Source organism: Ralstonia edaphi (assembly GCF_958350185.1).
Taxonomy (GTDB): Bacteria; Pseudomonadota; Gammaproteobacteria; order Burkholderiales; family Burkholderiaceae; genus Ralstonia; species Ralstonia edaphi.
On record NZ_CATWHI010000007.1, the window covers coordinates 1 to 197019 of the forward strand.

The window sequence follows — 197019 nt, forward strand, 5'->3', positions numbered from 1 at the left end:
ACTCTCAGAATCTGACTTGAACTTTCGTTCAAACCTTACTTCTGTGCGAGCACTTCATTACTTGTTAGCTAGCGGATCGAAATCCGCCGCACCCAGTATTAAGCGCCCACACTTATCGGCTGTTTGCTTGTTAAAGAACTTCGCGATCAACTTTGTTCACCGCGTCGCTGCGTTGTCTGCAGCAGAGAAATGAGATTATGCGGAGCTTTTTCGTCGCTGTCAACAACTCGTCGAAGAATTTTTATCCACCAACTCGCTGCCAACCACCACCCAGTCCACCGCCGATCACCAACCACCCAATCGACCGCAAACCCGCTCCACTCCTGCTTCTCCACCACTCAACACCACCACCGCCACTTGCGTTTCGGCGCTGTGTTTTGCAGCGAGGGGCGAACTATAGGCGGGTTTATCGAACAGCGCAAGCCCTTTCTTTTCATAGGGTCTCTTCCGCACTTTTGGCGGGTTACTGCGCTCTGTGGGCTCGCACCCAGCGCAGTTCCTTGGCAGCCAGCGTGCGTGCGACCTTGGAGCGCTTGTGAAAAGCCCTCACTATAGACAGCGGAGGGGGGGCCTCCATTAGACCTGTGAGGCGCTCAAGAGAGACGCTCGCGTCGTGCACCTCGCCCAGAGCGTCCTGCAGCTTGCGCAAATGCCGCCGATAGCGCTTCGCCGCCCGGGCACCGAGCGCCGGGTAAAACGCCTCATATAGATAGCGCCACTGTTTGGCGGCGATGCGGGCTCGATGCAGTCGGGGTGCAGACGAACGCCTCGGGTGACGCCCGCGACGGATCAGCTTCTTTCGGAGCGCCTGAGCCCGGGCACGGGCAAAGCGACGATGCCGCGCCGGCCCGTCTTCTATATGAAAAGGCGCGACGGCCTCTTCGAGTTCCAGCAGCGTTTCGCGCACATCCGGCGACGCCAGTTCGGCACGCAGTTCCTCCCAAGCGCGGCTGCGCGCCTCTTGGGACTTCGTAAGCGCCTCGGCCAGCCAAGCCGGACCCGCCTCGTCGGTGACAGGCAAAGACTCCCGGACGGCCGGCAGCCAACCGGTGAGCAGCACATCCCACTCTCGCACGGGGCCGGTCGATGCGGCGAGCGCCCGCAGGCGAGGTTTCCACTGGTCGACAAAGCTGGCCGGCAGAACCGGCGCAAAGGTCACCCAAGCTGAACGCAGTCGGCGCAGGGTGACACGGAACTGGTGAAGATCTTCGTTACCGGGATCGGGTGCCGCCAGCCTGGTATGCGCCTGGCGCAAAGCAGCAACGTGCTCGGTGACGATGCCCGCGAAGATCGAAAGGATTGCCGCATGTGAGTGCTTGCTCACGATGCTCCCCGTATGACGAGTTTGGACGACAGAGCGGCTCGCAAGGTGCGCGCCTTGTCATTTCACTGTAGTCGACCGGGTGAAGACTGCGAGCGTGCCGGATCAAACGTCAGCGCGTTTCGCTGGCGACGATCACGTCGACCTCGGCAGCGCGGAAGACGTCGGCCATCGGCTCGGGCACCGGGACGTCGGTGAAGAACTTGTCGATCTGCGAGACATGGCCCAGGCGGACGACAGCGCGGCGGCCGAACTTGGAGTGATCAGCCACGAGCCAGACTTCGCGGGACTGCTCGATGATGGACTGGGCGACGCGCACTTCACGGTAGTCGTAGTCGAGCAGCGTACCGTCTTCGTCGATGCTGGAGACGCCGATGATGCCGATGTCGACGCGGAACTGCTTCATGAAATCGATCGTGGCCTCGCCGACGATGCCGCGGTCGCGGTTGCGCACGAGGCCGCCGGCGACGATGACCTCCGCGTCGGGGCTGCCGGAGAGGATCGACGCGACGTTCAGATTATTGGTGATGACACGCAAGCCCCGGGGCCCGTTCTGGCCGACCAGCGCCTTGGACACCTCTTCGGTGGTCGTTCCAATATTGATGATGAGCGAGCGGCCGGGCTCGACGTGGCGCGCAACGACCTCGGCGATGCGCCGTTTGGCGTCGATGTGCAGGACCTGGCGCTGGTCGTAATCGATGTTTTCGACCGACGACGGCAGGCCGACGCCGCCGTGATAGCGGGCGAGCAGCCGCTCGTCTTCGAGCTGGCGGATATCGCGACGGATGGTTTGCGTCGTGACGCCGAGCACGCGGGCAAGCGCGTCGACGGAGGCATCGCCGTGCTGGCGGACGTATTCGAGGATCTGGCGGTGTCGCGGAAGCATCAAGTCACGAAATGAACACAAACGAACACATGTGAGCGGATTAGGCGATTCCCTATGTTGCTTTATTTTCGCCCTTCACTAAACTATCCGCCAACGCGTCACTATTCGCAAGGAAAGGCGCGAAAATCAACAGATTCCAACCCATGCAACTCACTGACGCGTCGCATCTGGACTGTGATCTGCTGGTGGTCGGAGGCGGCATCAACGGCGTGGGTATCGCGCGTGATGCCGTGGGCCGTGGCCTGTCGGTGGTCTTGTGTGAAAAGGACGACCTGGCCCAGCACACCTCTTCGGCCTCGACCAAGCTGATCCACGGCGGGCTGCGGTACCTCGAATATTACGAATTCAGCCTGGTGCGCAAGGCGCTGCAGGAGCGCGAGGTGCTGCTTCGCATGGCGCCGCACATCATGTGGCCGCTGCGATTCGTGATGCCGCACGATGCCGCGCAACGCCCGGCGTGGATGATCCGCGCGGGCCTCTTCCTGTATGACCACCTCGCGCGTCGGCGCTTTCTGCCGGGTTCGGAGTCGATCAAGCTGGCGCGGCATCCGGCCGGCAAACCGCTTAAGGCCGGTTACACGCGCGGTTTCGTCTATTCCGATGGCTGGGTGGACGACGCCCGGCTCGTCGTGCTCAACGCCCGCGACGCGGCGGACCGCGGCGCCCACATCCTGACCCGCACACGCTGCCTGAACGCCGAACGACGCGCCGACGGCTGGCACGCCTCGCTGGCCGGCCCGGACGGTATCCGCTCGGTGCGCGCCAAGGCGATCGTCAATGCAGCGGGCCCGTGGGCGGCGGAATTCGCCCGCTCTGCGCACGCGCTGCCGAGCACGCGCGGCCTGCGGCTGATCAAGGGCAGCCACATCGTGGTGCGGCGGATGTTCGATCACCCGTTCGCCTATATCTTCCAGAACCCGGACGGGCGGATCGTCTTTGCGATCCCGTACCAGAACGATTTCACCCTGATCGGCACGACGGATCTGGAATACAAGGGTTCGGTGGACCAAGTGGCCATCGACGCCGGCGAAATCCAGTATCTGTGCGAAATGGCCAGCCGCTATTTCACCCAGCAGCTGACGCCGGCCGACGTGGTGTGGAGCTACTCGGGCGTGCGGCCGCTGCTGGACGACAGCGCCGCCAACGCCTCGGCCATCACGCGCGATTACCTGGTCGAATGTGAGACCGGCGCCGACGGCGCGAGCGCGCCGCTCATCAACGTGTGGGGCGGCAAGATCACGACCTATCGCAAGCTGGCCGAAGAAGCGCTGGAGCAACTCGCCCCGCATCTGCCGCTGGCCGGCAAGCCTTCGTGGACGGCCACCGCATCGCTGCCGGGCGGCGATCTGGAAGCGCCGGGGCAGCTGGTTGCCGAATACACCTTCGACGACTTTGTGACGCGCCTGCAAAAACGTTTGCCGTGGCTGCCGACCCAGCTGGCGACGCGCTATGCGCACCAGTACGGCACCCGCGTGAACACGCTGCTGGCTGGCGCCACGCGACTGGAAGAGTTGGGCGCCGAAGTGACGCCCGGCCTGTATGAAGCCGAAATCCGTTACCTGATCGAACACGAATGGGCCCGCACGGCGCAGGACATCCTGTGGCGGCGGACCAAGCTGGGGCTGCACGCCAGCGATGCCGACCGCAGCCGGCTGGAAGGCTGGCTGGCGCGGCATCTGCCGGAAGGCCAGACCGCTCCAGTTGCGGAACGGGCGCCCTGAAACATCGAAGTTGGGCGCCCGAACCAAGACATCAAGAAATCAAAGCAGTAAGACGGGAGACATCAATTGATTCTGGAACTGGACCAGGTTACGGCCGTGGTCGGGGCGCAGACGCATCTGTACCCGACCAGCCTGCGGCTGGCGCCCGGCGCCATCAATGTGCTGCTCGGGCCGACGCAAGCTGGCAAGACCACGTTGATGCGCATCATGGCCGGGCTGGACCGGCCGACCACCGGCCGCGTACTGGTCGACGGCAAGGACGTGACGGGCGTGGGAGTGCGCGATCGCAATCTGGCGATGGTGTACCAGCAATTCATCAACTACCCGGCGATGACGGTGTACGACAACATCGCCTCGCCGCTGCGCCTGCAGGGCACCAACAAGGGCGAGATCGACTCGCGCGTGCGTGCCGTCGCCTCCAAGCTGCACATCGACCACCTGCTGCAGCGCCTGCCGGCCGAGCTGTCTGGTGGGCAGCAGCAACGCTGCGCGCTGGCGCGGGCGCTGGTCAAGCGGGCACCGCTGGTGCTGCTGGACGAGCCGCTCGTTAACCTCGACTACAAACTGCGCGAAGAATTGCGTGCCGAACTGGCATCGCTCTTTGCCGATGGCGGCACGACCGTCGTGTACGCCACCACCGAGCCGCAGGAAGCGCTGCTGCTGGGCGGCCACACCGTCGTCATGCATGAAGGCCGCGTGCTGCAAGACGGCCCGACGCTCGACATGTACGAAGTGCCGGTGTCGGTCAATGCGGCGGCCATCTTCAACGACCCGCCGATGAACGTGCTGGACGCCACCGTGGTGGAGGGCAACCGGATCCGCCTGCCGCAAGGCATCGATGTTGCATGGACGCGTCCGCTGCCGATGGCGGCCGGCACGCGGTGCCGCATCGGCCTGCGTCCAAGCCACATCCGCCTGTCGCCGCGCAACGGTGGCACGGTCGCGCTGCCGGGCACGGTGGAGCTGGCCGAGCTGTCGGGTTCCGAAACGTATCTGCACGTACGGGCGCAGGCCGTCGGCCAGTCGAACACCATCGGCCTGGTCGCGCAGTTGCCGGGGGTGCATCAGTTCGAACTGGGCGCGGCGCTGGACGTGTTTGTCGATCCGGCCGAACTGTTCCTGTTCGACGAAGCGGGCAAGCTGGTGAGCGCGCCCAAGCAGGGAGGCGCACATGGCACGCATTGAATTCCGCAACCTGGGGCACAGCTACCGCCCCAATCCGCAAAGCCTGTCGGACTACGCGCTGCAGCCGATGAACATGACGTGGCGCGACGGCGGCGCCTACGCACTGCTCGGCCCGTCGGGCTGCGGCAAGTCCACGCTGCTGAACATCATCTCGGGGCTGCTGACGCCGTCCGAGGGCCAGGTGCTCTTCGACGACCGCGACGTCACGCACGCCAGTCCGCGCGAGCGCAACATCGCGCAGGTGTTCCAGTTCCCGGTCATCTACGACACGATGACCGTGTTCGACAACCTCGCCTTCCCGCTGCGCAATCGCAAGACGCCGGAAGCTGAAGTCAAGAAGCGCGTGGAGGAAGTGGCCGAGATCCTCGAGCTGCAGCACGCGCTCAAGCGCCGCGCCTCCGGTCTGGCGGCGGACGCCAAGCAGAAGATCTCGCTGGGCCGCGGCCTGGTGCGCAAGGACGTGGCCGCCATCCTGTTCGACGAGCCGCTCACCGTCATCGATCCGCACCTGAAGTGGCAACTGCGTCGCCAGCTCAAGAAGATTCACCAGCAGCTCAAGCTCACGCTGATCTACGTGACGCACGACCAGGTGGAAGCGCTGACCTTTGCCGACGAGGTGGTCGTCATGACCGAAGGCAAGGTCGTACAGCAAGGCGGGCCGGAAGCGCTGTTCGAGCGGCCGGACCATACCTTCGTCGGCTACTTCATCGGCAGCCCGGGCATGAACCTCTACCCGGTGACGGTGGATGGCGACGTGATTGCGTTGGGCGATCAGCGCCTGACGGTCGGGCACGACACACTGGCCACGCTCAAGAACACGAACGGTGCGCTCAAGCTCGGCATCCGCCCGGAGTTCGTGCAGTTGGCCGCGCCGGGGGAAGTCGGCACCGTGGCGGCCAACGTGCACCAGGTGCAGCAACTTGGTACGCACCAGTTGCTGACCGCAAGCCTCGGGGAAGCCGGCGGCCTGCCCATCAAGGCCAAGCTGCCGAACGAAGTCAGCGTGACCGAATCGCGCGTGTGGCTGCGCCTGGATGCGCCGCAGACGCTGTATTACAGCAATGACGAGAGGATCGGCCGATGAACAAGCCGCTCAACAACAAGGCGTGGTTCCTGATCCTGCCGGTGTTCCTGTGCGTGGCGTTCTCCGCCATCCTGCCGTTGATGACGGTGGTGAACTACTCGGTGCAGGACATCATCAGCCCCGAGCAGCACGTGTTCGTGGGCGTCGACTGGTTCCGCCAGATCCTGCGCGACGGCGATCTGCAGGACGCCCTCACCCGCCAGCTGATCTTCTCGCTGTGCGTGCTGGCGGTGGAGATTCCGCTGGGCATCGGCCTGGCGCTGTCGATGCCCTCGAAGGGCTGGAAGGCGTCGGCCGCGCTGGTGGTGCTCGCCATGCCGCTGCTGATTCCCTGGAACGTGGTCGGCACGATCTGGCAGATCTTCGGGCGCTCCGATATCGGCTTGGCCGGCTATTGGCTCAACCAGATGGGCATCGATTACAACTACACGTCGCACTCGTTCGACGCGTGGATCACCGTGCTGATCATGGACGTGTGGCACTGGACGCCGCTGGTCGCGCTGCTGGCCTATGCCGGCCTGCGCTCGATTCCGGATGCGTTCTACCAGGCCGCCGAGATTGACGGCGCCAGCCGCCTGGCCGTGTTCCGCTACATCCAGCTGCCGAAGATGCGGGGCGTGCTGATGATCGGCGTGCTGCTGCGCTTCATGGACAGCTTCATGATCTACACCGAGCCGTTCGTGCTGACCGGCGGCGGCCCCGGCAATGCCACGACGTTCCTGTCGCAGTACCTGACGCAGAAGGCGGTCGGCCAGTTCGACCTGGGCCCGGCGGCGGCGTTCTCGATCGTGTACTTCCTCATCATCCTGCTGTTCTGCTTCGTCCTCTACAACTGGATGCAGCGCATGGGCAGCGCCAGCACGGCCGTGGGAGACGACCATGCGTAAGAACAACAACAACGAACACCAGCGCAAGATCGCCCGCGCGATCACGCTGGCGGTGTACGTGGCGTTTGCCGTGCTGCCGCTGTACTGGATGCTGAGCATGTCGCTCAAGACCAACGAGGAAACGCTTGCCGGCTTCTCGATCTGGCCGAAGCTCGTCACGTTCGACAACTACAAGATCATCTTCACCGACCCGTCGTGGTACTGGGGTTACATCAACTCCATCATCTACGTGACGATGAACACGGTGCTCTCGACCGTGGTGGCGCTGCCGGCGGCCTACGCTTTCTCGCGCTACCGCTTCCTGGGCGACAAGCACATGTTCTTCTGGCTGCTGACGAACCGCATGACGCCGCCCGCGGTGTTCCTGCTGCCGTTCTTCCAGCTGTATTCGACGGTCGGCCTGATGGACACGCACCTGGGCGTGGCGCTGGCGCACATGCTCTTCAACGTGCCGCTGGCAGTGTGGATTCTCGAAGGCTTCATGTCGGGCATCCCGCGCGAGATCGACGAGACGGCCTACATCGACGGCTATAGCTTCCCCAAGTTCTTCCTGAAGATCTTCCTGCCGCTCATCAAGGCCGGCGTGGGCGTGACGGCGTTCTTCTGCTTCATGTTCAGCTGGGTGGAACTGCTGCTCGCGCGCACGCTGACTTCGGTCGACGCCAAACCCATCACCGCGGTGATGACGCGCACGGTGTCGGCCTCGGGCATGGATTGGGGCGTGCTGGCCGCAGCCGGTGTGCTGACGATCATTCCCGGCGCGCTGGTGATCTGGTTTGTGCGGAACTACATCGCGAAGGGTTTCGCGATGGGCCGCGTCTAAAACAAGAACGGGAGACACAGCCATGTTCAGCTGGATGGCCTGGACGCCCGAAGTGGCGATCTTCTTCGGCTGCATCGCCCTGATGCTGGCCAGCATGACCGTCTGGGAGGTGGTTCGGCCCACAGTGGAGCGCAAGGGCTTCCTGCCCATTGCCACCACGCGCGGCGACCGCCTCTTCATCGGCTTGCTGACCGCGGCCTATATCAACCTGGCGTGGGTTGGGCTCACGTCGGAAGAGACCAGCGCCTGGGGCGGCTTCATCGCCTCGATGGTGGTGCTGGTGATCGTGATGTGGCGCGGCTGACGCGCCATCGGTGCACTTGAATTTGCAGGTCCGGAGGCATCGGCACGGGTTGATGCTTCCACGCCCAAATTGACGTACGGGCACAGGCATTCCACCACGCTCCCCGCGTCGGAATGCCGGATGTTTTCGCTGCGGGGAGAACAACAAGCTAACCAAGCACGAGGAGATACCGATGAAAACATCCTGGCGCATGACGCTTCAGATCAGTGCCATCGCACTGGCGAGCGCCCTGGCAGTCGGCGCGGCCCATGCCGGCGAAGCCGAAGCCAAGAAGTGGATCAGCAGCGAATTCCAGCCCAGCACGCTGTCGCAAGACAAGCAGATGGCGGAAATGAAGTGGTTCATCGACGCCGCGGCCAAGCTCAAGGCCAAGGGCGTGACCGAGATCCACGTCGTGTCGGAAACGCTCGACACGCACGCCTATGAATCGAAGACGCTGGCCAAGGCCTTCGAAGAAATCACCGGCATCAAGGTCAAGCACGACATCATGCAGGAAGGCGATGTCGTCGAAAAACTGCAGACCTCGATGCAATCCGGCAAGAGCATCTATGACGGCTGGATCTCCGACTCCGACCTGATCGGCACGCACTACCGCTATGGCGTCGTGATGCCGCTGTCGGACTACATGGCCGGCGAAGGCAAAGAGTTCACCAACCCCGGCCTGGATCTGAAGGATTTCATCGGCACGAGCTTCACCACGGCATCCGACGGCAAGCTGTACCAGCTGCCCGACCAGCAGTTCGCTAACCTGTACTGGTTCCGCGCCGACTGGTTCGCCCGCAAGGACCTGCAGGACAAGTTCAAGGCCAAGTACGGCTACGACCTGGGCGTGCCCGTCAACTGGACGGCCTATGAAGACATCGCCAACTTCTTCACCAACGACGTGAAGGAGCTGGATGGCAAGCGCGTCTACGGCCACATGGATTACGGCAAGAAGGACCCGTCGCTGGGCTGGCGCTTCACCGACGCCTGGCTGTCGATGGCAGGTTCTGCCGACAAGGGCATCCCGAACGGCCTGCCGGTCGACGAATGGGGCATCCGCGTCGACGAGAAGGACAAGTGCACGCCGGTGGGCGCATCGGTCTCGCGCGGCGGCGCCACCAACAGCCCGGCCGCCGTGTACGCCCTCACCAAGTACATCGACTGGATGAAGAAGTACGCCCCGCCCGAGGCGACCGGCATGACCTTCAACGAAGCCGGCCCGGTGCCGGCACAAGGCCACATCGCCCAGCAGGTGTTCTGGTACAGCGCCTTCACCGCGCCGATGACCAAGCCGGGCCCGGTCGTGAACGCCGACGGCTCGCCGAAGTGGCGCATGGCCCCGTCGCCGCACGGCCCGTACTGGAAGGACGGCATGCAGAACGGCTACCAGGACGTCGGCTCGTGGACGTTCTTCAAATCCACCCCGTTCGAGCGCCGCTCGGCCGCGTGGCTGTACGCCCAGTTCGTCACGTCGAAGACCGTGTCGCTCAAGAAGTCGATCACCGGTCTCACGTTCATTCGTGACTCCGATATCCACAGCGACTACTTCACCAAGAATGCAGCCAAGTACGGCGGCCTGATCGAGTTCTACCGCAGCCCGGCCCGCGTGGCCTGGACGCCGACCGGCAACAACGTGCCCGACTATCCGAAGCTGGCACAGCTGTGGTGGAAGAACGTCGCCACGGCCGTCACGGGCGAGAAGACGCCGCAAGGCGCGATGGACAACCTGGCCAAGGAAATGGACCAGGTGATGGGTCGCCTGCAGCGCGCCGGCATGAAGAACTGCGCGCCCAAGCTGAACCCGGAAAGCGATCCGTCGAAGTGGCTGTCGACCGAGCACGCCCCGTGGAAGAAGCTCGACAACGAGCGCCCGAAGGGTGAGACGGTGGCCTACGACAAGCTGCTCGCAGCCTGGAAGGCAGGCAAGGTACGTTGATTCGCATGCCCGCCGGTCGACCAACCATCGGCCGGCGGGCTACCATGCCTGCTTCCGTTTTACCCACCGCCGGACAGGTTCACTCCGGCCCGGCGGTCACCTGAATCTGCCTTATGGAATACCTCCTCGCGCTCGACCAGGGCACATCCAGCTCACGCGCCATCGTCTTCAACCGCGCCGGCCAGATCGTCGCCAGTGCCCAGCAGGAGTTTCCGCAGCATTTCCCGCAGCCCGGCTGGGTCGAGCATGATCCGTTCGACATCTGGAACAGCCAACTCGCCACCTGCCGCGCCGCACTCGAACAAGCCAAGCTGTCCGCCGCCGACATGGCCGCGCTTGGCATCACCAACCAGCGCGAAACCACCATGGTGTGGGAGCGCGCCACGGGCAAACCGATCTTCAACGCCATCGTCTGGCAGGACCGCCGCACCGAAGCCATCTGCGAGCGCCTGCGCGCCGAGGGCCTGGAAGACGAGGTACGCAAGCGCACCGGCCTGATCATCGATCCGTATTTTTCCGCCACCAAGCTGCGCTGGATTCTCGATCACGTGGATGGCGCCCGCGAGCGCGCCGCGCGTGGCGAACTCGCCTTCGGCACCATCGACAGCTGGCTCGTCTGGCAACTCACACGCGGCCGCCTGCATGTGACGGACGTATCGAACGCTTCGCGCACGATGCTGTGGAACATCCACACCGGCGAATGGGATGCGGACCTGATGCGCGCGCTCGACATCCATCCGAGCCTGTTGCCCGAGGTGCATCCGTCCGCCTATCAATTCGGGCAGACCGACGCCGACTGGCTCGGCGCCTCGCTCACGATTGGCGGCATTGCCGGCGACCAGCAATCTGCGTTGTTCGGCCAGGCGTGCTTCAAGCCCGGCATGGCCAAGAACACCTACGGCACCGGCTGCTTCATGCTGCTCAACACGGGCGACAAGGCAGTCCAGTCGCACAACGGCCTGATCAGCACGGCCGCCTGCCAGAGCGGCACCACGCGCAGCTACGCGCTCGAAGGCAGCGTGTTTGTGGGCGGCGCGGTCGTGCAGTGGCTGCGCGACGGCCTGCGGGCCATCCAGCGCTCCGCAGACGTCGAAGGCCTGGCCGCCTCGGTGCCGGATTCGGGCGGCGTGGTCTTCGTGCCGTCGTTCACGGGCCTGGGTGCACCGTACTGGGATCCCACCGCGCAGGGCGCCATCGTTGGCCTGTCACGCGGCACGACCATCGGCCACATCGCCCGAGCCGCACTGGAGTCGATAGCCTTCCAAAGCACCGCGCTGCTGCAAGCCATGACGCGCGATGCCGTTTCCACCATCTCGGAACTGCGCGTCGACGGCGGCGCCTCGGCCAACAACCTGCTGCTGCAGTTCCAGGCTGACCTGCTCGGCATTCCGGTCGTGCGTCCGGAGATCATCGAGACCACGGCCCTCGGGGCGGCTTACCTGGCCGGCATCGCCACAGGCTTCTATCGTGACGAAGCGGAGGTCGCCCAGCAATGGCGCGCCTCCCGCACCTTCCACCCCGTCATCAGCCGCGACGAGGCCGCGCACCGCATCGCCCAGTGGGAAATGGCCGTCGCGCAGGTGCGTCTGCCGACAACGCGCGGGCATTGAAGGCAAAGGGCAGCAGACAGAAAAAAGGCGACCCTCGGATCGCCTTTTTTCATGGTTCGGCCAGCGGCTTACTTGCCTTCGCTGTTCGGCGTCTGGGCAGGCCCGCCTTGTTCGCTCATGGCTTCCTTGCGCTTGGCGCGGGCTTCCTTCTTCTCAGCCTTGCGGTTGGCCTTGGCGGCCTTCTTCTCTTCCTTGTAGGCGGCCTTGGCGTCGGACTTGCGTGCCTTGTATTCGTCGCTGGCAGCCTTGTCGTCAATGCGCTTCTGCACCAGCGGGTCAGACGACGAAGTTGCCGGCCCGCCCTGCGGGGCGGTCTGCACGGTGCCGGTGGTCTGCGGTGAAGTCTGCGGTGCCGGCGTCATCTGTGCGAACGCAGCCGACGCAGCAAACGTGGCGGCAACGGCGAGGGCGGTTTTCAGGCGCAGTTCAATCATGGTTGAGCTCCTTCTTTTACAAAAACGCGGAATGGACTGACCACATAAGCGGCGCGCGAAGCACCCGAAGTGATCTCGGCGCGCATCAACGGCGCGCGCCGGACGTTGCAAATCACAACACCCATTCCGTCGCAAGAAGCGCTCCCACACCATCGACTACACTGCCCGCTGTCTCGTCCCTCCCCACACGCCGTGTCCAATCACGCCCCCGATTTCGTCCTGCTCGATCCGCCTGCCGACGCCCTCAACTTGGGTGCGGATGCCGCCGCCCTTCATGTCGGGACCGTGCAGCGCTGGCTGGAAGACGCCGTCATCGGCCTGAACCTGTGCCCCTTCGCCAAGGCCGTGCACGTCAAACGGCAGGTCCGATACGTCGTCAGCCGCGCCACGATGGACGGCGACGTGCTCGACCACCTGCGTGCCGAAGCCGACCTGCTGCACGCCACCCCCGCCGCACAGATCGACACCACGCTGCTGATCGTCCCCGCCCTCGCCGACTTCCTCGATTTCCACTCGCTCACGGAACGCGCCGAATCCGTACTCGCCAAGGCCGGCTACGAAGGCGAACTGCAACTGGCCAGCTTCCACCCCGATTTCGTCTTCGCCGACGCGGAGCCTGACGACATCGCCAACGCCACCAACCGCGCACCGGCCCCCATCCTGCATCTGCTGCGCGAAGACAGCATCGCCCGCGCCGCCGCAGCCGTCCCCGACGCAGCGGACATCTACGAACGCAATATCGCGACGATGGAAAAGCTGGGCCCCGAAGGCTGGGCGGAAATGGCAAAGAAGTTCAGCAAGGCACCGCCCCGCGACTAACCAACAGCAGCGACGGTTTGGCCGTTGATGCCCTAGATGGCGCCTTGAATTTCTGTTGCAGGGAGGAAAAAGAAGGGAGGCCTGTCTGAGCGCAGCGAGTTTGCCTCCCTTCCCTCCCTGCGACATAAATTCAAGGAGTGGGTCGCCATCTCGGGCGCGCCTTTCTTTGCTTACTTTCTTTGGCAAGACAAAGAAAGTGAGTCAGCCCCGGCAGGGGATGAAACAAGAGATGGACCGGCACCAGCCATAAAAGCCGACGCCCCAATAAACGACGCTCACACGGCCCGATCCACCGGCGGCGTCCACTGATACGCCCAAGTCTCAGACAGCAACCGCTCCCCCGACTGCAACGTCAGCAACAACTCAATCGGCGCATTGCTCGCATCCGGCACCACATCAAACATCGCCCGGACACCATCGATGCTCGCCAGCGGCCGCGCCGACGCAATCTCCACCCGCCCGCGCGAGGCACGGATGACGGGCTCCACAGTCGACCCCGCCGTGCTGCGCCCCAGCCGCGACAGCTCGCCGCCGGCAAAGTCCACGACAAACCGCCACGAGAAGTATTTGCGCGGTTGCCCCACCACGCCGCCAATGCCCGTGCGCGTCGCCACCACGCGCGCCAGCGGCGAGGCCGCCGCGGGCTGCGCGCCCCACGTCAGCCGATAGCCGAACGCCAGTTCCTGCCCGGCATGCGGCGCCACGGCCGGCCGCCAGAACGCGACGATGTTGTCGAAGGTTTCGTCGTTGGCCGACAGCTCCACCAGTTCCACCGCGCCCTCACCCCAATCATGCGTGGGCTCGACCCACACGCTCGGGCGCTTCTCGTAAAACACGCCGTCGTCCTGGTAATGATCGGGATTGCGGTCACGCTGCAGCAACCCGAAACCGCGCGGGCTGTCGTCGACAAACCGCTGGCTGCGCAGCATGGGCGGATTGGCCAGCGGCCGCCAGACCCACTCGCCGGAGCCGCGCCAGATGGCCAGGCCATCGGAGTCATGGATTTCCGGGCGCCAGTCCGACGCACGCCAGCGGCGCGCGGCGCTGTGGCGATCGCCGGCGCGGTCGGTGCGGTCGTTTTCACCGTAGAGGAACATGCTGGTCAGCGGGGCAATGCCCAGGCGCTCGATCGGCTTGCGCACGTAAAGCGTGGCGGCCACGTCCATCACGAGCGTGTCGCCGGGGCGGATGTCGAAGCGGTAGACGCCGGCCACGCTGGGTGAATCGAGCAATGCGTAGACGCGCAACGTATCGGCATCGGCGGCCGGACGCACCAGCCAGAACTCCGTGAAGTCCGGGAATTCTTCCGCGCGCGGCAGGCCGGTATCGATCGCCAGCCCGCGCGCCGACATGCCGTACTGCCACTGCCCGCCGACGGCGCGGAAGTAGCTCGCGCCCAGGAAAGCGGCCACATCGCGCGTCGGGTCCGCCTTGGTCGTCAGCCGGAAACCCGCGAAACCGAGGTCGGCCGGCAGCGCCTGATGATCCAGCCCGCTCCTGCCGTAATCGAACATGGCCGGGTCATAGGCAATCAAGCGGGCCTGGCCGTCCACCACCTCGTGCATCTGCACGGCCGACTTGAAGAACAGGCCCAGGTGGAAGAACTTGGCTTCGAACGGCAGGTGCTGGCCGGCCCACAATGCGTGATCCGGGCGATAGCCAATCGATTGATAGCCATCCCAGCCGAGTGCAGCCAGCGGCGGGGGCAGCTGCGTGCTGCGCGGCCGGTAGGGCCTTGCGGCCAACGCCCGCGCACGCGCCAGCAGGCGAGCTTCGTCAAACGGTTCGGAGGCGCCAGCGGCGGTGCCGGGCGTGGCGCTGCGGGACAAACCAGGAGCCAGGGCAAGCAGCCCGGCGGCCAACTGCTTGAGCAGGTCGCGACGGTGCATGGATCGGGGCAGGACCAGGGGATGAGCCAGGGGTGATTCATCTTCGCACAACCCACGCCGGGGCAGCATCCGGCAAAAACCTTTCATTGGACCCACAACCCTGCGCCGCGACCGGGATTGCGCCTGTTGTGCGTGGCGCAGGGCAGCCAGTTGGAGCACAATCCCGGGTCTGTTCACATGTACAACGCGTGTACGTCGGCTATGGTGAACAGAACAGATCCGAGCAATCGGCCTGGCTGAAACGGGTCGATGCCCGCCACGATCCTCACGGCGCACATGCTTTCACAATCCTCCACGCCCCCGCTGCCCGACACGGCCGCGACCGAATCGTCCGCCGCGATTGCGGCTGCGCTGGAATCGTTCGACCGCTACTACGACGACGTTCTGCTGCCCATGTGGCTGGGGCCTGGCTGGAACGCGCAGGCCGGTCTCTGCTACGAGGCGCTCGTCGTCGACAACGGCGCACTCGTGCCGGCGTCCACCGCGCGGTACCGGGCGATGGCCTGTGCGCGGCAGTTGTATACGTTCGCGCGCGCCACGCAGCTCTCCAAGCGCCACCGCGATCTCTGTGCCGAACGCGCCGCCGCCCTGTGTCATGCGCTGGACACGCGCTTTCGCGACACGATCCACGGCGGCTGGCTGTTTGCGATCGACAGCGCGCTGGCCCCGCACGACACCACCAAGGATCTGTACACGCACGCCTTCGTGCTGTTTGCCGCCGCACATTGGCTGGCCGTGAGCGAAGACCCGCGTGCCGCCGCGCTGATGCACGACGCGCACGACGTGATCACCCGCAGCTTTGCGCGGGCCGGCGCCAAGCCGCTGCCGGTCGCTTCCATGGACGGCACGTTCAGCACCACGCTGGCCGGCGTCGCGCAGAACCCCGTGATGCACCTGACCGAGGCGTACCTGGCCGCCGCCGCGTTGGACGAGCCGCCCGCGTGGGCCGAGGCCGGCGTGCGCACGCTGGCCGAGGGCATCCTGGCGTGCTTCATCGATACGCGCACGGGCAGCATCGCCGAGTTGCCCGTTGACGAAGCCAGCACCGACAACCGCATCGAACCCGGTCACCAGTTCGAATGGTTCTACCTCGTGCGCGCACATGCCGACGTCTTTACGCGCTCCGAAGCCGGCCGACATCTGGCCGAGACCCTCGCCCGCGCGGTGGATGCCGCCTGCGCCGATGGCGTAGATGCCAAGACGCAGGGCGTGTGCCTGTCGCTCAACCTGGACGGCACGATGCGCGACGCCAGCCAGCGCATCTGGGCGCAAACCGAATACGGCCGCGCCCTCGCGCTGTGCACCGAAACGCAGGGCGCCATGCTCGCGCGCCTGCTGCCGGCGTGGTCCGCGCGCTTCCTGCATGCGCAAGGCTGGAACGAAGTGATCGACCCCGCCGGCCAGCGCCTGCGCGACGACATGCCGTCCAGCACGCCGTACCACATCACCACCTTTTACGAGGCGGCCCGCAGTTCGCTGACCGGCTCGCCCGCACGTTGTACCCAAGCTGTTGAGTGAAATCCATCATGCATACCTCCAACCCCAACGAATCCAAGGCCCGCACCGTCTTCCGGGTGGTTAGCGGCAATTTCCTGGAGATGTACGACTTCATGGTCTACGGCTATTACGCCAAGGCCATCGCCGACACCTTCTTCCCCGCCGGCAACGAGTTCCTCTCGCTGATGCTGTCGCTGGTGACCTTCGGTGCCGGCTTCCTGATGCGGCCCCTGGGCGCGATCTTCCTGGGCGCGTACATCGACCGTCACGGCCGCCGCACGGGCCTGATCGTCACGCTGGCGCTCATGGCCTGCGGCACGCTGCTGATCGCGCTGGTGCCGGGCTACGCCACCATCGGGCTGGCGGCGCCGCTGCTTGTGCTGATCGGCCGGTTGCTGCAAGGCTTCTCGGCCGGCGTGGAGCTGGGCGGGGTATCGGTCTACCTGGCCGAAATCGCCACCCCGGGCAAGAAGGGCTTCTTCGTGAGCTGGCAGTCGGCCAGCCAGCAGGTGGCGGTCATGTTTGCCGCGCTGCTGGGCGTGATGATGTCGTACCTGCTGCCGCCGTCCGAGATGAGCGCATGGGGCTGGCGCGTGCCGTTCCTGATCGGCTGCCTGATCGTGCCGTTCCTGTTCATCATCCGCCGCTCGCTGCAAGAGACGGAAGAGTTCCAGAAGCGCAAGCACCGTCCGGACCTGGGCGCCGTGTTCCGTTCGATGGGCCAGAACTGGCGCCTGGTGGGCGCAGGCACGCTGATGGTCGTGATGACCACGGTGTCGTTCTACCTGATCACCGCCTACACGCCGACCTTCGGCAAGAGCGTGCTGCACCTGTCGGACATGGACAGCCTGATCGTCACGCTGTGCGTGGGCGCCTCGAACTTCTTCTGGCTGCCGGTGATGGGCGCGGTGTCTGACCGCGTCGGCCGCCGCCCGCTGCTGATCCTCTTTACCGTGCTGATGCTGGTGACGGCGTACCCGGCCATGCAGTGGCTGGTGAGCGCACCGTCGTTCGCCCGCATGCTGATCGTGCTGCTGTGGCTGTCGTTCCTGTATGGCAGCTATAACGGCGCGATGGTCGTCACGCTCACCGAGATCATGCCGCCGGAAGTGCGCACCACGGGTTTCTCGCTGGCGTACAGCCTCGCCACGGCCATCTTCGGCGGCTTCACGCCAGCGATTGCCACGTGGCTGATCCACGAAACGGGCAACAAGGCAATGCCGGGCGTGTGGGTGTCGTTTGCCGCGCTGTGCGGGTTGATTGCTACGCTGGCGATCGTCAAGCCGGCGGGCAGGCATGAGCATGGGGCGGGGACGGCGCCTGTGGCTTAACTGGTCTCGTGGATGAATGAACGCCTCTCAGAGGGGATCTCTCTGAGGGGCGTTTTTTCTTTGTGCTTTTGGTTTTTGCTGGGATTTTTTTTGTTGGTGGTCCACCCTCCTTTCGTTCCCTGCCGGGACCGACTCACTTTTCTTTGTCTTGCCAAAGAAAAGTAAGCAAAAGAAAGGCGCGCCCGAGATGGCGACTTCCCCTTGGATTTGTGTCGCGGGAAGGGAGGGGAGGCAAACTCGCTGCGCTCAGACAGGCCTCCCCTCTTTATCCTTCCCGCAACAAAAATCCAAGGCGCCATCTAGGGCAAGGGAAAAGCAAACCGTCGAACACGGAGCGAGCCACCACGGCTCGCTTTTTCGTTTGCACCGGCATACCGTGTGTTTGGCCGTTCCTGCCCTAGATGGCGCCTTCAATTTTCGTAAGCGGGCGGAAAAAAGGCGGGGAACTGTTTGAGCGCAGCGAGTTTTCCCCGCCTCCGCCCGGTTACGAAAATTGAAGGAGTCTTTCGCCATCTCGGGCGCGCATTTCTTTGCTTACTTTCTTTGGGCAAGACCAAAGAAAGTGAGTCAGCCCCGGCAGGGGATGAAACAAGGGATGCACCACCAACAAAGAAACCCCCGCTCCTACCAACTTCCAACCCCGACATTCAGTACAACAAGCTCCACATGCGCGAGCGCTACTGAATCACCAGCCCATTCGGCCCCACCACCCCCAACTCCACATAATTCGACCCCGGACGCGTGCGGTCCGAAAAATCCACCACAAACCCGCCGCCGACATCGAAGTTGCGCAAATGGGCCAACTCGCGGCGCACTTGGTCGCGCGTGGGCTTGGGGCCGGCGCGGCGCACGGCTTCGGCCAGCACCTTGGCGGCCACAAAGCCTTCCACCGCCCGGAAGGAAAGTTCGACATCCTTGGCGCCCACGGCCGCGCGTGCGCGGTTGAATTCACGGATGACGGGGTTCACGCCCTTGCCGGGGTTGGGCATCACGAGCGCGAGGGAATAGCCACGCACTGCATCGATACCGGCCACCCGGAGCAGGATGCCCGGATCAATCGACGACAGCCCAAGCAGCTGTGCCCCACCGCCGCGCGCGCGGTATTGCTTGATGAACTGCGCGGCGGGCTCCGCCGTGGCGCCCAGGAAGATGGCCTGCACATCGGCGCCGAGCAGCTTGTCGACCGCGGCGCTGACCGAGGCCGTATTGCGCGGGTACGAGGCGGTGGCTGCAATCGTCAGCTTGTGCGGCTTGAGCGTGCGCTCCACGCCGGCCAGCGCCTCCTTGCCCAGCGCATCGTCCTGATACAGCACGCCGATGCGCGTGACGCCGATGGTGACGAGCGCGCCCACCATCTTGTCCATCTCCTGCTGGTAGCTGGCCTTGATGGGAAACACGAGCGGATCGCCGGTCATGCTGGAGGCACCGGTGGCGGGGCCGACCAGCGGCAGGTTGGCTTCGGCCAGCACGCCGTTGCGCATGAGCGCTTCCACATTGGCGGTGCCGACCACGGTGAGCGCTGCCACGGGGTTGTCGATCTTGGCCATGTCGCGCACGTTCCGGACGGTCTGCTCGACCTTCTGCTCGTCGTCGCGGGCCACCAGGCGAATGGTTTCGCCGTTGATGCCGCCGTCCAGGTTGAGCCAGTCGAAATACAGCCGTGCGCCCGCGTTGAGCGCCCGCCCCGTCGCGGCTTGTGTGCCGGACAGCGGCAAGGATTGGATGATGCTGATGTCGGCGTGGGCGGCTGGCGCTGCCAACGCGGCCATGCATGCCACACACGTGGCAAGCGCAGCCCATGGCCGCAACCATCCCATCGCCCCGCGCGCCCCCCGGCTACGCGTGTGATTTCCCGTTTGCATTGTTCGCACCCATTTCGCCGCGTGCCTCGTGGGCAACGGCGTTTTTGTCGAGACCGCTTCGGCAGTCCGCTTTCTAGTGTGGCGCCCCACATCATCGGCGCCGGGCGATAGCCTGCCATCGACGTCTGGCTTCGACAAGTCCTGGCGCCGCATTTACACTGGCCCGACCGTTTCTGTCGCAAACCCGCCATGCCACAGCGCCTCCTGCCCACCGATATCGAAGGCCGCACACCGCCCTCAGCGGCGCATCCGGTGCGGCTTTACACGCGGCAGATGGAGGCCAACACGCGCTTCCCGCGCCACACGCATCCGTGGGCGCAGGTGGCGTATAGCCACAACAGCGTGCTGCGCGTGCAGGCCGGCGACACCGCCTGGGTGGTGCCGCCCTCGCGGGCGATCTGGATTCCGCCCGGCATCGAGCACGCGGTGTGGGTGGTCGAGGCCGCCTTCCTGCGCACGCTGTATGCCGACCCGTCCGTGGTGACGGGCACGCTGGCGCAGTGCCGCGTGATGGAAGTGTCGCCGCTGCTGCGCGAGCTGATTGCCGCGATGGACGTCCGCCAGCCCCTGCCGGCTGCGCGCGAGCAGGCGCTGGCCACGCTGATCCTGGATGAGCTGCGCCGCAGCGCCCCGCTGCCGCTGGATCTGCCGATGCCCGCCGACAAGCGCCTGCGCGCCCTGTGCGAACGCGTGATGGCCGACCCCGGCACCTCGCTCACGTTCGACGCCCTCGCGCGCGACGTCGGTGCCAGCGCCCGCACGTTGGCGCGCCGCTTCCGGGACGAACTGGGCGTGAGCTTTTCGCAGTGGCGCCAGCAGGCCGTGCTCGCCAGCGCCATCCCCATGATGTCGCAAGGGATGCCGCTGTCCCGCGTGGCGCAGGAGCTGGGCTACAACAGCCAGAGCGCGTTCTCGGCGATGTTCCGCCGGGCGTTCGGCAGCAGCCCGAGCGCGTTTCTGCATCGACCAGGCGGCGAAGACGCTTAGCCTTAGCGCGCCTGGAACGCCCCGATCCTGCTGCGCCTACAGCGGCGGAATCGTCATCGCGGGCAGCAGCACCGCAAAGCGCGCACCGCCTGCCGCACCGGCATCGAGACGGACGTCGCCGCCATGCACGAGCGCAATACGCCGCACGATCGCCAGCCCCAGGCCGAAGCCGCCGGTGTGGCGGTCGCGGCTGGCATCCAGGCGCAGGAACGGTTCGAACACGCGCGCGCGATCCGACTCGGGAATGCCCGGGCCGTCGTCTTCCACCGTCAGGCGCAGCGCCCCCAAAGGCCCCGCTTCAGCGCGGATGGTGATGGTGTTGCGGGCATAGCGCGCGGCATTGCGGATGAGGTTGAGCAGCGCACGCGCCAGCAGACGCGGATCGCAGACGTGGTACGCCGGAGCGCCCTCGGCATGCACGGCCAGCGTAAGCTCGCGGTCGGCCACGTCGTTGGCCACGTTGGCCACCACGCTGTCGAGCCATTCGCCCACGGCCACGCGCATCAACACAAGATGCGTGGCGCCTTGCTCCAGGCGGCTCAACGCCAGCAGCTCGCTCACCAGTTCATCGAGTTCACGCACGTCGCGGCGCAGCGCATCGAGCCGCACGCTGCGCTGTGCTTCCGACACCGGCGACTGCAGCAGCGCGATACCGAATTCCAGCCGCGCAATCGGCGTCTTCAGCTCATGCGAGATGCCGTTCATCATCTCGCGCTGGTGCTGGATCGAGCCTTGGATGCGCTCGGCCATCTCGTCGAACTGGCGCGCCAGCGCATACACGTTCGAGCGTTTGCGCAGATTGGCGCGCGTCCCCAGGTTGCCGGCCCCAAAGCCGCGCGCGGCGTCTTCCAGCACGCGCAGGTCGCGCCAATGCATCCAGACCCAGAGCAGCAACGGCAGCAGCGCGGCAATGGCGATCAGCGCGTAGGCCATGAGCTGGATGCCGAGGTAGTCCATATCGGCGCTGTAAGCGTGCAGCACGGTACCGTCGCGCAGCGGCAGGTAGTAATCCTTGCCGCTGGTCATCAGCACAAGCTTGTGGTCGGCCAGATCGCGCCGCTGCTGCGCGGAGAAATTCGGCACGGTGTCCGGATCGACGATGTCGAACTTCTCCCACGCGTTCTTGTTCAGCCGCGCGATGGCGGCATCGCGGCCGGCGGGGCCACTGCGATCGGCGCGGTCCAGGTACTCCTGCAGCACGAACGCGTAGCCCTTGCGCACCTCGCGCTCGCCGTGCGTGAGCGTGTCATGGAACATCCACACGAACGACTTGTTCACGCCGATCAGCGCGAGGGCGGCCGCCACCACGACCATGGCATACAGCTTCAGTAACGACTTGAGCACGGTTCAGTCCTCCCACGCCGAGGGGCTGAACAGATAACCGCGTCCCCAGATTGTCTTGATCTTGTGCGGCTCGGGCGAGGCATCGCCAAAGCGGCGGCGCAGGCGCGAGATGCCCGAGTCGACGGTCCGGTCCAGCCCGTCGAACTCGATGCCGCGCAACTGCTTGAGGATGTCGTCGCGGCTGAGTACGGTGCCGGCCGCACGCGCCAGGATCAGCAGCAGGTTGAACTCGGCCGTCTTGAGGTCGACCGGCTGGCCGCGCCACGTGACGGTGCGGTTGGGCGGCGAGATGGAAAGCTCGCCGAAGACGAGCGTGTCGTCGCGCGGCGCCACCGGCTCGGACGTCGACATGACTGGCGTCGAACGGCGCAGCAGCGCGCGGGCCCGGGCGACGAGCAGGCGCGGCTCGATGGGCTTGAGGACGTAGTCGTCGGCACCGATTTCCAGCCCGGCCACCTGGTCGTACGTATCCACGCGCGCAGTCAGGATCAGCACCGGCACGCGCGAGAACGCGCGGATGCGCCGGCACACTTCCATGCCGTCCATGTGCGGCAGCATCAGGTCGAGGATCACCAGCGCAGGCTGGTGTTCACGCACGGCGGCCACGGCAATGTCGCCGCGGCGCACCACTTCAACAGCAAATTCATAGTTGCCCAGGTATTCGCTGACAAGCTGCGCGAGGCGGTCGTCATCTTCGATCAGCAACACCTTGGTCTTGAGCGGCGCGTCGGTCATCGCCCGTACCCCCGTTTCTTCTTGTGTCGGCGCGCAGTGTACGGCGCCGGCCTTGCGAGCGGATGGGGCGGAGAAACTTGCAGACACTCGCGCACAATTGCGCACAACTTCCCGGCAATTTCCAGACAGACGTGCGTGCGGCATCTCGCCAGACTGCGGGCTCTCTCTCAAGAGGTCCAACAAGAGGTCCTACGTGCTCAATCGTCTCTCCCCCCGAGTTTCCGTCGCTTATCTGGCCGTGCTCTCCGGCATGTGGCTGTCGCCGTCTTCGGTGTACGCCGATGAATCATCGTATTCGCTGTCGCTCAACGCGGGCGTGGCGCCGCGCTACCAGGGCAGCAAGGAGTACACCGTCACGGCCGGCCCGGGCTTCCGGGCAGATTTCGGCAACGGCTGGTTCATCGACCCGACGCAGGGCGGCGCGGGCTATGCCCTCCGCTTCCTGAACGGCATGTTCGCCTCGGCCGCGCTGTCGTACGATCGGGGCCGCTCCGACACCAACCGCTACGGCCGCCCCGGCTCGGATCACCTCAAGGGCATGGGCACCGTCAAGGGATCGCTGCTGGGCGTGTTCACGCTGGGCGGCAAGCTGTTCGGCGACACCACGGGCAGCGCCACCCTGGAAGTGCCCATCACCCACCGCGAGCGCGGCTGGTCGGGCCACATCGACGTGGCCGCGCCGGTCGTGAGTTGGGGCAGCGACAAGATCACCGTGAGCCCGAGCCTGCATTTCGGCTCGCGCAAGTACATGCAGACGTACTTCGGGGTGACGCCGCAGCAGGCGGCCAACAGCGGCTTTGCCGAATACAGCGCAAGCAGCGGCCTGCAAGCGGCCACGCTCACCGTGGCCTGGACGCACACGTTCTCGCGCCACTGGGCAATGCAGACGGCGGTGGGCGCCTCGCGCCTGCTGGGCAACGCGGCCAAGAGCCCGATCGTGCAGAACAAGCAGAGCTACTTCGGCGGCACGGGCCTCGTCTACACGTTCTGACCGCGCCCTCGATCAAGCGAGGGCATCGAGCCACGCCACGGTTTCGCGCCACCACGGCGCGCCGGACGATGCGCGGAAGAAGCCCATGTGGCCGACACCCTTGGCACCGAGCGCCGCGCCGCTCACTTGGCGGCGCGTGACGCGCGTGGCCGGAAACTGCGCGATGAGCGCATCGATGGCGTTGGCCGGCGCCATCGGGTCATCGTCAAAACCCCAGGCGAGCAGCGGCACGGCCAGCCTCGGATAGCGCGACGTATCCAGACCCGCGCCAGGCGCAAAAAGATAGCCGCGCCGCCGGGCAAAGCGCGCCCAATCGGCGAGGATGGCGGCCGGAATCGACATCGGCCCCATGCCGACGGCCGCCAGCGGCAGCATGCCGCCGCGCACGCGCGCCACCGCCAATGGAATCCGCACGTGCAGCAGCCACGCGAGTTGCGGACGACTTAGCAGCCCGCGCCATGGCCACAGCCGCGCATTCGCCAGCGACACCGCCACGTGCACCAGCGCATCGGCGTGCATGATGTGCGGCGCCAGCCCCGCCAATTGCCCGCCCGCGCTGTGGCCAAGCACCACCAGCCTGCGGCCGCTGCAGCCCTCGGGGACGAGCGTGTCGTGCACCCATTTCAGCACCGCGTCGATGTCGTGCCGGCCCCAGTCGGCAAAGCGCGGCGTGCCCGGGCCCGTCGCCACCGCCTCGCCAATGCCGCGGTAGTCGAACGTCACCACACGCCAGCCCGCCAGGCACAGCGCCCGCGCAAACGCCGCGTAGAACTGGCGCGGCACGCCCAGCGCCGAGCAGATCACCACCGTGCCGTGCGCGCCCAGACCGGGGCTGGTGACCGTCACGGGCAGCGTCCAGCCGTCGGCCGTGCGGACGTGGTCGTCGCGGGTGGGAAGGGCATCGGCGGGGTAGTCGATCGATTCGCGCTGCATGGGCACTCCGCTCGGGCTATCGAGTTGGGATGGACGGAGTATTGGCGCCGCCGGATGCGGTCACAATTACGCGACAGGTAATCGCGGCAGCTACCCGACTCTGCTTCAATAGGTGACATGACGCCCACCAAGCCCGCCTCCGCCTCGTCCATCGACGACACCCTCATGCTTGAAGACGCCCATGCCTCTCATGGCGCCCAAGCGGCCCAAGCGGCCCAAGCGGCAATTGAGCCGCCTGAAGCGGCGCTTTCGCGCTTCCCGCAGTTGCTGCGCTTCTGGCGCACGCGGCGCGGCTATAGCCAACTGGCACTGGCGCTGGCGGCGGGTGTGTCGCAGCGGCATGTGAGCTTTCTGGAATCGGCCCGCGCAACGCCCAGCCGCAACATGATCCTGCAACTGGCCGAGGAGCTGAACGTGCCGCTGCGCCATCGCAACCAGATGCTGCTGGCGGCCGGTTTCGCTCCCGCCTATTCCGAACAGGGCCTCGCCACGCCGGCCGATGAAACGTCGCCGATGATGCAGGCGGTGCGCCACGCGGTGAAGCTGATCCTCGACAAGCAGGCGCCGTATCCGGCCATCGTGCTCGACCGTTTCTGGCACGTGCTCGATGCCAATGCCGCGCATCGCCGCCTGATGCGCTGGGCCATCGGCGACGACCGGTCCGAAGGCGCGCCGGGTGTCGTCAACATGATGAAGCTGGTGTTCGACCCGACCGCGCTGTGGCCGGCCATCGCCAACCGCGATGCCGTCGGCCGCTACCTGGCCCGGCGCGTGCGGCAGGAACTGGCCCTGCAAGCCATCGACCCGGCGACGCAGCGGCTGCTGCACGACATCCGCGCGATGCAGCCGGCGCTGTTCGATGCGGCGGAGGCACCGGCAGCCCACGCTACGCCCGCGCAGGATGCCGGCGATCCGCCGCCCTTCCTGCCCATCTCACTGCAGCGCGACGGCGTGACGATCTCGCTGTTTTCCACGCTCACCACGCTGGGCACACCGCGCGATGCGGGGCTGCAGGAGATGCGCATCGAGTGTTTCTATCCCGCGGACGAAGCGTCACGGCGGGCGTTGGAGCGTATTACGCTGTAAGTTGCACCTGATTGCAACGAGAATCATTCTCATCTATATTGGCCGGTCGATTTGCCTCCCTCCGGCGGCCGTTGCGCCGCCTTGTGCTTCATGACCGACCTGTCCCATCCCCCGCTTTCGGCAGAGCCCGCCGCCAAACCGGCCGCCAATGCACGCCCAGCCAAGGCCAAATCCGAACACCCGGCCAACCGCCGCGCCACGGTCGTCCGCTGGCTGCGCAAGACGCACGGCTGGTTCGGGCTGTGGGGCGCGGTGATGGGCCTGATCTTTGGCGTGTCCGGCATCTGGCTGAACCACCGCGCGGTGTTGAAGCTGCCCGTGGCGCAACAGCGCATCAATACGCAGATCGCCCTGCCCGACCCCGTGCCCGCCACGCCCGAAGCGATGGCCGCGTGGCTGCAGCAGACGCTGAATACGCCGGAGCCGGCCACCCGCACGCGCGTGGAAAAGGCCAAGCCGGTAGCCTGGGCCGAGCGTCCGGCCAAGGGTGAAGGCGCCAAGGACGACAAGAACGCCGACGCGCCGCGCGAACCCGCCGCCAAGCCGCTGATGCAGCCCGAGCAATGGACCTTCAACTTTGGCAGCGCCACCACGCAAATCCAGGCCGAATACTGGGCCGGCAACCGCTCGGTAGCGATCCGCCAGACCGACAACGGCTTCCTCGGCACGCTGATGAACCTGCACAAGGGCGTCGGCATGACGGTGCCGTGGATTCTGCTGGTGGATACGCTGGCCGGCTGCCTGATCTTCCTGTCGATCTCGGGCCTGTGGCTGTGGGTGATGACCACCAAGCGCCGCACGGTCGGCTGGACGATCTTCGGATTGGGGAGTCTGCTGGCGATCGGGCTGGCGATCTCGCGGCTCTGAGTGCCGCATGTGTTGTGGATGGCGCCCGCGTGGCGCCATTTTTTTTGCCTTCGCGGCTTCGTTGCCGCCGCTTACGGGCGGTCGACGCTGCGCTCGGTCAGCAGCCGCTGGATCGCCCGCATGCGCGAGCGCACCATCTCGTCGCGGCGTTGCGCCACGCAGGTCATCAGGATCTCGATGACGGTCAGATGCACGAGGTACGCCTCGGTGCCCACCCGCATCACCGCATCTTCCGGCACGTCCACGGTCAGCGCGATCTGCGCGCGCTCGGCCAGCGGCGTGCCCGCCTGGGTGATGGCGATCACGCAGGCGCCCTGCTCGGCCGCATAGGCAATCGACTCGAGCAGATACGGCATGCGCCCCACGTGCGAGAACGCCACCACAACGTCGGACGCGCCCAGCATCGCCGCCGACACAAGCTGCAGATGCGCATCGAAGTAGGCGTTGGACGCCAGCCCGAGCCGCATCAGCCGCGCCTGCATGTCGTTCGCCATGAACGATGAGGCCGCACCCGCCGCATAGCAATCGACGCGGCGCGCGCGAGCGATGCGCTCGGCAGCGGCGTCGACCTGCGTGGTGGACAGCGATTCACGCAGCTTGGCCAGCGCCCGCGTGGCGCCATCGATGACCTTGCTGGCGACCAGCGCAGGCGGGTCCGCCCGGCCGACATGGCCTGGCAGCGTGGGCTGCGCGTGCGCGAGTTCGGCGGCCAGCGTGGCCTTGAACTCGCGCAAGCCTTCAAAGCCGAGCGCCTGGCACATCCGCACGATGGTCGGCATCGACACGCCGGCGCGCACGGCCAGCGTCTCGACGGATTGTTCGAGCGACAACTCCGGCGCTTCCAGGATCAACCGCGCCACGCCCTGCTGCGCCGGCGAGAGCGCGGGCAGCTGGTCGCGCAGGGCGTTGAGCAGGGGAACGGAGAATGAAGGCATGGCGGGACCGTGGGCGGCGAACGGAAATCAGCGTCGCCAGTGTAGCGGCAGCCTTGCGCCACGCCGCCTGCCCGAGGGAAAACCCCCAAGAATCTGTAAGCCCACGGTTTACGCTCGATGCCCCTTCAGCGGGCAACGCCCCAACCGGCGCGACGTGTGCGGCGCTTTGCCGGTGCATGCGTAATTTCAACCCTTACAGCGCAGACTTGCCTGAGAGTCGGCCCCCGAGCCAGGCCGGAAAACCCGTTCCGGCCGACACAACAGTCGTTACGACAATAAGGGAGCCACATGACCACTTCGATCCGTTCCATTCCGTTATCGGCCGTTGCACTGTCGGCGCTGCTGGCCTGCGGGGCCGCGCACGCGCAATCCAGCGTCACGCTGTACGGCGTGATGGAAACCGGCCTGCGCTACAGCACCAACAACGACGCCGACGGCCACGGCAAGGCCGAGATGGCGGGCGGCTACTACAGCGGCAGCCGCTTCGGCATTCGCGGCTCGGAAGACCTGGGCAATGGGCTGAAGGCCGTGTTCCACCTGGTCAGCGGTTTCGCGCCGGATACCGGCGTGGGCTCCACCAACGACATGGGCCTGGGCGGCTACAAGCCCACCACGCCCGCCACCTCGCGCCTGTTCGGGCGCCAGGCGTATGTCGGCTTGGAAGGCGGGTTCGGCTCGCTGACGTTCGGCCGGCAGGAGAACCTCGTCTTCAACACGGCTGGCCAGTACGACGCGCTCTCCATCGGCAACCTCGGCGCGACAGCGTGGCACGTCACCGCCACCGGCGTGCGCATCGACAACTCGGTCAAGTACGTGGGCGATTTCAACGGCTGGCGCCCCGGCGTGATGGTCGGCATGGGCGAGCAGGCGGGTGCGTTCTCCGCAGGCAACTACAGCGCGCTGTCGCTCAACTACGCCAGCGGCCCGTTCGCGTTCGGCGGCGCGTGGGAGCAGCAGAAAGACCTGCAATCGGTCGGCACTCGCACGTGGACCACCGGCGGCAGCGTGCAGGTCGGCCCCGCCAAACTGATGCTCGGCTACATCAACTACCGCGACGGCACGCCCACCAAGAACGACCTCATCCTCGGCGGCGTGAAATACGACTTCAGCGGTCAGTACAACCTCGTGGTGGGCGGCATGGCCACGCGTCAGCGCGACCCCGACGGCCTGCGCTACACCGCCTACGCGATCATGAACTACGTGGTCAGCAAGCGCACGTGGCTGTACGTCGGCATGGACTACACCCACCAGAAAGACGCCGGCACCGTCCTGGCAGCCGCACTACCGAAAGCCTCGCAGACCGGCGTCATGGTCGGCATGCGCCACGGCTTCTAAAACGAGACACGGCCTGGGCGCCAACACCCGCGCCCAGCCGGTTTGGCCTTTGACTTTCCCTGCCCTAGATGGCGCCTTGAATTTCTGTTGCAGAGAGGAAAAAGGAAGGGAAACTGTCTGAGCGCAGCGAGTTTTTCCCTTCCCCTCTCTGCGACATAAATTCAAGGAATCTTTCGCCATCTCGGGCGCGCCTTTCTTTGCTTACTTTCTTTGGCAAGACAAAGAAAGTGAGTCGGCCCCGGCAGGGGACGATACGAGGGATGGACCAGCAACGCCCTTAAGCCGGCGCTCCCGCAGGAGGTGGCTCATCAGCAGCCCGCGGCACCTTCCCCTCATCCGGCGCCACCCGCGCCATCCACTCCTCAAACGCCGCAGAAGTCCGCAACACCGTCCCCGGCGCCGCCAGCGGCACGCCCGCCTTGTCGAACGCGTCCTTGAGCACAACGTTGAACGCCCGCAGCACATCCGCCTGCTTCTGCGGACGCGTCTTGAACCGCCCCTTGACGATCATCGCGCCACCTTCAAAGCGGTCCAGCCCGAAGATTTCCGCACCGCCGAGCAACGTGTAGCCAAAGCGCGGCTCACCCGCAATCTGGTCGGCCGCCGCACGCACAAGGTCGATCGCCTGCTGCGGTTCGGCCTCCATCGCCACGCGCACTTCAAAGTCGGCAAACGAGTAATCGCGCGAGAGGTTGCGCACGGTCTTGATCTGGCTGAACGGAATCGACAGCACCGCGCCCGTTCCATCGCGCAGCCGCACCGTCCGGATGGTCAGGTTGATGACGGAGCCCGTGGCCACCCCCACGTCCACCACATCGCCCACGCTGATCGTGTCTTCCATCAGGATGAAGATGCCGGTGATGAAGTCCTGCGCCAGCGACTGCGCGCCAAAGCCCACCGCCAAGCCGATCACGCCCGCGCCTGCCACCAGCGGCGTCACGTTCACGCCCAGGTTGGCCAGCACGCCAATGCTGGCCGTCACCACCAGCGTCACCTTCAGGCCATTGCGCAGCAGCGGCAGGATCGTGAGCGCGCGCGTGCTCGGCTGCGCCCGCGCCGAGGCCGGCGACAGCGCCCGCAGGATCGCCGTGTCGAGCAGGATCCAGACAAGCCAAGTGGCAAAGACGGTGCCGATCAGGCCCACCATGGCATCGGCGATGCGCTTGCCGTTGACCGAGCTGTGCGCGACCTCCACCAGCGTGTGGCCCCACACGCGCAGCACCAGCTCCAGGAAAGCGATCCAGATGACGAGCTTGATCAGCGCGCCGACGAAATGCTTGAGCCGCTCCACGTAAGGGGAGCTGCGCGCCAGACGCAGATGCGAGCGCCAGTTCGCGCGGGGGCGGACCAGCGCCGACAGGAAGAACGCCGCCACCAGCAGCAGCGACGTCATCACGGCACGGCGTGCCACGGCGTCGACGTTGTCAGGCGTCGTCAGCGTGGCCATGACGGTGGCGCCGGCCAGCACCACCACGGGCACCGGCCAGAACGCCGCCAGCAGCCGGCGGACTTGGTTGCCCGTGTGTTCGCCGCTGCGCAGCTCCAGCGGGCGATTGGCGATCAACTGGCCAATGGGCCGGCGTGCCCACAACGCGCCCACCGCCAGCATCAATGACGACACCACGTTGCACACCGTGGCCAGCAGCAGGCTGAGCGAGCCGCCCAGCACCAACGCGACGCGCGGATCGACGAGCGCATCGCCGCAGGCGCCCAGGCTGGCCGTCAGAAAGATCGGCCACATGCCGTGCTTGAACAGATATTCCACCGCCACGCGCCGGTGCGCACTGCCGGAAAACAGCGAGAACAGCATCGCCACGCCGGCCGTGATGATCGCGCCCCACACGATGGCGTAGGCCAGCACCACCGCCAGGACGAAGCCGGGCGACGCGTCGTGGTCAAGCCGCACGATGACCGCAAAGGAGATCGCCCATGGCCCGATCTTGCGCAACGCATCGATCAGCAGCGCGCGCGTGGTCGGATGCGGCCCGAGGCCTGCGGTGAGGCCAAACACGCGGCGGATCAGCCAGCCCAGGCCGAGCAGGCCCGCGGCGATGGCGGCCCAGATGCCCACCGTGCTCGCAAAGTCGGCAGCCAGCGACATGCGCTTGTCGGGCGCGACGAGCAGGCTCGCGTTCCCGCTGGCGGCCTCGATGCGGCGCAGCCAGTAACGCGGCGCACCGGCCTCCACATCGGCCTGCAACGAGCCGTTCTCGATGAGCGATGCAACCGCGCCCAGCAGGCCAGGTGCCTGTTCGGCCTGTACCTTCTGCTGCGCGCTCATGCCATCGCGCAACTGCTTCAACTCATTGACGAGGGCCGTGCGCTGCTGATCGTTGCTGAGCAGCGTGATGACGGTGTCGAGCGACTGGCGTGTCTGCACGGGGTCGGCGGCGGGCGTCGACGCGCTGGCGGTGGAAGTCGGCAGCCCGGCCAGCTTGGCAAACGACACCGGCGCGGCATCGGCCACGCGGGCCACGCCGCCCATCAACAGGAGGAGGAACGATGCGAGCGGCCACAGTCGCCGCGTGCAGAACAGGAAATGAGTACGCATGACAGGGAAAGCGATCGTGCAGACATCGATCACGGCACGATACGCGAATTCCCCGGGCGCACAACTTCAGCGCTTGGCGCCCGGCGGCAGCGGAGCCCGCCGCCAGAGCCACGCCGCCGTGCCCAGCGCACACGCCATGCAGCCCATCACCAGCGTCACCACGCCAGGCCAGCCCCAGGGCGCATAGAGCTTGCCGCCTGTCGTGCCGATCAGGCTGGAGCCCAGGTAATACGCCAGCAAATACAGCGCCGCGGCCTGCCCCTTGGCACGCCGCGCGCGGCGCCCGACCCAGCCGCTGGCCACCGCGTGCGCACCGAAAAAGCCGAAGGTCAGCAGCGCGATGCCGCCAATCACCAGCACCAGCGGGCCCGCCAAGGTCAGCAGCACGCCGCCCGACATCAGCGCTGTGCCCGCCAGCAGCATGCGGCCCCGGCCATGGCGATCCGCCAATCGGCCGAACCATGCCGAGGCGCCAATGCCCAGCAGATACACCATGAAGATGCCGCCCACCGCCGTCTGGCTGAGGGCATACGGCGCGTCGAGCAAGTGGAAGCTCGCGTAGTTGTAGATCGTGACGAAGCCGCCCATCAGCAGAAAGCCCATGGCGAACAGCGCGCGCAGGCCCGGCTCGCGCAGATGGGCGCCCAGCGTGTCGAACAGGTCGCCCAGCGCCACGCCCTTGCGCGGCACAAACCGACGCGACGGCGGCAGCAGCCACAGGAAGGCCAGCGCCGCGAGCAAACCCAGCATGCCGGTAAAACCGACGGCGGCGCGCCAACCGAAATGGTCGGCCACGGCGCCGGTCAGCACGCGCCCCGCCATGCCGCCGAATGCGGTGCCGCCAACGTACAGGCCCATCGCCATGCCAAGCCCCTGCGGGTGCACCTCTTCGGCCAGATACGCCATGGCCACCGCCGGCACGCCGCCCAGCACCACGCCAAGCAACGCCCGCGTGACCAGCAACCCGTGCCAACCCGGCAGCACCGCCGCCGCCAATGTGAGCGTCGACGACAGCACGAGCGACACGCCCATCAGCGTCTTGCGATGAATCGACTCTGACAGCAGCCCAGCAAACAGGATCGCAAAGGCCAGCAGCAACGTAGAGACGGACAGCACGAGGCTCGTCTGCGCGGGCGTCAGGCCAAAGTCGTGCGCCAGCAGCGGCATGAGCGGCTGCACGCAATACAACAGCGAGAACGTGGAGAAACCCGCTGCGAACAGCGCCAGATTGGCGCGCAGAAAACCAGGATGCCCCCGGACCAGCCAGCACGACGGATCAGCGGGTTCGACGGCGGGCGAGGGAGAAAGCGGAGCGTTCACGGCGGGCGGGTTGAAACAGGCGCAAAGGCAAGCGCCTATTATCGTTCGCAGGCATCGTTCCTGCTGCGACGCGGCATCCGCCTTGCTTTGCGGCCTTCACCCAGTTCACCGTTCACCTGCCCGACCATGGAAACCACGCTCTATTACTGGCCCGAAATCCAGGGCCGCGGCGAATTCGTCCGGCTCGCGCTGGAGCAGGCCGCCGTGCCCTATACCGATCTCGGCCGCGAAGACGAAGCCGCCATCGAAGCGTTTCTGAACGATGCCGGCATTCCCACCCCGCCGTTCGCGCCGCCGTTCCTGGTGGCCGGCCCACTGGTGATCGCGCAGACGGCCAACATCCTGCTTTACCTTGGTCAGCACTACGGCCTGGCCCCGAACGACGAAGCCGGCGGCCTGTGGACGCACGGCCTGCAATTGACGATTGCCGATTTCGTGGTGGAGATTCACGACACGCACCACCCCATCGCGTCGTGCGAGTACTACGAAGACCAGCGCGCCGAGGCCAAGCGCCGCACGCAGGATTTTCTCGACAATCGCGCGCCCAAGTTCCTGCATTACTTCGAGCGCGTGCTCGACCGCAACCCCGCCGGCCCGACATGGGCCGTGCGCGATGCGCTGACGTATGTGGATTTGTCGCTGTTCCAGATCGTGGCCGGGCTGCGCTACGCGTTCCCGCGCCACATGCAGCGCTACGAACGCGACTTGCCGCATCTGGCGGCGCTGCATGACCGCGTGGCGGCGCAGCCGAACATCGCGGCGTATCTGGAATCGCCGCGTCGCATTCCGTTCAACACGATGGGCATCTTCCGCCACTATCCGGAACTCGACGCGCTGAAATGACGAAACCCGGCGCAGGGCCGGGTTCGCGGTGGATACATCGTTCAGGCTGCCAGCGGCGTAGCGAGCAATCGGCGCCGGATATCTTCCAGCGCCGCGGGCCAGCTTTCGATGGCCGCCAGATCGTGGATGTCCTGCAGATCGATCAGTAGATCCACCACCTGATCGTCGTCGACATTGACGCCGGAGCTGCGCAGCGCACGCGCGAGCGGATCCTCGCTCGGCACGCGCAGCAGGCTCACGCCCAAGCGCTCGATGGCGCTGCAATAGAACGCGTCGTCGATGAGAATGCCGACCCCGCAACGGCGGTTGTCGAGGCCGCGGTAGCGCGGCTCGCCGTCGGCGTCTTCGGAGCGGCATTGCTGTGCGAGCAGGTGTGCGCGCACACGTTCAAAAATGTCCTCGATGGCGAGGAACGTCCCCTTCCCTTTCATGGCGTCACCTTCTTTGGGGTGATCTGTGACCGGCCGGTCGGTCAGAATGTATCGACGAGAGCGCCGCTCAGGCCGAATTGGCGTGCGATCGACTGGAAGCGTTCCTTCCACTCCCACGTGCCGAACACGTCATGCGCGTTCTGCAGCTTGGAGAGCAGCTCGACGGTGTCGCGGTCGTCCACGTCGATGCGCGCGCGCTTGAGCGCGCGGCGCAACGCGATGACGCCGGCATCCATGTAGCGCGGAATCTCGTTGGCGGGCTTGACGATGTAGCGCACCGGCACGCTTTCCATCGACGTCGTGTAGTCGCGCACGCCGATCAGGTTGCCGATCGGGCAGCAGCGACCGCCCTGGCCGTGGTACGCAGCGCCGCCGCGCGGCAGGATGGCAGCGCCGCCCTGACCGAACAGATGACGGACTGCGCCGTCGTAGATTTCTTGCTTGCTGAGATATTGCGTCTTCATGTTCTTTCCCCTGACCCCAGATTGCAGGCGTCGCCGATTCGATTCACCTCCGACTTCCGGCCTGACGTTGCGTCCGACGTCGCACATCTGCCATCCGTGCGATCTATCTTGGTTCAGGATGCACCAGAACCATGGGCCGAAAAAGGACCGGAATGTAAGTCATTTTTACCGTTTGCTTTTTGGCAACGGATTGCCCGTAAAGGTGCGCCAGACAACGCTTTGCGGGTGCTTCGGGCACCACGCGCGCGCAGCGTTTTTACAACCCCTGATGCGCGTTCGCAACAGCGTGTGCGCAAGGCTGCGCGCACGTGGCGGATGCGTCGTAGGCGCGGCGCTTACATCCCGATGATCCGGTCTGTGTGGCCGAGACAGAAGCCGCGTCGGTCATGGTGCCCACAGGTGGGCATCACCTCGTAGCCGGCAGCGCGCAGCAACACCGCGCGCGCGGCCACTTCCACCGGGGGCAGGGGCTGCCCCGAGTCTTCATCGCGGATGAGCCGGCCGAGTTGGGCAAACGGCTGGCGCAGCAGATGGTCCAGATCCAGCGATCCGCAGTACCGCATCACATCACCTTCTTGAAAAACAGCGGCGGCACCGGGCACGCCGTTACATCGATTCGTCTGCCAGCTCAGGACACGCAACCAGCGTCTGACGCACCTCCGCATAGGCGGCACGCTGTGCCCAGATCGCGTCGGTCAGGGCCGCGATCAGCGCGTCGCGCGGCAGGCTTTGCGGTGCCACGCCGAACTGCGCCTCCACGGTACGTAGAGCCTCCGTCACTTCGCTTCGCCATCGGGCGTCGAGTCGCTGGGTCATGTTGTTCTCGTTGGGTCGGTTCTGGCGCGGTGGGCGGCGGGCTTGTGCCCACTCTGGCCGCGCTGGGAAGGGATTGGCGGAATGGGTTCCGCTCTTGTTTGTGAAGAACGGCACACGGGACTGAAACTTGATTGCCGCGGCGGGGGGTAAACCGGTTGCCCCGGATGGGCTGCCACCAGCCGCGACTCCGCCAAACGGCTTCCCCCATTCGCGCAGCAACTTCAGCGGGTGCCCGTGGCCCAATTCGGTTCTGAAACCGCCCCCCTACCCACCGATGAAGATGGAGCGTCACGTGTCCCGACTGTCTTTCCTGCGCCGTAGCGTGCTGGCCCTTGCCTGCGTGCTGGCCGTGCCTGCCGTTGCGACGGCCGGCGCGCCCGATCCGCGTCAATACATGCATGGCATCAGCGCGGTGCCTGGTGCCAAGGCCGACACCTTCAACGTGTTCTTCAGTAGCTCAGGGCTCCCCCCGCGCGGTGCCGATCGCAGCGGAAGCTGGCCGCACGATGTCTATGTCGCGCAATGGCATGCCGACACGGGCGTGCTCGATGCCCCGCGCATCTTCATCCAGAAGCCCGAAGCGCAGGAACCTGTGACGGTGGCGCACAACCGCGCCGGCCAGGTGATGGTGTCGTTTGAAGACGGCTGGAACGCACCGGAAAACGTCAACCAGCGCTTCGGCATCTACGACACCGCGCTGCGGCCCATCAAGCCGTATCCGCAACTGGTGGAATCCGGTAGCCATTCGGGCCATATCACGGCTGTGGGCGACCGCTTCGTGGTGTTCTATTCCGACGGCTGGATTACCGGCGGCGGCGTCGACAACCTCGGCAGCGGCAACGGCGTCTACCTGAAGGTCTACGACGGGCGCGGACGCCGCCTGCACAACGTCGATGTTGCCGATGGCCGGCGCGAATGGTGGCCCATGGTGGCTGGCGGCAGCACGAATGCGCTGCTGGCCTGGCAGCAGTTCGTGCCAGGTCAGACCGAGGCCAATCTGAAGATCGCCTTGTTCGATCCCGTCAGCGGACGCGTGACCGGCGAGCAGCTTCTGCACAAGCATCTGCAGTACTACACCTACAGCGTCACGTGGATGCCGGCGATCGAGCGGTACCTGCTGGTCGGCGTGGCCAAGGGCAACGGTTTTGCCGATCTGATCGACGCCACGGGCAAGGTGCGTGCGTCGATTCCGTGCATGCCGGCAACGGTGCGCGAAGCGGGCATCACCGTGAACCAGACCACCGGCTATACGCCCGCCGCCGATGGCCGCCTGCTGCAACTGCAGGCGGGGCCGGATTCGCTCACGCTATCGGCCACGCTGTTGAATACCGACGGCAAGCGCGTGCAATGGCGCCCGGTGGGCAGCACCGGTTTGCTGCGCACGTCGGGCGCGATCGACTGGATGTCGTTGACGGAAAAGGGACTGGAGCAGTTGCACTTCGACCCCACCAAAACGCAGCCCGCCAACGCGGTCGACCAATGTCGCTAGCGCGAAAAGCTCAAGCGTCGGTAACGAGCACGCGCAGGCGCACGAGACCATCCCACCGGGTGTGGACGGCATCGCCGATGCGGCCGATTTCAGCGGCGAGTGCCGGCGGCAGGACGAGGTCGACCTCCACCGCGCCATCGACGTAATGCAGCACGCAGTGGCGCGCGTCGAGCGGCGTGCCGGGCGGCAGCAGCTGTGCCAGCACGGCGTGCAGCGCGTCGCGGTCGGGCAGCGGCACGGGATCGGTCGCGATGTGCTCGCGCGGGTCGACGTGAATCTGCACATCGAGCACGGCCATGGCCGTATGCGCCGTCAGCGCGTTGGTGCGAGCCCGCACGGCAATCGCATGGCCTTCGCTGACGGAGACGCGCGGATCCACCTCGATATGCGCGTCCACCAATGCCTGGTCTCCGGTCACGCGCGTACGCAGGTCGTGCACGTTGATCACGCCCGGCGTGGCTTCCAGGCTGGCGCGAATGGCCTCCACCTGCGCGGGCGGCAGAGCGCGGTCCATCAGGTCATTGAGCGCTTCCCACCCAAAGCGCACGCCCACACGGCCGATCATCAGGCCGACAACGCAGGCCGCCACCGGGTCGAGCCAGTGATAGCCCATCAGGTTGCCCGCCACGCCCACGGCCGCCACCAACGACGACACCGCATCGGAACGCGCATGCCACGCATTCGCAATCAGCATGCGTGAGTTGATGCGCTTGGCCACGGCGAGCATGTAGCGGAAAAGCCCCTCCTTGGCCGCCAGCGCGGTCAACGCCACCACGAGCGCCAGGCCATGCACCGGCGTCGGCCCCTGCGGCGAGCGCAGGCTTTCCACCGCGGCCCAGATCATCCCCGCGCCCGCCCCGATCAGCAGCAGCCCCAGGCCCAGCGACGCGGCGTTCTCGTAACGCGCGTGGCCGTACTGGTGGTCTTCGTCCGGTCCCTTGTGGCTGTTGCGGTTGGCAATGAAAACGATGCCATCGGCGATCAGGTCGGACAGCGTATGCAGCCCGTCGGCCACCAGGCCTTGCGAGTGCGACCACAGCCCCGCCGCGATCTGCCCCGCCGAAAGGAGGCAATTGACGCCCGCACTCACCAGGGTGGAGCGTTCGGCGCTCTGCTGGCGCGCGGCCGCAGAAGGGGCTGTCGAAGATGTGGGCGTCATGGGGAATCGGTGCGATCAGGCGTGCGAAGCAATCGCGAGCATTGTGCCACGCACAGACGCGCCGCCTGGGCCCGAACCCAGGGCAGCGACCGCAACGTGCTGCGACAAATTTGCACCGAAAGAGCGCAGATCAGGACGTACTAATCGGACTTTTCCGATGTTCGGCCCTTGGGGCTTCGGCGATTCTCAGCAATGCGGCAAACACATTGCCGCACGTTACACACTCGGAGACACGTCGACATGCAGCCGCCATTCCAACTCGTCATTGCAGATGATCATCCTGGCGTGGTGGCTGCCGTGCGGCGCCTCGTGTCGGCGGTCGACGGTTTCGAGGTGGTGGCCGAGGCCGGCAACGCCGATGAGCTGCTTGCCGTGCTTGGCCGTGTGCGCTGCGACCTCGTCATCACCGACTACGCCATGCCAGGCAGCCGCTATGGCGACGGCATCCTCCTGCTCGAATTCCTCGTGCGGCGTCACCCCGACCTGCGTGTGATGGTGCTCACCATGCTCGAGACCCGCGCGCTGATGAGCAACATCCTGCGCGCGGGCATCAAGGTCATCGTCAGCAAATCCGACGAGCCGCAGCACATCCTCGAAGGCATGCAGGCGGCGATGCATGGGCGCATCTACCTTTCGCCGCAGCTCAATGCCAGGCTGCTCTGCCGCAACGGCGAGCCGCAGCCCGCTCCCGACGACCCGGTCACCAAGCTCGGCAAGCGCGAGCTGGAAGTGCTGCGCATGTACGTGAGCGGCAAGACGGTCAGCGAGATCGCCGTGCAGCTCAACCGCAGCGTCAAGACCATCAGTTCGCAGAAGCAGACCGCCATGCGCAAGCTGGAGCTTGGCACCGAGGCGGCGCTGTTCGACTTTGCCGTGCGCCACGGGCTGCTTGGCAGCGGCGAGGGCTGACACCATGATGGCCTGCGTCACGCTCTTGACGTCTGCGCGCGTGCGCATCGGTATCGGTGCGGGGTTGGTTGCATGCGCGGCCGCCCTGCTCTGGCTGAGCGGCTCGCCCGATGCCGACGCGGAAGACGCGGCGCAGGCCGTCCAACGGCTCACGCAGTTTCCGCCCAAGGTAACGGTGGGCGTCATCAGCGATGCCATGGCGCCGCTCGAAGGCGTCGAAGCCGGCCGGCTCAGCGGCTTCTCCGGCGATCTGCTGATGCATCTGATTCCGCAGGACCAGGTACGCGTCATCCCGCACGTCTTCGCACGGCGTGACGAGCTGCTGAAGGCGGCCTGCCGGGGCGACGTCGACATCATCATGAGCGTGGCGCCCCGCTCGCAATACGATCACTGCCTCATCTATTCGGCGCCGTACCTCGAACGCCCCACGGCGGTGGTGGCGCGCAACGACAACACGGAGGTCGCGCAGAACCCGTTTGCCCCCGGCATGCGCATCGCCGTCGAGCAAGGCTCTTCGCTCGAAGAAGAGCTGACAGGACAGTACCCGAGCATCCGCCTGATCAGTACGCCCACGGCAGCCGACGCTCTTGATGCCGTGCTGCACGACACGGCGGACGCTTACGTGGGGGTGACCTATCCGACGCGGGAGCTGATGTCGCAGCCGCGTTACCGGCGCCTCTCGATCGTGCAGCTGGTGAATCAGCAGGTCGACGCGCTGCACTTTGCCGCGCCGCGCGACCAGGAGATGGTGATCCGGTATCTGAACCGGCATCTGGCCCAGTTGCCCGACGCCACCATGAGCGAGCTGCGCGCGCGCTGGATCACGCAAGGCGGCGCGTCGTCCGTGGGGCTGCAGTTATCGGACGACGAACGCGCCATGCTCGCCGCGCTGCCGCCGCTGCGCTACGCCGCCGATCCCGACTACATGCCGTACACCTTCAACGGCTCGGGCGATGGAATGCTCGGCATCTTCCCCGAATACCAGAACTTCCTCTCACGCACGCTCGGGCTGCGCTTCGAGCGTGTGACCGTGCGCGACTGGGCGGACGCGCTGGCCAAGGCGCGCCACGGCGAGATCGACATCCTGCTCGGCATGTCCGACCAGGATTCCCGGCCGCCTGGCTTTACGCTCACGCAGCCCATCGACGCGACCCCGATGGTCGTCGTTGGGCGCAGCGACGCGCTCACGGTGGCTGCGCTGTCCGAGCTTTCCGGCAAGACGGTCGCCCTGCCGACCAGCGACACGCTGACCACGCTGCTGAAAGAAAACGTGCCGAAGATTCGCATCCTGCGCGCGGGATCGGTCAACGATGCGTTGTCCATGGTGGGGACTGGCGAGGCCGATTTCACCATCGCTAATCTGCCGGTGGCCGACGCGTTGATCCGCCATCATTTTCCGGGCGAGCTGAAAGTCACGGGTTCGGCCAACACGATCGAAAGCCTCGGCGTCGGCGTGTCGGCCCAATACGCCGCGCTGGTTCCGCTCATCAACCGCGCGCTCTTTGCCATGCCCGAAGGCGAGCAGGTCAGCATCCGCAACAAGTGGCTGTCGGTGAGCTACCAGCTGGGCCCATCCGCTTGGGCCGTGCTGGGCAAATTCGGACCCGTCGCCGCGCTCGTGCTGGTGGCACTGGTAGCGCTCTTCATCAAGCAGATGCAGCTGCGCCGCGAAAACCACCAGCGCCGTCGCGCCGAAGAAACCCTTGCGCGCCAGCTGAGCTTCCAGCGCGCGCTGATGGAAGCCGTGCCTTTTCCACTGGCCGCCAAAGACGCCTCGCACCGTTACGTGGCCGTGAATGCGGCGTTCTGCAACATGTTCGGCCGGACAAGCGCATCTTTGCTCGGCCATACGCCGCAGGAGCTTGGGCTGTATTCGACGGGCAACGCGTCGCCGTTGTCCGAGATCAACCGGCGTGCAATGGAGACCAGCGAAAGCACACGCGAAGAGGTCATCATCGACACGCCGGATGGTCAATCGCGCCACGTGCTGTACTGGATCGAGCCGTTCCACTTGCCGGACGGACAACCCGCGGGCACCGTCGCGTCGCTGGTCGACATCAGCGAGATCCGCGAAGCGCAGGCGCGCGCCGAATGCCTCGAACAGCGCCTGCGTGAAGTCACCGAATCGCTGCCGGCGCTGGTCTACCAGTTCGAACTGGCGCCAGGTCAAGCGCGGGGGCGCATCACTTACGTGGCGGGCAAAGCGCACGAAACGCTGGGCGCGCGGCCTTCGGATCTGCTGGGCTATCTATCGACGCCCGAACTGCTGATTCACGAAGATGATCGACAGCGCATGATCGACACGGTGCTTGTCTCTGCGGAGCAGCTGACGCCGTTCGACCAGCAATTCCGCCACGTCTGCGAAGACGGCGTCATCCGTTGGCTGCACGCGCGCTCGATCCCGCATCGCGAAGCCGACGGTCGCACGGTCTGGAACGGTTACCTGAGCGATGTCACCACGGAGCGCGAGCAGGCCGATGCGTTGGAAGCTGCCAAGAATGCTGCGGAGTCGGCGTTGCACGCGAAAGACCGTTTTCTTGCCATGATGAGCCACGAAATCCGCACGCCCATGAACGGCGTGCTGGGTCTGGTCGAGCTGCTGCAGCAGACCAAGCTCGACCGCGAGCAGCAGCAGATGGTGTCGTTGGTGCAGGATTCGGGGCGCGCGCTGCTGCATATCCTCGACGACATCCTCGACTACGCAAAGGTCGAGGCCGGTCGCCTGGATATTTCCCCCTCGGCCACGGACCTTCGCGAGGTCTTTGACGGCACGGTCGGCCTGCTGGCAAGCCGCGCACACGAAAAATCGCTCGCCGTGCATGTGACTGTGGCCGCCGACGTGCCGGCCAGCGTCTCGGTCGACAGCATTCGTCTACGGCAAATTCTGTTCAACCTGCTTTCCAACGCGATCAAGTTCACCGACCGGGGAAGCGTGCGACTGTCAGCCGACTGCGCGCACGTCACCGACGACACGGCGCACCTCGTCATCGCTGTCACCGATACGGGCATCGGGATCTCACCGGAGGTACAGGCAACGCTGTTCGCGCCGTTCGTGCAGGCCGAGCGCTCGACCACGCGGCGCTACGGCGGGACTGGGCTGGGGCTGGCGATCTCCCGCCAGCTTGCCGGCCTGATGGGCGGCAGGCTCGTCATGGAAAGCGCACCAGCACAAGGCACCGCCGTCACGCTGCACCTGGCCGTACCGATACTCACGGCCCGATATGCGCTGCCGCAATTGGCGGGCCGCAGCGTTGCCATTGACGTTGATGACGGGGCCGTCCGGCACAGCCTTACGGAACTCGCGGTCGCGGCCGGACTGCGGCCTGCTCCGACGGCCGACGCCGACATCCTTCTGACCACGACGCCGCAGGCCGAGCGGCGCGCCATCCGCATCACCTCCGAGGCCAGCTATGCCGAGACGGGCAACGCGCTGAGCATCAATCCGCTGCGTTGGCACGCTTTCGTGCAGGCATGCGAGCGCGCCCTGCCGCCATCTGAACACGTGCAAGCGGCCAGCACGGCGGTACACGCGCTTCCCGCCGCCGCGCCTACTGAAGCGCCCGGAGCACACATCCTCGTGGCGGAAGACCATCCGATCAACCGCGAGCTGATCGCCAAGCAACTGCGGCTGCTCGGCTATCGGGTCACGCTGGCCGAAGATGGCGTCGTCGCGCTCGAGCGATTGCACGAACACCGTTTCGACGCCTTGCTCACCGATTGCCACATGCCGCGCATGGACGGCTTCGATCTGGCGCGGCGTATCCGCCACGAAGAGGGCGACGGCCCTCGCCTGCCCATCATCGCCATCACGGCAACGACGCTGGCCGAGGAGCACGCGCGCTGCCGCGCCGTCGGCATGGACGCCAGCCTGCTGAAGCCGACCACGCTCGCGACGCTGCAGGAAGCGCTGTCTGCGCTGTGGAGCACCGAGGCCCCCGCAGGCGCCGGTGCGGCCGAGGAGCAGCCGCCCACCCTCTCGCTCGACGACCTGCACGCCGCGCTCGGGACGGACCCCGCCGCGGCCGGGTTGGCGCAGGTTTTTCTGTCGTCGCTGGCCGAGGACGCGGAGCGACTTCAGCCGCTGCTGGACGCGATGGACCGCCCCGCCCTGCGCCAATGGGCCCATCGCACCGGCGGCGCACTGGCGCTTCTCCACAGCCCGGACGTCGACGCTGTGGCGGAAGCTTTCCGCCATGCGGTCCACCATGGCAGCCAGGACGACATCCGCGCCGCCGGCATGCGCGCTTTGCGGCTGCTAACGCACATCAATGCGTTGTTGAACGCCTTCTTGCCAGCGTCCGCCGACGTTGTGCACCGCACGCAAGTGACGGATTCATAAGGGAAAACCGTTTCAAGCGGTTCATACGCCGCTTTTAGATGAACCGTTCCAATCGGCCGATTGACTCGGTCAGGGCAGCCTCCTACGATGACATCGACCAATGTCACATTAAGAGGCGCCCATGTGGTGCCCACGGAGACACCACGTGAACGCACGGACCGACTTCCCGCGCGCCGACGCCTTTGCATCGGCCCCGCACAGCGCTGACGCCCCGCCCCTCATCGATGCCGCCATCATCGGGACGGGCTTTGCCGGCCTGGGCATGGCGATTCAGCTCAAGCAGCACGGCATCGACAACTTCCTCGTCTTCGAAAAAGCAGGCTCCGTGGGCGGCACGTGGCGCGACAACCACTACCCCGGCTGCGCGTGCGATGTGCAATCGCACCTGTATTCGTTTTCGTTCGCGCCCAATCCGGACTGGTCGCGCATGTATTCGCCGCAACCGGAAATCCGCGCGTATCTGGAGCGCTGCACCGATGAATTTGGCGTGCGCCCGCATGTGCGCTTCCATCACGAGCTGGCGCGTGCGGCCTTCGACGACGCTGCAGGCGTGTGGAACCTGGAGATGGCCGATGGCCGCCGCTACCGTGCCCGCACGCTGATCTCCGGCATGGGCGGCCTGAGCCGTCCGGCTTGGCCGAACATTCCCGGCATCGAGACCTTCCAGGGCAAGGCCTTCCACTCGCAGCTCTGGGAACACGATTACGACCTGCGCGGCAAGCGCGTCGCCGTGATCGGCACCGGCGCGTCGGCCATCCAATTCGTGCCACAGATTGCGCCGAAGGTCGGCCGCCTCGACCTGTATCAGCGCACGCCGCCGTGGATCCTGCCCAAGCCTGACCGCAAGGTTTCGCGCGCCGAGCATTGGCTGTTCCGCCACCTGCCGTTCACGCAAAAGCTGATGCGTACCGGCATCTACTGGATGCTGGAGTCGCGCGTGCTGGGCTTTGTGATCCACCCGAAGCTGATGAAGGCGGTGGAGCGCATGGCGCGCGGCCACATCAAGCGCCGCATTGCCGACCCCGTGCTGCGCGAGAAGGTCACGCCGAACTACACCATCGGCTGCAAGCGCATCCTGATCTCGAACGACTATTACCCGGCGCTCACGCGCGAGAACGTCGACGTCATCACCTCGGGCATCGCACGCGTCGAGCCCAACGCCATCGTCACCACCGACGGCACGCGGCGCGAAGTCGATTGCCTGATCTTCGGCACGGGCTTTCACGCAACGGACCCGTTCCCGCGTGGCGTGCTGCTCGGCAGCCAGGGCGTCGACATTGTCGACATGTGGGACAAGCACGGCGCCGAGGCCTATCTGGGCACCACGGTGTCGGGCTTCCCGAATTTCTTCATGGTGGTGGGCCCGAACACGGGGCTCGGCCACTCGTCGATGGTGTTCATGATCGAGTCGCAGGTGGCGTACATCGTCGACGCGCTCAAGTCGATGCGTGCGCACAACGTGGCCGCCATCGACGTACGCCCGGACGTGCAGCGCCGCTTCAACGACGGCATCCAGAAGCGGCTGTCGAATGCGATCTGGTCTGCGGGCGGTTGCGTGAGCTGGTACCTCGATCCGAAGACCGGCAAGAACACGACGCTGTGGCCGGGATTCACATGGCAGTTCCGCCGCGCGACCGCGCATTTCCGGCTGGCCGATTACCGCACGCGCCCGATGACCGTACCGAAGGGTGTGCCGCTGCGCGTGCCCGCCCGCACGGTGCCGGCCTCCCAAAACACCCCCAACGAAGAAGCGCTCGACCGCGTCTGACGCGCGTCAGCCCCACGGAGACCACGCCATGAAGTCATTCAACAACCAGGTTGCCGCCATCACCGGTGCTGCGTCGGGCATGGGCCGATCGCTGGCGCTGCAGCTGGCGCGCGAAGGCTGCCACCTCGCCTTGGCAGATCGCAATGAAGCGGCGCTCGCGCAGACGCTGCAACTGGTGCGCGCGCATGAAGGCGACCGCATCCGCGTGACCACGCATGCCGTCGACGTGGCCGACCGTGCCGCAGTCTACCGCTGGGCCGAAGAAGCGGCCGCCGCGCACGGCAAGGTCAACCTGATCTTCAACAACGCGGGTGTGGCGCTGTCCAGCACGATCGAAGGCATGGAAGACGACGAGCTGGCCTGGATCATGAACATCAATTTCTGGGGCGTCGTGCACGGCACCAAGGCGTTCCTGCCGCTGCTCAAGGCGACCGGCAACGGCCACATCATCAACACGTCGAGCATCTTCGGCATCTTCGCGCAGCCCGGCATGGGCGCCTACAACGCCAGCAAGTACGCCGTGCGCGGCTACACCGAGGCGCTGCGCCAGGAACTGGATCTGATGAACTGCGGCGTGTCGGCCACGTGCGTCCATCCGGGCGGCATCAAGACCAACATTGCCAAGTCGAGCCGCGTCTCGCCGAGCATGAACGGCTTCCTGGTGCGCGACGAACAGCAGGGCAAGGCCGAGTTCGAGAAATTCTTCATCACCTCGGCAGACAAGGCCGCGGAGGTGATCCTGGACGGCGTGCGCAAGAACAAGCGCCGCGTGCTGATCGGCCCCGACGCCCACGCAGCCGATGTGATGGCCCGCTTGCTGCCGGCCGCATACCAGGCGCTGGTCGTGCGCGAAGCCCGCCGTACGCGCAAGAAGGCGCTGCGCGACGATACGGCGCCCGCCACCGCCCGCGCAAAGTAGGAGGCCGCCGATGAACACGGCCACCACCGGAGAACTGTTCGCCAGCCCCCCGCGTGCGAACCTGCTCAACGTTGCACGCGCCATGCTGCGCCCCGGCCGCATCGGCCTGCGCAGCATCGGCCGCGATGTGCTGATCGCGCGCTACGCCAAGCCGCAGTCGCGCTACCTGCCCTTGATGGGCACGCGCGTGCATTACACCGATGAAGGCGCCGCCAACTCCGAAGGCACGTTGCTGCTGATCCATGGTTTTGGCGCGTCGCTGCATACGTGGGACGGCGTGCTGCCGCAGCTCACGCGGCGCTACCGCGTGATCCGGCTCGACCTGCCGCCGTTCGGCATCACCGGGCCGCTGCGCGATGCGCAGGGCCGCCCGCGCACGATGGAACTGCCGCTGTATCGCGACTTCATCGACGCGTTTGTCGACACGCTCGGCCTGTCGAAGCTCACGCTGATCGGCAATTCGCTGGGCGGCATGGTGTCGTGGGATTTTGCCGTGCGGCACCCGGGCCGCGTCGAGAAGCTCGTGCTGATCGACTCCGCCGGCTTCCCGATGAAGCTGCCGATCTACATCGATCTGTTCAATCACATTGGCGTGCGGATGACGTCGCCGTGGATGCTTCCCGAGGGGATCATCCGCGCCGCCACGCGTGATGTGTATGGCGACCCGTCGCGCGTGTCCGAACCCACGCTGCGCCGCTACGCCGATTTCTTCTATGCCGACGGCGCACGACAGGCCATCGGCAAGATGGTGCCGAAGTTCCGCTTTGACGATGTCGATACCAGCGGGCTGGCCGCCATCCGCGTGCCCACGCTCATCCTCTGGGGCCAGCGCGACCGGTGGATCCCGCCCGCGCATGCCGGCGAATTCGCCCGCCGTATTCCCGGCGCCACGCTGCGCATGTATCCGGCGCTCGGCCATATCCCGATGGAGGAAGACCCCGTACGCGTGGGGACCGACCTCTGTGCATTCCTCGATCAGGGGCGCGCATCGACGCGCCTTTCAGAAACCACATTCCAGGAGAACCGCCCATGATGCCAGTCCGTCGCGACGTGCATCCTCACCTGCCGGCTGATCGCATCAGCAACTGGCACGAGCGAGGCCCGCACGTGACCCACTTCCTGAACGCGCTGTCGATCTTCTTCCCGACCGGCGAGCGCTTCTTCATGGATAGCGTGCGCAACTACCGCCATCTGGTGACCGATCCCGAGCTCAAGCAGGCCGTGGCCGGCTTCATCGGGCAGGAAGCCATGCACACACGCGAACACGTGCTGTACAACGACCTGCTCGATCGCGCCGGCCTGCCTGCCACGCGCATCGACCGCTTTATTGGCAAGTTCCTGAACGTGCTGCGCAAGTACACGCCCAAGTCGCACCAGTTGGCCGTGACCGTCGCGCTCGAGCACTACACCGCCATGCTGGCCGGCCAGGTGCTTTCGCATGAAGATGGCCTGGGCCGCAATTCGGAACCCGGCTATCGCCAGGTCTGGCTGTGGCACGCCATGGAAGAGACCGAGCACAAGGCCGTCAGCTACGACGTGTGGAATCTGGCCATCAAGCCGGGCGTGGGCCGATACCTCACGCGCACGCTGACGATGTTGGTGACGACCGTTACCTTCTGGGCGATGGTGTTCTACGTGCACTTGCGGCTGATCTTTGCGGATCGCACCGTCAAGCACAAATTCCTCGGCCTCGGCAAGGCGTTCCATTTCCTGTGGATTCACCCGGCGCCGCTGCGCAAGATCATCCCGGAATTCTTCGACTTCTTCCGGCCCTCGTTCCATCCGTGGGATGAAGACAACCGTGACGCGCTTGAACGCCTGCCCAAGCTGATCTCGGAAATCGAAGCGTATGCGGCAGCGAACGGCGAAGCGCCGTCGCCGTCGATCCGCCGCAAGCTGTCGACGGCGGGTGCGGCCGGATCTTGAGCAGGCATTCAAAACGCCTGCAGCACCCGTCGTATCGGGATCAAACTAGAAATAGATAGGGCGCGCCCCACGCATGGGCGCGCCGGAGACGCTAGCCTTTGTCCGGCCCGGGCGCGCTGCCCGGCGGTTCATGCATGTGCTCGATGACCTGCGCCACGCGGTCGCCCAGGTATTTGTTGGCGGCCGTCTCAAGCGCGCGCATCAGCTCGGCTTCGACCGCCACCAGCGCCAGCGGACGGATGCGCCAGATCACATCGACCAGACGCGGCACGTCTTCGACCGGCGGCAGGTCGCTGCCGTACTTGTCGAGTTCGCGCACGACCATGGAGACGAGATCGTCGGCCACCGCCTGCGTATGCGGCCTGGCACGCTCGATGATGTCGAGCACTTCGATGAGCGGGAAACCGGCCTTTGCCATCTGTGCGCCCGCCAGCAGCGCTTTCGGGCTGCGCGCCAGATAGCCGAGGCCATCGGGTTCAAGCAGGCCCAGCGAGATGGCCCGCGCCAGCGCCTGACGCGACATGGCGCGGCCAAACAGCTTGGCAAGCGCGAGCAGCGAGTAATGCTTGGGCGACTCGTCCGACCACGGGCTGGCGATGGCCGATTCGAGCCCGAGGATGGAACGCAGGTCATGGCCTTCGACGATGGCCTTGAGCAGCTCCTGGATGTTGGAGAGCGTGTAGCCGCGCCCGAGCAGGTGGTTGATGAGCTTGAGCCGCCCCAGATGCGCCTGCGTATAGATGCCCACGCGGCCGCGGCGTTCGGGCGGATCGATCAGGCCGCGGTCCTGATACGAGCGGACGTTGCGGACAGTGGTTTCGGCCGCGCGCGCCAGTTCATCGATGGTGAACTCGCGGGCGGGCGGAATGGTGGGCGGACCGGCGTCGCCGGTTGGTTTGCGGGCGGGCATGCAAAAAATTTTACACGAGCGCGGCGACAGACCGCGTCGGTGACCGGAACGTTTCCGGTGCGTTTCTCACGACGAGGAGACCGTCGATGTGGGACTTGATGATGCGTCGGCTGCGCCGCTGGCAGTCTGTGGATGCTGTTGGGGCGTCCCCTGTTTCGTCCCCTGCCGGGGCCGACCTACTTTCTTTGTCTTGCCAAAGAAAGGTAGGCAAAGAAAGGCGCGCCCGAGATGGCGACATCCCCTTGGATTTGTGTCACGGGGAGGGAGGAGAGGCAAACTCGCTGCGCTCAGACAGCCTCCCCTCTTTTTCCTCCCCCCAACAAAAATCCAAGGCGCCATCTGGGGCCGGGTACGGCCAAAACATCGGTGCGCGGGCGCGGGCTCCATGGCTTCGGGCTGTGGGCGCGCTGGCGGCGGCACTGCTGCTGCAGAGTTGCGCCACCGCGGGCGACGGGCACGGCGCCATCGAAGCCGACAAAGCCAAACAGCTTGAAGACGCGCGAGCCCAGGCGCGCGCGCCGTTCCAGTCGGGCAATCTCGCCACGCGCGAGGTGCGGCCCGCCACGCTGCGCGATTCGGGCCAGCCCGATGCGATCTCGTATCTGCGTCATGTCGATTTTCGTTTCGACGGCGGCGTGGGCTTTCTGGTCGATCAGCTGGCGCTGCGCATGGTGCCGCGTGCACAGGGCGACCCCGTGTGGCTCGACGATGTGTCGTCGTACACGCTGCAGCCGGTGAGCGGTTCGGTGCGCGTCACGGCCGAGAGCATGGCCGCGCTGTTCAATACCGTGGTGTTTGCGCGCGGGCCGGGCCAGGATCCGCCGCTGCGCGGCTTCAGCTTCGCGCTCGACGCCGGCACGCTGGACATGCGTGCCGAGATGCGCCGGCGCGGCGCGTGGGTGCCGATCGAGCTGCGCGGCCCGCTGGTGCTGCGCGATCCGCAGACCATCGTGTTTCGCCCCAACGTGGTCAAGGTACGCGGGCAGGACGCCAGCGCGCTGATGGGCGCCGCGCATATCGAACTGGCCGATCTGCTGCCGGTATCGACGCCCGCCGTGCAATTGGGTGGCAGCGAGATCGTCATGCAGGTGCCCAAACTGTTTCCGCCGCCCGCGCTGGATCTGAAGCTCTCGGCCATTCGGGTCACGCGCGACGGGCTGCTCATGCAGATCGGCGATGGTAATCCGCAGATGCCGCCGCTGGCCAACGCCGCCGACGCGCAGCGCCCGTACATCCTCTTTCGCGGTGGCGACATCCGCTTCATGCGCTCGATGCCGATGAACGCGCGCATCGATATCGTCGTCGCCGATCCGGCCAAGCCGTTCGTCTTCAACCTGTACCGCTATCGGGATCAGCTCGTGGCGGGGTCGCTGCGCTTCTCGCCCGATGGCGGCATTCGCGTGCTGATGCCGTCGTTCGACACCCTCGCCGCCGCCAAGGCCGCCAAGGCAACTGCGGTTGCCAAGACGAGCAAGCCTGCCCTGCAACTCGCCAAGAGGACCGCGCCATGATCGCCCCCGCCTTCGCTTTCGCCGCTGTGATGTTGCGCCTGGCGTTGGTCGCGCTCGGCCTGACCGGCCTCCTGGCCAGCGCGCTTGCCCGCGCCGCCGAGCCACCGATGGCCAGCGCGCAACGCAAAGAGCTGATCTCCGTGCGCCAGCAATGGACGCAGCGCTGCGATCCCTCGTCCGGCGCGCCCAATGCCAGCGGCCCGGCTGCGGCGCGCGATTCCGGCACCGCGCCGCCCGTCGTGCAAATGCGCGATGTGGACTTCCGCATCACCGGCGACATCGGCTTCCACGTGCACCAACTGACCGCGCAGCTCGTGGCGCACAAGCCGGGGCAGCCCGTCGACATGGACGATCCGGGCCAGTTCGACATCCGCATCCTGGGCGGCGAAGTGACGGTGCCCAAGGAGTCGCTCGACGCGCTGTTCAACCAGTATCTGCTCGACTATTCGCCGCGCTCGCTCAACGCGCTGTCGCTCACACCCGGCGACGGCGTGCTCGACGTGTCGGGCGGGCTCAAGCTGCGCAATCATTTTCCCGGCGTGTGGCTGCCGTTCGGCATGCGCGGCACGTTGGCGCTCAAGGAATCGCGTTACCTTGTCTACACGCCCACCGAGGCACGCGTGATGGGCATCCAGACGCTGGCGCTGCTCAAGGGGATGGGGCTGGAGCTGTCGCAGCTTGCGCCGCTCAACCGCCCCGGCGCCAAGCTCGACGGCAATGACATGGTGCTGGACCAATACACGGTGTTTCCGCCGCCGCGCCTGATCGGTCAGATGAAGACGGCGCGTGTCACGCCCGACGGGCTGGTGCTCGGCTTCGGCCCCGCGCCCGCCATGTGCGCGCCTGCGCCAACCGACGCCGCCAGCCGCATCTGGATCCAGTCCGGCGACCTGAAGATGTACAACGTGCTGGTGACCAACAGCCGCATTCTCGTGACCGATACATCCACGCGCGGGCCGCTGCGCTTCGATCTGTACCACTACCGGGAGGCCGCTGCGCGCGGCACCACGCGCATGGATGCGGACGGCACGCTGCGCGTCGATCTCGCGCCGGCGGCGGCCGTCCAGTAACACCGGCGTCAGCGCACTACTTTTGGCAGACGGCGTGCAGGATCGCCTCGCCCTCTGAGCGCGGCACGACGGCCTCCCAGCGCGGGCCGTCGATGGTCTTGGTCAGCACCGTGCCGTGCTGGCTATCCTGGATCAGTGCGCTGACCGGCAGGATGCGGCCTTCCTTGCAGTCGTAGACGGATGTGCGGGTGTCGTATTGATACGCCCTGCCGTCTGAAAGCTTGCGCGGCGCGTCATAGGCGTCGCGCGTCGTGGCGCGCACGGTGCCGTCCTTGTTGCGCTCGATGGAGTCCTTGTCCAGATAGAGCGAGCCCGCGTTGTCGGCCAGCGGGGCGAGCTTGACCCAGTTGTCGGCCGCCATGGCCGCCGAGCCACCCATTGCCAGCGCCGCAGCCACCCAGTAGATCAGCGTCGTTCGTTCCATTCGCATCGCAACCTCCGTTTGCCTCATTGCACAGACGTATGCGGGGCGACGCGGTATCGCTGCATCGTTCTCCGCACATTCGAACTAGGCGTAGCAAACCGCATGCCCCACGCGTGACGCTGCTGCGGCAGGCAACAAAAAAGCCCGCACGGGGCGGGCTTCTTCGGCGGATACGGGCGGCTCACTTGGCGGCGGCTGCCATGTAATCCACGGCGGCCTTCACGTCGTCGTCGGAGCCGGCGTACGTGCCCTTGGGCGGCATCGCACCCTTGCCGTGCAGCGCGATGTCATACATCTTGGCCTTGCCTTCGGCAATGCGCGGCGCCCAGGCGGCCTTGTCGCCGAACTTCGGCGCGCCGGCCACACCAGCGGCGTGGCACATCTGGCAGGTCGAATCGTAGACCTTCTTGCCGACCTCGCCTGCGGCGGCTTGCGGTGCGGCAGCAGCAGCCGGTGCGGCGGGTGCCGCGGCAGCAGGTGCCGGTGCAGCAGCGGCCGGAGCCGATGCAGCCGCAGGCGCCGATGCTTCCGGTGCCGATGCGGCAGCAGCCGGTGCAGCGCCCGCCGGTGCGGCCGGCTCCTGCAGCTTGCCGCCAGCGGAGTTGGCCATGTAGACGATGGCACGCTGGATTTCGTAGTCGCTCACGTCATCCGGCGACGTGCCGCCGCGTGCAGGCATGCCGCCCTTGCCGGCCAGCGCCACCTTCGTCAGGCCATCGAGGCCCTGCGACAGGCGCGGACCCCAGCTTGCCGCATCGCCAAACTTGGGCGCACCAGCAACGCCTGCTGCATGGCAGGTCGCGCAGACTTCCTTGTAGAGCTGCTCGCCCGTCTTGAAAACGCGCGGGGCGTTCGGGTCTTTCAGTTCGAGCTGCGCAACGGGCTTGATGCGATCGTTGACCGCCTCTTCCGACATGCCGGAGCCGCCCGCGCCTTCCTTGGCGCCCAGGCCAACGTAATTGGCCAGCAGGATGATGATGAGGATGGGAACGGCAAAGGCGGCGATCACCGCGATGATCAGCTGCTTGGGGGTCTTGATCAGAGGCTCGTGTTCGTCGTGTTGCGCGTCGCTCATGCTCAACTCTCAGGATGGTGGAACCGCTCTTGGAGCCCTCGAAGCGCCACCGGCAAGGTCACGAGCATCGCCGGGAGTGCATGGGGGCCGCATTGGATCGCGATGAGGGCAGGAAGACCATGACGATTGAATCGCCGTGTCGGCCCAGACAGACCTGTCCCCGTCTTTCTTCTGGCAAATAACGCGCGATTATATCCGCAATGCCTAGGCCTTTGACACGCGGGACAGCCCTAGGCGCCGCTTTTCGACCTGCGTCAAAAACCCAACGAAACGTTGCTGCAGCACGCCCCGTACCGGGCCCTTCATGGGCCTGCGATGGACGCTTGCGCCCAAATGCGCTATCCTGCGGGGCTTCTCTTTCGGTGCGTTCTGTGCCGATATGCGCCCGTAGCTCAATGGATAGAGTACTGCCCTCCGAAGGCAGGGGTTGCTGGTTCGATCCCAGCCGGGCGCGCCAACAAAATCAAGGACTTACCTCAAGCTCAAGCCTCGCTTTGCGATGCTTACAGATTTGTTGCTGCATTTTTGCTGCACTCCTGCTGCAAACATCAACGGTCTGACGAGCTATACCCTGTTCCCTATCATCAACAGGAACAGGAATTGGCTACCATCCTCAATCGCGGCCCCCATCAGTACCAAGCCCAAGTTCGCCGCAAGGGCTACCCCACCCAAACCAAGACCTTCGAGACAAAAAAGGCCGCCGAGAAATGGGCGACCTCTGTCGAAAACGAGATGAACCGCGGCTCGTTCGTCGACCGGTCGGAACTTGAGACCACAACATTTGGCGAGTTGCTCGACCGCTACGCGGTGGAAGTCACGTCCGCCAAGCGGGGCCGAGAAACGGAGATGGTTCGCATCCGGGCCCTGAAAAAGCATCCGCTCGCGGCTCGAACTCTGGCCAGTTTGCGCAGCATGGATTTCGCAAGCTACCGAAATGAGCGCCTGAAGACTTGTAGCCCGGCCACTGTCAAAAGGGAGATGGTCATCATCTCACACGTGTTCACCCACGCGAACAACGAGTGGTCGCTGCCGGTCGGGAACCCGCTTGCTGGCATTGCCAAACCACGAGAAAAGGACCACCGGGAGCGCCGCCTACGCGACGATGAAGAATCGCGATTGGTAGAGGCGGCTCATAACAGCCGGGCTGCGACACTGTCTTTCTGTATCGTCCTTGCCATCGAGACGGGGATGCGTGCAGGTGAAATCGTGAAGCTTCGCTGGGAACAAATCGACCTCGCGAATCACACCATCCGCCTGAACCTCACAAAGAACGGGCATGCGCGGTCGGTGCCGCTGTCCGAGCGGGCAGAAGCAGCGATTCTGGCGCTTCCCCGGTCAATTCATGGCGGGCGGTTGACGTCGTTCTACGATTCGAGGGGACTCAGCGCAGCATTTCGTCGGGCCTGTGAACGGGCGGGCGTTGTCGGGCTGCGTTTTCATGACTTGCGGCACGAAGCTGCATCTCGGCTCGCGCCGCACATGCCTGCGTCCACCCTGGCCAAGGTCATGGGTTGGAAGACACTGCAGATGGCAATGCGGTATTACAACCCGACGGACCAGGAACTGGTAACTGCCGTCCGGAAAGTGAGCGCCCCATCCGGCCCCGACCTGCGCGCTTCGGTGAATTGACGGCCCCCTCTACCGCAGTCAAGGTCGCGGCCGGGCGCAGGCCTCAGAGAGAAGACCGGGCATCGAGCATGACGCCCGGTCTTGAGTAAAAAAGTACCTACGAGATACTGCCTCTTCTCGCTGTCCGACCTACCAAGGTCAGAGGTCGTCCCTCCCGCCGCCAAGCGGAAAGGACGGCACTTCACTGCAACAGGCCGCCAAGCCTGGCCACACACTTTCGCAAACGCTCCAACCTTTCGGAACACGGTGCCAGCCGTGCCGCCACTGTTGTGGCTCCCCATGGGCTTCGGTCGTATCGCCCAACGAGTCAATCCCTACTCAGTCAGTCTCCCCCTCTCTGCCATCAGCCCGCGCGGTGCCACCCGACACGGTACGGAGAGAGGTTCCCACGTTAGTTACCAGCTACTGCGCAACGTGACGCCACTGTCTCCACAATCCCCTAGCCTTCCGGCTCCCCGCAGGTTTCCCCAGCCCGATGTTCCATAGCGGCTCAGGTACTCAGTTCATGTTTCATCGACTACGAACCACGGCTTCATGCCTATGGCTTCACGTTGCTCCGCACAGCGCCCTTCGAGGGGCGCCGTTACACGCTTGAGCTATCCAGAGGCCCACGGTTTCCCGAGGTGCCGACTGCGCCAGGTTTCCCCTTGCAGCCCTCGTGCATCGCTGCACGCTCATCAGCCTACGTGTGCGGTACGGGTTACGCCCTTGCGGTACGTCCCCCGAGCCGGTCTTGCACCGGCTTTCACCAGGTAACAGGTCATCAGGCCATTGCCTGCCTGACGCCGTTTCCGTGTCGCCCAACCTCTTGTCGGCAGGAAAGCCGACCGGATTGGGTCGAAGGAGGGAATTGCACCCTCCAGCGCCCTTCGCAGCCGCACCAGCCCTATTAGAGGCATGCAGCTACAGCGTTTGCTCGGTTCCAGGTTGGCGACCAGAAACCTGCCGGGATGGCGTCCCGGCGTGCCCTTTCGGGCGTGTGTGTTTACAGTTTGGCGGCCTGCTCGCTGAACCCTCCGCATTGCATTGGAAGGCTCACTGAGCAGGCTGCCGCGCGTGCGAGCCATCTCGGTCTTCACCGAGGTGCCTGCCCTTACGAACTGCATGACCTACTGCGGTATAGCGCGAGCCATTGCCCACATTTGCGCGCACGCAACGCCGTCGTATAACGGGGAATTTTCAAGTTGCCAACTGAGCTCGCGTCAGCGTTGACGTGGCCTCACGGTGGTTGGTAGCGTGGGTGCCGACCGGGTCCTCACGGCCCATCGGATGAGCCTTCAGGTTAGCTCGAAACACGAGCTCCCTCGATGGCCGAGTCGTGCGCAATCTATCCGTTGAGCGCACTGCGTCTTTACCCAGGAGAGCGCCGCAGATGGCTTCTGAAACCTCGATTGAACTGGATGTCGCCTTGCGGAAAATCCACGAACTGGCGCTAGATGAGGGAGATTTGGGACGTGCCTATTGGCATGAGGTTGCACGCTTGCTGCGTCGAGCCGCAACTATGCAACGTGACATCGATGAGTTGAGCAAGGAGCTCGAACTGTGTCGGGCGAAGCTTGCCAAGAACAGACGAACATAGCGTTGGCACCCGCAATATACGTAGCCCGTTACACAAACTTCATTGTGCGCCCCTTCTCTGACAGATGAAATGCCTCAGCGATTGACTGATATTGTTGGAAAGCTGTACCGGCCGCCTGCGGACGGCTCGCGGCAAGTCTTCGCACTGTCGCGAGCAGATGCGGAAAAGCTGCCGCAACTACCGTCGATTGCTGTTATCTCCATCACTGCACCAGAGCGCCCGCCAGCCGATATCAGGGGCTTTGCCCACCTGCTACGACTGAGCTTTGCTGATGTCGATTTCCTTAACCCAGATTTGTCCGAGCGAGCACGAGGAAAGCTCCGCCATGCTTTCACACCGGAGCATAGTCATGCCATTCGGTCTTTCGTGGATGCACTGCCTGGTGAAATTGCGTCCGTGGTTATCCATTGCGAGGGGGGATACTCGCGGTCGTGCGCAGTCGCCGTCGCACTGCATCGACTCTACGGCTTTCACGCCGAATACCGACAACTCGCACAAGCTAACCCGTCAATCGTTCGCGTGATGATGGAAGACGTCCGGGCGCGCCGCAATTCAAAGAAAACCTCCGGTGATGGCGCGCAAGATAGCTCCAGGCGGCAGCCTGCTATGCAGAAATCTCGGACACCATAGGGCCTTCGGCGCCGATAGCTTGGAAGCGGTAGAACTTCGCGGCCGCCCCCATGTGACGGAACTTGTGCCGAGCAAGCTGCAGCAGTTTCTCATCACAAGTAGAGATGACAAACTGCCGCTCGCCTTCAGGCGAACTCTGCAACCCAAGAATCAGGTCGAGTAGGGCATACGTGTTCAGGTCATCGAAGTGAGTGACCGGGTCGTCCATCATGATGGACGAGAAGCCCGACCAGGTCTGCGAACTACAGGCGGTCAGAAAAAGCCCCAGGACGAGAGTCTGCACCTGCGACTGACTGAAGAAGTCTGTCGGCCGCAGCGTCTCTCCGTTGCGACGCACACGGATGCCGATGGCCGACTCCTTACTGGACACTTCAATTTCACCGAAGCCATAGACGGGACGAAGCCGCTGTTGAATGACGGCGGTTCGCGGCCCGTACTCGGCGATGAAGTGGTCCGTTGCGAAGGCTTGCTGCGCGCTGAGAAGCTTTTTGACCTCAGCAAAATACTCCACCCACGGGCGAACCTTCTGCGCTTGAGCAGTTGCTTCCTGCACCACGGCCTCGTTGGCAAGAATGCGCTGGCGGATGTTCGCGAACGCAGCGGACGTGGCTGCGGTGTCAACCGCCACCTCCAATTCCGCAACGCGGTCGCGCAACGCTAGTGCTGACACCTCGCGTGCCGTGGCGACTTCCACTTGCTGACCGAGCATTTCTGGCGACACGGCACTGTCGAACTTTGCAGCTGCCAGCTCCGACAGTACCGACTGAATGCTGGATTGATACTCGGTCCAAGCTTGATTCGCCTGCCGATGGCTGGTTCGAGCGGCCGCAACGGCCGCCTTTGCTGCCGCCTGGACTGCCTTCTGACGGTCGACCTGTTCGTTTGCCGATTGAGCTGCGGCGCTCGTCGAGACCCTTTGTTCTTCCGTGGCGCGCGCCGCATCTGCCAGTGCCTGTAGACCGCTCGCCAGGTTGACGGAGCCCCGATTGGCGTCATGGAGCAACTGGGCCATACGCTTCCGCGTATCGTTCAGCGTTGATTCGGTTGCTTGCCTCTGGTCGTCGAGCGCTTGATAACCCGCCTGAACTGATGTGAGCGCGGTTTCAGCCGTTTCGAGCAACTGCCTCGCTGAGCCCGCCGCCACCGCAGCGTTCAACTCGTCCTCATGGACTTGGATATTGAGGCCCTGTATCTGCTGCGACGTTTCGCTGGTTAGCGAAAGCCCAACTGAACTCAGCGATGCCTCATAGTTCGCACGTTGTTTTTCCAATTGCGACCGCTGTACCTGGGCATCAGTAAGCTGTTGCTCCTTCTGCTTCAACTGCTCGGCAAGCGCTTGCCGCTGGCCTATGAGGGTCTGGAGTTCTGCCCGCTGCGTCGTCGCAGTCTCGCTCAGCTGGACGACGCGGTCGCCGTGCTGCATCCGCCGGTCGATAGCTGCCAATAGGCCTTCCGTGCTTCCATGGTCATGTCCGCACAATTGGCAAATTGGCCCATCCACATGGCCGCGAAGCTCAGAAATGAGCTCCTTGAGCCTGGAGTCACTACTTCTGGCCTCGGCGAGCTCCTGCTCGACTCGAGCGACTACGATTTCCTGCGAATGCGCGGCCTGCTGGGCCGCTCCGAATTGCCTCCGCAGCTCCTCGATTGAGGCCTGCAATTGAGTACCGGCGTTCAGCAACTCGTCTAGGGTAGGCGCAGACCGTTCCCACGCTGTGGCGACATCCTTGACGGATTGGAGGCGTGCTCGCCTCTCCGATGCGGCCTTGAGGGCAGTCTCGGCTCGTTGAACCGAAGCTGCAGCTTCGCGTTGAGCGGCTTGCGCTTGTTCGAGGGTCGCCCGTTGTTGACTCAACCCCAAAGATATTGTGGCCAGCCCCGCAGAAAGGCTCGAAGCCTGCTTGGTTAGTTGTTCATACTCGGGCTGGACCGATACGGCCCAGGCGAGCCAGTCCCGACGAAGTTGAAGGCCCTGCTCCTGAGTCTTCAGCTGGGCCAACTGGCTGGACAAGGTGCCGAGAAGTTCCGACGCAGCCTTTTCGTACGTTTCGGCTTGCTGTAGTTGGGCCTGCCGCTCGGTCAACAGAGCTTGCACCGGCTCAAGTTGCCCACGAAGTGTGCTCAGTTTCCCGACCTGTTCAATGGCGCGCGACAGCGCCGCCCGCCAAGCGACTGCCTCGGCAGCCGCTGCGTTCAGCATCGCCCGAAGCCCTCGAGTGTCGCGCGAGGCAATCCCAGACATGTCGAAACCAGCGGTCGAGATTGCTTCTTGCAGACCAGCGAAGCGGGCGTCCAGCGCTTCTGACGAGGTATCCGAGGCGGCAAGTCCCTCCAGGCGTGCCAGTTCCGCGCGTTCATGCGCGATGGCCTGCTGGGCACTGAGGATGTCAGCGGACGCTTTGCTGTGTACTTGCCCTGCGAGCTTGAGCACTTCCTCGACCTTCTTGAGGCCGCTCGCGTAGTCCTCGAAGGCGAGCATCCGTGAGACCAGCTCTGAGGATAGCTCGCACTTCGACGCCACGTCTTGTGTGAGCTCTTGGTTCTCCTGGCTGAACAAGTGCGTTGCTCGGAAAAGGTCCACCAGGCTGTCAACTCTGTCGGCACCCGGTGCTGTACCGCCAGTCAGCAGACTGAGAACCTCTTTGCGTGGTGTAACCTTGCCGTTAACCAAGGCATTGTTGTGGTCAGCAAGATTGCGCGTGATGACATGCGTTTCGCCTTCCCGCACGAGCGTCAGTGAGACCTCGGTGGACTCGCCCTGGCTGTCGAGGTGCTTTGCGACACGGCCTAACCCGCCCGGCGCGTCGGCGAGGCGGCCAATGCCACCGGTGACTGCGAAGTCGAGGGCGTCGAAGAACGATGTCTTTCCGAAACCATTGGGACCGTACAGTATGGTTACCGCCGAGCCAAGTTCGAAAACCTTCTTCGTTCGGTAGGCCCGGAAGTTCTGGATGGAAATGGACTTCAGGGTGGCTTGAGCCCGGTCCTCGCCGACAGCGGTGGTCGCGCTGGGGCTTGTTGCCGATTGCAGAGCTTCTGGAGGGCCATAGGTGCCAGCAAGGCATCCACTCAGAATTCTCGATGCACTGGTCGTCGACGGCACCACGAGCGCCTTTGCAAGGTCCGCTCTGAGATTGTGTTGGCGAAGCAGCGTCTGGGCCGATGGCGGTCTCGTCTGTACGCCTGGGGCTATTGGCGAAAGCGGAAGGAAGGGCAGCCTGGCCAAACTATTAGCGAGGTCACCGTCGAGACGAACAACGTACTTCCTGCAGAAGTACACGTCGACCTCCACGCGAGAGCAGAAGTCAGCATCAATCTCGGCGTCCGCGGGGAGGCAGTACACGAATGCCAGGTCCTTCGTCGACCACTCTGCGCTGTTCTTCAAGTAGTGTTTTTTGAAGGCTTCATACAGCGGCTGATAGTCGGCTTGCTCACCGACCGCGAAGGCGGTCAAGGCATGCTGGCGCAACATCATCAGCACGGGCAGGCAATCGCCCCGCAGGACCTCTTCGGAGAATGTCGCCCCTTGCATGAGGCCCGTCAAAGTGGACCGCAGTTCTGCCGGCAGGCCCAAAATCTCAGGAGAGCTTTGCATCGAGTGCCTCTTTCAATTCGGCTTCGTTCGCCGCGTTCCGATACGCGTCGAGCACGTCGTGGTACCCAATGCGAATGATGGCGCTAGTTGGCTGGGTGAAATTTGCCTCAGTGGATGGCTCGTCGGGGACTTGGTCATAGATGGACTTGAAGCGCGGGTCCCATGGGGTATTGTCCTCGTCTCGGCTGACAACTACGAGTTGCCCCTTGTGCGCCGGCAAGCAGTTGAGAACATGTTTGTCGCAGTCCTCATGGCTATCCCCCATTACGGCGATTACCTCCAGGCTCGTTTCGCCTTTCACGATGGTCGCCTGAGCACCGTTTCCATGAAATTTCGTCGGATATTGAGCCACATCGAGAATCGAGAAGGTGTGTAGCAGATGCTTCACGGCATGGCCTTCACCGACCTTCCATTCGTCCGGCGTTCCTTTGCAAGCTGTGAGACTGGCAAAGTTCACGGTGTTGCCAAGAGCGTCCGCCTTCAACGTTCGGAGCTCACCGACCATCCGCTGGTGTGCCGCGCCTGCCGCGGCAGTCAAAGGCAGATGGATGTACCTTGTAGCCAACGACTTTGAAGGTTCGTCCAACTGGTCGTTCATCCACTTGACGACAGCAGGCACGGGGCCGTTGGGTGCCCTGGGGTCATTTACGCCATTAAATGGGTGCACGGACGGTTCGCGCACGGCAAATCGCCGGCCTGCGGACCCCGGAGGCAGCATGGACGGATGGGCGACCAAGAACGAGTGGATGCATGCTCCGCGCTCGCGGAAAACAGCGTCCCGAAAGTTCTCCAAAACGTCTGCTCCTCGCTGCGACACACCTCCGTTGCCGTACGTTGGCATGCACTCTGGGCGCACGAATCGGCTAGGAGTCACGATGATAGAGGACTGACCGAACTGTTCAGCCGCGCCAGGTGTCGCCTTGCCAGCTACGTTAGCCATAATCAAGCAGGTTTCGTCCCGCGCGACTCTCGGATACTGGGTGGGGTCAAAGAAGGGCCCCACTTGGCCCATGAACGAGGGATGGGACGGCGCTGGGTTGCATTGCGCGACGAACAACCACGTCAAAGGAAGGGTGGCGCCCAACTGCCCAGCCCGTGCAGCAATTCCGTCGAGCAGCCACTCCCACATCCGCTTGGGACCCGCTGACCCAATCCAGTCGAAGCAAAGCAGGGTGGCGAACTGGTACGGCGCATCGACGTTCGAGTGAATACCCTTGAATACGTAGATTGAACGTCCCTGGTACATCGACATGTGGTTGACGTCCAGTTCAACCCAAGCAGGAGAAAGCTTCGGCTGCACCCAACTGCGTACTTCACCGGTCGGTAGCTTCGCCCAAGTGACGACACAGTTTACCCAGTGATGCGCCTGTATGCGGTCAAGGCGGTTTTCGACAGAGTCGTAAGTGGTGTTCGGCCTTTGAACCAGTTCAGCGAACTGGTCTTTGGTCAGGCCCTCTACCCCTCCGATGACAACCGTTTCGGTCGGCCAGTCTCCTGCCTGCATGGCCGCCGTAATGCGGTCCACACCCTCCAGTCCTGGAATCGTGCACTCTGGGAAGACGGTGAAGTGCGTTTTGTCCGCGCCGTGCGGGCAGCCTCGTGAGACTGCCAGAGTCTCATCGATACACGTAAGGGCCCTTTGCTTTTCGGCAGGAGCCCACGTGAAAGGCTCCTGCGGTACGAAAACAACGTGAGGCTGGGCGACAACCATCGCAACCTCTCCGCGCGGGAGACCTACACCCAAGTCAACATCGAGAACTGCGACCATTCAATCCCCCACCACTTTTTTTTGGCGATTCTGACACACCGAGTAAAAGTCCTACCAGTATCACGGTCGCTTTTGCCATTGAGCTGGGAGGGGGTGAGTGCATTTGCATGCAGTTTGATTGAGGTTTTTGTGCTCATGGCCCTTCCCAGTTTTAGACGTTGATTACGAAGTCGACGAAAAATGGCCGATTGACAAAATTGTTGTTTTGTGACAACTTTATAAATGTAGATATTCGCCCCACCCAAGCGTGGAGCGCTGTGAATGATTTTTGTGCCAGTTGGCACTGGTCCGCTGCTCTCGTAGCGGCATTCACGCTTTGGCACGCCTCCGCTGCGTGCGAAGAACTAGGAGTATCTACATTGCTATCAGACAGTCTCGACGACTTTGTTGTCTTCTCCGGTGAGCCCAATGCGGACCTTCCCGCGTTGCTGGATGAGTTCGAAGCGCAAATAAATCACTACGCGGATAAGGAATGGGGTTACAACCCAAAGGTCTTCCCTTTGCTCAGGAAGGCTGCGCGAGGATATGTCGCTGGCAAATTGAGTAGACGTGCCTTGGAGGCGGTCTCCAAACGCACACTGCTTTGGTACCTCTGTGAGGAGGGCTCGGAGGAGGAGCTTATTGAGGATTTGCGTAGTTATATCCGAGCCAAGCCAAGCAATGATTTGCGCGCAGTGGTTGCCCGCATAATGTGGCGCAGGAGAGCGGCAATGGCGAGGCCAGAACAGCGCCACAGAATGCTTCACCGCGTGCCAGCTCTGAGCCAAGTAGTCACTGAGCCCGAATCCCCGGTGAGGACGGCCACAACTTCCACGGGCGTAGTCTTAAAGGCTGTGAAATAACCATCCGCTCAATCCCCGTTTTGCTCGGCGGGGAGGCTTCAGCCGGTCGTCCTGAGGCACTCTCCGGGCTCACTTCCTGCTTGTCCGTGCTGCGCACGGAACATCATTACGTCTCATCCCCGCCAACCCCAATCACACTGCATCGGCGCGGCAATTGGCTATACCGGGTATCACCTTCACCCGGAACCCTCATGCCCTCCTCCACACCGATTGCCCGTAGCAAGACAGCCGCCTTGGCCCGCATCCTCGACAGCGTGCCCAAGGGATACTGCCGATACACCTGCGGAACCGTAAGGGTCGACAAGGCTGAAGCCTTGGCCCACAAGTTTCACGCGCTGTACGGCATCGGCTGCTCGCCAGCGCAGCGCCTCGCACGGAAAGGCAAAGGGCTGGCGAGCGCCGTCCTGGTCTTGTATTGGCCGAGTGAAGCAGCGAAGGTGGAATGGCTACTGCTGGCTACCGAAGGCAACGGCCTGAAGCAGGAGTCGTTGCGCTCAGTCGATGAGACGCCTCGCTTGACCTGGCTGGGCTATGAGTTGGTCCGCCACTCCGCACGTGAACGGACGGCATGGACCTGGCGTCGGCCAAAGCAGGAGATGGCTGAGCTGCATGCTCTATTGGCTCACCAAGCGACCCAGCGACACTACGTTGCGTTGGCCGAGACACTCGAGCGCATTGCGCGCCAACCTGGTTTCCACGGTGTACGGGCGCAATCCTGGGCCCTCTTCCAGGAGGCAGGCCGACGTGGCTACGCCGGCCCGTTCCCGCAGCTCTTTTACCTTCAGAAGGTCAGCCACGGTGAACGTCTGAATGTTGCATGAAGGACGATGCGAATAGACCGGTCGCCTTGCAAATCATGAAGGCCCTTTCGGGCTATACAAGAAGCAGTCATGTGACTGCTTCTCGTAGACAAAACACATGCACCAACTGCATACAACGCCCGGCCTGGTTGCGCCCTCCACGGCGACCCAACACGATGCCCTTTTATTAGAGGGAGTTTTGTCGCCCATGAGCAAAATGGGCCGTCTGACGCCCTTGGCGGCGTCGGAGTTTGGTAAGAAGGCTTGGAGGCAGGAATGAGCCGCACCCCTCCCTTCGAACCAATCCGATTCGCTGAAAAGCTGGAGAAATCCGGCATCTATGCTTCAGACAACAGTCTGCTGTACGAGTGGACTGGAACCCATTGGAAGGCCATTGACGATGCCATGGGGGAACGCATGGCACTCAAGTGGATTGCATCCGACGGCCGGGGCACAATCAATGCCGCCAATGCGCGCGCAGCCTATCAAACCGCCGTCCGTTGGCTCCCGATGCTCGGTGAGCCCAGCGAGACCACCGTCATCCCCGTCCACAATGGGTACCTGCACCTTGAGCACGGGTTGGTGCTTGAGCCCCATGACAAATCCTTGGGTTTAAGACACGTCCTGTCCTGCGACTTCGACCCTGGAGCGCCGGCCCCCACTGAATTCAACGCGTTTATGGAGCGCATCCTGCCAGATAAGGGGGTGCGAGCCCGTGTGCAGGAATACGTTGGCTACACGTTGCTACCGGACGCCCGCTTCCAGCGCGCCCAAATCTGGCTTGGGTCAGGTGCGAACGGGAAAGGTACCCTGGCCAACCTGGTCCAGGCGCTGCACGAGCGTACCGCAGCGGTTCAACTGGATGGCCTGGACGGCTTCCGCATGGCAAGCATGATTGGCGCCTCGTTGATTTATTGCGATGAAGCGCCCCAGCGGAATATCAACGAACAGGCCATGAAGTCGCTGATTGCGGGCGAGCTTGTCCAAATTGACCGAAAATATCGTGACCCCATCACGGTTCGCGTCAACGGCAAGTGGTTGATTCTCGCGAATCACATCCCAGCTGTGACTGACCAATCCACCGGCTTTTGGCGACGGTTCGATGTTGTACCCTTCTCGGTGGAAATTTCTGAAGGTGAGCGTGACCCACTGCTGGCCAAGCGCATCATCGCTCGAGAACTGTCCGGAGTTCTAAATTGGGCGCTTGAAGGGCTGCAGCGCTTACTAGCTCGAGGCCGGTTTGACGAAGCCATGCCCACGCCAATGCGCGTCGCGGTCCAGTCTGCGCGAACGGAAACGAATTCGGTCCAGGCGTGGTGCAGCGACATGAGCATCGAACTCACCACGACGGTTGAAACGGCCAAAGTCGACGTCTATGCGAACTACGCAGGCTGGTGCCGCGAGAACGGGATGGTGCCGGTAGCTTCGCCCAAGTTCTGGAAACGCTTGCCGGATTCGGTAGGAGCTGTCGCTGAGGGGCGCATGCTTACCAAAGCAGGGCGCATCAGAACTTGCAACGTCCAGCTATGACCCGCCAGCCAGCAATCCTGGGCAGCCAAACCACCGCCAAAAGCGGTGGTTTTTTGATGAGACCGCGCAGACCGGGTTCCGTTGAAAACTCTCGGAGCCCATATATTCATTTTCCCTTCCGTGATGGACACAAAAGGAAACAGTCCAGCAGGAGATTTGTACCGGCACCTGGTCAACCTGGTCACGAACAAAAGACTGCGCAGTCCTTGCACATTTTCATGACCGGACCGGACCCCAAGTCTGGTCCGATGTGGGGATGCTGCGCTCCCCACGCCCCAAGCCGCTGACCAGGGACGTCAACGCCAGCCGTGATTAGCTCGTGTCAGTCGAAAAGCCTCTGCAATCCCACTTGCCTGCCAACATCTTGCGAAACGCAAGCTACTCTCCATTGGCAGCAGAACACTGCGCAAAGCTGGCGACACTGCAAGAAAGTATTGGCGCAGAAACCTCGCAATGTACCGAAAAGCGGTTTTTTATGGCCATCGTGTCAGAGCAAGGGGAAAGGTCACCGGAATTGTGCGAGCGCCGCTTTGCGACAGCCGATAAAGTGATTAGATATTCATATTTCAAGCAAGAATTGCGCTGACCGGAACATTCCTTGTGACTTTGGCTGTCCTGACCATGGTGCAAGCCCAATTCTCGTGACCTTTTTCCATAGAACTTTTTAAGGTCGCACAATTGCGGCGACCTTTGTTCCGCGCGGGCCGTGCTTATGCCAAAACGCCACCTTACGCGAAAGCCTTGCTGCGTAAGGCTCTCCAGACCATGCACCGCCCGAAATCACGATTCTTTTTGGTTGCAAAGGTGGCGGTTTCGCATAAGGAGCGCGCTTCAACGGTGGCAGCATTGCGGGCGATGGCGCCACCGATGCTTATGCCAAAACGCCACCTTACGCGAAAGCCGCGCTGCGTAAGGCTCTCCAGACCACGCCCCCTCCAAAATCCCGATTCTTTGCGGTTGCAAAGGTGGCGTTTTCGCATAAGGAGCGCGCTTCAACGGTGGCAGCACTGCGGGCGATGCTGCCACCGACGCTTATGCGAAAACGCCACCTTACGCAAAAGCCACGCTGCGTAAGGTTGTCCAGACCATGCACCATCCAAAATCACCATTCTCTGCAGTTGCAAAGGTGGCGGTTTCGCATAAGGCGCGCGCTTCAATGGTGGCAGCAATGCGAGAGACGCTGCCACCCTATCCAAAAAACGATGGTTTCCTGAACATACGTGAAATCATTACCACCACGCCGGGCTATACCCATTCAGATGTTCAACATTTCCTCCAACAATCAACATCCGGAAAAGGGTAAGCATGGCAGTAATCGGATACGCGCGGGTCAGCACCGACGAGCAGTCGCTAGACCTTCAGCAGAACGCCCTGAAGGAAGCCGGGGCCACCAGCACATATGAAGACAAGGCGAGCGGCAAGACAGCCGATAGACCGGAGCTAGCCCACTGCCTGAAGGCGCTACGAGAAGGCGACACCCTGGTTGTGTGGCGGCTCGACCGGCTCGGACGAAACGTGCAGGACCTCATCCGTATCGTCAACGACCTGGAAGCACGCGACGTCACATTCAAGTCCCTGAAGGAGGCCGTCGATACCAGCGGCCCTTCCGGCAAACTCATCTTTCATCTGTTTGCTGCGTTGGCCGAGTTTGAGCGTGAACTCATCAGAGAGCGGACTATGGCAGGCCTGGAAGCAGCTCGAGCTCGAGGCCGCAAGGGCGGGCGCCCGCGGCGCTTGGACGTCAAGCAACAGCGAGCCGCTTTGGCATTGATGAAGAATAGGGAGATGTCAGTTGCTGAAATTAGCCGGCAGTTCGATGTGTCGCGCTCTACGCTGTACAGTCTGCAGGCTGCGAGCCGCCGCCCCACCCAATAGCGCCGGGGAACATCGTCGATTTGGGCGAACAAACTCGGCCAAGCCTCGTACAGGATTACCAAGCAAGCAATGACGAGCTCGCCGCTCAACTTTCCCTACCCCTTTGAAGGCCACCCCGCGCCCATTCAGATGGTGGGGCTCTTCAGCTTTATCCCGGGCGCGTACCTGAAGTTGTTCGGTATTCAGTTCCAGGTCGCGTTCGAGGAGCAGGGCCTGGGAAACCAGTTCCGGCGCCTAACACGTCGAACAGAGGCGGGGCCACCAAAGGAAAAGTCCCTCGCGAAGGCACTCAGGGACGTCCTGGACAAGATTGCCTCCGATGAGGACGCGCCCTCCCTGTTTGACGACATGCGACTGGCCCTGGAGGGCTGCGAGCAAGCCCGCGAGCGACTCGAGAATCTGACGCTTATCGAATCGATGTACCTCGGATTTGGCATCGAGCCGGACACGTGGGAGCGTCGGCATTGTCACCAAATCTTGATGGAGCGAGCTGGCCGGCACGCCCAGCAGCTGCTCGAGGCCGGTGACACGCCTGGCGCCGTTGAATACATCAGCACCCACCCCCTGTTGAGCGCCCTAGTCTGGCCGGAGGCCTTGGAGGTGCTGCGCGGAGCGACGAGCCTGAATGCCGCGCTTCCAGTGACTATCGCCATGGCCATGGATGCCCACCTGGGCTGGCTGGCAGCCTGGGACCTCGATGACGCTGAGGGCAGGAAGCTGCCGGCACCTCAATTTGCCTGCCTGCTGCCGTCAACCGCGCAGAGAGGCCGCAATCCGACCAGCCTGCTTTTCGACGAGCTGAAACGGCGGCTGGCGGTATCCTCAGTCCCTGAGATACTGGACAACGGCCATGGCGAGCCCGAGGTGGAGATTGGGACGCTTTACCGGTGGAGTTCGGGGAAGAACTTTCCGGAGGCGAAGACGCTGTCGAAAGTGATGACAGCGCACGGGCTCCTGGACGAGCGGGACATCCTTTATCGGCAGTTGAATGCGGCTAGGCTTGTCAACCTGCTGGGTTATCTCAGCCAAGACCTCGCCAGCAAGGCACTGGAACACCGCGAGCCGACGGCCTGGTGGCCGTGGCCCGCCTACCCTTTCGGCCACCTTGATTTCGAGTCCTGGGCGGCCGACCGGTATCCCTTCTGGCTGGCGTATCACCGGAAACATGGCGCTACGCTGGCCGGGTTGGCCAAATCAACGCCGACCAACCCGTAGCGCCGGGCGTTACTTGCCCTTCGACGGCGGATTGTTGCCGCGGCCGCCGCCGGAAGGCTCGCCCGTGCGGCTCGGCCAGTTCGGATTGTTCGGGGCAGCGTTGAGGTTGCTCATGGTGTTCTCCTGGTTGGTTAGGTCGGTTTGTTTCCGACGCCCAACTATCGCCCCTCCCGGGGAGAACAAGCTATGGCAATGTTTTGCCAAAAATGTGCTGTCGGCCAGTAGTTCCTACGCGCCGTGGTGCCTCTCATTCATCGTGGGTGCGAGCGCTCCGATTCGGAACACATTCCTACCAGAACGGGTGAGCCTCATTGCCGGATGCGTCGATTGGCCTCTGTCTTTTAAGGACACGTGACTCTGGTCGCCGTGTCCATAATGGACACGGGCCTGCTGAGAGATAGTCCCGCACGTATTCGAGTCTGGTACTCACACGTAAAGTGTCCGACTCGGACACTGCAGCACGCGAGTGTGTCCCATTGGGACACTGCCAGCGAAAAGGCTAACGCTGCATCCGTTTGCGGCGAGATTGACCAACTTGCCAGCCCGGAAATTCTACGTGCGCCGAGCTGCGACCTGCTCCGCCTTAGTTGGGCGACCGCGGTGGCGCGGCACGTGTGTCCCTTCCGGGGCAACCGGATTTTCGGTCGCACCGAGTTGTTTTTCGAGCCACGCTTCAACGTCGACCGGGCGAAACCGCAGCAACCGGCCGAGCTTGATGCAGCGCGGCAAATCGCCACCGGTCGAGTGGCGGTTATAGATTGTTTGCTCAGCCAAGCCGAGGGCGGCGGCGAGTGTCTTGGGAGTGAGAAGGTCTTCCACAGCGTCACATGGCTATATCGTGCAGTCACATGACTGCAATGAGTATAGCCGTGAGTTACCCGCATCTTTGCGCAGCTACTTCGCTTGCGGTGCCGGCCACTCTTGCTGCAATTTCGCTGCACTTGCTGCAGTAAATCGCGGTAACATGCCGCGACTCAGGGTAAGGTAAGTCCTTGATTTTGCTGGGCCGAACCAGCAACCATGCCCGTCCGCGACGCCCTCCGAAGGCAGGGGTTGCTGGTTCGATCCCAGCCGGGCGCGCCAAAAATCAAAGATTGCCGCGACTTGTACGGTTTTCCCACGCCAGAACCGCGCTTCCGCCGCAACGTGCAGGCCTGCCTATCCCCGAACCTTATTCAGCTCCCCTGCGTTTTCGATCCGCTGATCGGGCTGCGGGCATGCTTGAAGAGATAGTCACCCCATCAGGAGTCGAGCTGTGAGCCGTTACTGGAGCGATATCGTTCAGCAACTTGTGCCCTACGTCCCGGGCGAGCAACCAGCCATCGCGCGGCCCATCAAGCTGAACACCAACGAGAACCCATACCCGCCATCGCCGCGTGTGGTGGCAGCAATCTCGGCAGAGCTGGGGGAGACCGGCGACAGCCTGCGCCGCTACCCCGATCCGCTCTCGCGACGCCTGCGCGAGACGGTCGCCGCGGAGGTCGACCTCAAGCCCGAGCAGATCTTTGCGGGCAACGGGTCGGACGAGGTCTTGGCGCACGTCTTCCAGGCGCTGCTCAAACACGACAAGCCGCTGCGCTTTCCCGACATTTCGTACAGCTTCTACCCGACCTACGCGCGGCTGTACGGCGTGCAGTGCGAAGTGGTGCCGCTGGCGGACGACTTCTCCATCCGCGCCGATGATTATCTTGGCGACGCGGGCGGTGTGCTGTTCCCGAACCCGAACGCGCCGACCGGCCACGCGCTGCCGCTGGCGGAAATCGAACGGATCGTCGCCGCGAACCCGTCGTCGGTCGTCGTGGTGGATGAGGCTTATGTCGATTTCGGCGCCGAGTCCGCCATTGCGCTCATCGACCGCTATCCGAATCTGCTCGTGGTGCACACGACGTCGAAGTCGCGCTCGCTGGCCGGCATGCGCGTGGGCTTCGCGTTCGGGCACGCGGCGCTCATCGAAGCGCTCAACCGCGTGAAGGACAGCTTCAATTCGTATCCGCTGGATCGCCTGGCGCAAGCTGCCGCCCAAGCGGCTTACGAAGACGATGCGTACTTCCGCGCCACGTGCGCACGCGTGATGGCGAGCCGCACGCGGCTGACGCAATCGCTGCAGTCGCTGGGGTTCGAGGTCGTGCCGTCGATGGCGAACTTCGTCTTCGCGCGGCACCCGCGTCACGATGCCGCCACGCTGGCGGCGCGCCTGAAAGAGCAGGCGATCTTCGTGCGCCACTTCAAGCTTCCGCGCATCGATCAGCATCTGCGCATTACCGTCGGCACCGACGATGAATGCGACGCATTCTTAAAGGCGCTGCAAGGTCTGCTGAAGTAAGTACGCGGGCGTCTGCGGCAAATTGCCACCGGGGTCCGCCGGCCATTTGGAGGGCACCGCCCGGCGCAGATGGCTGCATGCCTCGACCACACGGTGCATCCGCGGCATGGCGCAGTGTGGATCGAAGGCCACGGAGGCAACCGATTGCTGCACTGAGGTATGCGGAACATTGACCGTACGCAGATGCCGCAGGCCGATTGCTGTGCCAGAATGCACGAGCGGGTAAACGGCGCGCCGACGCCGTCCGCTGTCCCCTAGGGCGAGCCTGAGCAACGCGCGGGCGGCACGGGACGCCACACAACACACTCCCACAAAAGGAATCAGCATGTCCAATCGTCGTCAATTCCTGAAGAGCATCCCCATCGTGGCCGCCGCGGGCGCCGTCATGTCGATGTCGGACCTGGCACTGGCTGCACCGATGGTGGCGGAAAGCGACCCGCAAGCCAAGGCGCTGGGCTACGTGGCTGACACCACCAAGGCCGACAAGGCGAAGTTCCCGAAGCACACGCCGGATCAGCACTGCGGCAACTGCGCCCTGTACCAAGGCGGTGCGGCTGCGCAAGGCGGTTGTCCGCTGTTCGCCGGCAAGGACGTCGCCAACAAGGGCTGGTGCAGCGCCTGGGCCAAAAAGGCCTGAGCGAAGCGGTATCGCACCCATGAAAAAACGGACTCTGCGGAGTCCGTTTTTTCATGGGCACTCGCTCTACAATGCGTGCCATGCCGTTCACATTCACGCCCACCGTCCTCGTCGTCGACGACGAACCGCACATCCGACGCTTCGTGCGCGCCGCACTGGAGGAGGAAGGCTGCGAAGTCCATGAAGCCGACCGCGTCGAGCGTGGCCTGATCGAAGCGGGCACACGTCAGCCGGACGCGGTGATCCTCGATCTGGGGCTGCCCGATGGCGATGGCATGCAGCTGATTCGCGAGCTGCGTACCTGGACGGAAGTGCCGGTGCTCGTGCTTTCGGCGCGCGTGGATGAGCGCGACAAGATCGACGCGCTCGATGCGGGGGCGGATGATTACCTGACCAAACCCTTCGGCGTGGGCGAGCTGGTTGCGCGCCTGCGCGTGCTGCTGCGGCGGCACGCCAAGCGTGGCGAAGACGGCGGCAGCGTCATCCGCTTCGGCGAGGTGGAAGTGGACCTGGCGCGCCGCCTGGTGAGCCGCAACGGCGAGGCGGTGCATCTCACCCCGATCGAATACCGGCTGCTGGCGGTGCTGCTCGGCCGACGCGGCACCGTGATGACGCACCGCGAGCTGCTGCGCGAAGTCTGGGGCCCCGCGCATTCCGACAGCAGCCACTATCTGCGCATCTACATGGGCCATCTGCGCCACAAGCTGGAGCGCGACCCCGCGCGGCCCGAACACCTGCTGACCGAAGTCGGTGTCGGGTACCGCTTCACGGCATAAGCCGGTTCACTGCTCCTTGATGCCGGCAGCGCGCACGATGCGGCCGTTGCTGTCGTATTCGGCGCGAATGGCCGCGGCAAACTGCTCGGCTGTGCCGCCCGCCGGTACCACGGCGGCCTGCGTGAGGCGCTCGCGCAGATCGGGCGCGGCCAGCGCCTTGTTGATCTCGGCGTTCAATCGGGCTATCACGGGGGCTGGCGTCTTGGCGGGCGCGAACACGCCGAAGGTCGAGGCCATGTTCGCCTTGGCGTAACCGAGTTCGGTGAAGGTCGGCACATTCGGCAGCGCGTCGAGCCGGTGCGGCGCACCCACCGCCAACGGGCGCAGCTTGCCGCTGCTGATGTGTTGCATCAAGGTCGGACCGACGTTGGTCGACATGACTTCCACCTGGCCGCCCAGCGCATCCGTCAATTGCTGACCGCCGCCCTTGTACGGGATGAGCGTGATATCCACGCGCGCCTGCGACTTGATCTGCTCCAGCGCGAGATGCCCCACCGTACCGAGGCCCGATGTCGACCAGCGGATCGAACCCGGCTTGGTGCGGGACTGGCTCAGCATGTCGGCAAAGCTCTTGCCGGTGAACGACGGCGTGCCCAGCAGGATCATCGGTGCGTACATGACGTTGGCCACGGGCGCGATGTCTTTCTGCGGGTCATACGGCAGTTTGCCGAAATGCGGGTTGAGCGTGAGGGGGCTGACCGACGAGAAGCCCAGCGTGTAGCCATCGGGCGCCGACTTGGCTACGGCGTCCATGCCGATGCTGCCGCCGGCACCGGCGCGGTTTTCCACCACCACCGGCTGGCCCAGTTGCGCCGACAGCTTTTCACCCAGCGCACGCGCCACGTTGTCGGAAATGCCACCAGTCGGATACGCGACGATGATGCGGATCGGCTTGGCCGGATAGTCCTGCGCCTGGGCAGGCACGGTGGCCAGCAGCGGCAGGCCGGCGCACAGCAGCACGGCAGAAGCAATCAGACGACGGCGGGCGGTACGTGCGGAAGTCATGGCGCAATGTCAGGGGGGAGAAACGGAAAGGAACATTGTAGGCCGATGCCCAGGCAAGCTCGCCCTGGCGACGTACAAAAACAGCAGGCAAAAGAAAAGGCGCCCGAAGGCGCCTTTTCCATTCCCAATCGCGTGACAGTGTCGATTAGAAGATGTGGCGGATACCCACGCCAACGCTCGTCTGGTTCGACTTGCCAACGCCGGTTGCGTTGCCGCCACCCGACAGTTCCGGCAGAGCTGCGTCCTTGACCTTGTTGTAGTCGACCGTGCCGTACACTTGCGTGCGCTTGGACAGGGCGTACTCGGCCAGCAGCACGCCGGTGTAGCGCTTGCCGTCGTTGCCGGCGGTCAGAGCGGCGTTCTTGATGCTGTCGTAGTAGAACGCGCCGGTCAGAGCCAGGGCCGGGGTGATGTTGTACGTCACGCCCAGGATGCCGACGTGGTCACGACGCTTCGTGGCGCCCGGGGTCAGGCCAGCGCCCGAGGTGGCGTTGCCGTAGATGTTCAGGCCGAAGGCGCTGCCGCCGACGCAGTTTGCCGAGCTGTTCACGCAACCCGTGGCGTCGCTGCTGTCGATGTAGCCTGCGAACAGCTTGGCTGCGGCGATGGTGTAGTTACCACCGATACCCCAAACGGTTTGCTTGTTGCCAGCAACGTCCTTGTGCTGCTGTGCGAAGGCGCCGATGTAGGCCGGACCGAATTCATAGGCCACCGTGCCGCCAACGTACGAGTTCTGGCTAGCAGCGCCAGCCACTTCGCCAAAGCCGTAGGCCAGGCCGACCGACAGGCCGTTCCACTTGCCTTCGTACTTCAGCATGTTCGATTCACGCAGACCGGTCAGGCCGTAGTACATCCACGAGTTGCCGTCGTAGTTACCCACGCCCAGCGGGTCGAAGTTGCCGCCCGTCGTGAAGCCGAAGTTGTATTGACGGCCCAGGGTGATGGTGCCCAGGTCCTTGTTCGACAGACCCACGAACGATTGACGGTTGAACAGCGTACCGGAGCTGCTCATGCGGCCCGAGTCCGAGTTGAAGCCGCTTTCCAGCACGAACAGTGCCTTGTTGCCGCCACCCAGGTCTTCCGAGCCCTTCAGGCCCCAGCGGCTGTTCGACACAGCACCGCTTTCCATCTGGGTCACGCTGTTGCCAGCTTGGTTGGCGTTGTTGATGTAGTGAATGCTGGTATCGACAATACCGTACAGCGTCACGCTCGATTGGGCGTAGGCAGAACCTGCGAACAGGGCGCCAACTGCAACCAGAATGGCAGACTTTTTCATGTGGGCTCGTAATAAAAGAGTTGTCTCAAACCGCCCGACCCCGTGTGCATGAGGTTGGGCTCCTCCGTTTCCTTAACTTCCGTGTCGGAAGTGCCGCGCAAATTTAACAAAAGCCCATATGCGCGGCAAAGCAATTCACGGAATCGTTCTACCAAGTGTGGTAAGCGCGCATCGCTCTTAATGCACTGCACCAAATCGGCCTGCAACAAGGCTTGCAGGCGCGTCGCGCCCTGCTGTGGTGCATCAAGGTCGGACGCGGCATTTGAACTGCTCTCTTGATTAGACAAAAAGGTTAGGAATTTGCCGAGGGCATTACGCCACTGGCGCGAATTTCAGCGCCATTCACGCTGACTTGCATCATTTCGGCGCCAACAACAAACCGTTCGTCGCACCACCGTGGATGCGGCATGCCCCCTGACCTAGGCTGTAGACCGTGGCAAGACATCAAATGACCACGCCTAAAACAGCACCGAAAATCAGTTGAAGAAGGAGTTCGCCATGCGACTCAAGCAAATGGGGTTGGCCGCCATGCTGGCGGCCGGGGCCCTCGCGGCGGGCAGCGCTTGGGCGCAGGCCAGCCGCGTGGAAGTGTTCGGCCAGAATGCACGGGCCGAACGGTTTGACGTCTATAGCGACAGTGCCCGCACCGGACGCTTCGACACATATACAGAAGGGGCGCGCAGCGGCCGCTTCGATCCGTATTCGGACGGCATGCGCAGCGACCCGGCCGGCCGCGCCCGCGAGGGCGGCGGTACGGTCTACGGGTATCCGGTTCCGAATTGATGCGCTGAACGGCATTCACCGCGTTCGTCACGCAGCCGTTACGCATTGATCAGTTACGGGCCGGTCTCCAGGCATCCTCCGTTTTCCGCCTCTTGGCCCACTCGGGCCCCGCTGGTGATGCGCCAGCGGGGCTTTTTCATGCGCGCTCAGATGAGCTTGTCGAGCGTGATCGGCAGTTCGCGCACGCGCCGGCCGGTGGCGTGGTAGACGGCGTTGGCGATGGCCGCCGGCACGCCGGTAATGCCGATCTCGCCGATGCCCTTGGCGCCCAGCGGGTTGACGTATGCGTCCGCCTCGTCGAGTACGAGGATGTCGATGTCGGGCACATCGGCGTTGACGGGCACGTGGTACTCCGCGAGGTTGTTGTTGACGATGCGGCCGTAGCGCGTGTCGAGCAGGCTCTCTTCGAACAGCGCCATGCCCATCCCCCAGACGATGCCGCCCATGAGCTGGCTACGCCCCGTCTTGGCATTGAGCAACCGCCCCACGCCGTAGCTGCCGACGATGCGCGGGACGCGGACCACGCCCAGATCCGCATCGACATGCACCTCGACAAACACCGCGCCGAACGAGTGCATTGAGAATTTCTGCTTTTCCTCCCCCGGCTGCACCTTGGCCGTCACCTCGATGGGGCGACCATGGCGGGCAACCACGGCAGCCACCGGTTCCCGCGCACCGCTGCGTGCGGCGAGCACACCGTCGGCCACCGTGATGTCCTCCGCGGCCAGCCCATGCAGCGGCGAACTGGCGTCGGCAATGGCCGCGGCAATCAATGCATCGCGCGCCTGCTGGCCGGCGGCCTGCACGGCGGGCGATACGCTGGCCACGCTCTGCGAGCCGCCCGACACCGGCGCTTCCGGCATGCGCGTATCGCCCAGGCTGAAGTGCACGCGGTCGACGGGCATGCCCATGGCATCGGCCGCTACCTGCGTCATCACCGTGTAGGTGCCGGTGCCCAGATCCTGCGAGCCGGATTCGACCTGCGCCGTACCGTCCGGCAGGTAGCGCGCGGTGGCGCCGGCCGCGCTGCGGTTGGCCGGATACGTGGCGGTGGCCATGCCCCAACCGATACGCGTGTTGCCGTCACGCATGCTGCCCGGCTGCGGATTGCGGCGCGCCCAGCCGAAGCGCTCGGCGCCAGCGCGGTAGCACGCAGCCAGGGACTTGCTCGACCACGGGATGCGTTTTTCCGGGTCTTGGGCGGCATCGTTGCGCAGGCGCAGCTCCACGGGGTCGATGCCCAGCGCGTAGGCCATCTCATCCAGTGCGACTTCCAGCGCGAACGTGCCGGTGGCTTCGCCGGGTGCGCGCTGGAACGTGGGCGTACCGACGTTCAGACGCGCCAGCCGATGCGTCGTCCGCTGATGGGGCGTGTCGTAAAGCATGCGGGTGACGATGGCGCAGGGCTCGGTCCAGTCCTCGATCATCGACGTGGTGGTCAGCGAGTCATGCGAGATGGCGGTGAAGCGGCCATCGCTGGCGGCGCCCAGGGCGACGCGCTGCTCGGTACGCGGGCGGCCGCCCACCGGCCCAAACATCTGCGGGCGGTCCAGCACCAGTTTCACGGGCCGTCCCGCCTGCCGCGCGGCCATGGCAGCCAACACCACGTGCGACCACACCGAGCCCTTGCAGCCGAATCCGCCGCCCACGAACGGGCACACGACACGGAGCTTGTCCGGCGACAGGCCAAGCGTCTTGGCGACGGTGCGGCGCACGCCCGAGACGTATTGCGTGCTGTCGTACAGCGTGAGCGAATCGCCCTCCCACACGGCGATGGTCGCGTGCGGCTCCATCGGGTTGTGCGTTTCCATGGGCGTACCGTAAACGGCCTCGATGCGCTGCGCTGCCTGCGCCATGCCGGCAACCACGTCGCCGCGCGTGGTGTCGGCCGACTGCCCCTGCACCTTGCCGGGCGAGTGCGCATCGGCGCGGGCAGTTTCGAAATCGAGCCGCGCCGGCTGCTGGGCAACCTCCACGCGCACCATGCGCGCTGCGGCCTGCGCATGTTCCAGCGTGTCGCCCACCACCAGCGCGACGGGCTGGCCGTTGTAATGCACCTGATCGTCCTGCAGCAGCGACAGCACGCGCCCGGCCGGCGGTTCCAGCGCGGGCTTGCCACCGTTGGGCAAGCGCGGTGCGTTCTCATGCGTCATCACCAGCAGCACGCCGGGCATGGCCTGCGCGACATGGGTATCGACCCGCGTGATTCGACCGGCCGGCACGGTGCTCTGCACCAGCACCGCATGCACCAGACGCGGCACCTGGAACTCTGCTGAGTAGCGCGCCTGGCCCGTGACTTTGAGCAGACCGTCGGTGCGGTCCAGCGGTTGGCCGACGTTGCTCATGCCACACCTCCTGTCGGATTGGCGGGATTGGCGGGATTGCCCGCGATGGTGAGCGCCCGGGCCACGGCCCGCTGTGCGAGGGGCACCTTGAAGCCGTTGTCGCGCAGCGGCTGGGCGCCCTGCACAGCCAGCGCGCCCGCCTGGGCAAACAACTGCGCATCCACGGCCTGGCCCGCCAGCATCTGCTCGGCCGCATGCGCACGCCACGGCTTGTGCGCGACGCCGCCGAGCGCAATGCGCGCCTCCCGAATCGTCCGCCCATCGGTCTGCAAGGCCAGCGCCGCAGCCACCGACACCAGCGCAAACGCGTAGCTCGCGCGGTCGCGCACCTTCAGGTAATGCACGTGCGAGCCGAACACGGGCGCCGGCAGGTCGATGGCGACGATCAGCTCGCCGGGCTCGAGCGTCGTGTCGATTTCGGGATGCGCTTCCGGCAACCGATGGAAGGCTTCGATCGGGATACGCCGCTCGCCATGCGTGCCGTGCACAACCACCGTGGCGTCCAACGCGGCCAGCGCGACGGCCATGTCGGATGGATGCGTCGCCACGCAGGCCTCGCTCGCACCCAGGATGGCGTGCATGCGGTTGAAGCCCTCGCGCGCGGCGCAGCCGGAGCCGGGCTGACGCTTGTTACACGCCGGGTACGCCGTGTCGTAGAAGTAATGGCAGCGCGTGCGCTGCATCAGGTTGCCGCCGTTGGTGGCCATGTTGCGCAGTTGGCCCGATGCGCCCGACACAATCGCCTCACTCAGGAGCGGATAGCGTGAGCGCACGAGCGGATGCGCCGCCGTATCGGCATTGCGCGCCATCGCGCCCAGGCGCAGACCGCCGTCGGGCAACGTGCGGATCTGCGCCAGCGGCAGACGGCTGACATCCACCAGCCGCTGCGGCTGCTCGACGCCGCCCTTCATCAGGTCCAGCAGGTTCGTGCCCCCGCCGATATAGCGCGCGCCCGGCTCCTGGGCCAAGCGCACGGCAGCCTCGACGGAAGACGCGCGGTCATAGGCAATCGATTGCATGGCGGCTCCTTAAACCGTGCTGCCGGACTTGGCAGCCACCACGCGGATCGCCGCCACGATGTTGGGGTACGCACCGCAGCGGCAGAGGTTGCCGCTCATGCGTTCGCGGATTTCGTCTTCGGTCAGCGTAACCGGGCCGTCTGCGCCAAGTGCCTCGGGCGACGTGACGGTGCTCGGCATGCCGCGCCGCGCCTCTTCCAATACCGCCACCGCCGAGCAGATCTGCCCCGGCGTGCAATAGCCGCACTGAAACGCGTCGTGTTCAAGAAACGCGGCCTGCACCGGATGCAGCGCCGCACGGTCGACCACGCCGTCGTGCGCGTGCGCCAGGCCCTCGATGGTGGTGATGGCCTCGCCTTCGTGCATGATCGCCAGCGTCAGGCAACTGTTGATGCGCCGGCCGTTCACGAGGACGGTGCATGCGCCGCACTGGCCGCGGTCACAGCCCTTCTTGGTGCCGGTCAGCCCGAGCACCTCACGCAGCGCGTCGAGCAAGGTGACACGCGGCTCCAGCGACAGCGCATACGGCTTGCCATTGATGTTGAGCGAGACCGGCCGCGCCGGCGCCAAGGCAGCGGAGCGGGCCGCGCCCTGCGCCTGAGGGCGTGCGCCGGCGGATTCATGCGGCAGCGCAAACGCCGAGGCCGCGGCCGCCGCGCTTTGCAAAAAGCCGCGCCGGCTGGGGCGGGCGGGTGATCCATTCGATTCGCGGGAGGGGTCGTTTGGGGCTGCGGAGGGATGTTCGGACATGACGCGCGCTCCACCGGCCGGGCGGCCGTAGCTGGGGACATGCGTCACGGGAAAGCAAGCGGAATACCCGGCACCCGGGCGGTGGGAAGCCGCAGGACAGCGGCTTCGCGCAGGAGATGTGCTGCGGCGCGTGTAAGGCTTACGCGCCGCGTTGCAGTGCGGTTACCTGGCCGGGCCGACGCGGTCGCGCGACACGTCCATGACCATGCGCGTCAACAGGTACAGGCGCGGCACGATGGAGTTCAGGTCGACGTATTCGGCGTCGTTCGAGTGCGCGCCAAAGCTCGCCAGGCCGAAACGTTCGATCACGGGCGCCTTGGTCTTCGAGGCGGCAAATGCGGCATCGGTGCCGCCGCCTTCGGCCTTGTCGTCAATCTCCAGCGTCTTGCCCAGTTCGCCGTAGATCTTCTGGGCGTGCTCGGCCAGCGCGCGCGAGGCCGGCGTGGCTTCCAGCGGCGGGCGGCGACGCTCGAACTTGGCCGTGACCTGCGTATCCGGAATCAGCTTGTTCTTGATGCGTTCGTTGACGGTGTCTTCCAGCTTGTCGGCGTCGGCCGCGCGCAGCAGGCGCACATCGGCCTGGGCGCTGGCCACGGCCGGGATCACGTTGCGGTTCGTTCCGGCCTGCGCCACCGTCCAGTTCACCTTCAGGCCCGTTTCGGGCTTGGACAGATCGCGCATCTGCAGCACCTGGTGCGACAGCTCGTACAGCGCGTTGCGGCCCTGCTCCGGTGCGCCGCCCGCGTGCGATGCCTTGCCCTTCACCTCCAGCAGGATCGCGCCGATGCCGCTGGTGGCCAGCGACAGCTTGTCGGACGTCACGCGCGTGCCTTCGCACGAGAACACGGCGTCCTGCTCGGCACCGAGCTTGGCCTGCATGGCCCGCGCGCCCGGCGAGCTGATCTCTTCATCGCCGTTGATCAGCACCGTGAGCGTGCCGTATTGCTTGAAGTTGACGGCCTGCAGGATGGCGATGGTGTGCAGGATGACCGCCACGCCGTTCTTGTCGTCGGCGATGCCCAGGCCGTAAGCCCGTTCGCCGTCGATGCGGAATGGCTGCTGCGCCAGCATGCCCTTCAGGTACACGGTATCCATGTGCGCGATCAGCATGATGTTGCGCTTGCCCTCGCCCTTGAAGCGCGCGAGGACCATCTTGCCGATCTTCTCGGGCGTGTCGGCCATGCGGTAGGCATGGTCGCTCGGGTCGATGAGCTTCACGTCGCCGCCCATGCCGCGCAGGCGCTCGGCAATCACCCCGGCAATCTTGTCGAGTCCTTCGATGTCCTTGCTGCCCGATTCGATCGAAACCAGTGTCTTCATGGTGTCGATCAGCGCCGGTTTTTCCTGCTGGGCGCGCTTGTAGATTTCAGCCGGCGGCACGGCGGCGGCCTGACCGGCAACCAGCGCACCCACCAATGCGACAACGGCCAGCACTGCAGGGCGCATGCCCTTGGGCAACAACGGGGCTCTCATGAATGTTTCCTCACCTGTTCTTAGTTATGGTCTGCAACAAACCGGCGATTTTCTCACGCCCGCCTGAGGATTGCCCGAGGGCCATCCCCCCTTTGGCTAGGCGCATGACACCGCGCAAAGGAATACTGATAGAGATGCGCAAAACGAAAGCGCTGGGCTGACACTCTCGCTACAATTGCTGCCATGCAATACATCCATGTCGTCAACGGCGATGTTGCCGGCGCCACGCTCAAGCAGGCGCTCGCACAGGCTGGCCGCCCCGATTCCGTAGTCGTACTGCGCGACGATCTCGCCGTCGGGCCGCTGGTCGACGTCGACAGTGTCGCCATGGCCCGCTCCGGTTTCTGGCAGCGCGTGGCGCCCAACAGCAACATCGATTTCGCCGCGGAGATGCGCGACGCACTGGCGTCGCTCGCCGACCTGCGCGATGCCACCACGGAAGTCGCCATCTGGCACGGCCAAAGCGCGTCGGACCAGCTCATGCTGCGCCGGGTGGCGTTCCATCTGCACCAATCGCCCCAGCGCATCAATGAAGTCGGCATGGATGTGCGCGAACTTGAGGCCCCGAACGGTCAAGGCCCCCTGACGACCATCGGCATGTATTCGGGCGCCCGGCTGGCACGGCGGTTTTCGACCATCGCGCCGGTGTCGGTGTTGCGCATCGGCCGCCTGGCCTACGAATGGCAGCAGACCGTGCGCGAGAACGCCGACACGCGGCTGTGGAAGGGCAACACGCTGGTGCCGGTGTCGTACGGCACCGTCGATGAAGTGATCCTGGAGCACGTTCCGACCGACTGGGCCAGCGCTCGCGACGTGGTCGGCAGCATCATGGGCGCCATCGACGGGTTGCTCGCCAGCGACTGGTTCGTCTTCTGGCGCTGCCGCGAACTGGTCGGCAACGGGCAACTGCTGCTGCGCGGCGAGGCCGATTCGCTCAGCACCTGCGAGCTGCGGCGCAACGTCAGCGTGGCCGTGTAACTGCCGCCCTAAACTTGGATGTGACCCGAGGAGCGCCAAAAGCGCTCCTTTTTGTTTGTGCGCGGCTTGCGCCTGAAGCGCGTTCGTAACCGGCGCGAGTTAGCCGTCGCGCCGGAGGCCAGCCCGCGCGGGGCAACCGATCGGGGCATCGGCGTCGCCGCCGTCGACCTCGTTGGCAAGGTCGCTGTCGGGCTGCGCGCCTTCCATGTCGCTGTGGACGTCGCCCTCGCCCCACGGCATGCCGGATTCGCGCAGGCGTTTGCGCTGCATGCGGTCGCGCTGGAACATTTCGGCCAGCTCGTCGCGCCCCTGCTGCGCAAGCGACACGAGCTTCTTCTGATCGCGGTAAACCGGGTAGACCTGTTCCATCGAATTGAGCGTGTGGCGGCGGAACGTCTGCGCGATGCGATGCGCCTCGTACGGCGCCTTGCCCAGGCCTTCCAGCACGCGACGGCTCAGCATCAGCGAGCCCTCGAACATTTCACGCTCAATCACCTCCACGCCGCGGTCGCGCAGCTGGTAGACGTGCGACACGTTGCGCGCCCGCACGTACAGCTTCAGGTGCGGAAAGCGCTCGCGCACGCGATCGACCACTTCCAGGTTGGTTTCCATGTCGTCGATGGCGACGACCATCATGCGGGCCTTGTCGGCGCCAGCGGTTTCCAGCAGGTCCATGCGCGTCGCGTCGCCGTAGAAGACCTTGAAGCCGAAGCGGCGCAGCATGTCGATCTGGTCTGGGTCGTGGTCGAGCACGGTGGCGCTATAGCCCTGGCTGTAGAGCATGCGGCCGACAATCTGCCCGAAACGGCCGAAGCCCGCGATGATGACTTCGTTCTCCTGCGGCTCGATCGTGTCGGGCGCGCGCTTCTTGCCATCCATCATGCGCGGCACCAGTACCTTGTCGTGCAGGAGCAGCAGCAATGGCGTGGCTGCCATCGACAGCGCGACCACGAGGTTGAGCGCAGCGGCGGTCTCCGCGCCCAGCACGTTGCCGGCCACACCGGGGCCGAACACCACAAACGCAAATTCACCGCCCTGCGAGAGCAGGAAGGCAAACAGCCACGCCTGCCCGCGCGCAATGCCAAAGCGGGTGGCCAGCAGACGCAGCGCGCCGATCTTCACGGCCAGGAACACCGCCACCAGCCCGATCACGGCCCACGGCTGGCGCATCAGCACGCCAAAGTCGATCGACATGCCGACAGCGAGAAAGAACAGGCCAAGCAGCAGCCCCTTGAACGGCTCGATGTCGGTTTCCAGCGCGTGACGGTATTCCGAATCAGCCAGCAGCACGCCGGCAATAAAGGCACCCAGCGCCATCGACAGGCCCACGCTGTGCATCAGCAGTGCGATGCCCACCACCAGCAGCAGCGAGAACGAGGTGAACATCTCGCGCATGTTGGTGCGGGCGATCGCGCGCAGCACGGGCCGCAGCAACGTGCGCCCGCCAAAGATCACGGCCGCCACCACGCCCACCGCTTTAAGCGCCGCAAGCCAATGGTCGCCGCCCGCAGCATCGGCGGGTTCGGGTGCCAACAAGGGGAGCAACGCGATCATCGGGATGGCCGCAATGTCCTGGAACAGCAGGATGCCGAAGCTGGCCGTGCCTGCCGGCGTGCGCATCAGGTTGCGCTCGGCAAGCGTGGCGAGCGCGATCGCCGTGGACGACAGCGCCAGCCCCAGCCCGGCCACCACCGCTGCACGCCACGGATGGCCAACCGCCATGACGGCAAGCCCCACCATCAGCGCGCACACCACGAGCTGCAGCCCGCCGTAACCGAAGATGCTGCGCCGCAGCGACCACAGCCGCGCGGGCTCCAGCTCCAGCCCGATCACGAACATCATCAGCACGACGCCGAATTCAGAGAAATCCAGAATCGACTGCACATTGGTGATGAGCCGCAAGCCCCAGGGCCCGACGATGACCCCGGCCAGCAGATAGCCGAGCACCGAACCCAGCCCCAGCCGACGGGCCAACGGCACTGCCGCCACGGCTGCAGCCAGGTAGATGACGAAATTGACGAGCAGGTCGTGCGATTGCATGGGCAAGGAAGAAATCCGAAACGTCAGGCGACGGAACGAGCGACGGCGTCGGCCGGAAGCCAGGGTTGCAGCGCCGCCCGGACCTGAGCGATATGGGCGTCGATGGTCTCGGTAGATGCATCGTCGGCGTCGTGCAGCACATGCGGCGGCTGCCATTGCATGCCGCACAGCGCTGCCGTCTGCTGCAGCGGCAGCAGGAACATGTCGAACGTGTGGCCGTGAATGCCATCCACGTTGTAGGAATGTGCGCGCCCCCCGGTGGTGGCGAGCACCATCAGATGCTTGCCGCGCAGCGCCGTGCCGCCGGGGCCGTAGGCCCAGCCCATCTCGAGCACCACGTCGATCCACTCCTTGAGCAGCGACGGCGTGGCGTACCACTGCACCGGAAACTGGAAGATGATCAACTCCGCTGCTTCCACCGCCTCCTGCTCGGCACGCACATCGATGTCGAAATCCGGGTAATGCCAGTAGAGGTCGTGCATGGCCACGCCGGGCAGGCTGGCGAGCGCACGCGCGAGCGGCTTGTTGGCACGCGAGCGGCGCGGCGCAGCGTGCGCGTAGATCACAAGAATGCGCGAGGACGTCATGGAAAATCAGGAGGCTGGGGCGTCTTGATGGCGCATCTTCGCACGGCTATTGTGAAGCGGCGTTACGAACCAAGGATTGCGCTTCGACGGAGATGTAGCTTGCACGACACGTGGAAAGCGCAACGGTCCTCGCTTTTGCGCGCCGCAGCATTTACGTTGTTGCTACACCACACCGGGTAGAACGGCGCGGGGATGCGCTAAATCAAGGATTTACCGGGAAATCCCTGGGAAAGTCTGACACCAGACTTACGGGGAAACCCTGATTGCACTACAATTGCATGGTGCGTTGCACAACACTCAGTTGCACCCGATTGAGTGCCCCGGAGGTGCCATCCGCGCCTCCGACTCATCACTTCGCTGCCCTCCATTGAAAGGCGCGATCAGAACAGGAACCATGTCGTGAACCCGCTCGAACTGAGCAAGGCCATCGGGGTCGTCACCCAGGACGACATCGACAAGACGGAAGCAGCGCAAGGCGCGCCGCGTTCCACCGTGCTGGTGCGCGAGCTTGCCGCGCACCACCGGTCGCGCCTGCTCAAACATCTGCTCGCGCTCGGCGAGGAAGACCGCCTGCTGCGTTTCGGCCAGGTGGTCCGGGATCACGTCATCGAGGCGTACGTCGACAGCATCGATTTCGACCACGACAAGGTCTTTGGCGTCTACAACGAGCGCCTTGAGCTGACCGGCGTGGGCCACCTCGCCTACCTGCGCGACAACCCGCAAGGACGTGTGGCGGAGTTCGGCGTGTCGGTGTCGGAATCGGCACGCGGCAAGGGCGTGGGCAGCGCGCTGTTCCAGCGTGCCGCCATGCACGGCCAGAACACCAAGGTGCGCACGCTGTACATGCACTGCCTGTCGCGCAACGCAGCCATGATGCACATCGCCAAGAAAGCCGGCATGCGCGTCCAGTACGCCTATGGCGAAGCCGATGCCTACCTCGAATTGCCGCCCGCCGACACGATGAGCCTGCTGACCGAGGCCATTGACGAGCAAGTGGCCGATCTCGATTACATGCTCAAGCGCAACCTGCGCGACGTGCGCCGCTTCGGTCAGCGCTTCTGGCGCTCACTGGTGCCACAAAAACGCACCGTGTGATTGCACCGCTCAGCAAAGAAAACGCCCGGCTTCCACCGGGCGTTTTCTTTTGCGTGACGCATTTGGATTGCCCGCAATTTAATGCAAGCCATTTCATCAAAATAATATCTGCAGAAAATCGCATCGATTTTTCAGCATCCATTTTGTGATGTTGGTTCGACGCGGCATTACGCATATTGGGTAATTTGAATTAAATCCCTCAAGCTCCAGCCGCCCCGCTCGATAGAGCAGTCGTGATCGATTATGACGGGGACAAACATGCGCTTTTCCAAAATGAAGGTGGCCACCCAACTGGCGTGGGGTTTCGGCTTGACGATGGGGCTGCTCGTGCTGCTCATGGCATTCAGCCTGCAGCGCATGTCGGATTTCCGGCGGCTGCTGGAAGACACCACGGAAATCAATGCCGTAGAAGCCAAGCTGGCCGCAAAAATGTATTCGAGCGTTACCGAACGCGCATTGGCTTATCGGAATATCGTGCTGCTGGAGCAGCATGACGAAATTCAGAGCGAACTGAGCCGCATCGAAAAACAGGAAGGCCAGTACAGCGAGGCTGACAGCAAGCTTGGCCGCATGTTCGACACGCTGGCGGACACCACCACCGAAGAGAAAGCGCTGCTCGCGCAAATCCGGCAGCAGGCCGAACTTGCTGCGCCGTTCGCAACGCGGGTCAAGGCGCTGGTCGCGGCCGGCCACAAGGAAGACGCGTACAAAGTCCTGCGATTCGAATTCCGCCCCGTGCAGCGCGCCTGGTGGGATCTGCTCGGCAAGTTGCAGGCGTTTGAAGAAAAGCTCAACGACGAAAACACCGCCAAGGCCAAGTCGAGCTATGTCGACAGCCGCAACTGGCTGCTTGCGCTGAGCGTGCTGGCACTGCTGGTGAGCCTCGCGGCGAGCGCGCTCATCACGCGCGGCCTGCTGAGCAAGCTTGGCGGCGAGCCCGGAACGGTGGCCGACATCGCCAGCCAGATCGCTGGAGGCAATCTGGCGGTGGCCATCCCGACGCGCAGCGACAACGAGGCAAGCCTCATGCACGCCATGAAGCGCATGCGTGACAGCCTCGCGACGATTGCCGAACAGGTGCACACCAGCACCGACACGCTGGCCACGGCATCGGAGCAGATCGCCACCGGCAACTTCGACCTGTCGACCCGCACGCAGGAACAGGCTTCCGCGCTGGAGGAATGCGCGGCGTCGATGGAAGAACTCAACGCCACCGTCAAGCAGAACGCTGAGCACGCGCGGCACGCCAACCAGCTCGCCGCCACGGCCGCCGAGGTCGCGACACAAGGCGGCACGGTGGTGGCGCGCGTGGTGGATACCATGGGGGCAATCAGCGAATCGGCACGCAAGGTGAGCGAAATCATCGGCGTGATCGACAGCATTGCGTTCCAGACCAACATCCTCGCGCTCAATGCTGCCGTGGAAGCAGCGCGCGCCGGCGAGCAGGGGCGCGGCTTTGCCGTCGTCGCCAGCGAGGTGCGCGGGCTGGCGCAACGCTCGGCGACGGCAGCCAAGGAAATCAAGCTGTTGATCAGCGATTCGGTCAACCACGTGGATGCGGGCAACACCCTCGTCGAGCAGGCCGGCACGACCATGCAGGACGTCGTGACGAGCATCCACCGCGTAACCGCCATCGTGACCGAGATCATGGGCGCGACCGACGAACAGGCCAGCGGCATCGACCAGATTCACCGCGCCATCACGCAGATGGACGAAGTCACCCAGCAGAACGCCGCGCTGGTTGAAGAAGCGGCCGCGGCGGCGGAATCGATGCGCGAGCAGTCGAGCCGACTGGTGGGTGTGGTGAGCGTGTTCAAGCTGGCCAACCCGGCGAAAGCGGCAGCACCTACGGCGCGCATCGGCTATCACCAACCCGCCCTGTTGCCGGCCTGAGCCGGAGGACGCCACGATGAAATCTGCCCTTTCGTCCTGCGCCGGCCCCGCCGCACGCAATGTCTACTGGCATGCCGGCGGCGTAGCCGACGAGGCCCGTGCGCACCAGTTTGGCCATGCGCCGCTCACCCTGTGGCTGACGGGCCTGAGCGGCGCGGGCAAATCCACGCTCGCCTATGCCCTGGAGAAGCGCCTGTACGAAACATGCCAGCGCTGCGCCGTGCTCGATGGCGACAACCTGCGTCATCACCTGAACCACGATCTCGGCTTTACCGAAGCCGACCGCACCGAGAACCTGCGCCGCGCCGCCGAGGTGGCACGCCTCATGAACGACGTCGGGCTGATCGTCGTGACCGCGTTCATCTCGCCGCTGCGTGCCGATCGCGAGATGGCGCGCGAGATCATCGGTGCAGACCGGTTTGTGGAAGTACACGTCTGCACCGCGCTGGATGTGTGCGAGGCCCGCGATCCGAAGGGACTGTACGCCCGGGCGCGCGGCGGGCAGATCCCGCAGTTCACCGGCGTGTCGTCGCCGTATGAGGCACCGGCGGCGCCGTCGCTGCGGCTCGATACCGGCGCCATGCCGCTGCAGGCGGCCACGGCCGCGCTGCACGCACATTTGTCCGCCTGGCTGGACACCCGTCAACCGGAGACCGTTCGATGACCGCCCTTCCGCGCCCCGTCCTGATGATTCCGCTGCGCCGCTGCGGCAGCCACGCGCTGCGCCTGCGCCTGAATTTCAACCCGGCGTTCTACGCGCCGTATCCGCTGCACATCGTCGACTTCATGCCGCTGGTGCCGCTGTACGGCAACCTGGAAGACGATCGCGCCTACTTCCGCTTGGTGACCGACGTGATCGGCCTGCAGGCGGCGAGCATGGTCAAGTGGCCCGGCATGGTGTTCGATCCGGTGGAGGTGTTCGAGGCCCTGCGCGACCAGCCGCGCAGCGTGCACCGCGTGGTGTGGGAACTATTGCTGCGTGCGGGCGCACAGCACGGCGCGCGCGTGGTCATGGACAAATCGCTCGACAGCGTGCACTACGCCGCCGAGCTGATGACGCTCTTTCCGGACATGCGCTTCCTGAACGTCGTGCGGGACCCGCGCGCGCAGGTCGCGTCAATGAACCGCGCGATCATCCACGACTTCGACACGCTGCTGAACACGCAGACCTGGGTGGCCGCACACCGCGCCGCCAACGCGCTCATCGCCCAGTACCCGGAGCGCACCTGCACCATCCGCTATGAAGATTTCCTGATCGATCAGGAAAGCACGTTGCGCCGCGTATGCGACTTCCTGGAGATCGATTTCCTGCCGCAGATGCTCGATGTGTCCCGCTCGGCCGAAGCGCGGCAGATATCGCGGTTGTCTGCGTTGTGGACGTCCAACTGCTTCGCACCCATCACCGCCAATATCGACAAGTTCCACCAGCAGTTGTCGATGGATGAAATCACGCTCATCGAAACCCTGGCGCGCGACGACATGGCCCGTTACGGCTATGCCCCGTTGACCGCCGCCAACGCCCGCGTCGAAACCCATGCACTGGAAGCCGCGCGCATGCAGTCTGAAGCTGGCCGCCAGGCGGCGTGGCGCGCGCTGGAAGCTGACAACTACCGTGATTTCGTCCTGCGCCGCCACCGCGCTGATTTTTTAGGCAGCGTGCGCGAACGGCTCATGCTGCAAGCGATGACGACCGCAGCCATCAAACCCACGGCGTCGCATCGGCTGGAGGCGCTGGCTGACCCGGCCGCGTTTGAGGTGACCGACTAGGGGTCAGCTAGCGGCATTGTCTTCATCGGCGCGGGCGGCGCTCTCGACATTGGCAGACATGCGCTGCAGCACGACGCGAAAGCGCTCCAGATCGGCTGCATCGATACCGGCGCGCAAACGCGCGTCGTACGCGATGGCCGCATCCCGAAGCTTGAAGAACAGCGCCCGCCCTGCATCCGTCAGCGCTACCTGATGGACCCTGCGGTTGTCCGGCAGCGGGCTTCGCATCAATAGGCCGTCCTTTTCCATGCCGTTCAGATGATGCGTGAGCGTGGGCCCTTGCACGCCCACCGTGGCCGCCAGCTCAGCCTGGGTACGGTGCTCACCTGCCATCAGCGCCTTCAGGATCAGCCACATCGGCAGCGATCCGCCCCGTTCCTGCAATGCGTCGTCAAACGCGCGGGCCGTCGTCTTGGCGGTCTGGGCGAGGAGGAATCCCACAGGAATGCCATGGGCTTGCTTTGGCTTCATGTTGGCCTATGATAGATATCGAATCATTCGATGTCAAAGAGTAGTCCACGCCAGATGGACCCCGAGTGTTCGCCCAACCCGCAGTTCAAATCAGGAGTCACCATGCAATTCAGTTGGATTCTGTTGATTGCGCTTCACGCCATGGCCACAGTGTTCTGGACCGGTTCCACCTTCATGCTCGCCCGCACTGGCGGTGCCAATGCCGATGTCATGTTTCGCCCGCAGATGGGCGCGGCAACGGTGGCCGTGCTGACGGGCCTCGGGCTCGGCGCGATGGACCACGCCGGGCTGCTCGGCTGGCCGCGCACCGTGCTGATGATCGGCGCCCTGGCGGCCGTCGCGGCGGCCGGCGTGCAAGGCGCGCTACGTAGGCGGCCCGCACTGGCGCATCGCGTTGCAGCGCCGCTGTTGGCTGTCGCCCTGGTGTGCATGGTCATTGCCCGTTATGTCGGCTGAAGGAGGTTCGCCATGATTGTGCTTGATCACACCATCCTGCGGGTACGCAACGCGGCCCGCGCGGTCGACTTCTATACCCAGGTGCTCGGCTTCGCGCACGAGGGGCAGATGGGTCCTTTCGATGTCGTACGCGTGAACGACACCTTCACGCTCGACTTGCGCGAGGTCGACGAACTCCAGAGCGAACATCTCGCCTTCAGCATGGACCGCGCGTTGTTCGACACCATCCACGCGCGGCTGGTGGAACGCGGCATCGCGTACGGAGGCTCGCCGTTCGACCGACGCAGTGGACAGGTCGGACAAAGCTTTGGCGCGCGCGGCATGGCCGCATCGATCTACTTTGACGATCCCGACGGCCACGCGCTGGAGATCCGTGCCTATCCGGATCCGACTGTCACCGCCTAGGGCAATTGCGTGCTTGTCAGCCGCGCGGGTGTCTTCTCTACGATGAGGATGCGGCACCTCTCGCTCTCCAGTGGCGGCCATCTGCGTCGCCCGCGAGCCGATGCCGAGGCAAGAAGGAGACGAAGATGAAGACACCATCCGCGCAATCGATGCTGCTGACCGCAGCCGTGCTGCTCGTCCTGGGCGCCGCGCCCGCTGCCGCCCAGGACGCCGCCATGGGCGACATGACGATGATCAACCCATCGGCCCTGAAGTGGGTCGACGCGCCGCCGGGCTTGCCCAAGGGCGCCAAGCTGGCGGTGCTCTACGGCGACCCGGGCAAGGACGGCCCGTACGTCGTCCGCCTGAAAGCGCCAGGCGGCTACAAGGTGCCCCCGCACTGGCACACCCAGACGGAGAACCTCACGGTGATCTCGGGCACGCTATACCTGGGCAGCGGCGACACCATGGACATGGGCGCCGCGCATGCGCTCAAGACCGGCGGGTTTCACAACCTGCCGGGAGGCATGCATCACTACGCCTTCACCAAGACGGCAACGGTCGTGCAGATTCATGGCACGGGGCCGCTGGACGTCAAATACGTCAACCCGCAGGACGATCCGTCGGCCAAGCAGTGAAGCCTGACGCGCCAGCGTCGATGATCGCCAGCGGCCGGCAAGGTACATAAACAGCCGTTAACACGCCGCCGACGGGCGCTGGCTACCATGCCCCTCCACAGGTCAAGCAACCACGGAGGGGCAGATGGTCACCAAGGCCCAGGCGAAGCCCAAAACCGATTTCGAGCGCTGGCAGGATTACATCAACACCGCGGCCCAGCACCCCGACCGCTGGAACGGCTACGACTGCGACATCCAGGCTGCGGTGGCGGAATACAACCGCCACCTGATGGGCAACGCGGGCTATCTGCCGCTGGACTGGCAGGTCGTCAAGGCGATGGTGTGGGTCGAGACCGGCGCCGATTCGGAAGCGTGGTCCACCCGGCCGATGCAGATCGGCAACCTGGGCGACCCCGCCTTGAATACCCTGCTGCGCGGCGAAGAAGGCAGCGACCTCATCGTCCCCCCGGCCATCCGCACCCGGTTGAACGCGGGCCTGGCCCGAACGGTGCCGGCGTGGAACATCCGTGCCGGCGTCGGCTACCTGCTCACGCGCATGGCAAAGTTCGACGTCCGGAGCGTGCGCGATGCCGACGACAAGGTCTATGAAGTGGCCGTCAAGGCGGGCGACAGCTTTGACAAGATCGCCCGCGCGCAAGGCTCGACCCTCGCGGAGATGCGCGCGCTCAACCCGAACGCCGCAACACTGAAACCCGGGCAGGTGGTCAAATACCGCAAGGCCGCCATGCGCAAGGTGATCAGCGGCTGGCGCCCCGTGACGACGCAGAACATTGCCGTGCTGTACAACCACGGCGACGCCGCGTACATCCGGAAACTCGATTACGTGCTCACGCTCATCCCGAAGATCGGAACCGCCGCATGCAAGTAGGCCGCCTCCTTATCGCCGTATCGCTGCTGGCTGCGCAATCGGCCATGGCAGCAGATGCCCTCACCGGAACCTTCCGCGGTGACGGCCGCGCCTGCTACGGCGCGTTGTTCCTCCGCCCGAAAACCATCGAATGGAACGCCAGCTTCTTCAAGTGCGGCCCGACGCGCTACAAGGTGATCGAGCAGGACCTGTCGGGCGAGCATCCGCACGCGGCGTTCAAGATTGAAGACCACCGCAAGCGCTGCGGCCTGGCCGTCATCGAGGTCTCGCGCTACAGCGAGTTCTCGTGGAGCGTAAAGGGCTACCCAACGATGGAGGCGTACCAGAAGCGCGAAGAACCCGGCTGGAAGGATTCTGCCGACCCAGAACGCCAGATCGCCCTGTGCGGCATGCGCAAGGAATAGCGCAGCGAACGCGCCGCCGCCATGCAGCCGCTCCAACGCTTCGCCCTGGAGAAACACAGCGGCCCGTATGAGCAGTGGCCCACGCGCACGCGTGTGATTGTGGATGGCGTTCCGCACCCGACGCTCGCCATCCCCGGCTACGAGCTGCTCCGGCAATACCAGACGGACCTCGGCTTCGTCCTCATCACCAATTACGACTGCCCGTTTGAAGAGGCCGTCTCCGTCACCCTCGTCGCGCCCGACCTTTCACGTGCGATCAGCACCGGCACCATCGGCGCGGCGTACTACACGTTCTGGCTGGACGAGGTGGAGTGGATCGACGCGAACCACTTCCGCCTGACCTGCGAAGACGCCGTGGGCGACTGGCTGGTGACGCTGCGCGCCCGGCACATCCCGGTGTTATCTCCGGCCGTCTTCATCAAGCGCCGCGTGGCGCCACCGGTCGAACCTGCGGTGTAGAGTGAAAGCCGCCTCCCTCACCGACACCCGCATCGCCATGACCGACGACGAAAGCGCCATCCGCAACGTGGTGGCCACCTGGCTCGCCGCCAGCAGAACCGGCGACATCGATACCGTGCTCGGCCTGATGACCGATGACGTGCTGTTTCTCACGCCGGGCCAGCCGCCCTTCGGCAAGGACGCCTTCGCCAGGATGTCCAGCGGCATGAAGGACGTGCACATCGACGGCACAAGCGATATTCAGGAGGTGCAGGTGTTTGGTGACATCGCTTACTTGCGCAACGCGCTGCGCATCGTCATCACGATGCCGGATGGAAAGGAGGTGCAGCGCTCGGGGCAGACGTTGACGATTCTGCGGAAAGAGGCGGATGGGAAGTGGCGGTTGGTGCGGGATGCGAATTTGGTGATGGCAGACTCTGCAAACTGATACCGACATGGTCTTCCTAGCAATCAGCCCTGAAGGTTTGCAACGCGCGCTACAACTGGCAAGCGAGGCGAATCTGCCAATCTGGTGCGGAACGGATGCAATATCCGACGACTACGGCAAACTCGCCGGTCGCAACGTTTCGCGGTTTGTCTATCCGCTGCGCGGCGCCTCTGCCGAAGCGCTGCAAGATGCTATCGATACGATCGCAGAGCATCATCCTGGTGAGCCCGTTTGGGTAGAGCACCTGCCGCCCACCTGAACCTTGATGCCATGCGACTTTCACTAGAACTACTTTGGCGTGACCCAGATGACGGCATGCTCGAACTGCGGCTGTCCATCGAAGGCGAGCACCAGTCGGTTGTCGCCGATTTCTACGACTACGCAGATGAACTCAAGAAATGGGGCGCGGGACTGATGACGTTCCCTACCGGCGTCAACGAAGAGATCGCTTTCGAGAAGGGCGCAAAGGACGGAAGCGCCTATCTTTGGCTGGCTGTACGAGCGTTCGTAGCAGATGGCGTCGGCAATACCGCCCTTGAAATCGAATACAAAAAACCGGGCAACCGCTTGCACCTCGAAATCGTGCGCTTTGCGATCTCGGTGGAGGCCGCGACGATCAATCGCCTGGGCGCCGCACTGAAAAGTTGGGAGCCCACGGAACATGAGCCTTTGGTGTTCAGGGATAACGCGCCCGAAGTCGGCACCGTTTAGCCGCGCCGTATCAGCATCCCCGCCAATCGCTGGAACGCGTCAATCGCATCGACAATACCTCTCACGAATGCCGGAGCGTTGGTGCGCGCCCTGATGCCGGGCTCTGAGCGCAAAGGTCCACGCATCCGCCGCGCATATCGGCCCAATGTGTGCAGCGTTCGTGCCTTGGCTCCCTGCTTGTCGCGCTTACCCAATAGACCGCCGAGCGCGGCAGTTTTGGCCTCATGTGTCGCCCTCAAACACCTGAATTCGCTTGCATGAGAGCGACGCCTCGCCGTCAAACAGCGGCGTGCGGGGCTCAGAGGTCCGCACGCCGCCCAAAAACATCCAATCCATCGGCCCTCCGAAGCCCACGCTTCGGCATCAAAGACACGAAGTCATCGAGTTGAGGCTGACGTTCCGCCGTCAGACGGTCGAAGCCGTCTGTCAGAGGTCGAAAATTTCGACCTCTGACTGCGGAATGCGAGTGTTTGAGGGTAGCGTTCCACCCCCAGCGATTCAGGCTCGAACAAGGAAGGCCCACGATCGGACCGCTGAGGTGCGTGATCGGCGGTTTAAGCCTCGATGGCGCAGCTACCCAATCCCTCAAACCACCACCGGCAACGCCGTCGTATCCTTGATCCGCTCCAGCGCAAAGCTGCTCTTCACATCGATCACTGCCGGGTGGGCGAGCAGCTGGTCGCGAATGAAGCGCGCGAAGTGCTCCATGTCTTCCACAAACACCTTGAGCAGGTAGTCCATCTCGCCGGTCATGGCATAGCACGTGACCACCTCGGGCCATGTCGCCACCGCAGCGCGAAAGATGTCGGAGGGCCCTTTGCCCTTGGGCGCGCCGCCCTGCTTTTCCAGCCGCACATTGATGTACGCCGACAGCCCCAGCCCGATCTTGGTCGGGTCGAGCAGCGCGGCGTATTGGCGGATCACGCCACTCTCCTCCAGGCGGCGGATGCGTCGCAAGCACGGGCTGGGCGACAGATTCACCCGCTCGGCGACTTCCAGATTGGTGAGGCGGCCGTTGTTCTGCAGGACCTCCAGGATCTTGCGGTCGATCTTGTCGAGTTCCACTTTATTCATTTTGTTGCTCCGCACCAATTAATTCGGCAATTTTCTTGCGCAAATTTAGCAAGGTGGGCACAACTTCGCAATTTTTGCTTGGACGGACACTCCTACACTGCGAGGATCGTCAAAGACCTGAGCGCTCCAGAGCGCGCCCCCACAGGAGACTCACCATGCAATTCACGCCTTGGGAAAACCCGATGGGCACCGCCGGTTTCGAGTTCATCGAATACGCCGCGCCGGACCCCGTTGCCATGGGCAAGCTGTTCGAGAACATGGGCTTTACCGCCATCGCGAAGCACCGTCACAAGAACGTGACGCTGTATCGCCAGGGCGAGATCAACTTCATCATCAACGCCGAGCCGGATTCGTTCGCGCAGCGCTTTGCGCGCCTGCACGGCCCGTCGATCTGCGCAATCGCGTTTCGCGTGCAGGACGCCGCGTTCGCCTACAAGCGCGCGCTGGAACTGGGCGCCTGGGGCTTCGACACCCACAGCGGCCCGATGGAGCTGAACATTCCGGCCATCAAGGGCATCGGCGATTCGCTGATCTACCTGGTCGATCGCTGGACCGGCAAGAACGACGCCAAGGCCGGCGACATCGGCAACATCAGCATCTACGACGTCGATTTCGTGCCCATCGCGGGCGCCAACCCGAACCCCACCGGGCACGGCCTGACCTACATCGACCACCTGACGCACAACGTCTACCGTGGCCGGATGAAGGAATGGGCCGAGTTTTACGAACGCTTCTTCAACTTCCGTGAAGTGCGCTACTTCGACATCGAAGGCCAGGTCACGGGCGTGAAGAGCAAGGCGATGACGAGCCCGTGCGGCAACATCCGCATCCCCATCAATGAGGAAGGGACGGAGAAGGCGGGTCAGATCCAGGAGTACCTGGACATGTACCACGGCGAGGGCATCCAGCACATCGCGCTCGGTTCGACCAACCTGTTCAACACGGTGGACGCGCTGCGCAGCAAGGGCATCAAGCTGCTCGACACGATCGATACGTATTACGAGCTGGTCGACAAGCGCATCCCCGGCCATGGCGAAGACGTGGCGGAGCTGAAGAAGCGCAAGATCCTGATCGACGGCGCCCCGGGCGATCTGCTGCTGCAGATCTTCTCGGAAAACCAGCTTGGCCCGATCTTCTTCGAGTTCATCCAGCGCAAGGGCAATCAGGGTTTTGGCGAGGGCAACTTCAAGGCGCTCTTCGAGTCGATCGAACTCGACCAGATGCGCCGCGGCGTGCTCAAGGCCGACGATCAGCCTGCCTGAAGACCCTCAAACTTCAGGCGTGCTGTACCCGCACCCCGATGGTTCGCCACCGGGGTGTTTTTTTGCGCCACCGGTCTTGCCGCCCTCTTGAGAATCCGGACCGGCGCGGGCAATAAAAACGGCGCCCGAAGGCGCCGCTTGCGTGCGGAGATTCAAACGAGGTGTCACTCGCCCCTCGTCGCCGACGGACCGCCCGGCATGGCCGCGCCTGCAGGCGTGTTCTTCTGCGCCTTGCGGGCATCGTGACGGGCCTTCATATAGGCGCGGATCTCGTCTTCGGTGATCTTGCCGTCGTGGTTGGCGTCGATCTGGTCGAAGTTCTTCGCCAGGCGCGGCATGCCGGCCTGTACTTCGTCCTTGGTCAGGCTGCCGTCGTTGTCCTTGTCGGCCGCCTTGAACTTGGCGTCAAAGCGCTGCGCCATCTTTTCATGCATCTCGCCCTTGTGGGCCTTGTGCCATGCGGCCAGTTCGTCCTTGCTGAGCTGGCCGTCGTGGTTGGCATCGATCTGGTCGAAGTTCTTTTCAAGCCACGCGTGGCCCTTGGCCTCGTCGCGCGACACCTGGCCGTCGCCGTTGGTGTCGATGGCCTTGAAGCCGCCTTGGTGGCCCATCCTGCCGGCGCGGGGGCCGGCTTGCGGCGCAGCCGGCGCGGTGGCGGTGGCCGGCGCCTGCGCGCTGGCGGCGGGGGCGCTGGCATCCTGGGCGCGGGCGTTCATGCCCGACATGGCCAGAAACAGGGCCGAGGTGGCGAGGAAGGCTTGGACAGCACGTTTGTTGGTCATGGTCAGCTCCTTTTCACATGGACTGTGTAGCGGATTAGAACCCGACAATGCCAGCGCGTTGCCTGCTTTTACACGCTGTTACCCCAATGACATGCGCTGTAATATGCGCCCGCCAACGCATGTCGAGCCGCAGCATGCGGCGACACGCTTATTGGTCGGCGCCCGGCTGGGGGGTATCGCCCTTGCGCGCAGCGGCCGCTGCCCGGTGGCGCGGGCCGACGATACCGCCGCCCTGGTTGGCAGGCTCGTCGCCCGTGTTGATCTGCGCGGGCGCGATCGGCAGCATGGCGCCCGGCATGGCCGTGTTGGCCGGGTTGTTGACCACCGGCGGCGCAGGCGACGTTGCCGGCGGCATGGCGGGCGTCGACAACGGCGCTGCAGCGCCTGCAAGCGGCAGCGGCATCGCCGGCGCATTGCGATTGGCCGGCGACACCCCGGCCACGGCGCTCGCCGGCAGCGGGATCTCCTGGCGCGCGCCGTTGCGCTCGATCACCACCGAGCGCGCCTTGATCTCCACCAGCTTGAGGTTGGACGACAGCGACTTGCCGGCGCGCACCGCCTGTGGCGCGCCACCGTCCACCGACACGATGGCCGCGCCGGAGCCATCGGCCAGATCGGCCACTACGCCCATCACCTGCACATCGCGCGGGCCGTTCTGCGGGCCGCCGCCGAAGAGCGTGACGGCCGCGCCGGTCTCCAGCGCATCGGTCTGCGCCACGCGGGCCTCACGCGGCGCGCCCAGCGAGCGCAGCGACGACAGCGTCAGCACCCAGTGCGTCAGGAGCGCACAGAGGGCAGCAAACAGTACAAGGCTGAGCAGGCGGGACGACTGTCGAGCGTTCATGAAATGGGCGGGGCACCGTAGGAATACGCCGATTCTATCCGCCCTTCATGCCGGTTCGGTGAACAGCTTGGAGGTGCGGCTCTAGAGCCAACGCAGCATGACCCCTGCGTGCAATATATGGTCATATCTCACGGATATACTGTGCCTCTTCCCCTTATTGTCAACTCTGTCGCCATGATGCAAGGCCAACTTCGCTCTTCCTTCCGCCAGCGCGCCCTCGCCCGGCTGCCCCAACGGGCGGCACGCGGCTTCACCCTGATCGAAATCATGGTGGTGGTGGTGATCCTGGGCATCCTCGCCGCGCTGGTGGTGCCGAAGATCATGAGCCGCCCCGACGAGGCGCGCATCATCGCCGCCAAACAGGACATCGCTTCCATTTCGCAGGCGCTCAAGCTTTATCGCCTGGACAACGGCCGCTACCCGACCACCGAGCAGGGCATCAGCGCGCTGGTCACCAAGCCGACCACCGAGCCGATCCCCAACAACTGGAAGGGCGGCGGCTATTTGGAACGCCTGCCCAAAGACCCGTGGGGCCACCCGTACCAGTATCTGAACCCGGGCGTGCGCGGTGAGGTGGACGTCTTCAGCTTCGGCGCGGACGGCCAGGCCGGCGGCACCGGCAACGACGCCGATATCGGCAACTGGGACAACTAAGCCGCCGCAGTCGCCTCAACCACCGCGCGCCATGTTCGGTCAACCACGCCGCCGGCACCCTCGCGGCTTTACGCTGCTGGAGTTGCTGGTGGTGGTCGTCATCATCGGCATCGTGCTGGCCGTGGTGGCCGTAAACGCCACGCCCAACCCGCGCTCGCAACTGGCCGATGACGCGCAGAAGCTCGCGCGCCTGATCGAGCTGGCTCAGGAAGAAGCGCAGCTCACTTCGCGCCCCGTGGCGTGGGAAGGCGATGCGCAAGGCTGGCGCTTCTACGAATCGACGCCCAACGGCTGGCGCGTGCTCAATCGCAACGTGCTCGCACCCGGCCACTGGCGCCAAGGCATGGACAACGTACAGATCGTCGCAGGTGCCGCTGCGGTGCCCGGCGCCCCGCAGCGCCTCGTGTTCGGTCGTGAGGCGATCGGCCTGCCGTGGCGCGTGGCACTGACCGCGCAGGGCTCGCGTGTGGACGTGGTATCCGACGGCGGCCCGCGCGTATTGACGGAGACGCAAACGCAATGACGCGCCGTCTCCTCCGCCCTGCCCCCGCCATACGCACGCGCGGCTTCACGCTGCTCGAAGTGCTGGTGGCGTTGACCATCGTGGCCGTGGCGCTGACCGCCACCATGCGCGCCATGGGCAGCATGACCACCGCCAGCGATTCGCTGCAGACGCGCATGATCGCCACGTGGAGCGCCGAAAACCACCTCGCCAATTTGCGCCTCGCGCGCGTCTTCCCCGATCCCGGCGCGCGCGGCTTTGCGTGCCCGCAAGGCGATACGCAGCTGTGGTGCGAAGAAACCATCGCCAGCACGCCCAATCCGGTGTTCCGCCGCGTGGAAGTGTCCGTCTATCCGGATGCCTCCAAATCCGTGCGACTGGCTTGGCTCGTGACCCTCTTGCCGAACGATGCGCGCAATGTCTTCTAATCGTTCGGCGCGCGGCTTCACCCTGCTCGAGCTGCTGGTGGCGATCACGCTGCTGGCCATCCTGGCCGTGATCGCTTGGCGCGGGTTGGACAGCATGACCCGCACGCACGAGGCGCTGGCCCAGCGCGACGAACGCATCGAGGCGCTCAAGACGGCCTACGCGCAGTTCGATGCCGACTGCACCCAACTGGCCGATCCGAACACGCTGTCGCGCTCGCCGGTCGAGGTGGACGCCAACCGCGTGCTGATGGTGCGCGACCGCCGCGACGATGGCCAGCCGCCCGCGTGGCAAGTGGTGCTCTACCGCATCGTCGACGGCCGGCTCGAGCGCCTCCAGACCCAACCGATCACCAACCGCGGCGACCTGCGCAATGCGATGGACAACCTGCGCCAGGGCGGTGTGGGCAACGCGCGCTACCTGCTTGCTGCCAACGTTGACAGCATCAGCGCGCGCGCCTGGATCGAACCCGGCGGCTGGATGGACAACACGGGCGCGCTGTCGGCGGCGCTGTTCCCGGCAGGCAGCAACACCACCACCCTCACCGGCTTGCCGTCGGCTTCCACGCCCAGCGCGTCGGCGCCGTCGGCCAACAGCCCGGGCGTGGTGGTGCCGGCCGCTTCGGTGCGTGCGGTGGAACTGGCATTGCTCGTGCGCATGACGCCGCAGGGCGCGCCGCAGCGCTTCACGCGCATCTGCATGACGGGGCTTTGACATGGCGCGATGCTCCCGTCGATGTGCTCACCCTGACCTGCGCGCGAAGCGCCAGCGCGGGGCGGCCATCATCACGGCGCTGCTGGTGGTGACGCTGGCCGTGGTGATCGTGTCGGGCATGCTCTGGCGCCAGCAGGTAGAAATTCGCGCGGTGGAAAACCAGCGCCTGAAAGCGCAGGCCACGTGGATTGCGCGGGCGGGCATCGACTGGGCGCGCCTCATCCTGCGCGACGACCAGCGCCGCACCGGCGCCGTCGACCACCTGGGCGAAATCTGGGCCGTGCCGATCCAGGAAACCAAGCTGTCGGACTTTCTCGGCAGCTCGCTGCGCACGGACACCGCCGGCGAGGAGTCGTACCTCTCGGGCCGCATCTTCGATGCCCAGGCGCGCTTCAACCTGATGAACCTGCTGACGGCGCAGACGCTGGGCGCCCGCACGCTCATCACCGGCCGCGACAAGGACGCCATCAAGGCCTACGGCCTGCTGCTGCAGTCGCTGAGCATCGACCCGAGCCTGGCCAATGTCACGGCGACGTACCTGGCGCAGATGCTGGGCGGCTTCCAGTCGATCGAAGGCATGCAGGGCGGCCAGCAAGGCGGTGAAGACAGCGGCGGCGGGAGCGGCGGCAGCAACAGCAACGGCCCCAGACCGCTCGACGACGTGGCGAGCCTGCTGACGATTCCCGGCTACACAGCCGACATGATCGCCAAGCTGCGCCCCTACGTGATCGTGCTGCCGACCCGCACGCAGATCAACGCCAACACGGCCAGCGCCGAAGTGCTGGCCGCCGTCATCCCGAACCTGAGTCTGGACCGCGCCCGTTCGCTGGTGCAGGCGCGCGACCGCGCGTACTTCCGCAACATCGGCGACGTCACCAACCAGTTGCGCGGCATCGCGCCCGGGGTCGACACCACCGCCGCGGCGAACCTGCTGGACGTGCAGACGCACTATTTTCTGGTCTACGGCATGGCCCGCCACGAGCGCGCCAGGATCGGAGAAGTGGCGCTTGTTTCACGTGGTGATCCGATCAACAATAACGCGACCCGCATCGTCTGGATCCGCCGCATCGACGAGATTCCGTCATGACAGCGGCGCAACACCCCTCCACGTGCGTACGCGCCGCTTGTAGACAGACCCTGGCCTTCGCCGTATTGTCATCCGCATCGTTCAGCATCGCGGGTCTTGCGCAATCCGGCGCTTCCGTTGGCAGTTCGCATTCACACTCTCAAGATGAATAGAGGAGCGGTTTGACGACCTCCCTGTACGTGCGCCTGCCGCACCGGCCCATTCAATCGCCCGAACGCTGGTCGGCGGGCGCGCTTGCCTCCGTGCCCTTCGCGCTGGTGCGTGAAGAGGGTGCGCAGGGCCCGCAACGCGTTCAGCGCGAAGGCACCTCGCGCACCGACGAGCTGCCCGCGGCCGACCGCCTGATCCTTCTGCTGCCCGCCGCGGACGTGCTGCTGGTGCCGGCCAACGTGCCGCCGCTGGCGCTGCCCAAACTGCGTCTGGCGCTGCCCAATCTGGTGGAAGACCGCCTCGTGCAGGACGCGCAGCAATGCCATATCGCCCTTGGGCCCCGCCTGGGTGATGCCCCGGCCCGTGGCTGGCGGGCACCCCGCGAGCCGCAATCGCGCGCATTGATGATTGCCGACCGCGCGTGGGTGCGCTTCATTCTCGATACCTTTGCCGGCCACAAGCATCGCACCGGCCATTTGCTGCCTGCGCAGCTTTGCGTGCCGTTTGAAACGCCTGCCGCAGCGGCAGCGCCGGTTGCAGAATCGGCAACCGCCGTCGAGCGTGCGGAGCCGTCGCTCGATGCTTCCGCTACCGCTGAGCCCGCAGTCGACGCGCCCGTGGCTGAAACCGTGGCTGCGGTGACACCGGCCACCATCGCGCTCGACGCGGCGCCATCGTCCGACCCGGACGCGCCCGTGGCCGTCGACATCACCGTACGCACCGGCCGCGCCGAGGGCTACGGCCTGCGCGTGCTGCCGGCCAACGTCGGCAACTGGCTGGGGATTGCGCCCACGCCGGCCACGTTGATGGTGTCGCCCGCGTTGCGCGAGTTGGCGCCCGGCCTGTCGACCGACCCCGCCACCGCCACGCTCGATTGGGCGACCTGGGCGGCCGGCGCCCGCGACGCCCTGGCCTCAGGCGAAGCCGATCTCTGCCAGTTCGACTTTGCACGCGGCGGCGTGGCCGGCATGGACTGGAGCCTCTGGCGCCTGCCCATCGCGCTGGCCGTGCTGATCGTGGTCGTGCAGCTCATCGGCATGAACGCGCGGTGGCTCACGCTGCGCGCTGAGCAGAAGCGGCTCGATACCGCCATGCGCGCGCAACTGCAGACGGCATTCCCGAATACGCCCGTGATTCTCGACCCGCCCGCGCAGATGCGCCGCCAGGTCGAGCAGTTGCGGCTGGCCGCCGGCAAATCGGCGCCAGAAGACTTCCTGCCGCTGGCCGATCGCTTTGCCCAGGCAGCCACCGGCCTCGCGCCCGATGCGCTGCTCGCGCTCGATTACCACGGCCGCGCGCTCACGGTCACGCTCAAGGACGGCACCGACACCGCCAGCCTGCGCACCGCCGCCCGCAATGTCGGCCTGAACATGGACACCGCCGAGGCCCCGCGCGGTGCCGAGGCCACCGTACCGGGCTCGCGCTGGACGGTCTCCATCGCCCAATAACGCTTCCTCCATGGCGACTTCCTCCCCTTCCTCTTCCCGATCGTCATCCCGCCGCCTGCCGCGCATCGGCGTGCCGGACTCGGTGCGCGATGCGGCGACGACGTTCTGGATGCAGCGCGAGCCGCGCGAACGCCGCATCCTGGCCGGTGGCGGCGTGGTGCTGCTGCTCGTGATCGTCTACCTCGTGCTGTGGGAGCCGGCCTTCGAAGGCCAGCGCCGCATCGAGAAAGCCCTGCCGCAGATGCGGACCCAGCTCGCCGAGATGGAAACGCTGGGCCAGGAAGCGCGCGGCCTGTCGGCCATTGCCGCCGCGCCGGTGCCGCGCGGTGCGGAACTGCAGCAGGCGCTCAACACGAGCCTGACCAACCACGGCCTGAAGGCCACGCGGATGGCGATGTCGGGCGAGAGCGTGCAGGTGCAACTGGACAAGGTGCCCTTTGGCGCCGTCGCCGAATGGCTGCAGGAGGTGCGGCAGGCGCAGCGCATGAAGGTGATCGACACGAACATCAAATACGTGGGCGCGACGGCCCTGGTCAACGTGACGGCGACGCTGCAAGGCCCCGCCGCCGCTGGCCGCTGACGGGCCCGATCGTGCCGATGGGGATTGAATCGCTGCCGCCGCTGCGCTTGCGCCGCCGGGCCGGGCCGGACGAGCGCACCGGCCTCGGCTGGCGTGTGCTGTGGTGTGGCGTGGCGCTGCTGGCCGTGGGCGCGACCGTGGTGGCGCAGTATCCGGCCGCGTGGGCGGCGGAACGCATTGCCGCAGCCACGGGGCACCGTGTTTTGCTGGCCGACAGCCAGGGCAGTATCTGGCACGGCAGCGCAACGCTCGCGCTGACCGCCGGCAACGGCGGCGCCGATGCGACCGTGCTGCCCGGCCGGCTGTCCTGGTCGATCGACATGCTGCCGCTGCTGACCGGCACGCTGCGCGCGCACCTGGCGCACGATCGCGCGCTGGAGAAGCCCGTCACGCTGACGGTCACGCCGGGGCATTGGGAGGCAGAGGCCGGCGCGGTCGCGCTGCCGGCATCGTTGCTGGAAGGCGTTGGCGCGCCGTTCAACACGCTCAAGCTGGATGGCCGGTTGCGGGCGCAATGGACGCCGCTCTCGGGCCAATTCAGCCGCGGGAAAGGCCAGCCAAACACCGCCCAGGGCGCGCTGACTGTCACGCTCGAGCAGGTATCATCCAGCCTCAGCCGGGTGCGGCCGCTGGGCAGTTACCAAGCGGTGCTGTCGTTTGGCGGCGTGAGCGGTGCGCCGATGCAGTTGTCGCTGTCGACGCTGGCCGGGCCGCTCACCCTGCAAGGCCAGGGCACTCTTGGCCAGGGCGCGCATTTTGACGGGGTGGCGAGTGCCACGCCGGAGTCGGAACCGCAATTGATTGGCCTGTTGAGTCTGCTGGGCCCGCGTGACGGGTCGCACCATCGACTCCGCTTTTGATCCTCAAGCCGGCGCGCGAGCCAGCGTGCCGACAACCATGAACGAGACCATGTACAACGCCTCTTCCCGACTCACCGTTCGCGCCATCGTCCTGGCATGCTGCGCAACAATGGTGGCCGGCTCGATGCCAGTCTTTGCCGCCCCGCCGAGCGCGGCATCTTCCCAGAACGGCGCCGCCGGCAATCCAGGGGATGAGGTCTCGCTGAATTTCGTCAATGCGGATCTGGACTCGGTGGTCAAGGCCGTGGGCCAGGCCACCGGCAAGAACTTCATCGTCGACCCGCGCGTGAAGGGCACCGTCAACCTCGTCACCGAAAAGCCGGTGACGCGTTCGCAAGCGCTGGAATCGCTGGGCTCGATCCTGCGCATGCAGGGCTACGCGATTGTCGAGGGCAACGGCTTCACCAAGGTCGTGCCGGAAGCCGACGCCAAGCTGCAGGGCTCCCCCACCAGCGTAGGCGCGGCGGGCTCGCGCGGCGGCGAGCAGGTCGTTACGCAGGTCTTCCGCCTGCAGCATGAATCGGCCAACAACCTGGTGCCGGTGCTGCGCCCGATGATCGCGCCCAACAACACGATCACCGCCTACCCGGCCAACAACACGCTCGTCATTACCGATTACGCCGACAACCTGCGCCGCATCGGCCGCATCATCGCGTCGATCGACACGCCCGTGGCCGGCGAAACCGAGCTGATTCCGCTGAGGAACGCCGTGGCCATCGACGTGGCGGCCACGCTGCAGAAGCTGCTCGATCCGTCTGCCGGTGGCGCAGGCGGGGCGGGCGCCGGCGCGGCGCTGTCGGACCCGAGCCTGCGTACGTCGGTCGTGGCAGAGCCGCGTTCGAATAGCGTGATGGTGCGTGCGTCGAGTGCGGCCCGTCTCGCCCAGGCCAAACAACTGATCGCCAAGCTGGACGTGCCGAACGCGCGCCCCGGCAATATCTGGGTGGTGCCGCTCAAGAATGCCAACGCGGTGCAGCTGGCCACTACGCTGCGTGCGATCGTCGCGGCCGACGCCACGCTGTCGGCCTCGGCATCCACCGGCCCGGGCGGCCAAAGCGCCGCGCAAGGCGCGACCTCGCAGCCCGCCGGCGGCGTGAACACCTCGCAGAATCAGAACACGCAGAACACCAACTACGGCAGCGGCTCGGGTTCGGGCAGCGGCTCGGGCAGCGGGAGCTCTTCGTTCCGCGCCTCGTTCGGGCAGAACAACACGCCCACCACCGGCGGCATCATCCAGGCCGATCCGGCCACCAACGCGCTCATCATCACCGCCAGCGAGCCGGTCTACCGCAACCTGCGCGCCGTGATCGACGACCTGGACGCGCGGCGCGCGCAGGTCTACATCGAATCGATGATCGTGGAAGTGACGGCCACCAAGGCGTCGCAGCTCGGCATCCAGTGGATGGTGGGCGCGGGCGGCCCGAACACCTACGGCGGCGGCGGCACCAACTTCGGCACCGGCTCAGGCAATCTGCTGACGCTGGCCGGCACGATTGCCACCATCACGACGGGCGGCATCGGCAGCACGGCGGCGCAGACGGCGCTGTCCAACGTGAACGTCGGGCAACTCAACGGCGGCAACTTCGGCGTGTTCAACAAGGCCAGCGGCCTGGGCGCGATTCTGTCGGCGCTGGGCTCGGACGGCTCGGTCAACGTGCTGTCGACCCCGAACCTGATCACGCTCGACAACGAAGAGGCCAAGATCCTGATCGGCCAGAACGTGCCGATCACCACCGGCTCGTATGCCCAGACAGGCACGTCGGCTTCGGTCACGCCGTTCCAGACGTTCGACCGCAAGGACGTCGGCATCACGCTGCGCGTCAAGCCGCAGATCACCGATGGCGGGCTGGTGAAGATGCAGATCTTCCAGGAGTCGTCGGCCGTGGTGCCGGGCACGCAGAATGCGACGCAGGGCCCCACCACCAACGTGCGCTCGATCGAGACCAATGTGCTGGCCAACGACGGCCAGGTCGTCGTGCTGGGCGGCCTGCTGGAAGACAACTACCAGGACGGCGAGCAGAAGGTGCCGGGCCTGGGCGACATTCCCATCCTGGGCGCGTTGTTCCGCTCGGAAAACAAGACGCGTGTGAAGACGAACCTGCTGGTGTTCCTGCGCCCGATCATCCTGCGTACGGCCGATGCGACCGGCGCGCTGTCGGACAACCGCTACAACTACATGCGCGATACGCAGCAGGGCTTTGTCTCGCCGAACATGCTGCCGACCACGTCGGACAAGGACACGCCGGTGCTGCCCTCGCCCAGCGCGATGCGCCCGGCCGACAACTACGGCGATGTGTCGATCGTGCCGAAGGGCCCGGCCGGCACGCAGGTGCCTCCGGGCGCCCCGATGCCGATGCCGCAGGGCACCACGCGCAGCCAGCCGCGCCTGCAGAATTTCGCGGCGCCGACCTCGGGCGGCTACGACGGCAACGCGCCGCGCAATGGCGGCTGACAACGGACAACGAACCATGGCCACGCAAGCTTCCACCACCGACGTCAGCACGCTGGAGCCGCCCTCGCAGTCCGCCGTGCGGCTGGTGCCGTATGCGTTTGCGCGCGACGCCAAGCTGCTCGTCGCGCGCCAGGACGTCGACACGCTGGAAGTGTGGGTCTGCCCCGAAACCTCGCGCACGGCGCTGGCTGAACTCGGCCGCGTGTTCGGCGCGCTGCAACTGGTGACGCTCGACACGGCAGCACTGTCCGCCGCCACGCAGACGGCCTACAACGCGCAGGACGGCAGCGCGGCCCAGGTGGTCGGCGAAGTGGAAGGCGAAGTCGACCTCTCCCGCCTGATGCAGGACATTCCGGCCGTGGAAGACCTGCTCGAATCGGAAGACGACGCGCCGATCATCCGCATGATCAACGCGCTGCTTACGCAGGCCGCGCGCGAAGGCGCATCGGACATTCACATCGAGCCGTTCGAGAATGCATCCGTCGTGCGCTTTCGCGTCGACGGCACGCTGCGCGATGTGGTGCGCCCGAAGAAGGCGCTGCACGGCGCGCTCATTTCGCGCATCAAGATCATGGCGCAACTCGACATTGCCGAGAAACGCCTGCCGCAAGACGGGCGCATCACGCTGCGCGTGGGCGGCCGCCCGGTGGACGTGCGCGTGAGCACGCTGCCCACCGGCCACGGCGAGCGCGCGGTGCTGCGTCTGCTCGACAAGGAAGCCGGGCGGCTCGACCTGGGCAAGCTCGGCATGGGCGCCGGCACGCTGGCGCGCTTCGACCACCTGATCAACCAGCCGCACGGCATCGTGCTCGTCACCGGCCCGACGGGTTCGGGCAAGACGACCACGCTGTACGCGGCGCTGTCGCGGCTCGACGCGTCGTCCACCAACATCATGACGGTGGAAGACCCGATCGAATACGACCTCGACGGCATTGGACAGACGCAGGTCAACCCGAAGATCGACATGACCTTCGCCAAGGCCCTGCGCGCCATCCTGCGCCAGGACCCGGACGTGGTGATGATAGGGGAAATCCGCGACCTGGAAACCGCGCAGATTGCCGTGCAGGCTTCGCTGACGGGCCACCTTGTGCTGGCGACGCTGCACACGAACGATTCCGCATCCGCCGTGACGCGCTTGATCGACATGGGGATCGAGCCGTTCCTGCTGTCGTCGTCGCTGCTGGGTGTGCTGGCGCAGCGGCTGGTACGCCGCCTGTGCGTGCATTGCCGCCGCGAAGAGGTGCTCGAACTCACACCGGCGGAAGTGGAAGCCGTGGCCGGCACGCCGGTTGCCGATGGCGTGGCACCGGCCGCACCGGCACGCAAATCGGTGTGGCATCACGTCGGCTGCGACCGTTGCAGCCACTCCGGCTATCAGGGCCGCACCGGCGTGTACGAGCTGCTGACCGTCACGCCGGAAATCCAGACGATGATCCACCGCCAGGCCGCTGAATCCGAGATCAAGGCGTTCGCCATCGGCCAGGGCATGCAGACGATGCGCATGGACGCACAGCGCTGGATCGACACCGGTGCCACGTCGCTGGAAGAAGTGCTGCGTGTCACGCGCGACTAAGACGCGAATGAACGAATAGCGCATGCCAGCCTTCCGCTACGAAGCCGCCGACGCCACCGGCAAGACCGACAAGGGTGTCATCGAAGCCGACAGCGCGCGTCAGGCGCGCACGCTGCTGCGCGCACGCGGGCTGACGCCGCTGCTGGTCGACGCGCTGGGCGCACAGGCCACCAAGCGCGGCGGGTCCAGCTTCGGCAAGCGGCTCTCGGCGCAGGAAAACGCGCTCGTCACGCGCCAGCTCGCCAGCCTGCTGGTGGCGGGCCTGCCGCTCGATGAAGCACTGGCCGCGCTGGCCGATCAAGCCGAACGTGCGTACGTCGGCGAACTGCTCGCCGCCATCCGCGCGGAAGTGGTGGGCGGCAGTTCGCTGTCGGTCGCGCTGGCACAGCATCCGAAGGATTTCCCGGACATCTACCGCGCCCTCGTTTCAGCGGGCGAGCACTCCGGCAACCTCGGCCTCGTCCTCTCGCGCCTGGCCGACTACATCGAGAGCCGCAACGCGCTCACATCGAAAATCAAGCTGGCCTTCACGTACCCCGCCATCGTCACGGTGGTGGCGTTTGCGATCGTGATCTTCCTGCTGTCCTACGTGGTGCCGCAGGTGGTCAGCGTGTTTGCCAACACCAAGCAGAAGCTGCCGACGCTCACGATCATCATGCTGTGGCTGTCGGACTTTGTACGGAATTGGGGATGGCTGGCAGCGATCGTGCTTGCGGCGATTGGCGTGCTGATCCGCAATCTGCTCAAGCAGCCGGCGCTGCGGTTGTCGTGGCACAAATGGCTGCTGACGGCGCCGCTGTTCGGCAAGCTCGTTCGCGGCTACAACACCGCGCGGTTTGCGAGCACGCTGGCGATCCTGACGAGTGCCGGCGTGCCGATCTTGCGGGGGTTGCAGGCAGCGGGGGAAACGCTGAACAACGTTGCGCTCAAGACCAACGTGGAGGATGCATCCACGCGCGTGCGGGAAGGGACTTCGCTGGCGCGGGCGTTGGCAGCGCAGAACCAGTTTCCGCCTGTGCTGGTGCATTTGATTCGCTCGGGTGAGGCGACGGGGAATCTGCCTGCGATGTTGGAGCGGGCTGCGCAAGGCGAGGCTCAAGAGTTGGAGCGCCGGACGCTGTTCCTTACTGGCTTGCTTGAGCCGGCGCTGATTTTGACGATGGGTGTGGTGGTGTTGTTGATTGTGTTGGCTGTGCTCATGCCGATCATCGAAATCAACCAACTGGTGCACTGAGTTTTTTTGGCTTCTGGTCCACCCCCCCTTTCGTTCCCTGCCGGGACCGACTCACTTTTCTTTGTCTTGCCAAAGAAAAGTAAGCAAAAGAAAGGCGCGCCCGAGATGGCGACTTCCCCTTGGATTTGTGTCGCGGGAAGGGAGGGGAGGCAAACTCGCTTCGCTCAAACAGGCCTCCCCTCTTTATCCTTCCCGCAACAAAAATCCAAGGCGCCATCAAGGGCTCAACGTCAAAAGAAAAAGGCCAACCCATCGTCAGGTTGGCCTTGTCGTTTGGGTCGGCGCCCAGATGGTTCGGCTTTGTCCTTTGACTTTCCTGCCCTAGATGGCGCCTTGAATTTCTGTAAGCGGGCGGAAAAAAGAAGGAGGCCTGTTTGAGCGCAGCGAGTTTGCCTCCTTCTCCGCACGGTTACAGAAATTCAAGGAGTCTTTCGCCATCTCGGGCGCGCATTTCTTTGCTTACTTTCTTTGGGCAAGACCAAAGAAAGTGAGTCAGCCCCGGCAGGGGATGAAACAAGGGATGCACCACCACGACCAAAAAAAAAACCAACCAGCACCCCAGCCGTCACGACACCCCCACATCCCCCACCACCGCACGCGCACTGTCCCTCCACTCCTGCACATAATCCGGCGTACCCGCCGGCGCAGCCTCCACCACCGGCGGCAACGGCAACAGCGCCATCGGCAGCACCCCAGCCCACACAGGCAGGTCAAGGTCTTCAGCATCATCCTTCGGCCCGCCCGTGCGCACTTTGCACGCCGCCTCATCCAGCGGAATGCGCAGCACGGTCGTGGCGGCAAGTTCCTTGGCATTACCGGACCGCGCCTGTCGTGAACGACCAGGCGCGAGCACTTCCATGAACGTATCGAGCACCGCAGGCTTCTGCGCATCCGGCACGACTTCGAACGCACCGTAAATGACAGCCGACCGGTAGTTCATCGAATGGTTGAACGCCGAGCGCGCCAGCACCAGGCCGTCGATGTGCGTGACGGTCACGCAGACCTGCGCCCCGCTGCCTGCCAGCTCGAGCATGCGGCTGCCGTTGGAACCGTGGATGTACAGATGATCGCCCTCGCGCCAGCAGGCGGTCGGGATGCAATGCACGCCGTGCTCGTCGGCGAAGGCGATGTGGCAAACGTAAGCCTCGTCGAGGATGGCATGCAGCGTGGTGCGGTCGTAGTGGCCGCGATGCGCGACGCGGCGCACGCGAGTGCGTGCGGTGGGCGATGTGGGTTCTGTGGTCGACACGCGAGGCTCCGAATCATCAATCGATATGCCGACAATAGAAAAACCGTGGCACCATTCATAGACCCACCAAAATGCAAGATCTTGGAGCCACGATGGACTACGGCGTCCTGCTGTCGAACTACGAACGCACGGCGATGCATGGCGAGGGCGGAGCCCGCACCTCGCAGCAGCACCGCCTGTATGCCTGCCTGCGTGCGGCCATCCTGAGCGGACAGATCGAGGAAGGCACGCGCCTCGCGCCATCGCGCACGCTGGCCGAAGAGCTGGGCATCGCGCGCAACTCGGTGCTCTACGCCTACGAGCAGCTCGCTGCGGAGGGCTTCGTGCTCAGCCGACGGCAAGGCACGGTGGTGGCACGCGTCGGCCTGCAGCAGACGCCCGCACCGGCGCCGGATGCCCCACCCGCGCTATCGCACCGCGTGAAGGATCTGGAGCGCCCGCGCGGCGGCATGGACGACCTGCTGCCCTTCCTGCCCGGCACGCCCGCGCTGGATGAATTCCCGCTGGCGCAATGGCGCCGCTGCATGGAGCGAGGGTGGCGCCGCATCGGTCCGGGGCAGATGGGCTACGGCCCGGTCGAAGGCAACGTCGCGCTGCGCCAGGCCGTGGCGGAATACCTGCGCGTTTCGCGCGGGGTGCGCTGCGATGCGACGCAGGTGCTCATCACCGATGGCACGCAGAACAGCCTCGACATGTGCGCCCGCACGCTGGCCGATGCGGGCGACACTGCATGGATCGAGAACCCCGGCTACTACGGAGCGCGCGCCGCCTTGCAAGCCGCCGACATGCGCCTGGTACCGATCGGCGTCGATGCCGATGGCCTCGCCCCGCGCGCGGAAGACTGGCGTGACACGCCGCCCCGGCTCATCTACATCACGCCATCGCACCAATACCCGCTGGGCGCGGTGATGAGCCTTGAGCGCCGTCTCGCGCTCATCCAGCACGCACGCGCAGCCGGCGCGTGGATCATCGAAGACGACTACGACAGCGAATTCCGCCACACGGGCGCGCCGCTGTCCGCCGTGCAAGGCCTGACCGAAGATGCGCCCGTCATCTATCTCGGCACGTTCAGCAAGATGCTATTCCCTGCGCTGCGCCTCGGTTACATGGTGGTACCGCCAGCCCTGGCGCCCGTGCTGAAAAAGGCGGCCGGTGCGCTGATGCTGCGCGGGCGCGTGGCTGAGCAGCTCGCGCTGGCCGAGTTCATCGAGGCGGGACATTTCACGCGGCATCTGCGCCGCATGCGTCGCCTCTATGGCGAGCGCCGCGATACGCTGCAGGCCGCAATCGAGCGACACCTGGCCGGCATCGTCACCGTATCGGGCGGTGCGGGCGGCATGCATCTTTCCACGCGGCTCGACGCGCCGGTGCGCGACACGGAGGTCAGCCGCGCCGCCCGGGAACGCGGGATGGTGCTGCGGCCGCTGTCACGCTTCTGCCTGCCCGGCACGCTGACCGCGCAATACAACGGCCTCGTGCTCGGCTACGGCAACGTGCCGGCCGAAGCGATGGACGGACTGGTGATACGCATGCGCGACGTGATCGAGAGCGTCGCAGGTTGATCATCAGGCGGCCATCTTTGTGGCAGCCGCCAACACCGCGATGGTCCAGCCGCCGCCCAACAACACGCGGCGCGTGTGCAAGGCGTCGAGCACGTCCGCACCAACTGCATCGCCGAGATAGCGCAAGCGCTTCTCGCGCACTTCCACGTAACCCGACGCATACCGCGCCGCCAGCGACTGCCACAGCGCGTGCGCGCCCGTCGATTGCCGCGCGCCGCTCATCAGGCACATGCCGCCATCCAGCGCGCGCCGATACACCGCCGATGCGAGCCCGCGCCGCTGGTACGCCGCCGCATACTTCGAATGCGGTGCACGCAGGATGCGATCGGCACGCTTGTCGAGTTCAATCAGCCGATTGAACACCGTGACGCCAGCAAAGCGCCGCGCAGCCACATCTTCGACGTAGACGTAAATCTCGCCGTCGGCCTCGCGTGTGTGCAGGCGAAAGCCGGGCAAGGTGCCATCGTCGCAGGCCATGCCGTGCAGCGGCGTGCCGGGCGTCTGCATGCGCTCGTACAGCGTGTCGAGTTCGCGCTCGATGTCGTCACTGCCGTGCTCGACGTCGATGCGCAAGCCGAGCGGTGCAAGCCAGCGCTGCAGCGGCGGCAAGACGGGAAACAGCGTCGGCCAATCGAGGGGCGGCGGGATGGGCAACGCACAGCTCATGGCGCGCCCCAGTGTCCACTGACCAGACCGTCAGGACGCGCAAGCGCATGCACGCGCGCGCTGACGGGCCAGTCGGCCATGCGCACCGCCAGCCCGGCATACACGCCGTAGCCGGGCCCGGCCACGATCGTGCCGCCGGCCTCCACGCCTTCGCCCGCGCGGATGGCGCCACCCGCTTCAATGTCGCCGCCGGCCCGGATGCCCCAGCCTGCTTCGAGATGCGTGTCGGCGCACAGGTCGCCACCGGCGAAGATGCCGTTCGCGCTGACGATGCCGGCCTCGCTGATGACCTCGCCGCCGGCGCGCAGGCCCTTGCCGCAGCGCACGTTGCCGCGCGCCGCCAGTGCCTCGCCGATCAGCAAATCCGCGGCTGCGTCGATGCCGGCATCGCAGTGCAAGTCGCGATGCACGCGCACCAGCCCGCCGCAATGCACTGCACCAGTCGCGGTCAGGCCCCAGCCGACGCGCAGGTCGCCACCGACATGCACGGCACCGTCGCAGTAAAGACCGGCCTTGGCTTCCAGATCGCCGCCGGTGGTGATCGACTCGCCTGCGCGCACGCCACCGCCGGCGCGAATGCCCTGGCCGGCGCGCAACACGCCATCGACATGAATGCCGCCGCGTACAACGATGGTGCCGGCAAAGACGAGCGCATCGGCTTCGATGTCGTCGGCGTCGAGCACGGCATCGGTCGGGCCGAAGTTGTCGAGCAGCCAGACGGCATCGCCGATGCGGCCTTCGCGTACGAGGCTGTCGAGCAGGTGTTGGTAGTCGGTGCCGCTGTGGCGGTTGCGGATGTACCAGCGGTAGCCATCCGCGCAAGGCCGCTTGGCCTTGACGAAGTTCTGCGTGAGTTCCATGGCAGTTCCTGCGCCGCCGCGCCGGGTTACATCCGGCGACGGCAGGCGTACCGGCGCCGGCGCGTGTCAGCGCCAAGCCGGAATGAAAGGGAGAGGGGAGCGGAGCGTGCCGTACGGGGCAGGTGCGCCAGCTTGTGGCGACACCCCGCACGGCTTACGAAAGCCGGGCGAGCAGGAAGTGCCGGAGGGCGACGTGCGTGCTGAACCGATCGCGCCAAGGGCCGCCACGCAGGCGCGCGCCGTCTGCCGGCAGCGTGTGCCGGGGTTGGGCGGTGGCGAAAGCGGTGGCGATCACGATCGTGGTTTGAGGAATGCGGGCGGAACTGCGCAGGATGGCGGCGCGGCTTGCGAAAGTCCAGGGATTGCGTGACTTGGTCGCAGCTTCTTTACCGAAGTTTGCCGATTTCGCCGCAAACGTTGCATGCACCGCACAACCGGTGCAACCGCAGCTTCCATCCCCCTGCGTGCGTGCATCGGACACCACAACCAAGGGAAAACCCGCCCCCATTCTTGCTGCGTTGCACGGTGTTCCGAATGTCACGCGATGCTACGATGCCTCGACCCACGGCCCTCTGCCAGTTTCCACAAGAAGCGGCGCAGGCGGCACCAAAAGAGACCTGCTGTCGGTGATCCCGACACACCCACCCGGAGCACGCATGAATGCCCCTCTGAACGACGCGCTACGCCGCGCGCTCGAAACCGTTTCCCTGGACGACAAGTACACGCTCGAGCGTGGCCGCATCTACATCAGCGGCACGCAGGCACTGGTGCGTCTGCCGATGCTGCAGCAGGAGCGCGACCGCGCCGCTGGGCTGAACACGGCAGGCTTCATCTCCGGCTACCGCGGCTCGCCGCTGGGTGCGCTGGACCAGGCCTTATGGAAGGCCAAGAAGCATCTGGCCGGCCACAACATCGTCTTCCAGGCGGGGCTCAACGAAGACCTGGCCGCCACGGCGGTCTGGGGCTCGCAGCAGGTCAATCTGTATCCGAACGCCAAGTTCAGCGGCGTGTTCGGCATGTGGTACGGCAAGGGGCCGGGCGTCGACCGGACGATCGACGTGTTCAAGCACGCCAACTCGGCCGGCTCGTCCGCGCATGGCGGCGTGCTGGTGTTGGCAGGCGATGACCACGCCGCCAAGTCCTCCACGCTGGCGCACCAGTCCGAGCACGTCTTCAAGGCGGCCGGCATTCCGGTGCTGTATCCGTCGAACGTGCAGGAATACCTCGACTACGGCCTGCATGGCTGGGCGATGAGCCGCTACTCCGGCCTGTGGGTGTCGATGAAGTGCGTGACGGACGTGGTGGAATCGTCCGCCTCGGTGGACGTCGATCCGCACCGCGCGCAGATCATCCTGCCCGAAGATTTCGTCATGCCGCAGGGTGGGCTGAACATCCGCTGGCCCGATCCGCCGCTGGTGCAGGAAGCGCGGCTGCTCGACTACAAGTGGTACGCCGGCCTGTCGTACGTGCGTGCCAACAAGCTCGACCGCGTGGTGCTCGATTCGCCGCAGGCGCGCTTCGGCATCATGACCGCCGGCAAGGCGTACCTCGATGTGCGCCAGGCGCTGGTCGATCTCGGCCTTGATGAGGACACCTGCCGCCGCATCGGCATCCGCCTGTACAAGGTCGGCTGCGTGTGGCCGCTGGAAGCGCACGGCGCGCGTGCGTTTGCCGAAGGGCTGCAAGAGATCCTGGTGGTGGAAGAGAAGCGCCAGATCCTGGAATACCAACTCAAGGAAGAGCTGTACAACTACCGCGACGACGTGCGGCCGCGCGTGTACGGCAAGTTTGACGAGCGCGACAACGCCGGCGGCGAATGGTCGGTGCCGATGGCCAACTGGCTGCTGCCGGCGCATTACGAGCTGTCGCCCGCGCTCATCGCGCGCGCCATCGCCACGCGCCTGGAGAAATTCGAACTGCCGTCGGACGTGCGCGCGCGCATTGCCTCGCGCATCGCCATCATCGACGCCAAAGAAAAGGCACTGGCCAAGCCGCGCATCACGGCCGAACGCAAGCCGTGGTTCTGCTCGGGCTGCCCGCACAACACGTCGACCAACGTGCCGGAAGGCTCGCGCGCGCTGGCCGGCATCGGGTGCCACTACATGACCGTGTGGATGGACCGCCGCACCGACACCTTCAGCCAGATGGGCGGCGAAGGCGTGGCGTGGATCGGCCAGATGCCGTTCTCGGGCGACCAGCACGTGTTCGCCAACCTGGGTGACGGCACGTACTACCACTCGGGCCTGCTGGCGATCCGCGCGTCGATTGCAGCCAAGGTGAACATCACCTACAAGATCCTCTACAACGACGCCGTGGCCATGACGGGCGGCCAGCCGGTCGACGGCCCGCTTTCCGTGCCGCAGATTGCCGCGCAGGTCTACGCCGAAGGCACGTCGCGCATCGTCATCGTCACGGACGAGCCGGAGAAGTACAACGCCGCCATCAAGCTGCCTGAAGGCGTAACGGTGCATCACCGCGACCGCCTCGATGCCATCCAGCGCGAGCTGCGCGAGGTGCCGGGCACCAGCGTGCTGATCTACGACCAGACCTGCGCGACCGAGAAGCGCCGCCGCCGCAAGCGCGGCACGATGGCCGATCCGGCCCGCCGCGCGTTCATCAACGACGCCGTGTGCGAAGGCTGTGGCGATTGCTCGGTCAAGTCGAACTGCCTGTCGGTCGAGCCGCTGGAAACGGAACTGGGCACGAAGCGCAAGATCAACCAGTCGTCGTGCAACAAGGACTTTTCGTGCGTGAACGGCTTCTGCCCGAGCTTCGTGACGGCAGAAGGCGCGCAGGTGCGCAAGCCGGAGTCGCACGGCGTGTCGATGGAAGGCCTGCCGCTGCTGCCGCATCCTGAGCTGCCGGCCATCCACCGCGCGTATGGCGTGCTGGTGACCGGCGTGGGCGGCACAGGCGTGGTGACCATCGGCGGGCTGCTCGGCATGGCCGCGCACATCGAAGGCAAGGGCGTGACCGTGCTCGACATGGCGGGCCTGGCGCAGAAAGGCGGCGCGGTGCTCTCGCACGTGCAGATCGGCGAGCGCCCCGATTCGATCCACGCCACGCGCATCGCCATGGGCGAGGCGGACCTCGTGATCGGCTGCGACGCGATTGTGTCGGCGTCGGACGAAGTGCTGTCGAAGGTGCAGCACGGCCAGACGCGCGCCATCATCAACAGCACGGCATCGCCCACGGCCGATTTCATCAAGAACCCGAACTGGCGCTTCCCGGGCAGCTCGGCCGAGGCGGACATCCGCGCGGCCGTCGGCGACGCCTGCGCGTTTGAAGACGCCAACACGCTGGCCGTGCGCCTGCTGGGCGACGCCATCTTCACCAACCCGCTGGTGCTGGGCTTTGCATGGCAAAAGGGCTGGGTTCCGCTGACGCACGACGCGCTCATACGCGCGATCGAACTCAACGGCGTCGCCGTCGAGAAGAACAAGACCGCGTTCGAATGGGGCCGCCACCTCGCGCAAGACCGCGAGGCGGTGCTCAAGCTGGCAGGCGACGCACCGCGTGCCAAGGCCGACGTCATCGCCCTGCCCTCGCTCGACACGCTGATCGCCCGCCGCGTCGATCTGCTGACCGCATACCAGAACGCCGCGTATGCCGCTGAATTCCGCGCGGTGGTCGAGCGCGTGCGTGCAGCAGAGGCCGCCGTGGTGGGGGCCGGCCAACCCCTGGCGCTCACGGAAGCGGTGGTGCGCAACCTGTCGAAGCTGATGGCGTACAAGGACGAATACGAAGTCGCCCGTCTGTACACCGATCCGGCCTTCCTCGACAAGCTGCGCGCGCAGTTCGAAGGCGAACCCGGCCGCGACTACCAGCTCAACTTCTGGCTCGCGCCGCCCATGACGGCCAAGCGTGACGAGAAGGGCCACCTGGTCAAGCAACGCTTTGGTCCGAACACGATGCGCATCTTCAAGGTGCTCGCCAAGCTCAAGGGCCTGCGCGGCACGGCGCTCGACATCTTCGGCAAGACCGAAGAACGCCGCACCGAGCGCGCGCTGATCGGCGAATACCGCGCGCTGGTCGATGAACTGGTGAAGGGCCTGACGGCGCAAAAGCTGGCCCAAGCCGTGGAACTGGCTCGGCTGCCGGAGGACATCCGCGGCTTCGGCCATGTGAAGGAGGCCAACCTGGCTGCGGCGCGCATCCGCTGGAACAAGCTGCTGGCCCAGTGGCGCGATCCGGCGGCGGCACAGCAGGCGGCCTGATCGGCGCCAAGCGTTCAGCATCGCCATGAAAAAAAACGGAGGCTTCGGCCTCCGTTTTTCTTGATGCGTCGGCTTCGTCAGCCCGGCACGATCTGCTGCGCGTAGTCGTACAGATCCTGCAGGATGGTCTGCGCACGCGTGTCGCCGTTCTCCGCCGCTTCCGCGCCCAGCTGTTGAAGCCGCTCGCCGAACATTTCGAAGGTCATGTAGCCGTCACGGCCTTCGAACAGCCGCTCGGCGCGCAACTGCTCCCACTGCTCGTATTCCTCTTCGTTCAGCGTGTCGGGGAAATTGCGTGCGCGGTAATGGAACAGCAGCTCAGGCAGGCGAGCGTCGGCAAACTCCGCATGCAGGCGCGCGAGCTGTTCGCCGCTGAGCGTGCGCAGCTCGTTGAGCAGGCGGCGATCGTCGTTGCCGACGAATCCGCCGTAGAGGTTCTGGTCGACGTCTTCAATCGGCTCCAGTTCGCGGGCGTACACCTGACGCCACGTTTCGCGCATGTCGGGCGCGCCTTGGGCGATGGCGGCGTGGCGTTCGATCGTGGCGAAGTCGATGCCCCAGCGTTCTGCCTGCGCGGGCTGCAGCGTCTTCATGTTGCTGATGACGATGGGCGACTTGTTGATGTGAATCGACTTGATCGGCAGTCGCGTGGTGCCCTCGGCCAGATCGGCCGTGCGCGTGAACATGCGCTCGCGGATCGTCGCCACATCCATGTGGAACAGCTCGGACGGGTCGAACGCGAGATCCCAGACGATCAGTTCGTTCTTGTTGGTCGGATGCCCGCCCAGTGGCCACACCACGGCCATGCAGCCACGCTCCACGCCGTACATGCCGGAGATGTGCAGCAACGGCCGCGGCGCATCGCCAATCTCGGCCACCACGCGGTCTTTCTTGCGCAGCGCCAGGCAGAAATCGAACAGGCGCGGCTGCGCATTGCGAATCAGACGCGCCAGCGCGATCGTCGCGCGCACATCGGACACCGCATCGTGCGCCGCCTCGTGCACCAGGCCGTTGGCCTTGGACAGATGCTCCAGCTTGAAGCTCGGCCGACCGTCTTCGTGGGTCGGCCATTGAATGCCTTCCGGGCGCAGGGCCCACGTCGTGCGGACCACATCGAGCAGATCCCAGCGTCCGCAGTCGTTCTGCCACTCGCGGGCATACGGGTCGATCAGGTTGCGCCAGAACAGGTGGCGCGTCACCTCATCGTCGAAACGGATGGTGTTGTAGCCGACGCCGATGGTGCCGGGCGTGCCGAGTTCGCGCTCGATGGCCTGGGCGAAACGGTATTCCGGAATGCCTTGCCGGGCGCATTGTTGCGGCGTGATGCCGGTGATGAGGCACGACACCGGATCGGGCAGCCAGTCGTTGGACGGCTGGCAGAACAGTTCGACCGGCTCGCCGATCTCGTTCAGCTCGGCATCGGTGCGGATGCCGGCAAACTGCGCGGGGCGATCACGGCGCGGCACGGCGCCGAACGTTTCGTAGTCGTGCCAGAGAAAGGTGGGAGTGACAGGCAAGGCAGCGGCTCGCTGGAAAACACTGAAGATGCCGGCATGTTAACAGTGTTGCCCATCCCGCTCGCCCTCCTTGGCGGTTGACTCACATCAACCCGCATCGGGCAGGCGTCGACCAGACTGGTATCTCCCCCAACCCGGAGATGTCTCATGGCCCAGTCGATGAAAGCCGCAGTAGTCCATGCGTTTGGCGAACCCTTGCGCATTGAGGAAGTGCCTGTTCCCACACCTGGGCGCGGGCAGATTCTTGTCAAGATCGCGGCCTCGGGCGTCTGCCATACAGACTTGCACGCCGCCGATGGCGACTGGCCCGTCAGGCCAAGCCTGCCGTTCATCCCCGGGCATGAAGGCGTGGGTTATGTGGCAGCCGTGGGCGAAGGCGTGACCGCCGTCAAGGAAGGCGACCGCGTGGGTGTGCCCTGGCTCTACACCGCCTGCGGCCACTGCGAGCATTGCCTGAGTGGCTGGGAAACCCTCTGCCACGAGCAGCAGAACACCGGCTACTCCGTCAACGGCGGCTATGCCGAATACGTACTGGCCGACCCGAACTATGTCGGCCACCTGCCCGCGCAGGTCAGCTTTGAAGAGATCGCACCGATCCTCTGCGCAGGCGTGACGGTCTACAAGGGCATCCGCATGACGGATACGCGCCCCGGCCAGTGGATCGCCATTTCCGGCATTGGCGGGCTGGGACACGTGGCGGTGCAATACGCGATTGCGATGGGCCTGCACGTGGTGGCCGTCGACGTGGCGCCCGACAAGCTGGCGCTGGCACGGGAGCTTGGGGCCAAGCTCGTCGTCGATGCCTCGCAGCAAGACCCGGCGGCCGTGATCCAGAAAGAGATCGGCGGTGTGCACGGCGTGCTGGTGACGGCGGTGTCACGGAGCGCCTTTGCGCAAGCGCTGGGCATGGTGCGGCGCGGCGGGACGATCTCGCTCAACGGGCTGCCGCCGGGCGATTTTCCGCTGCCGATCTTCTCCACGGTGCTCAACGGCATCACCGTGCGGGGCTCGATTGTGGGCACGCGGCGTGATCTGCAAGAGTCGCTGCAGTTTGCCGCCGAGGGGTTAGTGCGCGCCCACATTCACCGCGACAAGCTCGACAACATCAACCAGGTGTTCGCCGATCTGAAGGCCGGCAAGGTGGATGGCCGCATTGTCCTGACGCTCTGAGCGCCGGCACCCGGCGGTGCGAGTAAGCTGCAGGCATCACGTCCGCTTGCCCCGCCGCCATGCGCATCCTCTTTTTCAGCAGCCACCGTTACGACGAAGACAGCTTCCGCGCCTCACTCACGCGTGGCGGCCACGGCTTCGACCTCGTTTTCCAGCGCGCGCACCTCGACGCACAGACGGCGTCCCTCGCAGCCGGCTTTGAAGTGGTGTGCCCCTTCGTGAATGATTGCCTCGATGCGGAAGTGCTCGAGGCGCTGGCAGCGGGCGGCACGCGGCTGATCGCGTTGCGCTCGGCGGGCTTCAACCATGTCGACCTGGCGGCCGCGCAGCGGCTGGGGCTGACGGTGGTGCGCGTGCCGGCGTATTCGCCGCACGCGGTGGCCGAACATGCGGTCGGCATGATCCTCACGCTGAACCGGCGGCTGCACCGCGCCTGCAATCGCACGCGGGAAGGCGATTTCTCGCTGGACGGATTGCTGGGCTTCGACCTTGCCGGCAAGACTGTCGGCGTGGTCGGCACGGGGCAGATCGGCCAGGTGTTCGCGCGCATCATGGCGGGTTTCGGCTGTCACGTGCTGGCATTCGATCCGTTTCCGCAGGCGGCGCTGACGGCGCTGGGCGTGCGCTACGTGCCGCTGCCTGAATTGCTGGCGCAGGCCGATATCGTCAGCCTGCACTGCCCGCTCAACGCCGGCACACACCACCTCATCGACGCCAGCGCGCTCGCCAGCATGAAGCCGGGCGCGATGCTCATCAACACGAGCCGCGGCGGTCTCGTCGACAGCCCGGCGCTGATCGACGCCCTCAAGACCGGCCAGCTCGGCCACCTCGGGCTGGACGTCTACGAAGAAGAGGCCGATCTGTTCTTCGAAGACCGCTCCGCCGACGTGCTGCAGGACGACGTACTGGCGCGGCTCCTGAGCTTTCCCAACGTCATCGTCACCGCGCATCAGGCGTTCTTCACGCGCGAGGCGCTGGCGGGCATTGCCGACACCACACTCGCCAACGTGGCGGCGTGGGCGGCAGGCGCGCCCGTCAATGTGGTGAAGGCCTAGGCCTGCACATCAGGCCGCCGCGGCTTTCGGCCGCGACAGTTCGCTTTCGCCTTCCTTCACGTAGATGGAGTTGCGTGGCTTGGCCAGCACGCGCCGCACCATCGGCTCGAAGAACGACAGCGGCAGGTTGTCGTAATCCGGCATGAAGGCCGCGGCGTCGTATTTGGCGCAGAACTCGGCGGTGCGCTCGAACAGTTCCGGCTGGCTGCGGTACTGCTCGCGCACGTTGCGGTCGAGCCCGAGATGGTGGAAGAAGTAGTAGCCCTGGAAGATGCCGTGCTTCTCGACCATCCACAGGTTTTCCGGGCTCACGAACGGCTTCAGGATGGCCGCGGCGATGTCCGGATGGTTGAAGCTGCCCAGCGTGTCGCCAATGTCGTGCAACAGCGCGCAGACGACGTATTCCTCGTCACGCCCGTCGCGGTGGGCAAGCGTGGCGGTTTGCAGGGAATGCGCGAGACGGTCGATCGGAAAGCCGCCGCAATCACCGTCGAGCAGCTTCAGGTGCGCGAGCACGCGGTCGGGTAATGCACGGGCGTAAGGCATGAACTCCGCCGAGATAGCGGCCCAGTCCTCGCGCGTGCCGTGCTCCATATGGGAAAACGTTGCGCGCGGGGCGGTGTGTTGGGAATCGGTCATTGGGGGTGTCTCCTTCGTCGCCGGAATGGTCGCGTCGGTGCCGCGTCGTATTTCTTGAGTGGCTGGCTGCGCGGCTAGCGGGCCATTCTCTGCCGGCGCTTGCATGCAGACTGTCAAGCGTTTGACAATGATCGGACCGCCCTCGCCGCATCCTGCCGCCATGCCCGCAGACGCCACCCACACCGCCGCCGCGCCCACGCCTGCACAGCTCGCGCAGGGCTGGCTGCGCGACGCCCCCGCCGAGCTGCTGGCCGAGATTGCGCCCACCGCACGCCTGATCACCTACCCCGACGGCGAATGCATCCACCCGCACGGCGGTCCCGCACAGGGCATGTTCCTGATCGTGCGCGGCCGCGTGCGCATCAGCCGGACGACGGACGGCGGCAGCGAACTCGTCTACGGTGTGCTGCGGGCGGGCGAATGGTTTGGCGAGATCGCGCTCATCGACGGCGGTGGCCGCACGCACAGCGCCCATGCGCAGGGGCCGACCACGCTCGTCTTGCTGGGCAGCGCGGCGTTTGCGCGCGTGGTGTCGGCTTACCCGGCCGGCATGTGGGCGCTGATGCAGCAGCTCTGCCAGCGCATCCGCCTCATCTTCGACGAGTTCGAGCACGCCAGCGAAATGCCCGCCGATGCCCGCCTCGCCCAACGACTGCTGCAGCTCGCCCGCGCCGGCGATGGCCGCTCCGTGGCCGCCAGCAACGAAGAACTGGGCCGCATGCTGGCGCGCTCGCGGCAGACGATCTCAAAGTACCTGCAGGCGTGGCAGCGCGCGGGCTGGATCCGCTGCCATTACCGGACCGTCGAGATCGTCGACGCGGCAGCTTTGCGGAGGCTGATGGACGGGCACGCTGCTTGAGCGTGCCCTGCGCATGGGGCGCGCGCGCCGCAATCTGCGCCGATAGAATGGATTTTTGCCGCGCAGATCTGCCCCTTCCACCGCTCCCATGAACCCCATGTTCTCGCCCGGCTCGCCTGAAGGCCGGCGCCTTGTGTTGTTGCTGGGCCTCGCGCAGATGGTGTCGTGGGGCACGCTGTACTTCACCTTCACCGTGTTTCTGGCGCCCATGCACGACACGCTTGGCTGGGCGCGGCCGTTTCTGGCGGGCGGGTTTTCGCTCGGGCTGCTGGTGTGGGCGCTGTGCTCGTTCTGGGTCGGACGCGCCCTCGACCGCTGGCCGGCGCGCCGCGTGATGGGAGGAGGCACCGTGCTGGCGGCGGGCGGTCTGCTGGCGTGGTCCTTCGTCTCAAATGAGGCCGCCTTCCTGTTGCTCTGGTTGCCGATGGGCCTGGCGATGGCCACGACGCTCTACGACCCGGCCTTCGTCGTGCTTCGCCAGGCGTTTGGCGATGCGTACCAGCGCCCGATCATCGGCCTCACGCTGATCGCCGGGTTCTCCAGCACGCTGAGCATTCCGCTTGCGCAATGGGGCGTCGAACACGTCGGCTGGCGGCACACGCTGCAGCTTTTTGCGCTGGCGCATGTGCTGATCTGCCTGCCGATCCATGCACGCCTGCGTGTGCGACCGCCCGTCCACACGCCAGCGGAGGCGCTCGACCCGACAGCACCCGTGCATGCCTCGGCATGGCGCATGGTGCTGCGCCTACCTGTGTTCTGGGCGGTGGTGCTGGCCTTCGTGGCCACGAGCCTGATCGCCACTGTGCTCGGGGCGCACCTGATTCCGCTGCTGACCGAGAAAGGCGTGCCGACCAGCCGTCAGTTGCTGATCGCCGCGCTCATCGGTCCGGCCCAGGTGCTCGGCCGGCTGGCCATGATGCGTTCGCGCCCGGCGCACCCGGTGCGCATTGCTCCATGGACGTACGGCGCCATGGCAGCCGCACTCGTCGTACTCGCGCTCTCAAGCGGGCCGGCGCTGATCGTATTTGCGCTCGTCTACGGCGCAGCCAACGGCATCAACACAATGGTGCGCGCGATCGCGATGCCAGAGCTGGTGTCGCGCAACCAGTACGCCACGCTCAATGGCCTGATGATGACGCCCGTACTGCTGGCCCAGGCCAGTGCACCATGGCTGGGCGCCCTGCTTTGGCGGGCCACCGGCGGTTATGCAGCCGTCGAATGGGCGATGGTCGGAGCGGCCCTCGTCGCGCTGATGGCCTTCGCCTATGGGTTGCGGAACGCGCAAAAACGCCCTGTACCGACTTCTGCGTCGCGCGCCAAGGTGACGCAATCGCCATGACGTACGCGCCACTTTGTGGGCGAAACATTGCTTTTAGGAACCTTTGCAAGCGCACATCTGTCTTGAAACATGGGACGTGATGTTTCATTCTCATAGGAGAGGCGGTCCGCTTTTTGCGAGACCGCCGACGGAGGAAGCGCCTTGTCACAGGTTCATCTGGAAACATCTGAAAGCGAACGCATGCCGTGGTCGGTCCAGGAGATCGCCTACGACAGCATTGACGTCGCACGCGTGCGCGAAAACGGCACGCTGTTCTACCTCGTTGCCAGTGCATCGTTTGTGGAGAGCGGCTCCGACCTTTATGCCGGCAACCTCGCGCAGTACTACGCCGATCGCCCCGATACCGCGCACTGGCTGACCCACCATTGGGAACGCGAAGAACTGCAGCACGGGCGAGCATTGCGGCGCTACGTTGAAACCGTCTGGCCCGAATTCGATTGGGAGCGCGGCTACGCCCGTTTCTTCGAGGAATACTCGGTGACGTGTTCGATCGATCAGTTCGAGCCCACGCAGGCATTGGAAATGGTCGCGCGCTGCGTCGTCGAAATGGGTACGGCCACCTTCTATCGCGCTATCGCCCAGGCAGCGGCGCAAGCGGATGAACCCGTGCTGCGCGACCTCGCCAGCCGCATCTCGGCCGACGAAGTGCGGCATTACAAACACTTCCTGCGTTTCTTCAACGAGTGCAACGCAAGCGAAGGCGTGGGCCGCGCGCGGGTGCTCAAGGCGCTTGCCTCGCGCTTGCGCGAAATCAAGAATGAAGACTCGATGATCGCCCTGCGCAATGTCCTGCGTATCGAGCGCGGCCAGGAAGATGTGCCCGAGGCCGATGTCCGCGCCCTGAACTCGCGCGTCAGCGCGCTGGTGCGCTCATATCTGCCGCTCGACATGGCCGCCAAGATGCTGCTCAAGCCACTGCGCCTGCGCCCGGGGTTCGAGCGCTCGATCCGGCCGCCGCTGGTGGCCGTGGTGCGGCGGGTGATCCTGCACTAATCGCCGCGTACGAACGAGGCGCCAACAAAAAAACCCGGGCCGAAGCCCGGGTTTTCGTATCCAACCGACAGAAGGTCGATTAGAACTTGTGGCGGATACCGACCACGGCGCCCAGTTGGTTATTGGTGCTGCCATCGGCGCTCGTGAACACGTCACCAAAGCCGGCCACGCCCAGCGGCAGTGCCGCATTGCTGCTGTTTTTGGCGTACGCCAGGTTCAGGTACGCGTCAGTGCGCTTGGAAAGTGCGTAGTCGCTGCTCACGACGAACAGCCACGGGTTGCCCGCACCCTCTGCCTTGAAGTTCTGGTAGTAGGCCGTACCCGTCAGGGTCAGCGCCGGCGTGGCTTGATAGCCGACACCCAGCCAGTACAGGTTCGAACGTGCCGAGTCCAGACCCAGGCCAGTTGCGTGAGCCCAGCGGTAGCCCGCGTACAGCTTGGCCGGACCATAGGCGTATGTACCGCCAAGCATGGCACGCTGGATCTTGATGTCGGCCAGCTCAGCCGTGTTGCCATTCGTCCGGTCGTACACCACACCGACAGAGTACGGGCCGCTGGCGTAGTCCAGGCCCAGGCTCCACTCGCGACCGACCTTGTTGTTGCCGGCGACTTCCTGGCCATCGCTGCGCGTCGAATACAGAGCTGAAGTCCTCACGCCACTGAACGTGCCCACGTACTTCACGGCATTGTCAGCACGGCCAGCCAAGGCGGCATCTTGCGAAGCCAGCGAGTAGCGATTGGCAATCGCCATCGGGTCGTAGTTCAACGCAAAGTCGAACATCAGATTCTGCTGACGCCCCAGGGTCAGTTGGCCCCACTGCCCTTGCAGACCGACATAGGCATTGCGGCCGAACAGACGGCCGTCTTGACCCGAACGTCCGTCGTCGATGGTGAAGCCGCTTTCCAGGTTGAAGATGCCCTTCAGGCCGCCGCCCAGGTCTTCAACACCGCGCAGGCCCCAACGCGAGCCCGACAGGTTGCCCGACTGCATCGCGGTGCGCGAGCCACCGTTGCCCGGAGCCTTGTTGACCCACTCAACGCCGGCGTCGACCACACCGTACATCGTCACGCTCGATTGAGCGAACGCGCCAGCCGAAACCAGGGCGGCAGCAGCGGCCGCAAACAGCTTGATCTTCATATCGTTTTCCTTAAAAACACTATCGCGGGGATTTGCGATCGGCGGCCATTATGTATTCCGGCCTTGCATCTTCATCAATTTCAAAAACAGCCTGTGGTAAATATGAAACCTAAGCATTTGCAGCCAAATTATTCATATGGATCAAAGGCTTGCAGCCACCGCGCAAGAACCGTAAGCATGATTTACAACAAGAGAATCCCATGGCTTACTCGACGTAATCCATTGCGCCAGAAAAGTCATCCAAGCGATGATAAAAATTAAAGTATTGGCGAGCTTTGCTTTTCGATTATGATTCGGCCCGAAGCTTGAATGACAGTTTCACAGCTTCATATCGACTTTAAGAGACCGCCCTAAACAGCGGTCTCTTTTTTTTGCCCGTGAATTGTGCCGATGGATCAATCGGGAAGTCCGACCTTCCTTGAGATGCGGTGCTTGAACGTGGACACCGTCTTGGGCGAGATGCCGAGGCGCTTGGCGATCTCAGTGTTCCGATGGCCTTCGGCGAGCAGTTGGTTCACACGCATTTCGCGCTGAGTGAGCGTGGCAAGCCCCGCGCCTTCCGACGGCCCCATCGCTGAGGCGGGAAACGACAGATAGCCGCGTGCCGCCAGCAACAACGCCGCCGTCAGCACGGAGGTCGCTTCCGATTTCGGCACGTAGGCGTTGGCGCCTGCCAGGAAAGCGAGCCGTGCCTCATTGCCGGTGGTCTGGGCAGACGTGACGACCAGGCCGATATCGCGGCGCTGCGCACGCACGCGACGCACGAGTTCCAGCCCGTCCAGGTTTGGCAGATTGATATCGACGATGGCGAGCTTCGGGCGCGCGGAGCGGATCAGCTGCAGCCCCTGCGCGCCATCGGCCGCCGTGGCGACGAGCTGCAGATGCGGCGATCCGGCAAGCAGGGCCCGAATGGATTCGAGAACGATCGGGTGGTCGTCAATGGCGACGACCGGATGGAAGGTTTGATCTGCGGTGGACATGGCGAGCGGTGACGGAGCGGGGTTCCATGCTGCGAGTCACCGGTGCGGATCGGGTTCCGCGCGGTACAGGTTTGCACGATTGCCCACCAAACCTTGTACCAATTGCAACGCCACATCATCAATTCATGACATCTTGCCGGGTCAGGCCAGCCGGAACACATCCACCGCGCCGCGCAGCTCCTGGGCTTGCTGGCGCAGGCTTTCGGCTGCGGCGGCGGCTTCTTCGACCAGCGCGGCGTTCTGCTGCGTCACCTCGTCCATCGACGTGACCGCGCGGTTGACCTCTTCGATGCCTTGCGACTGCTCGCGCGACGCGTGGCTGATCTCGCCCATCAGACCGGCGATGCGCTCCACGCGCGTCACGATGTCCTGCATGGCATCGCCGGCGCCGCGGGCGGCCTCGTTACCAGCCTGCACTTCTTCGACCGAGCGACTGATCAACTCCTTGATCTCCTTGGCGGCGGCGGCACTGCGCTGGGCGAGGCTGCGCACCTCGCCGGCCACGACGGCAAAGCCGCGGCCCTGTTCGCCGGCGCGAGCGGCTTCCACGGCGGCGTTCAGCGCCAGGATGTTGGTCTGGAACGCGATGCCGTCGATGATGCCGGTGATGTCGGCAATCTTCTGCGCCGTGGCGTGGATACCCGACATGGTACCGACCAGCCGCTCGACGGTCTGGCCGCCGGCATTGGCCGCCTCGCTGGCGGACTGCACCATGTCGTGCGCGTGGTGGGCGCTCTCGGCGTTCTGGCGCACGGTGGCGGCCAGTTGCTCGATGCTCGATGCGGTGCGTTCCAGGCTGCCGGCCTGCGCTTCGGTGCGCGCGGAAAGATCGGCATTGCCGGCAGCGATCTGGCCGGTGCTCGACGCGATGGTCGAGGCGCTGGCACGCACCTTGTCGACGATTCCCGACAGGCCGTCGCCGACGCCGTTGACGGCGCGCATGACCTGGCCGATCTCATCGCGGCGCGTGGAGGGCAGGCGGTGCGTGAGATCACCGGCCGCCACACGCTGCGCGACGTTCACCACCTCGGCCAGCGGCGTGCTCACGGCACGGCGCAGCATCCAGTACAAGCCGCCCGCCAGCAGCGCGCCGAGCGCCAGCCCCAGCAGCAGGAACCGGTTGCGTGCGGCCATCAGATCGGCGTTGAGCTCATCCACGTAGGCCGTCCCCGCAATCACGAGCTGCCAATCCGGGTATTGCGTGAAGACGGTCAGGCGCTCACGCGCGGTGCCGCCTTCCGTGTCGGCCAGCGTATGGCGCAGCGTGCCATCCTTGCGCGCGATCATTTCGCGCACCCAGGCCTGGCCGCCGGCGTCCTTGGTGTCGAGCAGGTTTTTGCCTTCGCGGTCTTGCGTATGGTCGATCAGCACCTTGCCTTGGTCTGCGCCGGGCTTGCCGTCGATGACGAAATAGCCGCCCGTCTTGCCGATACCGTGTGAGCGGATCTTGTCCTTGAGCAGCGCCAGTTCCGAGCGCACGTCCACACCCACGTAGAGTGCGCCGATGACCTTGCCCGACGCATCGCGCACGGGCTCGTACTTGCTCATGTAAGGCACGCCAAACAGCCACGCCAGGCCGCGGAACGGCTCGCCGGCCATCAGCGCCTTGTAGCTCGGGTGAGCGCGGTCGAGCAGCGTGCCGATCGCGCGTTCGCCGTTTTCCTTCTTGAGCGAGGTGGTCACGCGCACAAAGTCGTCACCGGTGCGGGCAAACACGGTGGCGACCGTACCGCCGGTGCGCGCGAAGAACTTGTCCGGCACCGTGAAGTTGAGGTTCAGCACCGTGTCGCCGCTCTTGAAGGTGGGCGTCGGCTTGCCGGCCACTTGCACGGTCTGCGCCGGGTCCACGCTGTAGGGGCCGGGCGCGGCGTCGGCAAAGGCGGTCAGGAACCGGTCGGCCTCGGTGCGCATGGTGCCGTCGAACAGGCCGATCATGTCGCGCATGGCGGCCTCCTGGTCATGCATGGCCGATTGCGTATTGGCCTCCAGCATGCGCAGGCTCGATTGCGAGTTGGCCAGCGCAAACATGCCGAACACGGCCACCAGCGCGATCAGGCCGATCACAGCCAGACGGGTACCAAGGCTTGTGGGACGTTGTGAAACTTCAGAAAGGGGCGCAGACGCTCTCATGCTTTTTTTCCTGGGGGTCGTCAGTCGGGTTAACAACGGATCGACTGGGAAAAGCTTGAGCGCAAACGTTTTACAAACCGCTTTGTCTGATAAACCAGACATCTGTCTGCCATCCCGGACGTCACCGGTCGCAGGTCAGTCCGACATGCTGCGGCGTGAGCTTGGCGGCGTTGCCGGCGCCGAGTTCGATGCGCCAGTCAGCCCCGCGCGCGGCGCCCACGTCGCGGCCGTCCACCGTGGCGCGGCAGCGGCCAGCGTTGGCAAAGCGGATGAACGGCCGCACATAGCCGGCAACATCGACCGACAGGGAACGGCCGTCCGCGCTGCGCCGCCAGTTCGACAGGCGGCCGCTGGCCTCGCGCACGTACGGCAGCGTCGGGCCGCCGTTGTCGAGCGCAAAGCGCGCCGAGCCGCTGGTCAGATGGATATACGTGCCGCCCGGACCCGCCGCGTAGCCCGCCACATCGCGCGCATCCGCAAGACGCGGCACACCGGCGCCGGACCAGCGCACGGTGCGCAGATCGCCATTGCCGCGCACAACCCAGGCATCGCCGTCACGCGCAACCGCCATGGCGCGGAAGTCGAGCACCTTGCGGATGTAATCCGACGCGTAGATCGGCGTGACGGGCTGGGCGAGCGCCCAGTCGTACACCTGCCGCAAGGCGGTGAGCGAAGCCAGCTTGGTGCCCGAATACATGTGGTAGTAAATGCCGATCGGCTTGAAGCGATAAGGCTTGTCGGTCAGTTCGAACGTTTCGATGGCCCGCGAGAAACCGTAATACGGGCCGTGCCAGAGGTTGGTGTAGATGTTCTCGTTCTGGTCGGGCGCAAAGACCTGGAACAGGCCATCGCCTTTGTCCACGCCAAGCGGCGCCACGGCCGTCCAGCTCGGGTTGGAGCGCGTGATGTAGGTGTCGCCGCCGTTCATGTTCAACACACCGGCCTCGACCGTCTTCTGCACGGCAATCGGCGGCACCTGGCCGTTGCCGCTCCACAGCAGCACCTTCACGCGCTTGCCTGGCGGCGCCAGCTTCGTGTTGATGTACTGGATGGAGCCGGCGATCTCTCGGTCGAAACTGAAGCGGTAGTTGGGAATCCTCAACGAGAAGGACGTGTCGCTGCCTTCGGGCGTTGCGGCGGAGGCCGGATCGGGCGGATTGGTGGTGCGCAGCCAGTTGAACGGATGCGAGAACGTGTGGCTGGCCAGTTCCACGTAAGGCTGCGCAAACAGAGCGCGCGCGATCGGCTCAAGCTGCGGCGTGAGCTTCGGGTACACGCCGTCGGCCGCCACTTCGCCCTCGATGATCGACACGGTGGTGGGCACCTTGTAGCGGTCCAGGATCTCGCGCAGCAGCGCCTGGCCGGAAAACTCGCTCGGCGGGAATTCGGTGCGGGAGGCAAATCCGTCGCCGTCGATATGCACGGTCATCAATCTGCGGCCGTTCTCCGTCGTCGTGTCGGGCACGGGCATGGCCGGCAGCTGCAGCGCGCGGCGCAGAAAATCGAGCGGCTGGATCACCCAGCGCGCCTGGTCGACCTCGGGCATGCGGAACACGCCAAATGGCTGCAGCACATAACCGCCCCACGGCATGATCGCCGCCGCGTCGTAGGCGTAACTGCCGGCCGAGAGCCGCAGCAGCGACTGCGCCCCCGCCACGCTGGAATCGACCTGAACCCCCACGGCCATGCGCCGGTCTGGATGGGGCTGCAACTCGAAGCCCATGATCGGATCGCGCGAGACCACGGCAAGCGGCCCGGCCGGCGTGCCGGGCACGGCTCGCAGATCGAACATCTGCGCCGTGGGCGCATCCATGTTCAGCCCAAACTGGTTGAACATCGCCACACGCACGCCGGCGCCCATCGTTCGCCGAAGCCACGACGCCCACGCGCCCGGCCGGGATGCAACGCCGTCGAACCACGTGACGACGCCCGCATAGCGGTCTGGCGTGACGGCCGGCAACGGCTTGTTGGCGTCGGCAAACTCGACGCGATAGCCGAGATAGTTGATCGGCATGGCCAGATAAAGCACGGAGGGCGCGGTGTTGGTGCTGGTGCCGGGCTCCTGCGGCTCGACCAGCAGGACGCGGCGCGGCATCACTTCCAGGCGGCCGATGCCGATGAAATCGGCGCCCGGCGTGGTCGCGTAGCTGCTGACGCCCGCTGCGCGTGCCACGTTGGCGGTCTCGCGCAGACAGGCCCGGTTGTAGTCGGGGCAGTAATCGAGCGCCACCGCAGGCAGGTGGTACTGCGCGCCGATGTTGCGCAGCGTGGCAACGCGCGCAGTGCGGTCGGCATCGGCCACATCCTGCAAGCCCTCGCCGCCGGTGCGCTCACGCACCAGCCCCGCCGTCACCACGCCGGACAACTGCGGTGCGAGCGTCTCGAGCCACGCCGTGCCGCCGGCCAGCAGCTTGGTCTGCGGCGCGCGGGCGTGCAGCGCCTGGGCCAGCGCCGCAATGCGGTTGCCCGCGTCGGGCGCGCTGTGCTGAAGCACGTCGAGCCCATCCAACAGGAAGCCCGCATAGCCTTGCGCCAGCAGCGGCGCAAAAACCTGGTCGATCACATTGGCGGGCCACGCGCTGGCGCGCATTGCGTCGGTCTGCTGCGTCAGGTCTACACGGGCGAACCACAGCGTGGACGATGGCTGCTTCGGATCGAAACTGCCAGCCGTGGCTGGGTCCAGCACGACCCAGTCGAAGGCTTGCAGTTCTGCCACGGGGACATCGCGGCCGTAGTAGAAGGCGATCTGCGGATCTGCGGAAGCAGACGTCGTCGACGGCTGTGCAACAGCGGTCGCAACGCCGAACGCCAACGCAATGGCAACCAGCCACGTCGGCCACCGCCACACCCGCCTCTTGCTCGCCGCCTGCCTGCCGTGCATCCCGGTCCTCGAAAGTCGATCCGACTTTTATTGTGTCGGGCAGCCGTCCGATTGCAATGTTTGCGGCCGCAGCGTGCCCGCCACGGCACCTCGGGGCGCATGGCGGGCGGTACGCGGCTCAGTAGCCGACCACCGTGTACTGCGGGAATTCCGCTTCGAACGCCTTCTCCAGGTTGTCGGCCGTGGCGACTGCGGAGGTGTAGACAGCAGTTGTCGTGCCGCTGTCGTAGGCCAGCGTGACGGCCCAGGCGGCATGCGCCGTGTTGACGCGATCGCGCGCGGCTTGCGCGGCGAGCAGACCGGGGCCGTTATCCGGTTTGGTTCCGTAGACTTTGCAGTTGGACATGGCAATCACTCCGAAGATGTGGAAGGAATGCCGCCAACGCACGGGCGAGGACACGCTCGGTCTGGCTGGTCTGTGTTCTTGACGATACGGGCGAACAGACACGCTGCCGGCTGGTCCCGCCGGCATGCACCAGCGGCACGGCCAGCGTAAAAGCCGGGGCCGTGCGCCGGAATGGTGCGTTCGTCAGGGCTGGCGTTCTAGAACGCCGACTTCACCACGCCGCCGTCCACGCGCAGCGCGGCGCCCGTGGTGGCCGAAGACAGCGGGCTCGCGACATAGGCAACCAGGCTGGCCACCTCCTGCGTGCTGGCAAAACGCTTGATGAGCGAGGTTGGGCGGGCCGTCTCGAAGAAGGTCTTCTCGAACGCGTCGAAGCTCTGGCCGCCCGAGAGCTTTTCGACAAACTCATCCACGCCCTCGGAACGCGTCGGTCCCGGCAGCACGGCATTCACCGTGATGGCCGTACCTGCAGTCAGCTCGGCCAACCCGCGCGAAAGGCCCAGCAGCGCGGTCTTCGTCACGCCGTAGTGAATCATCTCAACAGGAATCTGCACGCCGCTCTCGCTGCTGATGAACACGATGCGGCCCCAGTTCTGCGCACGCATGCCCGGCAGATACGCGCGGGACAGACGCGCCCCGCTGAGTACGTTGACGTTGAAGAAATGCTGCCATGCGGCGTCGTCGATTTCCTCAAACGGCTTGGGCTCGAAGATGCCTAGGTTGTTGATGAGGATGTCGACCTTGGGGAAGCGGGAAAGCAGCGCGTCGGCCTGCACGGGATTGGACAGGTCACCGGCAAAGCCCTCGACCTGGGCGTCGGGGACTTCGGTGCGCAGGCGCGCAATCGCATCGTCAACAGACGCTTCGGTGCGGCCGTTGACGATCACGCGGGCGCCTTCTGCGGCCAGTGCTACAGCAATGGCATGACCGATGCCCTTGGTCGAGCCGGTCACGAGAGCAAGCTTGTTCTGAAGGTGGAGGTCCATGGCGTTCAAAAAAGGAATATGGAGGAGGACGAGCACGCCGCGCCACATGGTGCGCGTAGGTTACGGCGTCGACGTTTCAGCCATGATACGAAGCACCCCGCCCCTTGGCAGCCGCAATCGTTTTGCAGCGGTATCCAACGAGATTTGACGATCGGCGTCGGTATCGATCCCGGCTTGACGGCCTGGGCAAGCGACGATTAGTGTGCAATGAAGCACGCCACCGTTACGGGAACGCGGCGCGCCTTACAAGCCGGATCACCGGCAGAACGGGGAGCACCACCATGAGCATCGACGTACAGACACCTGAGGCCGCCGACACCAGCACCACGGAAGGCGCCTACCAGCTTGACACCATGGACCGCGATACCAACATCGGTCGGCTCGTGCACCGGGTCCGACATGCGTTGGTGACGCACATCGACAGTGCCCTGGCTTCGCTGGACCTGACTGCCGCGCAGTGGACGGTCGTCATCTACCTGGCGGAAGACCTGGCCACCACGCCGGCCGAACTTTCACGCCTGCTGCATTACGATCCGGGCGCGATGACGCGGCTGATCGATCGGCTGGAGAAGAAGAACATCGTCAAGCGCGCGCCCAGCGATGCGGATCGCCGCTCGGTGGTGGTCTCGCTGACCGAGCAGGGTCGTGCGCTGTATCCGGAAATCCGGCCGCTGATCATCGATGTGCTGAACCACCTGCTGCGTGGGTTCTCACAGACCGAGGTCAAGCAGTTGGAGAACCTGCTGCTGCGCGTGCTGCATAACGCCTGAGCGGATCAGGCGTTGGCGCTTCAGCAGCAACAGTCGACGTTGTGAGCCGCGCCTACGGCATCGCGCGGTGCGGCTCCGCGCTCACTGCCCTTCAAGCTCGTGCTTGATCTTGAACAGCTCGGTATCGGTGCGGATACCGAGCTTGCGATAGGCCGATTGCTTTTGCGAGCTGATCGTCTTGATGCTGCGCGCGAACTTCTCGGCGATGTCCGTGACCGACATGCCCTCGAGGCAGCAGCGCAGCACTTCGCGCTCGCGCGGGCTGAGTTCTGAGCGGTCGATCAGCGCAGAGAGATGGGTGCCGCTGTCGGTGGGCGCGGGCGCATCGGCAGTCAGGGCATCGCGCTCCATCTCGGCCGCCAGCGCGGCATTCAGGCGCTTGCCGCCCGTGGCCACGGTGCGGATGGCGCGCACCAGTTCCGTCAACTCCTCTTCCTTGCCGACAAACCCGCGAGCACCGGCGTGCATGACCATGCCGACCGTCGCCTTGTTGTGATGCGCCGACGCCACGAGGATTTTCAATTCCGGATACCGCACACGGATCAGGCGGATCAGGTTCAGCCCGTCGATCTCGGTGGGGCCCAGCGAGTAATCCATCAGCAGGACATCCACCACAAGGTTGTTGTCCTTGAGCGCCTGCACGATTTCGCGGCCCGAGGCGAACAGGCCGCAGACCTCGATGTCGGCCTCCTGCTTCAGGCGCGCAGCCAAACCATGGCGGACGACCGCATGGTCATCGAGCACGACCACGCGGATCGGTCGGGTCGCGGTCCAGTTCATGTTGGCAGGTTCCTCTTCGACGGGTTTTACTCGCAGCACAAAAGCGCCATCAAGGTGCTGCAGCGGCCGGCCGACATCTTAATAGCATTCCCGCGCAGCGACGGCGGTTACTTCGCCTCGACGATGGTGTCGTCTCGGGCGTAGACGGAACAGTTCCGATACTGCTCCTGGCACCACGACATCGCGCGGAACTCGGCGTTCTGCCCCCACGCGTAGCGGAACACGTCGCCGTCAGCCGCAACGAATACCTTCGGCCAGGGCTTCTGCAAATACTCTGCAAAACCGGCTTGAGATTTCGGGCCCAGCTCGCCGCGCTTGCGGGGCTGCGGCGTGGCGGCAGCCGCCGCCGTGGCGGAAGGCGTGTTCACCGACACCGCCGATGCCGCCGCAGCGCGCTCGGCCAGCGCCTTCTGCGCACGGGCAGGCACATCGTTGATCCACTCGGCGGGCGCGGCAAAGTTCAGGTTCTGCCCGTAGACGGCAGACACCATGCGCGACGTGATGCCGACCAGCCGCGCATTGCTGTCGAACAGGCCGCCGCCGCTGGAGCCATGCGAGATCGCCGCCGACGTCTGGATCGCGGTCAGCGCACCGTTGTCGTCATGCCGCAGCGACGAGATCAGCCCCTCGCTGATCGTCAGGTCAAACCCGAGCGGATTGCCGATCGCGTAGACCTTTTGCCCCGTCACCAGCATGCTGCTTGGGACGATGCTGACAGCGGGGTAGTGGAAATCGGCAATGCGCAGCTGGCACAGGTCGCGCTGCACGTCGGGATACAGCAGGCGCGCGCCAAAGCTGGCGTTGCCGCGCTTGAGCGTGACCTGCTTGCCGCCGCGCAGCACGTGGCAGTTGGTCACGGCCAGCCCGTCGCCGATCACCACGGCGCTTCCGAGGGCCAGCGGCTGGCCCTCGGCGTTGGACACGCGCACTTCCCAGATGCTGGGCGCGACCTTGGCGAACACTTCGGCCGGCTCCAACGCGGCCGCCGGCAACGCGGCCAATGCCGATGTGGCAGCCAGCAGCGCGCGGATCATGAAGGCAGTGCGGTGCGTCATTGCGGCGTCAGCAAATCGGAAAGGTCGCTGAGCGTGGTGGAGCCGTCTTCGGAACGCGTCTTGTCACGCATGAAGGCCACGTCTGCGTCGGTCAGGTCGGGGCACGTCCCGGTGCCCAGCGACACGTTGGTGCGATAGACGCGATAGCGCACGTTAAGGGGATGCCACGATTTGCCGTCGTCAGACTCGACCACGCCGGCACGGCAGACGTGTGCGTTGGTCGGATAGCTGGCCGTCATCTTGTATTGCTTGCCTCGCTGCGGCACAAAGGTGACCGAAACCCCGCAGCTATAGACCAGCGTGGCGGAAGCCCGGGTAAATCTGGCTGCGAGCGCGGTTGGCACACCGGCCAGCACGCGGATCTGCCGTACCGGGTCTGCAGCCTTGAGCGCGGTATGCGCGCCACTGCAAGACTTGGCATCGTCGAAGACGAGGATGGTCGGGTTGGTGCTGCCGGAGGGCCGGACAAAGTCCACCGTGGCTGTGCTGGCCCCAGCCGGCGGTTCGATATATGTTGTGCCACAGCCGGCCAGCCCGAGTGCACCCCCTACTACCGCAGCGATCATTCGGATCGTCATGCGTCCCCCAGCGTTTTTTGATTTGATCGTTCAGTGTGATTCGCTGGCGCCGCTCCGTGCGCCATGCTGCGCACAAGTGTAACCAAAGGTGGCGCCGGGGGAACGTTGAAGCGCCGCAGGGGCGTTGCTTGCGCGCGTCGCGCCGACGACTCCGCTCAGGCCAGCGCAGCGTCGATACGCGCCTGCGTGCTGCGGCGCGCGCGCTCGAACACCGCCATGTCGCCCATCAGAAACGCCACGTTGGCATTGGAGCGAAACGATTCGATCTCGAAGACGAGCTGATCGACATCGACATCGGCGCGCAATTCACCGGCCGCCTTTGCCGCGGTGATCGTCTCGCGAAACCGGGCGCGCACCGACTCGCGATGCCCGCGCACGCGGTCCTGAATCGGGCCCGGCCGGGCGCGGTATTCGTAGCTGGCCGCGCAGACAAAGCAGCCGCCTGGCGATGCACCGCTGGCCACGTAGTCGAACCAGCCATCGGTCAGCGCACGCAGGCGGGCAAGCGGGCTTTCCAGCGCCAGCGCGGGCTCCACCACCTTCGCGCGGTAATGCACCACGCCCGCGTCGAGTGTGGCGAGCTGCAGCGTTTCCTTGTCGCCGAAGAGCACCTGGATATTGCCCTTGCCCACGCCGGCGTCGGTGGCCACGCGGCCGATGGTGAGGCCCTCCAGCCCGTCGGTGGAAGCGATGGCGGTGGCGTGCTCGAGCACCTGGGCGCGCGCACGTTCGCCACGCTGGCGTCGGCCGTCGGTTTCGTTCATGGCAATGCCCTATCGGTGAGTGGGGTCAACACAATCGGCCCTTGACGTGGGCCAATCGCTCTCTAGTATACGTACGACCGTATATTAATAACCGAGATCCCCCATGTCAACGGAATCCCTTTCTGCCGGCGGCGTTGCCGCGCCCGCCAAACGGCACTGGCCCGCGCTGGCGGCGCTGCTGACCGGCAACTTCGTCACCATTCTCGACCTGTTCATCGTCAATGTGGCAATCCCGGACATCCGCGCCGGCCTGCACGCGAGTTTCGCGGAAATCCAGCTGGTGATGGTCGGCTACAGCGCGGCGTATGCGGTGTTCCTGCTCAACGGCGCCCGCCTGGGCGACCTGTTCGGGCGCAAGCGCATGTTTCTGGCGGGCATGGCGCTGTTCACGCTCGCCTCTGCGCTGTGCGGGCTGGCAACCACGCCCTGGATGCTGATTGCCATGCGCGTCGGCCAGGGCCTGGGCGCGGCCATCCTGATGCCGCAGGTGATGGCTTCGCTGCGCGTGCTGTTTGACGGCGATGCGCGGCGCCGCGCGTTCGGCACCATGGGCGCTGTGCAGGGCGTGGCGGCGTCGGTCTCGCAGATCATCGGCGGCTGGCTGATTGCGCATCCGCTGGCGGCCGGCGTGTCGGGCTGGCGCGCGGTGTTCCTGGTGAACGTGCCGATCGGCATTGCGGCGCTGCTGGCGGCCCGCGCCTTCGTGGCCGAATCGCGTGCGCCGGTGGCCGCGCGGCTGGACGTGCATGGCGCCGTGGCCGGCGCGGTGGCGCTGGCGATGCTGCTGGTGCCGATCATGCAGGGGCGTGAGTCCGGCTGGCCGTGGTGGTCGTGGGTGTTGCCGCTCGCCTCGTTGCTGGTGTTCCGCCACTTTGTGCGGGTGGAGCAGGCGCTCTCGGCGGCGGGCCGCGTCCCGATCATCGAAATGGCGCTGTTCCGCAACCGCAGCTTCGTGCTGGGCGTGCTGGCGATCTTCCTGTTCTACACGGCCATCAGCTCGTACTTCCTTGCACTGACGATCCTGCTGCAGTTCGGGCGCGGCCTGTCGGCGTTGGCCGCGGGGCTGGTGTTCACGCCGGCCGCCATGGCGTTCTTTACCGGCTCACTGACGGCGCCCCGCCTGGCTGAACGCATCGGGCAGCGCGCGCTGCTGCTCGGCGTGGCGATCTTCGCTGTGGGCATGGTCGTGCTGGCCACCATGGCGCAGGTCGGCGCGGACACCGCCTGGCTGATCCTGCCGCTGATGCTCAACGGCTTTGGGCAGGGCATGGTGATTCCGCTGTCGCTCAACACCATCCTGAGCGGCGTGGAAACCGCCCAGGCCGGCATGGGCGCCGGTACGGTCACGACCATGCAGGCCGTCGGCAACGCGGTGGGCGTGACGGTGGTGGGCGTGCTGCTGTTCTCGCTGCTTGGTCAGGTGGATGGGGCGGATGGTGCCGTAGCGGCGGACGCGGCCGCCCACGCCGCGCACTACGGCCACGCGTTCGCGCTGGCCACGCTTTACAACGTGGGGGCGACGGTGCTGTCGTTCGTGCTGTTCTGGCGCGCGTGGCGCCGGCGCGCCTGAGCCTTGCTTACTTGCGCACCCAGCCGCGCCGCACGCAGGGCGCCAGCAGCACGCCATGCAACGCCAGCCCCAGGCGGTGCAGCGGCTCCGACAGCGTATGCGCGACGCGCCCGCTGCACAGCCAGGCGCAGAAAGCCGACACGGCCGCCGCGCCCAGCATGTCGAACGGATAGTGCACGCCCAGGTAGATGCGCGCCCAGGCCATCGGCAAACCCAGCAGCGCCAGCAACACGCCCCCGCGCCGCAGGCGTGCGTTCCACATCAGGCTGAATGCCACCGTCCACAACGCGGTCAGGTGGTCACTGGGGAACGACGAATCCGGCGCGTGCGGCAGCAGATTGGTGCCCAGCGCAATCGCAAACGGCCTCGGGTGATACCACGCCTGGCCGAAGCCCACGTTGATCGACAGCGCCAGTGCAGCAGCCACGCCGGTCTGCAAGGCCTGGCGCCGCGTGGCCGGCTCGCCCCATAGCCAGCCGGCCACGAGCGTCAGTGGCACCAGCCAGATCGCGTATTCGGCAAAGGCCATCGCCAGCCAGACGGTGGTGGTCGAAGCGTCGGCCGGCGCGTTGATCCAGAGAAACAGCGTGTGATTGAGTGATTCCATACAGCGTTGGCCCAGGGCCCGGTTGATTCAATTGCAGCGATGCCCGGCCCACACTACGGAAGATTCCCTTCAATTGCCTTGGAGCGCCTGTCGATAAGCTGGGGCCATCCGCCTCAGGCCCGTCGTAACGATATTCCCAATCACTGCCTAGGCTTTTCCCGCCGACTGACGCTGCCTATGATGTAGGCACACCGACACACGAGCAGGTCGGATGGTCGCAATCTCAAACCCCGGGGGGTGGATGGAAAGTTTTCTGATTCAGCGGGCCACACGCCGGCAAGCCATGTTTGCCGGCGCAATTGCGCTGCTGATCCTGTTGACGCTGGCCGTGGCCGCCCCACGCGCAGGCCTGCAATGGCCGGCGATCAACCCGTTCATGCCGATGTGCGCCTTGACGGTGTTCACCACAGCCGGCATCGCGGCGTTTCTGCTGGGCGCGCAGTTCACTGTCACGCGGCAGCCGATGTTGGGCGCACTCGGCGGTGCCTATGCCTTTACCGCGTTGGCCGTCGCGCTGCAGTTGCTGACGTTCCCGGGCGTGTTCTCGCCCACGGGGCTGTTTGGCGCCCGCCCCACCAGTGCGGCATGGATGTGGGTGTTCTGGCACGGCGGCTTTCCGCTGTTCGTGATCCTGGCGGTGCTCCTGCGCGATCGGCTCTCGCGCGATGCCGTTGCTGCGGGGCGCGTGCGCCTGTGGGCCTGGCTGCTGATCGGCGGGCCGGTAGCGGTGGGAGCGCTGCTGGGTAGCTTTGTCGTGTTGACCACCCTGCCGCCGCCACTGCACGCCAGCAATGGCGACAACCCCGTCGCGGTCGTCCTGTGGGCCGTCAACGCCATTGCCGTGCTCACCGTGGTGGCCAGCGGCCGCCTGCGCGGGGTGCTCGACGTGTGGCTGGCCATTGCCGCGCTGGCCTGCCTGACCGACACCACCCTCAACCTGCTGAGCACCGACCGCTTTACGGTGGGCTGGTACGTCGCGCGCCTGTTCAGCATGTTCGCGCCCGGCGTACTGGTCTGCGTGCTGGTATGGGAAGTGACCGCGCTGTACCGGCGGCTGTTCGAGGCGCATGTCTCGCTGCGGCAGGCGTCCATGCGGGATGCGCTGACCGGCCTGTACAACCGCACCTACTTCAACGAGCAGATCGACAGCCACATCAGCGCCGCCCAACGCAGCGGCCAGCCGCTTTCGCTGGTGATGGTCGATGTCGACCACTTCAAGCGCTACAACGACGCCTTCGGCCACCTCAAGGGCGATGCCTGCCTGGCAGCCGTGGCGCACGCGCTGGCCGGCGTGGTGCACCGTCCAGCCGATTTCATTGCGCGCTACGGCGGCGAGGAATTCATCGTCGTCCTGCCCGACACCGATGCAAGCGAAGCGCAGGCCCTTGCCGAGCGCGCGCGTGACGCCGTGCTGCGCCTGCGCATCGAAGCCACCGCACCGTCGCGCTACGTGACCGTCAGCGCGGGCTGCGCCACGTCCGTGCCGGGCAACGGCGCCTTCTCCATCGACACGCTGGTCGAGACGGCCGACGCCGCGTTGTATCGCGCCAAGGCGGGCGGACGCAATCTGGTGATAAGCGCACACCCTCTGCCGGCCGCGCTCACGTAACGCACCTCAAACGAACAGGGCACTCCGGAGCGTTTGCCCTGCCCGTCTTGACTGTCTTCTCTATTTCTTCTGTATATAAAAATAGTAGTAGTAGATAACGGTGGATCGTTTCTGTGGACAGCTGCGGAAAACACTTTCGCGTCAACGGTTTGCGAACTGCACAACCCATCGGACAGCGTGTGCCGATGCGTGGATGACTCGTGCAGAGCGCGCTCCACCCTCTCGGCAACCACCCAAGTTATTCCCGTGCTGTGGACAACCTGACCCCGGACAGCCAACACAGTTGTCCCTGAAGTTCTTCACGTGCTTATCCACATATCCACATGTCCACAGTGGTAATCGGGACCATGCGCGCGATTACCGCTTCGGCGCCCACGCAAGCCGCGCCGGGAACGCCTCCACCAGCCAGTCAATGAAGACTCGCAGCCGATGCGTGACATGGCGCGTCTGCGGATAGACGACGTGAAACGGATAGGGCGCCGGGCGCCACGGCTTGAGGATCTCCACCAGCGTGCCGTCGTTGATTGGCGCTTGCGCCGCATAACCAAAGGTCTGCACGATGCCCAGACCCGCGAGACATGCGGCCAGATGCGCATTGCTTTCGTTCACGCCGATGCGGTGCTCGACCTTGATTTCGGTCTTTTCGCCATCGCGCTCGAAGCGAAACGGAACCGCCCGCCCCGTCTGGCTGAAGACGTAGCTCACCAGCCGGTGGCCGTTCTTCAGTTCATCGGGGTAGGCCGGCGTGCCGTATTGCTTGAGGTATCCGGGCGTGGCGCACGTGATCAGGGGCGCATCGCCGAGGTGGCGTGCGACCAGGGACGCGCTGTCCAGCGGGCCGCCCCGAATCACGCAGTCGACGTTGTCCGCGATCAGATCCACCGAGCGGTCTGATACGCCCAGGTCGATCCTGATCTCGGGATAGCGCGCAGCAAACTCGGGCAACAGAGGGATCAGCACGTCGCACGCAGTCGACCCGCCGACATCGATGCGCAACGACCCGCGCGGCCGCCCGCGGGCGACGCTGAACGACGCATCGATGTCTTCCAGGTCGCGCAGGATTCGCGTGCTCTTGGCGTAGTAGTCCTCGCCTTCGGGCGTGACCGTCACGCGCCGCGTCGTCCGCTGCAGCAGGCGCACGCCCAAGTGAGCCTCCAGCTCCTGCACCTGCTTGCTGACGGTGGCGATGGGCATGTCGAGCGAATCGGCTGCCCGCGTAAAGCTGCCCGCTTCCACCACCCGCGCAAAAGAGCGCATTGCCAGGAGTTGATCCATTCGAATGTCCGCACAAATTATCCACAAGTGTGGATAGTAATTCTATTTGCAGCGCTTTTTCGAAAAGTTTGCTGGCCCTAAAGTGCCTCCATGCCCAACGCGACGGCGCCACGTAAAGCGAAGCAAGGCATGAAAGAACCCGCCGCAAGGTCATTCATCCCAACCTGAAATCACGACATGGAGCACATCATGAGCAAGCAACTGGAAGGCAAGATCGCACTCGTCACCGGCGGCAGCAGCGGCATCGGCCTTGGCGCCGCCAAGGAACTCGCTGCCCAAGGCGCGCGGGTATTCATCACCGGGCGCCGCCAAGCGGAACTGGATGCCGCCGTCGCAGAGATCGGCGCGGGCGCCACCGCACTGCGCGCCGATGCATCGGTGTTGTCCGACCTCGACGCCGTCTATGCCCAGATCGCCAAGGTGGCCGGCAAGCTGGACATCCTGTTCGCCAATGCCGGCGGCGGCGACATGATGCCGCTGGGCGCCATCACCGAAGAGCACTTCGACCGGATTTTCGGCACCAACGTGCGCGGCGTGCTGTTCACGGTGCAGAAGGCGCTGCCGCTGCTGACCGACGGCGCGTCGATCATCCTGACGTCGTCCACGGTGTCCGTTCAAGGCACGGCCAACTTCAGCGTCTACAGCGCCAGCAAGGCGGCGGTGCGCAACTTCGCCCGCTCGTGGGTGATGGATCTGAAGGATCGCGGTATCCGCGTGAACGTGGTGAGCCCGGGCCCGATTCGCACGCCCGGCCTGGGCGGCCTGGCCTCGGATGAAACGCGCCAGGGCCTGTTCGACTTCCTCGCCGCGCAGGTGCCGCTGGGCCGCCTGGGCGAGCCGTCCGAAGTCGGCAAGGCCGTCGCGTTTCTTGCGTCGGACGCCGCCAGCTTTATCAACGGCATCGAGTTGTTCGTGGATGGGGGGATGGCGCAGGTTTGAGAAGCGGTAGCCGGAAGCGCCGGCGCGACCTGACAGCATCCGACGCGCCAGTTTGGCGTCGGGTGCTTGGCGAGCGGGTGTTGTCGCGCCGGCTCACGCCGAACGCGCCAGCCAGATCTTCTTGCGGTTCAGCAGCAGCGGAATGACACCGATGGCGATGCCGCCCATGCCCACGACGTTGGTGACCCAATCGAAGGTCGGGATGCTGTAGAGCGCGATGAAGAAAAGGAAGAGCCCGCTTGCCACCGGCCAGATGACATGCGTGATGGCCACCCACGGCCCCTGCGTGAGCACCTTCCGGTAGTACCAGCCGCAGGCCAACCCGGTGAGCCCTAGGTAGAAGCAGATCTGGAAACCGATGGCGGTAATTGAATCCTGCAGGATGACGTTGATTGTCGGCAGGTAAGACGACACGAACAGCAGCACAAGCCCCGTCAGCCAGATGAAGAAGATGGCGATGTGGGGCGTACGCCAGACCGGATGCAGACGTGCATAGCGCGCGTGGAGTGCGCCGTCGCGGCTCTTGGCAAACAGCGTGCGCGTGAACTGCAGCATCTGCGTTTCGACCGTGCCCACCGTGCTGAGCAACACCGCGACGATCGCGACGTAGCCCCACGTCGGTCCAAACAGCTTCTCGGCAATGGCGAAGATGATGTTCGTGTTGTAGTGCTGGATCTCGGCATCGGACAGGCCAAGCTGCGTGATGACGATGAAGACGAGGAAGAACGCCATCAGGAACACCATCGACCAGAACGCGGCACGGCCTGGCGTGCGGTTGGCGTCGCGCGTCTCTTCGCTGAGGTTCATCGTCACGTCCCAGCCGTAAAAGAAGAAGATCGCCACCAGCGCGCCGTTGGCGAACATCTTGGGCGTGAAGGCGAACGGCCAGAACCAGACCCACGAGAACGGATGCGCGGGCGCACGCGGAAACACGATGAAACTCGCGACGATGACCGCGAGCAGGATGACGCCCTCGACAATCGTCATCAGCACCTGCACGTAGCTGGTCAGTTTGATGCCCTTGACGACCACCACGCTGACAAACGTGAGCCATGCCGCCGCAATGAGCGTCACGTAGTGCACGTTGTTCATCATGGGCCGGTTAAAGATCAGCAGCGTGGCATTTGCCGCCGGAATCATGGCCGACACCATGAACACGCAGCACAGCACCAGCAGTGCCCAGCCGGCCAGGAAGCCCAGCGCCCGCCCGAATACCATGCTCACCCACGAATACGACGTGCCGGCACTCGCCATGGCGCGGTTCATGTTGATGAACGCGTACGCGATGCCAAACATGATCAGCCCGCACACCAGGATGCTCGCCGGCGACTGCGTGCCAGCCGTGCCGATGATGGTGGATGTCGTGATTTCGATGCTGTACGCCGGGGCAGTGCCGGCGATGCCCATGATCACCGATTCGACGATGCCCAGGGAATCGGCATTGAGCTTGGCTGGTTGGTCCATGGGTGCGCGACTCCCGGTTGGGATTGGGCGACGATAGCGCGATTTTTACCCTGCGCCGGATGTGCAGGCAATAGGGGCGTCTCTGGGGCGAGTCAGGGCCTGGGGCGGCGCAGGATTGGGCGGCCTACGTAGCCGATCTCCCCGCGCCGCAGGCGGCGCGGTGCCTATGGAGTCCGCTTCTGGTTTGCCCGGGCGTTCACATCCGGCGCCTTGGCCCCGGCGCCCGCGGTGGCGGACTCGTGAGCGTGCTGGCTTCCCGTGGGATCAGCAATTTGAAACGCGTTGCCCCGCTGCCAACCATTGGCTGCAGGATTGACCGGCGGCGCGGGAATATCCGCACGGTCCTTCTTCCGCTCGGCACTGTCGATGCCAATGCGCTTGTCTCGCTCGGCAACCATCGCTGCATTCGCCTGGCCCTCCCCCGTGAAACCCATCATCAATTGAGGGACGCCGAGCGGCAGTTGTTTGTCGAGATCGGTATGCCACGTGTGCCATGTCTTGCCATATGTGCCGACCAGTTTCTTCATCAGTTCTTTTTCTGCCGGCTCGGGAATCCCAGGCGCGACGAGCTGCCCGGATTTCACCTCCCAGACGTGGCTGTGCCACAAGGCTTTCTCTGCGGGAGGCAGCGTGGCGAACAGCTTTGCGCTGATGATGTATTCCACGCCCATCAACTTCGCATTCTTGACGTTGCCGTCGTAGATGGTGCATTGGGTGACATCCTCGTTGACGATCGCGCAGTAGTGATGCGCCTCCATCTGCACGTTCGGCCGGCCGTTATAGAAATGGAAGCCGTCCAAGTAAGCGTTGATGGCCTCGACGGGTGGCCTGTCCTGCAGCGCAGCGGCGCCTGCTTCCAGAACTTTCGTCTTTGAAGACTCGGCTTGCCCCGGCGCGCGGACATTCGATTGGGTATCGCTCTCACGATGACAACCGCTGACACCGAGCGCGGCAACGGCACAGACAAGGAGGACGTATCGCATGGCTTGCCCCGGGAGCATGTTGGATGCCCCCGCATCGCAAGACTTGCGCCCACGGGCACGGTGGGTGTACCCGCCCCCGCATGCTGCACGTGCGTCTGCTCACATTGGCGACTAAAACGGCATCCAAGGCAGGCGCCAGCCCGCTGCGGCCTGCATTCCTCAAGCCGTCGAAGCCCCAGGCAACGTGGGGCCGCGCTTTGCGCCACGGAACAGAAGGAGCGCCACGCCGAGCATGATTCCGACGTCTGCGACGTTGAATACACCGGTTCGCAACTGCCCGATGCCGATGTTCAGAAAATCAAAAACCCGGCCGTCGTAGACACAACGATCGAACAGGTTGCTGAGCCCTCCGCCCAGAATGCAGGCTGCCGCAATGACGTCCGTGCGGCCGAGCCTGGGCGTACGCAGCACCCACACGAACAGGCCGACCAGAATTGCCAGAACGCCATAGATGAAGACGACGTTGCGCGTCGCGTCCGACATTCCTGCGCCGAGGCTGAGGAACGCACCGTGGTTATAGGTAGGTAGAACCAGAAGGCTTCCTGAGAAGAATGACACGACCTCGCCGGGCGTCAGTATTTGCTTGAACAGAGCCTTCGTCGCCTGATCAATGACGATCCAGGCGAGCGCGCAAAGCAGCACAGTGGCAACGCGTTGTTTCGTCGTCATGCGAGAGGTCGTCATCTGTGGGCGGGCCCCCATTCTAGGCCGCAGAGCGCACGCTGGAAGGCAAACGCGAGCTGACGCCGATGCAGCATCGGCATGCCGTCTGACAAAAAAAGAGCCCCGGCCGGGACGGGTGGCCGGGGCTAGCTAGGACTGCATGGACGACTAGGGAGAGGGAGGAGCCTCCCCTTAAGTTGCCAGGGGCGGAGTCTATGGAAGGGGTCTTGCCGAGGCAACTCAACAATTCTCAGCGGGGATGGGCCCCTTCCCGGGAACGCGTCAGTCCATTGTGATTGGTTGCAGCGCCGTCAAAGCGCTCAACGATCCGACCGCTCAACCACGACCTCGCTCAACTGAAGCACCGGTGCGATGTCGGTGTAGTTGGCGATGTCGCCCAGGATCTCGGCGCCGTGTTCTTTCATGGCGGCCTGGAAGCCCTCGGCCGACTCGCAGATCAGGGCGCACATCGCAACGAAGGCGGGCGGCGTACCTGGCGCGCCGCCAGCCAGACCTTTTTCGACGGTGTAGTACGCGCAGGCATTGCCCAGCTTCGCCTTCACCATCGGCATGTGCCGGTCGCGGTAGTAGTCGTGGTCGAAGCGCGCGCCTTCGGTGTAGGGGTACATCACGGTCACTTTGATCATGTGGTCCTCCTTGTCGTCATCAGAGGCTGGAAGGATAGCGTGATACGGTCTGCGCCTGATCACGGGCGGTCGACCGGCAATGGCCGCCATCGCCTACGAGCATCCCGTTCGCAAAAGGAGTCCGCATGCCAGTTCACAAAGGCCCTACGTTCGACGGTCGAGATGTCTATATCGACTATCCCTTTGAGGAGGTGATGTTCCGATGGGAGCATCAGGCAAGGAAGATCTACGTTTGCTTCTATGGGGAGCGCGAATCCTCAGAACCCGTGCCGCATGACAACCGCCTCTTTAACGATGCGCTGCGGTACGGGGACGAAATTGATCGTCTGCAGTACGAGCGGATAGCGCGCGGCGGCAAGTAAGGTTTGGCTCCCGCCGCCGCTGAACAATCCATCTAAAAAATTAGCTTGCAATTCAATAGCGCGCTATATATATTCTCCTCCATGAACACACGCAAGCCTTCCCCCGCACGCCGCGACCTCGCCCTGGACGAGCAGCTCTGCTTTGCGCTGTACTCGACCATGATCGGGATCAACAAGGCGTACCGGCCGCTGCTCAAGGCGCTGGACCTGACGTACTCGCAGTACCTCGTCATGCTGGTGTTGTGGGAGCAAGACAGCCAGACGGTGTCGCAGATCGGCGAGCGGCTGTTCCTCGACTCCGCCACGCTCACTCCGCTGCTGAAGCGGCTGGAGGCATCGGGGCTGATCGAGCGGCAGCGCTCGGCCGAGGACGAACGACGGGTGATCATCTCGCTCACGGCGGCCGGCAAGGCGCTGGAGAAGCGGGCCGAGAAAGTGCCGACATGCATGGCTACGGCCATGGAGTGTGCGCCCGGCGAGCTGGAAGAACTGCGCACACAGTTGAATGCATTGCGAGGACGGCTCTTCAAGAACGCCGCCTGAGCACACACGTATCGCCGACGGGCGCCTGATCGCGCTCGTTTTTTTAAACTGATTAAGTAGCGCGCTATTTAATCGTAAGCAACTCGGCATCAGCCTCGACAGCCGATGCCTGCACCACCACCCCTCTCATAGGAGAACCACCATGTCGATCGAAAACATCCTCTACCGTGCCAATGCTCGTGCCACCGGCGGCCGCGATGGCCGCGCCACCACTGACGATGGCCGGCTCGACGTCCGCCTGACCACGCCCACCGAACTGGGCGGTGCCGGCGGCGAAGGCACCAACCCCGAGCAGCTGTTTGCCGCTGGCTACAGCGCGTGTTTCCTCGGCGCGATCAAGTTCGTGGGTGCGCGCGACAAGATCCGCGTGCCGGCAGATGTGTCCGTGCAGGGCAGCGTCGGCATCGGCGTCATTCCGAACGGCTTTGGCATTGAAGTCGACCTGAAGATCAGCCTGCCCGGCATGGACCCGGCTGAAGCGCAAACGCTCATCGACCGTGCCCACATCGTCTGCCCCTATTCGAACGCGACGCGCGGAAACATCGACGTACGCCTGAGCCTGATCTAAGCCGTACGCCCTTCCCCAACATTCCCACGACAACCCATTAGAGGCCCAGCCATGAACCGCATGACCAAATTTGCCGCCGGCACCCTGCTCTCTGTGGCAGCAAGCGTTGCCCTTGCTGCGGGCAGCCCAGGCGTGGAGCGCACCACCCAGGCATTCCTCGACGCCCTGGCCGCCGGCGGTGGACAGCCGCTGGAAACCCTGTCACCCGCCGATGCCCGCGCCGTGCTGGTGGGCGCGCAGGCCGCCGCAAAGGTGCCGCTGCCGCCCGCTGACGTCAGCCAGAAAACCATCACCGTGGACGGCAAGCCGATCAGCCTGACGATCGTGCGCCCGGCCGGCGCCAAGGGCACGTTGCCCGGCTTCATCTTCGTTCACGGCGGGGGCTGGGTGCTGGGCGACTTCCCCACGCACGAGCGCTTTGTGCGCGACCTGGTGGCCGACTCCGGCGCCGTCGCCGTCTTCGTCAACTACACGCCCTCGCCCGAAGCGCGGTATCCGGTGGCAATCAACCAGATCTACGCCGCCACAAAGTGGGTGGCAGAAAACGGTGCGCAGATCGGCGTAGACGGCAAGCGGCTGGCGATTGCCGGCAACAGCGTGGGCGGCAACATGGCGGCCGTGGTGGCCCTGATGGCCAAGGCGCACGGGACGCCCGGACTGCGCACGCAAGTCCTGTTCTGGCCGGTCACGAATGCCAGCTTCGAGAACGCTTCGTACGACGAGTTTGCGCAGGGGCACTTCCTGACCAAGCCGATGATGCAGTGGTTCTGGAACGCCTACACGACCGACCCGGCGCAGCGTCAGGAGATCTACGCATCGCCGCTGCTGGCCACGCCCGCTCAGCTGAAGGGGCTGCCGCCTGCGCTGGTGATTACCGCCGAGAAGGATGTCTTGCGCGATGAAGGCGAAGCGTATGCACGCAAGCTCGACGCGGCGGGTGTGGATGTGACCGCCACGCGCTACAACGGCATGATTCACGACTTCGGCTTGCTCAATGCGCTGGCCGGCGTGCCCGCAACCCGTGCAGCGCTGCATCAAGCCAGCGAAGAGCTGAAGGCGCGGTTGAAGTAATCGGGTGGGCGGGTTGGTTCACCGCCTTCGCCGCCTTCACGGTTCACTGGTCACCCAGCGATGCGCCCGCCCGTGCCTTGTGCACGTGGTGGGCGTATTGCGTTGTGTTTCCGTGTCCCCTTGTTCCGTTGCCGACCGACGAGGCCCAGCTTGGGCGTCCTCTGCAATGGCTTGCATGTTTCGAGCGTACCGATAACGTGCGCTCCTGACCGGAAGCGGTCGATCACGACGGCGTCTCGACGATGAACATCCGCGCTTGCTGGGCTTCCTGCCGCTCGGCCTTGATCGGCGCATAGGTCTCGGAATTGTAGAAAGCCAGCGCTTGCGCCAGCGTCGGAAACTCGAACACACCAGCCATCGGCAACGGATCTTCATCCCCCTCCAGAACCCGCGCGACAGGGCCGAAATGCAGGATTCGCCCACCCGCGTCTTGCAGCGCAGCCTGAAAGCGCGGAGCAAGCGCCGCCTGCTTGGCCGCGTCGATGATGCGTAGATTGACGTGTACGTATGCTGGCATTGTGGCTCCAAAATAATGCATATACAGTATTGATGCCAGGTGCGATTGTCAAACGGAGTAGACATGAAGGGTTTTGATCCAGAAGCTTTGAAGAACGTGGCAGCGGAGTGTCCGGGCTTCCAGGCACGCGCAACGGCGCGCGCGCTCACGCGTTACTACAACGCCTGTTTCAAGCCGCTCGGGCTCACGGCGGAGCAGTTCAGCCTCTTGGTTGGAATCGGTGAAGCCGAGGGCACGACGCTGGTCGAGCTGGCGGATAAGGCCGGGGTCGACCCCACGACCCTCAGCCGATCTGTCCAGAATCTGGAAAGCCGGGATTTGCTCCAGGCCACCGGCGGACGCGGCCGGGCTGGAAAGCAGTTGGCGCTCACGGCATCTGGGCGTCGGCTTGTCGCGGATGCGCTCCCGGTGTGGAGTGCGGCCAAAGCAGAACTTGCCGCTCAGATGGGCGATAAAGCGCTTCGTTCAGCAAGGCACGCAATGGCGAAACTGGCCAATGCTGCAGAAAACAGCTGCCCTATCGGCGTGTGCAGCGCATAGAGGACATTGCGAAGGCTTGCCGGAGCTTGGAGCCTCCGATGCCTTTGTCCATCGGCAAGCACGATGAAGATGCGCTCGCGAGCGATTAAACGCAGGCTGCAGGCGATGTACCAGTCGATCTATCTTGACTAGAATCCGGAGCGCAGAATTCGCGCCATGCTGGTGTAGAAGCAACGCCGATGTGTTTCTGCTTCTTAATATTCGCCGCCGCAGTCGCTCGACGCAGCGACTCCGTTCCCGCAACACAGGCCACCGCCGTGACACGTCGCGCCTGGAAGGCCTCTTCAACTGCCGCTCGTCATTCCCTCGTATGCAGCCTCGCCATTCCTTCTCCGCCTTCACAAGCACCATCGCCTCAAACGTCCTGCATGGCACGGCGCTGACGTTCGGTCTCGCGCTCACATTGCAGGCTGCCGCGCAAACGGGCGTGCCAGCGCTTCGGGTCGTGTCTGAGTTGAAAGACATTCGCATGAAGGCAGTTGCCAACCTGCCCAAGGCCGGCGGCGACGCCAGTGACCGCGACAGTTGCCCGCAACTTGTCATCAAGCCAAAGTCGCCAGCCGCGAAACAGGTGGCCGCGCAAGGCTGGGCGGTGATGGCCGATGTACCGCTTGGCGCCTATCGCGCTGTCAGCTTTGCCGGCCAGATGCAGGCCGCGACCAGCGGCACGTGCAACGTCACGCAAGGCAACGTAGCGGTGTTTCAGAACGACAAGCTCGTCGCGCTGGCCTACGGCAAATCAGCCGAAGACACCGCGATTGGCGCACTGACCCCGCTGGAAGGCGGCGCCGTGCGCGTGTGGGATGGCGACATTTCTCCCCTGCCCGTCGGCGACCTGCGCGTGGACAGCGATGGCACGCTGCGCCTGAGCAAGGTGGCCGACGACGATGCCGTCTGCCAGGGTCGCGCCCACGTGCCGAATGTCTACAACATGCCGATCGACAAAGCACGCAAGGCGCTCGCCGACAAGGGCTGGAAGCCTGTGAAGGGTGGCGCCAGCCCGGAGCCTCGCCAGGCTGCGCTGGTCAAGCGCGGCATCGGCGAGGCCAACTCCTGCGCCGGCACGGGCTTGGCCTATTGCGATTTCAACTACGCTGGCCCCGCAGGCAAGCTCACCTTGACCACCGTCGGCGAGGACGATCTCCCGCACGTGGCGGGGTACGACGTCAGGTGCCGCTGACTGTGGATCACGGCAACCCTTGTCTGGAGCAGAACGTACTGAAAGGGATGTGAAAAAAGCCCGCGTTGCCTCTCGGCTCGCGGGCTTTTTGTTGGAATCGAATCGCCATCGAAGAAAAATCCCTCCGATGCCTTGGCCGCCAATCATTCCGGCTTGGGCGGCGGCTCTCCGAGCTTGCGGTAACTCAGGATATCCGGCGAACCGGCGGGCGGCGGGTTCTGCTTCAGATCGGCGATGAGCGCGTTCATTTCGCCAATCTCCTTCACCTGCGCCCGAATGATTCCGTCCGCCAGCTTGCGTACGCGCGGGTCTTTAATGTGCGCGCGCTCACTGGTCATGATGGCGATGGAGTGGTGAGGAATCATCGCCTGCATGTACGACACATCCCCAACCGTCTGCTGGCTCCGAACCAGCCACAGCGCGCTGCAGAACACGACCGCACTCACAAGCAGGATCGCGACGTTCGCGGTGGCCTTGGCGTACATGCCCCACATGAACACGAGCATGATGGCGCTCATTGCCGCGCCCATGATCAGCGCCATCCACATGCGTGTCTGACTGAATAGAACGTGCTCGATCTCGTAGGTGTTCAAGTACATCAGACCGAACATGACGACCGTGGACACCACGATCATTGCTCCGAAACGGGCGTAGCTCATCTGTTCCCCCGCGCGTTGAACGAGTTGGCGGGGCGCGGTCATTGGCCCCGGACCATGCAGGCGCAGCATGCGGTATGCCTGTCGGGAGCATGTGTTGGGCAGCGCACGGAGCTATCGGATAGCCCGCCGCCGTCATGCGGGCGAACGCCTCTTATGCCTCTTCAAACAGGCGGAGCGCCATCAGGCCGTGTCCCATTGTTGCGCCCGCTCGAACCGCTGCTGCAATTGAAATCAATTCCGCAAGTTCTTCAGCAGTAACGCCGGCCTTTTTTGCTGCCTTCGTATGGACATCAAGGCAGTACGAACACTGCGTCGTCAGCGCAACGGCGAGCGAGATGAACTCCCTGACCTTGGGCGGAATGAGACCATCAGCGCGCTTCGCGGCATGATCGAAGGCCATAAAAGCGTTGCCTTCTTCCTTCGCAAGGGCAAGAAGCTTTGGAATGTTCTGGAAGTCTTTGGGCGACTGGTATTCACTCATCATTCATGCCTGCTGTTTTGGATTACCGATCATTTTCCGAATCCATTGCCGAATTCCAGTATCCGCTTGCGACAAGTTTCTCGCGCACCATGGATCGGGCACGATGCAGTCGGCTCTTGACGGCTTCAACGGTCACGCCTAGCTCGGCCGCCACTTCCGGTGCCGTCAGTCCATCGACATCCCGCAAGATGAGAACCTCGCGATAGTTCTTTGGAAGCGTCTGGATTGCGTTGGTGAGATCCGTTCGCAGATCTCTTGGGATCGTCGGTGCCTGAACAGCATCCAAATCGGCCTCGCACAAGGGAATGGACCCTTTTCCCCTGGTAAAGAATCGGTAGCATTCCCTTTCGACGATACGGAATAGCCAGCTCGCAAATGCCGCCGCCGTACGTAGCGCGCCAATTTTTCGAGACACCCGCCATAAGGCGATCTGCACGGCGTCTTCAGCGTCCTCGCTATTGGTGCACGTTCGTCGCGCAAACCGCTTTAGATCCGGCTGGCAAACCGTCAACAGTTGAGAGATTGCAGCCTCGTTGCCAGCGCAAGCCGCCTCAATAAGCGCATCAGACGGACGGATCATTTCAGTTCTTTATTGGCGTTCTTCCAACAAGCGCACAGGCCGGACAAAAGCCGACAACTGCTGTGCCCGCAAGAATTGCTGCGGCCGCGTAGCCGGCAATCATGCCCCACGGTGTCGTCGCCCACGTTGCTGTAGCAACGGCTGCGCAGAGCCCAAGGAAAGCGCGAATCAATCGCTGGGGGGTGGGCAGATTTCGCTTGAGATAGAACATAGGGACGCATCCTTCTGTTGTGCTGGTGACGGCTTCATAGAGGCACAGCCAGTGCAAAAGGATTCTTTTTTTTCTAGGTGTTTCGGGACTGGCGCACCATGGACCGCCCCTGCGCACCGCTCGCCATCGCCTCTGACGGTGATCGCGCGTGGCCGGACTCTCAGCGGCCGCGTGCGCCGTGAGGGGATACGTCGCACAAAGCCACTACAATAGCGCCCCTTTCGCAGGTGGCGCCCGCTCTGATATCCCGTGCGGGCGCATGCCTCCCGCTGCACTCCAGAAGCCACAATCCTATGATGTCAAACGCCTGCGGCGTCGATTTCGGCACGTCCAACTCCACCGTCGGCTGGCTGAGACCGGACGCACCCACCCTGCTGCCGCTCGAAGACGGCAAGGCCACGCTGCCTTCCGTCATCTTCTTTCACGCCGAAGACCCGACGGTCAGCTACGGCCGTGCCGCGCTGGCCGACTATCTTGCCGGCTACGAGGGCCGCCTGATGCGCTCGCTCAAGAGCCTGCTCGGCACGTCGATGATGGACGACAGCACCGAGGTCATGGGCCAGGCCATGCCCTTCCGCAAGCTGCTGGCGCATTTCATCGGCGAACTCAAGCGGCGCGCCGAGCATGCCGCCGGCCATGAATTCCGCCGCGCCGTGCTGGGCCGCCCGGTGTTCTTCATCGACGAAGACCCCAAGGCTGACCAGCTCGCCGAAGACACGCTGGCGGGCATCGCGCGCGACGCGGGCTTTGACGAGATCGCCTTTCAGTACGAGCCCATCGCCGCCGCGTTCGACTACGAAGCCGGCATCAGCGGTGAAGAACTTGTGCTGGTGGCCGACATTGGCGGCGGTACGTCGGACTTCTCGCTCGTGCGCTTGTCGCCCGACCGCGCGAAACGCCTTGACCGCCGCGACGACATCCTCGCCAACGGCGGCGTGCACATCGGCGGCACCGACTTCGACCGCGCCTTGAGCCTGGCCAGCGTGATGCCGCTACTGGGCCTGAACAGCACGCTGCGCAACGGCAAGGCGATGCCGTCCGGCCAGTATTTCGACCTGGCGAGCTGGCACACCATCAACCACGTGTACACGCGCAAGGCGTGGACGGTGGTGATGGACAATTACCGAGATGCCGCCGACACCGAAAAACTCGACCGCCTGATCCGCCTGATCCGCGAGCGCGCCGGCCACTGGCTGGCTATCCAGGTGGAAGCCGCGAAGATCGCGCTGTCAGACGCTCCGGTGGCGGAGATCGACCTGCACCGCATCGCACCCGAGTTGAAGCAGCCCGTCACGCGCGAGGATTTCGACCAGTCGATCGGGAAGCTGGTCGGCAAGACGGTCTCGACGGTGCAGGCCATGCTGAAGACGGCGGGCGTGGCAGCGGAAGCGGTCGATACCATTCTCTTTGCCGGCGGCTCCAGCGGGGTGCCGTTGCTGCGCGAGCAACTGGCGCAAGTGCTGCCGTCGGCGCGGCGGGTCGAGGGCGACCTGTTCGGCGGGATCGGTTCCGGCCTGGCGCGCGATGCGGCGCGCAAGTTTGGATGACGGGTTGAAAGGCGGGGCGGCGGGACGTTTCGAGCGTATCGAACCAGACCGCCCCGGCGCGCGGCAGGATGTCTCTAAAGGAAGACCAGATGAAGCTCCTAACCATCTCCGGCAGTGCCCGCCGCGATTCCGTCAACACGGCGCTACTGTTCGGCTTGAAAGACGTTGCCCCCGAGGGCGTTGAGCTGTCGGTATTCCATCGCCTCGACACCTTGCCGGTCTTTTCCCCTGACCTGGAAGGGCCACAGACACCAGCCGAAGTGCTGGAATTCCTGGCACTCGTGTCCGGATGCGACGGCATCATTATTGCCAGCCCCGAATACGTTCGCGCTATTCCGGGAGGGCTCAAGAACGTCATCGATTGGATGGTCTCGCGATTCGAAGTCATCGGAAAGCCCATTGCGCTCGCACATGCATCCCATCGTGGCGACGACATGCTCACATCGCTCCGGCTCGTGCTGTCCACTGTCAGCGATCAATTTCTCGAAGACGTGTTTTTGCGCATCCCGTTGATTGGGAAAACGCCAGACGAAATCAAAACCCTGCTGAAGCGGCCCGAGCGGCAAACCGAAATGCGCGGATTTCTGTCCGCTTTCGTGGCGGCGATTCGTGCTCGGTAGACAGCTTCAACAGCCAACGCCCAACAGCCACTCTGACCAGCTCAGGCATTCCCGCCCGTCATGGGAATGCATTTGGGGGGCTGACCGTCATCCCATGCGAGTGCTGCTGGGTCAACGCAAACAGCTCCCCGAGGCTTAGCCTTTCGTTCCAGATACGGCGAAACTCCAACCCATACCTCGCCTCGATATCCTTAGCCAAGGTTTCAAGCTCAAGCGCGTCAGGGGTCCATCGAGATGGATATAGCGCTCGATATATGGCCAGGATTTCATCGTCCGGCCGGAGCATCAGCTTTTGCCTGGCGGGCAGCGCGAACGCCCCTACGAACACGAGTAGGAATTCGCGAATCTCGAACTTTGAGGCAGACGGGAATGCTCGGCGCCAACTCGTTCCCTGACAGGTCCTGAGGCTAAACGGTTTAGGCAACCCCCATCCAACGAACGCGGACCATAGTGGGAGAAGCAGAAAAAGCGCGATAACGATGAATGTCGTCATGACTCTCCTTACCGCCATTTAAGGCTTGAACGATAGAGTGATTGCCGTGGGGCAGAACCGAGCACCGCCTTGGCTGCCGTCAGGCGTTGGTCGACCTTCGACACGAAGAGAACGCTTGGGCCACAGCCGGAACAGCAAGTCGCAGGTCGCTTCTCCGTTGCCGGTGTAAAGGTACACCCCCGCTGCGATTCGTCTCGCCTCGCCCGCTTCAGAGTAGATGCGATAGTTGGGGCCAAAGATGCGAAACCAGAAGCGTAGGCCCTTGTCGGACGTGGCTTCAACCAATGCCCGGTTGACAACACGTGCACGACTGAATGGTTCCCGCGCCGCAAAGATGTTATCGACGGTGGCGTATGCCTGCGGTTTGGCGCGCCATGCAGGTTCGTCAGCCTGTTCCGCATGCGCTGTAGCGCAGAGCGCCGAGGTCAATGCCATCAGGATGAAGGACGCAACCATCCGTGAGCGGCCGGCCAGCAGCTTGCTACATCCCAAACGATGCAAAAGGCCCGTCTTTTCCATGGCTTCCCCCCTTTTTTTGAGTGCATCTTACTCCGGCACCTCAGGGCGCAGCGTTGCCACTTTCCCTTCACGCTCTTCGTCTACGATCCCAGTTGCTGTGCAGAACAATCAGACCAACGTGAGCTTGGTAAAGACAGGGGGATTCATGCTGTATCGCGTGCAGACGCTTGCGTGCATCGTGCCATTTGTGTTGTTGGCTGGATGCGCCAGCCAGCGACCCACTCCGCCAGAAGCCGGTTCGCCGGCAACTCATCCACCGGCCATCGGATGCACGAATCCGTTGGTGGTCTATCCCGACGAAGCACGCCGAAAGCGCATGGAAGGAGCGGCTGTTGTGTGGGGGGTGATTGAACCGGATGGAAGCCTCTCCAACATTCACATCAAACGGTCTTCCGGCCATGCCCCGCTAGATGACGCTTCCGTGCAAGCTGTACGGTCAATGGCGTGCGCACCCTTTAAAGACCCCAAGACGGGTCAACCAATGCGCGTCCCCTTTTCCAGAGCGTTCGCGTTCGGCCTAGACCGTGATCCGCCGACGATGCCGTGAGTTGGTCGTCATGTCTGGACCGGAGCGGACAAATCGACCGGCGAATGCCCAGTTGCCCCTCCGATTTCACCCCGGCATTCCCGCCCGTCACGGGAATGCGTGCATCTCTTGTTATTGGCTATAGCCCCGCCGCTCTATGGCGGCTAGCACGTCCCACGATTGCGGATCGACATCGCGGCCCCCGAGCGACATCGATACGTACGCATCAATCGCATCCATAAAGCCTTTGATAAAAGCCGGCGGGAACGCGTGTGTGGAGAAGTGCTGAAGCTCCTCCCGCAGCATGCCCGGTCGGCATTGGCCGTGGCTGCGCATGGCGGCGCGGGTGCGCCTGAGATACGCCTGCGCTGCGATTGCGCCGTTCAGATAAGTACGGTTTTTTGTAAGCGTACCGGCGTCAGACGACGTGGGCGCGTGCGTGGGTGGTTCAGGTGGAGATGGATAAGACGCGGGGCGGTGCCCGCTTGGACCATTTGGCATAGAGCCTCCAGAGTGGTTGGAGGCCCGGCAACTCATCGCCAGACGAGGTGGCGGGCCTGACGGCGGGGCTGGCGAACCGGCTCTCTGGAGCACCGGCAGACCTTGCGGTCTCCCCACCCGGCCCGCCGTAGTGCGTGCGTGGGTGTGCGGAGCCGATGCGCGAAGCATCGTCTCTCCAGAGCCACCAGTGCAGGTCGCCAAACCCGGCTGCCGTTGGTGCAGCAGCGGAATGGATTATAGCGACGGGGGCAGCGGCGAAAGTTGGATTCTTGATTCGTCGGGCGCGACGGTCGGAAGGTCACGCTCCACTCTCTGACGGTGAAGCGTCAGGGTAAAACACTGAAGCTTCACCCTCAGACACTGGAGCTTCACCCTCAGACACTGGAGCGTCAGTGTCAAACACTGGAGCTTCACCCTCAGACACTGGAGCGTCAGTGTCAAACACTGGAGCTTCACCCTCAGACACCGGAGCGTCAGTGTTAAACACTGGAGCTTCACCCTCGGACACTGGAGCGTCAGTGTTAAACACTGGAGCTTCACCCTCGGACACTGGAGCGTCAGTGTCAAACACTGGAGCTTCACCCTCAGACACTGAAGCGTCAGTGTCAAGCACGGGAGTGTCGGGAGTGTCAGGATTGCTGACTGCCTAAGTTCGATGAAATCGAACTCGATCCATCTTGCGGCGGGAAAGCGACTCGAAGCCCAACCTGCACATGGCTCGCCGCACGATCGCTCGGCTTGATTGCTGTTCCCTGGCTAACTCGCCATACAGCAATTTCGTTGCGCATAGCCGCAACAATCAATGAGCAGAGAACAAAAATCTTTGGTCCAAAGGGCACCAAAACTACGCTATGCCCGTCGCCTAAGCCGCGCACCACAGATTCCAATGTTGCAAGCACTGAGGTAGGTGCACAGACGTCGTACTCAAGAACTCGGTTAGGTGGAATCTCCGACAATAACAGATCATTGGCTTTATCAACTTCAGCTTTGTACTCGACGACAGGCGATTTTGGTGTAAACGCCCACACCTCACCCGCCTGAAGGAACTCAACTACCCCTAGCGCCTGATCTTGTTCGTATCCGAGACCAAGAACCGCAGCAGTTGAAGAATATCCTCCTTGTGACCAGCCGGCGAACGCCCGATGCGCCGGGCCCACGACTGTGTTCGGCTGACGAATTGAATCCGGCTTTTCAAATTTTGCCAACGAGTATGCGAAATCGATTGTTAATCCAGCCCCAAGTGATTGAGAGAGTGAAAATAGCTCATGAACAATCGAGGCAAGCCGAAACCGACTGAAACAAGATACATCAACAAAAACCATTCGATGACTCTCTCCGTCGAGAGCCTTCAGGTGGCCACGAAGCACCTCTTCAAATTCACGATCCGATAGCCCATCCTCCACTCGCACGGAAGCATCTGAGAACGCACGCTTGTTCTCCTCATACGCGAGCTCACGTCCGTGGTCAAAACCTAGTGCCAACAGTGCTCGTGTTCGTTTGGCCACTGACGGCAGAAGATTCACAGCCCTAGACTCAAATCCGAGTGCGAATATAGATAGATCGTACTCAACATCTGATTCTTCGATCAAAGCAAGATTCGAAAACTTAGGTCGCTTCGAAGTCATGTAAATAAACCTAGTTGTTGGCTACCTTCCCGACTATCACCAGCTTGTGCTGGCAACGCAAAGTGCTCCAGCGGACCGAGTTGTTTTGCGAGGATTTTTGATAAGCTCCTTGCTTTCCCTCTTCGCATTGGGAGGTTAAAGTGCGGAGCGAGCAAGTGCACAAGCCGAAATGTTCGGCCAACGGGAGACGCTACGGTGAAGTTCACGTCTTCATCATTGAAGATGACAATAGCGCCAATGTTTAGCGCGGCCATCACGAGCCGCTGAATCGGTTCCGGCGTTCCCTCGTCGACAGTGAATGCTAGTACCGGGTCAGCAGTAAAGATCCTACCTAATGCACCCTGCTCAAAATGCTTCGCCAGGGTCTTGATCAAGTCGTATAGGCTAATAAGTTGGACTGCTCCCTCGTCGGCCTTGTCGACCGGTATCGCATTGATCCAAGCTAGGAATTTTTTTGCTGAGGTTTCTAGCTCCTGGGTCTGCTGCTCCCGAGTGAGCTCCTTCCCGCTGGGGCTTAGCCTCCACCGCAAGAGAAGCCTGGACGCAATTCCGCTGAACCACCGTGGATTCCCTTCCGTAGCAGTGCATATTGCCTCCCATCCGGAGAAGACATCAGGTGGTGCGCGTTTCAGGCTCTTTCGAATCGGCACGCCGGAGGAGTCCCTAGAACTAGTTAGGTACGCATTTCTAAAACCAACAAGAGGGGCAACCTTGCGGACCACCGAGTTCATCTTCTCCCGTGGTGTTGCATCAAGGGATGCTGCTTTTACGCCATTGCGGCGAAGGTATTCTGCAAAAGACGGATCTTTCTTCTCGAGCTCAAGGAAATCCGATCTCCAACTGCCGGCCATCTGCCCTTGATACCGCCGGCGCCCATGGCTACTCTCTTGGTTAGAGTACTGAAACCGAGACCTTTGCAACAAGACATACGGCGGTAGATGCTTTGCGTCCGTACCAGCCGAGTGCTTGTCCCATAAACGCAGGCAAAACTGCTCGCGCTCACGCTGGTCAGTAAACCACAGTGGTATAGCGTCGTAATCATTGCCGGCAGAAGCCGCTCCTTCGGAATTTAACAAACTGGACGCATCATTCGATGGGCTGATTGCCAGCTTGAAAATAAATCGTTGATCCGTGGAGCGCAAATAGCGAAATAGATCTTGCTGAATAGCTTGAGGCGCAATCTCCAATTCATCAAAGCACAAAGCCCAGCGAGCGGAGTAAAGTCCTGTTATCGCGATAAATTGCTCTGCGATTTCCCGAGCAACGCCAAGCAGGTTCATTCCTAGAAGACGAACCATGTATGGAGACAATTGCTTTTGGAGCTTAGTTTCACCGAGCTGGTTAAGCTCTTCGACTAATGAAACCTTTAGGCCGTCAAGTGATGGAACGCCCAATGATAGGCCCCAACTTTTAGCAAGAGCAATGCAAAGAGCAATTTCTTTCTCTTTTGATAACTCTACTCTTGTAGATGCCTCGCCATTGTCCACTCGTGGACGATCCCGGGTCAGTTGGAGGATGCAGGCAACGAACGCTTCTCTGAAGTGCGACAAAAACACCGCCTTCGAGAACTTCCCATCGCTTTCTTCTCCGAGACTTTCTGCTTTTTGGTCGACTTGCACCTTCCAATTGACGTCAGCCGGCGTGAATACCCCCCAATAGTCGATGTTGACACGCGCCCGATCAGCCTCCTCCCCTTGCCAAGCGGCCAGCGCCTTGGGTTGTAGCATTTTAAGAAGATGTGTTTTACCGCTTCCTCTGGGGCCAATAAGAAGCGAGTTCCTCAAGGCTATCAATTCCCAGAACTTCCCTGATGGGACAAACTGGCGGGCAACTTCCTCAGGATTGATGTGACGCGCGTTGTAGGCGCCAAAGAACGGGGACGATGCAGTCTCTCGAGTCATGCTGACCTCCCCACCTGCGTCAGCATTCCCTCTCGATCACGATGCAGCTTGATGTTCATCGCCTCAAGCAATTTTTCGACTTGGCTAAGGTGAGTAGGGGTCATGAAATTCACGTCTGGAACCCTTTCTGCAACCTCCTCCCAGCTCTTATAGTCGGGCGTCTTGTCCAGTATCTGCGCAATTTTTTCAGCTAGAGCTCGTGGCTGAAATTGCGAGCCAAATCCGCATTGGGGGGGAAACCCCTCTTCGTCATTCTGAATTGGCCGTTTTTGCCATCCTCCGGTGATGGTCCAACTCCAAGTTTCAATGGTTCCTGTTAGAGGCTGCGGCACGGAATGATCGACGATGATCTCGAGAATATGGAATTGATTGAGCTTCCCAGGAATTTGACCAGAGAAACTTGATGCGCCCACTACAACGCAGTCCGGATCCCTGGAATGCTCAAGATTTGGGATATGTCGATGCCCATGCAAAACAAGCCATGGTGAAGCTGTTGTACTTGTTAACATACTCAGCAGTTCACCCCCCTTTTGCATGAACTCCGCGTCAGGAGCACTTTGCCAAAGGCCTTTCAGCGGGCGTACATGGTGATGGCACAGTAAGACGTTTAGATCAACTTGCTCCTCAACCGCCAGCTTTCGTCGGATCGCATCAATCGTTCGCCTTGATACCCTGCCGTGTGCTTCTTCCCCCGCGCTCCCGCCATGGTACGCGCTTGTGTTTAGGACAAGAAAGCGCACGCCTTGCAGGGGCTCTAAGAAGGCGAAATTACGTGCCCAGAATTGATTTGTCAGCTCATCGCTCACAAATGGAAATTGCGGTTGGACAGTCTGAAGAGCACCCTTCGGGTCGGGATCTTCCGCTGAGTCGATGTGCCTTGAATTCAGATCATGATTACCGCAGGTCGCGATAAGTTGGGTCGCCCCCAGAGATTCTTTCAAGGCATTCAGTCGACCCCATGCGTACTGAAATCCTCGGAAATCTGCTTTATCGCAAATATCACCAGCACATATAAGGAAATTGACATTCAGCGCCTCGCGCTTAATCAAATCCTCTAAGTTTCCGAAGGGATCGGGGTCTGAAACCCCCTGAGTTGTTGGCAGATATGAAACGGCGGAGCGACCGGCTTCCGGATGGTAGGCATGCAGATCACTGAGCAAGGCAAGGCGCACGCGAAGAGCTGACATATCGCTTCGATTAGTAGTTGCGGGCCAGAATTTCCCGAGCTAGGCGCCGAGAATGCGCAAAACCTGCAACACTTCTGGTAACGTTTATCCGTATCAGCGACCATCCTTCTAGCGCCTCACAGAGTGCCTCGCACTCTTTGAACGAAAGCAACACCTTGACGCCACGCTTCGTTAGATCGTTGCAGCTCGTTATCAGTCTTTCCTGGTCAGTGCTTTGAAACGAGCCCTGATAGCTATATTCGCCGCGAAACCTCGTTCCGTCGCTATAAGGTGGGTCCAAGTAAACGAAATCGCCTTCTGACGCATCTCCCACCGCCCGCGCGAAGTCACCGCAGACTAGGGTGACTCCTCGCAGAGCCTCGGACGCCGCCTGAATCTCGTTCGGCTCTGGTAACGCGAAGAATCTGCTCCCCAGTGGAACATTGAAGCGCCCTTGACGGTTCGTTCGATAAACGCCGTTGAAGCAACCCTTCATAAGGTAGATCAGTCTTGCTGCGCGTTGAGCGTTGCTCAGATTCTCCGGGATGAGGTCCCGTACGATGTAGTACGCCTCCTTCGTCTTCGGCACCGAGTAAAGGTAGTGGCAAACCTCTTCAGGCGCGTCGCGGAGAGCCTCGTATGTAGCCACCACCTCAGGGTTGAGATCCCCCAAAACCGCTGTCGTCGGCATGAGATCAAAGAACAAAACAGCCGAACCTGCAAACGGTTCAAAATAGCGCCGAAATGAGGGAGGCGAAAGCCTACGTAATTCGGCTAGCACCTTTCGCTTACTTCCGGCCCACCGCAATACTGAATTCATCGACGTTCAATTGATTACTCAACTAACCCGATTCGGGGAGAAAGGGTATAGCCGATTTGGGAAGGTCTCCGAGATATCCCTAGGTTGCAGTGAATCAGGCCCCCTAAGCCAGTCTCGACATGTTTGCTGCTTGTGCGGCAAAACGAGGTAGTCATTGTAAAGTTTGCATGGGGGTCTGAGCGAGTAGATTAACAACTACGCCACGAAACGTCCCGGTAGACTTCCTACCTGATCGTGCTGATCCACGAGGTAAGGTGCCGCCCATTGTTCGACTGGTCCAGCTCAGCTTCCCAGTCTGCGGTTTCGCAAATTGTAGATTGAGGGTTCGAAGCTAGAAACCGAGCTTGGCAGCCCTCACTCCGAGAAAGTAAAGAAATCGCCGTCTTGTGAGCTTCTATACGACCAAACGGGTACCGCCCCCGGATTCGCGGCAACGGGCAAGCTCGGCTTAAGGCGGGAGTTCCCCTCAGAACTTCACATGGGCGGAACCAAAGCAATAAAGCCGGCACACGGCCGGCTTTGTCGTTGAAGCATTAGGCTGCAGTTTGTCAGAGAAGCACACCCTTGCATCCGCTGCGAAAATATCGTCCCTGTCTCAGCTCATCAAACGCTGCCAGTAACTTGGTGGACCGAAGGAGGATCGAACTCCCGACCTCCGCATTGCGAACGCGGCGCTCTCCCAGCTGAGCTATCGGCCCGTGGGAAATGAGTCTACCCGAACTCCCCGGGCCCTTTCAATCGGGGGTCAACCCCCGTTTTCCATGCCCGGATTGCCATCCATGCCCACAATGCGCGGCGTGTTCAGCGGCCTGGCGGTCACTTCGCGCTGGTCGCGCAGCCAGTCGGCCAGCACGTCCCACACGGGGCGCCCGCCCGCCTTGCGAGCTTCGGGTGACACGGCGGCCCAGCCGGCCACCTTGTAGCGGCGGTCGGCGTCGATGGGCGTGCCGCTTCCCGGCCCCAGGCGCATGTCGGCAATGCGCTGGCCCATGGGCTTGGTGGGGTCGATGGTGTAGCGCAGGCCGCCGGTGCGCACCATGTCGCCGCCCTGCTGGTAGTACGGGTCTGGGTTGAACAGGTTGTCGGCCACGTCTTCCAGCACGGTCTTGATGGTGGCGCCCGTCATCTCGGTCAGCGTGGTGGCCGGGTAGGTGATGGCGGTCTGGGCCATCAGCGCTTCCATGGTCAGGGCCTCGCCGGGCAGCAGCGTGGTGCCCCAGCGGAAACCGGGCGAGAAGGCAATCTCGGCGCCCTGCGCGTGCATCAGGCCATCAACGATGAGCTGGTCGAACGTGCCGTTGAAGTTGCCGCGCCGGTACAGCAGGCCGCGGTTCGTGGCCAGCGTTTCGCCCAGCTTGTCTTTGTACGGCGCACGCACGCGGTCAATCAGGGCGGTCATGGCCGGGTCGGCCGGCAGCAGGTCGGCAAACACGGGCAGTAACGTATAGCGGATATCGCGCACGGTGCCGCCGCGCACATGCAGATCGAGCACGCCGACAAACTTGCCGTTGGCGCCCGCGTTGGTGACGAGCGTCACGCCGCCCGGGTTGCTGACCTTGACGGGCGCGGGCACGGCATCGTGCGTGTGGCCGCCGAGGATGGCGTCCAACCCGCGCACGCGTGAGGCCAGCTTCAGGTCGACATCCATACCGTTGTGCGACAGCAGCACGACGACCTTGGCGCCCTTGCCGCGCGCCTCGTCAATCATCTTCTGCAGGCGTTCTTCCTGAATGCCGAAGGTCCAGTCGGGCGTGAAATCGGCCGGGTGCGCGATGGGCGTGTACGGAAACGCCTGCCCGATGATGGCGACCGGCACGCCGTTCAGCTCGCGCAGCACGTACGGGTCGAACACCGGATCACCAAAGTCGGCGGTCTGGATGTTCTGCGCAACAAAGGCGACCTTGTTCTTGAAATCGTGATCGACCACGTGGCGCACGCGGTCGGCGCCGTAGGTCATTTCCCAGTGCGGGGTCATGACGTCCACGCCCAGCGCGAGGGCCGCGTCGACCATGTCCTGGCCGTTGGTCCACAACGCGGTGGCGGAGCCCTGCCAGGTGTCGCCGCCATCCAGCAGCAGCGCATTCGGGCGTGTGGCGCGCAGGCGCTTGATGAGCGTGGCAAGGTGTGCGAAGCCGCCCATGCGGCCGTAGCGGCGGGCGGCCTCGGCAAAGTCGAGCGCGGTGAAGGCGTGCGCGGCGCGCGAGCCCGGCGCAATGCCGTAACGCTTGAGCAGCGCGTGCCCGACCAGATGCGGCGGCTGGCCAGCCCATTGCGCCACGCCCAGGTTGACGCTGGGCTCGCGGTATTCAATGGGCAGCAGCTGCGCGTGGCAATCGGTGAAGTGCAGCAGGTGGACGTTGCCAAAGCGCGGCACGTCATAGCTGAACGTATCGGCATGGGCGTCGGTCAGGCGCAGGCCGGCGGCTGCGGCAATCGCCAGGGCTTGAACGAATTCGCGGCGGTTCATTGTTTGGGGCTGTGTGCGTAGCGGGCCAGGTCGGCCACGTCGTCTTCCAGCATCTCGCCAACTTCCTTGCGCACCACGCGGCCCTTGGCGTCGAGCACGAGCAGTTCGGGCAAGCCCTTGCGCGGGCCGGTGGCGGCGCACAGCGCGTCGGTTTCCATCGTCACCGGAAAGGTGAAGCCGCGCTTGGCGACGTAATCCTTCGCGAGCTGCGGGTTGGCGTCGATGCTGATGGTGAGGATGCGCAGGCCGGTGCCGCGCGTGGCGTCGTAGAGCTTTTGCAGGCGCGGGTTCTGCAGCGCGCAGAACGGGCACCACGATGCCCACGTGGCGATGATGACGGGGTGCCCGCGCCATGCATCGCCGGGCACCCGCGTGCCGTCGAGCAATTGCACGTCGGGCAGCGCCACCACATCGCCCACTTCGACGGCTTGTGCGGTGCTGGCAACGAGCACCATGGCCGCTGCCGCCCACATCAGGAACCGTCGAAGCGTGCGCATGGCGTTATTGGCTTACTGGTTCACGGGCGATGCCGGGTCGAACAACAGCGCCATCACGTCGCGAATCTGCTGCTCGGTCAGGATGCCCTTGTGCCCGAAGCGCGGCATGTTGGAGCACGCCGCATACGCATTGGAGTTGTAGATCTTGCCCCACGTGTAGCGCAGGATCGCCTCCGAATCGCCACGCAGCTTGCCGTACTGGTACAGCGAGGGGCCGATGGTGCCGTATGACACCTCGTCTTTCGACAAGCGGTGGCAGGCGTAGCAGTTGGCGCCGTTCGCGCCACCGGCCGGGTCGGAGAACTGCATGCCGCGGCCGCTCTGCGCGGTCTTCTCGCCTGCCTTCCAGTCGCCCAGCCATTTGTTGTCTGCGGGGTAATGGATGGTCTTGAATTGCGCGTCTTCCAGCTTCTTGGCAACCGCAGCGGGCACGGCGTTGCGGTCGGCAAACTGGCTGCAGATCTTCTGCACGTCGTCGCGCTCGGTCACGCCCTCCACGGTGGCGGGCCCCTTGGAGACAAAGCTCTCTTGGATGACCTTGGCGAGTGCTGCGTCGGCCTTGGCATCGGGCTTGGGCGCGGTGATGGCCTTGGCGGCGGCGTCGGCTGCGTGGGCGGTGCCGACGGCCAGGGCCAATGTGAGCGCCGTCAGAACGATGGGGGTCAGTCGGAACATGCGTGGCCTCATCGTTTGATCGACGGCGCGTCCATCTTGCCGCCGTTGGCGTTGCGGGCGAGGAACATCTCCAGCGCGGTAATCACCTCGCTGCCGTAGAGCGGTTCCGGAAAGCGCTGCTGGCGCAGGCAGTCGTACAGGCGGTGCTGCATCGTGCGGACCTCGCCCTGCGAAACGCGATACCCCGGCCAGGTGGAATACGCAAAGCGCGCGCCGTCGGCGGTCAGCAGGTCGGGCAGGTCTTGCAGGCGGATGCGCAAACCCGGCTGGGCATGGCACGTGGCGCAGGCAAAGTCATAGGCGCCGCCACGGTAGAAGAACATGCGGCGGCCGAGTTCGTACACGCGCTTTTCTTCTGGGTGGGCGAGCGGAATGTCGATAGCCGCGCCGCGCGATTCCGAAGCCACGTACGCCATCAGCCGTTCAATGTCCGACGCCTTGCCAGGCGACGAGAACGGGCGGGAAGAAGCCTCTTCCTTGGTCAGCCCTTGCAGCGTCATGCGGCAATGCATGAGGCGCTGTTCGGCGTCCATCACGCGGCCGGTGTCTTTGAAGAAGCGCGGCAGCTTGGCGTAGGCGCCCTTCACCACGCCGGGGCCGAGGCCGAGGTCGCACGCTTCAAGCGAGGCCTGCTTGGGGCCGGCGGGCTTCTTCCAGAGTTCTTCGCCGGCGGCTTCCCAAAGCTCAGCCGGGTTGCCGTCGGCCAGCATCTCGCGGTACTGCGCGATGCCGGCGGCGGTGCTGTCCTTGGCGTCCTGCGCGGATGCCATGACGGCGCTGCCGGCAACCAATGCCGCCGCCAGCGCCATCGTCCATGTCTTGTGTTTCACGGTCCCCTCCGTGGGTCGCCTACGGTTTGATATAGGCGAAACCTTCTTCCTGCTGCAAGCGGGTGATTTCCACCACGCCGGCCGGCACCACCTTGGCTTCGAGCAGCAGCTTGTCTTCCGGCACCTTGAAGGCCATCAGCGAGTTGTGGCACACGCGAAACTCCACGCCCATGCTGGCAAGCGCCGCCACCGGCGCATCAAAGGTGCGGCCCTGCGCGTCCTTGGCGCCTTCAACGAGGAAGTCGATGCCATGGCCCAGCGCCACCACCACGATCTTCGTGCCGGGTGCGCCGTTCAGGTGGTTGCGCAGGTTGCCGATGGCGCGCACGGCCTGGTCGATGCCTTCGCTCAGCTGGTAGACCACCTTGTAGCGGGCACCGGCGCCGCCCGCGCGCGGGGCATTCTGGGCTGCCGCCTTGCCGGCCACGCCAAGGGCCGCCAGCGCGGCGGTCACACGAAAGAAGCTGCGTCGCATTTGAGCCTCCGAGGCTTTGCTGAATCGACCTTATTGGATTGCCGTCTCGTCGGTGCGCTTGTCGCCGTGGTTGTCCACCCACGTGACCGTCACCTTGTCGCCCTTGGCGCCGCCCTTGAACTTGAAGTTGAGGAACGGATCTTTCGACACGGCCGGGCCGAACTGCGCGTCGAGCACGGTCTTGCCGCTGTGCTGCACCGTCACGTTGGTGATGTGCCAGGCAGGCACGACCTTGCCGGACGCGTCTTTGCGCTGGCCGGTTTCCATGTCGTGCTTCATCAGGATCTTCACGTCGGTGGTGCCGCCGTTTTCCATCGCGCGAATGCGCATCGGGTCTGCCATGGTGTGTTCTCCTGAGGTTTAACCGCCGCAGCCACCAAGGGTGACCTTCACTTCCTTGCTCGCCAGCACCCATTTGCCGTTGGCGCGCACGGCGGCATAGACCGTTGACGTCTCGCCCATCTTCACGCGCGTGCTGACAAACGGGTCAGTGCCGGCCGGAATGGCGAACGTGGCGGCCAGCGTGTTCGGGTTCTTTTCCACCAGGATGGCGATGAGGTCGGTGCCCGGCAGCGTGCTCGTCACGACCAGCGGCACCACGGCGCCGTTTTCTGCGATGTCCGGTGCGGTGAGCTGGATGCCGGCGCCGCCCTTGTCGACCGCGCCACCGCCCAGTTGCTTGAGCACGTCGTTCACGCCCTTCACGGCAAAGGCGGCCTTGTTCCACTCGGCCGCCTGGGCCGGCGTGGCAATGCCGGCCGACACCAGCAGCGCCATCATGGCGCCGGCGCGCAGCACGTCGCGGCGGCTCAGGTTGATTGCGTCATTCATCGTGCGTTCCTCACTTGGCCGGGGCGCCCGCGAGCACCCAGTCGATCACGGTTTTCAGATCGGCATCGGCAATCTTCGGATTGGCCGGCATCGGGATCTGGCCCCAGTTGCCCATGCCGCCCTCGCGCACCTTCTTGATGAGCTTGGCTTGTGCGCCGGCATCGCCCTTGTACTTGGCGGCAACGTCCTGGTAGGCCGGGCCGACGAGCTTGCGGTCGACGGCGTGGCAGCCCATGCAGGCGTTCTGGTTGGCGATGGATTGCGCGCGGGCAGCGTCAACGGCGGCTAGCGCGGGCGTGGCGGACAGCGCCAGGCCGGCCAGCACCGCCGCAGCGGCGAGCGTGGGGGCGAACTTCATGTGGTCTCCAGAAGACGAGGCTGCCCGCATGCGTGTGCGGGCGAAATGGCGGGAATCGGACCCGGTATTGTGCCCGAAACGGGCCAAATCCTATGTCGCGCCCAAAAGCAAAACGCCCGGTACCTTTCGGCCCGGGCGCGTGTTGATCGGGATGCGGCGTCAGGCCATCGCCCGCCGCGCCGTCAGCCGGCCGCCAAACACGTTGAGCAACAGCCCGGCCATGACCACGGCGCCGCCCAGCCATTGGGCAGGCACCAGGCGCTCGCCGAGCAGCACGGCGGCCGACACCAGCCCCACCACCGGCACCAGCAGCGTGAGCGGCGCGACCTGGCTGGCCGCATAGCGCGCCAGCAGACGGCTCCACAGGCTGTAGCCGAAGATGGTGGCGCCGAACGACAGGTAGACGATCGCGCCAATGCTGGATGCGCTGATGTTCGCCAGGCTATGCGCAATCTGCTCCGGCCCCTCCAGCCAGTACGACAGCAAGAAGAACGGAACCGGTGGAATGACGGCGCCCCACACCACCAGGCTCACCACATTTACCGGTCCGACGCGCTTGGTGACGATGTTGCCGCTGGCCCAAGAAAACGCGGCGCACAGCGTGAGCAAGAAGCCGGCGGTGGTCATGCCCGTGACCGAGCCGCCGCCCGCCATGCCGATGACGGCCAGCCCGCCCGCGGCCACCGCCATGCCGGCCAGGTGGAACCAGCGGATCGGCTCGCGCAGCACGATGGCGGCAATCGCCAGCGTAAAGAACGCCTGCGACTGCAGCACCAGCGAGGCCAGCCCCGCCGGCATGCCCACGTACATGGCCGAGAACAGGAACGCGAACTGCCCGAAGCTGATCGTGGCGCCGTAAGCCACCAGCCACTTGAGCGCGATCTTGGGGCGCGGCACGAACAGCACGGCCGGGAACGCGACCAACGCGAAGCGCAGCGCACCCAGCAGCATGGGCGGCACGCCGTACAGGCCCACCTTGATGACGACAAAGTTGACGCCCCACACCAGCACAACGGTCAGGGCCAGCAGCAGATCCTTGGGAGACATGATGATCGGAAGGTTCGGACGGCCGCCCGTGCGGCCACATGACGCACTGTAGGCGCCGGCCGCTTAGGCGACTTGCACAATCTTGCGCATTGTTTGTGCCGGGCGCCTCGGCCTTGCCTTGCTCAGCCCAGCATGTCCGACCAGATGGCGCGGCTCCAGCCTTGCGCCAGCTTGCCCTCGGCGGCCGAAGGTGCATCGGACAGCCCACCGGCGCCGGGCACCGTCACCATGGTGTGCTCGGCCGCGTCGTAGCGGTGGACGGTTGCCACGTGCATGGCCTCGTCGGGCGTGGCAAAGCTGTAGCAGGTGTTCGTATACAGCGGGGACGCATCAGGCGCGTGGCCGGCGAGCATCGCCACCACGGCGGCGGCGGCCACCTTGCCGTGCTGGTTGGCCATGTGGCCCGACTTGGGCATCAGCGGCGCGGTCTGGATGGCATCGCCAATCACATGCACGCCCGCCGCCACCTTCGATTCAAACGACAGGAAATCCACTTCGCACCAGCGCCCATTGGCCGTCGCCAACCCGGCCTGCACGGCAATCGCTCCGGCGCGCTGCGGCGGGATCAGGTTGACGACATCGGCCTGCAGGTCGTCCTGCACATCGAACTTGAGCACGCGGCCCGTGGCATCGATGTCGACGGCGTTGTATTGCGGGCGATATTCAATGTGCTGCGGATAGCGCTCGGCCCACACGCGCTTGAACAGCGCGCCCTTGGATGTGACGTCGTCGTTGGCATCGAGAATGAGCACGCGCGAATCGGGCTTGGCGCGCTGCAGCCAGTTGGCGATCAGGCAGGCGCGCTCGTACGGCGCGGGCGGGCAGCGGTATGGCGCGAGCGGAATGCTGATCGCCACCGTGCCGCCGTTGGGCATGGCTTCGAGCCGATGGCGCAGCGCCAGCGTCTGCGTGCCGGCTTTCCAGGCGTGCGGCGCTTGCGCGGCGGTGGCCGCATTGGCGAGACCGGGAATCGCCCCCGGCACGAAGTCGATGCCCGGCGAGAGGATCAGCCGGTCGTAATCAAGCGTGCCGCCGCCGGCCAGCCGCACCTGTTTGGCGCCGGCATCGATGGCCGAGGCGCGGTCGCGCACCCGGCGCACGCCGTGGCGCTCGACCAGCGCGTCGTATGGCACGGTGATCGACGCCATGTCGCGGTCGCCCGACAGCACGAGGTTCGACAGCGGGCACGAGACGAACGCGGCGTTCGGCTCAATCAGCGTCACATCGACACGGCCGCCGGAAAACACGCGCACGTACTTGGCTGCCGTTGCGCCGCCATAGCCGCCGCCCACCACCACCACGCGCGCATTGCGCACGCCCGACAGCGATGCACACGCGGCCAGCGGCCCGGCCAGCGCGGTTGCCCCGAGCGCGCGCAAAAGTGCGCGCCGATCCTTGCGCGACCAATCGCTCATGGCGCCTCCTGCGGTTGGCGTGACAGCCAGCCGGCAATGGCGGCGATCTGCGCATCGTCATAACCGCGGGCAATCTGGCCCATCACCGTGGAGGGGCGCGCGCCGCTGCGGAAGGCCTGCATTGCGTCCATCAACTCGGCCTGCGAGCGGCCGGCCAGCGGCGGCAGCGTCTGCGCGGCGAGCTTGGCGCCGGGCGCGGTATCGGCGTGATGGCAGCTGGCGCACGTGGCAGCCCAGGTGCGGGCCTGCAGATTGGTGGGGGGAAGATCGGCCGCATGGGCCACAGTGGGCGCGGGGGCCGTCAGCAGCGCCGCAAGCAACGCTGCGGCGGCAAGGCGGTGGACGACGGGCATCGGGGGGCAGCGAAGTCGCGGAAGCGTCATACGCTAACACGCACCGCCAGCCATGTGCCTTGTGATGCGTGCAGCCAACAAAAAACGCAGCGCGGTGGCTGCGTTTCTTGCGTTGCGATGTCGTCGAGACGGCTTACGGCAGTTGTTTGCCCGGCGGCAGCGCGGGCGAGTTGGTCGGCGAGACGGTCACGCCCGGCGAGGCCGAAGTGACGGGTGCCGGTGCCTGCGTGGCCGTCGGCGTGCCTTGCACCGGTGCCGGCGTGCCTTGCGCCGCATCAGGCGCGGTCGACGGATTGGTCGACGTGGCATTGGCGTCCAGGCGCTTGCGCTCGTCTTCGGTCACGTAGTCGAACACCTTCACGACCTTGTTGACGCCACTCACGGTGCGCACGGCTTCGGTGGCCTTGTTGCCTTCGGCCTCGGTCACCACGCCCATCAGGAAGACGGTCTGCGCTTCGGTCGTCACCTTGATGGAGTTCCAGGGCACGCCTTCCGTGCCGGCCAGCACGCTCTTCACCTTGGTGGTGATGTACGTGTCATTGGTGCGCGAGCCGAACGTGCTCGACACCGGCGTCACGACGATCTCGTTGACGACCTCGCGCGCGTTCTGCAGCTTCTGCGCGTATTGGCCGATCTCCTGCTTGGTCTGCTCGGTGCCGGCTTCGCCGGTCAGCAGGACCTTGCGGTTGTAGACCGTCACGTTGACGTGGGCACGGCCGTCGTAGCGCGAGATCAGCGTGTTCTCGGCTTCCATCTGCAGGCCGCGGTCGATGGTCTGGGTGGCGGTCGGGCGACGGTCGGTGGCAAGCGCCACACCGCCGGCCACGGCGCCCGCAAACAGCGGGAAGCAGGCGGTCAACTGCGTTGCGGTAACGCCGGCCAGGGCGGCCAGCACGGCGGTGCGCGTGACCGTGCGACGGAAACGGGCAAACGTAGGCGACGAGGGTTTCATGCTGTCCTTGAATGAAGTCCGGAAAAAAGAAGAGCGAGGTTTAGGCATCAACGCCGAAGGCATCGCGCATCCATTCGATACGCGCACCGTCGATGGCAATGACGTCAAAGCGGCAGGCCGGCACATCTTCAACCTGCCGCGCGAGAAAATCTTCAGCCGCGGCAATCAGGCGGCGTTGCTTGGCGGGCGTGACACTCGCGGCCGCGCCACCGAAGCGCTGCGTGGAACGCGCCACGCGGGCACGCACTTCAACGAACACCAGCGCGCCGGCCGCATCGCGCATCACCAGATCGATTTCACCGCCCTTGCAGCGATAATTGCGGCTGACCACGGCCAAGCCGCGCGCCTGCAAGTAGCGCAGCGCGCGGTCTTCACCGGCTTCACCGGTGGCGGCTGTGATGGGCTGCGGCGCATGCATGTGCGGTTTGAACCAAGTGACTGAGAGAAGTTCTCGTGAGTGATCCTGACTGGACCCTGCTGGCGCACGACCAGCACTATCCCGCCGGCGCATTATATGTGGTGGCCACCCCCATCGGGAACGCGGCCGACGTGTCGCTGCGGGCGCGCTACGTGCTCGGCCTTGTCGACGCGGTGGCCTGCGAAGACACGCGCAACACCGGGCAACTGCTCAATCGGCTGGGGCTGTCGCGGCCGATGCTCGCGGCGCACGAGCACAACGAGCGCGAGGCGGCTGCGCGCATCGTCGCGCGGCTGGCGCAGGGCGAGCGCATCGCGTATGTGTCGGATGCGGGCACGCCGGGCGTGTCGGACCCGGGTTCGCGGATTGTGGAGGCGGTGCGCGCGGCGGGCCAGCGCGTGATTCCGCTGCCGGGCGCGAGCGCGGTGGTGACAGCGCTTTCTGCCGCCGGGGAATTGCTCGACACGTCTGGCGGGCAGTTCACCTTTGTCGGCTTCCTGCCGCCCAAGGCGGGGCAACGCGACGCGGCCATCCGCCAATGGGCCGCGCACGGCCCGGCGTGGGTTCTGTACGAGGCGCCGCATCGCATCGAGGCCACGCTTGCCGCGTTGGCGGAACACCTGCCCGCGCGACGCATCCTGATCGGCCGTGAGTTGACCAAGCTGTTCGAGCAGATCGTCGTGCTGCCCGCTGCGGACGCACCGGCATGGCTTGCCGCCGACGCCTCGCACGGCAAGGGCGAATTCGTTCTGGTGGTGGAAGGCGCTGGCGCACAAGACACGGCACCGACCGCGATGGCGGCGGACCAGGTCTTGCGTCTGCTGTTGGCTGAGCTGCCCGCCAAGCGTGCGGCCAAGCTGGCCGGGGCGATTACGGGCGCGTCGGTCGACACGCTGTATCAGGGCGCGCTGGCGTTGAAAAACGAAGGGAAGGACTGAAGCAGGAAGCGGCCGGATCAGCGGATCAGCGGCGTTTGGCGCGGCGCTTGACCGCTTTCTTCTTGGCCGGTGCCGGTTCATCACCGCCCACATCGGCATCGCCATCGTTGCTGGCGACATCGGTTTGCGTCAGCTCAGGGCGCAGCGCTTCAACTTCAGCGCGCGACAGTCGGCGGATTTCCACCTGCGTCGAACCACGCTTGACGAAGTCGAGGCGCTTGGCAGCGGCGTACGACATGTCGAGGATGCGCTTGCCGTGGTACGGGCCGCGATCCGTCACCTTGGCCACGACCACGCGGTCGTTGGACAGGTTGCGCACCAGCACCCAGCTTTGCAGCGGCAGCGACGGATGCGCCACCGTGAAGGCATTCATATCGAAGCGCTCGCCGCTGGCGGTGCGGCGGCCGTGGAAGCCGCGGCCGTACCACGAGGCCAGGCCGCGCTGCTCAAACGTGCCGAGGTCGGCGCGCAGGCCGGGGCTCGTATCGGTGTTCTCGTCCAGCTTCAGGCTGCTCGAATCCTGGGTGCCACGGAACGACAGCGTGCCCCACGCATCGGGGTTGTCGCGCGGGTCCGCCACCTTCACCGCGGGCGTGGCGGGCTTGGTGGCCTGGAGGCCGGATTGCCCACCCGCGGGCGGCTCGCCGGGAACGGCGGCACAGCCCGCCAGCACCAGCAGCGTGGTGCCATGCGTGAGCCAGGCACGCAGCGTGCGGCCGGCCGAACGGCTGGAATTGAGGTGGGTCAACTTAAGCATGGCCGCGAGTCTAACATGCATGCTTCGATCGTTTATTTACATTTCCTATTAAAACGATCACATCATGCTGTCATCTCGCGCCAATTTTGTAATATTTTCTTTCCGATGTAACAGCACACCCCGCGAGCCCAATGCTGGCGCGGGCTCCGGCCGATACAATCGGGTTATCCCTGCCATGTGTAAATGCGCACACAAGATCACATGAAAGTCGTTGTCGTCCCCGTTACGCCGTTTGAACAGAACTGCACGCTGCTGATTGGCGACGATGGCACGGCGGCCGTCACCGACCCGGGCGGCGATATCGACCGCATCCTGGCCGCCGCCGAGCAGCACGGCGCCCGCATCGAAAAGATCCTGCTCACGCACGGCCACGTCGACCACTGCGCCGCCGCCGATGCGCTGCGCACGCAGCTTGGCGTGCCCATCGAAGGGCCGCAGAAGGATGAGGCGTTCTGGATCGACCAGTTGCCGATGCAAAGCCAGCGCTTTGGATTTCCGCCTGCCAAGGCCTTCGTGCCCGACCGCTGGCTGGAAGACGGCGACACCGTCGAAGCCGCCGGCCGCACGCTGCAGGTGTTCCACTGCCCTGGCCACACACCTGGCCACGTGGTGTTCTTCAGCCCGGAAGACCGCGTCGCCATCGTGGGCGATGTGTTGTTTGCGGGGTCGATCGGCCGCACGGATTTTCCGCGCGGCAACCATGCAGACCTGATCAACGCGATCCGCACGAAGCTCTGGCCGCTGGGCGACGACGTCACGTTTGTGCCGGGCCATGGCCCGGTCTCGACCTTTGGCGATGAGCGGGCCAGCAACCCGTACGTCGCTGATCGCCTGTTTGCCAACGAAGGCTCGGCATGAGCGAAAATACCAACGACAGCACCAACGACAGCGACGACACCTTCGCCGACACCGCGCCGGCCGCACCTGTCGCACCCGCCGACAAACCGCGCCGCAAGCGCGGCAACCAGCCGCCCGACACGCGGCCCGAAATCTACGTCAGCACCGACATCGAGGCCGACGGCCCCATCCCCGGACCGCACTCGATGCTGAGCTTTGCCAGCGCGGCGTACCTGGCCGACAAGACGCTCGTCGGCACGTTTGAAGCGAACCTGGAAACGCTCCCGGGCGCAGAGGGCCATCCGGTCCAGATGCAATGGTGGCAAACGCAGCCCGAGGCGTGGGCCGCATGCCGCGCCAACCTTGAGGCGCCCGAGGTGGCCCTGCCGCGCTACGTCGAATGGGTTGAGAGTCTGCCTGGCAAGCCCGTATTCGTGGCGTTTCCGGCCGGCTTCGATTTCACGTTCATGTTCTGGTACATGATGCGTTTTGCCGGGCGCTCGCCGTTTGGCTGGGCGGCGCTCGACATCAAGACGCTGGCCTTTGCGCTCACAGGCATGCCCTATCGGCGCAACGTCAAAGCGGCCTTTCCCGAACACTGGCACGACCCGCTGCCACACACGCATATCGCGCTCGATGACGCGAAAGAGCAAGGCGCCCTCTTCTGCAACATGCTCGCCGAGTTGCGCAAACGCGAAGGCGAACGCGCCGCCGCACAAGTGTCCCAGCAATCTGCTCAGGATTGAGCGCCGGACGCGTCACGCATTTCACGAAGACCCGCACGCGTTTTGCCTTTTGCCCGCGTGATGCGCCCACCATGCCGCAACGCAACTTGCGGGCTCGCAAACCCGCGTCTACGCTGGGCTTGTGCGAGCGACCAGACGACTGCGCCACCCGGCGCCGACAAGCAAAGCCACTCGCATACGCCATTTGCTTGCCGTATCGTTTTCGGGCCGCACGTGCCCCCGACGCCGGTGCGTGCCGGCGTCGGCTATCAGCCAACAACGGGAGGTACCGCGATGCGATTTTCCCGTGACGCGTTTGACACGCAACACTTGCGAGCGATGACGGAGCGCTTGCATTGGCATCGCAAATCATCTGCGAAGGCGGTTCCGTTGAGCATGCGTGCGCAGCATCTGCATCAGTTGCATCACACGCACAGCAACGCGCACCACGACGCAGACGTCATGAAGGTCGCCATGGTCTCGACCGCGGCGGCGCTGGCAGTGGTGCTTGCCGCCCTGCTGGCAGTTGGTTTCGGGTCAGAAATGGCCCGATGGATGGGCCTGGAATAAACCGGTGCCCTTGCGCGTCTTGACGGACGCAGCCCCGGCCCTCGCGCAGAGCGAGATACGGCCACCCCTGAACGGCCTGTCCGATGGAAATCGGCAGGCCGTTCAACTTTGTGGGGCGCGGTGAATTACTTCAGGAATGCCTCAAGCGCTTCAGGCGTGCGGCCGATGACGGCGCGGCCGTTGCGCACGAGCACCGGGCGCTGCAGCAGCTTCGGGTGGGCCGCGATGGCCTTGAGCAGCGCGTCGTCCGATGCATCGGCCAGATTGAGCTGCGCGTATTCGTCTTCGTTTTCGCGGACCAGGCTGCGCAGCGGAGTGTCGAATTGCGCTGCGAGCTGTTTGAGGTCGGCCAGTGTGGGCGGCGTGGTCAGGTATTCGATGACCTCGAGTTGTTCGCCGTTTTTTGCGGCGAAGGATTGGGCTTGTTCGAGGGCCGTGCGGGATTTGGAGCAGCGGGGGTTGTGGTAGATCTGCATGGTTTTTGGGCTTTTGTGTTGGCTTGATGGGGTGTGTTGCAATCTTAAGGGGTGGGGGTTGGGTGGGGGTTTCGTTGTTGGCTGTGGGGGGATTCGTGCTTTTTTGTTTTTTGTGGTGCATCCCTTGTTTCATCCCCTGCCGGGGCTGACTCACTTTCTTTGGTCTTGCCCAAAGAAAGTAAGCAAAGAAATGCGCGCCCGAGATGGCGAAAGATTCCTTGAATTTATGTCGCAGGGAGGGAGGGGAGGCAAACTCGCTGCGCTCAGACAAGCCTCCCCTCTTTTTCCTCCCTGCAACAAAAATCCAAGGCGCCATCTAGGGCAGGAAAGTCAAAGGACAAACCCAAACCCTCGGGGCGCAGGCCCAAACGAAAAGGCCAACCGCACGATGGGTTGGCCTTTTTCCTTTGACGTTGAGCCCTTGATGGCGCCTTGGATTTTTGTTGCGGGGAGGATCAAGGAAGGAGCCTTGTCTGAGCGCAGCGAGTTTGGCTCCTTCCCCTCCCCGCGACACAAATCCAAGGGGAAGTCGCCATCTCGGGCGCGCCTTTCTTTTGCTTACTTTTCTTTGGCAAGACAAAGAAAAGTAAGTCGGTCCCGGCAGGGAACGAAAGGGGGATGGACCACCAAGGCAAAAACCAAATCACCCGCCCAACAACTCCCCCACAGCACACCCCACCACCACAGTCGCACCCCGCAGATCATTCAACCGCAGGTTCTCATCCGTGTTGTGCCCACGCGCCTCCATCAACGTCCGCGGGCCCGCGCCATACAGAACCGTCGGCACGCCATGCGCCGTGTAATGCCGCGCATCGGTATACAGCGGCACGCCATGCACCGGCACATCGCCCCCAAACACCGCCAACGCATTCCGTCGCACCGCGCCAATCAGCGCGTCCACGCCCGGCAGTTCGGCAAGCGGCTCCGCCAGCAAAATGCGTTCGACCGAAACCTCGATCCCCGGCCGTTCTGCCGCCGCACGCTCGATCACCGCGCGCAGTTCGCCTTCTGCATCGCGCCCGGCTTCTTCAGGAATCATCCGGCGGTCCACGCGGAACGTCACCAGATCAGGCACGACGTTGGTGTTGATGCCGCCCTGGATCAACCCGACGTTGAGCGTTGCGTGGTCGATGCCCGGCACGGCGGATTTGCGCGTGGCGAGTTCTGCGCGATAGGCATACACGGCCTGCAGGATATGCGTGGCCGCCTCGATGGCGTCGATGCCCGTATGCGGCATGGCCGCGTGTGCCTGCTTGCCGCGCACCGTCACCCGCACGTGCAGGCAGCCGTTGTGCGCAGAGGTGATGCCGTACGCAAAGCCGGCGGAGATGGCGTAATCGGGCTTGCTCAAGCCTTGATCCAGCAGCCACCTGGGGCCGATGTCGCCGCCGGTTTCCTCGTCGTATGTGAAGTGCAGTTCGACCGTGCCGTTGAGTTTGGCGCCGCGCTTTTCCGCTTCGATCAGCGCAAGCAGCGCCCACGTGTAGGTGGCGAAGTCGGACTTGGACACCGCCACGCCGCGGCCGAACATGGTCGGGCCGTGTTCGGTCTCGACGATCTCGCCGCCGTATGGGTCGTGCGTCCAGCCAAGGCCAGGCGGGACGACGTCGCCGTGCGCGTTCATGGCGACCGTGGGGCCGCCGCTGCCGAACGTGTGGCGCACGATCAGGTTGGTGGCGCTGACCATGCCAGCGGCACGCACCTGCGCCTGCGGCACGGCATGCGCTTCCACCGTCAGGCCCAGCGCCTCCAGCAGCGCCTTGGCGCGCGCGGCATGCGGGGCGCAATCGCCGGACGGGTTGTCCGACGGCACTTTCACCAGCTCGCGCAGGAAACCAATCTGCTGCGCATGCGCGGCTTCGACGAATGCGCGGATGTCCGCATCGATGCCGGGGTTGGCAAGTTGGGCCTGGGTCATGTCGATGTCTCGCTGACGGTGGTGGGACGGAGATTGAAAGTGACTGAGCCCCCGTTGTGCGGGGGCTCAGGATCAGCACGGGTGACGCGATGCTTACAGCGCAGCCTGCATGGCCTCGGCGGTCAACCACACCGATTCGGCCAGGTCTTGCTCGTCGCAGTTGTGGCCTTCGCCACCGCGGTCGACGACGATGAAATCGCTGACCTCGCCCAGGGCCAGCAGCGGGTGGTGCCACACGCCGCGCGCGTAGTTCACGCCTTGCCAGCCGCGCGAGACGAACGCGCGCAACTTCGACGGATCCAGCTCGCCGGCCGGCGCCACGACCACCAGATACGGCTTGTCGTTCTGCGGGATGAAGGCCTGGCTGCCACGCGGGTGGCGCTCCAGCATCTTCACCTCGAACGGCAGCGTACGCGGCTGGCCACGGAACAGGCTGATCAGCGCGCGGCCGCCCTCGCCCACATCGACATTGGCGAGGTCATGAAAGCGGATGGTCGTGCCCTGGTTGATGGGGAATTGCTTGGCCCCTTCCAGCTCGATCACGTCGCCGAACGGCGCGAAGGCTTCGCGCGTGAGCGGCTCGATGGTCAGCGCAATGCGTGCGGCGGTCTCTTGGCTCATTCGAGCACCCCCCACAGGCGCAGACGCGACACGCCGCCGTCCGGGAACATGTTGAAGCGCACGTGCGTGACGATGCCGAGGTCAGCGATTTCCGCTTCGTAGTAGTGCTGCAGATCCATCTGCAGCTTCTGCTCGGGCAGCAGCGTTTGCCAGAACATCGCTTGCGTCTTCAGCGAGCTGTCGGTGCCGCCCACCACGCGCGCGGCCTGGATGGAAACGCGGTCAGCAAAGTTGCCCTTGAAGTGCGCGGTGTCGACTTCGATCTTGCGGATGCGGCCCGGGTTGGCCAGGGCGATCACGCACCAGTCGTTGCCTGGCTCGCGGCGGCGGCGCGTTTCCCAGCCGTCGCCCATGTTGACGCCACGGCCCGGCATCAGCATGCGCGAGGCCGGCCCGAAATGTTCGTTGTTGGCTTCGACCACATAGGCGCCGTTTTCCATGGCGGCCAGGTCGAACAGCTTGGTGCGGTCCGCGCCCTTCCAGTCGACTTGCGGCTGGCCGTACACGCGCAAACGCGCGATGCCGCCGTCCGGGAAGATGTTCAGGCGCAGGTGCGTGAAGGCTTGCGGGCTCGTCACGGCCACGTAGGCGTGGCTGTTGCCTTGCAGCGTGGTCGACGGAACGATTTCAGTCCACTGCGTGGCATCGGTCGGCTCGCCATCCGGCAGATAGGCGGCCTCAATGGAAGCGGCCGGCGGGAAGTTGCCGGTGAAGTGGCTGGTGTCGATATCGACACCCTTCACCACGCCCGGGCGGGCCAGGCGGACGATGCAATGGTCATAGCCGCCGTTACGGCGACGGCGCGTTTCCCAGCCATCCATCCACTTGCCGTGGTCGTCGTACTTGCCGGGAATGAACACCGCCGGCTCCGGGTTGAGCATGCGGTCTTTCGGCGCGAAGAATTCGTCGGTCGCGAACGTGGCCTCTGCGCCAAGGCGAGGGTCCGCCAGGTTCGGATATCGGCGCGTGAAATCCGGCGCGTTCGGATCGAGCGTAGGCATCGCCATGTGGAACTCCTTGGTATTTGTCTCTGGATGTTATACGGCCGGCCCATCGAACAAGAACAGCGAGTAAGAACACTCGAAACTGTGGCGATGGGAACGCCGGAAGTGCAGCGTAGATGGCGGAACCACAAGGCTTCGCGGGACTGCATGAACCGATCCTAGCATGTGAATTCAAAAATTGCATACAAAAATTGGATCGCCTATGATGCCGTCAACGCTCAACAATTCACCGCGACAATTTGTTGCACTGCAGTGAGCGAAACAAAGCCCTGACGACAATCGCAGCACACCAAATCAGACGATTGAGCGGGGCTTGAGACACCAGTAATCCAAAGGAGGATTCACCATGCAACGCTTTACGCGCCCGTTGTTCGGGCAGGTTTTGATCGCCCTGGCGGTCGGCATCGCGCTGGGCATCTGGGCGCCCGAATTTGCGCAGAAGCTGCAACCGCTCGGTGATGGTTTCCTGAAGCTGATCAAGATGCTGATCGCGCCGATCGTCTTCTCGGTGGTGGTGGTCGGGATCTGCGGTGCCGGCGAGCTGAAGAAGGTGGGGCGCGTAGGCGGCAAGGCCGTCATCTACTTCGAGATCGTCACGACGATCGCACTGGCGCTGGGCATTGCGCTGGCCTATGTGTTCGGGCCGGGCCACGGCATGAACGTGGATCCGAAATCGCTCGATCCGGCGGCCATGGCGTCGTACATGACCACCGCCAAGCAGGTGGAATCGACCGGCGTTGCGGCGTTCTTCCTCAAGCTGATTCCCGATACGTTTGTCAGCGGCTTTGTGAAGGGCGACATCCTGCAGGTGCTGCTGGTGTCGATCCTGTTCGGTTGCTCGCTGTCGCTGCTGGGTGAGCGGACGAAGCCGCTGGTCAACCTGATCGATCAGCTCTCGCATGTGCTGTTCCGCATGATGGCCGTGATCATCCGCCTGGCGCCGCTGGGCGTGCTGGGCGCGGTGGCCTTTACCGTCGGCAAGTACGGCGCGGGCTCGCTCAAGCAGCTTGGCTTCCTGGTGCTGCTGTTCTATGCAGCCGTGGCGCTGTTCGTGTTTGTGGTGCTCGGGACCATCCTGCGCGTGGCGGGCTTCAACATCTTCAAGCTGATCCGCTTCCTGCGCGCGGAACTGCTGGTGGTGCTGGGCACGGCATCGTCCGACGCGGTGCTGCCGTCCATCATGAACAAGCTGGAGAAGATGGGCATCAAGCGCTCCGTGGTCGGCCTGGTCATTCCGACGGGCTACTCGTTCAACCTTGATGCGTTTTCGATCTACCTGACGCTGGCCGCCGTGTTCATCGCGCAGGCGACCAACACGCCGCTGGCGCTGCAGGATCTGCTGCTGATCCTGGGCGTGGCGCTCGTCACCTCCAAGGGGGCGCACGGCATTCCGGGTTCGGCCATCGTGATTCTGGCGGCCACGCTGTCGGTCATTCCGGCCATTCCGGCGATCGGCCTGGTGCTGGTGCTCTCCGTCGACTGGTTCATCGGCATTGCCCGTGCGCTGGGCAACCTGATCGGCAACTGCGTCGCCACGGTCGTCATCGCCGCGTGGGAGAAAGACATCGACCGCGTGCGTGCCAATGCAGTGCTCGACGGCAAGATCGACATCACCGAAGAAGGCGAAGCGATTCCGCACGGCCACGGCGTGGCTGCACAGGCCGCCCACACGCTGCCGCATGCCTGAAGCGGCTCTACTGTCGGACGGCGGTAAAATCGGCGCCATGACCGAAACCACCGCCGCCGACATCTCCTCCGAAGGCATTGCCGACGACATCGCGCAGGCGATCGTCGCGCATCGGCTGCCGCCGGGCACCAAGCTGCGCGAAGAGGCGCTGGCGCGGGTCTACCACGTCAGCCGTACCAAGATTCGCGCGGCGCTGCTGATGCTGGCCAAGGACAAGCTGATCCGCATGGAGCCGGATCGCGGTGCGTTCGTCGCCAAACCCGACGAGACCGAGGCGCGCGAAGTCTTTGCAGTGCGCCGCGTGCTGGAGGTTGCGCTGGTGCGCGAGTTCATCGCCAAAGCGACGCCCGCCGATTACAAGCGGCTGGAGAAGCACCTGGCCGAAGAGCACAAGGTGGCGGCCAGCGGCGACCTGTCGGACGTCCCGCGCCGCAATCGCCTGATGGCCGACTTCCACCTTCTGATGGCGGATGTGGTCGGCAACAGCGTGCTCAAGGAGATGCTGCGCGAGCTGTCCGCGCGCAGTTCAGTCATTACGATGTTGTATCAGTCCACGTACGATGCAGTGCGCTCCTCCGACGAGCACACGGCATTCCTTGATGCCGCCAAGCGCGGTGACGTGGAAGGCGCCATCGCCCTGATGGAAGAGCACATGGCGCACACCGAGGCATCGCTCAAGTTCGAATCGCCGGGCGGCCGGGCGACGGATCTCGTAGCCGCCCTCCTCGCCTGACCCGCGCGTGCCGACGTACACGCTGCGCGCGCCGGTTTCCGCCGAGCTGGAAATCAAGAAAAGCCGCTTTATCGGATTGGCCGTGCCGGTAGAAGACCGGGCGGCCGCCATGGACGTCATTGCCCGCCTGCGCGCCGAGCACCCCGCTGCCACGCACGTCTGCTGGGCGCTTCTGGCGGGCGGCCAGTCCGGCATGTCCGACGACGGGGAACCCTCCGGCACGGCGGGCCGCCCCATTCTGGAAGTGCTGCGCCATCACGATCTGGACGGCACGCTGGGCGCCGTGGTGCGTTACTTCGGCGGCGTCAAGCTTGGCGCGGGCGGTCTGGTACGCGCCTACACGGACGCCATCGCCACCGCGCTCATGCACGCCGAACGCGTGGAGCGCATCGCCAGCACGACGCTCACCCTCTCCACCGATTACGCCGATGAGGCGCGCATCCGCCGCTGGATCGACGATGGCGGCTACACGCTCGTCGATGCTGCTTACGACGCGGGCGTGACGCTCACGGTGCGGCTGCCGGTGACGGACGAGGCGACTGCGCGGAACACGCTACGGGACCTGACGCAGGGGCGTGTGGCGATTACCTAGCGCTTATCGCGTGGGAGCGAGCGGAGCGGCCGGCGCAGTGCCCGGGCAACACGGGTTCTGGCAGTCCGGTTGGAAAACGACGTAGGCGGCTGTCGGCATTTTTGGGGCGACACCTTCGCGTTCCGCGGCACGCAGATGCGTATCGGCTTCGGATGACTCAACTTTGTCGCCCTCGATGCCGACGGCGTCCAGCACGGCCTGGATGCTTCTGAGGCGCAGCACGGCCAGCTCTGGGTCAGGGGCAGGCTCGGACGCCTCCTGCAAGCGCACCCGGTATTTGCCGCCGCTGCGAAAATCGTCCTTGAGCTGCGAATCCCATTCGGCCAGTCTCAGGATTTCGGCGGTCGGCAGCGCAGACTCGCCGGGCGAAAACACCAGCGGGTGCTCAAGCCCGGTCAGATCGCACGCGAGAGCGGAGCCGCTGAGCAAGAGCGCGCCGACAACTGCAGTTCTGCGTAGCATCTTCAGTCTCCGGCATTGAGCGCGCCAGTCGCGATGCGTCTGATGAACAGTTTAGGAACCGTCATCCATTTCCGCACGCTCAACTAACGCGTGCGCGACCAATACCCCGCCTGCCCATACACCGACTTCAGGTGCTCGATAAAGAACCGGATCTTTGCCGGCACCGGCCGCTGCTGCGGGTACACGGCCAGGATGTCGTAGTCAGGCAGCGCGTAGTCGTCCAGCACCGTCATCAGCGCGCCGGATTCCAGCTCAGGCTGGATCTCCCACGTTGAGCGCCAGCCGAGGCCCAGGCCTTCGCCCATCCAGCGGTGCAGCAGTTCACCGTCGTTGCAGTCGAGGTTGCCGTTCACCTTCACGGTGACGGCCTTGCCGTTCTGCTGGAAATACCAGCCGCGCTGCTGACCGCCCTGCAGGTTGAAGGCGAGGCAGTTGTGGCGCGCGAGGTCGTCGAGCGTGCGCGGCACGCCGTGCTTGGCAAAGTACGCAGGCGTGCCGCACACCACGCGCTTGTTCGACGCCAGGCGGATCGCCACGAAGTTCGGATCGATCGCGCCGCCAATGCGGATGCCCACGTCGTAGCCTTCGCGCACGAGGTCTACCACGCGGTCGGTCAGGTTGAACGAGATGCGCACGTCGGGGTTGGCACGCAGAAAGTCCGGGGCATGCGGCGCGACGTGCTTGCGGCCGAAGGCTGCGGGCGCCGAGACGATCAGGTGGCCGGTCGCCTTGTGGCGGCCTTCGGCAACGAGCAGCTCCGCGCGGTCCAGCTCGCCCAGCGCCTTCTTGCACTGCTCCATGAAGACCGCACCCTGCTCCGTCACCGCAATGCGGCGGGTCGACCGGTGCAGCAGCTTCACGCCCAGCCGGGCTTCCAGCGCGTTGATGCGGCGGCCGATCATGACGGGCGTCACGTCCTGCGTGAGCGCGGCGGCGGCCATGCTGCCGTGTTCCACCACGGCGATGAACGCCTCGATCTGCTTGAGCTTGTCCATTCCATCATTCCAGTTCGCAATGTCTGACCATTTTAGTGAGCATTCCGTACCCGGATTGCGGCTTTCTGGCGCATATCACTTGTGACGAATGGCAAAAATGGTGACCCACGATGTGATCGATGCGCGCGCGGACGGTGGAAATTTTGCATCGCACAAAAATCGCCGGGAACGGCCTAGGGATGCGGTTCTCTTGGCCATTGAGCGCGTCCGGATTGCTGCAGCACGCAAAATAATTCGATATGCAGAGTTAGCAATCAACTGACGAAAGCTGCGTTTATCCATATCGGCATGCGGGAATAGGATCAGCTCCAACGTATTCCCACCTTCCCCTTCCTGGAGACACCCATGCCGAAGATGAGAGCGATTGATGCCGCAGTTGCGGTGATGGAAAAAGAAGGCATCACCACGGCCTTCGGCGTGCCCGGTGCCGCCATCAACCCGTTGTATTCGGCGTTGCGCAAGGCCGGCAGCATCGACCACGTGCTGGCGCGCCACGTTGAAGGCGCCTCGCATATGGCCGAGGGCTACACCCGTGCCGAGCCGGGCAACATCGGCGTGTGCATCGGCACGTCGGGCCCTGCCGGCACCGACATGATCACCGGCCTGTACTCGGCCTGGGCTGATTCGATTCCCATCCTCTGCATCACCGGCCAGGCGCCCCGCGCCCGCCTGTACAAGGAAGACTTCCAGGCCGTCGACATCGAGTCGATCGCCAAGCCGGTCACGAAGTGGGCCGTCACGGTGCGTGAGCCGGCGCTGGTGCCGCGCGTGTTCCAGCAGGCGTTCCACCTCATGCGCTCGGGCCGCCCGGGCCCGGTGCTGATTGACCTGCCGTTCGACGTGCAAGTCGCCGAGATTGAATTCGACCCCGACACGTACAGCCCGCTGCCGGTCTATAAGCCCGCGGCAACGCGTGCGCAGGCCGAGCGCGCCATCGAGATGCTGTGCCAGGCCGAGCGCCCGCTGCTGGTGTGCGGCGGTGGCGTGATCAACGCCGATGCGGCCAAGTTGATGGTCGAGTTTGCCGAGCTGGTGAATGTGCCCGTCGTCCCGACCCTGATGGGCTGGGGCGTGCTGGCCGACGACCACCCGCTCAACGCCGGCATGGTGGGCCTGCAAACGTCCCACCGCTACGGCAACGCCACGCTGCTGGCGTCGGACTTCGTGTTCGGCATCGGCAACCGCTGGGCCAACCGCCACACCGGCAGCGTCGACGTCTACACCAAGGGCCGCAAGTTCGTGCACGTCGATATCGAACCGACCCAGATCGGCCGCGTGTTCGGTCCGGACCTGGGCATCGTCTCGGACGCCAAGGCGGCGCTGGAGAAGTTCATTGAAGTGGCGCGCGAGCTGAAGGCCACCGGCAAGCTGCCGTGCCGCAAGAGCTGGAACGCCGACGTGCAGAAGCGCAAGCGCACGATGCTGCGTCGCTCCGACTTCGACAACGTGCCCATCAAGCCGCAGCGCGTGTACCGCGAGATGAACCAGTACTTCCCGCGCGACGTGCGTTACGTGAGCACGATCGGCCTGTCGCAGATCGCCGCTGCGCAGTTCCTGTCGGTCAACCAGCCGCGCCACTGGATCAACTGCGGCCAGGCAGGCCCGCTGGGCTGGACGATTCCCGCCGCCATCGGCGTGAAGGTGGCCTCGCCCAACAGCGACGTAGTGGCCATCTCGGGTGACTACGACTTCCAGTTCATGATCGAAGAGATGGCGGTGGCCGCGCAGTTCAAGGTGCCGTACATCCATGTGGTGGTGAACAACTCGTACCTGGGCCTGATCCGCCAGGCGCAGCGCAACTTCGAGATGGACTACTGCGTCCAGCTCGCCTTCGACAACGTCAACGCACCCGAGCTGAACGGCTACGGCGTCGACCACGTGAAGGTGGTGGAAGGCCTGGGTTGCAAGGCGATCCGCGTGTTCAAGCCCGAAGACATCGAACCCGCCTTTGCGCAGGCCCGCCTGCTGATGGCCGAGTTCTCGGTGCCGGTGATGGTGGAAGTGATTCTCGAGCGCGTGACCAACATCGCGATGGGCACGGAGATCGACAACGTGGTCGAGTTTGAAGAGGTGCTCGACCTGGAAGACACCCTCACGGAAACCGAAGGCGTCGCCGCATAAAGACGGCCCGCCATTCCCTCACCGTCCGATACAAGGAGAAACCATGACAAAGCTGGCAGCTAACCTGACCATGCTCTTCAACGAACAGGCCTTCCTTGACCGCTTCGAAGCCGCCGCACGTGCGGGCTTCCGCGGGGTCGAGTTCCTGTTCCCCTACGCGTTTCATGCCGACCAGATTGCCGATCGCCTGAACCGCTTCCAACTCGACCTGGTCCTGCACAACCTGCCGGCCGGCAACTGGGACGGCGGCGAGCGCGGTATCGCCATCCTGCCGGACCGCGTGAGTGAGTTTCAGGACGGCGTTGGTGAGGCCATCAAATACGCCAAGGTGCTCGGCGTGAAACAGCTCAACTGCCTGGTGGGCATTCGCCCCGAAGGCGTGAGCGAAGACGCTGCGCGCAAGACGCTGGTGGAGAACCTGAAGTTTGCGGCGAAGGCACTGAAGGCGGAGAAGATTGATCTGCTGATCGAGCCGATCAACACGTTCGATATTCCGGGCTTTTATCTGAACCGTACGCAGCAGGCGCTGGACCTGATCAACGACGTGGATGCGTCCAACCTGTACGTGCAGTACGACATCTATCACATGCAGCGGATGGAAGGCGAAGTGGCTAGCACGCTGAAGCGCCATCTGGACAAGATCAAGCATGTGCAGCTGGCGGACAACCCTGGGCGTAATGAGCCGGGGACTGGGGAGATCAACTACCAGTTCTTGTTCCGTTGGCTGGATGAGATTGGGTACACGGGGTGGGTTGGGTGTGAGTACAAGCCTAAGGCTGGGACGGTTGAGGGTCTCGGCTGGCGTGACGCGCACCGGGTTGCTTGATTCTTTGTTTGGTTTTGCCTCGGTGGTGCATCCCTTGTTTCATCCCCTGCCGGGGCTGACTCACTTTCTTTGTCTTGCCAAAGAAAGTAAGCAAAGAAAGGCGCGCCCGAGATGGCGAAAGATTCCTTGAATTTATGTCGCAGAGAGGGGAAGGGAAAAACTCGCTTCGCTCAGACAGTTTCCCTTCCTTTTTCCTCCCTGCAACAGAAATTCAAGGCGCCATCTAGGGCAGGAACGTCAACGGCCAAACCATCGACCACGAGTGCAGTAGGAATCGGCAGCAGAACGCAAAGCAAAGCGAGCAACACCGCAACAAACAAGAGCCCACCTAGGACAGCGCACAGATTGTGTGGCCGTACCCTGCCCTAGATGGCGCCTTGAATTTGTGTAAGCGGGCGGAACAAAGACGGGGAACTGTCTGAGCGAAGCGAGTTTTCCCCGTCTCCGCCCGGTTACACAAATTCAAGGAGGGTGTCGCCATCTCGGGCGCGCCTTTCTTTGCTTACTTTCTTTGGCAAGACAAAGAAAGTGAGTCGCCCCCGGCAGGGGGTGAAAAGGGAGTGGACCACCAAGGCCCAAACCACAAACCACGAACCACCAACACATCCAAACCAAGGAGATCCCTCACCATGGCAAACAATCTCAACCTCGGTTTCATCGGCCTCGGCATCATGGGCGCCCCCATGGCAGGCCACCTGCGCGCCGCCGGCCACACGCTCTTCGTGCACGACGTCAACCCGGCACCCGCCGCGCTGGTGGAAGCCGGCGTGACGGTCTGCACGAGCGCGGAAGAAGTCGCCAAGCGCGCCGACATCATCTTCATCATGGTGCCCGACACCCCGCACGTTGAAGCGGTGCTGTTCAGCGAGAAGGGCGTCGCCAAGGCGCTGAAGGATGCTGGCAAGGACGCTGCCACCAACAAGATCGTCGTCGACATGAGTTCGATTTCGCCGATCGCGACGAAGGACTTCGCAGCCCGCATCAACAAGACCGGCGCGCAGTACCTGGATGCTCCGGTGTCGGGCGGCGAAGTGGGCGCGAAGGCTGCATCGCTGACGATCATGGTGGGCGGTGAGCAGGCTGCGTTCGATCGCGTGGCACCGCTGTTCCAGCTGATGGGCAAGAACATCACGCTGGTGGGCGGCAACGGCGATGGCCAGACCACCAAGGTGGCCAACCAGATCATCGTTGCGCTGAACATCCAGGCCGTGTCCGAAGCGCTGCTGTTCGCATCGAAGGCGGGTGCCGACCCGGCGAAGGTGCGTCAGGCGCTGATGGGCGGCTTCGCGGCCTCGCGCATCCTGGAAGTGCACGGCGAGCGCATGGTCAAGCGTACGTTCGAGCCGGGCTTCCGCATCGAGCTGCACCAGAAGGATCTGAACCTGGCCTTGCAAGGTGCGAAGACGCTGGGCGTGGCGCTGCCGAACACGGCCACCGCGCAGGAACTGTTCAACACCTGCGCCGCCAACGGCATGGGCAAGCAAGACCACTCGGCGCTGTGCCGCGCGATCGAGATCATGTCGAACCACGACATCGCCTGAATGCGCGCCTAAGTTGTGTGCACTGTCGCAGCCTTCGGGCGGCGGCAGTTCTTTTTTGCTGTCTCCCCGCTTTCTGCCATGCACCACGACCAATCTGCCCAGGCCGCCCTGCGCGCCGCCTTGCCCAATCCGTCGCCGCGCGCGCTGCTGCACGGCTTGTTCGATACCGCGGTGGCTGCGGTCAGTGCTGCGCAATGCCTGCCGGCATACCTGCCCGAACCGCCGCGTGGCCGCACCATCGTCATCGGTGCAGGCAAGGGCGCAGCGGCGATGGCCGAAGCGGTTGAGCAGCACTGGAAGGGTGAGTTGTCTGGCCTGGTCGTCACGCGTTACGAGCACGGCCGCGCGCCCGCCACGCAGGGCCGCATCGAAGTGGTGGAAGCCTCGCACCCCGTGCCCGATGCGGCTGGCCAACGCGCCGCGCAACGCATGGTCGGCCTGCTCGAAGGTTTGACGAAAGACGACCTCGTGCTGTGCCTGATCTCCGGCGGCGGCTCGGCGCTGCTGGCCGCGCCCGCCGAGGGCCTGACGCTGGCCGACAAGCAGTCCGTCAACCGCGCGCTGCTCAAGAGCGGCGCGAGCATCGGCGAGATGAACTGCGTGCGCAAGCACCTGTCGTCGATCAAGGGCGGGCGCCTGGCACTGGCGTGCGCACCGGCGCGTGTGGAGACGCTGCTGATCTCGGATATTCCCGGCGATGACCCCACGCTCATCGCCAGCGGCCCGACGCTGCCCGACGCCACCACCTGCGCGGATGCGCTGGCCGTGATCGACAAATACGGCATCGACGTGCCTGAAGCGGTGCGTCGTCATCTGGAAACCGGCGCGGGCGAGACGCCCAAGCCCGGCGATGCGCGCTTCGAAGGCCATCGCAGCCACGTCATTGCGACGGCCCAGCACGCGCTGGAAGCGGCTGCCGCGCAGGCACGCGCGCTCGGTTACGAGGCACACATCCTGTCGGACAGCATTGAAGGCGAGGCGCGCGATGTGGCCGAAGTGCATGCCGGCATCGTGCGGCAGATCGTGGCGCGCAATCAGCCGTTCACCAAGCCGTGCGTGATTCTGTCGGGTGGTGAAACCACGGTGACCGTGCGTGGTAATGGGCGCGGTGGGCGCAATGCCGAGTTCTTGCTGGCGCTGGGCGTGGCGTTGGATGGTTTGCCGGGGGTGTATGCGATTGCCTGCGATACCGATGGCATCGATGGCTCGGAAGACAACGCTGGGGCGATGTTGACGCCGGATAGTCTGGCGCGTGCTGAAGCGCTTGGGTTGCGGGCTAAGCAACTGCTCGACAACAACGATGGGTATGGGTTTTTTGATGCGTTGGGGGATTTGATTGTGACTGGGCCTACGCGGACTAATGTGAATGATTTTCGGGCGATTTTGATTACCGGCTAATTTTTGGACGAGGGGGGGGATGGGGGTTTTGGTTTTGTGGTGCATCCCTTGTTTCATCCCCTGCCGGGGCTGACTCACTTTTCTTTGTCTTGCCAAAGAAAAGTAAGCAAAAGAAAGGCGCGCCCGAGATGGCGACTTCCCCTTGAATTTATGTCGCAGGGAGGGAAGGGAAAAACTCGCTTCGCTCAGACAGTTTCCCTTCCTTTTTCCTCTCTGCAACAGAAATTCAAGGCGCCATCTAGGGCAGGAACGTCAACGGCCAAACCATCGACCACGAGTGCAGTAGGAACCAGCAGCACAACGCGAAGCAGAGCGAGCAACACCGCAACAAACAAGAGCCACCTAGGACAGCACACAGATTGTGTGGCCGTACCTTGCCCTAGATGGCGCCTTGAATTTGTGTAAGCGGGCGGAACAAAGACGGGGAACTGTCTGAGCGAAGCGAGTTTTCCCCGTCTCCGCCCGGTTACACAAATTCAAGGAAGGGGTCGCCATCTCGGGCGCGCCTTTCTTTGCTTACTTTCTTTGGCAAGACAAAGAAAGTGAGTCGCCCCCGGCAGGGGGTGAAAAGGGAGTGGACCACCAAGGCCCAACCAAGCAAATAAACAACCCCACCCGGAGCAACAAAGTGCGCCGCTTCCGCAACACCAAAATCCTAGCCACCCTAGGCCCCGCCAGCAGCGACAAAGACACCATCCGCGCCCTCTTCGACGCCGGCGCGGACGTCTTCCGCCTGAACTTCAGCCACGGCTCGCACGAAGACCACCGCAAGCGCTACGACACCGTGCGCGCGGTGGAGGCCGAGACCGGTCGCCCGATCGGCATCCTCGCTGACATGCAAGGCCCGAAGTTGCGCATCGGCACGTTTGCCGACGGCCGCGTCGTGCTCAAGAATGGTGACCGCTTTGTGCTCGACCGCGACCCGACGCCGGGCGATGTCACGCGGGTGCATCTGCCGCATCCGGAGCTGTACGCCGCTACCGCGCCGGGCCAGTCGCTGTTGCTGGACGACGGCAAGATCCGCCTGGCCGTGGAAGCCGCCGACCCAACGGCCATCGTCACGCGCGTGGTCGATGGCGGCCCGCTGTCCGACCGCAAGGGCGTGAACGTGCCGGACGCCGTGATCCCCATCCCCGCGCTCACCGAGAAAGACCTGCGCGATCTGGACTTTGCGCTGTCATTGGGCGTGGACTGGATTGCGCTGTCGTTCGTGCAGCGCGCCGAAGACGTGATCGCCGCACGCGAGATCATCGGCGACCGCGCTGGGCTGCTCTCGAAGATCGAAAAGCCCGCCGCGCTGCTGCACCTGGAAGACATCGTGCAGGCCTCCGACGCGCTGATGGTGGCGCGCGGCGACCTGGGTGTGGAGCTGCCGCCCGAGCGCGTGCCCGGTGTGCAGAAGCGCATCCTGCGCATGGCGCGGCAGCACGGCAAGCCGGTGGTCGTGGCCACGCAGATGCTGGAATCGATGATCGAAGCGCCGGTGCCGACGCGCGCCGAAGCCTCCGACGTGGCCAGCGCCGTGTACGACGGCACCGATGCCGTGATGCTGTCGGCCGAGTCGGCCAGCGGCAAGCACCCGGTGGCGGCGGTCAGCATCATGAACCGCATCATTGCCGAGACCGAGCGCGACCCGCTCTACCGCAACCTGATCGACGCGCAACATCAACCGCCGCTGCCGACGCGCCAGGACGCCATCTGCGCGGCCCTGCGCGACGTGACGCACATCCTCGGCGCAGTGGCCACCGTCACGTACACGTCCAGCGGCAAGACGAGCCTGCGCGCCGCACGCGAGCGGCCGCTGGCGCCCATCGTCAGCATCACGCCGCGACTGGATACCGCGCGCCGGCTGGCGATTGCGTGGGGCGTGCACAGCACCGTCAGCCCGGACGTGAGCAATGTCGACGAGATGGTGGATGCGGCGTGCCGCGCCGCCGCGCGTGAAGGCTTTGCCGTGTCGGGCGACCAGATCGCCATCACGGCGGGCATGCCGTTCGGCCAGGCCGGTTCGACCAACCTGCTGCGCCTGGCGGAAATCTGGCCGCAGACGTTGGTCGGCGCTCAGGCGCAAACCACCGCGCTGCAGCCGGAACCGGCAACGGTCTGACGGGGCTTCGAGTCGGTCAGCGGATCAGACCACCTTGGAGTAGCGCGGGACGAAGGTGACGGGCTTGCCCTCGGCTTCCACCGCGCCCTCCGTGCCCGCCTGGCGCAGGTGCGAATCGAAGACCATCGCGATGCGGCGCACGAGCAGCCGCCCTTGCGGCGTGATGACGATACGCTCGTCCCCCACCCTCACCAGGCCGGCTTCCTCCAGCGGCGCCAGCGCCCGCAGCTCGTCCGCAAAGCTGCGCTTGAAGTCCAGCCCGTGGCGCACGCCGAATGCGCGCATGTTCAGTTCAAATCCGCACATCAATTCGCCAATCAGCGCGCGGCGCACGTGGTCGTCGGGCGTGAGCGACATGCCGCGCAGCACGGCAAGTTCGCCGGCATCGATGCGCGCGTAGTACGCGTCGAGATCCTTTTCGTTCTGCGCATATACATCGCCCACCCGGCTGATGGCGGACACGCCAAACGCCAGCATGTCGCAATCGGCGTGCGTGGAGTAGCCCTGGAAATTGCGTTGCAGCCGCCCTTCGCGTTGCGCGATGGCAAGTGCATCGTCGGGCCGCGCGAAGTGGTCCATGCCGATGTAGACATAACCCTCGGCGACAAGGCGTTCCACCGTCATCGCAAGGAGGTCGAGTTTTTGGTCTGCAGTCGGCAGCGTGAGCATGTCGATGCGGCGCTGCGCCTTGAACAAGTGCGGCAGGTGCGCATAGCTGTAGACGGACAGCCGATCAGGCGCCATCTCCAGCACGCGGTCCAGCGTGGCATTGAACGTTTCGGTGCGCTGATACGGCAGGCCGTAGATCAGGTCGAAGCTGATCGACTCGAAGCCCAGCCGGCGCGCGGTGTCGACCACGCGGCGTGTCTCTTCCACGCTCTGGATGCGGTGAACAGCGCGCTGGACGTCGGGGTCGAAGTCTTGGATGCCAAGGCTCGCACGGTTGAAGCCGATCTCGGCCAGGACTTCGAGCGTGGCGTCGTCGGCGTGGCGCGGGTCGAGTTCGACGGAGATCTCGCCATCGTTGGCCAGATCGAAATGCTGCCGTGTGGCAGCCATCACGGCGCGCATTTCGTCGTGCGCGAGAAACGTGGGCGTGCCGCCGCCCCAATGCAATTGCGTCACGCGGCGCAGTGGGCCGATCTGGTCGGCCACCATCGCCATCTCGCGGGCGAGCGTTTCAACGTAGCGTGCGCTGCGGGAGCGATCCTTTGTGATGACCTTGTTGCAGCCGCAGTAGTAGCAGAGGTTCGCGCAGAACGGCAGGTGCATGTACAGCGACAGCGGCGCATGCAGCGCGGGCGCGATCGCGGCGCGGCGGTGCAAGGCGTCGAGGTAATCGGCGTTACCGAATTGGTTGTGAAAGCGATCGGCCGTCGGGTAAGACGTGTAGCGCGGGCCGTGCGTATCGAAGCGCTGGGCCAGCGCGCGTACCTGCGGCGCAGACCAGCGGAACGCGGTGTCGTTTGCGGCGGACGGAGGGTCGGCCGGCTTGGCGAACGGAAACATGGGGCGGTTCTTGTGGGGGCGATGGCTCATCCTAAAACTGCGATGTGCGCGCCGCGTTGATGTGTGTCAACGTCGGTCGATGCCTGGTCTAAAGCGTTGGGTGCTGCACGCGGGCCGTCACGATGGCACAACAGCGCTGGCCGTCGACGGTGTTTTCAGGGTTTTGGGTTGTTGGTGCATCCCTTGTTTCATCCCCTGCCGGGGCTGACTCACTTTCTTTGGTCTTGCCCAAAGAAAGTAAGCAAAGAAATGCGCGCCCGAGATGGCGAAAGACTCCTTCAATTTTCGTAACCGGGCGGAGGCGGGGAAAACTCGCTGCGCTCAGACAGTTCCCCGCCTTTTTTCCGCCCGCTTACAAAAATTGAAGGCGCCATCTAGGGCAGGAAAGTCAAAGGACAAAAGCCAAACCATCAAAGCGCAGGCCCAAACGACAAAGGCCAACCTCGCGACGGGTTGGCCTTTTTCTTTTGACGTTGAGCCCTAGATGGCGCCTTGGATTTTTGTTGCGGGGAGGATCAAGGAAGGAGCCTTGTCTGAGCGCAGCGAGTTTGGCTCCTTCCCCTCCCCGCGACACAAATCCAAGGGGGGGGGTCGCCATCTCGGGCGCGCCTTTCTTTTGCTTACTTTTCTTTGGCAAGACAAAGAAAAGTAAGTCGGTCCCGGCAGGGAACGAAACAGGGATGGACCACCAAGGCAAAACCCAAAACCCAAAACCCAAAACCCAAAACCCAAAACCCAAAACCCAAAACCCAAAACCCAAAACCCAAAACCCAAAACCCAAAACC

185 protein-coding genes and 2 tRNA genes are annotated in these 197019 nt (G+C 64.4%); 97 read left to right on the forward strand and 90 right to left on the reverse strand.

Annotated features, from left to right (window positions below; translation table 11 throughout):
• Positions 1–463: 463 nt before the first annotated feature.
• Together R2669_RS21330 and R2669_RS21335 are read right to left on the reverse strand one after the other, a co-directional pair.
• Positions 464–1324: a CHAD domain-containing protein gene (locus R2669_RS21330; protein WP_147216536.1), complete on the reverse strand. Its 861-nt coding sequence runs from the start codon at positions 1322–1324 to the stop codon at positions 464–466.
• A 109-nt stretch (positions 1325–1433) separates the two neighbouring features.
• Positions 1434–2207 carry a DeoR/GlpR family DNA-binding transcription regulator gene (locus R2669_RS21335; protein ID WP_147216538.1) on the reverse strand — a complete coding sequence of 258 codons (774 nt, stop codon included), beginning with the start codon at positions 2205–2207 and terminating at the stop codon, positions 1434–1436.
• 143 nt (positions 2208–2350) lie between these two features.
• Here R2669_RS21335 and glpD point away from each other — a divergent pair, with 143 nt between their 5' ends.
• The 8 genes from glpD (at position 2351) to glpK (ending at position 11739) form a co-directional block, all read left to right on the forward strand.
• Entirely contained in the window at positions 2351–3928 is a 1578-nt protein-coding gene (glpD, locus tag R2669_RS21340) for a glycerol-3-phosphate dehydrogenase (RefSeq protein ID WP_147216540.1), read from the forward strand.
• 66 nt (positions 3929–3994) lie between these two features.
• On the forward strand, positions 3995–5113 hold the full coding sequence (locus R2669_RS21345; RefSeq protein ID WP_316901955.1) for an ABC transporter ATP-binding protein: 1119 nt from the start codon (positions 3995–3997) through the stop codon (positions 5111–5113).
• Positions 5100–6197, forward strand: a complete 1098-nt coding sequence (locus tag R2669_RS21350) for an ABC transporter ATP-binding protein (protein ID WP_316876997.1) — start codon at positions 5100–5102, stop codon at positions 6195–6197. The genes R2669_RS21345 and R2669_RS21350 overlap by 14 nt, the downstream gene beginning before the upstream one ends.
• Entirely contained in the window at positions 6194–7084 is an 891-nt protein-coding gene (locus R2669_RS21355; RefSeq protein WP_004637132.1) for a carbohydrate ABC transporter permease, read from the forward strand. The genes R2669_RS21350 and R2669_RS21355 overlap by 4 nt, the downstream gene beginning before the upstream one ends.
• The gene (locus R2669_RS21360; protein ID WP_009239734.1) at positions 7077–7907 is read left to right on the forward strand and encodes a carbohydrate ABC transporter permease; all 831 of its coding nucleotides are present in this window, start codon (positions 7077–7079) and stop codon (positions 7905–7907) included. Before R2669_RS21355 ends, R2669_RS21360 begins: the two co-directional genes overlap by 8 nt.
• A gap of 22 nt (positions 7908–7929) precedes the next feature.
• Entirely contained in the window at positions 7930–8211 is a 282-nt protein-coding gene (locus R2669_RS21365) for a DUF2160 domain-containing protein (protein ID WP_027680526.1), read from the forward strand.
• 172 nt (positions 8212–8383) lie between these two features.
• On the forward strand, positions 8384–10129 hold the full coding sequence (locus tag R2669_RS21370) for an ABC transporter substrate-binding protein (protein ID WP_316901956.1): 1746 nt from the start codon (positions 8384–8386) through the stop codon (positions 10127–10129).
• A gap of 113 nt (positions 10130–10242) precedes the next feature.
• Entirely contained in the window at positions 10243–11739 is a 1497-nt protein-coding gene (glpK, locus tag R2669_RS21375) for a glycerol kinase GlpK (protein WP_045785082.1), read from the forward strand.
• Between the two features lie 68 nt (positions 11740–11807).
• On the opposite strand, the gene R2669_RS21380 is transcribed toward glpK, so the two are convergent.
• Positions 11808–12173 carry a hypothetical protein gene (locus tag R2669_RS21380; protein ID WP_027680524.1) on the reverse strand — a complete coding sequence of 122 codons (366 nt, stop codon included), beginning with the start codon at positions 12171–12173 and terminating at the stop codon, positions 11808–11810.
• Between the two features lie 192 nt (positions 12174–12365).
• Here R2669_RS21380 and R2669_RS21385 point away from each other — a divergent pair, with 192 nt between their 5' ends.
• Positions 12366–12992: a DUF1415 domain-containing protein gene (locus tag R2669_RS21385; protein WP_316901957.1), complete on the forward strand. Its 627-nt coding sequence runs from the start codon at positions 12366–12368 to the stop codon at positions 12990–12992.
• 275 nt (positions 12993–13267) lie between these two features.
• Here the strand turns inward: R2669_RS21385 and R2669_RS21390 are convergent, their stop codons facing one another.
• Positions 13268–14881 carry an OpgD/OpgG family glucan biosynthesis protein gene (locus R2669_RS21390; protein WP_316901958.1) on the reverse strand — a complete coding sequence of 538 codons (1614 nt, stop codon included), beginning with the start codon at positions 14879–14881 and terminating at the stop codon, positions 13268–13270.
• Between the two features lie 276 nt (positions 14882–15157).
• Here R2669_RS21390 and R2669_RS21395 point away from each other — a divergent pair, with 276 nt between their 5' ends.
• Together R2669_RS21395 and tcuC are read left to right on the forward strand one after the other, a co-directional pair.
• A complete protein-coding gene (locus R2669_RS21395) occupies positions 15158–16399 on the forward strand; it encodes an AGE family epimerase/isomerase (RefSeq protein WP_316902075.1) in 1242 nt (413 codons plus the stop codon).
• 8 nt (positions 16400–16407) lie between these two features.
• The gene (gene tcuC / locus R2669_RS21400) at positions 16408–17709 is read left to right on the forward strand and encodes an MFS transporter (RefSeq protein WP_316891821.1); all 1302 of its coding nucleotides are present in this window, start codon (positions 16408–16410) and stop codon (positions 17707–17709) included.
• Positions 17710–18386: 677 nt separating this feature from the next.
• Here tcuC and R2669_RS21405 read toward each other — a convergent pair.
• Positions 18387–19571 carry an ABC transporter substrate-binding protein gene (locus R2669_RS21405; RefSeq protein ID WP_430708834.1) on the reverse strand — a complete coding sequence of 395 codons (1185 nt, stop codon included), beginning with the start codon at positions 19569–19571 and terminating at the stop codon, positions 18387–18389.
• Between the two features lie 189 nt (positions 19572–19760).
• On the opposite strand from R2669_RS21405, the gene R2669_RS21410 reads away from it, so the two are divergent.
• Complete coding sequence (locus R2669_RS21410; RefSeq protein ID WP_316901960.1) at positions 19761–20558, forward strand: AraC family transcriptional regulator; 798 nt, start codon at positions 19761–19763, stop codon at positions 20556–20558.
• Positions 20559–20594: 36 nt separating this feature from the next.
• Here the strand turns inward: R2669_RS21410 and R2669_RS21415 are convergent, their stop codons facing one another.
• Entirely contained in the window at positions 20595–21902 is a 1308-nt protein-coding gene (locus tag R2669_RS21415) for an ATP-binding protein (protein WP_316901961.1), read from the reverse strand.
• A 3-nt stretch (positions 21903–21905) separates the two neighbouring features.
• Entirely contained in the window at positions 21906–22637 is a 732-nt protein-coding gene (locus R2669_RS21420; RefSeq protein ID WP_316877005.1) for a response regulator, read from the reverse strand.
• 193 nt (positions 22638–22830) lie between these two features.
• Here R2669_RS21420 and R2669_RS21425 point away from each other — a divergent pair, with 193 nt between their 5' ends.
• Positions 22831–23628, forward strand: coding sequence for a MipA/OmpV family protein (locus R2669_RS21425; RefSeq protein WP_316901962.1), 798 nt, complete (start codon positions 22831–22833; stop codon positions 23626–23628).
• 12 nt (positions 23629–23640) lie between these two features.
• Here R2669_RS21425 and R2669_RS21430 read toward each other — a convergent pair whose 3' ends face one another.
• Positions 23641–24561, reverse strand: a complete 921-nt coding sequence (locus tag R2669_RS21430; protein ID WP_316901963.1) for an alpha/beta hydrolase family protein — start codon at positions 24559–24561, stop codon at positions 23641–23643.
• 117 nt (positions 24562–24678) lie between these two features.
• Here R2669_RS21430 and R2669_RS21435 point away from each other — a divergent pair, with 117 nt between their 5' ends.
• Together R2669_RS21435 and R2669_RS21440 are read left to right on the forward strand one after the other, a co-directional pair.
• On the forward strand, positions 24679–25647 hold the full coding sequence (locus tag R2669_RS21435) for a helix-turn-helix domain-containing protein (RefSeq protein ID WP_316901964.1): 969 nt from the start codon (positions 24679–24681) through the stop codon (positions 25645–25647).
• A 90-nt stretch (positions 25648–25737) separates the two neighbouring features.
• A complete protein-coding gene (locus R2669_RS21440) occupies positions 25738–26514 on the forward strand; it encodes a PepSY-associated TM helix domain-containing protein (protein WP_316901965.1) in 777 nt (258 codons plus the stop codon).
• A 71-nt stretch (positions 26515–26585) separates the two neighbouring features.
• On the opposite strand, the gene R2669_RS21445 is transcribed toward R2669_RS21440, so the two are convergent.
• On the reverse strand, positions 26586–27449 hold the full coding sequence (locus R2669_RS21445; RefSeq protein ID WP_015855786.1) for a MurR/RpiR family transcriptional regulator: 864 nt from the start codon (positions 27447–27449) through the stop codon (positions 26586–26588).
• Between the two features lie 288 nt (positions 27450–27737).
• Between R2669_RS21445 and R2669_RS21450 the strand changes: the two genes are divergently transcribed.
• Positions 27738–28784 (forward strand): porin, encoded by a 1047-nt coding sequence (locus R2669_RS21450; protein WP_004628924.1) that lies wholly within the window; start codon positions 27738–27740, stop codon positions 28782–28784.
• Between the two features lie 277 nt (positions 28785–29061).
• On the opposite strand, the gene R2669_RS21455 is transcribed toward R2669_RS21450, so the two are convergent.
• Complete coding sequence (locus tag R2669_RS21455; protein ID WP_316901966.1) at positions 29062–31335, reverse strand: mechanosensitive ion channel family protein; 2274 nt, start codon at positions 31333–31335, stop codon at positions 29062–29064.
• Between the two features lie 66 nt (positions 31336–31401).
• Positions 31402–32655, reverse strand: a complete 1254-nt coding sequence (locus R2669_RS21460) for an MFS transporter (RefSeq protein ID WP_316901967.1) — start codon at positions 32653–32655, stop codon at positions 31402–31404.
• Positions 32656–32781: 126 nt separating this feature from the next.
• Here R2669_RS21460 and R2669_RS21465 point away from each other — a divergent pair, with 126 nt between their 5' ends.
• Positions 32782–33498, forward strand: a complete 717-nt coding sequence (locus R2669_RS21465; protein WP_316901968.1) for a glutathione S-transferase — start codon at positions 32782–32784, stop codon at positions 33496–33498.
• A 41-nt stretch (positions 33499–33539) separates the two neighbouring features.
• On the opposite strand, the gene R2669_RS21470 is transcribed toward R2669_RS21465, so the two are convergent.
• From R2669_RS21470 to R2669_RS21485, 4 genes are all read right to left on the reverse strand, one after another.
• Positions 33540–33929 carry a hypothetical protein gene (locus R2669_RS21470; RefSeq protein ID WP_027680436.1) on the reverse strand — a complete coding sequence of 130 codons (390 nt, stop codon included), beginning with the start codon at positions 33927–33929 and terminating at the stop codon, positions 33540–33542.
• Positions 33930–33970: 41 nt separating this feature from the next.
• The gene (locus tag R2669_RS21475; protein WP_316901969.1) at positions 33971–34393 is read right to left on the reverse strand and encodes a hypothetical protein; all 423 of its coding nucleotides are present in this window, start codon (positions 34391–34393) and stop codon (positions 33971–33973) included.
• Between the two features lie 335 nt (positions 34394–34728).
• Positions 34729–34956: a hypothetical protein gene (locus R2669_RS21480; RefSeq protein ID WP_316901970.1), complete on the reverse strand. Its 228-nt coding sequence runs from the start codon at positions 34954–34956 to the stop codon at positions 34729–34731.
• 43 nt (positions 34957–34999) lie between these two features.
• The gene (locus R2669_RS21485) at positions 35000–35209 is read right to left on the reverse strand and encodes a hypothetical protein (protein WP_316901971.1); all 210 of its coding nucleotides are present in this window, start codon (positions 35207–35209) and stop codon (positions 35000–35002) included.
• A 274-nt stretch (positions 35210–35483) separates the two neighbouring features.
• Between R2669_RS21485 and R2669_RS21490 the strand changes: the two genes are divergently transcribed.
• Positions 35484–36698: a hypothetical protein gene (locus R2669_RS21490; protein WP_316901972.1), complete on the forward strand. Its 1215-nt coding sequence runs from the start codon at positions 35484–35486 to the stop codon at positions 36696–36698.
• 10 nt (positions 36699–36708) lie between these two features.
• Here the strand turns inward: R2669_RS21490 and R2669_RS21495 are convergent, their stop codons facing one another.
• Positions 36709–37857, reverse strand: a complete 1149-nt coding sequence (locus tag R2669_RS21495) for a cation diffusion facilitator family transporter (protein WP_316877014.1) — start codon at positions 37855–37857, stop codon at positions 36709–36711.
• A 240-nt stretch (positions 37858–38097) separates the two neighbouring features.
• Between R2669_RS21495 and R2669_RS21500 the strand changes: the two genes are divergently transcribed.
• From R2669_RS21500 to R2669_RS21525, 6 genes are all read left to right on the forward strand, one after another.
• Positions 38098–38766 carry a response regulator transcription factor gene (locus R2669_RS21500; RefSeq protein WP_316901973.1) on the forward strand — a complete coding sequence of 223 codons (669 nt, stop codon included), beginning with the start codon at positions 38098–38100 and terminating at the stop codon, positions 38764–38766.
• Positions 38767–38773: 7 nt separating this feature from the next.
• The gene (locus tag R2669_RS21505) at positions 38774–43105 is read left to right on the forward strand and encodes an ATP-binding protein (RefSeq protein WP_316902077.1); all 4332 of its coding nucleotides are present in this window, start codon (positions 38774–38776) and stop codon (positions 43103–43105) included.
• A gap of 145 nt (positions 43106–43250) precedes the next feature.
• Positions 43251–44873, forward strand: a complete 1623-nt coding sequence (locus tag R2669_RS21510) for a flavin-containing monooxygenase (protein ID WP_316901974.1) — start codon at positions 43251–43253, stop codon at positions 44871–44873.
• Between the two features lie 28 nt (positions 44874–44901).
• Positions 44902–45792: an SDR family NAD(P)-dependent oxidoreductase gene (locus R2669_RS21515; RefSeq protein WP_147218435.1), complete on the forward strand. Its 891-nt coding sequence runs from the start codon at positions 44902–44904 to the stop codon at positions 45790–45792.
• A 10-nt stretch (positions 45793–45802) separates the two neighbouring features.
• Positions 45803–46825, forward strand: a complete 1023-nt coding sequence (locus R2669_RS21520; protein ID WP_316901975.1) for an alpha/beta fold hydrolase — start codon at positions 45803–45805, stop codon at positions 46823–46825.
• The gene (locus tag R2669_RS21525; RefSeq protein ID WP_009239703.1) at positions 46822–47718 is read left to right on the forward strand and encodes a metal-dependent hydrolase; all 897 of its coding nucleotides are present in this window, start codon (positions 46822–46824) and stop codon (positions 47716–47718) included. Before R2669_RS21520 ends, R2669_RS21525 begins: the two co-directional genes overlap by 4 nt.
• Before the next feature lie 91 nt (positions 47719–47809).
• Here the strand turns inward: R2669_RS21525 and R2669_RS21530 are convergent, their stop codons facing one another.
• Positions 47810–48628: a MerR family transcriptional regulator gene (locus R2669_RS21530; protein ID WP_316877017.1), complete on the reverse strand. Its 819-nt coding sequence runs from the start codon at positions 48626–48628 to the stop codon at positions 47810–47812.
• A 398-nt stretch (positions 48629–49026) separates the two neighbouring features.
• Between R2669_RS21530 and R2669_RS21535 the strand changes: the two genes are divergently transcribed.
• Positions 49027–50139, forward strand: a complete 1113-nt coding sequence (locus tag R2669_RS21535) for a hypothetical protein (RefSeq protein WP_316901976.1) — start codon at positions 49027–49029, stop codon at positions 50137–50139.
• A complete protein-coding gene (locus tag R2669_RS21540; protein WP_316901977.1) occupies positions 50136–51209 on the forward strand; it encodes a DUF2993 domain-containing protein in 1074 nt (357 codons plus the stop codon). The genes R2669_RS21535 and R2669_RS21540 overlap by 4 nt, the downstream gene beginning before the upstream one ends.
• A gap of 16 nt (positions 51210–51225) precedes the next feature.
• Here the strand turns inward: R2669_RS21540 and R2669_RS21545 are convergent, their stop codons facing one another.
• Positions 51226–51639, reverse strand: coding sequence for a surface-adhesin E family protein (locus R2669_RS21545; RefSeq protein ID WP_147218727.1), 414 nt, complete (start codon positions 51637–51639; stop codon positions 51226–51228).
• Between the two features lie 175 nt (positions 51640–51814).
• On the reverse strand, positions 51815–52708 hold the full coding sequence (locus tag R2669_RS21550) for a c-type cytochrome (RefSeq protein ID WP_316891841.1): 894 nt from the start codon (positions 52706–52708) through the stop codon (positions 51815–51817).
• A gap of 381 nt (positions 52709–53089) precedes the next feature.
• Here R2669_RS21550 and R2669_RS21555 point away from each other — a divergent pair.
• From R2669_RS21555 to R2669_RS21565, 3 genes are all read left to right on the forward strand, one after another.
• Positions 53090–53165, forward strand: a tRNA-Arg gene (locus R2669_RS21555).
• Between the two features lie 143 nt (positions 53166–53308).
• On the forward strand, positions 53309–54337 hold the full coding sequence (locus R2669_RS21560) for a site-specific integrase (RefSeq protein ID WP_316901978.1): 1029 nt from the start codon (positions 53309–53311) through the stop codon (positions 54335–54337).
• A 1372-nt stretch (positions 54338–55709) separates the two neighbouring features.
• The gene (locus tag R2669_RS21565; RefSeq protein WP_316901979.1) at positions 55710–55916 is read left to right on the forward strand and encodes a hypothetical protein; all 207 of its coding nucleotides are present in this window, start codon (positions 55710–55712) and stop codon (positions 55914–55916) included.
• 604 nt (positions 55917–56520) lie between these two features.
• Here the strand turns inward: R2669_RS21565 and R2669_RS21570 are convergent.
• On the reverse strand, positions 56521–60141 hold the full coding sequence (locus R2669_RS21570) for an ABC-three component system middle component 1 (RefSeq protein WP_316901980.1): 3621 nt from the start codon (positions 60139–60141) through the stop codon (positions 56521–56523).
• A complete protein-coding gene (locus tag R2669_RS21575) occupies positions 60125–61666 on the reverse strand; it encodes a hypothetical protein (RefSeq protein ID WP_316901981.1) in 1542 nt (513 codons plus the stop codon). Before R2669_RS21575 ends, R2669_RS21570 begins: the two co-directional genes overlap by 17 nt.
• A gap of 1276 nt (positions 61667–62942) precedes the next feature.
• Here R2669_RS21575 and R2669_RS21580 point away from each other — a divergent pair.
• The 6 genes from R2669_RS21580 to R2669_RS21605 all read left to right on the forward strand — a co-directional run bounded on the left by R2669_RS21580 (position 62943) and on the right by R2669_RS21605 (position 68171).
• Positions 62943–63572 carry a hypothetical protein gene (locus R2669_RS21580; RefSeq protein WP_316901982.1) on the forward strand — a complete coding sequence of 210 codons (630 nt, stop codon included), beginning with the start codon at positions 62943–62945 and terminating at the stop codon, positions 63570–63572.
• Between the two features lie 255 nt (positions 63573–63827).
• Positions 63828–65081 (forward strand): DNA primase family protein, encoded by a 1254-nt coding sequence (locus R2669_RS21585; RefSeq protein WP_316901983.1) that lies wholly within the window; start codon positions 63828–63830, stop codon positions 65079–65081.
• A gap of 349 nt (positions 65082–65430) precedes the next feature.
• The gene (locus R2669_RS21590) at positions 65431–65667 is read left to right on the forward strand and encodes a hypothetical protein (RefSeq protein WP_316901984.1); all 237 of its coding nucleotides are present in this window, start codon (positions 65431–65433) and stop codon (positions 65665–65667) included.
• A gap of 501 nt (positions 65668–66168) precedes the next feature.
• A complete protein-coding gene (locus R2669_RS21595; protein ID WP_316901985.1) occupies positions 66169–66384 on the forward strand; it encodes a hypothetical protein in 216 nt (71 codons plus the stop codon).
• A 2-nt stretch (positions 66385–66386) separates the two neighbouring features.
• The gene (locus tag R2669_RS21600; RefSeq protein WP_316901986.1) at positions 66387–66956 is read left to right on the forward strand and encodes a recombinase family protein; all 570 of its coding nucleotides are present in this window, start codon (positions 66387–66389) and stop codon (positions 66954–66956) included.
• Positions 66957–67025: 69 nt separating this feature from the next.
• On the forward strand, positions 67026–68171 hold the full coding sequence (locus tag R2669_RS21605; protein WP_316901987.1) for a hypothetical protein: 1146 nt from the start codon (positions 67026–67028) through the stop codon (positions 68169–68171).
• Between the two features lie 552 nt (positions 68172–68723).
• Here the strand turns inward: R2669_RS21605 and R2669_RS21610 are convergent.
• Positions 68724–68990: a helix-turn-helix transcriptional regulator gene (locus R2669_RS21610; RefSeq protein ID WP_316901988.1), complete on the reverse strand. Its 267-nt coding sequence runs from the start codon at positions 68988–68990 to the stop codon at positions 68724–68726.
• A gap of 436 nt (positions 68991–69426) precedes the next feature.
• Between R2669_RS21610 and hisC the strand changes: the two genes are divergently transcribed.
• The 3 genes from hisC to kdpE all read left to right on the forward strand — a co-directional run bounded on the left by hisC (position 69427) and on the right by kdpE (position 71907).
• The gene (gene hisC / locus R2669_RS21615) at positions 69427–70494 is read left to right on the forward strand and encodes a histidinol-phosphate transaminase (protein WP_316901989.1); all 1068 of its coding nucleotides are present in this window, start codon (positions 69427–69429) and stop codon (positions 70492–70494) included.
• A 325-nt stretch (positions 70495–70819) separates the two neighbouring features.
• Positions 70820–71131 carry a high-potential iron-sulfur protein gene (locus R2669_RS21620; RefSeq protein WP_027680422.1) on the forward strand — a complete coding sequence of 104 codons (312 nt, stop codon included), beginning with the start codon at positions 70820–70822 and terminating at the stop codon, positions 71129–71131.
• A gap of 71 nt (positions 71132–71202) precedes the next feature.
• On the forward strand, positions 71203–71907 hold the full coding sequence (gene kdpE, locus R2669_RS21625) for a two-component system response regulator KdpE (RefSeq protein ID WP_316902078.1): 705 nt from the start codon (positions 71203–71205) through the stop codon (positions 71905–71907).
• Between the two features lie 6 nt (positions 71908–71913).
• On the opposite strand, the gene R2669_RS21630 is transcribed toward kdpE, so the two are convergent.
• Both R2669_RS21630 and R2669_RS21635 read right to left on the reverse strand, forming a co-directional pair.
• A complete protein-coding gene (locus tag R2669_RS21630; RefSeq protein WP_316901990.1) occupies positions 71914–72912 on the reverse strand; it encodes a Bug family tripartite tricarboxylate transporter substrate binding protein in 999 nt (332 codons plus the stop codon).
• 145 nt (positions 72913–73057) lie between these two features.
• A complete protein-coding gene (locus R2669_RS21635) occupies positions 73058–74188 on the reverse strand; it encodes a porin (protein WP_316901991.1) in 1131 nt (376 codons plus the stop codon).
• A 498-nt stretch (positions 74189–74686) separates the two neighbouring features.
• Between R2669_RS21635 and R2669_RS21640 the strand changes: the two genes are divergently transcribed.
• A complete protein-coding gene (locus tag R2669_RS21640) occupies positions 74687–74971 on the forward strand; it encodes a hypothetical protein (RefSeq protein ID WP_316901992.1) in 285 nt (94 codons plus the stop codon).
• A 146-nt stretch (positions 74972–75117) separates the two neighbouring features.
• On the opposite strand, the gene R2669_RS21645 is transcribed toward R2669_RS21640, so the two are convergent.
• The 4 genes from R2669_RS21645 to R2669_RS21660 all read right to left on the reverse strand — a co-directional run bounded on the left by R2669_RS21645 (position 75118) and on the right by R2669_RS21660 (position 80558).
• Positions 75118–77316 (reverse strand): xanthine dehydrogenase family protein molybdopterin-binding subunit, encoded by a 2199-nt coding sequence (locus R2669_RS21645; protein WP_316901993.1) that lies wholly within the window; start codon positions 77314–77316, stop codon positions 75118–75120.
• The gene (locus R2669_RS21650) at positions 77313–78335 is read right to left on the reverse strand and encodes an FAD binding domain-containing protein (RefSeq protein WP_316901994.1); all 1023 of its coding nucleotides are present in this window, start codon (positions 78333–78335) and stop codon (positions 77313–77315) included. The genes R2669_RS21645 and R2669_RS21650 overlap by 4 nt, the downstream gene beginning before the upstream one ends.
• Before the next feature lie 9 nt (positions 78336–78344).
• Complete coding sequence (locus tag R2669_RS21655) at positions 78345–79085, reverse strand: 2Fe-2S iron-sulfur cluster-binding protein (RefSeq protein WP_316901995.1); 741 nt, start codon at positions 79083–79085, stop codon at positions 78345–78347.
• Positions 79086–79247: 162 nt separating this feature from the next.
• Entirely contained in the window at positions 79248–80558 is a 1311-nt protein-coding gene (locus tag R2669_RS21660) for a M20/M25/M40 family metallo-hydrolase (RefSeq protein ID WP_316901996.1), read from the reverse strand.
• Positions 80559–80741: 183 nt separating this feature from the next.
• On the opposite strand from R2669_RS21660, the gene R2669_RS21665 reads away from it, so the two are divergent.
• Positions 80742–81536, forward strand: coding sequence for a DUF1835 domain-containing protein (locus R2669_RS21665; protein WP_009239689.1), 795 nt, complete (start codon positions 80742–80744; stop codon positions 81534–81536).
• A gap of 99 nt (positions 81537–81635) precedes the next feature.
• Here R2669_RS21665 and kefC read toward each other — a convergent pair whose 3' ends face one another.
• Both kefC and kefF read right to left on the reverse strand, forming a co-directional pair.
• Positions 81636–83576, reverse strand: coding sequence for a glutathione-regulated potassium-efflux system protein KefC (gene kefC / locus R2669_RS21670; RefSeq protein ID WP_316901997.1), 1941 nt, complete (start codon positions 83574–83576; stop codon positions 81636–81638).
• A 23-nt stretch (positions 83577–83599) separates the two neighbouring features.
• Positions 83600–84163, reverse strand: coding sequence for a glutathione-regulated potassium-efflux system oxidoreductase KefF (kefF, locus tag R2669_RS21675; RefSeq protein ID WP_316901998.1), 564 nt, complete (start codon positions 84161–84163; stop codon positions 83600–83602).
• Positions 84164–84562: 399 nt separating this feature from the next.
• Here kefF and R2669_RS21680 point away from each other — a divergent pair, with 399 nt between their 5' ends.
• The 4 genes from R2669_RS21680 to R2669_RS21695 all read left to right on the forward strand — a co-directional run bounded on the left by R2669_RS21680 (position 84563) and on the right by R2669_RS21695 (position 88918).
• Positions 84563–85258, forward strand: coding sequence for a GNAT family N-acetyltransferase (locus R2669_RS21680; protein WP_027680412.1), 696 nt, complete (start codon positions 84563–84565; stop codon positions 85256–85258).
• A 258-nt stretch (positions 85259–85516) separates the two neighbouring features.
• Positions 85517–87151, forward strand: coding sequence for a methyl-accepting chemotaxis protein (locus tag R2669_RS21685; RefSeq protein WP_316901999.1), 1635 nt, complete (start codon positions 85517–85519; stop codon positions 87149–87151).
• 16 nt (positions 87152–87167) lie between these two features.
• Entirely contained in the window at positions 87168–87815 is a 648-nt protein-coding gene (gene cysC, locus R2669_RS21690; RefSeq protein ID WP_147216645.1) for an adenylyl-sulfate kinase, read from the forward strand.
• On the forward strand, positions 87812–88918 hold the full coding sequence (locus R2669_RS21695) for a sulfotransferase family protein (RefSeq protein ID WP_316902000.1): 1107 nt from the start codon (positions 87812–87814) through the stop codon (positions 88916–88918). The genes cysC and R2669_RS21695 overlap by 4 nt, the downstream gene beginning before the upstream one ends.
• Positions 88919–88921: 3 nt before the next feature.
• On the opposite strand, the gene R2669_RS21700 is transcribed toward R2669_RS21695, so the two are convergent.
• On the reverse strand, positions 88922–89389 hold the full coding sequence (locus R2669_RS21700; protein ID WP_316902001.1) for a MarR family winged helix-turn-helix transcriptional regulator: 468 nt from the start codon (positions 89387–89389) through the stop codon (positions 88922–88924).
• A 102-nt stretch (positions 89390–89491) separates the two neighbouring features.
• Here R2669_RS21700 and R2669_RS21705 point away from each other — a divergent pair, with 102 nt between their 5' ends.
• The 9 genes from R2669_RS21705 (at position 89492) to R2669_RS21745 (ending at position 93736) form a co-directional block, all read left to right on the forward strand.
• Positions 89492–89845 (forward strand): hypothetical protein, encoded by a 354-nt coding sequence (locus R2669_RS21705; RefSeq protein ID WP_316902002.1) that lies wholly within the window; start codon positions 89492–89494, stop codon positions 89843–89845.
• Between the two features lie 12 nt (positions 89846–89857).
• Entirely contained in the window at positions 89858–90250 is a 393-nt protein-coding gene (locus R2669_RS21710) for a VOC family protein (protein WP_147216653.1), read from the forward strand.
• A 125-nt stretch (positions 90251–90375) separates the two neighbouring features.
• On the forward strand, positions 90376–90867 hold the full coding sequence (locus R2669_RS21715) for a cupin domain-containing protein (protein WP_147216655.1): 492 nt from the start codon (positions 90376–90378) through the stop codon (positions 90865–90867).
• 124 nt (positions 90868–90991) lie between these two features.
• Complete coding sequence (locus R2669_RS21720; RefSeq protein ID WP_147216657.1) at positions 90992–91735, forward strand: LysM peptidoglycan-binding domain-containing protein; 744 nt, start codon at positions 90992–90994, stop codon at positions 91733–91735.
• The gene (locus R2669_RS21725) at positions 91726–92139 is read left to right on the forward strand and encodes a hypothetical protein (protein ID WP_147216659.1); all 414 of its coding nucleotides are present in this window, start codon (positions 91726–91728) and stop codon (positions 92137–92139) included. Before R2669_RS21720 ends, R2669_RS21725 begins: the two co-directional genes overlap by 10 nt.
• Positions 92140–92160: 21 nt before the next feature.
• Entirely contained in the window at positions 92161–92598 is a 438-nt protein-coding gene (locus R2669_RS21730) for a hypothetical protein (RefSeq protein WP_316891654.1), read from the forward strand.
• Between the two features lie 37 nt (positions 92599–92635).
• Positions 92636–93025: an SgcJ/EcaC family oxidoreductase gene (locus R2669_RS21735; protein WP_316902003.1), complete on the forward strand. Its 390-nt coding sequence runs from the start codon at positions 92636–92638 to the stop codon at positions 93023–93025.
• Between the two features lie 7 nt (positions 93026–93032).
• Complete coding sequence (locus tag R2669_RS21740; protein WP_147216666.1) at positions 93033–93284, forward strand: hypothetical protein; 252 nt, start codon at positions 93033–93035, stop codon at positions 93282–93284.
• 56 nt (positions 93285–93340) lie between these two features.
• Positions 93341–93736, forward strand: a complete 396-nt coding sequence (locus tag R2669_RS21745) for a hypothetical protein (RefSeq protein WP_147216668.1) — start codon at positions 93341–93343, stop codon at positions 93734–93736.
• Positions 93737–94321: 585 nt separating this feature from the next.
• Here the strand turns inward: R2669_RS21745 and R2669_RS21750 are convergent.
• On the reverse strand, positions 94322–94810 hold the full coding sequence (locus tag R2669_RS21750) for an Lrp/AsnC family transcriptional regulator (RefSeq protein ID WP_027680403.1): 489 nt from the start codon (positions 94808–94810) through the stop codon (positions 94322–94324).
• Between the two features lie 155 nt (positions 94811–94965).
• Here R2669_RS21750 and hppD point away from each other — a divergent pair, with 155 nt between their 5' ends.
• A complete protein-coding gene (hppD, locus tag R2669_RS21755; protein WP_116576992.1) occupies positions 94966–96072 on the forward strand; it encodes a 4-hydroxyphenylpyruvate dioxygenase in 1107 nt (368 codons plus the stop codon).
• 164 nt (positions 96073–96236) lie between these two features.
• Here hppD and R2669_RS21760 read toward each other — a convergent pair whose 3' ends face one another.
• Both R2669_RS21760 and R2669_RS21765 read right to left on the reverse strand, forming a co-directional pair.
• Entirely contained in the window at positions 96237–96854 is a 618-nt protein-coding gene (locus R2669_RS21760) for an EF-hand domain-containing protein (protein WP_316902004.1), read from the reverse strand.
• A 148-nt stretch (positions 96855–97002) separates the two neighbouring features.
• Positions 97003–97698 (reverse strand): type II secretion system protein N, encoded by a 696-nt coding sequence (locus tag R2669_RS21765; RefSeq protein WP_316902005.1) that lies wholly within the window; start codon positions 97696–97698, stop codon positions 97003–97005.
• Between the two features lie 174 nt (positions 97699–97872).
• On the opposite strand from R2669_RS21765, the gene gspG reads away from it, so the two are divergent.
• From gspG to gspF, 11 genes are all read left to right on the forward strand, one after another.
• Positions 97873–98352: a type II secretion system major pseudopilin GspG gene (gene gspG, locus R2669_RS21770; RefSeq protein WP_147219054.1), complete on the forward strand. Its 480-nt coding sequence runs from the start codon at positions 97873–97875 to the stop codon at positions 98350–98352.
• Positions 98353–98383: 31 nt separating this feature from the next.
• On the forward strand, positions 98384–98875 hold the full coding sequence (locus tag R2669_RS21775) for a GspH/FimT family pseudopilin (RefSeq protein WP_316902006.1): 492 nt from the start codon (positions 98384–98386) through the stop codon (positions 98873–98875).
• Entirely contained in the window at positions 98872–99282 is a 411-nt protein-coding gene (gene gspI, locus R2669_RS21780) for a type II secretion system minor pseudopilin GspI (RefSeq protein ID WP_316891661.1), read from the forward strand. Before R2669_RS21775 ends, gspI begins: the two co-directional genes overlap by 4 nt.
• A complete protein-coding gene (locus tag R2669_RS21785) occupies positions 99263–99994 on the forward strand; it encodes a PulJ/GspJ family protein (RefSeq protein WP_316891663.1) in 732 nt (243 codons plus the stop codon). Before gspI ends, R2669_RS21785 begins: the two co-directional genes overlap by 20 nt.
• Before the next feature lies 1 nt (position 99995).
• Positions 99996–101081 carry a type II secretion system minor pseudopilin GspK gene (gene gspK / locus R2669_RS21790; RefSeq protein WP_316902007.1) on the forward strand — a complete coding sequence of 362 codons (1086 nt, stop codon included), beginning with the start codon at positions 99996–99998 and terminating at the stop codon, positions 101079–101081.
• 161 nt (positions 101082–101242) lie between these two features.
• Positions 101243–102679, forward strand: coding sequence for a type II secretion system protein GspL (gspL, locus tag R2669_RS21795; protein ID WP_316902008.1), 1437 nt, complete (start codon positions 101243–101245; stop codon positions 102677–102679).
• 10 nt (positions 102680–102689) lie between these two features.
• On the forward strand, positions 102690–103259 hold the full coding sequence (locus R2669_RS21800; RefSeq protein WP_015855827.1) for a type II secretion system protein M: 570 nt from the start codon (positions 102690–102692) through the stop codon (positions 103257–103259).
• Between the two features lie 17 nt (positions 103260–103276).
• Positions 103277–104119 carry a type II secretion system protein N gene (locus R2669_RS21805; protein WP_316902009.1) on the forward strand — a complete coding sequence of 281 codons (843 nt, stop codon included), beginning with the start codon at positions 103277–103279 and terminating at the stop codon, positions 104117–104119.
• Positions 104120–104156: 37 nt separating this feature from the next.
• Complete coding sequence (gene gspD, locus R2669_RS21810) at positions 104157–106571, forward strand: type II secretion system secretin GspD (RefSeq protein ID WP_316902010.1); 2415 nt, start codon at positions 104157–104159, stop codon at positions 106569–106571.
• A 16-nt stretch (positions 106572–106587) separates the two neighbouring features.
• Entirely contained in the window at positions 106588–108144 is a 1557-nt protein-coding gene (gene gspE / locus R2669_RS21815; protein ID WP_316902011.1) for a type II secretion system ATPase GspE, read from the forward strand.
• A 22-nt stretch (positions 108145–108166) separates the two neighbouring features.
• Positions 108167–109378 (forward strand): type II secretion system inner membrane protein GspF, encoded by a 1212-nt coding sequence (gene gspF / locus R2669_RS21820; protein WP_027680390.1) that lies wholly within the window; start codon positions 108167–108169, stop codon positions 109376–109378.
• A 565-nt stretch (positions 109379–109943) separates the two neighbouring features.
• Here gspF and R2669_RS21825 read toward each other — a convergent pair.
• A complete protein-coding gene (locus R2669_RS21825; protein WP_316902012.1) occupies positions 109944–110627 on the reverse strand; it encodes a pyridoxamine 5'-phosphate oxidase family protein in 684 nt (227 codons plus the stop codon).
• A 92-nt stretch (positions 110628–110719) separates the two neighbouring features.
• Here R2669_RS21825 and pdxR point away from each other — a divergent pair, with 92 nt between their 5' ends.
• Positions 110720–112189: a MocR-like pyridoxine biosynthesis transcription factor PdxR gene (gene pdxR, locus R2669_RS21830; protein ID WP_316902013.1), complete on the forward strand. Its 1470-nt coding sequence runs from the start codon at positions 110720–110722 to the stop codon at positions 112187–112189.
• A gap of 3 nt (positions 112190–112192) precedes the next feature.
• On the opposite strand, the gene R2669_RS21835 is transcribed toward pdxR, so the two are convergent.
• The 3 genes from R2669_RS21835 to R2669_RS21845 all read right to left on the reverse strand — a co-directional run bounded on the left by R2669_RS21835 (position 112193) and on the right by R2669_RS21845 (position 114223).
• A complete protein-coding gene (locus R2669_RS21835; RefSeq protein ID WP_316902014.1) occupies positions 112193–112855 on the reverse strand; it encodes an N-acetyltransferase in 663 nt (220 codons plus the stop codon).
• Entirely contained in the window at positions 112852–113715 is an 864-nt protein-coding gene (locus R2669_RS21840) for a hypothetical protein (RefSeq protein ID WP_316902015.1), read from the reverse strand. Before R2669_RS21840 ends, R2669_RS21835 begins: the two co-directional genes overlap by 4 nt.
• 154 nt (positions 113716–113869) lie before the next feature.
• The gene (locus R2669_RS21845; RefSeq protein ID WP_316902016.1) at positions 113870–114223 is read right to left on the reverse strand and encodes a hypothetical protein; all 354 of its coding nucleotides are present in this window, start codon (positions 114221–114223) and stop codon (positions 113870–113872) included.
• A 148-nt stretch (positions 114224–114371) separates the two neighbouring features.
• Here R2669_RS21845 and R2669_RS21850 point away from each other — a divergent pair, with 148 nt between their 5' ends.
• Positions 114372–117932: an indolepyruvate ferredoxin oxidoreductase family protein gene (locus R2669_RS21850; RefSeq protein ID WP_316902017.1), complete on the forward strand. Its 3561-nt coding sequence runs from the start codon at positions 114372–114374 to the stop codon at positions 117930–117932.
• Between the two features lie 77 nt (positions 117933–118009).
• On the opposite strand, the gene sbcB is transcribed toward R2669_RS21850, so the two are convergent.
• Positions 118010–119449 (reverse strand): exodeoxyribonuclease I, encoded by a 1440-nt coding sequence (gene sbcB / locus R2669_RS21855; RefSeq protein WP_316902018.1) that lies wholly within the window; start codon positions 119447–119449, stop codon positions 118010–118012.
• Positions 119450–119596: 147 nt separating this feature from the next.
• Between sbcB and adhP the strand changes: the two genes are divergently transcribed.
• A complete protein-coding gene (gene adhP, locus R2669_RS21860) occupies positions 119597–120619 on the forward strand; it encodes an alcohol dehydrogenase AdhP (protein WP_316877053.1) in 1023 nt (340 codons plus the stop codon).
• A gap of 59 nt (positions 120620–120678) precedes the next feature.
• Positions 120679–121674, forward strand: coding sequence for a 2-hydroxyacid dehydrogenase (locus R2669_RS21865; protein ID WP_316902019.1), 996 nt, complete (start codon positions 120679–120681; stop codon positions 121672–121674).
• A gap of 9 nt (positions 121675–121683) precedes the next feature.
• On the opposite strand, the gene R2669_RS21870 is transcribed toward R2669_RS21865, so the two are convergent.
• The gene (locus R2669_RS21870; RefSeq protein WP_316902020.1) at positions 121684–122313 is read right to left on the reverse strand and encodes an HD domain-containing protein; all 630 of its coding nucleotides are present in this window, start codon (positions 122311–122313) and stop codon (positions 121684–121686) included.
• 127 nt (positions 122314–122440) lie between these two features.
• On the opposite strand from R2669_RS21870, the gene R2669_RS21875 reads away from it, so the two are divergent.
• The 3 genes from R2669_RS21875 (at position 122441) to R2669_RS21885 (ending at position 125504) form a co-directional block, all read left to right on the forward strand.
• Positions 122441–123172 (forward strand): Crp/Fnr family transcriptional regulator, encoded by a 732-nt coding sequence (locus R2669_RS21875; RefSeq protein ID WP_147218958.1) that lies wholly within the window; start codon positions 122441–122443, stop codon positions 123170–123172.
• An 88-nt stretch (positions 123173–123260) separates the two neighbouring features.
• Positions 123261–124511 (forward strand): MFS transporter, encoded by a 1251-nt coding sequence (locus tag R2669_RS21880; RefSeq protein WP_316902021.1) that lies wholly within the window; start codon positions 123261–123263, stop codon positions 124509–124511.
• A 180-nt stretch (positions 124512–124691) separates the two neighbouring features.
• Positions 124692–125504: a ferritin-like domain-containing protein gene (locus tag R2669_RS21885; protein WP_147218962.1), complete on the forward strand. Its 813-nt coding sequence runs from the start codon at positions 124692–124694 to the stop codon at positions 125502–125504.
• A gap of 79 nt (positions 125505–125583) precedes the next feature.
• Here R2669_RS21885 and R2669_RS21890 read toward each other — a convergent pair whose 3' ends face one another.
• From R2669_RS21890 to R2669_RS21915, 6 genes are all read right to left on the reverse strand, one after another.
• On the reverse strand, positions 125584–126642 hold the full coding sequence (locus tag R2669_RS21890; protein WP_147218964.1) for a porin: 1059 nt from the start codon (positions 126640–126642) through the stop codon (positions 125584–125586).
• 395 nt (positions 126643–127037) lie between these two features.
• Positions 127038–127622, reverse strand: coding sequence for a response regulator transcription factor (locus R2669_RS21895; protein WP_316891684.1), 585 nt, complete (start codon positions 127620–127622; stop codon positions 127038–127040).
• Between the two features lie 141 nt (positions 127623–127763).
• Entirely contained in the window at positions 127764–129752 is a 1989-nt protein-coding gene (locus R2669_RS21900; RefSeq protein WP_316902022.1) for a methyl-accepting chemotaxis protein, read from the reverse strand.
• A 121-nt stretch (positions 129753–129873) separates the two neighbouring features.
• Positions 129874–132633 carry a bifunctional glycoside hydrolase/polysaccharide deacetylase family protein gene (locus R2669_RS21905; protein WP_316902023.1) on the reverse strand — a complete coding sequence of 920 codons (2760 nt, stop codon included), beginning with the start codon at positions 132631–132633 and terminating at the stop codon, positions 129874–129876.
• 118 nt (positions 132634–132751) lie between these two features.
• Complete coding sequence (locus R2669_RS21910; RefSeq protein ID WP_316902024.1) at positions 132752–132979, reverse strand: hypothetical protein; 228 nt, start codon at positions 132977–132979, stop codon at positions 132752–132754.
• 197 nt (positions 132980–133176) lie between these two features.
• On the reverse strand, positions 133177–133965 hold the full coding sequence (locus R2669_RS21915; protein WP_316902025.1) for an SDR family NAD(P)-dependent oxidoreductase: 789 nt from the start codon (positions 133963–133965) through the stop codon (positions 133177–133179).
• A gap of 281 nt (positions 133966–134246) precedes the next feature.
• Here R2669_RS21915 and R2669_RS21920 point away from each other — a divergent pair, with 281 nt between their 5' ends.
• Positions 134247–134735, forward strand: a complete 489-nt coding sequence (locus R2669_RS21920) for a MarR family winged helix-turn-helix transcriptional regulator (protein ID WP_147218967.1) — start codon at positions 134247–134249, stop codon at positions 134733–134735.
• A gap of 81 nt (positions 134736–134816) precedes the next feature.
• On the opposite strand, the gene R2669_RS21925 is transcribed toward R2669_RS21920, so the two are convergent.
• From R2669_RS21925 to R2669_RS21940, 4 genes are all read right to left on the reverse strand, one after another.
• Positions 134817–135515 (reverse strand): response regulator, encoded by a 699-nt coding sequence (locus tag R2669_RS21925; RefSeq protein ID WP_147218970.1) that lies wholly within the window; start codon positions 135513–135515, stop codon positions 134817–134819.
• A gap of 107 nt (positions 135516–135622) precedes the next feature.
• The gene (locus R2669_RS21930) at positions 135623–136570 is read right to left on the reverse strand and encodes a S1C family serine protease (protein WP_430708835.1); all 948 of its coding nucleotides are present in this window, start codon (positions 136568–136570) and stop codon (positions 135623–135625) included.
• Positions 136567–137148 (reverse strand): hypothetical protein, encoded by a 582-nt coding sequence (locus tag R2669_RS21935; protein WP_316902026.1) that lies wholly within the window; start codon positions 137146–137148, stop codon positions 136567–136569. The genes R2669_RS21930 and R2669_RS21935 overlap by 4 nt, the downstream gene beginning before the upstream one ends.
• A 155-nt stretch (positions 137149–137303) precedes the next feature.
• A complete protein-coding gene (locus R2669_RS21940) occupies positions 137304–137912 on the reverse strand; it encodes a TetR/AcrR family transcriptional regulator (RefSeq protein WP_316902027.1) in 609 nt (202 codons plus the stop codon).
• A gap of 103 nt (positions 137913–138015) precedes the next feature.
• Here R2669_RS21940 and R2669_RS21945 point away from each other — a divergent pair, with 103 nt between their 5' ends.
• Positions 138016–139482, forward strand: coding sequence for an MFS transporter (locus R2669_RS21945; RefSeq protein WP_316902028.1), 1467 nt, complete (start codon positions 138016–138018; stop codon positions 139480–139482).
• Between the two features lie 7 nt (positions 139483–139489).
• Here the strand turns inward: R2669_RS21945 and R2669_RS21950 are convergent, their stop codons facing one another.
• On the reverse strand, positions 139490–140089 hold the full coding sequence (locus tag R2669_RS21950) for an undecaprenyl-diphosphatase (RefSeq protein ID WP_316891692.1): 600 nt from the start codon (positions 140087–140089) through the stop codon (positions 139490–139492).
• Positions 140090–140330: 241 nt separating this feature from the next.
• On the opposite strand from R2669_RS21950, the gene R2669_RS21955 reads away from it, so the two are divergent.
• Complete coding sequence (locus tag R2669_RS21955) at positions 140331–141698, forward strand: GGDEF domain-containing protein (RefSeq protein ID WP_147215536.1); 1368 nt, start codon at positions 140331–140333, stop codon at positions 141696–141698.
• Between the two features lie 357 nt (positions 141699–142055).
• Here R2669_RS21955 and R2669_RS21960 read toward each other — a convergent pair whose 3' ends face one another.
• Positions 142056–142973, reverse strand: coding sequence for a LysR family transcriptional regulator (locus tag R2669_RS21960; RefSeq protein ID WP_147215538.1), 918 nt, complete (start codon positions 142971–142973; stop codon positions 142056–142058).
• A gap of 189 nt (positions 142974–143162) precedes the next feature.
• On the opposite strand from R2669_RS21960, the gene R2669_RS21965 reads away from it, so the two are divergent.
• A complete protein-coding gene (locus R2669_RS21965) occupies positions 143163–143912 on the forward strand; it encodes an SDR family oxidoreductase (RefSeq protein WP_316902029.1) in 750 nt (249 codons plus the stop codon).
• Between the two features lie 93 nt (positions 143913–144005).
• Here the strand turns inward: R2669_RS21965 and R2669_RS21970 are convergent, their stop codons facing one another.
• The 4 genes from R2669_RS21970 to R2669_RS21985 all read right to left on the reverse strand — a co-directional run bounded on the left by R2669_RS21970 (position 144006) and on the right by R2669_RS21985 (position 147669).
• A complete protein-coding gene (locus R2669_RS21970; protein WP_147215540.1) occupies positions 144006–145376 on the reverse strand; it encodes an APC family permease in 1371 nt (456 codons plus the stop codon).
• Positions 145377–145540: 164 nt separating this feature from the next.
• Positions 145541–146359 (reverse strand): OBAP family protein, encoded by an 819-nt coding sequence (locus tag R2669_RS21975; protein WP_316902030.1) that lies wholly within the window; start codon positions 146357–146359, stop codon positions 145541–145543.
• A gap of 159 nt (positions 146360–146518) precedes the next feature.
• The gene (lspA, locus tag R2669_RS21980) at positions 146519–147028 is read right to left on the reverse strand and encodes a signal peptidase II (RefSeq protein ID WP_316891698.1); all 510 of its coding nucleotides are present in this window, start codon (positions 147026–147028) and stop codon (positions 146519–146521) included.
• A gap of 314 nt (positions 147029–147342) precedes the next feature.
• Positions 147343–147669 carry an EthD family reductase gene (locus R2669_RS21985; protein WP_316891699.1) on the reverse strand — a complete coding sequence of 109 codons (327 nt, stop codon included), beginning with the start codon at positions 147667–147669 and terminating at the stop codon, positions 147343–147345.
• A gap of 125 nt (positions 147670–147794) precedes the next feature.
• On the opposite strand from R2669_RS21985, the gene R2669_RS21990 reads away from it, so the two are divergent.
• From R2669_RS21990 to R2669_RS22005, 4 genes are all read left to right on the forward strand, one after another.
• A complete protein-coding gene (locus R2669_RS21990) occupies positions 147795–148031 on the forward strand; it encodes a hypothetical protein (protein WP_316877075.1) in 237 nt (78 codons plus the stop codon).
• An 81-nt stretch (positions 148032–148112) separates the two neighbouring features.
• Positions 148113–148574 carry a MarR family winged helix-turn-helix transcriptional regulator gene (locus tag R2669_RS21995; protein WP_316891701.1) on the forward strand — a complete coding sequence of 154 codons (462 nt, stop codon included), beginning with the start codon at positions 148113–148115 and terminating at the stop codon, positions 148572–148574.
• A 142-nt stretch (positions 148575–148716) separates the two neighbouring features.
• Positions 148717–149142, forward strand: coding sequence for an organic hydroperoxide resistance protein (locus tag R2669_RS22000; RefSeq protein WP_147215554.1), 426 nt, complete (start codon positions 148717–148719; stop codon positions 149140–149142).
• Between the two features lie 51 nt (positions 149143–149193).
• Positions 149194–150213 carry an alpha/beta hydrolase gene (locus R2669_RS22005; RefSeq protein ID WP_316902031.1) on the forward strand — a complete coding sequence of 340 codons (1020 nt, stop codon included), beginning with the start codon at positions 149194–149196 and terminating at the stop codon, positions 150211–150213.
• 223 nt (positions 150214–150436) lie between these two features.
• On the opposite strand, the gene R2669_RS22010 is transcribed toward R2669_RS22005, so the two are convergent.
• On the reverse strand, positions 150437–150730 hold the full coding sequence (locus R2669_RS22010; protein WP_316902032.1) for a DUF1330 domain-containing protein: 294 nt from the start codon (positions 150728–150730) through the stop codon (positions 150437–150439).
• A 63-nt stretch (positions 150731–150793) separates the two neighbouring features.
• Between R2669_RS22010 and R2669_RS22015 the strand changes: the two genes are divergently transcribed.
• Together R2669_RS22015 and R2669_RS22020 are read left to right on the forward strand one after the other, a co-directional pair.
• On the forward strand, positions 150794–151270 hold the full coding sequence (locus R2669_RS22015) for a MarR family winged helix-turn-helix transcriptional regulator (protein WP_316891706.1): 477 nt from the start codon (positions 150794–150796) through the stop codon (positions 151268–151270).
• 469 nt (positions 151271–151739) lie between these two features.
• On the forward strand, positions 151740–152450 hold the full coding sequence (locus R2669_RS22020) for a PASTA domain-containing protein (protein WP_316902033.1): 711 nt from the start codon (positions 151740–151742) through the stop codon (positions 152448–152450).
• 143 nt (positions 152451–152593) lie between these two features.
• Here R2669_RS22020 and R2669_RS22025 read toward each other — a convergent pair whose 3' ends face one another.
• From R2669_RS22025 to R2669_RS22040, 4 genes are all read right to left on the reverse strand, one after another.
• Positions 152594–153178: a DUF305 domain-containing protein gene (locus R2669_RS22025; protein WP_316902034.1), complete on the reverse strand. Its 585-nt coding sequence runs from the start codon at positions 153176–153178 to the stop codon at positions 152594–152596.
• An 82-nt stretch (positions 153179–153260) separates the two neighbouring features.
• Complete coding sequence (locus R2669_RS22030) at positions 153261–153593, reverse strand: carboxymuconolactone decarboxylase family protein (protein ID WP_316891710.1); 333 nt, start codon at positions 153591–153593, stop codon at positions 153261–153263.
• Positions 153594–153612: 19 nt separating this feature from the next.
• Complete coding sequence (locus tag R2669_RS22035; protein WP_316902036.1) at positions 153613–154170, reverse strand: RNA polymerase sigma factor; 558 nt, start codon at positions 154168–154170, stop codon at positions 153613–153615.
• Between the two features lies 1 nt (position 154171).
• Positions 154172–154381 carry a YgaP-like transmembrane domain gene (locus R2669_RS22040; RefSeq protein WP_316902038.1) on the reverse strand — a complete coding sequence of 70 codons (210 nt, stop codon included), beginning with the start codon at positions 154379–154381 and terminating at the stop codon, positions 154172–154174.
• 293 nt (positions 154382–154674) lie between these two features.
• On the opposite strand from R2669_RS22040, the gene R2669_RS22045 reads away from it, so the two are divergent.
• Positions 154675–155928, forward strand: coding sequence for an Hsp70 family protein (locus R2669_RS22045; RefSeq protein ID WP_316902039.1), 1254 nt, complete (start codon positions 154675–154677; stop codon positions 155926–155928).
• An 89-nt stretch (positions 155929–156017) separates the two neighbouring features.
• Positions 156018–156548, forward strand: coding sequence for an NADPH-dependent FMN reductase (locus R2669_RS22050; RefSeq protein WP_316902041.1), 531 nt, complete (start codon positions 156018–156020; stop codon positions 156546–156548).
• Positions 156549–157059: 511 nt separating this feature from the next.
• On the opposite strand, the gene R2669_RS22055 is transcribed toward R2669_RS22050, so the two are convergent.
• The gene (locus R2669_RS22055) at positions 157060–157560 is read right to left on the reverse strand and encodes a hypothetical protein (protein WP_316902043.1); all 501 of its coding nucleotides are present in this window, start codon (positions 157558–157560) and stop codon (positions 157060–157062) included.
• Between the two features lie 145 nt (positions 157561–157705).
• On the opposite strand from R2669_RS22055, the gene R2669_RS24850 reads away from it, so the two are divergent.
• Positions 157706–158107: an energy transducer TonB gene (locus tag R2669_RS24850; RefSeq protein ID WP_430708836.1), complete on the forward strand. Its 402-nt coding sequence runs from the start codon at positions 157706–157708 to the stop codon at positions 158105–158107.
• A gap of 111 nt (positions 158108–158218) precedes the next feature.
• Here the strand turns inward: R2669_RS24850 and R2669_RS22060 are convergent, their stop codons facing one another.
• The 19 genes from R2669_RS22060 to R2669_RS22150 form a co-directional block, all read right to left on the reverse strand.
• A complete protein-coding gene (locus tag R2669_RS22060) occupies positions 158219–158587 on the reverse strand; it encodes a hypothetical protein (protein ID WP_316902044.1) in 369 nt (122 codons plus the stop codon).
• Between the two features lie 629 nt (positions 158588–159216).
• On the reverse strand, positions 159217–160212 hold the full coding sequence (locus R2669_RS22065; protein ID WP_316902046.1) for a hypothetical protein: 996 nt from the start codon (positions 160210–160212) through the stop codon (positions 159217–159219).
• Positions 160209–162113: an ORC-CDC6 family AAA ATPase gene (locus R2669_RS22070; protein WP_316902047.1), complete on the reverse strand. Its 1905-nt coding sequence runs from the start codon at positions 162111–162113 to the stop codon at positions 160209–160211. Before R2669_RS22070 ends, R2669_RS22065 begins: the two co-directional genes overlap by 4 nt.
• Positions 162110–163300 (reverse strand): metallophosphoesterase family protein, encoded by a 1191-nt coding sequence (locus tag R2669_RS22075; protein WP_316902048.1) that lies wholly within the window; start codon positions 163298–163300, stop codon positions 162110–162112. The genes R2669_RS22070 and R2669_RS22075 overlap by 4 nt, the downstream gene beginning before the upstream one ends.
• Before the next feature lie 10 nt (positions 163301–163310).
• Entirely contained in the window at positions 163311–164099 is a 789-nt protein-coding gene (locus tag R2669_RS22080) for a DNA adenine methylase (protein ID WP_316902049.1), read from the reverse strand.
• Between the two features lie 622 nt (positions 164100–164721).
• Positions 164722–164797 (reverse strand) — tRNA-Ala (locus R2669_RS22085).
• Between the two features lie 47 nt (positions 164798–164844).
• The gene (gene soxB / locus R2669_RS22090) at positions 164845–166566 is read right to left on the reverse strand and encodes a thiosulfohydrolase SoxB (RefSeq protein WP_316902051.1); all 1722 of its coding nucleotides are present in this window, start codon (positions 166564–166566) and stop codon (positions 164845–164847) included.
• The gene (locus R2669_RS22095; protein WP_316902052.1) at positions 166563–167063 is read right to left on the reverse strand and encodes a TlpA disulfide reductase family protein; all 501 of its coding nucleotides are present in this window, start codon (positions 167061–167063) and stop codon (positions 166563–166565) included. The genes soxB and R2669_RS22095 overlap by 4 nt, the downstream gene beginning before the upstream one ends.
• A 12-nt stretch (positions 167064–167075) precedes the next feature.
• The gene (gene soxX / locus R2669_RS22100; RefSeq protein ID WP_316902054.1) at positions 167076–167738 is read right to left on the reverse strand and encodes a sulfur oxidation c-type cytochrome SoxX; all 663 of its coding nucleotides are present in this window, start codon (positions 167736–167738) and stop codon (positions 167076–167078) included.
• An 8-nt stretch (positions 167739–167746) separates the two neighbouring features.
• Positions 167747–168547 (reverse strand): sulfur oxidation c-type cytochrome SoxA, encoded by an 801-nt coding sequence (gene soxA / locus R2669_RS22105; RefSeq protein WP_316902081.1) that lies wholly within the window; start codon positions 168545–168547, stop codon positions 167747–167749.
• A 40-nt stretch (positions 168548–168587) separates the two neighbouring features.
• A complete protein-coding gene (locus tag R2669_RS22110) occupies positions 168588–169043 on the reverse strand; it encodes a DsrE family protein (protein ID WP_316902056.1) in 456 nt (151 codons plus the stop codon).
• A gap of 30 nt (positions 169044–169073) precedes the next feature.
• Positions 169074–169385, reverse strand: a complete 312-nt coding sequence (gene soxZ / locus R2669_RS22115) for a thiosulfate oxidation carrier complex protein SoxZ (RefSeq protein WP_102063865.1) — start codon at positions 169383–169385, stop codon at positions 169074–169076.
• Positions 169386–169403: 18 nt separating this feature from the next.
• Positions 169404–169874 (reverse strand): thiosulfate oxidation carrier protein SoxY, encoded by a 471-nt coding sequence (gene soxY / locus R2669_RS22120; RefSeq protein ID WP_037027121.1) that lies wholly within the window; start codon positions 169872–169874, stop codon positions 169404–169406.
• A gap of 10 nt (positions 169875–169884) precedes the next feature.
• Positions 169885–170232: a c-type cytochrome gene (locus tag R2669_RS22125; RefSeq protein WP_260798582.1), complete on the reverse strand. Its 348-nt coding sequence runs from the start codon at positions 170230–170232 to the stop codon at positions 169885–169887.
• A 159-nt stretch (positions 170233–170391) separates the two neighbouring features.
• The gene (locus R2669_RS22130; protein ID WP_316902059.1) at positions 170392–171279 is read right to left on the reverse strand and encodes an EamA family transporter; all 888 of its coding nucleotides are present in this window, start codon (positions 171277–171279) and stop codon (positions 170392–170394) included.
• A 122-nt stretch (positions 171280–171401) separates the two neighbouring features.
• Positions 171402–172694, reverse strand: coding sequence for an NAD(P)/FAD-dependent oxidoreductase (locus tag R2669_RS22135; RefSeq protein WP_316902060.1), 1293 nt, complete (start codon positions 172692–172694; stop codon positions 171402–171404).
• Positions 172691–173047, reverse strand: a complete 357-nt coding sequence (locus R2669_RS22140) for a c-type cytochrome (RefSeq protein ID WP_316902061.1) — start codon at positions 173045–173047, stop codon at positions 172691–172693. Before R2669_RS22140 ends, R2669_RS22135 begins: the two co-directional genes overlap by 4 nt.
• Positions 173048–173180: 133 nt before the next feature.
• Complete coding sequence (locus R2669_RS22145; RefSeq protein WP_316891741.1) at positions 173181–173999, reverse strand: BON domain-containing protein; 819 nt, start codon at positions 173997–173999, stop codon at positions 173181–173183.
• Between the two features lie 40 nt (positions 174000–174039).
• Positions 174040–174417 (reverse strand): YraN family protein, encoded by a 378-nt coding sequence (locus tag R2669_RS22150; RefSeq protein WP_004628719.1) that lies wholly within the window; start codon positions 174415–174417, stop codon positions 174040–174042.
• Between the two features lie 35 nt (positions 174418–174452).
• Here R2669_RS22150 and rsmI point away from each other — a divergent pair, with 35 nt between their 5' ends.
• On the forward strand, positions 174453–175355 hold the full coding sequence (rsmI, locus tag R2669_RS22155; RefSeq protein ID WP_316891744.1) for a 16S rRNA (cytidine(1402)-2'-O)-methyltransferase: 903 nt from the start codon (positions 174453–174455) through the stop codon (positions 175353–175355).
• A 25-nt stretch (positions 175356–175380) separates the two neighbouring features.
• On the opposite strand, the gene R2669_RS22160 is transcribed toward rsmI, so the two are convergent.
• Complete coding sequence (locus R2669_RS22160) at positions 175381–176112, reverse strand: septal ring lytic transglycosylase RlpA family protein (RefSeq protein ID WP_316902063.1); 732 nt, start codon at positions 176110–176112, stop codon at positions 175381–175383.
• 201 nt (positions 176113–176313) lie between these two features.
• Here R2669_RS22160 and R2669_RS22165 point away from each other — a divergent pair, with 201 nt between their 5' ends.
• The 3 genes from R2669_RS22165 to R2669_RS22175 all read left to right on the forward strand — a co-directional run bounded on the left by R2669_RS22165 (position 176314) and on the right by R2669_RS22175 (position 178244).
• Complete coding sequence (locus R2669_RS22165) at positions 176314–176970, forward strand: MBL fold metallo-hydrolase (protein ID WP_147219317.1); 657 nt, start codon at positions 176314–176316, stop codon at positions 176968–176970.
• The gene (locus tag R2669_RS22170) at positions 176967–177695 is read left to right on the forward strand and encodes a 3'-5' exonuclease family protein (protein WP_147219319.1); all 729 of its coding nucleotides are present in this window, start codon (positions 176967–176969) and stop codon (positions 177693–177695) included. Before R2669_RS22165 ends, R2669_RS22170 begins: the two co-directional genes overlap by 4 nt.
• Before the next feature lie 273 nt (positions 177696–177968).
• Positions 177969–178244: a hypothetical protein gene (locus R2669_RS22175; protein WP_147219321.1), complete on the forward strand. Its 276-nt coding sequence runs from the start codon at positions 177969–177971 to the stop codon at positions 178242–178244.
• A 125-nt stretch (positions 178245–178369) separates the two neighbouring features.
• On the opposite strand, the gene arsC is transcribed toward R2669_RS22175, so the two are convergent.
• The 4 genes from arsC to alc form a co-directional block, all read right to left on the reverse strand.
• Positions 178370–178720 carry an arsenate reductase (glutaredoxin) gene (gene arsC / locus R2669_RS22180; RefSeq protein ID WP_316902066.1) on the reverse strand — a complete coding sequence of 117 codons (351 nt, stop codon included), beginning with the start codon at positions 178718–178720 and terminating at the stop codon, positions 178370–178372.
• A 643-nt stretch (positions 178721–179363) separates the two neighbouring features.
• Positions 179364–180638 (reverse strand): M20/M25/M40 family metallo-hydrolase, encoded by a 1275-nt coding sequence (locus R2669_RS22185; RefSeq protein ID WP_316902067.1) that lies wholly within the window; start codon positions 180636–180638, stop codon positions 179364–179366.
• A gap of 93 nt (positions 180639–180731) precedes the next feature.
• Positions 180732–181259, reverse strand: coding sequence for an ureidoglycolate lyase (locus R2669_RS22190; RefSeq protein ID WP_027678487.1), 528 nt, complete (start codon positions 181257–181259; stop codon positions 180732–180734).
• Positions 181256–182266: an allantoicase gene (gene alc, locus R2669_RS22195; protein ID WP_316891748.1), complete on the reverse strand. Its 1011-nt coding sequence runs from the start codon at positions 182264–182266 to the stop codon at positions 181256–181258. Before alc ends, R2669_RS22190 begins: the two co-directional genes overlap by 4 nt.
• A gap of 343 nt (positions 182267–182609) precedes the next feature.
• On the opposite strand from alc, the gene R2669_RS22200 reads away from it, so the two are divergent.
• Genes R2669_RS22200 through R2669_RS22210 form a run of 3 tightly spaced genes read left to right on the forward strand, consistent with a single transcriptional unit; the run spans position 182610 to position 185275 of the window.
• A complete protein-coding gene (locus tag R2669_RS22200; protein ID WP_316877486.1) occupies positions 182610–183950 on the forward strand; it encodes a C4-dicarboxylate transporter DctA in 1341 nt (446 codons plus the stop codon).
• 37 nt (positions 183951–183987) lie between these two features.
• Entirely contained in the window at positions 183988–184683 is a 696-nt protein-coding gene (locus R2669_RS22205; protein ID WP_316891749.1) for a GntR family transcriptional regulator, read from the forward strand.
• A 7-nt stretch (positions 184684–184690) separates the two neighbouring features.
• Entirely contained in the window at positions 184691–185275 is a 585-nt protein-coding gene (locus tag R2669_RS22210; protein WP_316902068.1) for an IMPACT family protein, read from the forward strand.
• Between the two features lie 3 nt (positions 185276–185278).
• Here R2669_RS22210 and R2669_RS22215 read toward each other — a convergent pair whose 3' ends face one another.
• A complete protein-coding gene (locus R2669_RS22215; protein ID WP_316891751.1) occupies positions 185279–185704 on the reverse strand; it encodes a hypothetical protein in 426 nt (141 codons plus the stop codon).
• A 116-nt stretch (positions 185705–185820) separates the two neighbouring features.
• Positions 185821–186732 (reverse strand): LysR family transcriptional regulator, encoded by a 912-nt coding sequence (locus R2669_RS22220; RefSeq protein ID WP_027678493.1) that lies wholly within the window; start codon positions 186730–186732, stop codon positions 185821–185823.
• Between the two features lie 345 nt (positions 186733–187077).
• Here R2669_RS22220 and gcl point away from each other — a divergent pair, with 345 nt between their 5' ends.
• The 5 genes from gcl (at position 187078) to pyk (ending at position 194725) form a co-directional block, all read left to right on the forward strand.
• Positions 187078–188853, forward strand: coding sequence for a glyoxylate carboligase (gcl, locus tag R2669_RS22225; RefSeq protein ID WP_316902069.1), 1776 nt, complete (start codon positions 187078–187080; stop codon positions 188851–188853).
• A 43-nt stretch (positions 188854–188896) separates the two neighbouring features.
• Positions 188897–189679, forward strand: coding sequence for a hydroxypyruvate isomerase (gene hyi / locus R2669_RS22230; protein ID WP_096744164.1), 783 nt, complete (start codon positions 188897–188899; stop codon positions 189677–189679).
• Positions 189680–190239: 560 nt separating this feature from the next.
• Positions 190240–191220 carry a 2-hydroxy-3-oxopropionate reductase gene (glxR, locus tag R2669_RS22235; protein WP_316902071.1) on the forward strand — a complete coding sequence of 327 codons (981 nt, stop codon included), beginning with the start codon at positions 190240–190242 and terminating at the stop codon, positions 191218–191220.
• A gap of 78 nt (positions 191221–191298) precedes the next feature.
• Positions 191299–192618 (forward strand): glycerate kinase type-2 family protein, encoded by a 1320-nt coding sequence (locus R2669_RS22240; protein WP_316902072.1) that lies wholly within the window; start codon positions 191299–191301, stop codon positions 192616–192618.
• 628 nt (positions 192619–193246) lie between these two features.
• Positions 193247–194725 carry a pyruvate kinase gene (gene pyk, locus R2669_RS22245; protein ID WP_316891911.1) on the forward strand — a complete coding sequence of 493 codons (1479 nt, stop codon included), beginning with the start codon at positions 193247–193249 and terminating at the stop codon, positions 194723–194725.
• Positions 194726–194749: 24 nt separating this feature from the next.
• Here the strand turns inward: pyk and hemN are convergent, their stop codons facing one another.
• Positions 194750–196234 (reverse strand): oxygen-independent coproporphyrinogen III oxidase, encoded by a 1485-nt coding sequence (gene hemN, locus R2669_RS22250; protein ID WP_316891913.1) that lies wholly within the window; start codon positions 196232–196234, stop codon positions 194750–194752.
• Positions 196235–196622: 388 nt separating this feature from the next.
• A partial coding sequence (locus R2669_RS22255; RefSeq protein WP_316902073.1) for a hypothetical protein occupies positions 196623–197019 on the reverse strand: 397 nt, incomplete at its 5' end.

What these genes read in the sequence shown, in the direction of transcription:
- tcuC (WP_316891821.1), top strand. Translation starts at nt 16,408, where the DNA reads ATGCATACCTCCAACCCCAACGAATCCAAGGCCCGCACCGTCTTCCGG.
- R2669_RS21745 (WP_147216668.1), top strand. Translation starts at nt 93,341, where the DNA reads ATGCTCGAACTGCGGCTGTCCATCGAAGGCGAGCACCAGTCGGTTGTC.
- R2669_RS21355 (WP_004637132.1), top strand. Translation starts at nt 6,194, where the DNA reads ATGAACAAGCCGCTCAACAACAAGGCGTGGTTCCTGATCCTGCCGGTG.
- R2669_RS21570 (WP_316901980.1), bottom strand. Translation starts at nt 60,141, where the DNA reads ATGCAAAGCTCTCCTGAGATTTTGGGCCTGCCGGCAGAACTGCGGTCC.
- R2669_RS21950 (WP_316891692.1), bottom strand. Translation starts at nt 140,089, where the DNA reads ATGGAATCACTCAATCACACGCTGTTTCTCTGGATCAACGCGCCGGCC.
- R2669_RS21905 (WP_316902023.1), bottom strand. Translation starts at nt 132,633, where the DNA reads ATGCACGGCAGGCAGGCGGCGAGCAAGAGGCGGGTGTGGCGGTGGCCG.
- R2669_RS21870 (WP_316902020.1), bottom strand. Translation starts at nt 122,313, where the DNA reads ATGACCGATTCCCAACACACCGCCCCGCGCGCAACGTTTTCCCATATG.
- R2669_RS21850 (WP_316902017.1), top strand. Translation starts at nt 114,372, where the DNA reads ATGAATGCCCCTCTGAACGACGCGCTACGCCGCGCGCTCGAAACCGTT.
- R2669_RS21470 (WP_027680436.1), bottom strand. Translation starts at nt 33,929, where the DNA reads ATGAAAGGGAAGGGGACGTTCCTCGCCATCGAGGACATTTTTGAACGT.
- R2669_RS21380 (WP_027680524.1), bottom strand. Translation starts at nt 12,173, where the DNA reads ATGATTGAACTGCGCCTGAAAACCGCCCTCGCCGTTGCCGCCACGTTT.
- R2669_RS21775 (WP_316902006.1), top strand. Translation starts at nt 98,384, where the DNA reads ATGTTCGGTCAACCACGCCGCCGGCACCCTCGCGGCTTTACGCTGCTG.
- R2669_RS21900 (WP_316902022.1), bottom strand. Translation starts at nt 129,752, where the DNA reads ATGAGAGCGTCTGCGCCCCTTTCTGAAGTTTCACAACGTCCCACAAGC.
- R2669_RS22035 (WP_316902036.1), bottom strand. Translation starts at nt 154,170, where the DNA reads ATGATCCGTCCGTCTGATGCGCTTATTGAGGCGGCTTGCGCTGGCAAC.
- R2669_RS22135 (WP_316902060.1), bottom strand. Translation starts at nt 172,694, where the DNA reads ATGAGCGATTGGTCGCGCAAGGATCGGCGCGCACTTTTGCGCGCGCTC.
- R2669_RS21550 (WP_316891841.1), bottom strand. Translation starts at nt 52,708, where the DNA reads ATGAGCGACGCGCAACACGACGAACACGAGCCTCTGATCAAGACCCCC.
- R2669_RS21940 (WP_316902027.1), bottom strand. Translation starts at nt 137,912, where the DNA reads ATGAACGAAACCGACGGCCGACGCCAGCGTGGCGAACGTGCGCGCGCC.
- R2669_RS21515 (WP_147218435.1), top strand. Translation starts at nt 44,902, where the DNA reads ATGAAGTCATTCAACAACCAGGTTGCCGCCATCACCGGTGCTGCGTCG.
- R2669_RS24850 (WP_430708836.1), top strand. Translation starts at nt 157,706, where the DNA reads ATGCTGTATCGCGTGCAGACGCTTGCGTGCATCGTGCCATTTGTGTTG.
- R2669_RS22070 (WP_316902047.1), bottom strand. Translation starts at nt 162,113, where the DNA reads ATGACTCGAGAGACTGCATCGTCCCCGTTCTTTGGCGCCTACAACGCG.
- R2669_RS21960 (WP_147215538.1), bottom strand. Translation starts at nt 142,973, where the DNA reads ATGGATCAACTCCTGGCAATGCGCTCTTTTGCGCGGGTGGTGGAAGCG.
- R2669_RS21985 (WP_316891699.1), bottom strand. Translation starts at nt 147,669, where the DNA reads ATGATCAAAGTGACCGTGATGTACCCCTACACCGAAGGCGCGCGCTTC.
- R2669_RS22165 (WP_147219317.1), top strand. Translation starts at nt 176,314, where the DNA reads ATGAAAGTCGTTGTCGTCCCCGTTACGCCGTTTGAACAGAACTGCACG.
- R2669_RS21945 (WP_316902028.1), top strand. Translation starts at nt 138,016, where the DNA reads ATGTCAACGGAATCCCTTTCTGCCGGCGGCGTTGCCGCGCCCGCCAAA.
- R2669_RS22030 (WP_316891710.1), bottom strand. Translation starts at nt 153,593, where the DNA reads ATGATGAGTGAATACCAGTCGCCCAAAGACTTCCAGAACATTCCAAAG.
- R2669_RS21455 (WP_316901966.1), bottom strand. Translation starts at nt 31,335, where the DNA reads ATGCGTACTCATTTCCTGTTCTGCACGCGGCGACTGTGGCCGCTCGCA.
- kefC (WP_316901997.1), bottom strand. Translation starts at nt 83,576, where the DNA reads ATGCAATCGCACGACCTGCTCGTCAATTTCGTCATCTACCTGGCTGCA.
- soxX (WP_316902054.1), bottom strand. Translation starts at nt 167,738, where the DNA reads ATGTTCCGACTGACCCCCATCGTTCTGACGGCGCTCACATTGGCCCTG.
- R2669_RS21700 (WP_316902001.1), bottom strand. Translation starts at nt 89,389, where the DNA reads ATGAAGCCAAAGCAAGCCCATGGCATTCCTGTGGGATTCCTCCTCGCC.
- R2669_RS22005 (WP_316902031.1), top strand. Translation starts at nt 149,194, where the DNA reads ATGAACCGCATGACCAAATTTGCCGCCGGCACCCTGCTCTCTGTGGCA.
- R2669_RS21365 (WP_027680526.1), top strand. Translation starts at nt 7,930, where the DNA reads ATGTTCAGCTGGATGGCCTGGACGCCCGAAGTGGCGATCTTCTTCGGC.
- R2669_RS22055 (WP_316902043.1), bottom strand. Translation starts at nt 157,560, where the DNA reads ATGGAAAAGACGGGCCTTTTGCATCGTTTGGGATGTAGCAAGCTGCTG.
- R2669_RS21505 (WP_316902077.1), top strand. Translation starts at nt 38,774, where the DNA reads ATGGCCTGCGTCACGCTCTTGACGTCTGCGCGCGTGCGCATCGGTATC.
- R2669_RS21645 (WP_316901993.1), bottom strand. Translation starts at nt 77,316, where the DNA reads ATGAGCAACGTCGGCCAACCGCTGGACCGCACCGACGGTCTGCTCAAA.
- R2669_RS21650 (WP_316901994.1), bottom strand. Translation starts at nt 78,335, where the DNA reads ATGCAATCGATTGCCTATGACCGCGCGTCTTCCGTCGAGGCTGCCGTG.
- R2669_RS21885 (WP_147218962.1), top strand. Translation starts at nt 124,692, where the DNA reads ATGCCGTGGTCGGTCCAGGAGATCGCCTACGACAGCATTGACGTCGCA.
- R2669_RS21480 (WP_316901970.1), bottom strand. Translation starts at nt 34,956, where the DNA reads ATGCGGTACTGCGGATCGCTGGATCTGGACCATCTGCTGCGCCAGCCG.
- R2669_RS22075 (WP_316902048.1), bottom strand. Translation starts at nt 163,300, where the DNA reads ATGTCAGCTCTTCGCGTGCGCCTTGCCTTGCTCAGTGATCTGCATGCC.
- R2669_RS21350 (WP_316876997.1), top strand. Translation starts at nt 5,100, where the DNA reads ATGGCACGCATTGAATTCCGCAACCTGGGGCACAGCTACCGCCCCAAT.
- R2669_RS21660 (WP_316901996.1), bottom strand. Translation starts at nt 80,558, where the DNA reads ATGAGAGCCCCGTTGTTGCCCAAGGGCATGCGCCCTGCAGTGCTGGCC.
- R2669_RS22185 (WP_316902067.1), bottom strand. Translation starts at nt 180,638, where the DNA reads ATGACCCAGGCCCAACTTGCCAACCCCGGCATCGATGCGGACATCCGC.
- R2669_RS21525 (WP_009239703.1), top strand. Translation starts at nt 46,822, where the DNA reads ATGATGCCAGTCCGTCGCGACGTGCATCCTCACCTGCCGGCTGATCGC.
- R2669_RS22065 (WP_316902046.1), bottom strand. Translation starts at nt 160,212, where the DNA reads ATGACTTCGAAGCGACCTAAGTTTTCGAATCTTGCTTTGATCGAAGAA.
- R2669_RS21620 (WP_027680422.1), top strand. Translation starts at nt 70,820, where the DNA reads ATGTCCAATCGTCGTCAATTCCTGAAGAGCATCCCCATCGTGGCCGCC.
- R2669_RS22130 (WP_316902059.1), bottom strand. Translation starts at nt 171,279, where the DNA reads ATGTCTCCCAAGGATCTGCTGCTGGCCCTGACCGTTGTGCTGGTGTGG.
- R2669_RS22205 (WP_316891749.1), top strand. Translation starts at nt 183,988, where the DNA reads ATGACCGAAACCACCGCCGCCGACATCTCCTCCGAAGGCATTGCCGAC.
- hppD (WP_116576992.1), top strand. Translation starts at nt 94,966, where the DNA reads ATGCAATTCACGCCTTGGGAAAACCCGATGGGCACCGCCGGTTTCGAG.
- R2669_RS21765 (WP_316902005.1), bottom strand. Translation starts at nt 97,698, where the DNA reads ATGAACGCTCGACAGTCGTCCCGCCTGCTCAGCCTTGTACTGTTTGCT.
- R2669_RS21935 (WP_316902026.1), bottom strand. Translation starts at nt 137,148, where the DNA reads ATGACGATCCGAATGATCGCTGCGGTAGTAGGGGGTGCACTCGGGCTG.
- R2669_RS21600 (WP_316901986.1), top strand. Translation starts at nt 66,387, where the DNA reads ATGGCAGTAATCGGATACGCGCGGGTCAGCACCGACGAGCAGTCGCTA.
- R2669_RS21520 (WP_316901975.1), top strand. Translation starts at nt 45,803, where the DNA reads ATGAACACGGCCACCACCGGAGAACTGTTCGCCAGCCCCCCGCGTGCG.
- R2669_RS21785 (WP_316891663.1), top strand. Translation starts at nt 99,263, where the DNA reads ATGCGCGCAATGTCTTCTAATCGTTCGGCGCGCGGCTTCACCCTGCTC.
- soxZ (WP_102063865.1), bottom strand. Translation starts at nt 169,385, where the DNA reads ATGGCAGACCCGATGCGCATTCGCGCGATGGAAAACGGCGGCACCACC.
- R2669_RS21445 (WP_015855786.1), bottom strand. Translation starts at nt 27,449, where the DNA reads ATGCCTTCATTCTCCGTTCCCCTGCTCAACGCCCTGCGCGACCAGCTG.
- R2669_RS21865 (WP_316902019.1), top strand. Translation starts at nt 120,679, where the DNA reads ATGCGCATCCTCTTTTTCAGCAGCCACCGTTACGACGAAGACAGCTTC.
- R2669_RS22020 (WP_316902033.1), top strand. Translation starts at nt 151,740, where the DNA reads ATGAAGGCAGTTGCCAACCTGCCCAAGGCCGGCGGCGACGCCAGTGAC.
- R2669_RS21920 (WP_147218967.1), top strand. Translation starts at nt 134,247, where the DNA reads ATGAGCATCGACGTACAGACACCTGAGGCCGCCGACACCAGCACCACG.
- R2669_RS21750 (WP_027680403.1), bottom strand. Translation starts at nt 94,810, where the DNA reads ATGAATAAAGTGGAACTCGACAAGATCGACCGCAAGATCCTGGAGGTC.
- kdpE (WP_316902078.1), top strand. Translation starts at nt 71,203, where the DNA reads ATGCGTGCCATGCCGTTCACATTCACGCCCACCGTCCTCGTCGTCGAC.
- R2669_RS21485 (WP_316901971.1), bottom strand. Translation starts at nt 35,209, where the DNA reads ATGACCCAGCGACTCGACGCCCGATGGCGAAGCGAAGTGACGGAGGCT.
- gspK (WP_316902007.1), top strand. Translation starts at nt 99,996, where the DNA reads ATGGCGCGATGCTCCCGTCGATGTGCTCACCCTGACCTGCGCGCGAAG.
- R2669_RS21970 (WP_147215540.1), bottom strand. Translation starts at nt 145,376, where the DNA reads ATGGACCAACCAGCCAAGCTCAATGCCGATTCCCTGGGCATCGTCGAA.
- R2669_RS21725 (WP_147216659.1), top strand. Translation starts at nt 91,726, where the DNA reads ATGCAAGTAGGCCGCCTCCTTATCGCCGTATCGCTGCTGGCTGCGCAA.
- R2669_RS21655 (WP_316901995.1), bottom strand. Translation starts at nt 79,085, where the DNA reads ATGTCCGAACATCCCTCCGCAGCCCCAAACGACCCCTCCCGCGAATCG.
- R2669_RS21695 (WP_316902000.1), top strand. Translation starts at nt 87,812, where the DNA reads ATGACCGCCCTTCCGCGCCCCGTCCTGATGATTCCGCTGCGCCGCTGC.
- R2669_RS21955 (WP_147215536.1), top strand. Translation starts at nt 140,331, where the DNA reads ATGGAAAGTTTTCTGATTCAGCGGGCCACACGCCGGCAAGCCATGTTT.
- soxB (WP_316902051.1), bottom strand. Translation starts at nt 166,566, where the DNA reads ATGAACCGCCGCGAATTCGTTCAAGCCCTGGCGATTGCCGCAGCCGCC.
- R2669_RS21500 (WP_316901973.1), top strand. Translation starts at nt 38,098, where the DNA reads ATGCAGCCGCCATTCCAACTCGTCATTGCAGATGATCATCCTGGCGTG.
- R2669_RS21370 (WP_316901956.1), top strand. Translation starts at nt 8,384, where the DNA reads ATGAAAACATCCTGGCGCATGACGCTTCAGATCAGTGCCATCGCACTG.
- R2669_RS22015 (WP_316891706.1), top strand. Translation starts at nt 150,794, where the DNA reads ATGAAGGGTTTTGATCCAGAAGCTTTGAAGAACGTGGCAGCGGAGTGT.
- R2669_RS21975 (WP_316902030.1), bottom strand. Translation starts at nt 146,359, where the DNA reads ATGCGATACGTCCTCCTTGTCTGTGCCGTTGCCGCGCTCGGTGTCAGC.
- soxY (WP_037027121.1), bottom strand. Translation starts at nt 169,874, where the DNA reads ATGAATGACGCAATCAACCTGAGCCGCCGCGACGTGCTGCGCGCCGGC.
- R2669_RS21530 (WP_316877017.1), bottom strand. Translation starts at nt 48,628, where the DNA reads ATGCCCGCCCGCAAACCAACCGGCGACGCCGGTCCGCCCACCATTCCG.
- R2669_RS22080 (WP_316902049.1), bottom strand. Translation starts at nt 164,099, where the DNA reads ATGAATTCAGTATTGCGGTGGGCCGGAAGTAAGCGAAAGGTGCTAGCC.
- R2669_RS22145 (WP_316891741.1), bottom strand. Translation starts at nt 173,999, where the DNA reads ATGAAACCCTCGTCGCCTACGTTTGCCCGTTTCCGTCGCACGGTCACG.
- R2669_RS22110 (WP_316902056.1), bottom strand. Translation starts at nt 169,043, where the DNA reads ATGCGACGCAGCTTCTTTCGTGTGACCGCCGCGCTGGCGGCCCTTGGC.
- R2669_RS21965 (WP_316902029.1), top strand. Translation starts at nt 143,163, where the DNA reads ATGAGCAAGCAACTGGAAGGCAAGATCGCACTCGTCACCGGCGGCAGC.
- R2669_RS22240 (WP_316902072.1), top strand. Translation starts at nt 191,299, where the DNA reads ATGCACCACGACCAATCTGCCCAGGCCGCCCTGCGCGCCGCCTTGCCC.
- R2669_RS22010 (WP_316902032.1), bottom strand. Translation starts at nt 150,730, where the DNA reads ATGCCAGCATACGTACACGTCAATCTACGCATCATCGACGCGGCCAAG.
- R2669_RS21430 (WP_316901963.1), bottom strand. Translation starts at nt 24,561, where the DNA reads ATGCAGCGCGAATCGATCGACTACCCCGCCGATGCCCTTCCCACCCGC.
- gspE (WP_316902011.1), top strand. Translation starts at nt 106,588, where the DNA reads ATGGCCACGCAAGCTTCCACCACCGACGTCAGCACGCTGGAGCCGCCC.
- alc (WP_316891748.1), bottom strand. Translation starts at nt 182,266, where the DNA reads ATGGCGATGCCTACGCTCGATCCGAACGCGCCGGATTTCACGCGCCGA.
- R2669_RS22095 (WP_316902052.1), bottom strand. Translation starts at nt 167,063, where the DNA reads ATGCGCACGCTTCGACGGTTCCTGATGTGGGCGGCAGCGGCCATGGTG.
- glpK (WP_045785082.1), top strand. Translation starts at nt 10,243, where the DNA reads ATGGAATACCTCCTCGCGCTCGACCAGGGCACATCCAGCTCACGCGCC.
- R2669_RS21435 (WP_316901964.1), top strand. Translation starts at nt 24,679, where the DNA reads ATGACGCCCACCAAGCCCGCCTCCGCCTCGTCCATCGACGACACCCTC.
- R2669_RS22000 (WP_147215554.1), top strand. Translation starts at nt 148,717, where the DNA reads ATGTCGATCGAAAACATCCTCTACCGTGCCAATGCTCGTGCCACCGGC.
- arsC (WP_316902066.1), bottom strand. Translation starts at nt 178,720, where the DNA reads ATGCAGATCTACCACAACCCCCGCTGCTCCAAATCCCGCACGGCCCTC.
- R2669_RS21890 (WP_147218964.1), bottom strand. Translation starts at nt 126,642, where the DNA reads ATGAAGATCAAGCTGTTTGCGGCCGCTGCTGCCGCCCTGGTTTCGGCT.
- R2669_RS21420 (WP_316877005.1), bottom strand. Translation starts at nt 22,637, where the DNA reads ATGACCGACGCGCCGCTCAAGACCAAGGTGTTGCTGATCGAAGATGAC.
- gspI (WP_316891661.1), top strand. Translation starts at nt 98,872, where the DNA reads ATGACGCGCCGTCTCCTCCGCCCTGCCCCCGCCATACGCACGCGCGGC.
- R2669_RS21705 (WP_316902002.1), top strand. Translation starts at nt 89,492, where the DNA reads ATGCAATTCAGTTGGATTCTGTTGATTGCGCTTCACGCCATGGCCACA.
- R2669_RS21580 (WP_316901982.1), top strand. Translation starts at nt 62,943, where the DNA reads ATGCCCTCCTCCACACCGATTGCCCGTAGCAAGACAGCCGCCTTGGCC.
- gcl (WP_316902069.1), top strand. Translation starts at nt 187,078, where the DNA reads ATGCCGAAGATGAGAGCGATTGATGCCGCAGTTGCGGTGATGGAAAAA.
- pdxR (WP_316902013.1), top strand. Translation starts at nt 110,720, where the DNA reads ATGGACTACGGCGTCCTGCTGTCGAACTACGAACGCACGGCGATGCAT.
- R2669_RS21665 (WP_009239689.1), top strand. Translation starts at nt 80,742, where the DNA reads ATGCAATACATCCATGTCGTCAACGGCGATGTTGCCGGCGCCACGCTC.
- R2669_RS21740 (WP_147216666.1), top strand. Translation starts at nt 93,033, where the DNA reads ATGGTCTTCCTAGCAATCAGCCCTGAAGGTTTGCAACGCGCGCTACAA.
- R2669_RS22190 (WP_027678487.1), bottom strand. Translation starts at nt 181,259, where the DNA reads ATGAGCCAAGAGACCGCCGCACGCATTGCGCTGACCATCGAGCCGCTC.
- R2669_RS21840 (WP_316902015.1), bottom strand. Translation starts at nt 113,715, where the DNA reads ATGGAACTCACGCAGAACTTCGTCAAGGCCAAGCGGCCTTGCGCGGAT.
- R2669_RS21490 (WP_316901972.1), top strand. Translation starts at nt 35,484, where the DNA reads ATGAAGATGGAGCGTCACGTGTCCCGACTGTCTTTCCTGCGCCGTAGC.
- R2669_RS21540 (WP_316901977.1), top strand. Translation starts at nt 50,136, where the DNA reads ATGATCGCCCCCGCCTTCGCTTTCGCCGCTGTGATGTTGCGCCTGGCG.
- soxA (WP_316902081.1), bottom strand. Translation starts at nt 168,547, where the DNA reads ATGGCGCTGGCGGCGGCATTGGTTGCCGGCAGCGCCGTCATGGCATCC.
- R2669_RS21605 (WP_316901987.1), top strand. Translation starts at nt 67,026, where the DNA reads ATGACGAGCTCGCCGCTCAACTTTCCCTACCCCTTTGAAGGCCACCCC.
- gspG (WP_147219054.1), top strand. Translation starts at nt 97,873, where the DNA reads ATGATGCAAGGCCAACTTCGCTCTTCCTTCCGCCAGCGCGCCCTCGCC.
- R2669_RS21405 (WP_430708834.1), bottom strand. Translation starts at nt 19,571, where the DNA reads ATGCAAACGGGAAATCACACGCGTAGCCGGGGGGCGCGCGGGGCGATG.
- R2669_RS21390 (WP_316901958.1), bottom strand. Translation starts at nt 14,881, where the DNA reads ATGCACCGTCGCGACCTGCTCAAGCAGTTGGCCGCCGGGCTGCTTGCC.
- gspD (WP_316902010.1), top strand. Translation starts at nt 104,157, where the DNA reads ATGAACGAGACCATGTACAACGCCTCTTCCCGACTCACCGTTCGCGCC.
- R2669_RS21410 (WP_316901960.1), top strand. Translation starts at nt 19,761, where the DNA reads ATGCCACAGCGCCTCCTGCCCACCGATATCGAAGGCCGCACACCGCCC.
- R2669_RS21915 (WP_316902025.1), bottom strand. Translation starts at nt 133,965, where the DNA reads ATGGACCTCCACCTTCAGAACAAGCTTGCTCTCGTGACCGGCTCGACC.
- R2669_RS21925 (WP_147218970.1), bottom strand. Translation starts at nt 135,515, where the DNA reads ATGAACTGGACCGCGACCCGACCGATCCGCGTGGTCGTGCTCGATGAC.
- R2669_RS22125 (WP_260798582.1), bottom strand. Translation starts at nt 170,232, where the DNA reads ATGAAGTTCGCCCCCACGCTCGCCGCTGCGGCGGTGCTGGCCGGCCTG.
- R2669_RS21805 (WP_316902009.1), top strand. Translation starts at nt 103,277, where the DNA reads ATGGGGATTGAATCGCTGCCGCCGCTGCGCTTGCGCCGCCGGGCCGGG.
- kefF (WP_316901998.1), bottom strand. Translation starts at nt 84,163, where the DNA reads ATGACGTCCTCGCGCATTCTTGTGATCTACGCGCACGCTGCGCCGCGC.
- R2669_RS21635 (WP_316901991.1), bottom strand. Translation starts at nt 74,188, where the DNA reads ATGAAAAAGTCTGCCATTCTGGTTGCAGTTGGCGCCCTGTTCGCAGGT.
- R2669_RS22025 (WP_316902034.1), bottom strand. Translation starts at nt 153,178, where the DNA reads ATGCTGCGCCTGCATGGTCCGGGGCCAATGACCGCGCCCCGCCAACTC.
- R2669_RS21710 (WP_147216653.1), top strand. Translation starts at nt 89,858, where the DNA reads ATGATTGTGCTTGATCACACCATCCTGCGGGTACGCAACGCGGCCCGC.
- R2669_RS21760 (WP_316902004.1), bottom strand. Translation starts at nt 96,854, where the DNA reads ATGACCAACAAACGTGCTGTCCAAGCCTTCCTCGCCACCTCGGCCCTG.
- R2669_RS22045 (WP_316902039.1), top strand. Translation starts at nt 154,675, where the DNA reads ATGATGTCAAACGCCTGCGGCGTCGATTTCGGCACGTCCAACTCCACC.
- R2669_RS21875 (WP_147218958.1), top strand. Translation starts at nt 122,441, where the DNA reads ATGATCGGACCGCCCTCGCCGCATCCTGCCGCCATGCCCGCAGACGCC.
- R2669_RS21475 (WP_316901969.1), bottom strand. Translation starts at nt 34,393, where the DNA reads ATGAAGACGCAATATCTCAGCAAGCAAGAAATCTACGACGGCGCAGTC.
- R2669_RS22200 (WP_316877486.1), top strand. Translation starts at nt 182,610, where the DNA reads ATGCAACGCTTTACGCGCCCGTTGTTCGGGCAGGTTTTGATCGCCCTG.
- R2669_RS21720 (WP_147216657.1), top strand. Translation starts at nt 90,992, where the DNA reads ATGGTCACCAAGGCCCAGGCGAAGCCCAAAACCGATTTCGAGCGCTGG.
- R2669_RS21730 (WP_316891654.1), top strand. Translation starts at nt 92,161, where the DNA reads ATGCAGCCGCTCCAACGCTTCGCCCTGGAGAAACACAGCGGCCCGTAT.
- R2669_RS21450 (WP_004628924.1), top strand. Translation starts at nt 27,738, where the DNA reads ATGACCACTTCGATCCGTTCCATTCCGTTATCGGCCGTTGCACTGTCG.
- R2669_RS21995 (WP_316891701.1), top strand. Translation starts at nt 148,113, where the DNA reads ATGAACACACGCAAGCCTTCCCCCGCACGCCGCGACCTCGCCCTGGAC.
- R2669_RS21685 (WP_316901999.1), top strand. Translation starts at nt 85,517, where the DNA reads ATGCGCTTTTCCAAAATGAAGGTGGCCACCCAACTGGCGTGGGGTTTC.
- cysC (WP_147216645.1), top strand. Translation starts at nt 87,168, where the DNA reads ATGAAATCTGCCCTTTCGTCCTGCGCCGGCCCCGCCGCACGCAATGTC.
- R2669_RS21715 (WP_147216655.1), top strand. Translation starts at nt 90,376, where the DNA reads ATGAAGACACCATCCGCGCAATCGATGCTGCTGACCGCAGCCGTGCTG.
- R2669_RS21335 (WP_147216538.1), bottom strand. Translation starts at nt 2,207, where the DNA reads ATGCTTCCGCGACACCGCCAGATCCTCGAATACGTCCGCCAGCACGGC.
- R2669_RS21585 (WP_316901983.1), top strand. Translation starts at nt 63,828, where the DNA reads ATGAGCCGCACCCCTCCCTTCGAACCAATCCGATTCGCTGAAAAGCTG.
- R2669_RS22140 (WP_316902061.1), bottom strand. Translation starts at nt 173,047, where the DNA reads ATGCCCGTCGTCCACCGCCTTGCCGCCGCAGCGTTGCTTGCGGCGCTG.
- R2669_RS21630 (WP_316901990.1), bottom strand. Translation starts at nt 72,912, where the DNA reads ATGACTTCCGCACGTACCGCCCGCCGTCGTCTGATTGCTTCTGCCGTG.
- R2669_RS21495 (WP_316877014.1), bottom strand. Translation starts at nt 37,857, where the DNA reads ATGACGCCCACATCTTCGACAGCCCCTTCTGCGGCCGCGCGCCAGCAG.
- adhP (WP_316877053.1), top strand. Translation starts at nt 119,597, where the DNA reads ATGGCCCAGTCGATGAAAGCCGCAGTAGTCCATGCGTTTGGCGAACCC.
- hemN (WP_316891913.1), bottom strand. Translation starts at nt 196,234, where the DNA reads ATGTTTCCGTTCGCCAAGCCGGCCGACCCTCCGTCCGCCGCAAACGAC.
- lspA (WP_316891698.1), bottom strand. Translation starts at nt 147,028, where the DNA reads ATGACGACGAAACAACGCGTTGCCACTGTGCTGCTTTGCGCGCTCGCC.
- R2669_RS21930 (WP_430708835.1), bottom strand. Translation starts at nt 136,570, where the DNA reads ATGACGCACCGCACTGCCTTCATGATCCGCGCGCTGCTGGCTGCCACA.
- R2669_RS21800 (WP_015855827.1), top strand. Translation starts at nt 102,690, where the DNA reads ATGGCGACTTCCTCCCCTTCCTCTTCCCGATCGTCATCCCGCCGCCTG.
- R2669_RS21595 (WP_316901985.1), top strand. Translation starts at nt 66,169, where the DNA reads ATGCACCATCCAAAATCACCATTCTCTGCAGTTGCAAAGGTGGCGGTT.
- gspF (WP_027680390.1), top strand. Translation starts at nt 108,167, where the DNA reads ATGCCAGCCTTCCGCTACGAAGCCGCCGACGCCACCGGCAAGACCGAC.
- R2669_RS21845 (WP_316902016.1), bottom strand. Translation starts at nt 114,223, where the DNA reads ATGGGGGCGGGTTTTCCCTTGGTTGTGGTGTCCGATGCACGCACGCAG.
- R2669_RS21640 (WP_316901992.1), top strand. Translation starts at nt 74,687, where the DNA reads ATGCGACTCAAGCAAATGGGGTTGGCCGCCATGCTGGCGGCCGGGGCC.
- R2669_RS22170 (WP_147219319.1), top strand. Translation starts at nt 176,967, where the DNA reads ATGAGCGAAAATACCAACGACAGCACCAACGACAGCGACGACACCTTC.
- R2669_RS21360 (WP_009239734.1), top strand. Translation starts at nt 7,077, where the DNA reads ATGCGTAAGAACAACAACAACGAACACCAGCGCAAGATCGCCCGCGCG.
- R2669_RS21910 (WP_316902024.1), bottom strand. Translation starts at nt 132,979, where the DNA reads ATGTCCAACTGCAAAGTCTACGGAACCAAACCGGATAACGGCCCCGGT.
- R2669_RS21880 (WP_316902021.1), top strand. Translation starts at nt 123,261, where the DNA reads ATGAACCCCATGTTCTCGCCCGGCTCGCCTGAAGGCCGGCGCCTTGTG.
- R2669_RS21465 (WP_316901968.1), top strand. Translation starts at nt 32,782, where the DNA reads ATGGAAACCACGCTCTATTACTGGCCCGAAATCCAGGGCCGCGGCGAA.
- R2669_RS21735 (WP_316902003.1), top strand. Translation starts at nt 92,636, where the DNA reads ATGACCGACGACGAAAGCGCCATCCGCAACGTGGTGGCCACCTGGCTC.
- glpD (WP_147216540.1), top strand. Translation starts at nt 2,351, where the DNA reads ATGCAACTCACTGACGCGTCGCATCTGGACTGTGATCTGCTGGTGGTC.
- R2669_RS22220 (WP_027678493.1), bottom strand. Translation starts at nt 186,732, where the DNA reads ATGGACAAGCTCAAGCAGATCGAGGCGTTCATCGCCGTGGTGGAACAC.
- R2669_RS22150 (WP_004628719.1), bottom strand. Translation starts at nt 174,417, where the DNA reads ATGCATGCGCCGCAGCCCATCACAGCCGCCACCGGTGAAGCCGGTGAA.
- R2669_RS21835 (WP_316902014.1), bottom strand. Translation starts at nt 112,855, where the DNA reads ATGAGCTGTGCGTTGCCCATCCCGCCGCCCCTCGATTGGCCGACGCTG.
- R2669_RS22175 (WP_147219321.1), top strand. Translation starts at nt 177,969, where the DNA reads ATGCGATTTTCCCGTGACGCGTTTGACACGCAACACTTGCGAGCGATG.
- R2669_RS21395 (WP_316902075.1), top strand. Translation starts at nt 15,158, where the DNA reads ATGCTTTCACAATCCTCCACGCCCCCGCTGCCCGACACGGCCGCGACC.
- R2669_RS21990 (WP_316877075.1), top strand. Translation starts at nt 147,795, where the DNA reads ATGCCAGTTCACAAAGGCCCTACGTTCGACGGTCGAGATGTCTATATC.
- R2669_RS21545 (WP_147218727.1), bottom strand. Translation starts at nt 51,639, where the DNA reads ATGCGAATGGAACGAACGACGCTGATCTACTGGGTGGCTGCGGCGCTG.
- R2669_RS22060 (WP_316902044.1), bottom strand. Translation starts at nt 158,587, where the DNA reads ATGCCAAATGGTCCAAGCGGGCACCGCCCCGCGTCTTATCCATCTCCA.
- R2669_RS21440 (WP_316901965.1), top strand. Translation starts at nt 25,738, where the DNA reads ATGACCGACCTGTCCCATCCCCCGCTTTCGGCAGAGCCCGCCGCCAAA.
- R2669_RS22040 (WP_316902038.1), bottom strand. Translation starts at nt 154,381, where the DNA reads ATGTTCTATCTCAAGCGAAATCTGCCCACCCCCCAGCGATTGATTCGC.
- hyi (WP_096744164.1), top strand. Translation starts at nt 188,897, where the DNA reads ATGACAAAGCTGGCAGCTAACCTGACCATGCTCTTCAACGAACAGGCC.
- R2669_RS21895 (WP_316891684.1), bottom strand. Translation starts at nt 127,622, where the DNA reads ATGTCCACCGCAGATCAAACCTTCCATCCGGTCGTCGCCATTGACGAC.
- R2669_RS22050 (WP_316902041.1), top strand. Translation starts at nt 156,018, where the DNA reads ATGAAGCTCCTAACCATCTCCGGCAGTGCCCGCCGCGATTCCGTCAAC.
- R2669_RS22160 (WP_316902063.1), bottom strand. Translation starts at nt 176,112, where the DNA reads ATGCTTAAGTTGACCCACCTCAATTCCAGCCGTTCGGCCGGCCGCACG.
- R2669_RS21565 (WP_316901979.1), top strand. Translation starts at nt 55,710, where the DNA reads ATGGCTTCTGAAACCTCGATTGAACTGGATGTCGCCTTGCGGAAAATC.